The 230,686-nt window shown below is 60.2% G+C and carries 194 protein-coding genes, 4 tRNA genes and 1 pseudogene (1 of these 199 cut by a window edge); 72 read left to right on the top strand and 127 right to left on the bottom strand.

All coding sequences use genetic code 11. The features are described 5' to 3' along the window. Positions 1–2,883 carry the 3' portion of a hemagglutinin repeat-containing protein gene (locus tag HU730_RS18350; RefSeq protein ID WP_186527751.1) on the top strand. The gene continues 2,073 nt to the left of window position 1, outside the view, so 2,883 of the gene's 4,956 nt are visible here — the last part of the coding sequence; its start codon lies off the left edge, out of view; its stop codon occupies positions 2,881–2,883. Positions 2,884–3,026: 143 nt separating this feature from the next. Here HU730_RS18350 and HU730_RS18345 read toward each other — a convergent pair whose 3' ends face one another. The 10 genes from HU730_RS18345 to leuA (HU730_RS18300) all read right to left on the bottom strand — a co-directional run bounded on the left by HU730_RS18345 (position 3,027) and on the right by leuA (HU730_RS18300) (position 16,396). Continuing rightward, positions 3,027–3,494: an SRPBCC family protein gene (locus tag HU730_RS18345; protein WP_034128559.1), complete on the bottom strand. Its 468-nt coding sequence runs from the start codon at positions 3,492–3,494 to the stop codon at positions 3,027–3,029. 21 nt (positions 3,495–3,515) lie between these two features. Further along, on the bottom strand, positions 3,516–6,992 hold the full coding sequence (locus HU730_RS18340) for an amino acid adenylation domain-containing protein (RefSeq protein ID WP_186527750.1): 3,477 nt from the start codon (positions 6,990–6,992) through the stop codon (positions 3,516–3,518). Positions 6,993–7,004: 12 nt separating this feature from the next. Next, entirely contained in the window at positions 7,005–7,934 is a 930-nt protein-coding gene (locus HU730_RS18335; protein WP_034128560.1) for a diiron oxygenase, read from the bottom strand. Between the two features lie 24 nt (positions 7,935–7,958). Then, positions 7,959–8,306, bottom strand: coding sequence for a DUF4437 domain-containing protein (locus HU730_RS18330; protein WP_034128561.1), 348 nt, complete (start codon positions 8,304–8,306; stop codon positions 7,959–7,961). Next, on the bottom strand, positions 8,303–9,079 hold the full coding sequence (locus HU730_RS18325) for a DUF3050 domain-containing protein (protein ID WP_034128562.1): 777 nt from the start codon (positions 9,077–9,079) through the stop codon (positions 8,303–8,305). Before HU730_RS18325 ends, HU730_RS18330 begins: the two co-directional genes overlap by 4 nt. Before the next feature lie 461 nt (positions 9,080–9,540). Continuing rightward, on the bottom strand, positions 9,541–11,085 hold the full coding sequence (locus HU730_RS18320) for an MDR family MFS transporter (RefSeq protein WP_034128563.1): 1,545 nt from the start codon (positions 11,083–11,085) through the stop codon (positions 9,541–9,543). Next, positions 11,078–12,250: an HlyD family secretion protein gene (locus tag HU730_RS18315; RefSeq protein ID WP_096144807.1), complete on the bottom strand. Its 1,173-nt coding sequence runs from the start codon at positions 12,248–12,250 to the stop codon at positions 11,078–11,080. Before HU730_RS18315 ends, HU730_RS18320 begins: the two co-directional genes overlap by 8 nt. Beyond that, on the bottom strand, positions 12,247–13,749 hold the full coding sequence (locus HU730_RS18310; protein ID WP_034128565.1) for a TolC family protein: 1,503 nt from the start codon (positions 13,747–13,749) through the stop codon (positions 12,247–12,249). Before HU730_RS18310 ends, HU730_RS18315 begins: the two co-directional genes overlap by 4 nt. A gap of 210 nt (positions 13,750–13,959) precedes the next feature. Beyond that, on the bottom strand, positions 13,960–14,700 hold the full coding sequence (locus HU730_RS18305; protein WP_054899116.1) for a helix-turn-helix transcriptional regulator: 741 nt from the start codon (positions 14,698–14,700) through the stop codon (positions 13,960–13,962). 1 nt (position 14,701) lies between these two features. Further along, positions 14,702–16,396 (bottom strand): 2-isopropylmalate synthase, encoded by a 1,695-nt coding sequence (gene leuA / locus HU730_RS18300; protein WP_034128567.1) that lies wholly within the window; start codon positions 16,394–16,396, stop codon positions 14,702–14,704. Between the two features lie 119 nt (positions 16,397–16,515). On the opposite strand from leuA (HU730_RS18300), the gene HU730_RS18295 reads away from it, so the two are divergent. After that, the gene (locus HU730_RS18295; RefSeq protein WP_186527749.1) at positions 16,516–16,914 is read left to right on the top strand and encodes a hypothetical protein; all 399 of its coding nucleotides are present in this window, start codon (positions 16,516–16,518) and stop codon (positions 16,912–16,914) included. On the opposite strand, the gene HU730_RS18290 is transcribed toward HU730_RS18295, so the two are convergent. The 22 genes from HU730_RS18290 to HU730_RS18185 all read right to left on the bottom strand — a co-directional run bounded on the left by HU730_RS18290 (position 16,832) and on the right by HU730_RS18185 (position 44,343). After that, positions 16,832–17,509 carry a transposase gene (locus tag HU730_RS18290; protein ID WP_346345352.1) on the bottom strand — a complete coding sequence of 226 codons (678 nt, stop codon included), beginning with the start codon at positions 17,507–17,509 and terminating at the stop codon, positions 16,832–16,834. The genes HU730_RS18295 and HU730_RS18290 overlap by 83 nt on opposite strands. Further along, positions 17,403–17,882: a transposase gene (locus HU730_RS26930; protein ID WP_346345351.1), complete on the bottom strand. Its 480-nt coding sequence runs from the start codon at positions 17,880–17,882 to the stop codon at positions 17,403–17,405. Before HU730_RS26930 ends, HU730_RS18290 begins: the two co-directional genes overlap by 107 nt. 71 nt (positions 17,883–17,953) lie before the next feature. After that, positions 17,954–18,151 carry a DUF4926 domain-containing protein gene (locus HU730_RS18280; RefSeq protein ID WP_034128708.1) on the bottom strand — a complete coding sequence of 66 codons (198 nt, stop codon included), beginning with the start codon at positions 18,149–18,151 and terminating at the stop codon, positions 17,954–17,956. Positions 18,152–18,161: 10 nt separating this feature from the next. After that, complete coding sequence (locus tag HU730_RS18275) at positions 18,162–28,796, bottom strand: DUF6883 domain-containing protein (protein ID WP_254914124.1); 10,635 nt, start codon at positions 28,794–28,796, stop codon at positions 18,162–18,164. 30 nt (positions 28,797–28,826) lie between these two features. After that, on the bottom strand, positions 28,827–30,539 hold the full coding sequence (locus HU730_RS18270) for a ShlB/FhaC/HecB family hemolysin secretion/activation protein (RefSeq protein ID WP_034128579.1): 1,713 nt from the start codon (positions 30,537–30,539) through the stop codon (positions 28,827–28,829). A gap of 400 nt (positions 30,540–30,939) precedes the next feature. Next, positions 30,940–31,015 (bottom strand) — tRNA-Lys (locus tag HU730_RS18265). A gap of 123 nt (positions 31,016–31,138) precedes the next feature. After that, positions 31,139–31,786 carry a 7-carboxy-7-deazaguanine synthase QueE gene (gene queE, locus HU730_RS18260; protein ID WP_186527684.1) on the bottom strand — a complete coding sequence of 216 codons (648 nt, stop codon included), beginning with the start codon at positions 31,784–31,786 and terminating at the stop codon, positions 31,139–31,141. A gap of 164 nt (positions 31,787–31,950) precedes the next feature. Continuing rightward, positions 31,951–32,781 (bottom strand): tol-pal system protein YbgF, encoded by an 831-nt coding sequence (gene ybgF / locus HU730_RS18255; RefSeq protein WP_034128581.1) that lies wholly within the window; start codon positions 32,779–32,781, stop codon positions 31,951–31,953. 6 nt (positions 32,782–32,787) lie between these two features. Next, a complete protein-coding gene (pal, locus tag HU730_RS18250) occupies positions 32,788–33,288 on the bottom strand; it encodes a peptidoglycan-associated lipoprotein Pal (RefSeq protein ID WP_003193861.1) in 501 nt (166 codons plus the stop codon). A gap of 55 nt (positions 33,289–33,343) precedes the next feature. Beyond that, on the bottom strand, positions 33,344–34,624 hold the full coding sequence (gene tolB / locus HU730_RS18245; protein ID WP_032874245.1) for a Tol-Pal system beta propeller repeat protein TolB: 1,281 nt from the start codon (positions 34,622–34,624) through the stop codon (positions 33,344–33,346). 17 nt (positions 34,625–34,641) lie between these two features. Then, positions 34,642–35,715 carry a cell envelope integrity protein TolA gene (gene tolA, locus HU730_RS18240; RefSeq protein ID WP_003193863.1) on the bottom strand — a complete coding sequence of 358 codons (1,074 nt, stop codon included), beginning with the start codon at positions 35,713–35,715 and terminating at the stop codon, positions 34,642–34,644. Then, complete coding sequence (tolR, locus tag HU730_RS18235; RefSeq protein WP_161793227.1) at positions 35,715–36,167, bottom strand: protein TolR; 453 nt, start codon at positions 36,165–36,167, stop codon at positions 35,715–35,717. Before tolR ends, tolA begins: the two co-directional genes overlap by 1 nt. A gap of 23 nt (positions 36,168–36,190) precedes the next feature. Next, positions 36,191–36,886, bottom strand: a complete 696-nt coding sequence (gene tolQ, locus HU730_RS18230) for a protein TolQ (protein ID WP_003193865.1) — start codon at positions 36,884–36,886, stop codon at positions 36,191–36,193. 1 nt (position 36,887) lies between these two features. After that, positions 36,888–37,343, bottom strand: a complete 456-nt coding sequence (gene ybgC / locus HU730_RS18225; protein WP_014719714.1) for a tol-pal system-associated acyl-CoA thioesterase — start codon at positions 37,341–37,343, stop codon at positions 36,888–36,890. A 238-nt stretch (positions 37,344–37,581) separates the two neighbouring features. Then, complete coding sequence (gene ruvB / locus HU730_RS18220) at positions 37,582–38,640, bottom strand: Holliday junction branch migration DNA helicase RuvB (RefSeq protein WP_003193867.1); 1,059 nt, start codon at positions 38,638–38,640, stop codon at positions 37,582–37,584. Continuing rightward, positions 38,641–39,252, bottom strand: coding sequence for a Holliday junction branch migration protein RuvA (ruvA, locus tag HU730_RS18215; RefSeq protein WP_003193868.1), 612 nt, complete (start codon positions 39,250–39,252; stop codon positions 38,641–38,643). 70 nt (positions 39,253–39,322) lie between these two features. Continuing rightward, entirely contained in the window at positions 39,323–39,847 is a 525-nt protein-coding gene (ruvC, locus tag HU730_RS18210) for a crossover junction endodeoxyribonuclease RuvC (RefSeq protein WP_019821257.1), read from the bottom strand. Positions 39,848–40,018: 171 nt separating this feature from the next. Then, a complete protein-coding gene (locus HU730_RS18205) occupies positions 40,019–40,765 on the bottom strand; it encodes a YebC/PmpR family DNA-binding transcriptional regulator (RefSeq protein ID WP_034128583.1) in 747 nt (248 codons plus the stop codon). Positions 40,766–41,067: 302 nt separating this feature from the next. Next, complete coding sequence (gene aspS / locus HU730_RS18200; RefSeq protein WP_005790914.1) at positions 41,068–42,843, bottom strand: aspartate--tRNA ligase; 1,776 nt, start codon at positions 42,841–42,843, stop codon at positions 41,068–41,070. Positions 42,844–42,951: 108 nt separating this feature from the next. Beyond that, positions 42,952–43,173 (bottom strand): zinc ribbon domain-containing protein, encoded by a 222-nt coding sequence (locus HU730_RS18195; protein ID WP_003193872.1) that lies wholly within the window; start codon positions 43,171–43,173, stop codon positions 42,952–42,954. Between the two features lie 162 nt (positions 43,174–43,335). Then, positions 43,336–43,689: a ribbon-helix-helix domain-containing protein gene (locus tag HU730_RS18190; RefSeq protein ID WP_034128584.1), complete on the bottom strand. Its 354-nt coding sequence runs from the start codon at positions 43,687–43,689 to the stop codon at positions 43,336–43,338. A 180-nt stretch (positions 43,690–43,869) separates the two neighbouring features. Next, the gene (locus HU730_RS18185) at positions 43,870–44,343 is read right to left on the bottom strand and encodes a Dps family protein (protein WP_003193874.1); all 474 of its coding nucleotides are present in this window, start codon (positions 44,341–44,343) and stop codon (positions 43,870–43,872) included. A 427-nt stretch (positions 44,344–44,770) separates the two neighbouring features. On the opposite strand from HU730_RS18185, the gene HU730_RS26920 reads away from it, so the two are divergent. Further along, positions 44,771–45,373, top strand: a complete 603-nt coding sequence (locus HU730_RS26920) for a cold-shock protein (RefSeq protein WP_003193875.1) — start codon at positions 44,771–44,773, stop codon at positions 45,371–45,373. Positions 45,374–45,444: 71 nt separating this feature from the next. Here HU730_RS26920 and HU730_RS18175 read toward each other — a convergent pair whose 3' ends face one another. After that, the gene (locus HU730_RS18175; RefSeq protein WP_005790924.1) at positions 45,445–45,651 is read right to left on the bottom strand and encodes a SlyX family protein; all 207 of its coding nucleotides are present in this window, start codon (positions 45,649–45,651) and stop codon (positions 45,445–45,447) included. 3 nt (positions 45,652–45,654) lie between these two features. After that, entirely contained in the window at positions 45,655–46,080 is a 426-nt protein-coding gene (locus HU730_RS18170) for an HIT domain-containing protein (RefSeq protein ID WP_186527683.1), read from the bottom strand. A gap of 740 nt (positions 46,081–46,820) precedes the next feature. On the opposite strand from HU730_RS18170, the gene HU730_RS18165 reads away from it, so the two are divergent. After that, positions 46,821–48,101, top strand: a complete 1,281-nt coding sequence (locus HU730_RS18165; RefSeq protein ID WP_034128586.1) for an OprD family porin — start codon at positions 46,821–46,823, stop codon at positions 48,099–48,101. Between the two features lie 182 nt (positions 48,102–48,283). Here the strand turns inward: HU730_RS18165 and HU730_RS18160 are convergent, their stop codons facing one another. Next, positions 48,284–49,126: a mechanosensitive ion channel domain-containing protein gene (locus HU730_RS18160; RefSeq protein WP_054898004.1), complete on the bottom strand. Its 843-nt coding sequence runs from the start codon at positions 49,124–49,126 to the stop codon at positions 48,284–48,286. A 136-nt stretch (positions 49,127–49,262) separates the two neighbouring features. Further along, the gene (locus HU730_RS18155; RefSeq protein WP_003193880.1) at positions 49,263–49,748 is read right to left on the bottom strand and encodes a YajQ family cyclic di-GMP-binding protein; all 486 of its coding nucleotides are present in this window, start codon (positions 49,746–49,748) and stop codon (positions 49,263–49,265) included. A 123-nt stretch (positions 49,749–49,871) separates the two neighbouring features. On the opposite strand from HU730_RS18155, the gene HU730_RS18150 reads away from it, so the two are divergent. Genes HU730_RS18150 through HU730_RS18140 form a run of 3 tightly spaced genes read left to right on the top strand, consistent with a single transcriptional unit; the run spans position 49,872 to position 53,453 of the window. After that, positions 49,872–50,789 carry a putative 2-dehydropantoate 2-reductase gene (locus HU730_RS18150; RefSeq protein WP_186527682.1) on the top strand — a complete coding sequence of 306 codons (918 nt, stop codon included), beginning with the start codon at positions 49,872–49,874 and terminating at the stop codon, positions 50,787–50,789. Positions 50,790–50,835: 46 nt separating this feature from the next. After that, complete coding sequence (locus HU730_RS18145; protein WP_054898005.1) at positions 50,836–52,872, top strand: ATP-binding protein; 2,037 nt, start codon at positions 50,836–50,838, stop codon at positions 52,870–52,872. 2 nt (positions 52,873–52,874) lie between these two features. After that, on the top strand, positions 52,875–53,453 hold the full coding sequence (locus tag HU730_RS18140; protein ID WP_032895497.1) for a cob(I)yrinic acid a,c-diamide adenosyltransferase: 579 nt from the start codon (positions 52,875–52,877) through the stop codon (positions 53,451–53,453). 110 nt (positions 53,454–53,563) lie between these two features. Here the strand turns inward: HU730_RS18140 and HU730_RS18135 are convergent, their stop codons facing one another. The 3 genes from HU730_RS18135 to secA form a co-directional block, all read right to left on the bottom strand. Further along, complete coding sequence (locus HU730_RS18135; protein WP_186527681.1) at positions 53,564–54,508, bottom strand: Nudix family hydrolase; 945 nt, start codon at positions 54,506–54,508, stop codon at positions 53,564–53,566. A 143-nt stretch (positions 54,509–54,651) separates the two neighbouring features. Further along, positions 54,652–55,869, bottom strand: coding sequence for a bifunctional glutamate N-acetyltransferase/amino-acid acetyltransferase ArgJ (gene argJ, locus HU730_RS18130; RefSeq protein WP_034128590.1), 1,218 nt, complete (start codon positions 55,867–55,869; stop codon positions 54,652–54,654). A gap of 124 nt (positions 55,870–55,993) precedes the next feature. Beyond that, positions 55,994–58,729, bottom strand: a complete 2,736-nt coding sequence (gene secA / locus HU730_RS18125) for a preprotein translocase subunit SecA (RefSeq protein ID WP_014719726.1) — start codon at positions 58,727–58,729, stop codon at positions 55,994–55,996. Positions 58,730–59,035: 306 nt separating this feature from the next. On the opposite strand from secA, the gene HU730_RS18120 reads away from it, so the two are divergent. Further along, positions 59,036–59,491: a DciA family protein gene (locus HU730_RS18120; RefSeq protein WP_034128591.1), complete on the top strand. Its 456-nt coding sequence runs from the start codon at positions 59,036–59,038 to the stop codon at positions 59,489–59,491. A 4-nt stretch (positions 59,492–59,495) separates the two neighbouring features. Here the strand turns inward: HU730_RS18120 and HU730_RS18115 are convergent, their stop codons facing one another. Continuing rightward, positions 59,496–60,974: a helicase HerA-like domain-containing protein gene (locus tag HU730_RS18115; protein ID WP_060764980.1), complete on the bottom strand. Its 1,479-nt coding sequence runs from the start codon at positions 60,972–60,974 to the stop codon at positions 59,496–59,498. Between the two features lie 205 nt (positions 60,975–61,179). Between HU730_RS18115 and HU730_RS18110 the strand changes: the two genes are divergently transcribed. The 5 genes and pseudogenes from HU730_RS18110 to HU730_RS18095 all read left to right on the top strand — a co-directional run bounded on the left by HU730_RS18110 (position 61,180) and on the right by HU730_RS18095 (position 66,256). Next, positions 61,180–63,069, top strand: a complete 1,890-nt coding sequence (locus HU730_RS18110; protein ID WP_034128593.1) for a methyl-accepting chemotaxis protein — start codon at positions 61,180–61,182, stop codon at positions 63,067–63,069. Between the two features lie 36 nt (positions 63,070–63,105). Next, a pseudogene (locus tag HU730_RS26765) lies at positions 63,106–63,192 on the top strand (outer membrane lipoprotein carrier protein LolA); the annotation flags it as partial. Between the two features lie 100 nt (positions 63,193–63,292). Continuing rightward, positions 63,293–64,414, top strand: coding sequence for a glycosyltransferase family 1 protein (locus HU730_RS18105; RefSeq protein WP_034128594.1), 1,122 nt, complete (start codon positions 63,293–63,295; stop codon positions 64,412–64,414). After that, entirely contained in the window at positions 64,407–65,159 is a 753-nt protein-coding gene (locus HU730_RS18100) for a polysaccharide deacetylase family protein (RefSeq protein ID WP_034128595.1), read from the top strand. The genes HU730_RS18105 and HU730_RS18100 overlap by 8 nt, the downstream gene beginning before the upstream one ends. Beyond that, on the top strand, positions 65,147–66,256 hold the full coding sequence (locus tag HU730_RS18095) for a lysylphosphatidylglycerol synthase transmembrane domain-containing protein (protein WP_054918407.1): 1,110 nt from the start codon (positions 65,147–65,149) through the stop codon (positions 66,254–66,256). Before HU730_RS18100 ends, HU730_RS18095 begins: the two co-directional genes overlap by 13 nt. 123 nt (positions 66,257–66,379) lie before the next feature. Here HU730_RS18095 and purU read toward each other — a convergent pair whose 3' ends face one another. Then, positions 66,380–67,228 carry a formyltetrahydrofolate deformylase gene (gene purU / locus HU730_RS18090; RefSeq protein ID WP_019821236.1) on the bottom strand — a complete coding sequence of 283 codons (849 nt, stop codon included), beginning with the start codon at positions 67,226–67,228 and terminating at the stop codon, positions 66,380–66,382. A 352-nt stretch (positions 67,229–67,580) separates the two neighbouring features. Here purU and mvaT point away from each other — a divergent pair, with 352 nt between their 5' ends. Next, positions 67,581–67,955, top strand: a complete 375-nt coding sequence (mvaT, locus tag HU730_RS18085; RefSeq protein ID WP_019821235.1) for a histone-like nucleoid-structuring protein MvaT — start codon at positions 67,581–67,583, stop codon at positions 67,953–67,955. 90 nt (positions 67,956–68,045) lie between these two features. Here mvaT and sbcB read toward each other — a convergent pair whose 3' ends face one another. Further along, complete coding sequence (gene sbcB / locus HU730_RS18080; protein ID WP_186527680.1) at positions 68,046–69,473, bottom strand: exodeoxyribonuclease I; 1,428 nt, start codon at positions 69,471–69,473, stop codon at positions 68,046–68,048. A gap of 167 nt (positions 69,474–69,640) precedes the next feature. Between sbcB and HU730_RS18075 the strand changes: the two genes are divergently transcribed. From HU730_RS18075 to HU730_RS18050, 6 genes are read left to right on the top strand one after another with little or no spacing between them, the layout of a single operon-like run. Next, the gene (locus tag HU730_RS18075) at positions 69,641–70,333 is read left to right on the top strand and encodes an RDD family protein (protein ID WP_054918403.1); all 693 of its coding nucleotides are present in this window, start codon (positions 69,641–69,643) and stop codon (positions 70,331–70,333) included. Continuing rightward, entirely contained in the window at positions 70,330–71,310 is a 981-nt protein-coding gene (locus HU730_RS18070) for a stage II sporulation protein M (RefSeq protein WP_186527679.1), read from the top strand. Before HU730_RS18075 ends, HU730_RS18070 begins: the two co-directional genes overlap by 4 nt. Next, positions 71,297–72,826, top strand: a complete 1,530-nt coding sequence (locus HU730_RS18065; protein WP_186527678.1) for a DUF4129 domain-containing protein — start codon at positions 71,297–71,299, stop codon at positions 72,824–72,826. The genes HU730_RS18070 and HU730_RS18065 overlap by 14 nt, the downstream gene beginning before the upstream one ends. Then, the gene (locus tag HU730_RS18060; RefSeq protein ID WP_186527677.1) at positions 72,823–73,980 is read left to right on the top strand and encodes a DUF4350 domain-containing protein; all 1,158 of its coding nucleotides are present in this window, start codon (positions 72,823–72,825) and stop codon (positions 73,978–73,980) included. Before HU730_RS18065 ends, HU730_RS18060 begins: the two co-directional genes overlap by 4 nt. Continuing rightward, positions 73,977–74,972, top strand: a complete 996-nt coding sequence (locus HU730_RS18055) for a MoxR family ATPase (protein ID WP_186527676.1) — start codon at positions 73,977–73,979, stop codon at positions 74,970–74,972. Before HU730_RS18060 ends, HU730_RS18055 begins: the two co-directional genes overlap by 4 nt. Positions 74,973–74,979: 7 nt before the next feature. Beyond that, positions 74,980–76,311 carry a DUF58 domain-containing protein gene (locus HU730_RS18050; protein WP_054897653.1) on the top strand — a complete coding sequence of 444 codons (1,332 nt, stop codon included), beginning with the start codon at positions 74,980–74,982 and terminating at the stop codon, positions 76,309–76,311. A 52-nt stretch (positions 76,312–76,363) separates the two neighbouring features. On the opposite strand, the gene HU730_RS18045 is transcribed toward HU730_RS18050, so the two are convergent. Together HU730_RS18045 and HU730_RS18040 are read right to left on the bottom strand one after the other, a co-directional pair. Next, the gene (locus HU730_RS18045; protein ID WP_034134388.1) at positions 76,364–76,723 is read right to left on the bottom strand and encodes a PilZ domain-containing protein; all 360 of its coding nucleotides are present in this window, start codon (positions 76,721–76,723) and stop codon (positions 76,364–76,366) included. Between the two features lie 221 nt (positions 76,724–76,944). Next, positions 76,945–77,319: a hypothetical protein gene (locus HU730_RS18040; RefSeq protein ID WP_003193903.1), complete on the bottom strand. Its 375-nt coding sequence runs from the start codon at positions 77,317–77,319 to the stop codon at positions 76,945–76,947. Positions 77,320–77,492: 173 nt separating this feature from the next. Here HU730_RS18040 and pyk point away from each other — a divergent pair, with 173 nt between their 5' ends. After that, on the top strand, positions 77,493–78,944 hold the full coding sequence (gene pyk, locus HU730_RS18035; RefSeq protein WP_003193904.1) for a pyruvate kinase: 1,452 nt from the start codon (positions 77,493–77,495) through the stop codon (positions 78,942–78,944). Positions 78,945–79,155: 211 nt separating this feature from the next. Here the strand turns inward: pyk and HU730_RS18030 are convergent, their stop codons facing one another. Next, positions 79,156–80,097, bottom strand: a complete 942-nt coding sequence (locus HU730_RS18030; RefSeq protein ID WP_186527675.1) for an iron-sulfur-binding ferredoxin reductase — start codon at positions 80,095–80,097, stop codon at positions 79,156–79,158. Between the two features lie 216 nt (positions 80,098–80,313). On the opposite strand from HU730_RS18030, the gene HU730_RS18025 reads away from it, so the two are divergent. The 4 genes from HU730_RS18025 to HU730_RS18005 all read left to right on the top strand — a co-directional run bounded on the left by HU730_RS18025 (position 80,314) and on the right by HU730_RS18005 (position 87,174). Continuing rightward, positions 80,314–81,837 carry a fumarate hydratase gene (locus HU730_RS18025; RefSeq protein ID WP_034128606.1) on the top strand — a complete coding sequence of 508 codons (1,524 nt, stop codon included), beginning with the start codon at positions 80,314–80,316 and terminating at the stop codon, positions 81,835–81,837. A gap of 598 nt (positions 81,838–82,435) precedes the next feature. After that, positions 82,436–84,202, top strand: coding sequence for an ATP-binding protein (locus HU730_RS18015; RefSeq protein WP_186527674.1), 1,767 nt, complete (start codon positions 82,436–82,438; stop codon positions 84,200–84,202). Then, entirely contained in the window at positions 84,196–85,521 is a 1,326-nt protein-coding gene (locus HU730_RS18010; RefSeq protein ID WP_186527673.1) for a sigma-54 dependent transcriptional regulator, read from the top strand. Before HU730_RS18015 ends, HU730_RS18010 begins: the two co-directional genes overlap by 7 nt. A gap of 333 nt (positions 85,522–85,854) precedes the next feature. Continuing rightward, positions 85,855–87,174 (top strand): MFS transporter, encoded by a 1,320-nt coding sequence (locus HU730_RS18005; RefSeq protein ID WP_034128609.1) that lies wholly within the window; start codon positions 85,855–85,857, stop codon positions 87,172–87,174. Positions 87,175–87,314: 140 nt separating this feature from the next. On the opposite strand, the gene HU730_RS18000 is transcribed toward HU730_RS18005, so the two are convergent. After that, positions 87,315–88,070: a hypothetical protein gene (locus HU730_RS18000; protein WP_019817341.1), complete on the bottom strand. Its 756-nt coding sequence runs from the start codon at positions 88,068–88,070 to the stop codon at positions 87,315–87,317. 177 nt (positions 88,071–88,247) lie between these two features. On the opposite strand from HU730_RS18000, the gene HU730_RS17995 reads away from it, so the two are divergent. Continuing rightward, complete coding sequence (locus tag HU730_RS17995) at positions 88,248–88,880, top strand: flavin reductase family protein (protein WP_054897657.1); 633 nt, start codon at positions 88,248–88,250, stop codon at positions 88,878–88,880. Positions 88,881–88,942: 62 nt separating this feature from the next. Here HU730_RS17995 and HU730_RS17990 read toward each other — a convergent pair whose 3' ends face one another. Both HU730_RS17990 and HU730_RS17985 read right to left on the bottom strand, forming a co-directional pair. Next, positions 88,943–89,188 (bottom strand): hypothetical protein, encoded by a 246-nt coding sequence (locus HU730_RS17990; RefSeq protein ID WP_019817340.1) that lies wholly within the window; start codon positions 89,186–89,188, stop codon positions 88,943–88,945. A gap of 41 nt (positions 89,189–89,229) precedes the next feature. Further along, positions 89,230–89,571 carry an antibiotic biosynthesis monooxygenase family protein gene (locus HU730_RS17985; RefSeq protein WP_003193915.1) on the bottom strand — a complete coding sequence of 114 codons (342 nt, stop codon included), beginning with the start codon at positions 89,569–89,571 and terminating at the stop codon, positions 89,230–89,232. Between the two features lie 327 nt (positions 89,572–89,898). On the opposite strand from HU730_RS17985, the gene HU730_RS17980 reads away from it, so the two are divergent. After that, complete coding sequence (locus HU730_RS17980; protein WP_034128611.1) at positions 89,899–90,828, top strand: AraC family transcriptional regulator; 930 nt, start codon at positions 89,899–89,901, stop codon at positions 90,826–90,828. Between the two features lie 62 nt (positions 90,829–90,890). On the opposite strand, the gene HU730_RS17975 is transcribed toward HU730_RS17980, so the two are convergent. From HU730_RS17975 to edd, 4 genes are all read right to left on the bottom strand, one after another. Next, positions 90,891–92,360 carry an ATP-binding protein gene (locus tag HU730_RS17975; RefSeq protein ID WP_034128612.1) on the bottom strand — a complete coding sequence of 490 codons (1,470 nt, stop codon included), beginning with the start codon at positions 92,358–92,360 and terminating at the stop codon, positions 90,891–90,893. Continuing rightward, entirely contained in the window at positions 92,350–93,084 is a 735-nt protein-coding gene (locus HU730_RS17970) for a response regulator transcription factor (RefSeq protein WP_003193918.1), read from the bottom strand. Before HU730_RS17970 ends, HU730_RS17975 begins: the two co-directional genes overlap by 11 nt. Positions 93,085–93,221: 137 nt before the next feature. Further along, entirely contained in the window at positions 93,222–94,178 is a 957-nt protein-coding gene (locus HU730_RS17965; RefSeq protein ID WP_034128613.1) for a glucokinase, read from the bottom strand. Further along, positions 94,175–96,001 (bottom strand): phosphogluconate dehydratase, encoded by a 1,827-nt coding sequence (gene edd, locus HU730_RS17960; protein ID WP_014719752.1) that lies wholly within the window; start codon positions 95,999–96,001, stop codon positions 94,175–94,177. The genes HU730_RS17965 and edd overlap by 4 nt, the downstream gene beginning before the upstream one ends. Positions 96,002–96,222: 221 nt before the next feature. Here edd and gap point away from each other — a divergent pair, with 221 nt between their 5' ends. From gap to HU730_RS17925, 7 genes are all read left to right on the top strand, one after another. After that, positions 96,223–97,224 carry a type I glyceraldehyde-3-phosphate dehydrogenase gene (gene gap / locus HU730_RS17955; protein ID WP_054897659.1) on the top strand — a complete coding sequence of 334 codons (1,002 nt, stop codon included), beginning with the start codon at positions 96,223–96,225 and terminating at the stop codon, positions 97,222–97,224. Between the two features lie 234 nt (positions 97,225–97,458). Then, positions 97,459–97,977 carry a sigma-70 family RNA polymerase sigma factor gene (locus HU730_RS17950; RefSeq protein WP_003193922.1) on the top strand — a complete coding sequence of 173 codons (519 nt, stop codon included), beginning with the start codon at positions 97,459–97,461 and terminating at the stop codon, positions 97,975–97,977. 74 nt (positions 97,978–98,051) lie between these two features. Further along, entirely contained in the window at positions 98,052–99,020 is a 969-nt protein-coding gene (locus HU730_RS17945; protein ID WP_057975089.1) for a FecR domain-containing protein, read from the top strand. 115 nt (positions 99,021–99,135) lie between these two features. After that, entirely contained in the window at positions 99,136–101,700 is a 2,565-nt protein-coding gene (locus HU730_RS17940; protein WP_186527672.1) for a TonB-dependent receptor, read from the top strand. 137 nt (positions 101,701–101,837) lie between these two features. Then, positions 101,838–102,446 (top strand): biliverdin-producing heme oxygenase, encoded by a 609-nt coding sequence (locus tag HU730_RS17935; RefSeq protein ID WP_003193925.1) that lies wholly within the window; start codon positions 101,838–101,840, stop codon positions 102,444–102,446. Between the two features lie 169 nt (positions 102,447–102,615). Further along, positions 102,616–103,017, top strand: coding sequence for a YbaN family protein (locus tag HU730_RS17930; protein WP_014719757.1), 402 nt, complete (start codon positions 102,616–102,618; stop codon positions 103,015–103,017). A 138-nt stretch (positions 103,018–103,155) separates the two neighbouring features. After that, the gene (locus HU730_RS17925) at positions 103,156–105,294 is read left to right on the top strand and encodes a methyl-accepting chemotaxis protein (RefSeq protein ID WP_186527671.1); all 2,139 of its coding nucleotides are present in this window, start codon (positions 103,156–103,158) and stop codon (positions 105,292–105,294) included. 145 nt (positions 105,295–105,439) lie between these two features. Here HU730_RS17925 and HU730_RS17920 read toward each other — a convergent pair whose 3' ends face one another. Then, on the bottom strand, positions 105,440–106,003 hold the full coding sequence (locus tag HU730_RS17920) for an NAD(P)H nitroreductase (RefSeq protein WP_034128618.1): 564 nt from the start codon (positions 106,001–106,003) through the stop codon (positions 105,440–105,442). 140 nt (positions 106,004–106,143) lie between these two features. Between HU730_RS17920 and HU730_RS17915 the strand changes: the two genes are divergently transcribed. The 3 genes from HU730_RS17915 to HU730_RS17905 are packed head-to-tail and all read left to right on the top strand — an operon-like array spanning position 106,144 to position 109,779. Further along, complete coding sequence (locus HU730_RS17915) at positions 106,144–107,583, top strand: di-heme oxidoredictase family protein (RefSeq protein ID WP_181123948.1); 1,440 nt, start codon at positions 106,144–106,146, stop codon at positions 107,581–107,583. A 31-nt stretch (positions 107,584–107,614) separates the two neighbouring features. Further along, positions 107,615–108,679 (top strand): imelysin family protein, encoded by a 1,065-nt coding sequence (locus tag HU730_RS17910; protein WP_020301348.1) that lies wholly within the window; start codon positions 107,615–107,617, stop codon positions 108,677–108,679. Positions 108,680–108,681: 2 nt separating this feature from the next. Next, the gene (locus tag HU730_RS17905; protein WP_186527685.1) at positions 108,682–109,779 is read left to right on the top strand and encodes a DUF1513 domain-containing protein; all 1,098 of its coding nucleotides are present in this window, start codon (positions 108,682–108,684) and stop codon (positions 109,777–109,779) included. 270 nt (positions 109,780–110,049) lie between these two features. On the opposite strand, the gene HU730_RS17900 is transcribed toward HU730_RS17905, so the two are convergent. The 5 genes from HU730_RS17900 to colR all read right to left on the bottom strand — a co-directional run bounded on the left by HU730_RS17900 (position 110,050) and on the right by colR (position 113,820). Beyond that, entirely contained in the window at positions 110,050–110,277 is a 228-nt protein-coding gene (locus tag HU730_RS17900) for a hypothetical protein (RefSeq protein WP_186527670.1), read from the bottom strand. Beyond that, positions 110,274–110,993, bottom strand: a complete 720-nt coding sequence (locus HU730_RS17895) for a lipopolysaccharide kinase InaA family protein (protein WP_019817333.1) — start codon at positions 110,991–110,993, stop codon at positions 110,274–110,276. Before HU730_RS17895 ends, HU730_RS17900 begins: the two co-directional genes overlap by 4 nt. A 4-nt stretch (positions 110,994–110,997) precedes the next feature. After that, on the bottom strand, positions 110,998–111,678 hold the full coding sequence (locus HU730_RS17890; protein WP_003193934.1) for a class I SAM-dependent methyltransferase: 681 nt from the start codon (positions 111,676–111,678) through the stop codon (positions 110,998–111,000). Positions 111,679–111,866: 188 nt separating this feature from the next. Next, entirely contained in the window at positions 111,867–113,147 is a 1,281-nt protein-coding gene (locus tag HU730_RS17885) for a HAMP domain-containing sensor histidine kinase (protein ID WP_054897666.1), read from the bottom strand. Next, complete coding sequence (colR, locus tag HU730_RS17880; RefSeq protein WP_003208587.1) at positions 113,137–113,820, bottom strand: two-component system response regulator ColR; 684 nt, start codon at positions 113,818–113,820, stop codon at positions 113,137–113,139. The genes HU730_RS17885 and colR overlap by 11 nt, the downstream gene beginning before the upstream one ends. 201 nt (positions 113,821–114,021) lie before the next feature. Between colR and HU730_RS17875 the strand changes: the two genes are divergently transcribed. Both HU730_RS17875 and HU730_RS17870 read left to right on the top strand, forming a co-directional pair. After that, on the top strand, positions 114,022–115,971 hold the full coding sequence (locus HU730_RS17875; RefSeq protein ID WP_186527669.1) for an LTA synthase family protein: 1,950 nt from the start codon (positions 114,022–114,024) through the stop codon (positions 115,969–115,971). A gap of 50 nt (positions 115,972–116,021) precedes the next feature. Beyond that, positions 116,022–116,735 (top strand): phosphatase PAP2 family protein, encoded by a 714-nt coding sequence (locus HU730_RS17870; protein ID WP_186527668.1) that lies wholly within the window; start codon positions 116,022–116,024, stop codon positions 116,733–116,735. Between the two features lie 175 nt (positions 116,736–116,910). Here HU730_RS17870 and groL read toward each other — a convergent pair whose 3' ends face one another. The 5 genes from groL to HU730_RS17845 form a co-directional block, all read right to left on the bottom strand. Then, positions 116,911–118,557 (bottom strand): chaperonin GroEL, encoded by a 1,647-nt coding sequence (groL, locus tag HU730_RS17865; protein WP_034128624.1) that lies wholly within the window; start codon positions 118,555–118,557, stop codon positions 116,911–116,913. Positions 118,558–118,607: 50 nt separating this feature from the next. Continuing rightward, positions 118,608–118,904: a co-chaperone GroES gene (locus HU730_RS17860; protein WP_017846112.1), complete on the bottom strand. Its 297-nt coding sequence runs from the start codon at positions 118,902–118,904 to the stop codon at positions 118,608–118,610. Between the two features lie 245 nt (positions 118,905–119,149). Then, positions 119,150–119,626, bottom strand: a complete 477-nt coding sequence (locus HU730_RS17855; protein ID WP_096144458.1) for an FxsA family protein — start codon at positions 119,624–119,626, stop codon at positions 119,150–119,152. Positions 119,627–119,692: 66 nt separating this feature from the next. Next, positions 119,693–120,424 (bottom strand): HugZ family protein, encoded by a 732-nt coding sequence (locus HU730_RS17850; RefSeq protein ID WP_186527667.1) that lies wholly within the window; start codon positions 120,422–120,424, stop codon positions 119,693–119,695. Positions 120,425–120,526: 102 nt separating this feature from the next. Then, positions 120,527–121,534 (bottom strand): DUF481 domain-containing protein, encoded by a 1,008-nt coding sequence (locus HU730_RS17845; RefSeq protein WP_034128627.1) that lies wholly within the window; start codon positions 121,532–121,534, stop codon positions 120,527–120,529. 155 nt (positions 121,535–121,689) lie between these two features. Here HU730_RS17845 and HU730_RS17840 point away from each other — a divergent pair, with 155 nt between their 5' ends. The 4 genes from HU730_RS17840 (at position 121,690) to HU730_RS17825 (ending at position 126,506) form a co-directional block, all read left to right on the top strand. Beyond that, positions 121,690–122,043: an MGMT family protein gene (locus HU730_RS17840; RefSeq protein WP_081095696.1), complete on the top strand. Its 354-nt coding sequence runs from the start codon at positions 121,690–121,692 to the stop codon at positions 122,041–122,043. A 43-nt stretch (positions 122,044–122,086) separates the two neighbouring features. Next, positions 122,087–123,619 carry an AmpG family muropeptide MFS transporter gene (locus HU730_RS17835; RefSeq protein WP_034128628.1) on the top strand — a complete coding sequence of 511 codons (1,533 nt, stop codon included), beginning with the start codon at positions 122,087–122,089 and terminating at the stop codon, positions 123,617–123,619. 197 nt (positions 123,620–123,816) lie between these two features. Beyond that, positions 123,817–125,532: a proline--tRNA ligase gene (locus HU730_RS17830; protein WP_034128629.1), complete on the top strand. Its 1,716-nt coding sequence runs from the start codon at positions 123,817–123,819 to the stop codon at positions 125,530–125,532. 20 nt (positions 125,533–125,552) lie between these two features. Beyond that, on the top strand, positions 125,553–126,506 hold the full coding sequence (locus HU730_RS17825; RefSeq protein ID WP_057975080.1) for a hypothetical protein: 954 nt from the start codon (positions 125,553–125,555) through the stop codon (positions 126,504–126,506). A gap of 129 nt (positions 126,507–126,635) precedes the next feature. Here the strand turns inward: HU730_RS17825 and dinB are convergent, their stop codons facing one another. Further along, positions 126,636–127,694: a DNA polymerase IV gene (gene dinB, locus HU730_RS17820; protein WP_003193948.1), complete on the bottom strand. Its 1,059-nt coding sequence runs from the start codon at positions 127,692–127,694 to the stop codon at positions 126,636–126,638. A 278-nt stretch (positions 127,695–127,972) separates the two neighbouring features. Here dinB and HU730_RS17815 point away from each other — a divergent pair. From HU730_RS17815 to HU730_RS17800, 4 genes are all read left to right on the top strand, one after another. Continuing rightward, positions 127,973–128,049: transfer RNA gene (locus HU730_RS17815), tRNA-Met, on the top strand. Between the two features lie 166 nt (positions 128,050–128,215). Further along, positions 128,216–128,292: transfer RNA gene (locus tag HU730_RS17810), tRNA-Met, on the top strand. A gap of 280 nt (positions 128,293–128,572) precedes the next feature. Continuing rightward, on the top strand, positions 128,573–131,215 hold the full coding sequence (gene mprF, locus HU730_RS17805) for a bifunctional lysylphosphatidylglycerol flippase/synthetase MprF (RefSeq protein ID WP_014719775.1): 2,643 nt from the start codon (positions 128,573–128,575) through the stop codon (positions 131,213–131,215). After that, positions 131,215–132,495 (top strand): AcvB/VirJ family lysyl-phosphatidylglycerol hydrolase, encoded by a 1,281-nt coding sequence (locus tag HU730_RS17800; RefSeq protein ID WP_034128631.1) that lies wholly within the window; start codon positions 131,215–131,217, stop codon positions 132,493–132,495. Before mprF ends, HU730_RS17800 begins: the two co-directional genes overlap by 1 nt. 135 nt (positions 132,496–132,630) lie before the next feature. Here the strand turns inward: HU730_RS17800 and recJ are convergent, their stop codons facing one another. Together recJ and HU730_RS17790 are read right to left on the bottom strand one after the other, a co-directional pair. Further along, positions 132,631–134,340, bottom strand: a complete 1,710-nt coding sequence (recJ, locus tag HU730_RS17795) for a single-stranded-DNA-specific exonuclease RecJ (RefSeq protein ID WP_060763577.1) — start codon at positions 134,338–134,340, stop codon at positions 132,631–132,633. Between the two features lie 104 nt (positions 134,341–134,444). Beyond that, positions 134,445–134,984 (bottom strand): YaeQ family protein, encoded by a 540-nt coding sequence (locus HU730_RS17790; RefSeq protein WP_034128633.1) that lies wholly within the window; start codon positions 134,982–134,984, stop codon positions 134,445–134,447. Positions 134,985–135,121: 137 nt separating this feature from the next. Here HU730_RS17790 and HU730_RS17785 point away from each other — a divergent pair, with 137 nt between their 5' ends. After that, complete coding sequence (locus HU730_RS17785; RefSeq protein WP_072447184.1) at positions 135,122–136,321, top strand: CaiB/BaiF CoA-transferase family protein; 1,200 nt, start codon at positions 135,122–135,124, stop codon at positions 136,319–136,321. A 172-nt stretch (positions 136,322–136,493) separates the two neighbouring features. Here HU730_RS17785 and HU730_RS17780 read toward each other — a convergent pair whose 3' ends face one another. Continuing rightward, a complete protein-coding gene (locus HU730_RS17780; RefSeq protein ID WP_020301357.1) occupies positions 136,494–136,778 on the bottom strand; it encodes a DUF3509 domain-containing protein in 285 nt (94 codons plus the stop codon). A 207-nt stretch (positions 136,779–136,985) separates the two neighbouring features. Here HU730_RS17780 and HU730_RS17775 point away from each other — a divergent pair, with 207 nt between their 5' ends. After that, complete coding sequence (locus HU730_RS17775) at positions 136,986–137,648, top strand: response regulator transcription factor (protein ID WP_034128635.1); 663 nt, start codon at positions 136,986–136,988, stop codon at positions 137,646–137,648. Here HU730_RS17775 and HU730_RS17770 read toward each other — a convergent pair. The 6 genes from HU730_RS17770 to xerD all read right to left on the bottom strand — a co-directional run bounded on the left by HU730_RS17770 (position 137,617) and on the right by xerD (position 147,695). Beyond that, complete coding sequence (locus tag HU730_RS17770) at positions 137,617–138,861, bottom strand: EAL domain-containing response regulator (protein ID WP_096144556.1); 1,245 nt, start codon at positions 138,859–138,861, stop codon at positions 137,617–137,619. The genes HU730_RS17775 and HU730_RS17770 overlap by 32 nt on opposite strands. Positions 138,862–139,134: 273 nt before the next feature. Next, entirely contained in the window at positions 139,135–142,707 is a 3,573-nt protein-coding gene (locus tag HU730_RS17765) for a transporter substrate-binding domain-containing protein (protein ID WP_186527718.1), read from the bottom strand. 265 nt (positions 142,708–142,972) lie between these two features. After that, complete coding sequence (gene thrC, locus HU730_RS17760; protein ID WP_003193958.1) at positions 142,973–144,382, bottom strand: threonine synthase; 1,410 nt, start codon at positions 144,380–144,382, stop codon at positions 142,973–142,975. 103 nt (positions 144,383–144,485) lie between these two features. Next, positions 144,486–145,790: a homoserine dehydrogenase gene (locus HU730_RS17755; RefSeq protein ID WP_060763575.1), complete on the bottom strand. Its 1,305-nt coding sequence runs from the start codon at positions 145,788–145,790 to the stop codon at positions 144,486–144,488. Positions 145,791–145,918: 128 nt separating this feature from the next. Continuing rightward, a complete protein-coding gene (locus tag HU730_RS17750; RefSeq protein ID WP_005791088.1) occupies positions 145,919–146,650 on the bottom strand; it encodes a thioredoxin fold domain-containing protein in 732 nt (243 codons plus the stop codon). Between the two features lie 148 nt (positions 146,651–146,798). Then, positions 146,799–147,695, bottom strand: a complete 897-nt coding sequence (xerD, locus tag HU730_RS17745) for a site-specific tyrosine recombinase XerD (protein WP_020301360.1) — start codon at positions 147,693–147,695, stop codon at positions 146,799–146,801. Positions 147,696–147,802: 107 nt separating this feature from the next. Here xerD and HU730_RS17740 point away from each other — a divergent pair, with 107 nt between their 5' ends. Further along, positions 147,803–149,611 carry a sodium:proton antiporter gene (locus HU730_RS17740; RefSeq protein WP_054918316.1) on the top strand — a complete coding sequence of 603 codons (1,809 nt, stop codon included), beginning with the start codon at positions 147,803–147,805 and terminating at the stop codon, positions 149,609–149,611. Here HU730_RS17740 and HU730_RS17735 read toward each other — a convergent pair whose 3' ends face one another. The 6 genes from HU730_RS17735 to ffh form a co-directional block, all read right to left on the bottom strand. Next, on the bottom strand, positions 149,612–150,025 hold the full coding sequence (locus HU730_RS17735) for an acyl-CoA thioesterase (RefSeq protein WP_003193963.1): 414 nt from the start codon (positions 150,023–150,025) through the stop codon (positions 149,612–149,614). Between the two features lie 114 nt (positions 150,026–150,139). After that, positions 150,140–150,490: a 50S ribosomal protein L19 gene (rplS, locus tag HU730_RS17730; RefSeq protein WP_003175895.1), complete on the bottom strand. Its 351-nt coding sequence runs from the start codon at positions 150,488–150,490 to the stop codon at positions 150,140–150,142. Positions 150,491–150,535: 45 nt separating this feature from the next. Beyond that, positions 150,536–151,309: a tRNA (guanosine(37)-N1)-methyltransferase TrmD gene (trmD, locus tag HU730_RS17725; RefSeq protein ID WP_153475158.1), complete on the bottom strand. Its 774-nt coding sequence runs from the start codon at positions 151,307–151,309 to the stop codon at positions 150,536–150,538. Next, complete coding sequence (gene rimM, locus HU730_RS17720) at positions 151,291–151,827, bottom strand: ribosome maturation factor RimM (protein ID WP_034128640.1); 537 nt, start codon at positions 151,825–151,827, stop codon at positions 151,291–151,293. Before rimM ends, trmD begins: the two co-directional genes overlap by 19 nt. Positions 151,828–151,832: 5 nt before the next feature. Continuing rightward, positions 151,833–152,084 carry a 30S ribosomal protein S16 gene (gene rpsP, locus HU730_RS17715; RefSeq protein WP_003175899.1) on the bottom strand — a complete coding sequence of 84 codons (252 nt, stop codon included), beginning with the start codon at positions 152,082–152,084 and terminating at the stop codon, positions 151,833–151,835. Positions 152,085–152,335: 251 nt separating this feature from the next. Next, positions 152,336–153,712: a signal recognition particle protein gene (gene ffh, locus HU730_RS17710; protein ID WP_003193965.1), complete on the bottom strand. Its 1,377-nt coding sequence runs from the start codon at positions 153,710–153,712 to the stop codon at positions 152,336–152,338. Between the two features lie 241 nt (positions 153,713–153,953). On the opposite strand from ffh, the gene ccsA reads away from it, so the two are divergent. From ccsA to HU730_RS17695, 3 genes are all read left to right on the top strand, one after another. Then, entirely contained in the window at positions 153,954–154,757 is an 804-nt protein-coding gene (ccsA, locus tag HU730_RS17705; RefSeq protein WP_169918754.1) for a cytochrome c biogenesis protein CcsA, read from the top strand. Between the two features lie 12 nt (positions 154,758–154,769). Continuing rightward, positions 154,770–156,008, top strand: a complete 1,239-nt coding sequence (locus tag HU730_RS17700; protein ID WP_054898904.1) for a transporter associated domain-containing protein — start codon at positions 154,770–154,772, stop codon at positions 156,006–156,008. A gap of 365 nt (positions 156,009–156,373) precedes the next feature. After that, a complete protein-coding gene (locus HU730_RS17695) occupies positions 156,374–157,684 on the top strand; it encodes an MFS transporter (protein WP_003193968.1) in 1,311 nt (436 codons plus the stop codon). Positions 157,685–157,805: 121 nt separating this feature from the next. Here HU730_RS17695 and purT read toward each other — a convergent pair whose 3' ends face one another. The 5 genes from purT to HU730_RS17670 form a co-directional block, all read right to left on the bottom strand. Then, positions 157,806–158,987 carry a formate-dependent phosphoribosylglycinamide formyltransferase gene (gene purT, locus HU730_RS17690; protein WP_003193969.1) on the bottom strand — a complete coding sequence of 394 codons (1,182 nt, stop codon included), beginning with the start codon at positions 158,985–158,987 and terminating at the stop codon, positions 157,806–157,808. A gap of 70 nt (positions 158,988–159,057) precedes the next feature. Continuing rightward, positions 159,058–159,525, bottom strand: coding sequence for a preQ0 transporter (locus tag HU730_RS17685; protein WP_003193971.1), 468 nt, complete (start codon positions 159,523–159,525; stop codon positions 159,058–159,060). Between the two features lie 148 nt (positions 159,526–159,673). Continuing rightward, entirely contained in the window at positions 159,674–159,889 is a 216-nt protein-coding gene (locus HU730_RS17680; RefSeq protein WP_186527717.1) for a DUF1289 domain-containing protein, read from the bottom strand. After that, positions 159,886–160,410 (bottom strand): gamma carbonic anhydrase family protein, encoded by a 525-nt coding sequence (locus HU730_RS17675; protein ID WP_034115859.1) that lies wholly within the window; start codon positions 160,408–160,410, stop codon positions 159,886–159,888. Before HU730_RS17675 ends, HU730_RS17680 begins: the two co-directional genes overlap by 4 nt. Positions 160,411–160,445: 35 nt before the next feature. Further along, positions 160,446–161,048, bottom strand: coding sequence for a CoA pyrophosphatase (locus tag HU730_RS17670; RefSeq protein WP_032895425.1), 603 nt, complete (start codon positions 161,046–161,048; stop codon positions 160,446–160,448). A 147-nt stretch (positions 161,049–161,195) separates the two neighbouring features. Between HU730_RS17670 and HU730_RS17665 the strand changes: the two genes are divergently transcribed. From HU730_RS17665 to nagE, 7 genes are all read left to right on the top strand, one after another. Further along, complete coding sequence (locus HU730_RS17665) at positions 161,196–161,744, top strand: NUDIX hydrolase (RefSeq protein WP_057975073.1); 549 nt, start codon at positions 161,196–161,198, stop codon at positions 161,742–161,744. A 36-nt stretch (positions 161,745–161,780) separates the two neighbouring features. Then, the gene (locus HU730_RS17660) at positions 161,781–162,284 is read left to right on the top strand and encodes a L,D-transpeptidase family protein (RefSeq protein WP_014719790.1); all 504 of its coding nucleotides are present in this window, start codon (positions 161,781–161,783) and stop codon (positions 162,282–162,284) included. Positions 162,285–162,546: 262 nt separating this feature from the next. Beyond that, entirely contained in the window at positions 162,547–163,293 is a 747-nt protein-coding gene (locus tag HU730_RS17655) for a GntR family transcriptional regulator (RefSeq protein WP_034128644.1), read from the top strand. A 22-nt stretch (positions 163,294–163,315) separates the two neighbouring features. Further along, a complete protein-coding gene (nagA, locus tag HU730_RS17650; RefSeq protein ID WP_034128645.1) occupies positions 163,316–164,422 on the top strand; it encodes an N-acetylglucosamine-6-phosphate deacetylase in 1,107 nt (368 codons plus the stop codon). Further along, entirely contained in the window at positions 164,403–165,425 is a 1,023-nt protein-coding gene (locus HU730_RS17645; RefSeq protein ID WP_152612743.1) for an SIS domain-containing protein, read from the top strand. The genes nagA and HU730_RS17645 overlap by 20 nt, the downstream gene beginning before the upstream one ends. Positions 165,426–165,455: 30 nt before the next feature. Continuing rightward, positions 165,456–167,969 carry a phosphoenolpyruvate--protein phosphotransferase gene (gene ptsP, locus HU730_RS17640; RefSeq protein WP_034128647.1) on the top strand — a complete coding sequence of 838 codons (2,514 nt, stop codon included), beginning with the start codon at positions 165,456–165,458 and terminating at the stop codon, positions 167,967–167,969. Positions 167,970–167,995: 26 nt separating this feature from the next. Beyond that, positions 167,996–169,693 (top strand): N-acetylglucosamine-specific PTS transporter subunit IIBC, encoded by a 1,698-nt coding sequence (gene nagE / locus HU730_RS17635; RefSeq protein ID WP_186527716.1) that lies wholly within the window; start codon positions 167,996–167,998, stop codon positions 169,691–169,693. A 115-nt stretch (positions 169,694–169,808) separates the two neighbouring features. On the opposite strand, the gene HU730_RS17630 is transcribed toward nagE, so the two are convergent. The 3 genes from HU730_RS17630 to purL form a co-directional block, all read right to left on the bottom strand. Continuing rightward, positions 169,809–170,102 (bottom strand): DUF6124 family protein, encoded by a 294-nt coding sequence (locus tag HU730_RS17630; RefSeq protein WP_229999976.1) that lies wholly within the window; start codon positions 170,100–170,102, stop codon positions 169,809–169,811. 309 nt (positions 170,103–170,411) lie between these two features. Further along, complete coding sequence (locus HU730_RS17625) at positions 170,412–170,723, bottom strand: hypothetical protein (RefSeq protein ID WP_054897795.1); 312 nt, start codon at positions 170,721–170,723, stop codon at positions 170,412–170,414. Positions 170,724–170,727: 4 nt separating this feature from the next. Next, entirely contained in the window at positions 170,728–174,624 is a 3,897-nt protein-coding gene (gene purL / locus HU730_RS17620; protein WP_186527715.1) for a phosphoribosylformylglycinamidine synthase, read from the bottom strand. Between the two features lie 286 nt (positions 174,625–174,910). Here purL and mltF point away from each other — a divergent pair, with 286 nt between their 5' ends. Further along, complete coding sequence (mltF, locus tag HU730_RS17615) at positions 174,911–176,371, top strand: membrane-bound lytic murein transglycosylase MltF (protein WP_186527714.1); 1,461 nt, start codon at positions 174,911–174,913, stop codon at positions 176,369–176,371. Between the two features lie 136 nt (positions 176,372–176,507). On the opposite strand, the gene HU730_RS17610 is transcribed toward mltF, so the two are convergent. The 5 genes from HU730_RS17610 to treP form a co-directional block, all read right to left on the bottom strand. Further along, the gene (locus HU730_RS17610; RefSeq protein ID WP_089042370.1) at positions 176,508–176,786 is read right to left on the bottom strand and encodes a PTS transporter subunit EIIB; all 279 of its coding nucleotides are present in this window, start codon (positions 176,784–176,786) and stop codon (positions 176,508–176,510) included. 2 nt (positions 176,787–176,788) lie between these two features. Beyond that, positions 176,789–179,323: a phosphoenolpyruvate--protein phosphotransferase gene (gene ptsP / locus HU730_RS17605; RefSeq protein WP_186527713.1), complete on the bottom strand. Its 2,535-nt coding sequence runs from the start codon at positions 179,321–179,323 to the stop codon at positions 176,789–176,791. A gap of 209 nt (positions 179,324–179,532) precedes the next feature. Then, complete coding sequence (locus HU730_RS17600; protein ID WP_054897800.1) at positions 179,533–180,753, bottom strand: carbohydrate porin; 1,221 nt, start codon at positions 180,751–180,753, stop codon at positions 179,533–179,535. Positions 180,754–180,919: 166 nt separating this feature from the next. Then, positions 180,920–182,566 (bottom strand): alpha,alpha-phosphotrehalase, encoded by a 1,647-nt coding sequence (treC, locus tag HU730_RS17595; protein ID WP_186527712.1) that lies wholly within the window; start codon positions 182,564–182,566, stop codon positions 180,920–180,922. A gap of 122 nt (positions 182,567–182,688) precedes the next feature. Then, entirely contained in the window at positions 182,689–184,131 is a 1,443-nt protein-coding gene (treP, locus tag HU730_RS17590; protein WP_034128010.1) for a PTS system trehalose-specific EIIBC component, read from the bottom strand. A 254-nt stretch (positions 184,132–184,385) separates the two neighbouring features. Here treP and treR point away from each other — a divergent pair, with 254 nt between their 5' ends. Together treR and HU730_RS17580 are read left to right on the top strand one after the other, a co-directional pair. Next, entirely contained in the window at positions 184,386–185,090 is a 705-nt protein-coding gene (treR, locus tag HU730_RS17585) for a trehalose operon repressor (RefSeq protein ID WP_186527711.1), read from the top strand. Between the two features lie 14 nt (positions 185,091–185,104). Next, complete coding sequence (locus HU730_RS17580) at positions 185,105–185,875, top strand: APH(3')-II family aminoglycoside O-phosphotransferase (protein WP_186527710.1); 771 nt, start codon at positions 185,105–185,107, stop codon at positions 185,873–185,875. A gap of 61 nt (positions 185,876–185,936) precedes the next feature. Here HU730_RS17580 and HU730_RS17575 read toward each other — a convergent pair whose 3' ends face one another. From HU730_RS17575 to HU730_RS17555, 5 genes are all read right to left on the bottom strand, one after another. Then, complete coding sequence (locus tag HU730_RS17575) at positions 185,937–187,391, bottom strand: TrkH family potassium uptake protein (protein WP_186527709.1); 1,455 nt, start codon at positions 187,389–187,391, stop codon at positions 185,937–185,939. Between the two features lie 240 nt (positions 187,392–187,631). Continuing rightward, positions 187,632–189,209 carry a glutamine-hydrolyzing GMP synthase gene (gene guaA / locus HU730_RS17570; protein ID WP_186527708.1) on the bottom strand — a complete coding sequence of 526 codons (1,578 nt, stop codon included), beginning with the start codon at positions 189,207–189,209 and terminating at the stop codon, positions 187,632–187,634. A 126-nt stretch (positions 189,210–189,335) separates the two neighbouring features. After that, on the bottom strand, positions 189,336–190,805 hold the full coding sequence (gene guaB / locus HU730_RS17565) for an IMP dehydrogenase (RefSeq protein WP_186527707.1): 1,470 nt from the start codon (positions 190,803–190,805) through the stop codon (positions 189,336–189,338). A 271-nt stretch (positions 190,806–191,076) separates the two neighbouring features. Further along, entirely contained in the window at positions 191,077–191,625 is a 549-nt protein-coding gene (locus tag HU730_RS17560) for a hypothetical protein (RefSeq protein ID WP_005791157.1), read from the bottom strand. A 137-nt stretch (positions 191,626–191,762) separates the two neighbouring features. Beyond that, entirely contained in the window at positions 191,763–192,530 is a 768-nt protein-coding gene (locus HU730_RS17555) for a sulfite exporter TauE/SafE family protein (protein ID WP_054897804.1), read from the bottom strand. 100 nt (positions 192,531–192,630) lie between these two features. Here HU730_RS17555 and HU730_RS17550 point away from each other — a divergent pair, with 100 nt between their 5' ends. From HU730_RS17550 to HU730_RS17535, 4 genes are all read left to right on the top strand, one after another. Next, on the top strand, positions 192,631–193,521 hold the full coding sequence (locus HU730_RS17550) for a LysR family transcriptional regulator (RefSeq protein ID WP_054897805.1): 891 nt from the start codon (positions 192,631–192,633) through the stop codon (positions 193,519–193,521). A gap of 10 nt (positions 193,522–193,531) precedes the next feature. Then, positions 193,532–194,911: an exodeoxyribonuclease VII large subunit gene (gene xseA, locus HU730_RS17545; RefSeq protein WP_096143337.1), complete on the top strand. Its 1,380-nt coding sequence runs from the start codon at positions 193,532–193,534 to the stop codon at positions 194,909–194,911. 3 nt (positions 194,912–194,914) lie between these two features. Further along, positions 194,915–195,736 (top strand): M23 family metallopeptidase, encoded by an 822-nt coding sequence (locus HU730_RS17540; RefSeq protein WP_057975063.1) that lies wholly within the window; start codon positions 194,915–194,917, stop codon positions 195,734–195,736. A 330-nt stretch (positions 195,737–196,066) separates the two neighbouring features. Beyond that, positions 196,067–200,080: a membrane-targeted effector domain-containing toxin gene (locus HU730_RS17535; RefSeq protein WP_186527706.1), complete on the top strand. Its 4,014-nt coding sequence runs from the start codon at positions 196,067–196,069 to the stop codon at positions 200,078–200,080. Between the two features lie 133 nt (positions 200,081–200,213). On the opposite strand, the gene HU730_RS26755 is transcribed toward HU730_RS17535, so the two are convergent. Continuing rightward, complete coding sequence (locus HU730_RS26755) at positions 200,214–200,435, bottom strand: hypothetical protein (protein WP_229999534.1); 222 nt, start codon at positions 200,433–200,435, stop codon at positions 200,214–200,216. Between the two features lie 43 nt (positions 200,436–200,478). On the opposite strand from HU730_RS26755, the gene leuA (HU730_RS17525) reads away from it, so the two are divergent. Continuing rightward, positions 200,479–202,158, top strand: coding sequence for a 2-isopropylmalate synthase (leuA, locus tag HU730_RS17525; RefSeq protein WP_014719812.1), 1,680 nt, complete (start codon positions 200,479–200,481; stop codon positions 202,156–202,158). Between the two features lie 171 nt (positions 202,159–202,329). Here leuA (HU730_RS17525) and HU730_RS17520 read toward each other — a convergent pair whose 3' ends face one another. From HU730_RS17520 to trmJ, 21 genes are all read right to left on the bottom strand, one after another. Then, complete coding sequence (locus HU730_RS17520) at positions 202,330–203,121, bottom strand: amidohydrolase (protein ID WP_054897810.1); 792 nt, start codon at positions 203,119–203,121, stop codon at positions 202,330–202,332. Continuing rightward, positions 203,109–204,257, bottom strand: coding sequence for a pyridoxal phosphate-dependent aminotransferase (locus HU730_RS17515; RefSeq protein ID WP_186527705.1), 1,149 nt, complete (start codon positions 204,255–204,257; stop codon positions 203,109–203,111). The genes HU730_RS17520 and HU730_RS17515 overlap by 13 nt, the downstream gene beginning before the upstream one ends. Positions 204,258–204,391: 134 nt before the next feature. Continuing rightward, positions 204,392–205,861 carry a ribosome biogenesis GTPase Der gene (gene der / locus HU730_RS17510; protein ID WP_016977675.1) on the bottom strand — a complete coding sequence of 490 codons (1,470 nt, stop codon included), beginning with the start codon at positions 205,859–205,861 and terminating at the stop codon, positions 204,392–204,394. 139 nt (positions 205,862–206,000) lie between these two features. Beyond that, on the bottom strand, positions 206,001–207,152 hold the full coding sequence (bamB, locus tag HU730_RS17505) for an outer membrane protein assembly factor BamB (protein WP_032903676.1): 1,152 nt from the start codon (positions 207,150–207,152) through the stop codon (positions 206,001–206,003). Continuing rightward, entirely contained in the window at positions 207,145–207,786 is a 642-nt protein-coding gene (locus tag HU730_RS17500; RefSeq protein ID WP_014719816.1) for a YfgM family protein, read from the bottom strand. Before HU730_RS17500 ends, bamB begins: the two co-directional genes overlap by 8 nt. A gap of 41 nt (positions 207,787–207,827) precedes the next feature. Beyond that, positions 207,828–209,117, bottom strand: coding sequence for a histidine--tRNA ligase (gene hisS, locus HU730_RS17495; protein WP_019817223.1), 1,290 nt, complete (start codon positions 209,115–209,117; stop codon positions 207,828–207,830). 23 nt (positions 209,118–209,140) lie between these two features. Beyond that, entirely contained in the window at positions 209,141–210,250 is a 1,110-nt protein-coding gene (gene ispG, locus HU730_RS17490; protein WP_003175952.1) for a flavodoxin-dependent (E)-4-hydroxy-3-methylbut-2-enyl-diphosphate synthase, read from the bottom strand. Between the two features lie 2 nt (positions 210,251–210,252). Further along, complete coding sequence (locus HU730_RS17485; protein ID WP_034128023.1) at positions 210,253–211,239, bottom strand: RodZ family helix-turn-helix domain-containing protein; 987 nt, start codon at positions 211,237–211,239, stop codon at positions 210,253–210,255. Further along, positions 211,239–211,997 (bottom strand): type IV pilus biogenesis/stability protein PilW, encoded by a 759-nt coding sequence (gene pilW / locus HU730_RS17480; RefSeq protein ID WP_034128024.1) that lies wholly within the window; start codon positions 211,995–211,997, stop codon positions 211,239–211,241. Before pilW ends, HU730_RS17485 begins: the two co-directional genes overlap by 1 nt. 12 nt (positions 211,998–212,009) lie before the next feature. Further along, on the bottom strand, positions 212,010–213,158 hold the full coding sequence (rlmN, locus tag HU730_RS17475; protein ID WP_003194014.1) for a 23S rRNA (adenine(2503)-C(2))-methyltransferase RlmN: 1,149 nt from the start codon (positions 213,156–213,158) through the stop codon (positions 212,010–212,012). Positions 213,159–213,187: 29 nt separating this feature from the next. Beyond that, positions 213,188–213,613, bottom strand: coding sequence for a nucleoside-diphosphate kinase (gene ndk / locus HU730_RS17470; RefSeq protein ID WP_003175956.1), 426 nt, complete (start codon positions 213,611–213,613; stop codon positions 213,188–213,190). 92 nt (positions 213,614–213,705) lie between these two features. Next, positions 213,706–213,906 carry a Fe-S cluster assembly protein IscX gene (gene iscX, locus HU730_RS17465; protein WP_034128025.1) on the bottom strand — a complete coding sequence of 67 codons (201 nt, stop codon included), beginning with the start codon at positions 213,904–213,906 and terminating at the stop codon, positions 213,706–213,708. Positions 213,907–213,920: 14 nt separating this feature from the next. Next, entirely contained in the window at positions 213,921–214,262 is a 342-nt protein-coding gene (fdx, locus tag HU730_RS17460; protein WP_032895388.1) for an ISC system 2Fe-2S type ferredoxin, read from the bottom strand. Between the two features lie 3 nt (positions 214,263–214,265). Then, entirely contained in the window at positions 214,266–216,128 is a 1,863-nt protein-coding gene (gene hscA, locus HU730_RS17455) for a Fe-S protein assembly chaperone HscA (protein ID WP_034128026.1), read from the bottom strand. Between the two features lie 51 nt (positions 216,129–216,179). Continuing rightward, positions 216,180–216,701, bottom strand: coding sequence for a co-chaperone HscB (gene hscB, locus HU730_RS17450; RefSeq protein WP_034128027.1), 522 nt, complete (start codon positions 216,699–216,701; stop codon positions 216,180–216,182). Positions 216,702–216,709: 8 nt separating this feature from the next. Continuing rightward, complete coding sequence (gene iscA / locus HU730_RS17445) at positions 216,710–217,033, bottom strand: iron-sulfur cluster assembly protein IscA (protein WP_003209680.1); 324 nt, start codon at positions 217,031–217,033, stop codon at positions 216,710–216,712. Between the two features lie 28 nt (positions 217,034–217,061). Beyond that, positions 217,062–217,448, bottom strand: coding sequence for a Fe-S cluster assembly scaffold IscU (gene iscU, locus HU730_RS17440; protein ID WP_003175965.1), 387 nt, complete (start codon positions 217,446–217,448; stop codon positions 217,062–217,064). Between the two features lie 99 nt (positions 217,449–217,547). Further along, entirely contained in the window at positions 217,548–218,762 is a 1,215-nt protein-coding gene (locus HU730_RS17435) for an IscS subfamily cysteine desulfurase (RefSeq protein WP_003194019.1), read from the bottom strand. Between the two features lie 50 nt (positions 218,763–218,812). Beyond that, the gene (iscR, locus tag HU730_RS17430; RefSeq protein ID WP_003194020.1) at positions 218,813–219,304 is read right to left on the bottom strand and encodes a Fe-S cluster assembly transcriptional regulator IscR; all 492 of its coding nucleotides are present in this window, start codon (positions 219,302–219,304) and stop codon (positions 218,813–218,815) included. A 287-nt stretch (positions 219,305–219,591) separates the two neighbouring features. Further along, positions 219,592–220,377, bottom strand: coding sequence for a serine O-acetyltransferase (gene cysE / locus HU730_RS17425; protein ID WP_034128028.1), 786 nt, complete (start codon positions 220,375–220,377; stop codon positions 219,592–219,594). 2 nt (positions 220,378–220,379) lie between these two features. Next, positions 220,380–221,150: a tRNA (cytosine(32)/uridine(32)-2'-O)-methyltransferase TrmJ gene (gene trmJ / locus HU730_RS17420; protein ID WP_186527704.1), complete on the bottom strand. Its 771-nt coding sequence runs from the start codon at positions 221,148–221,150 to the stop codon at positions 220,380–220,382. Positions 221,151–221,295: 145 nt separating this feature from the next. Here trmJ and suhB point away from each other — a divergent pair, with 145 nt between their 5' ends. After that, positions 221,296–222,111, top strand: a complete 816-nt coding sequence (gene suhB, locus HU730_RS17415; RefSeq protein WP_005791195.1) for an inositol-phosphate phosphatase — start codon at positions 221,296–221,298, stop codon at positions 222,109–222,111. A gap of 206 nt (positions 222,112–222,317) precedes the next feature. Here suhB and HU730_RS17410 read toward each other — a convergent pair whose 3' ends face one another. The 6 genes from HU730_RS17410 to queA all read right to left on the bottom strand — a co-directional run bounded on the left by HU730_RS17410 (position 222,318) and on the right by queA (position 228,391). Next, positions 222,318–222,860: a glycine zipper 2TM domain-containing protein gene (locus tag HU730_RS17410; RefSeq protein ID WP_003194023.1), complete on the bottom strand. Its 543-nt coding sequence runs from the start codon at positions 222,858–222,860 to the stop codon at positions 222,318–222,320. A gap of 123 nt (positions 222,861–222,983) precedes the next feature. Continuing rightward, the gene (secF, locus tag HU730_RS17405) at positions 222,984–223,898 is read right to left on the bottom strand and encodes a protein translocase subunit SecF (protein ID WP_003194024.1); all 915 of its coding nucleotides are present in this window, start codon (positions 223,896–223,898) and stop codon (positions 222,984–222,986) included. Positions 223,899–223,907: 9 nt separating this feature from the next. Beyond that, positions 223,908–225,776, bottom strand: a complete 1,869-nt coding sequence (secD, locus tag HU730_RS17400; RefSeq protein ID WP_186527703.1) for a protein translocase subunit SecD — start codon at positions 225,774–225,776, stop codon at positions 223,908–223,910. Between the two features lie 62 nt (positions 225,777–225,838). Further along, the gene (yajC, locus tag HU730_RS17395) at positions 225,839–226,177 is read right to left on the bottom strand and encodes a preprotein translocase subunit YajC (RefSeq protein ID WP_003175975.1); all 339 of its coding nucleotides are present in this window, start codon (positions 226,175–226,177) and stop codon (positions 225,839–225,841) included. A 43-nt stretch (positions 226,178–226,220) separates the two neighbouring features. Continuing rightward, entirely contained in the window at positions 226,221–227,336 is a 1,116-nt protein-coding gene (tgt, locus tag HU730_RS17390) for a tRNA guanosine(34) transglycosylase Tgt (protein WP_032803964.1), read from the bottom strand. A gap of 5 nt (positions 227,337–227,341) precedes the next feature. Then, entirely contained in the window at positions 227,342–228,391 is a 1,050-nt protein-coding gene (queA, locus tag HU730_RS17385; protein WP_034128030.1) for a tRNA preQ1(34) S-adenosylmethionine ribosyltransferase-isomerase QueA, read from the bottom strand. 108 nt (positions 228,392–228,499) lie between these two features. Here queA and HU730_RS17380 point away from each other — a divergent pair. After that, positions 228,500–228,584 (top strand) — tRNA-Leu (locus HU730_RS17380). An 83-nt stretch (positions 228,585–228,667) separates the two neighbouring features. After that, positions 228,668–228,997, top strand: a complete 330-nt coding sequence (locus tag HU730_RS17375) for a hypothetical protein (RefSeq protein ID WP_096143345.1) — start codon at positions 228,668–228,670, stop codon at positions 228,995–228,997. On the opposite strand, the gene HU730_RS17370 is transcribed toward HU730_RS17375, so the two are convergent. Both HU730_RS17370 and HU730_RS17365 read right to left on the bottom strand, forming a co-directional pair. Continuing rightward, complete coding sequence (locus HU730_RS17370; protein ID WP_096143346.1) at positions 228,968–229,606, bottom strand: LysE family transporter; 639 nt, start codon at positions 229,604–229,606, stop codon at positions 228,968–228,970. The two genes, HU730_RS17375 and HU730_RS17370, sit on opposite strands and share 30 nt — an antisense overlap. Before the next feature lie 26 nt (positions 229,607–229,632). Next, positions 229,633–230,439 carry a 2OG-Fe(II) oxygenase family protein gene (locus tag HU730_RS17365; RefSeq protein ID WP_096143347.1) on the bottom strand — a complete coding sequence of 269 codons (807 nt, stop codon included), beginning with the start codon at positions 230,437–230,439 and terminating at the stop codon, positions 229,633–229,635. Between the two features lie 56 nt (positions 230,440–230,495). Here HU730_RS17365 and HU730_RS17360 point away from each other — a divergent pair. Then, positions 230,496–230,686 (top strand): hypothetical protein (locus HU730_RS17360; RefSeq protein ID WP_217862478.1); only part of this gene is annotated, 191 nt, incomplete at its 3' end.

Genomic DNA, 230,686 nt, shown 5'->3' with positions numbered 1-230,686 from the left:
GGCCTGAGTTATGAAGACCAGCAGCAAACCCGCCAGACCGACACCACGCAACAACAGGCTTCCAGCCTTAAAGGCGCCAGTGTGGCGGTTAACGCCGCAGGCGATGTCAGCATCACCGGGTCCAACCTCCAGGCCACCGAAGGCGATGCGAGCCTGAGCGGCAAAAACGTCGAGCTGTTGGCCGCCCACGACAAGCGCACCGAAGCCGTCGACAAAACCGCCACCGGCGGCAGTTTCTACTACACAGGCGGCATTGATCGGGCAGGCAGTGGCGCTCAGTTCAGCCACCAAAGCAGCCAAGACACCGCTGAAAAAACCACTGCGCAAACCAGCACCGTGGCCGCGGCCGGCAAGCTGACCATCAACGCTGGCAACACCTTCACCAGCGAGGGTGCACAGGCTAAGGCCGGCGCCGGGCTGCAGGTCAACGCTGGCCAGATCGACAACCAGGCTGCCCATTCCACCGAGACCAGCACCCACAAGGAAAACGGCTGGACCGCCGATGTCGGCGCCAATGTGGAATACAAAGGCATTACCCGCCCGATCGAAAAAGCCGTCGAGGGCGTGGCCCAGGCCAAGTTCCATCAGCCCGGTTTGCTGGATGCATTCGAGCAACCCAATGTCGGCCTGGATGTGGAAGTCGGGCACACGAACAAAACCGGCACAACGCAGGACAGCACCGCCGTGGTCAGCCAGTTCAGTGGCGCCACGGTGCAGGTCAATGCGGCCGGCACCTTGCAGGACGAGGGCACCCAGTACCGCGCCACCGAGGGCGGGCTGAACATCAAGGCGGGCGAGCACGTTGCTACCGCAGCGGCCAACACCCACAGCAGCAGCGAGCAAGGCGTGGACGCCAAGGCTGGCGTGCGAGTCTATACCACCACCGGTGAAGACCTGAATGTGCGCGGCAGTGGCCTGGGCGGCAGCAGCGATGTGCGCGAGTCCAGCAGCACGGCGGTGGTCGGCAGCTATGTGGCCAGCCAAGGCGTGAGCATCGAAGCCAAGGGCGATGCCCGTTATGAAGGCAGCCAGTTCGACGGCGGCCAGGCCGGGGTCAACCTCAATACCGGCGGTGAGCTGGCGCTCAACCAGGCCACCAACACCCAGAGTAAAAACAGCAGCACGCTGCGCGGCAACGGCTCACTGACGGTGGGCACCGCGCCCGGCGCCAATGGCAGCAACGTCAACCTCGGTGCCGGCGTGCAGTTGGATAACAAGCGCCTGGACACCCAGGACAGCCAGGCCCAGGTCGCAACCATCCAGGGCAGCGGCCCCGTGCAACTCAGCAGCGGCGCTGACATGACCCTGCAAGGCACGCAGATCGGCAGTACGGGCGCGAAGGCTGGCGATATCAGCCTCAATGCCGGCGGCAAGCTAAACCTGCAAGCTGCCACCGATAGCCACGTCAGCAACGGCAGCAACCTGGGCGGCGGCCTGACCCTCGGTGCCGGCAAGACCAGCAGCGCCGAAAGCAGCAGCAAGACCGGCAGCCTCAGCGCCAATTTCAATATTGGCAAAGTGGCGGAAAACGACCAGAGCGCCGTCGTCGGGCAATTGCACAGCAGCGGCAAGGTCAGCCTCGCCAGCGGCGCTGATGCAACCGATGCCATCCACTTGCAGGGCACTCAGGTCAGCGCAGCCAGCGTTAGCCTGGATGCGCAAAACGGCGGCATCCTGCAAGAGTCTGCGCAATCGACCCAGGCCCATGGTAACTGGGGCGTCACCCTAGGCGCAGGGGGCAGCGTCGGCAAAACCACCCTGGCCGACGCCGGTGAACATGAGACACCCAAGACCCAGCGCGGCATCAATGCGCGGGCCAAGGTCGATGTGGATCACTTGCAAGGTACCACCCAACACAACAGCCTGATCACGGCGGGTGACGTCACCCTCAACAGTGCCGGCGATACCCATCTGGCCGGAGCGCGTGTCGACGCCGACAAGGTGCATGGCGCGGTGGGCGGCGACCTCGTCGTCGAAAGCCGCAAGGACCAGGTCAACAGCACCCAGGTGAATGTCGACGCCAGGCTGGATGTCGAGAAAAACCAGCCGGGGGTGGTGGATAAGCTGGCCAAAGCCAGCGGCCCATTGAAGGACAAGGTACAAGCCAAGGCTGAAGGCGCGTTCGACAAGCATCGCGACAAGCTGGAGAACGTCGTCGACAAAGGCACCGGGCACCTGGCTTCGGCCAAGAACAGCGTGGTCAACAGCGTGGTCAATGCCAAGGAACGCCTGGGCGAAAAACTTACCCGCAGTGGCAGCTACGACGTGAACCCAGAGCCCCGTGGCGCCTTCGGCACTCGCGTGGACAAGGCCAAGGCTTACCTGGCAGACAAGACCGATGCCCTGGGCACGCGCTTGTCTGGCTTCAAGGATAAGGTCTTGCCAAAAACCAGCGACAGCTACACCGTCAGTGGCAAAGACACCACCGGCAGCAAGGTGGCCAATACCGCCGAAAGCGTGTTGTTCGGCGACAAGAGCGGCAACACCAGCTACACCCCGACCCTGTATCTGGATGTCAGCCATGTGGTCAAGGACAGCGTCACCCAGGCGTCAGGCATTCGTGCGAGCCACGGCGTCAACCTGCAGGTCAAGGGTGATACCCAACTCACGGGCGCGCGGATCAGTGCGCCCAATGGCAAGGTTGAGCTGGGTGGCTCCAAGGTGACGGCAACCACACTGGCCGGCAGCGACTACCGCGCCGATGTCGGGCTGAACGTTTCGAAGTCACCGGTCAACCTGGCCCTGGGTGCCAAGGACGAACTGACCCAGAAACACGACGACGCCACACGCAATGACCAAGCCTTCAACCTGGGCCCGCTGCGTGCGGGTGGGCACAGTGAGAGCCAGGCCTTGCAGGCGGGGATTGATCAGGCCATCAACTAACGCTTAAAACAGCAGAACGCTTCTGTGGCGAGGGAGCTTGCTCCCGCTGGACTGCGCAGCAGTCCTATTCTCAGGGTCGCTTCGCGCCCCAACGGGAGCAAGCTCCCTCGCCACGGAATCAGCCACTGCCTGCTCTTCCTATGTCAGTTGAAGAGCGCCTGTACGTTCTTCATCGCGTCATCGGCAAAGCCTTGCAGGAAAGCTTCGAACGCCGGTACGTCTTCCTTACCGCCCGTGTAGGGCTGGCCAATGATGGTCCAGGTCGCCAGGCTCTGGTTCGGGCCTTGTGGCACCACCTCCATCAGCGCCCACAGGTTACCGATGTTCAGCGAGGTGTAGATCAGCGACCAGGTCATGGTCATGGCTTGATCGTCATGGCTGTTGAGTTGCTCAATCACGACATTGCCGTCCTTGAACAGCTTCTTGCGTACCGAGCGCACGCCCTCGCCCGTCATCTCGATATGGGACAAGGCCGGAATAAACTTCGCGAAACCGGCGAAATCTCCGACGACATTCCACACACTGCGAGCATCGCCATTCACGCTGACGCTGGCGACGACAGGGTTGCCGACTGGATTACGGACCAGGGTATCGGGTTCAAAATGTTGCATGGGTAAGCTCCTTTTTTTTGCTCAGATGAAATCGATTTGCTTGAGGTAGTCACAGCCTTTTTGCAGCAACTCACTGTTCTTGGCTGGGTAGTCTTCGCCCATGCTCTGGATGCCTGAGTGTGCATTGCGGTACTCGATCATCGAGATATCGCCAATGTCTTCTTCAAACCCATTGAGGTAAAAACCGACCACGCCGAACAACGCGTTATCACTGTCGATGGCCGACAGGCGTTGCTGCCATTGTGTCACCGGGACCATCTGGAAATCGTGACCGGCCGCGCGGAACGCCTCCAGATAGTGAGCCCATGTCAAAGGCAGCGGGTTGTGCAAGTTGAACACCGCTTTGGTGCGGTTATGACGGCTGGCGTGAAACGCAATGAAGCGTGCGAGGAAGTCCACCGGCATCAGGTCGAAGTTGAGCGCCAGTTCGGGCACTTGCTTAAGCTGCAAGGAGCCTTTGAGCATCAGCATCAAACGGTTCTGATGAGGCTGGCACACACCGGTTCGCGTATTGAACGCGATGTTTCCAGGGCGATAGAGATTGACCCACACCCCCGACTCACTGGCGTTCCACAAGATGCGCTCAGCCACCCATTTGGAGAGATTGTAACCATTGCGGATGTAGATGGGCGGTGTGAAGGCAGGCGGTTCTTCCAATACCCGGCCCTGCTCGTCCACCGTGCTGGAGGCCGACAGGGTGGAAATGAAGTTGAAAATTTTCTTGCTGCGCCCTTCACACAATTGCAGGCATTCCAGCACCGGCGTGACGTTGTCCTTGACCAGCGACTCGTAGTCGAGCACGTGGTTGACGTTGGCCGCGTTGTAGATCAACACGCCGTATTCACGATCCAGCCATTCATAGTCCTGCTCGGACAACCCCAGGCGCGGCTTGCTGATATCCGCCGCCAGGACCTTGACCCGGCTCAGGTCCAGATGTTCGAGGCGGTTCTGGATCAGCGCATCCTCGAAGCGCTCTTGCGCGCTCATGCCGCCGGACTCGCGCACCAGGCACGCCACTTCGGTGCTGCCCAGTTCCAGCAGGGCCTCGACGATATGCACACCCAGGAACCCGTTGGAACCGGTCACGATGACTTTATGTACGTTGCCCAATCGACTGATGGGCAGTACCTCCAGCTCAGGCCGGATCATGGCGTCTTGCAGCGCCTGCGGACTGACCGTAGCAGTGGCCTCGACGTCCTGGTCAATAAGGTTGGCGAGGTTGACCAAGGTGGGTTGCTCAATAAAACGGTTGATCGAGACTCCTTTGCCGAACGCCTCGCGAATCCCCATGAGCATCTGCGACAACAGGATCGAATGGCCACCCAGATTGAAGAAACTGTCATCTACGGAAATGTCCGGCCCAGGCAAGTCGAGCAGCCTGGACCACAGCTCCAGCAACTGCGCCTGGGTGGCGTTCTGGGGAGCCAGGCGCGGCCCTTGCGTCTTGTAGTTGACCGGCAGGTCTCTCAGGGCCTTGCGGTCGACCTTGCCATTGGCCGTGGCCGGCAACCGGTCCAGCAGGCAATAGGCGCTGGGGCGCATGTAGTCGGGCAAATGCTTGAGCGCATAGGCCTGCAACTGCTCACTGGCCGCCTGGCCCTCGCCCTCTTGAGGCTGGGAGAAAAACGTCAGGATGCGGCGCTGGTGATCGATGACCACCGCCAGTTGCCGGAACAACTGGCTCGATTGCAGCAGGTGTTCGATCTCTTCCGGCTCCACCCGAAAACCGCGGATCTTCACCTGGTTATCCAGGCGCCCGATGATCTGGATGCCCTCCTCGGTCCAACGCGCCAGGTCACCGGTACGGTAGAGGCGCACCCACTGGCCATCGGGCAACTCGTGCAGCCGATAGCGTTCGGCCGTCATTTGCAAGGCGCCCAGGTAACCGGCGCCTACCCCTGGCCCGGCGATGTGGATTTCACCGCTGTCATTTTCGCCTACCGGTTGGCCGTGCTCATCCAGCAGGTAAATCGCGGTATTGGCAATCGGTACGCCCAGGTTGCGATTGTTGTCCCCCCGTTGGAAGGTACGGCAGGTGGCGAGCACCGTGGTCTCGGTGGGGCCATAGATGTTGTGCAGTGCACAGTGGCCCACCAGTTTTTCGATCACGTGGGGTTCGCACACATCGCCGCCCGTCACCAAATGCTGCATGCCGTACAGCGATTCAAGCTGGATGATGCTGAGCAAAGCCGGCGGCAAAAAGGCGTGGGTGACCTGCTCCTGTTGGATCAATTCAGCAAGCGCCACCGGGTCGCGGCGCTGGTCTTCGGTGGGCACGATCAACTCGCCACCCTGGATCAGCGTCGGGAAGATATCCAGCAGCGATGCATCGAAATTGATGGTCGAGAACTGCAGGGCGCGGCTATGGCGGTCCAGTTCCACGTAACGGGCATACCACGCACAGAAGTGGCTCAAGTTGTCGACTGTGAGCAACACGCCTTTGGGTTGGCCGGTGGTACCGGACGTGTAGATCGCCACACAGGGTGCCGAACCGTCCAGCGCTACGCGCAACAGGCTCTGATCCGGGGCCAGGGCGACACGGCTGTAGCCCTTGGCGCCGTGGTGGAAGAAGTCCAGATGGCCAATATCCAGGGTAGCCAGGCCCGGTAGCGGGTTGTCTGCCTCGGTGTCCTGGATCAGCAGGCTGGCACCGGCATGCTTGAGGATGGCCGCACGGCGTTCGACAGGATGGTTCGGGTCCAACGGCAGGTACACCGCACCGCAACCAATCACCGCCAGGATCGCTGCATAGAGCGCAGTGCCTTTGGGCAACGAGATGCCGACCACCGTCAACCCTGGGGTCGAGGTTTCAAGCAAGGGTTGCAAGCGTTCCTGGATCGCAACGCTATAAGCGTGCAGTTGCGCATAGGACATACCCCGCCCTTGCACTTTCAGGGCGTTGCGCTCGGCGTTGGCCAACAGGCTATCGGCCAAGCGCTGCACAAAGGGGCGCCTGGCCTCCTCCAGAATGCCGGTATTAGCGCTCGCATTGTGGCGATGACGCCAAGCCAGGCCATCCAACAGGGTCAGGCTCGACAAGCGATCAATCGCCTGCACCGGCTCACGGGGCGCCTCAAGATAGTCAGCACTGCGTGAGAAACGCCCGATGTGCACACTGGCCATCTCTACCACTTGCACTATCGCTTCACGTGCCCGGTCGGCACCGTTGCCGGCGAGGGAGGCGCTGACTTCACGACGCCCCAGCAGCATCCAGTCGCCATCGCCAGGACGCCACAGGCAGTCCACCCGCAGTGGCGCGAGAACATCACTGTCATCGTCAGCCTGCGCCCGCAAAGATAGGCGATGACACGACGGATAGTGCGGGAGTTGCGCCGTGCTGGCGTCGTCTATCAGCACGTCCGGCGCCGATAACTGGCAAAGCTCAATGGCGTTATCGCTGGTCAACAAGCGGGCGGTGTGCCCCATCTGTTCCAACTCTTGCGTAAGGCAGGCGAGCGCATGGCTGCGCCCGCACAAAACGATATCAAGATGTCTCATCGAAGTTGTCCTCTAGCGCAGATAATCGGCGAGCGCTTCCTGCATGCAGGGAGCGTCGAGCAGGCCGCTGTGTTTGAAGAATCGGACGATGTTGCCTACCAGCGGGTGAGACGGCGTGATCGGAAAACTCATGCCTTCGACCTCTTCACGCAACGCCGCCTTGACGCTGGGGTTCACCGGCAGTTGCTCGATCAGCGCGAAATCAAACCCCTGCTGGATCTCGTTGGTCAGGTACTCACCCAAGAACACCGGCATGATCGAGGCCAGCACACGTTTGTCCTCTTCGCTCGCGGTATTCCAGTAAATGCGCGTCAACTTGGCCCAAAAGCCCGAATGTCGACCCTCATCCGCCAAGTGGTCGGCCATCAACCCCTTGACCGATGCCTTGACCGAGTCGTCGCGGGCAAACGCGGCAACATCGTTGGTCAGGGTGTTTTCCGCAATGGCCACGCAGATCAGCTCGACAGCAGCCTTGAGGTGCGCGGGCGCCATGGCCAATGCCTTGGGGATAGAACGGCTGAGCTCGATTTCCGCTGGCAAGGTGATGGGTTCGATGCCCGTCAACTCGATGGTCTGTTGCATGTAGTCCATCGCCACTAGCGCGTGATAGTCCTCATCGACGACCACGGTCATCGCGTCGTAACGGCACGCAAACGGAAAGCGGATAGCGAAGTTATCTTTCGCAATGCTCCTGGCGGTCTTGTCGACAATTTCGGTTTCGAAAATCACCACATCATTAATGAACTTATACAAGCTCTGAACGAGAACAAAATGCTGTAAGTGACTACACTCCCGCATAAAGGTAGCGCTCATGACCAATGGTTGACGACTGGCCGGAAATATTAACTTTTCGTCATCTTCCAAGCGTCGTCTCGGGCGCGTCCGAATGGTCGCCCTTTCCTCCCACGATTCGGAAAACGATTGATATGCTTCAGCTCTCATGACTACTTCCTTTATTCATGATACTCAGTAGTAGTGCACTTCAAACAACAGGCATCCGTCTTTCGAATTAAACGGCCCGTGCTCCGTGTGTGCGGCCCTGAAGAAGTAACTACCGTCACGGTAAGTTTTCTCCGGGCGCCCCTCACTGGCCTGCTCTGTCTGGTCGCCTTCAATCAAATACACTTCTTCGTGATAATCATGGGTATAGATTTCACGGGTGCCGCCCCCAGGGTGAAAACGTACCAGACGTGTACGCACTCCAGTTTTCGTAACAGGGTCCAATGTGTCTTTGAAGACGGTCAGCGTGATACCGCGTTCAGAGGTCACCTCAAACCATTGGGCCTGGTCGGCCTCGATCACTTCGAAGTTCATGCCACGCACTCACTGACCGTTTCGCCCATGGCCACGCGCAGGTTGTCCCACAACGCCAGGCGGCTTTGTACCGCCGCGATAGCCGATACGTAGACCTCTTCCTGACGCTGCGCATCGCCATTGACCAGGCGCGCCAACAGGCTTTCTGCCGCCGGGCCGTGGTCTTCCGAGTCGACTTCGATGTGGCGCTGCAGGTAATAGCGAAAGGTTGGCGCGTCGTCTGCGGTGATATCCCAATCGTCCAGAATGCGCTGGAACATCTGCGGGATGACACTTTCACGGCCATGCAAAAACGCAGCAGCCACACTGTGGGTGGAAGCGTTGATGGCGGTTTCGATGGTGTCAGTGACGAAAGCCGACGCTGCCAGGCCTGCACCGCAACGGCTCAAGGCCGTTTTCAGATCGACGCCTTCGCGCATCAGTTTGACAAAGTGTTCGATCTTGTCGGTGCTGGCGCCGACTTCGCGCATGGCATGCAGGTAGAGTTCGAAGTGGCTGTAGTGACCGCCTTGCAAGTTCTGGTCGGACTCTTCGCCCAGGATGATTTCGTTGATCAGGTGCGCGGCCGCCGGGTCCACGGGAGGCAGCCAAGGCAGGCGAGTACAGGTGAGGTCCTGTTGCAGGCGCTTGGCCAGGGACATGAAATCCCACACCGCAAACACATGGGTTTCCATAAAGGCGCGCAGGACCGGCAGCGAATTGATTTCAGCAAAAATCCGATGATTGCCCAGCTCTACTTTCTTGAGGTTCAACAGCGTCTTTTTATCTTCCATGTTGCGCTCCTTATCAGGCTTTAGTTAACGCTGACCACTCGAGAGATACCCGCTTGCCTTTTTTCAGGCATAAGCAGGCCTGCCTCGCCGTTCTTGGCCAGTGCTAGAGTCTTATTCAATTAAGTTGTACGGTTATGCTTCCGTGACCCGAAGGTCAGCCGTCGAAACAAGACGAAACTTAGAGGAAGTTCATGATGATCAGCAAGTGTTTTTTGGAAAATTAATACATTTTATTTCTAACTTATAAAACCTCCAACAACAGAAGCCCGACCGAAGTCAACAAGATCAACTTCGCCAGGCAATAGTTGGCTAACACCCCTCAAGGGAGTGCAAACAAACTGTATGGAATTGCTAAGTGAGCAATTAACTAGTCTATGAACGCGGCCATTCGCCTTTTTACCATTCAAGTTCCCTCTTACCGCTGATAAGCGCCCGCGTATTACCTGCGGGCAGTAACGAGTTCAGTTCTTTGCTGATTGGCGCAATGCCAGGGCCGCTACCCCGCACAAGATCAAAGCAATACAGGACACATAGAACGCATCGCTGTAGGCCATCAGGTACGCCTCACGACGCACGGTGTGGATCAAGCCCTCAAGGACCTGCTGTTGAGCGGGTAATAGCTGGTTGAAGATAAAAGCCTCGCTGTCGGCCATGCTGGCGCGCAGGCGCTCCTGAAAGGACGGGGAAAACAGGGTGATCGACTCCCCTACCCGCTCAGAGTGAAAGCGTTCGCGCATGGCCACGATCTGCGTCAAGCCCGCAGTGCCCACGGCACCACCCAAGTTGCGCAGCATGGAGAACAAGGCCGAGGCCGAGCCGGCTTCATCTTTGGCCAGGCCAGACACCGCCAGCACGGAAAGCGCCACCATGATCAGCGGCTGCCCGATGCCCCGGACCACGGTGGACGGAATAATCACGTTGGCGGCGCTGTCCACGTCCAGGTGCGCGCCGAGATAGCACCCCAGGGCCATGATGAAAAAGCCGCTGGCGACCATCAGTTTCGGGTTGAGCCACTTCATCAGGCGCGGCATGAACGGCGCCAGTACCAGTTGCACCATGCCGTAGGCGATCAGGCTGATGCCAATCTCCCGGGCGTTGTAGCCCTGCAACTGAGACAGGTAATTAGGCACCAGGAACACCAGGCCGAAGGTGGCCGCGCCAAAGATGAACATCGCTGCGCTGGCCACGCCGAAGTTGTAGCTCTTGAGCAGGCGCAGGTTGATGAAGGAGCGACTGCCATACAACTGCGACAGCACGAAGTACACCAAGGCAACGCCGGCAATCAGTGACATCCATACAATGAAATCGGAGCCGAACCAGTCCTTGCGGCCACCTTCTTCCAGCACGATCTGCAAGCCACCCAGGCCGACGATCATGGCGATGATTCCGCCCCAGTCGCCGCGCTTGAGCAGGCTTAGCTGCATGGGCTTGGCATCGATCGACCACGCCACCGCCAACAGCAAGAGAATGCCGGGGGCCAGTTGCAGGTAGAAGATCCAGCGCCAGGAATAGGCATCGGTCAGCCAGCCGCCAATGGACGGCCCGGCGGCCTGGGCGACGCTGTTGGACAACGCGAACAGGGCCATGCCCATCGCGATCTTGCTGGGCGGCAGTTCAGTGATGATCAGCTGGAATGACAAGGGAATCAGCACTGCGCCGGCAGCGCCCTGGATTACCCGAATGATGATCATCACTTCCAGGTTGGGCGCCCAGGAGCAGGCAATGGACGCCACCAAAAATACAAACGAGCCCACGAGCATCACACGTCGCAGAGAGAACACCTGCACCAACCAGGCGGTCAGCGGGATCATCACGATTTCCGCGACCAGGTAGGCGGTGGAAATCCACGAGCCTTCCTCGAACGTCGCGCCCAGGGAGCCTTCGATCTCCGGCAGCGCGGCGCTGGTCACGTGCACGTTCATGCCGGCCATGAAACAGCCGAACAGCCCCCCGATCACCGCCACCCAGGCGCGAAAGGAGACGCTCTTTTCAGCCGCTTCAGTCATGTGCAGCGCCCTGCTCAGCTGGGCGGGTGTCCACCGTGGTGATCACCGACATGCCCGGCAGGATGGGCCCGCCTTCGTCATGCTCATCAATGACGATCTTGACTGGAAAGCGTTGCACGATCTTGGTGAAGTTGCCGGTAGCGTTGTCCGACGGCAACAGTGCGAACACCGCCCCGGAGCCTGGCGAGAAGCTCACCACATGGCCTTTGAGCTTGCGCCCCGAATAACTGTCGACGCTGATATCCACCGGTTGGCCGGCACGCATATCGCGCAATTGAGTTTCTTTGTAGTTGGCCACGACGTAAGCCTGCTGCAAAGGCACCACCGCCAGCAGTGGCAACCCTGGCGCGACGTATTGGCGGGTACGGACTTTGCGCTGCCCCACCACGCCGTCGATGGGTGAGCGGATCAAGGTGTCCTCCAACGCATGCGTCGCCAGGTTCAACTGCGCCTCGGCCTGGCTGCGCCGGGCTATCTGCTGCTGGAGCGAAGCCTGGGCCAGTTGACGGCGGGTGATGGCCACGGTCAAGCGGGTTTCCTGCTGGCGTTGCATCGCCTTGGCAATTTCCACCGCAGCATTGGCCTGGGTATAACTGGCGGCGGCCGTTTCCAGACGCTGCGCGCTGGCAGCATGTTCGCGCACCAAGCCTTCGTAGCGACGCTGGTCGAGGCTTGCGCGGCGTAACTCAGCGGCCACACTGCGCGCATGGGCCTCAGCCTGGGCAACCCCGGCCTTTTGCTGGGCGATCAGGCTGTCAGTGACTGTCAAGTTGGCCTCTTGCGCTGCCACCGAGGCCTGGGTCTCGGCCAGTTCTGCGCGGGCTTGTGCCAAGTGGGCCTGGTAGTCACGGTCCTCGATGCGTACCAGCACATCCCCTGCCTTGACCGGCTGATCATCCTCTACCATCACCTCGGCCACGTAGCCTGAGACTTTTGGGCTGATGGGGATCCAGTCGGCCCGCACATAAGCATCATCGGTCTGCTCCAGATAGCGGCCGACGGTCATCCAGTACACGCCGAACACCACCGCCGCGATCAACAACCCGGCGCCGCCCAGCAGGATCAGGTTTCTTTTGCGCCGTTGCTTACGCGCATGCATAAGTTGCTCGAGCACATTCTCCTGCTCGTCCTGGACAGCAGTTTTTTCATCAACGGCGATATTCATGGCTGGGTACCGGAAGAAGGGATAGACGCGTGGGTGGGCGCAGCGGCCGGGGTATCGACGGCGCCGGACTGCCAACCGCCACCAAGGGCACGGAATAGGCCGATCTGGCGTTGCAGTAACTGGCCATCGGCGTCGGCGCGCGTGGCCTGCAAGCGGATCAGTTCACGCTCACTGTCCAGCACGTCGAGAAAGTCGATAGAACCGGCGTCGTAGTTGAATTGGGCCAACTTGTAGGCTTGGCGGCTGCTGTCCAGCGCCCGGCTCAAGGCCGCGTGGCGCTGCCGTTCGCCGTCGTACAACGCCAGGGCCTGGCGCACCTCCTTGAGGGCCTTGAGGACGCTGGCCTCGAACTGCGCGACCTCCACCTGCTCGAGTGCCCGTGCCTGCTTGACCCGCGCGCGGTTGGCCTGCCAATTAGGGAACTGCCAGGTAATCAGTGGGCCGATGCCGAACATCACCGCACTGCTGTCCCCCAGCTCATGGGGTTTGTTGGCCGAGGAGGACACTGAAGCGCCGAAGGTCACCTTGGGGTACAGGTCGGCCTGGACGATATCCACTTGCAGCGTGGCCGCCTGCAACGCGCGCTCGGCCTGACGTATGTCGGGGCGGCGCGCCAATAGTTGCCAGCCATCACCCACCGGCAACTCGGCATTGAGTTGGGGCACCACTTCACACGTTGCGGCGCCAGAGCCTTGGTCCAGTTCAGCGACGCCGGTCAGCATGGCCAATTCGTAGAGCGCGGCTTGTCGACGCGCCTCCAACATCGGCAGCAACGCCTGGGTTTCGCCTTGCAGGGCTTGCATGCGGCTGTATTCAAGGTCGGTCACCACACCGGCCTGGCGCTGGCGATCGGTCAACGCCAGGCTATGCCCGACCACGTCCAACGAATGGCGCTGTACCTTGGCACGCGCCCCCAGGGCGCAGGCATTCACATAGGCGCGAGTGGTTTGCGCCACGACCGTGATGCGCAGCAAGTCCTCGGCATCCTGCGCCGCTGCGGTTTGCACTTGGGCACGTTCAATGGTGCGCTGAACCTGGCCCCACACATCCACTTGATAAGCCAGCTCGAAGCCTGGGTTGAATGCCCACTCTGACGGCGCATGGCTATCGGTGGCCTTGGCCAGCGTCTGGTCATCGGCCGTCTTGCCATAAGCGGCCCCCAGCGACGCCTGGGTGGACGGCCAGCGCTCGGCATCGGCCTGCTGGATCCCGGCCAGCATCGCTTGCACATGGGCCTGGGCCGCCGCCAGGTCGCGGTTGTGCAGCAACGCCTGTTGCACCAGCGCATCGAGTTGCGGATCGTTATACAACTGCCACCAGCGCTCAGGTAACGCTTGGTCCGAGACACCTTGGGGCAGGTGGCTCAGGGCATTGATGCGTTCCGGATGTGGCTGTGCCGGCGTATGGGCGACCCAGGACGAACAACCCGCCAACACCACCGCCGCCACGCCGAGCAACGAGAGACGGCCATGCCGTGGGAAAAAAGAAGGCGAACCCATCGAAGAAATCCAGAATGCCAAGTAGAGACGCAGGGTAAGAGAGCAACCGCTTGCGCATCTCCCGAGTTCCAGACAACCATCGTTTCGATTGGGACAATGTGCCGGCGCGCCCTCTGCGCCGCAGGCTCCATACACCAGGCACAGGTAAACATGGCCCTGCCTGGAGGCGGGGCCATGTTCAAAAGGAGGTGGTGCTATCGCCAGTCAGATTCAGACCAAGCGACAGTTACTCGGGGTGTAGCCCATGGTGCGTTTGAACATCGCGGTAAATGCACTCGGACTCTGATAACCATGCTCCAATGCCACTTCAAGGATGGAGGCACCACTGGCCAGCCGCTGCATGCTGAGCAGCAGCCGCGTGCGCTTGCGCCACTCGCCATAACTCATGCCCAACTCTTTCTGGAACAGCCGAGCCAAGGTGCGTGAACTCATATTGAGTTGCACCGCCCAACTCTCCAGTTTCGACTCCTGAGAAGGGTTGTCGATAAAGTCCGCACACAGTGACTTGAGCCTCGGCTCGTCCGGTATCGGCACGTGAGCCAGCACCCTTTGCGCACGGTCAAGTTCCGAGAAAATCAGCTCGACAATCTGTACATGACGCAACGACGCCGGGTGGCTGTCAGGCTCATCGCCGGCGGCCACAATCAGCTCGCGCAGCAAGGGTGAAACCCTGATGACCTCGCACTCCTCCGTCAAACGACGGTGCGCTCCCGGTGAGATCAACAAAGTGCGCATGCGCACTTCGCCGGTCATGCGGATCTGATGTTCCAAACCTGAAGGCACCCACAGGGCATGCCCGGAAGGTACCACCCAAGTGGTCTCCTCCACCGACACAAGCATCACGCCGTTGATGGCGTAGACCAGTTGGCCTTCGTCATGTCGATGCGAGGCCACGATGTCACCGTGGCCATAATTACCGGCAAGTGCCGCCAATGCGGTATGCGCGTTCATCTCAGGACGGCACCGCAGCATTCACCACGCTGAGCAGGCCCAGGCGCGATGCACGATTGACCGCACTGGTGACCGCTTCGAGGGAAGCGAGCAGGCTACTGCCATCGCGAGCGGCGCCGAACAGCAACTGATTGCCCACGCGAATTTCCACATAGGCCAACGCCTCAGCCTGGGCACCGTCACGGGTGGCATGTTCGTGGTAATCGGCGATATCAAAATGAATGCCACGCTGGGCAAACGCATCGACCAGCGCCGCAAGCGGGCCGTTGCCCTCGCCACTCAAGTCGATACGCTGTGTACCTTGTTCAAGGGTGGCCTCCAGGTAAGTCACATCGCCCTCGCTCACCAGTTTGGGGGCTCGTAACGCGTAAGGCTTGCCCTGCTCCAGGTAATGCCGGGTGAAGCAGGCAAGGATCATCTCGCCACTGATTTCCTGGCCGGAGCCATCGGCTTCCTGTTGTACCAGGCTGCTGAACTCCATCTGCAAGCGACGCGGCATCACAATGCCGTGCTGCTCCAACAGATAGGCCACGCCCCCCTTGCCCGACTGGCTGTTCACGCGAATCACCGCTTCATAGCTACGGCCCATATCGGCAGGATCGATAGGCAGATACGGCACTTCCCACATGCCCTGCGGATTGGCCTGGCGCGCCGCAAAGCCTTTCTTGATCGCGTCCTGATGCGAGCCGGAGAACGCGGTAAACACCAACTCACCGGCGTAAGGGTGACGAGGATGGGTCGGCAACTGATTGCAGAACTCCACCTCACGCTGGACGTGCAGGATGTCGGAGAAATCCAACTGCGGATCGATGCCGCTGGTGTAGAGGTTCATCGCCAACGTGAGGATATCGACGTTGCCGGTACGCTCACCGTTACCGAACAACGTGCCCTCGACACGCTCGGCACCGGCCAGGCACGCCTGCTCCGCGGTGGAAACTCCAGTGCCCCGATCATTGTGCGGATGCACGCTGATGACCACACTGTCACGGCGACTGAAGTGCCGGCAGAACCATTCGATCTGGTCGGCGAAGACATTGGCGGTAGACACCTCCACGGTGGTGGGCAGATTCAGGATCATCTTGTTGCTCGGGGTCGGCCCGAACGTATCCGTCACCGCTTCACACACCTGCAATGCAAAATCCAGCTCGGTGAAGCAAAAGGTTTCCGGGGAGTACTGGAACGTCCACTGCGTATCGGGGTTCGCGTCCATGTGCTGCTTGATCTCTCGTGTTGCCTGGGTAGCAATCTCGATGCAGCCCGCCTTGTCCACATTGAAGACAACGTCCCGAAACACCGGCGCCGTCGCATTGTAAACATGCACGATGGCGCGAGGCGCGCCCTTCAACGCCTCAAACGTGCGTGCGATGAGGTGGCTGCGCGCCTGGGTCATGACCTGAATCGTCACATCATCAGGAATCGAACCGCTTTCAATCAGCTCACGGACATAGTCAAAGTCGGTCTGCGAAGCGGCAGGAAAGCCCACCTCGATCTGCTTGAAACCGACCTTCACCAGCAAATCGAAGAAACGCCGCTTGCGCTCGGCATTCATCGGCTCGATCAAAGCCTGGTTGCCATCACGCATATCCACACTGCACCAGGTGGGAGCAGCAGCCTGGACAGTGCTGGGCCATGTGCGATCCGGCAGGTTGACCGTGGTGAAGTGGCGATATTTGCGGGAAGGGTCCTTGAGCATCATGGCGTTTCTCCTTTTTCAGCAGTTTGTTTGTGTCAGACACACCACCGGCAATGCCGACTGATTGGATCCAATACTAAACGAACATAGTTTGATACAAATTGCGTTGTTGAGTTTGCGGAATGAAAAAATCCAAAGAAAAATCCAAAAAGCTCAAAAAAACCGAAAAAATATTGCGCAAAGAAATAAAAACCAACAATCAAAGACCGGAAGTCAGGAGTTACCGGCAAAATCAGCAAAAAAGAACCTATCGCTTGGATGAACGGGCTGAGGGAGCCAGGGAAAACATTTCTGACGGGCAAAAAAAACCCGAGAACCTTACCTGTGTAAGGCTCTCGGGTTTTCTGAACACACTTGATTGGATACCTGTAGGTTACGTTCAGGACGACCAAAAAGGGCGACCAAAAAGGGGACCAAACGACCAAAAAGGGGACAGATTTATTTACCACCATCCAACCTCGGCCGCCCTTGCCCTCGGCGCTCAATACGAACGCCTGCAATCCTCTCAACTTCTTCAATGAAACGAGCAGTTCCGGTAAGCTGCCCCCGTTGCAACGCCTCACGAATAATTTTCGTCTCATCACTCGAAACGGACTGCTTCACAAATAACTTATAATTTTCGCGGCGCTTCAGCGTTGTATCCCCCAATATGGAAAAACAAGCATCAACATCAAGCCAGTCACTATCAGGCACCAGCCCTGTGCGGGCACTGTAACTTGACCATGGATAATCCGCCGCGTCAGCTACCATGCATGCACGAACCGGATTTAATTCAATGTACCGGCAGCAAGCTAGCAAGTAAGTCTCCGTTTGCACCACGCTTGATTTATACCGTCCCTCCCATAATGTACCTGTCCGCCCTTCTAACCTGTTTCGATACCGAGTGGCCCGAGCCGCGAGCGCCTTCATTAACTGCCCTAGCCCTGCAACCGAGTTACCCGGGGAAACCAGTAAATGGACATGATTAGTCATCAAACAGTAGGCGTATATTTTTATGCCAAATGCGTCCTTAAGCTCTCGAAGGTCTCTCACGTAGCGCTGGTAGTCCTCCTCGGCAGCAAAGACCACCTGGCGGTTGTGACCACGCTGTACAACATGATGAGGATAGTTGGGCAAAACGACACGTCCCACTCTGGGCATAGGTAACCTCCTTCCTTAGAGAATTACAGCCTAGCAAATGGAAAAAAAATAAATCTGTCCCCTTTTTTCGCCCCCTTTTTTCGCCATACCGAGTGGCCCGAGCCGCGAGCGCCTTCATTAACTGCCCTAGCCCTGCAAACGAGTTACCCGGAGAAACCAGTAAATGGACATGATTAGTCATCAAACAGTAGGCGTATATTTTTATGCCAAATGCGTCCTTAAGCTCTCGAAGGTCTCTCACGTAGCGCTGGTAGTCCTCCTCGGCAGCAAAGACCACCTGGCGGTTGTGACCACGCTGTACAACATGATGAGGATAGTTGGGCAAAACGACACGTCCCACTCTGGGCATAGGTAACCTCCTTCCTTAGAGAATTACAGCCTAGCAAATGGAAAAAAAATAAATCTGTCCCCTTTTTTCGCCTACTTATAGAGCTGGAATTGATTAGAGGATAATGCCAACTGTGAAACTGTTCGCCCCTGCTCGTCACAAAACTCTATTTCATACCCCTCAACTGGCTGACTATAGATCTCGATAATCGCGCCCTTCATACCTGCCCGCAACCCCTCCTCCGGAATATCCTCGATTAACACAACCACATCAAAAAGCGAATAAACCACCTTATACTCCTTACTTGACATAGAGGGTCGTCATCCTAGGTGTGGCAGAACCCGGATCATATATCCAGCCTGTACGGACAGTTGCCGTATTACCGTTTGGCCCAGTTATTGGCATATCTATAGTTATACGCTGACCAAATTTATCAGAAGCGCCTAACTTCGCAGGATACAGCGCTGCACCCTCCTGTACTTTTGTTATTAAACTGGCAGCATTCGTTTGATTGTAGCCCAAGGCCGACTCAAAGACCTTTGCTTTGTTACCGCCAACAGGGTGCGCTGTGTTCAATGCATAAGATGTCACTTTGCTCGGATCAATAACCGCTTTTTCTGCATTTACCAACCGGCCAGATGCTTGGGTCTGAATGACAGCCTCTGCGTGAGTATAATTTTTCCAGTTACCTGTCGGGCCTGCTAGAGGAGTCCGCGGCACGGTAGCAGCTACCTCGCCGGTTGCTTTTGCACCCGCCAACTCCACCTTAACAACCTTAGCAGTGACCTTTTCGACGAGCAAGGCCCCGCTTTTCAGCGCTCCCCCAACCCCCGTCCCAAGCGCCACCACGTCGCTTATCAGCTTCCCGGTTTCACGCCCTGCGTTAAACGATCCACCCGCCCCAGCTCTTTCATACTCTGCTTCCAGATTGTCAATTCGTGCGATGTAGGACTGCTTCATAGCGTCCGAAACATTACCCAGCACATCCCCGCTCTCAAGCACAGATCTCAACGCCCGATACGTCTCTATCGGGCTGACGGCAACTTCCAAGATGCCCTTGACCGTATCAAGTAGCCCTTCCGGCACCCCAACCACTGCCCCACCCGCAAAGCTGGCGTCCTGCCCGGCGTCGATCAATTCCCACTTCGTATTGATCCTGAGTGTTTCCAGTGAATCTTTGCTTTCTTCCAGCTCTTTCGCTCTCTGAGCCTTTTGATGATCGCCCAGATAGTTGTATTGCGTGGCATTCTTTGCCACCCACGCCCCAGTTTGCAGGCTCTGCGCATCCGCATTGCTCTGTACCGATGCCGCAAGCACACCAAGCAACTGCGAGTTCATGACCAGCAAACCTTTCTTCTGGTCATCGGGCATGTCCGCGTAGTTCTTGGCGAGGCTATCCAGCAATGCCTCATTCACACCCGCTGCCAGGGCCCCTGTGCGGAAATCTCCTCCAGAAGCCTCAGCTGCCAACCCGCCCATCAAGGCATGTAGCCCAATCTTGGTAATGCCACCTTCTGCAAACCGGTTCTTGGAAACATCCCCGACCAGGTTGAATCCATAAGCCGCAAATGCGTTAGCCAAACTACTCTGCAACGCGTCGCCAAGACGGGCTTCGCCCCCGAGCGCCCGATCTACCAATAGTGATGTTCCGTTTTGCAGTACTTGGTTGGCCGTGAACTGCCCCACACCTTGCCAAGTGCTCAACGGACTTACGGTGGCAACTGCACCTGAGTTGGGGAGTGCAGTGGAAGTACCTGTCTGAGTGCCGGTCCATTTGTCATAGACACCTGCAGTCAAGCCCGCAGTGACGCCGGACACCACGTAGCCTTTCATCGCGTCGCTGGAAGTGACATCCTTTAAGACGGTGCTCAGGTTTCCACGGTTATTGATGGCGCTGATCGCACCGTTACTCGCCATGCCAGCAAGCACGGTACTGCCCGCAGCATTGGCCCATCCGGCAGACGTGGCCGCAGTCCCAACAGCCGTGGCACTCGCCATCGATGTCCCCGAACCAGCTGCGGCAATTGCACCGCTGGCGGCTCCCATCGTGAAGTAGGTAACAATGATCGCGATGATGATCTGCGCGCCGGCGCCCAAGCCTGAATTGCTGTACTTGAAACTGTCGTGCAGCTCTTTAACCTGGCGCCAATCCACGTCTCCGCGCTGCTCGGCCTCTTTTAGCCAGGCCAGTTGCGGGTCGGCTTTGACCATCACATCAATCGTCTGACTAACCGTATTTTGATCGATCTGCTTGATGTCAATTTTCAAGCCATCGACGGCTTTAATCACGACGCTGCCTTCTGCAATCATCTGCGTCTGACGTAGCGTCTCGTCGGTATTCCCCTTGCCCTTGGAGCTGGTCCAGGCGAGGTCGCCCTTGCTCTTGGTGTGGCTCTCGTCATGCAGATCCTTCACTGCCTCAAACTCGACCGCCCCACCGCTGACAATCGCAATATCCCCACCACTCTCAAGCTTCGCCGCCTGATACTTCTGATCCCCACCACTCTCCAGTGTCAGATCCCCCCCAGTCTTGATCTCGCTCCCGACACTCTTCACATCGGTCACTTCATCACGCTGAGTTTTCTTGCTGCCCCAATTGCCCTTCTTGCTCATGTCATACAGCGAGTAATGACTGTCCTGCGCCGCCAGCATTTGCAGTTCGTTATCCGCATGCACATAGGCTTCATTGCCCGCGCTGATTTTGCTGGCGACCAGGGTCAGGTCGGTGCCGGCGATGGCGATCAGGTCGCCGCCGGCTTTGAGTTCGGCGCTTTGTTGGGTGACGTCGTCCAGTTGAGCAGTGGTTTTGGTGCCGCCTTTTTTGCCTTTGGAGTAGTCGTGTTGTTCGTTGGCTGCGGCGGCCAGGGTCAGGTTTTCGCCGGCTTTGACGCTGAGGTCTTTGGCGGCGCTGACGGTGCTGGCGACCACGGCGATGTCGCGGCGCGCGTCGATGGCGAGGTTGCCGCCCACGTCCACACCGGAGGTGTGTTGCAGGATGGTTTGCTCGGTGCCGCTGATACGGCGGCGTTGGTAGGCGTAGTCGTCCTGTTCGGTCTGGCTGGCGATCAGCACATCACGCCCTGCGGTTACGCTGGCGTTGCCACCGGCTTTCAGGTTGCTGCCGAGGTTGAGCACGTCGCGGCCGGCGTTCAGTTTGAGCGTGTCGGTGGCTTCGAAGCGGGAGGCTTCGCTGACCACGTCGTTGCGCAGTTGATAGCCCTGGCCTTCCTGCTTGAAGGTGGTGACCGTGCGCTCGTTGATGATGTCGCCGGTCACAGCAGTGGCGCTGATGTCGCGGCCATTGATGATGCCGCCACGGCTGTTGCGGATCGAGTCGGTGGCGAGCATTTCCAGGCGGTTGCCGGCTTGCATCAGGCCGCTGTTGTCGATGTTGCCCGCGACCATGCTCAGGTTGTTGGTGGCCCGCAGGGTGCCGCTGTTGTGCAGGTCGCCGCCGGTGACCAGGCTCACGTCCTGGCCCTGGATCAGCGCGCCGTTGGGCGCCAGGCGGTTGTTGGCCTGGGCCAGGTAGAGCACGGGGGTCAGGACTTTCTGGCCGTTGACCTCGGCTTCTTCCATCCACACGATGTCGTGGGTCAGCGCCGCCACTTGCTCAGCGGTAAGGGACACGCCCAGTTGCAGGTTGAGCGAGTCCTTGTAGGAGATGGCGTTGTCCATCAGGTAGCGGAACAACTGGTCATCACTGGCAAGGCCGTTGATGTAGCGTTGGCCGGTGCGGGCCACCACGGCTTCGCGGATCAGGCGTTGCTCGTACAGGCCATCGCCCAAGCGCTTCCAGCTGGCGTCGGGGTTGTAGCCGAGTTTGCCGAGCAGGTAGTCGGAGCTCATGAACTGCTTGAGGTCGGTGAGCGCCGGGTTGGTTTCGATCAGGTATTTGTGGCTGTTATCTACCGGGGTGATTTCCGGCAGGCCTTGTACGCGGGTGACTGATGGGGCACGGCTGTCCAGAGCCAGCGGGGCTTGGCCGTTGACTGCGCCGCTGACGGGCTGGCCGTCGAGGCTGAAACCGCGTTCTTGCACGGCGGTGTAGTCGAGGTTTTTTTCGCGGTCGGCGGCGGTGATGACACGCCCGTTGACGCTGAAGTCACCGGTAGCGGTGTCCGCTTTACCCGCTACACCCGCGTTCGCTGCTTGGCCGCTGAGGCGGAACAGGCCGTTCTGGCTGGTCGGCAAACTGAAGCCGGGCAAGGTCACCGGGTTGACCTGGCGTTGGGCCAGATCTGGCGGTAGCTGTGCGGTGATCGCCGGCTTGACGGTGGAGGCAAATACCTCGGAATTGGTGTTGCGGTTGGCCGCCGGGGTGTCGATGTGGGTAGCGTTGGGGCGGATGACGCTGTTGTCGATCCTGGAGGTCGCATTGACCGTCACCGCACCTGCGGCCTGAATCACCGCCTGTGCAATCACGCTGCCGGTGGTGGGCACTACATAGCTACTGCTTTCATAGAAATTGCCAACGCCTGCCCTGACCTGGTCCATCGTCATCTGGCCCGGGCGGTAGTCGCCTGAGTTGGGATTGTTGTAGATGTTGAACTGGTTCTGGCGCTCCATGAAGGTGTTGTAGATGGCACGGTCGCGGGTATAGAGCCCGGAATTGAAGTGACGCTCTTCGCCGCCTGCCGCGCCGCGGTTGGTCAGCACATCGGTGTTGATCAGGATATTCCCGGCGGCGGATACCGAGCTGTAAAGGTTATCGAAGGTCTGGCTGCCCACAGTCAGGTCGCCACCGGCGTTGATGAACGCAGAGGCCGAGCTGCCGGTGATGACATCTTCGTATTTCTCCACCGAGTTGAAGTACAGCTCGCAGCCTTTGCCTTTGCAGTAGTCGTTCCAATAGATATTGAGGTTGCCCGACACCAGCTTCATTTCAGTGGTGAACTGGTCACGACGGTTGCTCAGGGTGTCTGCCAGCAAGCGCATGCCGGTGCCACTTTCCAGGCTGCCGGAGACGTTCTCGATCAGGCTGCTGCGCGCGCTCGCATCATCCCGGGCGATGTCCAGGGCGCCGAGGCTGTAGACGTCGCCATAGCGGTTGCTGAAATCATTGACGCGCAACGCCATGTCGTTGCCGCTGAAGAGCAAGCCCTTGTCATTGACCAGGTGCGTGGCGTTCAGCCGGACTTTTCCGGCGCCGCCCAGGGTGCCGTAGTTGTTCAGGGTGGTGGCATTGACTGTCAGGTCGCCGATGGCAGTCAGGCGCCCGTGGTTATTCAGGCTCGTGCTAGTGACCTGGTTGAGTGCGCCGCCGGCAATGCGGGCGTTCTCGCCCAGGTCCATGCTGGCGCTGGTGAGGCTCATGTTGCCCAGGCTGCTGACGCGGCCGTTGCCGCTGTAGCCACCGGTGAGCGTCACACTGAGGGTGCCATCACTGGCCAGAAGGCCGTCGTTGGTCCAGGTGTCGCCAATGCCGATCAGGCTTTGTGCACCGAGCAACTGGCCGCTGGCGGTCTGGGTGAACTGGCCGATGTCGAGGTTCAGGCGCCCGGCCTGGAGCACGCTGCTGTTGGTCCAACTGGCAGCCTTGATGTCCAACTGGCCGTTGGTGACGAAGCTGCCGCCGGCCCGGGTGACTTGGTCGGAGGTCAGGTCGAACGTACCGGTGCCGGTGTGTACGATGCGCCCGCCGTTATTGTCCAGGCCGGCGGCTTGCAGGTTCAGGTGTTCGTTGGCGCTTTCAAGCACGCCGAAGCGGTTATCGAACAGGCCGGAAACATCGATGTCGGTCGTGCCCGTACGGCCCATGGCCCGCAGGTTACCGCCGACGTTGTTGATGGTTTGCGCAGCAAGGCGCAGGACGTCGTCGCTTTCAATCAGGCCATAGCCATTGCTCAGGGCGCCAGTGAGGCCGAAGTCGATATTGCGTGCACCGACCTTGCCGCCCTTACCGGCCGCCGTGCCCTGGTTATCGAAAGCCTGGGCAGTGACCTTGAGCAAGGTATCGGCGTAGACACCGCCGCCCTGGTTATTGAAGGTCGTGGTGACGATGCGGCTTTCACCGCCGAGTGCGGACAAATGCCCCATTTGGTTGAGCAGCCCGCCCTTGGCTTGGATATCCAGCGACTGCGCCTGAGTGATGCCGTTGCTGTTAGTGAACAACCCAGTGACCAGTTTGACCCAGCCCTTGCTGCTGTTGAGTACGCCACCGGCCGTGTTGGCTACACTGGCGGTTTCCAGGTCCAGGTTGCCACTGAGGCTGTCGACGCGGCCGCCCTGGTTACTCAGGGCGCCGCTGAGGCGCAGGCGGTTATCGGTCTGGCTTTGCAGCGTGCCTTGATCGTTGGTGAGGGCGCGGGCGGTAAGGTCGAGCTTGCCCTTCTGGCTGAACATCAGGCCGTCTTGCTGGTTTTGAACGTCACCGGCCAACAGCTTGATCACCAGGTCTTTCTGGCTGGCAAGCGTGCCTTTGGCGCTGTTATCCAGGTCGCCATTGGCGAGGGTCAGGTCAAGGCGATCCTGGCTGACCAGTTGGCCGCCTTGGTTGCCCAGGCTGGCGGCGTTCAGCAACAGGGCTGCGCCACTGGCCAGGCGCGCATTGTTGGCATTGATCAGCGCGCCACTGAGGGTGCCGTCCAAGGTGCCCTGGCTGATCAGTTGGCCAGCACTGTTGTCGAGACTCTCGCCGATAAAGGTGATGTTGGCGGCGTTGATACGCCCACCACGGTTGAGAATTTGACTCTGGGCATTATTGAAGCCCAGGTGTTGAGCTGCGGAAATCAGGCCGTTGTTGCTGTTATCCAGGCGACCGGCAACGTTGAGGTCGACATCGGCCTGGCCGGAGATGATCCCCTGATCATTGTTCAGGCTGCCCGCGATGAGCGTTTGTTTGCCCATGCTGACCAGGGCACCCGCCGCGTGGTTATCCAATACACCGGTGAGGTCAGTGTGCAGGGTGCCACTCTTGCTCGACAACGTGCCCTCGGCGCTGTTGTCGAGGCCATTGCCGACCACCGTCAGACCGTTCCAGCCGGAGATCAAGCCCTTGTTGGTGTTGACCACGGTATCCGCTTCAAGGCGCAATTGATCGGCACTGAGGATGACCCCGCGATCACCGTTATCGATGCGTTTGGCGGCGATGGTGAACGCCGTCTGGCTGGAGATTTCGCCTTGTTCTCGGTTGGTCAGGTTAGCCAGGCGCGCGAAGGTCAGCGGGCCTTTGGCGCTGATCAAGCCTGCGCTGTTATCGAGATTGCCGCCTTGCAGATCGAGGCTCACAGTGCGTTCGCCGATCAAGCGGCCCTGGCGCTGGATCAGCTGTTGGACGATGAGTTTCAAGTCGCCCTTGGCTGAGATTTCGCCATCCAGGCTTGAGTCGACTGTTTGCCCGGTCAGAGTCAAATCAGCCTGGCTGTTGATCAACCCGGCAGTGTTATCGAGGTTGGCAGTGGTCAGGTTCAACGCCTGTTGACTGCCGATCACACCCGCGCGGTTATCCACATTGGCGGCTGTGACCGTCTGGCTACCATCGCTGACGATTCGCCCGCCCTGGTGATTGTCCAGCGCGCCGGTGTTGAGCGTCTGTAGCGTGCCGGCCGAGAGGCTGCCCTTGTCGCTGTTGTTCAAGGAGCCTGAGGTGGTCGTCAAAACCGTAGCGGCAAAGATCTGCCCCTGGTTATGGTTATCCAGCACGCCGGTGACCTTCAGGTCCAGCGCACCACGGCTGGCGAGCGCGCCACCGGCCTGGTTGTCCAGGCTGTCGGCTGCCACCTGCAGAACGCTCTTGGCGGACAGTACACCTTCCACACTGTTATCCAGCGCCTTGGCGATACGTACCTGCAGGCTGTCGCCACTGATGACTTTACCGCCGCGGTTATTCAGCGCATCGGCCATCAACAGGAATGATTGGGTGCTGGAGATTTCACCGCCCTGACTGTTGTCGACGGTGCCCAGGTTGTTCAGCAGCAGTTGGCCCGGTGTCGCGATCAGGCCGTGGTCACGGTTGATCAGTTGCCCATGGCTCAAGTCCAGGTCGATGCTGGTATTGCTGATCAGTTCGCCACGATCATGTTGGTCCAGCCCGGTCAGGGTTGCCTTGACCGTGGACTTGGCGAAGATCGAACCTTGTTGGCTGTTGTCCAGTCGCCCTGTGTTGAGGGTGATGCCAGCGTCACTGCTGATGCTGCCGCGCTGGCTGTTGTCCAGGCCGGCGCTGCGCACGTCCACCTGTTGCTTGGCGCTGATCACGCCGCCCTGGCTGTTGTTCAGCGCCGTGCTGGCCAGCGTGGCGATGCCATCAGCCAGCAGCTTGCCAGCCTGATTGTTCAGTTGGCCCTGAGTGGTGATCGACAGCGCATTGGCCGCAGAAAGAATACCGCCCCGGCTGTTATCCAGGGTGCCAGCCCTGACGGTCAGTCCGCCGTCGCTCAGCAGCGTGCCCTGCCCTTGGTTGAGCAAATCGCCGGTCAGGGTAATGGTCAGGTCTTTTTGGCTAGTAACGCGGCCACCCTGGCTGTTGTCCAGTTGGGCACCGTTCAGCACAAGGCTCTCACGCCCCGCCAGCAAGCCTTTGCTCTGGTTGAGCAGGCGTTGCACCGTGAGGGTCAAGCCGCTGTCGCCAATGACCTTGCCGGTGGTGTTGTTCAGTTGATCGGCGACCACCAGCACCTTGGCCTGGCTAGAGATCTCGCCTTGCTGGTTGAGGATGGTCTGGCTGCGCAGGTCCACGCCGTTGGTGGCAGCGATAAGGCCGCCGTTGCGGTTATCCAGGGACGCGCCGGTCAGGTTCAGCGCACCGTCGCTGACGAGTTCGCCCGCTTGTTGATTGAGCACACCGACGGTTGCCTGCAGGTCGCCCTTGGCGCTGATGCGACCGGCGCTGTTTTCGAGCTGGTTGGCGTGGAGGGTCAGCGCACCATCGCTGCCCAACTTGCCGCCATTGCTGTTGTTCAACTGGTTCAGTTGCACGTGCGCGGCGGCTTTGGTGCTGATCACGCCCGCTTGGCTGTTATCCAGATCGCCGCCGGTGAGGGTCAGCGCGCCGTCGGCAATGACCAGGCCACCCTGGTTGATCAGGCTGTCGCCGTGCAGCGCCAGGGTGGTTTTGCTGGACGCCAGGCCGCCCTGGCTGTTGTTCAACTGCCCTGCGGCTATTTGTTGAGCCCCCTGGCTGACGAGGTTGCCTTCATTGCGATTGTCCAGCAGCCCGGCGACGGTCAGGTTCATCACGCCCTGGCTGGCAACGGAACCTTTATCGCGGTTATCCAGGCTGGCCGCCTGTACCGTCAGGCTGGTGGCGGAGAAAATCCCCAGGCGGTTATCGATGGCACCGCTGGCGGTCACGTTGAGGTTGCTGCCCAACAATTTGCCGGAACGGTTATCCAGGTTCGTGGCAATCACGGTGGTCTGGCTGGCAGAAATTTCACCCGCCTGGTTACTCAACTGCCCGGCGGTTACACGGGCCTGCGCCTGGCTGGCAACCAGACCGTTATCGTTAGTCAGTTGGCCGGCGTTAAGCGCCAGGTTTTTGAGGCCGATCACGCGACCGCTCTGGTTATCCAGTGCAGCGGTTACGGTAACGTCGGTGCTGTTTTCACTGTGCAGCAGACCGTTGGTGCGGTTATCCAGACCGGTTGCCGTGACTTTGAGCGAGTCCGTACCCAGTAAACGACCACCACGGTTGTCGAGTTGACCGGCGTTAATCACGGCGGTGGTACCGCTCAGAGTGCCGCCTTGATTGCTCAAGGTTTGGTTGGCCGTGGCGGTAAGGGTTCGGCTGGCAACCACGCTGCCGCTATTGCTCAGGTTTGCCGCGCGCAGACTGACATCGCCACCAGCATTGCGGCTTTCATCGGCGTTGACACCGGCTTCGATGATGCCGCTGTTGACCAGCGCCCCACCGCTGGTCACGGTGATGCTGTCGCGGGCCGCCAGGCTTTTCTGGTTGCTCAGGCCTGTAGAGGTTTGTACATCGACTCGCGTGCCGGCATACACCGCACCCGTAGCGTCCAATTGACCGGCCTTAATCACCACCGCTTCGCTGGCTTTGGCATTAGCCAAACTCAGTCGTCCATTGGCATCGAGCTGAATATCACCGCCACTGGCCATTAACGTACCGTCGAGCTTCACGCCCACCCCGGCCTCGGTGCCCACCAGTTTGATCGCCCCGGCATACATCCCACCCAACGCCGTCGAATCAATCGCCAGCTCCGGCTTGGCACTGCCGTCATCGGCCCGGGCGGTGGCTTGCAGACTTTTAGCATCGACGTCATTGCGCCCGGCAATCACGCTCAAGTTGCGCGCGTTGATCTGTGCGTTAATCCTGGCCGAGCGGGTGATGATTTCAAAGCGGTCGACGTTATCGGCATTCAAGCCCTGGCCGTCGATGGTCACGGCGCCGCCATCAACCTGGTAACGTTGCAGTTGGCCGCTTGCGTCGAGTATCGGTTTGCCGGTGGTCAGGGTGACGTTGGGGGTGTTGATGAAGCCGCAGCCGCTGCAAGTAATGCCATAGGGGTTGGCGACGATGACCTTGGCCGACTGGCCCGCCACTTCGGTGTAGCCGCGCAGTTGGCTGGGACTGCCGCCGTTGACTTCGTTGAGGATGATGTTGGCGGCGCGGCCTTGCAGGTTCGGGTTGCCGAGGATGATGCCGCCCAGTTGCGTCGATTGGGTACGGTCGGTGGCGTTGTTGAGTATCACGCCGTTGGCGCCGACGTTGTAGTCCTTGAACTGGTTGTGGGACAGGCCACTGCCATTGGGGGCGGCGATGTTTACCACGGGCACGCCATTGCCCGCCTGGCCGACCGTGGTGCCCGGCGCGCTGACCACGATGCCTTCGGCCTGGGCCAGCAGCGGTTGCCAGAACAGCGCGTTGGCCAGGATCAGCGCCACGCCACGTTTGGGCAGGCCCAGGAACGCGTCACGGCTTTTCAGGGCAGCAGAGGGCTGGCGAACCAGGAAGGCAAATTGGCGAACATCCATTTCAAATTCTCGTTGCAACTGGGCGTTGAATTACAGGAAGAAATCCATGCGGAAGTAGATCGGTGCTTCGCGCTCAAGCAGCGCGGCCGGTCGTTCCAGCGAGTGGGCAAAGGTCACGCTGGTGCTCACGTGTTGGCCGCGGGCGAACAGCTCAAGGGAGTTGCTTGAGACGCGGCCGTGCACCTCGCCGTTGTAGCGACCATTGCGGATCACGCCCTGGTCGTAGCCCACGCTGGCACCGTACTCGCCGAACACCGGGCGCAGCCAACCGAGGGTCACCGGGCGGCTCCAGCGCAGGTCATTGCGCCAGTAACCGCCGCTGTCGCCGGTCAGTTGCTGATCCTTGTAGCCGCGTACCGACGCCGAGCCACCGAGGCTCATGCGCTGGGGGCTGAACAGCACGTCTTCGCTGCGTTGGCCGGTGGCCAGGCTGGTGAAACTGAACGACTCGCCCCACAGCGTGAAGGGTTGCAGGTAGCTGACGGTGGCGGTGTATTTGCGGTAGCGCGCATCCGGCACGCCAGGCAGGGGGTTGTGATTGCCTTGGGCGTCGAAGGCGCCGGTGCCGTTTTGCATGCCCACATCGACGTTGACGAACGCACTGCCGATACGACGACCATGGTTGATGCCCAACTGCAGTTCACTGAGGCGGTTGCTGCTCTCTTTGAGGCGGCTGCTATCGATGTAGTTGTTGGTGCGCAGGTGGGACAGGCCGACGTTGAGCGACGTCTTGCTCACGGCATCACGGTGGATCACCCGCTCAGCGCGTAACTGATGGTTTTCACTGTCACCGGTTTGCTTGAAGTCGAAACCGTCGCCCTGGACGACCGAACGGTAATCGCTCTGGTTGTAGCTGTAGCTGAAGTTCCACCAGCCCCAAGGCACGTTGTAGTAGAGCATCGCGTTCTTAGAAGTTTTCTGATGGTCGCTGACCGCGTCATGGCCGCCGCGCAGAATCAGCTGATCGGCCAGGCCCAGCGGGCTGTCCCATTCAAAGCCGGTGCCCCACTGCTGTTCGCCGGTGCTTTTCTGGCCGTCGTTGTTACGTGAAAGGCTGGCGCGCCATGGCTTTTGCGGGTTGTTTTTGACCAATACCGAGCTGCCGCCCACGGCCTCGCCCGGGGTCAGCTCCATCTGGGCTTGATTGGACGGCAAGCGATTGAGTTGGTCGACGGCCTGCTCGATTTCTCGCAGGTTCAATATCTCGCCGCTTTTGCCGGGAAAGGCCATGGCCAGCTCGCGGTCCGTCAACTTGCTGTTGTCGGCGCCCTTCAAGCCTTCGAGTTTGCCCTCCACCACCAGCACTTGCAGATGCCCCTTGGACATGTCCTGTTGCGGCAAGTAGGCGCGACTCGTCATCAGGCCTTTGTCGATGTAGAAGTCGGTGAGGTCTTTGAGCAGGGCGTTGAGTTGTGAGACGCCCAGGCATTGACCGGTGTACGGTTTGAGCAGACGCTCGCGTTCAGGGGCAGGCAGGTGGTCGGCCCCCTGGAGTTCAATGGTTTGGATCGGGAAGCAACGGCTGTCCACCGGGGCCGCTGGCGCTTCGGGCCTGGCCTCTTTGCCGGGCAGTTCCTTGAGTTGTTCAAGGCGGCGTTGCTGATCTTCCAACAGGCGGTTTTGCCGGTCGCGGATCAGGTCCTGATCACCCGGAAGGGTTGCCGCCATCACGCTGGGGGAGGCGAGGCAGACAAGCAGGGCAATGCTCAGTGAATACCGAGTCCGTGGCGGTTGGGAATTCATGTTCGATCCATCGAATTTACGAAGGGTGGCAAACTAACATCGACCGCCCCTCACGCCAATAAACCGACTGCACTTTAGGCAATGTCTTAAAAAATTCGTAAGCAGCTGACACAGAAGAAAAAATAACCAAAAAGGAGAGAGTTTCGTTTGAAGTTCCGATTTGGTTTCCGACCAGCGGTATCAGGTTTGATACACATTGAAGGCGTATACGAACGACCGGACTATCGGTCAGCGCCGGTCCGCGTATGAGTATTTGAATTTAAGGAATGCTTTTTGGACGGCGACGGAATCTGAGCAAGAGACGACTCAGCGTCGACTCGGGCCTGCCAAATCACAGGCAAAAAAAAACCCGGAAATCCTCACTTGCGTGGGCCTTCCGGATTTTCTAAACCGCCAAAAATGGTGGGTCGTGTGGGATTCGAACCTACGACCAATTGGTTAAAAGCCAACTGCTCTACCAACTGAGCTAACGACCCGCTGTGTGGTGGCGCGTATAATACTGATTTCTAAGGATTATTCAACACCTTATTTTAAATAAATCAGAAAAAACGCATTTGAACGGTAATTCGGTGGGTAGAACGCCTATCGCAGCAGCCGGATCAGCGCCCCGGCTCGTCGTTCCACAGGTACTTATGCAGCTGCAATTGCAGGCGTACCGGCAGGTTGTCCGCCACTACCCAATCCGCCAAGTCACGGGCATTCAGGTCGTGATGGCTTGGCGAGAACAGCACCTCGCCCGCTCGACGCTCCAGGCCATACTGGATCAGCTTGGAGGTGGCCCAGTCATAATCGTCACGGGAACAGATGACGAACTTGACCTGATCGTTGGCCGTCAGCAAGTCCATGTTCTCGTAGCGATTGCGGTGGGCTTCCTTGGAGTCCGGGGTCTTGAGGTCAACCACTCGGCTGACGCGCGGGTCGACCGCGGAGATGTCCAGGGCGCCACTGGTTTCCAGGGAGACCTCGTAACCGGCATCACACAGCTGTTTGAGCAACGGAATGGCGTTGGGTTGCGCCAGAGGCTCACCGCCCGTCACGCAGACGTAGCGCGGCCGGTAACCGGCAACCTGCTCCAGGATGTTGTCGAGGGTGCGCACAGTGCCGCCGCTGAAGGCGTAGGCGCTGTCACAGTATTGGCAACGCAACGGGCAGCCGGTGAGCCGTACAAATACGGTGGGCAGGCCAGCAGTGCGCGTTTCACCCTGCAACGAGTAAAAGACTTCGGTAATACGTAATGTGTCTTGCATAGTCGCCACGGGCGTAACAGCTAAACAGGCTGTCCGCCTCCGTCAGGCACTTCAAGGGATTGCGCCAACGCGTCAACCCCAGGAAGCGTGTTTCATAAAAGGGCGTGGATTCTAACGAAAAAACCCGCGACAAGCGCGGGTTTCTTCTGAACGGGCGGCATTGCTTACAAGCGTTGCAGGTCCCGCTGGGCCAACTGCGCCGCGGAGGTACCCGGATACTGGGCAACCACCTGCTGCAGAATACCTTTGACCTTGTCGGTGTGACCCAGGCGGCGTTCTACGTCAGCGAGTTTGTACAGCGAATCCGGAACCTTGGCGTGCTTGGGGTACAGCTGGCTGACCTTGGCAAAAGCCTGGCCCGCCGCCTGCAGATCACCCTTTGCCAGGTTGACCTCACCCAACCAGTACTGGGCGTTGCCCGCGTACTGGCTGTTGGGGTATTTGCGCAGGAAAGCGGTAAAAGCCTGACTGGCCTTATCGAAATCCTTGGCCTTGATCAGGTCGAAGGCTGCATCGTAATACAGTTTTTCCTTCGCCGGATCGCCCGGCTCGCTGCTGGCGGCAGGAGCTGCAGCGGCGGCCCCCGCTGCTGCGCCACCGGCAGCGGCACTGGGTGCGCCACCGGTAGAAGAATTATCAGGAGTAGCGGCAGGTGCAACACCGGCTCCAATACGACGGTCAAGATCCTGGTAACGCTCCAGGCCTTCTTGCTTCAGCTGGTTCACTTGGTTCTGCAGAACTTCAATGGCGCCTTGTTGCTGGGCCAATTGATCCTGCATGCGTTGCAGCTGGTTGAACAGTTCGCCCTGTGCCGAGGGAGCGGACGTAGCCGCTCCCCCCGCATAGGCGCCGTTCGTGCCATAACCCGCTGGCGGATAACTGCTCCCGCTATTGTTATAGCCTGAGTTGCTATCCGTTACAGGAACCGCAGCCCACACCGCAAGCGGTGCGAAGCTGAGAGCCAATACAGTTAGAGCACGACGGCACGTTCGCATGACGAATTACTTACGCAGTTCGACGCGACGGTTCTGAGCCCACGACTGTTCGTCGTTGCCAGTTGCAACTGGACGCTCTTTACCGTAGGAAACCAGTTCCAGCTGGCCTGGAGCAACACCTTGCAGTACCAGGTAGCGCTGAACGGCTTTCGCACGACGCTCGCCCAGTGCCATGTTGTACTCACGAGTACCACGGGCGTCAGTGTTACCTTCCAGAACAACGCGAGCGCCGTTAGCTTTCAGGTCCTTGGCGTGAACGTCCAGAGCGCGCATGGCTTCTGGCTTCAGGTCCGAACTGTCGTATTCGAAGTAGAAAGTGGTGATAGCGCGCAGAGCAGCTTCTTCGCTCAGGGAGCCGTCGACCGCACCAGTGTTGGCGCCGTAACCAGCGTTTGGATCAACAGCTGCGCCTTCACCGGCATTGTCGCCGCCTTTAGAGGAGCAACCAACGGCTACGGACAGAGCCAGAGCCAGAGCAGCAAACTTACCAAACTTCAGCATTTCCATCGTGAAACTCCTAATGAACCCCAGTGTGTTAAGTACTTCTTTTTGTAGCGCCGCGTCAGTTCAGGTAAGGGGACCAGGATGGTTCTCTGACTTCGCCTTGTGCGGTAGGAAGTGGGAGCCTTACGCGTCCATTGATGGACACGAGCATCAAGACTCCCCGGCCCTGCTGGCGGGTGGCGTAGATTACCATGGTGCCGTTGGGCGCAACAGTGGCTGACTCATCAAGGTTGGTATCTGTAAGGATTTTTACGGTTCCGCGCTGCAAATCCTGGGCCGCAACCCGGAAATTAGTGAAACCATCCTGACGGTGAATCATCACCAACGTCTTTTCATCGGCCGAAAGCTTGGGGTTGGCGTTGTAGTTACCAATAAAGGTCACACGTTCCGCACCGCCGCCGTTCACATTTGCCTTGTAGACCTGAGGCTTGCCGCCACGGTCAGAGGTGAAGTAGATGGTCGAGCCATCCTTGCCCCAGAACGGTTCGGTGTTGATGCCCGGGCCGCTGGTCACACGCGAGAGTTGACGCGAGGCCATGTTCATCACGTAGATATCCGGGTTGCCGTCCTTGGACAGCACGAAAGCCAGGCGCGAACCGTCCGGCGACCAGGCTGGCGCACCGTTGAGGCCTTCGAAGTTGGTGATCTGCTCACGACGGCCAGTATCGATGTGCTGCACAAAGATACGCGGGCGACGCTGTTCGAACGATACGTAGGCAATACGCTTGCCGTCCGGCGCGAAGCGCGGCGACAGGATTGGCTCACGGGACTGCAGCAAGGTCACTGCACGAGCACCGTCGTAGTCCGAACGCTGCAGGGTGTAGCGGGTATTGTCTACAGAGAAACGCTCAGCCGTCACATACAGCAGGCGCGTCGAGAACGCCCCCTTGATACCGGTGAGTTTTTCAAACGACTGGTCCGAGATGTAGTGAGCCATGTCGCGCAGTTGTTCGGCGGTACCCGATACGCTGCCGGTCAAGACCTGCTGCTCGGTGGCCACGTTGAACAACGTGTACTGGATCTGCAGGCGACCGCCGGCCGGCGTGATGCTGCCGACCATCAGGTACTGGGCACCCACCGCCTTCCAGTCACGGAAGATGACTTCGCTGGCCTGGGTTGGCTGGCTGATCATGTTGCCTTTTGGAATCGGCGCGTAGTAACCGGAGTTACGCAGGTCGTCGCTGACGATCTGGGCCATGTCGTCCGGCAGCACGCTGCCGCCCTGCCAACCGAACGGCACGACTGCAATCGGGGTGGCCCGATCACTGCCGCTGGTTACCAGGATGTTCTTTTCATCCGCCGCCGCTATCCCTGCCATACAGCAAATAACGACAAGCATTCCTCGAAGAAGGTTTCTCACAAGGCTAGATCCTCAGGTGTGAATGTCATCTTGAATGAACGATAGGGAGCGAAGTCACTTGGTTTCATTCCCTGCATCTCGGTCAACCGGCCAATATTCTTGACCGCGGCAACCGCCGAACTGTCGAACGAACCGTCACCACTGGACTTGGCCACGCTGACCGAAGTCACCGTACCGTCCGGCAACATGCCGATCTGCAGCACTACTGTCATGCCTTTACGTGCCGAAGGTGGACGTGTCCAACCTTCCGCTGCCCGCGCCCGAATCAGGTCGTCGAAACTGCCCGCGACTTCATCGCCACGCTCATCGGCCAAGGCTTGCTGACGCTGCGGCGTGTCGGAAAGCAAATCTGCCAGGGCCTGGGCCTTTTTCTCTTCGGCGGATTTGCGTGCTGCTTCCTGGGCCTTTTTCTTGGAGGCGTCGGCGGCAGCTTTCTTCTTCGCTTCGTCGGCGACTTTCTTCTTCGCCTCGTCTGCTTCAGCTTTTTTCTTGGCGTCTTCGGCGGCTTTCTTTTTCGCGTCTTCGACTATCTTTTTCTTGGCTTCTTCAGCGGCCTTTTTCTTGGCCTCTTCTTCGGCAGCCTTCTTGGCTTCTTCTTCCGATTTCTTCTTGGCTATATCAGCCAATTGTTTCTCTTCGGCCTTTTTCGCTTCGGCAGCTTTCTCGGCTTTCTTGGCTTCATCAGCCTTTTTAGCCTCGTCGGCCTTCTTGGCTTCGTCAGCCTTTTTCGATTCCTCGGCCTTTTGAGCCGCCTCTTCTTTCTTTTGTTCCGCAGCAGCCTTCACCGCTTCCTGCTCGACCTTCTTCTGTTCCATCTGCTCGACTTCAGTCTGGCGCGCGGCCGACTTCTGGGCCTCACCCGCAATCTTCTGATTGGTCTGGGTGGTGGCCTGACTTTTCGATTTCAGCTGATACAGGGTCGCCTGCACGATCGGCTTGGCTGGCGGCAGGTCCGGGGTCATGGCAAAGCTGACGAACAGCATGCCGAACACGAGGACGTGCAGGGCAATTGCCCACACGCCAGGCCAGAAGTAGCTTTCCGAGGCGGACGGCTCTCGCTGTTGCTGCATCAGGGCGCCTCGGTAATCAAGCCAACGTTACCGACGCCGGCCTTCTGCAGCCCGCCCATGGCGCCCATGACGGAGCCGTAGTCGACCGATTTGTCACCCCGGATAAACACCTGGGTGTGCTTGCCGCCTTCGTTGCCGGAGCGAATGATCTTGGTCACCGCATCGGTCATTGCAGGCAAGGTCAGGGCCTTGTCCTGCTGCTTTTGCGTATCGACTTCGCTGCCAAGGTTCCAGTAATAGGTCTTGTCAGCCTTGATCGAAATGGTCAGGACCTGAGTGTTGTTGTCCTGCGGCAAGGCTTCACTGGAAACCTTGGGCAGATCAACCTTCACGCCCTGGTTGAGCATCGGCGCGGTCACCATGAAGATCACCAGCAGCACCAGCATCACGTCGATGTAAGGCACTACGTTCATCTCGGCGACCGGCTTGCGCTTTTTGCGAGCTCGAGCGATTAAAGCCATTGGGAATTACCTGCTTATTCTTCGCTGGTGTGCACTTTACGGTGCAGGATCGCCTGGAATTCATCGGCGAAGGTGTAGTAACGGCCGATCAAGGTTTCGCTGGTTGCGGCAAAACGGTTATAGGCGATTACTGCGGGGATAGCGGCGAACAGGCCGATCGCGGTGGCGATCAGGGCTTCGGCAATACCCGGGGCCACGGTGGCCAGCGTGGCTTGCTGCGCCTGGGCCAGGCCGCGGAAGGAGTTCATGATGCCCCATACGGTACCGAACAGGCCGATATACGGGCTGACGGAACCGACGGTGGCGAGGAACGGCAGGCCCTGCTCAAGTTTCTCTTCTTCGCGGGAGATGGCCACGCGCATGGCACGGGCCACACCTTCCATCACCGCTTCAGGATCGACACCTGGCTGCTGGCGCAGGCGCGAGAACTCCTTGAAGCCAGCACGGAAGATCTGCTCGACGCCCGAATCCGGATCCGGGTTGCTGCCGGCCTGGCGGTACAGTTTGGACAGGTCGATACCCGACCAGAAGCGCTCTTCAAAGCTCTCCAGGGCACGTCGACCGGCGCGCAACATGTTGCTGCGCTGAAAAATCATGACCCAAGAGGTAACCGATGCGGCTACCAGGGTCAGCATGACCAGTTGAACCACGACACTGGCATTGCTGACCAGGCTCCACATGGAGGAATGGTCGACGACGGTAGGTTCCACGCTAAATCTCCTGCTTTGATTGTTGACCCGCGCCGCTCACGGCGGCAAAGGCCGCGCGTAGAGTTTCGGGAATGGCCCGAGGTTTCAAGCTGTTGGTGCGCACACACGCCACCAGGAACTGCCCCTCACAGAGCAGCGTTGCATCCGTGGCCCGCCTGACCTGCTGCTTGAAACGCAGGCTGGCACGGTTCAATTCGATGACTTCAGCACTGACCAGCAACTCATCGTCCAGTCGCGCCGGCGCGTAATACCGCGCCTCGCTGGAATGCACGACGAATAACAGGTCCTCGCCTACCAGCTCGGACTGGGCAAAACCCAACTCCCGCAGCCGCTCGGTTCGAGCCCGTTCCATGAATTTCAGGTAATTGACGTAATAAACGATGCCGCCGGCATCGGTGTCCTCGTAATAAACGCGACAGCGATGTGCGAACGACTGATCCCCGTTTTGCGCGCGCATACTCTAGTGCTTACTCCTCAGGTTGCCAATTGGCTGGGCAACTGTTTTTTCATTCCTGAACGCTTTCAAATGACGACGCCAGACACTGGGACAGCACAAAGCTCGGATAAATCACCCCACATGACAAATACCCTGTAGGAGCGAGCTTGCTCGCGAAGAACCTGAGCACGCCGCGTATAACCAGACACACCGCGTTATCGTTGGCGTTTTTCGCGAGCAAGCTCGCTCCTGCAATTTTTTAATCGTCTACTGCATCGAGGAATTCGTCTACCACGGGCATCTCTCCCAATCGTGACGGAATGTTTAGCCCAAAGTGCAGGTAAGCATGACGCGTCACCACCCTGCCCCGCGGGGTACGCATGATATAGCCCTGCTGGATCAGGTACGGTTCCAGCACATCCTCAATGGTATGGCGCTCCTCACTGATGGCTGCGGCCAGGCTGTCCACGCCGACCGGGCCACCGTCGAATTTCTCGATCATGGTCAAGAGCAGACGTCGATCCTGATGATCAAAGCCATGCTCGTCCACATCCAGCAGGTTCAAGGCCAGGTCCGCCACGGCCTTGGTGATGTGGCCCTTGGCACGCACCTCGGCAAAGTCTCGCACGCGGCGCAGCAAACGGTTGGCAATTCGTGGCGTACCGCGAGCGCGTCGAGCGATTTCAAAGGCGCCTTCCGGGTCCAGGGGCAAGCCGAGGATACTCGCCGACCGGCTGACAATGGTCGCCAGATCGGCGGTGCTATAGAACTCTAGACGTTGAACAATGCCGAAACGGTCTCGCAGCGGGTTGGTCAACATGCCCGCGCGGGTGGTCGCGCCCACCAGGGTAAAGGGCGGCAGGTCGAGCTTGATCGAACGGGCCGCAGGACCTTCGCCGATCATGATGTCGAGCTGGAAGTCTTCCATGGCTGGGTACAGCACTTCTTCGACAATCGGCGACAAGCGATGGATTTCGTCGATAAACAGCACGTCATGGGGTTCAAGATTGGTCAGCAACGCGGCCAAGTCGCCAGGACGCTCAAGCACCGGGCCGGAGGTGGACTTGATCGACACGCCCATTTCCTGGGCGATGATATTGGCCAGAGTGGTCTTGCCCAAACCCGGCGGGCCGAAGATCAGGGTGTGGTCCAGGGACTCACTGCGCCCGCGAGCGGCCTGGATAAACAGCTCCATCTGCTCGCGCACGGTGGGCTGGCCGATGTATTCGGCCAGGCTCAACGGGCGGATGGCCCGGTCCTGGACTTCTTCACGGTCACGCGGGCCGGTGGCCGCGATCAGACGATCGGCTTCAATCACTTAAATCATTCCCTTCAGGGCACGGCGAATCATGTCTTCAGCGCTCAGGTTCTTGTCCTTGATGGCCGATACGGCCTTGCTGGCTTCCTGAGGCTTGTAGCCCAGGGAGATCAGCGCATTGACGGCATCGCTTTCCGCGCTGGCGACCTGGGCCGCCGGCATATCCGGCTGGTTCGGTACCAGGGCGAACATGCTCGGCACCACCTCCCAGGCTTTGAAGCGGTCCTTGAGCTCGACCAACAAGCGCTCGGCGGTCTTCTTGCCCACCCCCGGCACCTTGGTCAGGGCCGAGGTATCCTGGGCCGATACAGCCCGGACCAATTCATCCACTTCCAGGCTCGACATCAAGGCCAGGGCCAATTTGGGCCCCACGCCATTGAGACGAATCAGCTCGCGGAAGAAATCGCGGTCACGCTTGCCGATGAAACCATAGAGTAGTTGCGCGTCTTCGCGCACCACTAAATGAGTGTGCAAGGTTATCGGCTCGCCGACCGACGGCAGGCGATACAGGGTGGTCATGGGCACTTCCAGCTCATAACCCAACCCATTCACATCCAGAATCAGGTGCGGCGGCTGTTTCTCAGCCAGGGTGCCGCGCAAGCGTCCAATCACGGTTCAGATCCTTAAAGCTTGGGGGTCAGATCGGAGCCTGACCGCAAAAATAACGATTGCGCTGATGCTATCAGAGACGCAGCCGCCCGCCACGACTACGTGCTGCGCCCAAGCCGTGAGGCAACAGGCTGGAGCGGGTATGGGCATGGCAAATGGCGATGGCCAGGGCATCCGAGGCGTCGATCTGCGGCTTTGAAGTGAGCTTGAGCATGTGCATGACCATCATTTGCACCTGCTCCTTGTTGGCGCCACCGGTGCCGACCACGGCCTGCTTGACCTGGGTCGCGGTGTATTCAGCGATCTCCATGCCCTCCTCGGCACCTGCCACGATGGCAGCGCCCCGGGCCTGCCCGAGCTTCAACGCCGAGTCGGCATTCTTGGCCATGAAGACTTTCTCTATGCCCATGGTGACCGGGCCGTAGGTCTGGATGACTTCACGTACGCCGCGATAGACGATCTGCAGCCGCTCGGCCAATTCCCCTGCGCCAGTGCGGATGCAGCCCGAGGCGACGTACACACAGCCGCGTGGGGTCTGCTGCACCACGCCAAAACCGGTGATGCGCGAACCGGGGTCGATACCTAGGATTAAAGTCATAACGCCTGCGGGTTGGATTTACAACGGTATGTGCCAGGCACACATTTGTGTAACAGCATAGAAGCCCTGTGGGAGCTGGCTTGCCTGCAATGCGGGCACCTCGGTGCTTCTGTCAAATCGAGGTGATGCTATCGCAGGCAAGCCAGCTCCCACAGCGGATATTCATCGTTCTTAAGCGAGCTGTTCGGCCACAGACTCAGGGATGTCGGCATTCGAATACACATTCTGCACGTCATCCAGATCTTCAAGCATGTCCAGCAGCTTCAGCACCTTCTGGGCACCGTCCAGGTCCAGTTCGGCACTGGTGGTCGGCAGCATCACGATCTCCGCGTCGGTGCCGCTGAAACCAGCGGCTTCCAGGGCATTACGCACGGCGTAGAAGCTGGCGAACGAGGTGAACACATCGATGGAGCCGTCTTCGTTGGTGACCACGTCATCGGCATCCGCTTCCATCGCGGCTTCCATCAGCGCGTCTTCATCAGTGCCCGGTGCGAAGGTGATCTGCCCCTTGCGCTCGAACAGGTAGGCCACCGAGCCGTCCGTGCCAAGGTTGCCGCCACACTTGCTGAACGCATGGCGCACGGCTGCCGCGGTACGGTTGCGGTTGTCGGTCATGCATTCGACCATTACCGCCACACCGCCCGGGCCGTAGCCTTCATAGGTCAGCTCGACCATATCGTCGGTGTCGGCCGCACCAGCACCACGGGCCACGGCGCGGTCGATGATGTCGCGGCTCATGTTGGCGCCCAGCGCCTTGTCCAGCGCCAGGCGCAGACGCGGGTTGGAGCCCGGGTCACCGCCACCCTGACGGGCAGCGACGGTCAGTTCGCGAATCCACTTGGTGAAGATCTTGCCTTTCTTGGCATCCTGACGCTCTTTGCGGTGCTTGATGTTCGCCCACTTGGAATGGCCAGCCATAACACAACTCCGAATTCTCTAGAAATCTTATCAATCCCGCCCTCGGCGTAATGCCGTTCAGTTAAGCGTATATCGCCCCCTGTAGGAGCGAGCTTGCTCGCGAAAAACGTCAACGATAACGCGTGCTTCCTGATTGAACGCGGCGCCTGTGAGTTTTTCGCGAGCAGGCTCGCTCCTACAAAAAGCCTTAACTGATCGGCATTACGCCCCAGGCGAGATTTCCCTCTTTTAAACGCAAAGGCGCATCCGAAGATGCGCCTTTTTGACTGCGTACAACCTTATCGCGCTTTCACGCTGCAGCCTTACTCAGCCTTCGGCGTCTCGCGCAGGCGGATGTGCAGCTCGCGCAGTGCCTTGGCATCAACCACCCCCGGAGCCTGGGTCATGACGTCCGCAGCGCTCTGGGTTTTCGGGAAGGCGATCACTTCACGGATCGACTGGGCGCCGGTCATCAGCATCACCAGACGGTCCAGGCCGAACGCCAGGCCACCGTGCGGCGGCGCGCCGTATTTCAGGGCGTCGAGCAGGAAGCCGAATTTCTCTTCCTGTTCCGCTTCGTTGATGCCCAGCAGGCGGAAGACCGCTTGTTGCATCTCTTTGCGGTGGATACGGATCGAACCGCCACCCAGTTCAGTACCGTTCAACACCATGTCGTAGGCACGGGACAGCGCGCCTGCTGGGTTGGCTTCCAGCTCTTGCGGGGAGCACTTCGGTGCGGTGAACGGGTGGTGCAAGGCGCTGAAGCTGCCGTCGTCGTTCTCTTCGAACATCGGGAAGTCCACAACCCACATCGGCGCCCATTCGCAGGTCAGCAGGTTCAGGTCGTGACCGAGCTTGATACGCAGCGCGCCCAGGGCCTCGCTGACGATCTTGGCCTTGTCGGCACCGAAGAACACGATGTCGCCGTCAACCGCACCGACGCGATCGAGGATCGTGTTCAGGTTGGCTTCAGGGATGTTTTTCACGATCGGCGACTGCAGGCCGTCGACACCGTTGGCGCGCTCGTTGACCTTGATGTACGCCAGGCCCTTGGCACCGTAGATGCCGACGAACTTGGTGTAGTCGTCGATCTGCTTGCGCGGCATGCTCGCGCCGCCAGGCACACGCAGGGCGGCGATGCGGCATTTAGGATCGTTGGCCGGGCCGCTGAACACCTTGAAGTCGACGTCCTTGAGCTGGTCGGCCACGTCCACCAGCTCCAGCGGGTTACGCAGGTCTGGCTTGTCGGAACCGTAGCGGCGCATGGCTTCTTCGAAGGTCATGTGCGGGAATTCGCCGAACTCCAGGTCCAGGACTTCCTTGAACAGGTTGCGGATCATCTGCTCGGTCAGGCCCATGATCTCTTTTTCATCGAGGAAGCTGGTCTCGATGTCGATCTGGGTGAATTCCGGCTGGCGATCGGCACGCAGGTCTTCGTCACGGAAGCACTTGGCGATCTGGTAGTAGCGGTCGAAACCAGCCACCATCAGCAGTTGCTTGAACAGCTGCGGCGATTGCGGCAAGGCGAAGAAGCTGCCGGCATGGGTACGGCTCGGTACCAGGTAGTCGCGCGCGCCTTCCGGGGTGGCCCGGGTGAGGATCGGGGTTTCGACGTCGAGGAAGCCGTTTTCATCCAGGAAGCGGCGGATGCTGGTGGTCATGCGCGAGCGCAGGCGCAGCTTCTCGGCCATTTCCGGACGACGCAGGTCCAGGAAACGGTAGCGCAGGCGAGTTTCTTCGCCCACGTCGGAGTATTCGTTGAGCGGGAACGGCGGGGTTTCCGACTCGTTCAGCACTTCCAGCTCATAGCCCAGCACTTCGATGCCGCCGGACGCCATGTTCTTGTTCACGGCACCGGCCGGACGCAGGCGTACCTTGCCGGTGATCTTCACTACGTATTCGCTGCGCACGCGGTCGGCGGCGGCGAAGCTTTCGGCGCGGTCCGGGTCGAACACTACCTGGGCCAGACCATCACGGTCACGGATATCGAGGAAGATTACCCCGCCGTGGTCGCGGCGACGGTGAACCCATCCGCAAAGGGTGATTTCCTGACCTTCCAGGGTCTCGTTCAGTTGGCCGCAATAGTGGCTGCGCATCATGGTCGTGGTTTCACTTCTCGTAATTCGAAATTCGGTGGCAGGCCCGCCTCGTCACCGCACATTAAAGCAGGGGACGGATAATGCAGGAGCCTGCGCGTAGAGTTCAACTCAGTCTGCTTTGTCGCCGCCGGCCAGGTTCTTCTTGGCACCGGTCTTGAAATCAGTCTCGTACCAGCCGCTGCCGCTCAGGCGGAAGCCCGGCATGGACAACATCTTCTTCAACTCAGGTGCCTGGCAGGCAGGGCAATCGACCAGCGGCGCGGCGCTGATCTTCTGAATGGCTTCCAACTGATGACCACAGGAAGCGCATTGATAGTCGTACATGGGCATGGAGATGTCTCGGCGATCAGATCGTTACAGCGCCACGCCCTGCCCTGTGCATAAAGCCCGGCATGCGCAGCAAAGCGCGGGATTATATCTGGTAAATCAATACAGCGCAGCCGGCTTTGTGCCCAGGACCCGGCCCGTCGGGCTGAAGGCCCGGCCATCGGACTACTGCGCGAGCGTATCCCCGGACGTAAGGGCGCCCCGACCTTTGAGGACGTGAACCACGCACACCACCCTCACCAGCCCACTGAAGTTTTTCACGCCTCCGTAACGCAAATGCACTTCCCGATCGACATAGGACAACAGCGCACTGACCGAACAGGTATTGAGCCTGGCGATTTCCGTCAGGATATTCCAATAGATCTGTTCAAGCCGCAGGCAGGTAGAAAACCCATTGAGCCTGACCGAACGGGACAGTGGCTTGGCCAGCCCCATATCAAAACCCTTGGTAAAAGGGTCGACCTTTATCTTGTGAAAACCACAGGCTTCCATCATTCCCTTACCCACTCCACGTGACATACACCTGACACTCCATTGCCAAACAGCAGCCAATGGGCTTCTCCCATTGGACGATGGCCTATAAAACAGCAGCCAGCGCAGAGCAGCCAGAAGACGGGGAGTTGTTAGTTGTAGGACAACGCCAGGAAGCGCAGGGAAACCAGCAGGCGGCGCCGAAAAGGCGCCGCCTGGGTTCGACAGTTACTGGTTTTCAAGCAGGGAGCGCAGCATCCACGCGGTTTTCTCATGAACCTGCATACGCTGGGTCAAGAGGTCCGCCGTCGGCTCATCACTGACTTTGTCGAGCAATGGGAAGATGCCTCGCGCGGTACGCGTGACTGCTTCCTGACCGGCCACCAACTGCTTGATCATCTCTTCGGCGCTCGGCACCCCCTCTTCTTCCTTGATGGAAGACAGGCGGGCGTAAATCGAATAGGCACCCGGCGCCGGGAAGCCCAGGGCACGGATACGCTCGGCGATGGAGTCCACTGCCAGCGCAAGCTCGTTGTACTGCTCTTCGAACATCAGATGCAGCGTACGAAACATGGGGCCTGTGACGTTCCAATGGAAATTGTGGGTCTTCAGATACAGAACATAGGTATCGGAGAGCAGGCGGGAAAGTCCGTCGACGATGGATTTACGGTCTTCTTCACTGATACCAATATCGATTGCCATGTGTTTCCCCTTCAATTGACGAGCATTCATTGATCAGGTGCAGTTCCACTCTAGCAAGAGAGTGCGCCACGTGCAGCCCGACACACTCGGGCTGCATGCGGCAAATCGCCCCGCACCGACTGCGGGATCTGACTTGGCAAGCCTATTTACCTGTAGGAAGGGTCTAGGCCACCACTGAAAAAACCCCGCACCTGTCTAGGACAAGCGTTTGACGCAGAAATGCCGTGGCCGTGGCAACACCCCGAAATGCTTGATTTGAGTAGGCACAGCCTTTGCTGTTAAATAGACGCGGTGTGGCTGCCGTTTATTCCTGCGGCACGTCACATAGGCTGATACCCGCGCACGTGCTCAACGCCTCCCATTGTTCAGAAGCGAACCGTGCCAGTCAGCTCTTCCTTGTGATCCGTCTTAACGTGAGTTAACCAAAATGTTGAAAATCGTCCACCTGCTAACGGGCGTTGCAGCCTTGCTGCTGTCCTTTATTCCGAGCCTGCAGCCTGAAAGCCTGCCCTACCTGGAACAACACGACGCCCTGTACCTGGCCTTGTTCGGCCTTCTTAACCTGACGCTCGCACCGGTAATCCCTTACTGGAACAAAGGCACGCGTCATCAACTGCAAAACCTGGTCAGTGCGCTGCTGGTGCTGACTGTTGTCGTACAAACCCTCACCCTCCTGGCGCCCATGCCTGAAGTCGGGGGCCATCCGGCCATCCTGCTCAGCCTGGTGATCGCTGTGGTCGCCATCGTTCTTCACCTGGCCATCAGCTTCTACCGCTCGTCTCCAGCGGCCGCGTCGCAAAACTATGACATGACCAACCGGGATACCGGGACCGTCAAGTGGTTCAACACCTCCAAGGGCTTCGGCTTCATTTCCCGCGACTCGGGCGACGATATCTTCGTCCACTTCCGAGCCATTCGTGGCGAAGGCCATCGCGTCCTGGTCGAAGGCCAGCGCGTAGAGTTCTCGGTGATGAACCGTGACAAGGGCCTGCAAGCCGAAGATGTCATCGCTGCCCTGCCGCGTCGCTGATCCCAGCCCTCGCAGCAAAAAAAACCGCGATCCAGCCTTGGCTGGGTCGCGGTTTTTTTATTGCTGCGCACTCAATAGTGTGGCGGCGGCGCTTCCTCTTCGGATGACTCGAACTGCCCGCCCATTTCTTCCTGGCGCTTGAGCAATGCAGTCATTTGCAATTGCAGACGTTCGACGGCCCGCTGCTGGGTGACCAGGATGTCGTTGAGGGTCTCAATGGTGTCGTCCTGGAAGGCCAGGCGGCTTTCCAGGTCGGTGACGCGTTCTTGCAGGTCCATGGTTCAGTCCTGGGTAAAGATGAAGTCGGCAGGCAATAGCTCGCGCAATCGGCTGCGAGTCGCGGCCACCTGCTCTTCGGTGTAGGGCCGGGCCGGGTGCTTGCCCCACACCGGGGCTGGCCAGGCGGCGTCGTCGCGCTTGCGCACAATCACATGCACATGCAACTGGCTGACCACGTTACCCAGCGCGCCGATGTTCATCTTGTCGGCCGCCAGCCCCTCGTTAAGCAGCCGCGCCAGGGCCGTCGTTTCTTGCCACAAGGTTTGTTGATCTGCGACATCCAGTTGAAACACTTCGCTGATACCTTCGATGCGCGGCACCAGGATGAACCAGGGGTAATTGGCGTCATTGGACAGCAGCAGGCGACAGAGCGGGAAGTCCCCAATGGCCAAGGTATCTTGTTGCAGGCGTTGATCTAAGGCGAACACGTGGCACTCCGTTCGGCAGGTCGGTAACAGGTGCCCAGCATACCTTCGAATTCCCAAGGCTTCATGGGCAATGCTGGCGGCCTTGAGGCAACCAGGCAAAAAGATGCACCCTTTAGAGGCAACAGCCCAGGTGAGCAACGCTAGGCCGGGCTTCAACGGGATGCACCAAAATAACCCACCTGTGCCTCAAAGGGATCCGCCGATTACCCACTGATAAGGGTCAACCGGTAACGTTTTACCGAGGTACAGGATTCAGGTACCACCGAACCGGGATAACACCCTGGCGTCAAGCCCAACCCAAATGGCGTAAAACCCGCGTGCTTATGCGGTTTTTACAGGTTCATCACACTTTTCACGAAAAAATGACATTCGGTAAGTGGTTTGAGCACGCTTGTTGCATTCACCCCCATATCGTCGGCAACGACACCCGTTTGGACACAGGTGTTTCGCGATAAAAATAGTGGCGTTTCAATGTGTATCAGGGATGCGCTCAAACTTTGAAAGAAGTCTGAAAACAGCATTGAAGTTGTCAGCCTGGATACATTTCAGGCTGTGAATTTGCGACATGGATCTAGCGATTTACGACAGCCTCGTAAAGAAGCTGAAAGGATAATTGAGTAAGTATCGTCAATAGGGTCTGCGTGAGATAACTTTGCGCCGACACAAAAAGAAAGAGCCGCCCAGATAAAAATACAGGTGGGACGGCAGTACTCTTCCTAAAACCAAAGGAGCAAATCACGATGCGCGTGATGAAGTGGAGCATGATCGCCCTGGCTGTTTCAGCAGGCACCTCGCAGTTCGCAATGGCGTCCGCCCAGGACGATTCCAAGGGCTTTGTTGAAGACAGTACGTTCAGCATCAATACTCGCGCGCTGTACTTCAGCCGTGACTTCCGTAACAACCCGTCGGGCCCAGGCTCCAAGAGCCGTGCTGAAGAAACCGGCCTGGGCTTCAATGCCCTGTACGAATCGGGCTTCACCCAAGGCACCATTGGTGTCGGTGTCGACGTGATCGGCCTGATGGGCGTCAAGCTCGACAGCGGCAAGGGCCGCGCCGGCACCGGCCTGTTCCCAACCGGTTCCGACGGTCGCTCGCAAGATGACTATTCCAAAGGCGGCGGCGCGGTGAAGTTCCGCATCTCCAACACTGTGCTGAAAGTCGGTGACCAATACACCACAGCCCCAGTGTTTGCCTCCGACGACAGCCGCCTGCTGCCAGAGCTGCCGCAAGGTATCTCCATCACCAGCAACGAAATCAAGGGCCTGAAGCTTGAAGGCGGTCACTTCACTTCCAGCGTCGCGCAGAACCAGACCTACCACGACAGCCTGGGCCTGACCAAAACCGACTTCGTCGGCGGTGTGTATGCCTTCACTCCAGAAGTCACCGGCAGCCTGTACTACGCGAAAACCGAAGATTACTTCCGCAAGTACTACAGCAACCTGAACTGGACCCACGCCCTGAGCGATGATCAGTCGTTCGCCCTGGACTTCAACATCTACGACACCAAGAGCGACGGCGCCGGCCTGCAACGCGCAGAGAAAGATGGCGTGACCAAGCTCGACAACCGCGCCTTCAGCTTGCAGGGCGCGTACACCATCGGTGCTCACACCTTCACCCTGGCAGCCCAGAAAGTCACCGGTGACGGCGACTACGGTTACGGCGTAGACGGCGGCGGCACTGTGTTCCTGGCCAACTCCATCGCCCGTTCCGACTTCAACGCCGAAGGCGAAAAGTCCTACCAGGCGCGTTATGACATCAACATGGCAACCTTCGGCATTCCGGGCCTGAGCTTCATGACCCGTTATGTAACCGGTAGCGGCGCCAATACGGGCACCACCTCGAATGGCAAAGAGTGGGAACGCGACATCGAAGCCAAGTACGTGATCCAGAGCGGCCCGGCAAAAGACCTGAGCCTGCGCCTGCGTCAAGCGACTTACCGTTCCGGTGATGGCGTGTACTACGGTTCGCCGTCGATCGACGAGCTGCGTCTGATCGCCAACTACCCGCTGAACATCTTGTAATTGCCGGTTCAATTACAACGATGACTTGAGGCCTCGGCCTTAAACAAAAAGCCGCTCCTCTGTTTAAACAGGGAGCGGCTTTTTTATTGCAGTTTTATTTCAATCAACTAAACAACTAGCAAGCTAAGTAACTATTTTTTCAAAGCTGACCTTTCGGCCAACTTCGATAGCATCACGCCAAGTTACTTCGGCGCACTTTCCTGCATCACCCGAATAACCCGTTGCGGAAACGGAATATCAATCCCGGCCGCTTTCAAACGGTCACGCGCCAGTTCATTGAACATAAACATCACGTCCCAATAATCCGGTGTGTTGGTCCAGCAACGCAGGGAGACGGTGATGGAACTGTCGCCCAAGGTCGACACCACCGCCACGGCGGCAGGGTCCTTCAGTACACGCGGGTCTTCAGCCAAAGCCAGCAGCACTTCACGGGCCTTCTGCAGGTCCGCCTCATAGTCCACACCCACGTCAAACACAACCTTGCGGGTCGGCTGGCGGTTGGTGTTGGTGATAAGGCCGTTGGACAGGCTGCCGTTGGGAATGATCACCGTCTTGTTGTCGCCGGTGCGCAGCACCGTGTGGAAGATCTGGATGCTGTCGACGGTACCCGAGGTACCCTGGGCTTCGATCCAGTCACCGATACGGAACGGGCGGAACAACAGAATCAACACGCCGCCGGCAAAGTTCGCCAGGCTGCCTTGCAAGGCCAGGCCGATTGCCAGGGTAGCGGCACCGATCGCCGCAACGAACGAGGTGGTGGCCACACCAATCATCGAGGCCACGTTGACCACCAGCATGACTTTGAGCGCGATGTTAGCAAGGCTGGTGATGAAGTGTTGCAGTGCCAAGTCAGCGTTACGCATGGCCAGCAGACGGCCCACGCGGTGAGTCAAGACGTTGATCAGCCACCAGCCGATGGCCAGGGTGACCAACGCCAGCAATACGCGGCTGCCGTATTCCATGATCATGGGGAGCCAAGACTGGGAGGTCTTGATCAGGTGATCCATTTCAGCGTTCAAATCCATCTACTTTCTCCTGTTGTGCGGCGATAAGGCTGTATTGACTGCCTGAAAACGCAATTGAGCCCCGAAGGGCTCAATTGTAGGCACTGATGCTGGGGCGTGGGACGCCAAAAGTGCCCACAGGTTCCCCAAAGTGCCATCAGTCGCGGAAGTTATTGAACTGCAGCGGCATGTCAAATGTCTTGGCGCGCAGGGCCGCAATGGCCTCTTGCAGGTCGTCACGCTTCTTGCCGGTGACACGAACCTGCTCGCCCTGGATGGCGGCCTGGACCTTGAGCTTGGCGTCCTTGATGTGCGCCACGATCTTCTTGGCCAGCTCTTTGTCGATGCCTTCCTTGAGCACGGCTTCCTGCTTCATCAGTTTGCCTGAGGCGTAGGCGTCCTTGACTTCCAGGCACTGCACGTCGATCTTGCGCTTGACCAGGGCCAGCTTGAGGATCTCGATCATCGCTTCCAGCTGGAAATCGGCTTCAGCGGTCAGGTTGACGGTCAGTTCCTTTTCCTTGAATTCGAAGCTGCCCTTGCCTTTCAAGTCATAGCGACGGTCCAGTTCCTTGACGGCGTTCTCGACGGCGTTGGTGACTTCGTGTTTGTCCAGTTCAGATACCACGTCGAACGAAGGCATGTGATTTCTCCAATATAAGGGGCGGGCTCAGTAGAGATGGAGCGCGCCCGAGCTAAAATGCCGGGGCATTATAGCGGTTCTTTCGCGCCGTTCACCGCTGGCGACCTTATGGAGTACACACTGATGTCGACCCCGTGGCATATTCTTGGCGCCGGCAGCCTGGGCACCCTCTGGGCCACGCGGCTGGCACGTGCGGGGGTGCCCGTCAGGCTGATCCTGCGCAATGAGGCGCGCCTGGCCGACTATCGAGCCGGCCAAGGGCTGACCCTGGTCGAGCAGGGTGTGGAACAGACTTACCCGGTAGTCGGTGAAACGCCTGGCAGCCCGGAGCCGATTCATCGCCTGCTGGTCGCGTGCAAAGCCTACGATGCTCAAAGCGCTATCGCCCAGTTGCACCCTAGACTTGCGCCCGACGCCGAACTGATCCTGCTGCAAAACGGCCTTGGCAGCCAGGACGCAGTGGCTGCACAAGTGCCGTTGGCCCGTTGCATCTATGCCTCAAGTACCGAAGGCGCGTTTCGCGAAGGCGACTGGCGGGTGGTATTTGCCGGCCATGGTTACACCTGGCTGGGGGATGCGAGCCACCCCACGCCACCGCTGTGGCTGAACGACCTGCAAGCGGCCGGCATTCCCCACGATTGGGCCAGTGATATCCTCACACGCCTGTGGCGCAAGCTGGCGCTCAATTGCGCCATCAACCCGCTGACCGTGCTTTACCAGTGCCGCAACGGCGGTTTGCAAGCCCACGCGTGTGAAGTGGCAACCTTGTGCGCTGAATTGGCCGAGCTGCTGGAATGCTGCGGCCAACCTGCTGCCGCACAGGACCTGCACAGCGAAGTGCAGCGGGTGATCCAGGCCACGGCGGCCAATTACTCGTCCATGCACCAGGACGTGGCCAACCACCGACGTACCGAGATCAGCTACCTGCTGGGCTATGCCTGCCAGGCGGCGGCCCGCCATCAATTGGTGTTGCCGCACCTGCAACAGTTGCAAGCGCGCCTGGTCGAATATCTGCGCACACGCGGATTGGCCAGCGACTGAGGCACGCGCTACCCTGCCTACCTGTCTATCACCTGGGAAACCCCTGATGCCATTGCGCCAGCGTCTTGAAAATCTACCGGTAGGGCAGAAACTGCTGGCGGCCCTGCTGGTGTTGTTGACCACCGTATTGCTGGTGGCCAACCTGACGTTTATCAGCGCCGCCTACTGGATCTCCCAGGAAAGCATGGCCCCCCAGGCCTTGCAGTCCATTGGTCGACTGGTGTCCAACCCCGCGCTTGCCGCCGAGGCTCTTGAGTCTCCGACCAAGGCCGAGGCGCTGCTCAATGAGCTGACCAGCTATTCACCGTTGCGCGCCGCCGCTTTGTACGATGGCGAAGGCAACCGCCTGGCGCAGATGCAGCACGGCGACCGCCTGCACCTGCCGGACCACTACCGGCATATCGAAGCGTGGCGCCTCACTGAGTTTCGAAGTAACCAGGTCATCACCCTGCCCCGTGGTACTCAGCCTTCGGGGCATTTGTTGCTGGTGGCCAGCAGTGAGCTGCCGGTGGCGTTCTATACCGGCACGCTGACCGCCAGCCTGGGCATCCTGATTTTCAGTGTGTTGTTGTGGCTGGTCATCGCCCGGCAGATCAAACGCCTGATCACACGGCCAATTCATGAACTTGAAGAACTGTCCCGCCAGGTGACCCGCGAGGAGAACTACGCTTTACGCGCCGGGCGTGGCAACCGTGATGAAATCGGCAGCCTGGCCGAAGCGTTCAACACCATGTTGTCGCGCATTGAAGCCCGCGAGCAGCAACTCAAACGCGCACGTGACGACTCCCAGGCTGCGTATGACCAGGCTCAGGGCCTGGCCGAAGAAACCCGGCATACCAACCGCAAGCTGGAACTGGAAGTCCAGGTACGCAGCAAGATCGAGAAAAAGCTCACGGGCTTCCAGAACTACCTGAACAGCATTATCGACTCGATGCCCTCGGCGCTGATCGCCCTGGATGAACAACTCTACGTTACCCAGTGGAACCAGGAAGCCACCGCCCTATCCGGCACTCGCCTGGACGAAGCCCTGAACCAGCCGGTTTTCCTGGCCTTCCAGCCGCTCAAGCCGTACCTGCCACAGATCAAGGCCACCGTGGAGCAACACACGGTGGAGCGGATTGAGCGGGTCACCTGGATCAAGGACGACGAGCCCAAGCATTATGCGCTGACGTTCTACCCGTTAATGGGCGGCGCCGGGCGCGGGGTGGTAATCCGAATCGACGACATCACCCAGCGCCTGTCCCTGGAAGAAATGATGGTGCAATCGGAAAAAATGCTCTCCGTGGGCGGCCTGGCCGCAGGTATGGCCCATGAGATCAACAACCCGTTGGGCGCGATCCTGCATAACGTGCAGAACATTCGGCGGCGCCTGTCCCCCGAGCTGCCCAAGAACCTTGAACTTGCCGAACAGGTGGGCATCGAGCTGGAGACGGTCAACCGATACCTGCAAGGCCGCGAAGTCCCGCAACTGCTCGACGGCATTCAGCAGGCCGGGGCGCGTGCCGCGAAAATCGTTACCCACATGCTCAGCTTCAGCCGCCGCAGCAATCGCCAGATGGCGCCCTGCGATTTGCCGGCGCTGATCGACCAGGCCGTGGACATCGCCGGTAACGACTTTGACCTGACCATCGGTTTCGATTTCAAGGGCCAGGCGATCATCCGCCAGTTCGATCCGCAACTGGGCCCGGTGCCCGGCACCGCCAACGAGCTGGAGCAAGTGCTGCTCAACTTGCTGAAAAACGCTGCCCAGGCGATTCACCTGCGCGAGGACGACAGCGAGCCGGGGCGCATCATCCTGCGCACCCGCCTCAACCCGCCGTGGGCGGAAATCCAGGTGGAAGACAACGGCATTGGCATGAGCGAAAACGTGCGCAAACGCACGTTCGAACCGTTCTTTACCACCAAGGAAATCGGCCAAGGTACCGGGCTTGGGCTGTCAGTGTCGTATTTCATCATCACCAACAACCACAAGGGCCAGATGGAAGTGCATTCCACCCTGGGCCAGGGCACCTGCTTTACCTTGCGCCTGCCTTTGGCCGGCAGCCAATTGCCCCCCACTGAACTTACCCAACTGGAGCACTGACCATGGGCTTTCGCCTGTCGAAGATCTACACCCGTACCGGCGACAAAGGCGAAACCGGCCTCGGCGACGGCCGCCGCGTGCCCAAGGACCATCCACGCGTGGAAGCGATTGGCGAGGTGGATACCCTGAACAGCCAACTGGGCCTGCTGCTGGCCAACCTTGAAGAACAAAGCGGCAAGCACCCGGCGTTGAAGGACGTGATTGAAGTGCTCACGCCTTGCCAGCACCGTCTGTTTGACTTGGGCGGTGAACTGGCAATGCCGGTATACAAGGCGCTGAATGCGGCGGAAGTGGATCGGCTGGAAGCAGCGATTGATCGCTGGAACGAGGAAGTCGGGCCGCTTGAGAATTTCATCCTGCCCGGCGGCTCAGCCTTGATTGCCCAGGCCCATGTGTGCCGCAGCCTGGCGCGCAGCGCCGAGCGCCGCTGTCAGCACTTGAATGCGGTGGAGCCACTGGAGGGTGTGGGGTTGGCGTACATCAATCGGTTGTCGGATTTGCTGTTTGTGGCGGCCAGGGTGATTGCCAAGCGCCAAGGCGTTGCGGAAGTGTTGTGGCAGGCGGCGGCCAAGCCACACTGACCTGATCGTTCCCACGCTCTGCGTGGGAATGTATCAAGGGACGCTCCGCGTCCAAAACGTGACGCAGAGCGTCACAGGAGGCATTCCCACGCAGAGCGTGGGAATGATCATCACACCTGCGGCCAGAACGCTCGAATACCTGCCACACCTTGCGCACCAGCCTCCCAGGCCTGCTCCCGCTGCGCCGGCCCAACCCCGCCCAACAGAAACACCGGCTTGCTGAACCCGGCGATCAACTGCTGCGCCTGCTCCCACCCCAACGGCAGGGCATCCGGATGGGTCTGGGTCGGCTGGACGGGCGACAGGGTGACGAAATCCACGTCCATCATTTCTGCCAGGGCCAGCTCTTCCGCGTTGTGGCACGAAGCCGCCAGCCAACGGTCTTTGGGCAGTGGGCGGCCCTTACTGGCGTATTTGCGCAACTGCGCCGAGGTCATGTGCCAGCCGGCAGCTGGGAAATCCCCCAGCCACTCGAACGGCCCCTTGAGCATCAATTGCGCCTTGCCGGCACACAGGCCCACCGCATCTACCGCCAGGTCACGGTATTTGGGGTCATAGCCGTTGGGCGCACGCAGTTGAACCAGCTTGATGCCACCAGCAATAGCCTTTTGGATACCGCGCAACAGCGTCGGGGTCTCCAGCTCGCCAGGGGTGATCAGGTACTCGGCGGGCAAGCGTGCCGCGGCGACAATCGGCGCATTCGCCGCCGGAAATTCATAGTTGACCAGGTCCCGCGGTGCCACCCACGCCAACGGCTGCCCTTCAGCGCCATGGGGCTCGCCGGTAAAAGCCGAGACTTCCCAGACATCCAGCAATACCTGCTTGTCCGGATAGTCATGTTGCACCTTGATCAGCGGCCGCGCCGTGGTGACCTGGATGCCCAGCTCTTCCTGCAATTCACGGGACAAAGCCGTGGCAACCGACTCATCAGCCTCCACCTTGCCGCCGGGAAACTCCCAGAGCCCGCCTTGATGCTGAGTATCGGCACGGCGCGCCAGCAGGATCCTGCCATCGACACCGCGGATCACCGCTGCTGCTACATGCACTCGTTTCACGCCACTGCTTCCTCTCGTCGTAGCCCTTTGTAGGAGCGAGCTTGCTCGCGAAGAACGTCAACGATAACGCGTGCATCCAGGATAACCGCGATGGCATTGAGTTTTTCGCGAGCAAGCTCGCTCCTACAGGGGGAGGGTCATTTTCAGGTACGGTATTCCGCGTTGATCTTCACGTACTCGTGGGACAGGTCGGTGGTCCAGATGGTTTCGCTGCAGTCACCACGACCCAGTTCGATACGGATGGTGATTTCTTCCTGCTGCATCACCGCCGAGCCCTGGGCTTCGGTGTAGGTTTCGGCGCGGGCGCCACGGCTGGCGATGCACACGTCACCCAGGAACACGTCGATCTTGCTCACGTCCAGGTCCGGCACGCCAGCACGGCCGACAGCCGCGAGGATACGGCCCCAGTTCGGGTCCGAAGCAAACAGCGCGGTCTTGATCAGCGGCGAGTGCGCCACGGTGTAGCCCACATCCAGGCATTCCTGATGGTTGCCGCCACCGTTGACTTCAACAGTGACGAACTTGGTCGCGCCCTCGCCGTCACGCACGATGGCCTGGGCCACGTCCATGCACACTTCAAACACTGCCTGTTTCAACGCCGCGAACAATGGACCTTCGGTGGAAGTGATTTCCGGCAGATTGGCCTGGCCGGTGGCGATCAGCATGCAGCAGTCGTTGGTGGAGGTATCACCGTCGATGGTGATGCGGTTGAACGACTTGTTGGCGCCGTCCAGCATCAGGCGTTGCAGCACATCACGGGAGACTTTGGCGTCGGTGGCGATATAACCGAGCATGGTGGCCATGTTTGGTCGAATCATGCCTGCGCCCTTGCTGATACCGGTGACGGTGATGGTCACGCCCTCATGCACGAACTGACGGCTCGCGCCTTTTGGCAAGGTATCGGTGGTCATGATGCCGGTAGCGGCAGCCGCCCAGTTATCCGCAGACAGGTCATCGAGCGCGGCTTGCAGGGCACCTTCGATTTTTTCCACCGGCAGCGGCTCACCGATCACACCGGTGGAGTACGGCAGCACCTGGCTGGCATCGACGCCGGTCAACTGGGCCAGCTTGGCGCAGGTGCGCGCCGCCGCGACAAGGCCCGGCTCTCCGGTGCCGGCGTTGGCATTGCCGGTATTGGTCAGCAGGTAGCGAATCGACCCGGCCACTCGTTGCTTGGCCAGAATCACCGGCGCAGCGCAGAAGGCATTGAGGGTGAACACGCCCGCCACGGTCGAGCCTTCCGCACAACGCATCACCACCACATCCTTGCGCCCCGGGCGCTTGATGCCCGCCGAAGCGATACCGAGTTCAAAACCGGCAACCGGGTGCAACGTGGGCAAAGGACCAAGACCAACAGCCATGAATGCGCTCCTCAAAAATAGGTGATGTCTGTGCCGTCGCTATCGACGGTGGGAATTAATGGCAAAACGCCGCGACGGCAAAGGCCGGTCGCGGCGCGGGGTGTTGCAGCGTCAGGCGAAAATCTTATTCGATCTGGCCGTGGCAGTGTTTGAATTTCTTGCCCGAACCGCAGTAGCACAGCTCGTTGCGGCCCAGCTTCTGGTCATTCCGAACCGGGGTCTGGGCCAGGGCCACATCGACCTCTTCACCCAATGCTTCAGGCTCATCCAGGCCCGGCGCTTCGTCATGCTGGAACTGCATGCGCGCCGCCAGTGCTTCGGCTTCCTGACGCAGGCGTGCTTCTTCCTCGATCGGGTCTTCGCGACGCACCTGAACGTGGGACAGCACGCGGATCGAGTCGCGCTTGATCGAATCCAGCAATTCGGAGAACAGCGTGAACGACTCGCGCTTGTACTCCTGCTTCGGGTTCTTCTGGGCGTAGCCACGCAGGTGGATACCGTGGCGCAGGTGGTCCATGGTCGACAGGTGGTCTTTCCACAGGTCATCCAGCACGCGCAATACGATCTGTTTCTCGAAGGTGCGCAGAGCTTCGGCACTCGCCTGCTCTTCTTTCTCGTTGTACGCCGCCAGCAGCTCGGCCATCAGTTTTTCGCGCAGGGTTTCTTCGTACAGGTGGTCGTCTTCGTCCAGCCATTGCTGAACCGGCAAGTCCACACCGAAGTCGCTCTTCAATGCCGCTTCCAGGCCGGCAACATCCCACTGCTCAGGCAGCGACTGTGGCGGAATATGGGCGCTGACAGTGGCATTGAGCACGTCCTGACGGAAATCAGCGATGGTCTCGCCAATGTTGTCGGCGGCCAGCAACGTGTTACGCATGTGATAGATCACTTTACGCTGTTCGTTGTTGACGTCGTCGAACTCGAGCAGTTGCTTGCGAATGTCGAAGTTACGGCCTTCTACTTTGCGCTGGGCCTTCTCGATGGCGTTGGTCACCATGCGGTGCTCGATCGCTTCACCGGACTGCATGCCCAGGGCTTTCATGAAGTTCTTCACCCGGTCCGATGCGAAGATACGCATCAGGCTGTCTTCCAACGACAGGTAGAAACGGCTGGAACCGGCATCACCCTGGCGGCCGGCACGGCCACGCAGCTGGTTGTCGATACGACGCGATTCGTGACGCTCGGACGCGATCACCTGCAAGCCACCGGATTCCAGCACAGCCTGGTGACGCTTCTGCCAGTCGGCCTTGATCTGGGCGATCTGCTCAGGCGTCGGGTTGTCGAGCGAGGCCACTTCCACTTCCCAGTTGCCACCCAACAGGATGTCGGTACCACGACCGGCCATGTTGGTGGCGATGGTCAGTGCGCCTGGGCGACCGGCCTGGGCAATGATCTCGGCTTCTTTTTCGTGGAACTTGGCGTTCAGTACCTTGTGCTCGATGCCTTCCTTGTTGAGCAGGTTGGACACGTGCTCGGAGGTCTCGATGGTGGCGGTACCCACCAGGATCGGACGGCCCTTGGCCATACCGTCCTTGATGTCATTGATGATCGCCGCGTATTTCTCTTCGGCGGTCAGGAACACCAGGTCGTTGTAGTCTTTACGCGCCAACGGTTTGTTCGGCGGAATGACCATCACGGCCAGGTTGTAGATCTGGTGGAATTCGAACGCTTCGGTGTCGGCCGTACCGGTCATGCCGGACAGCTTGTTGTACAGACGGAAGTAGTTCTGGAAGGTGGTGGACGCCAACGTCTGGCTTTCGGCCTGGATGTTGAGGTGTTCCTTGGCTTCGATGGCCTGGTGCAGGCCTTCGGACAGACGACGACCGGGCATGGTACGACCGGTGTGCTCGTCAACCAGTACCACCTGGCCGTCCTGCACGATGTATTCGACGTTGCGATGGAACAGCTTGTGGGCGCGCAGGCCAGCGTACACGTGGGTCAACAGGCCCAGGTTGTGCGCCGAGTACAGGCTTTCGCCTTCGGCCAGTTCGCCGATCTGGGTCAGCATTTCTTCGACAAACTGGTGACCGGCTTCGTTGAGTTCGACCTGGCGGGTCTTCTCGTCGATGGTGAAGTGACCTTCTTTGGTCACCACGCCTTCCACTTCCTCGATGTGCTGCTCAAGACGCGGGATCAACTTGTTGATCTCGGTGTACAGGCGCGAGCTGTCTTCGGCCTGGCCGGAGATGATCAGCGGGGTACGGGCTTCGTCGATGAGGATGGAGTCGACTTCGTCGATCACGGCAAAGTTGAGTTCACGCTGGAATTTTTCATCCATGCTGAACGCCATGTTGTCGCGCAGGTAATCGAAACCGAATTCGTTGTTGGTACCGTAGGTGATGTCGCAGGCGTACGCGGCGCGCTTCTCTTCCGGCGGCTGGAACGGCGTTACCACGCCGACGGTCAGGCCGAGGAATTCATACAACGGGCGCATCCAGTTGGCGTCCCGGCGAGCCAGGTAGTCGTTCACCGTCACAACGTGCACGCCCTTGCCGGACAGTGCGTTGAGGTAAACGCCCAGGGTTGCCACCAGGGTCTTGCCTTCACCGGTGCGCATTTCGGCAATCATGCCTTCATGCAAGGTCATGCCGCCGATCAACTGGACGTCGAAGTGGCGCATGCCCATGACGCGCTTACCGGCTTCACGGGCAACCGCGAAGGCTTCGGGCAGCAGCTTGTCGAGGGTTTCACCTTTGGCTATGCGGGCCTTGAACTCTTGGGTCTTGGCGCGCAATTGCTCGTCCGACAGAGCAACCATCTGCTCTTCGAAGGCATTGACCAGCTGCACCGTCTTGAGCATGCGTTTGACTTCGCGCTCATTCTTGCTTCCAAAAAGTTTCTTTAACAAAGGCGCAAACATATCGGCAGGTTCTTCCACACATAGGGATGGAGGGCGCACCGTGAGTGGCCCGAGCAGCCCTCACGGCCGCATTGCGAACGCGCATTCTACCCGGAATCGTGGGTGAGGAAAGTGGCGTTGTTCCCTGAGACAGGCACGGCATAGTGAGAGGGCATGTTTAAAATAAGGGCTTTTGCTGGAACTTCAACCCACTAGGCGCAGAAGTTACTTATTGATTTGACGGAGAAAGCCCTGCCGACGCAGAGCCTCGGGGCATACAGGCGCTTTCTGCTAAGATAGCCGCTCTGTTACCTAAGGTGTCTAGACATGGCATTTCGCCCTCTCACAGCCCGCGCCCCCGGCGCGTTGCTCCGCGAAGCCAAACCGCTGAAAGCTATCTTCGGCCAGGCGCAACGCTTGGGCCATCTGCAACGCCTGCTGGAAAGCCAACTGCAGCCGGCCGCCCGGGAACATTGTCACGTCGCCTCCTGGCGTGAAGGCAACCTGCTATTAATTGTCACCGATGGGCATTGGGCCACCCGCTTGCGCTACCAACAGAAGCGCTTGCAGCGCCAGTTGATGGCGTTCGACGAATTTGCCAATTTGACGCGCATTCAGTTCAAGGTACAGCCACCCACCGTGCCGCAAGGCGCAGTGGGGCATACCATGGACCTGTCGGAAACGGCCGCCGAAACCCTTCAGGCCACTGCTGAAGGGATCAACGACCCGGGGTTGCGCGCTGCCCTGGAACGGCTGGCCGCCCATGCCCGGCCCAAAGCCTGAAGCGCTATTTGCGTTTGCTGCCGCCCAGCAACGAACCCAGCAACCCCCGCACCAACTGGCGCCCCATCTGATTGGCGGCCTGCTGCATGGCTGATTTCAACGCCTTGCCCGCCGTGGTCCCCAGGAATGCACCCGCCTTGTCGGTGAAGCTCGGCTCTTCGGCGGCCGGAGCAGCCTGCTCGGCAGGCCCAAGCTCCTTGCGGGCCATCAGCACCTCATAGGCAGACTCACGATCCACTGGTTTGTCATAGCGCCCCAACAGCGGCGAACTGGCAACCAACGCCTTACGTTCGGCTTCGGTGAGCGGCCCGATCCGCGATTGCGGGGGAGCAACCAGTACGCGCTGGACGACTTCCGGCGTGCCCTTTTCCTGCAAGGTTCCCACCAATGCCTCACCGGTGCCCAACTCTGTAAGCACTGACAAGGTATCGAACGTCGGGTTGGGCCGAAAACCGTCCGCCACCGCTCGCAAGGATTTCTGCTCTTTGGCGGTGAATGCGCGCAAACCGTGCTGGATGCGCAGGCCCAGTTGCGCCAGCACCGTATCCGGCAGGTCGCTCGGCGACTGGGTGACGAAGTACACGCCAACCCCTTTGGAACGGATCAGCCGCACCACTTGCTCCAGACGCTCCTGCAAGGCTTTTGGCGTATCGGCGAACAACAAGTGCGCTTCATCGAAAAACAACGCCAGCAACGGTTTGTCGGCATCGCCGCGTTCCGGCAATTGTTCGAACAACTCTGCCAGCAGCCATAACAGGAAGGTCGCGTAGACCTTCGGCGCTTCATGCACCAGGCGGCTGGCGTCCAGCAGGTGGATGCGCCCACGCCCATCACTGGCGGGCTGCAAAATATCCTCCAGTTGCAGGGCCGGCTCGCCAAACAAGGCTTCGGCGCCCTGCTGCTCCAGCACCGCCAGGCGTCGTAACAAGGCCTGGCTGGAACCAGTGGTCATCAAGGCGGCGTCTTCGCCCAGCAGCTCCGGGTGATAGCGCAGGTGATTGAGCAGTGCCTTGAGGTCCTTGAGGTCCAGCAGCAACAGGCCTTCGCGGTCGGCCACTTTGAACGCCGCATAGAGCGCCGACTGCTGGCTGTCGGTGAGTTCCAATAGGCTGCCGAGCAAGAGCGGGCCCATTTCACTGATGGTGGTGCGCAACGGATGACCGGATTGGCCGTGGATATCCCACAGGGTGACCGGGTACGCCTGGGCCGTGTAATCAAGGAAGGGCATACCGGCGATGCGCTCGGCCACTTTGCCCTGGGGGTTGGCGGCGGCGCCCAGGCCGCAGAGGTCGCCTTTGATGTCGGCGGCGAACACCGCCACGCCCGCATCACTGAAGGCTTCCGCCAGGCGCTGCAAGGTGACGGTCTTGCCGGTGCCGGTGGCGCCGGCGATCAACCCATGACGGTTGGCCAGGCGCATGGACTGGGCGATGGGCTGGCCGTCAAGGCCTGCACCGATAAGCAGTTGTGTGGAGTCAGGCATTTCGTCACCTATGGTTAATCTTTAGTGCCGCGAGGTCGATATAGACGGATGTAAGCCCGACAAAGACTAAAAAACGGTCAGATAATTCCGATACGGACCAACGGAGCTATCACCAGAAATACCACACCTTTTTTAACGCTGCCATTTCGCGCCTCCCGCATTGGATGCGCCTCGGATATTAAGACCTTAGCGGACCCTTCAAGCCATGAACAAAAATCTGCGCTTCAGCCACAAGATCCTGCTTGCAGCCTCCCTTATCGTCATCGCCGCCTTTGCGTTGTTTACCCTCTACAACGACTATCTGCAGCGCAACGCGATTCGCGACGACCTCAACAACTATCTGCACGAGATGGGCGACGTTACCGCCAGCAACATCCAGACCTGGCTCACCGGACGTATCGCCCTGGTGGAAAACGCCGCACAGAACATCGCCATCAACCCTGAAAAAGCCGTCGTCGCCAGCCTGCTGGAGCAGAAAGCGCTGACCTCGTCATTCATGGCGACCTACGTCGGTGACAGCCAGGGCACGTTCACCATCCGCCCTGACACCAAGATGCCCGACGGCTTCGACCCGCGTGTTCGCCCCTGGTACAAGGGCGCCCAGGCCAGTAACGGCTCGACCCTGACCGAACCCTATATCGACGCGGCGACCGGGCAACTGATCATCTCCGTTGCCACGCCAAGCGCCAAGGGCGGCCAGAGCATCGGCGTGGTCGGTGGCGACCTGAGCCTGCAGACCCTGGTGGATAACATCGGCGCGCTGGATTTTGGCGGCATGGGCTATGCGTTCCTGGTCAGCGCCGACGGCAAAGTGCTGGTGCACCCCGATAAAGCCCTGGTGATGAAGACCCTGTCGGACGTTTATCCAAAAGACACGCCGAAGATCAGCGGCGACTTCAGCGAAGTGCAAGCCAATGGCAAGACCAATATCGTGACGTTCACACCGATCAAGGGCCTGCCATCGGTGAACTGGTACCTGGGCGTTTCGGTGGACAAGGACAAGTCTTTCGCCATGCTCAGTGAGTTCCGCACCTCGGCGGTGATCGCCACGATCATCGCGGTGGTGATCATCATCGCCCTGCTCGGCATGCTGATCCGCGTCTTGCTGCAACCTTTGCACCTGATGACCCGCGCCATGCAAGACATTGCCGACGGTGAAGGCGACCTGACCCGCCGCCTGACCATCCAGAACAATGATGAATTCGGCACCTTGGGCAATGCTTTCAACCGCTTCGTCGAGCGCATTCATACCTCGATTCGCGAAGTGTCTTCAGCCACCGAGCACGTCAATGAAGTAGCCCTGCGGGTGGTCAGCGCCTCCAACTCGTCGATGGTCAACTCTGACGAACAGGCCAACCGCACCAACAGTGTCGCTGCCGCCATCAATCAACTGGGGGCCGCAGCCCAGGAGATCGCACGCAACGCCGCCCAAGCCTCCAGTCAGGCCAGCGATGCCAGGCACTTGGCCGAAGACGGCCAGCAGGTGGTTGAACGCAATATCAAGGCGATGACGCAGTTATCCAGCATGATCAGCACCTCAAGCACCAATATCGAAGCACTTAACAGCAAAACGGTGAATATCGGCCAGATTCTTGAGGTGATCACCAGCATTTCCCAGCAAACCAATCTGCTGGCGCTCAATGCGGCGATCGAAGCGGCGCGCGCGGGGGAAGCCGGGCGTGGCTTTGCGGTCGTGGCCGATGAAGTGCGCAACCTCGCTCATCGCACTCAGGAGTCGGCGCAACAGGTGCAGACGATGATCGAAGAGCTACAGGTGGGTGCCCGGGACTCGGTGACTACCATGAGCGAAAGCCAACGCCACAGCCTGGACAGCGTGGAAATCGCCAACCTGGCCGGCGAGCGCCTGAACAGCGTGACCCAGCGCATTGGCGAGATCGACGGCATGAACCAGTCGGTCGCCACCGCAACGGAAGAACAAACCTCGGTGGTGGAGTCGATCAATATGGACATCACCGAGATCAACACCCTCAACCAGGAAGGGGTGGAAAACCTGCAATCGACCCTGCGCGCCTGCTCGGACCTGGAACAACAGGCCTCGCGCTTGAAGCAATTGGTGGGCAGCTTCCGGATCTGAGGTGCCCCCCACCTTAATCCACCTGTAGGAGCGAGCTTGCTCGCGAAAAACGTCAACGATAACGCGGGCTGCCTGAAGAAACGCGGGGTCTGTGAGTTTTTCGCGAGCAAGCTCGCTCCTACAGCGTGCTGTTTGTCCGCTCCCGCCACCGTCATGCTGCGAATCTAAACCGAACATCTATCCTTACCTCAGGTCCATCTAGGGAGAGCAATGGATCGGAGGGATGTTCATCGTGCATATCGCTGACATAACCATGTTCTACGCCCCGGCCAGCGGTGGCGTACGCACTTACCTTGACGCCAAGCACCGGCGTCTGGCGCTCAAGCAGGGCATTCGCCACAGCCTGTTGATTCCTGGCGCACACTTGAGCGAGCAGGACGGCATCTTCAAAGTACCGGCGCCCGCCCTGCCCTTCGGCAAAGGCTATCGCTTCCCCCTTCGTTTGGCGCCTTGGCGAAATGTCCTGCACGATTTACAGCCCGACCTGATCGAAGTTGGCGACCCTTACCTGACCGCGTGGGCCGCGCTGGATGCCCGACGCCAATTGGATGTGCCGGTCATCGGCTTTTACCACTCCGACCTGCCACTGCTGGTGAGCAACCGCATGGGGCCTTGGTTTACCCCCAATGTTGAAGCCTATGTGCGCAAACTCTATGGGAATTTTGACCGAGTGCTCGCCCCCAGCCAGGTAATGGCCGACAAGCTCATCGGGCTTGGCGTCAGAAATGTCTTCGTTCAACCCCTGGGCGTAGACCTGCAAACCTTCACCCCTGAGGTACGTGACCCCGGCCTGCGCGCCGAACTGGGGATTGGCGAAGACACTCGGCTACTGATCTTCGCCGGGCGCGGCTCCAAGGAGAAAAACCTGCCGGTGCTGCTCAACTGCATGAAACGCCTGGGGGAAGGCTACCACTTGCTGCTGGTGGGCTCCGGCATGCCGGCCAGCGTGCCAGACAATGTCACCGTGATTGACGGATTCCGGCCCGCCCAACATGTCGCTCGGTTGATGGCCAGCGCCGACGCCTTACTGCATGGTGGCGACCAGGAGACCTTCGGCCTGGTGATCCTGGAAGCCATGGCCTGCGGTATTCCAGTGGTCGCCGTGGCGGCCGGGGCCTTTACCGAGATTGTCGACGAGCGTTGTGGCCTGCTGTGCGCGCCAAACAACCCCAAGGCCATGGCCGAGGCGGTGCGCGAGCTGTTCAGTACCGACAGCCGACGCCTGGGTGCTCAGGCTCGGCGCCATGTCGAGCAGCATTATGCGTGGGACACGGTAGTCGACAGCCTGCTGGGGCATTACTGCGCCGTGCTGGGCAGCCATGAACCGATGCTCGCCCATGGCTGAGCGCGCGCTGATGCTGGTACTGCACGACGTGGCTCCGCACACCTGGGCCGACTACCGGCCGTTCGTCGAGGCCGTCGATGCACTGGGCCACGTGCCCATCACTTGGCTGGTGGTGCCAGACTTCCATCACCATGACGACTTGGCCGCCCACCGCGATTTTCGGCGCCTGCTCGACAGCCGTGTCGCCAAGGGCGATGAGCTCACCTTGCACGGGTACTACCATTGCGACGACCAACCTCGGCCGCGTACGCCAAAAGAATGGTTTATGCGACGCATCTATACCCACGAAGGCGAGTTTTACCAGCTGTCCGAAGCCGAGGCGTTGCGGCGGTTGACCGCCGGCATTGAGGTATTTGAGCGCAATGGCTGGCCGCTGCATGGCTTTGTTGCGCCCGCCTGGTTGATGAGCGACGGCACCCGGCAGGCATTGCGCCAGTTGCCGCTGAGCTACACCAGCGACCCACAACATCTTTATCGCCTGCCGGACTTCACGCCTATCAACGCCCCCGGCCTGGTGTGGAGCGCCCGCAGCGGCTGGCGCCGGGGATTGTCCAAAATCCTCAGTGATCGCCGTGAACAGCGGTGGCAGGAGGCCCCGCTGATCCGACTGGGTTTGCACCCGGTGGACATGCGCCACAGGTTTTCCCGCGATTATTGGCTAGACACCCTGCAACGCCTGCTCAACGCGGGGCGCGTCCCCCAAACCAAGGCCGCCTGGCTGGCGACGCAGCCATGGGCCGACTGATCTGGTTAGTGTTGGCGCTCTTGGTGGCGCTGGTGATCCCATTGTGGCTGGGCGGCGGCGAAAGCATTGCGCGCCTGCGCCAGTTTCCCTTGCCCCAGTTACTGGGGATGTTCGCCATGATCATTGGCTGCTGGCTGATCAACAGTCTGCGTATCCGCCTGCTGCTTGGCGAGCATCGCGGCGAGTTAGGCCCGCTTAAAAGCCTTGGCGTGGTGATATCCACCGAGTTCGCCATGTGTGCAACACCCGGCGGCAGCGGCGGGCCGTTGACCCTGATGGCCCTGCTGGCACGCAATGGCATCCGCCCCGCCCAAGGCAGCGCGGTGTTTGCCATGGACCAGTTGAGCGACCTAGTGTTTTTTCTCTGCGCACTGGTGGGGATCTTGCTATATGCGCTATTCCATAGCCTCAGCCCGCGTCTGGAGTGGTTGCTGGGGCTCAGCGCCGTGTCGATGGTGGGTGGGGTAATCAGTGGCTGGGCCGTGGTGCATTTTCACCGACGGCTGATTCGCCTGGCGGGTTTGGCACTCAAGGCCATGAAGGTCAGTGCTACCACCCGCCGACGCTGGGCACGCCGGTTGCTGCGTTTTCTTGCGGCGTTCAGCGCCACCCTGAAACTACCCCGGAGCACCTTGCTTGGGGTCTTTGCGCTGACCAGCCTGCATTGGCTGCTGCGTTACAGCGTGCTGTACCTGGCGCTGCGCGGGTTGGGGGGCGAGGTGCAGTGGGCCTGGAGCTTTCTGATCCAGATGTTATCCCTGACTGCCGGGCAGTTCAGCCTGGCGCCAGGCGGGGCCGGCGCTGCGGAGTTGACGTCAGCGGCACTGCTGGCGCCCATGGTGGGCACATCCACAGCGGCTGCGGCGATTCTGATCTGGCGCGCGGTGACCTACTACTTCTATTTGCTGGCCGGTGCGCCAGTGTTTCTATTGATGGTCGGCAAACCGCTGCTCAAGCGTCTTTTTCAGGGGCGGCAGGCTGCTCATCCTGCGCCTGTGTCTGTTCCCATAAACGCGCCGCGCCTGGAAAATCAGTACCATCCTCGGCATCCAGCGCGTCCGGGTCGTAACGACTCAAACAGCCCTCGCCCAAGGTAGCAGGCGCCCGTGAGGTGGCTTTATCGAGCGGGTCGCTCATGGGAATCTCCTGAAACAGAAATAAAAAAGGGCCTGGAGAGTTTTACCTCCAGGCCCCCGTGTCTTTCAATCAAAACCGCTGGGTCAGAAGACCACGGTCTTGTTGCCGTGCACCAACACGCGATCTTCCAGGTGGTAGCGCAAGCCACGGGCCAACACCATCTTTTCGACATCACGGCCGAACCGCACCATGTCTTCAATACTGTCGCTGTGGCTGACGCGCACCACGTCCTGCTCGATGATCGGGCCGGCGTCCAGCTCTTCGGTCACGTAGTGGCAGGTTGCACCAATCAGCTTCACGCCACGCAAGGAAGCCTGGTGATAAGGCTTGGCACCAACAAAGGACGGCAAGAAGCTGTGGTGGATGTTGATCACCTTGCCAGCGTATTCGCGGCACAACTCCGGTGGCAGGATTTGCATGTAGCGCGCCAGCACCACTACATCCGCGTCATGCTGCTTGACCAAGCGCGACACTTCGGCGAATGCCGGCTCCTTGTCCTGTGGGTTGACCGGCACATGGTAATAAGGGATGCCATGCCATTCGACCATGCTGCGCAGGTCGTCATGGTTGGAGATCACGCAGGCAATCTCGCAATCGAGTTCGTCGCTGTGCCAGCGGTGCAGCAGGTCTGCCAGGCAGTGGGATTCGCGGCTGGCCATCAGCACCACGCGTTTCTTCTGCTCTGTATCGGTGATGTGCCAGGTCATTGAAAACTCTTCGGCAATCGGCGCAAACGCCTCGCGGAAGGCTTCCAGGCCAAAGGGCAACGTATCGGCACGGATTTCGTGACGCATGAAAAACCAACCACTGAGATCGTCCGAGTGATGGCTCGCCTCGGTGATCCAGCCATTATGGGAAGCCAGAAAGTTACTGACCTTGGCAACGATGCCAACCCGGTCCGGGCAAGCAATCACCAGCCGAAAAGTGCGCATTAGGGGGAAACTCCAGAACTTCACAAAGGCCGCTATTCTAGCGATTACGCAGAAAAACTGCAGTATTCCCTTGCACCTTATCTTGAGGCATGGCCGTGGTAACACCCCTTAATCGTGTAAGGTTTTACCAGCGCTATATGACGATACAACGGCATGCTCAGGCCGGTAGCAAAAAATTAAGGTGATTATCTTTTGCGCATAACGCTTACTAATTAACTCATCGGCCAGGTTTTCTCCCACACATTCAATGTCATTCGCCTAAATACCGTCTTAAATGTTTACTTGATGAAATTGCCTGACTATTATTAGGCCACTCACCCTGTCAATCAGCGTTCTACATAAGGTAGTCCACATGTCACTGATCAACGAATACCGCGCCACCGAAGAAGCTATCAAAGAGCTGCAAGCCCGTTTGAAGAACCTGTCCGAAGACGACAAGCTGAAAACCGAGCTGGAATTCGAAGGCAAATTGCGCACCCTGATGGGTGAATACTCCAAATCCCTGCGTGACATCATCGCGCTGCTGGATCCAGAGTCGAAAGTTAAAGCACCGCGTGGCGCTGTGAAAACTACCGGCACCAAGCGTGCTCGCAAGGTCAAGCAGTACAAAAACCCGCACAACGGCGAAGTAATTGAAACCAAAGGTGGCAACCACAAAACTCTGAAAGAGTGGAAAGCCAAGTGGGGCGGTGACGTAGTTGAAGGTTGGGCAACCCTGCTGGGCTAAGCCCGGTCGGACGTTCACCCGATACGTCACACATGAAAAACGCCAGCTTGCTGGCGTTTTTTATTGTCTGAATATTCTGTAGTTATGCGCCTACAGATTCAGGCGCGCCGCTAAGGAATCCACATAGTCCTGCCATTGCGCCAGTACCTGGCACTGAAACGATGTAGCACTAACCGCCAACTCCTCACGCGCCTGCTTAAATGCCAAGAGGGTATTCGGCGCCCCCCACTGTGCATCCGACAAACGTTGCTGACAGAAAAGCTTCCAGCGTTGTAGCTCCTCATTGTTCAAGGTTTCAGGAAAGTTACGCGCCCGGTAGCGAAATAATAATTCCGGCAAACGATGATCATCGAACGGCCACTGCTGACGGGCTAATTGCGCGGGCTCTGCCATGCGAACTTGCTCACATAAACGGCGGTCACGGTCACCAATAAAACCCTCGTAGAGCTGCTGCTCCGGGTCCGAGTTTGACGCAAAGTCTTCCTCGGCATAAATGGCCGCTAACTTGTCCCGCCAAACTTCCTGTGCGTCAGTTAGCCGCAGCGCCCGCGCGAGGCAAGCTTCCTTATCCAATTGAAGGCGCTCGAGGTCTTGAGGGCGCAGCACCTTCAACGGCGCAACCACCGGGCAGCGGTTGATATGCAGCAACTTGAGCGGAACCGGCAGTTCACCTTCGGCTAGCTCATCGCGGCGCGTGTAAAGACGCTGACGCAGCGTCGTCGCATCCAGGTCCAACAGCCCTTGTGGATCGAGCCCCAGGTCACAGACGATCAAGGCATTGCGATTGCGCGGGTGCCAGGCCAGGGGCAAGACCACGCCCAGATAATGGCGCTCGGCGGAAAAACGCCCCGAGATATGCACCATCGGTTGCAGCAACCGCACCTGATCCATGACCCGCTGCTTGCTGCGCAATTGAAACAACCATTCATACAACTTCGGTTGTTTCTCCCGGACCAACCGCGCCAGGGCGATGGTTGCACGCACATCCGACAACGCATCATGGGCCTGGCCATGGTCGATGCCGTTGGCCTCGGTCAAGCGTTCGAGCTTGAGGGTCACACGCCCGTCCTGCTCGGGCCAGTTGATGCCCTCCGGCCGCAGGGCGTAGGCGGTGCGCATCACATCGATCAAGTCCCAGCGACTGTTGCCGCCCTGCCACTCGCGCGCATACGGGTCGAAAAAATTGCGATACAGACTGTAGCGCGTCATTTCATCGTCGAATCGCAGCGTGTTGTAGCCGGCGCCGCAGGTACCTGGCGCGGCCAGTTCGGCGTGCACCCGAGTCATGAAATCGGCTTCGGCAAGGCCCTTCTCGGCGAGGACATCCGGCGTGATGCCCGTGATCGCGCACGCTGCCGGGTGAGGCAGGATATCGTCGCTTGGCTGGCAATAAAGATTGATCGGCGCACCGACCTCATTGAGCTCAAGGTCGGTGCGGATCCCGGCTACCTGGAGCGGGCGATCGTTGCGCGGGTTGATGCCAGTGGTTTCATAGTCGTACCAGAAAATCGAGGTCACGGGCTATTCCTGTGCTGAAGATCGACAAAGTCTAGGCGCTGCAAGGCGTTGGGAGCCAGCGATACCTGACTGTATAAATATCCAGAAAACCCTCGAATGGTTGCTTCCACCGTCGACACTGCTAGCATCCGTGTCTCTCAAGTCGCCTCGCACTGCCAAGGATCGCAATGCCATCAACGCCTTTGGATACCCACTACCAGATAGAAACGCCGGAGGGCATCGACCTGCCCCTGCGTCCTGCTGGCCTGCCCTCTCGGGCATTGGCCTTTGCATTCGACCTGGGCGCGCGAGGGATCATCATGGGGATCCTGCTAGTGCCGCTGGCGCTGCTCGGCAATGTGGGGATCGGGCTGGGTTCGCTGCTGCTGTTCGTGGTGAGCTGGTGGTACATGGTGTTGTTCGAAGTGCTCAACCACGGCTGCTCGCCGGGCAAGCAGGTCATGGGCCTGCGCGTGGTACAGGATGACGGCACGCCCATTGGCTGGTCGGCATCATTGATCCGCAACCTGCTGCGTTTTGTCGACATGCTGCCCTTCGGTTATTTCCTCGGCGCGATCAGTTGCCTGCAGCATCCGCACTTCAAGCGGCTCGGCGACCTGGCGGCAGGCACACTGGTGGTCTACCGCGAGCTGCCGCTGGTGCGCCCGAGCATCCCTCAAGCACCCGCCCTGCGCCTGTCATTCGCACTGGAGCTGAGCGAACAGCGGGCCATCCTCGGTTTCGCCGAACGCCAGGCGGAACTCTCGGCCGAACGGGTGCATGAACTGGCCGCCATCCTCGCAGGGCCCCTGCAGGTGCCTGCACCGCGTGCCGTGGAGCAACTCAACGGTGTAGCCCGTGGTTTGTTGGGGCCGACATGAAGCAAAGCCTTTTTGAAAGCCGCCACCAGCATCAATGGCAAACCTTCGCCGAGCAGTTGAAGCAACTGGAGCAAGGTAAAGCCAAGGCCGCCGATGTCGCCGACTTCCCGCATCAATATCGACGCCTGTGCCAACATCTGGCCCTGGCTCAGCAGCGCGGCTACAGCAGTTACCTGGTCGATCCGTTGCAACAGCTGGCATTGCGCGGCCATCAACAACTGTATCGTCATCGCAGCCAACTGACGGCAAACATACTGGCGTTTCTTCTCGCCGACTTCCCGCGCCTGGTACGCGAACAATGGCGCTTCGTGCTGATCGCCGGCCTGCTGTTCTTTGGCAGCCTGGCGGGGATCGCCCTGCTGGTGTACCTGTTCCCCGACCTGGTCTACAGCATCATCAGCCCCCAGCAGGTGGCCGAGATGCAGGGCATGTACAACCCCGATGCCAACCGCCTGGGCCGCGCTGCCGAGCGTGCCGCCAGCGAAGACTGGATGATGTTTGGCTATTACGTGATGCACAACATCGGCATCGCCTTCCAGACCTTTGCCGCCGGCCTGTTGTTTGGCCTGGGCAGTGTGTTCTTTCTGATTTTCAACGGTTTGGTCATAGGTGCGGTCTCCGGGCACCTTACCGACATTGGCTATGGCCAGACCTTCTGGTCGTTTGTCATTGGTCACGGCGCATTCGAGTTGAGCGCCATCACACTGGCCGGTGCCGCAGGCTTGCAACTGGGCTGGTCACTGGTCGCCCCCGGGCGCTTGGCGCGCAGCGAAGCCCTGCGCCTGGCCGCGCGCAAAAGCGTAAGGATGCTCTGTGGTGTCATGGTGTTCCTGTTGATCGCCGCCTTTATCGAAGCCTACTGGTCCTCAACCACTCGCATTGAGCCCTGGATCAAGTACGCGGTAGGCGCCGCCCTCTGGCTGCTGGTGGCCGCTTACCTGACCCTGGCCGGGCGGAGTCGCCATGCGCCTGACTGACGCCAGCGTAGTCATTCGCCCGCGCACTTCCTGGGAAGCCATGGACTTGGGTGTGCTGATGGCCCGGGAACACCGTTTCTTGCTGATGAACAGTTGGGCGCTGGTGAGCCTTCCGATATTCAGCCTGTTGACGGTGCTGCTCTGGAGTTACCCGTCTCTGGTCATGTTCCTGTTCTGGTGGCTCAAGCCGGCCTTCGACCGCTTGCCGCTGTACATTCTTTCCCAGGCCCTGTTTGGTGAGCCCCCCAGCCTCAAACAGGCCATTCGCCATTGGCCGCAGTTGCTCAAAGGGCAACTGTTCGCCAGCCTGACCTGGCGGAGGCTGAGCATGAGTCGCAGCTTCACCCTGCCCGTCAGCCAACTGGAAGGCCTGGACGGTGACGCACGTCAACGACGCCTTGGGGTGTTGCTGCAACGTAACGCTGGCGCCGCACGCTGGCTGACGACGATCGGCGTACACCTGGAAATCGGTCTGTGGTTTGGCGGCATGGCCCTGTTCTATCTCTTCATCCCGCAACAGGTTGAACTGGACTGGGACTGGCAACGACTGGTATTGGCATCAGGCTCGGACGTGCTTTGGCTTGAGCACCTGAGCAATGCTTTCTATGCCCTGGTCCTCGTGTTCTGGGAACCCATCTACGTCGCCTGTGGCTTCAGCCTGTACCTCAACCGCCGCACGGTGCTGGAGGCCTGGGACCTGGAACTGGTATTCCGTCGCCTGCGCCAGCGCCTGAACAACGTTGCACCGCTGTTGTTGCTGGTCGTTGGCCTGGCACTGCTACAAATCAGCCCACCGACCATGGCAGATGAAGCCACAGCCCATAAGCCACTTAGCACCCAGGCCGCCAGCCAATCCATCCAGGCATTGCTGGAAAAGCCCCCTTTCAAGAACCCGGAAACCGTCACACGCTATCGGTTTGGCGAAGAAAAAGCGCCGGTTGAAAACAAGGCCAAGAGCGACGGCAAATTACCTGGCTGGCTCCAGGCACTGCTCGACAACCTTAACAGCGACACCTTCACATACGTCGCCAAAACCTTGGAAATACTACTCTGGAGCCTTGTGATTGGCGGCCTGGCCCTGGTGTTCTGGCGTTACCGTGAATGGTTGCTCACGTTCGTCAGCCGCCTTGGACCCACTCGCACTACCGCCCCCTCGCCCGTTCCCGCTCAGTTGTTCGGCTTGGAGCTGGGCGCCGAGACATTGCCCGAAGACATCGCCAGTACCGCCGAACAACTATGGCCCACCCAGCCCCGGGAAGCCCTTGGCCTGCTGTATCGCGGGTTGCTCAGCCGGCTGTTGCACGAGTTCGACCTGCCACTGACAAGCGCCGATACCGAGGGGCAGGTGCTGGAGCGCGTTCATCGTTTGCAACAACCGCAATTACTGGCGTTCAGCGACGAACTGACGCGCCACTGGCAAAACCTGGCCTATGGTCACCGTCTGCCGCCCTCTTCAGCCCAACAAAAACTGTGCAGCGACTGGCGTGCTCTTTTCAGTGAAGGAGCGAGCCAATGAATCGCGCGCTATTGTGGACAGCGCTGTTGTTGGCGTGCCTGCTGGGTGCGGGCGGCTTATATGCCTGGCACAAAGCAATTCCCTACGACGAAGTGGTTGACCGGGGCCCGTCGCCAGAGGCACGCGCCAACCCTTACCTGGCCGCCGAGCACTTTCTACGCCAGCAAGGCGTGGTTGTGGCGCACGCCAATGGCCTTGAACGACTCGCCGACCTGCCTGCCAAAGGCCATAGCCTGTTGCTGCTGGGGGAGCGCAGCAACATGACCCCGCGCCAGGTCGAACAACTACTGGGCTGGGCAAAAGCCGGTGGCCACCTGCTACTGGTCGCCGAGGCATTATGGGATGAAGGCGCCGGCACAAGCGGTGACCTGCTGCTTGATCGCCTCACTATCCGTCAAACCTTGAGCGACACCTTCGACGAACCCGTGCCACCGCGTAAAAAAAACAAGCCGGATCTGACAAAGCTCTACGTCGACAACGAAACCGCCCCGGCGTACTTCAGTTTTGACACCGACTTCAACCTCACCGACCCCAAGCACCTGGCGCAGTTTTCCGCCAACAGCGCCAAGTCCAGCCACCTGATGCAACTTGACCTTGGGCAAGGCCACGTAACGGTGATCACCGACAGCGACCTGTGGAAAACCGCCAATATCGGCAAACATGATAACGCCTGGTTGCTGTGGTACCTGAACCAGGGCACTGACGTCACCCTGCTGTTCAACAGCGACACAGACGATCTGTTTACTCTATTGCTCCGTTATTTCCCCCAGGCCCTCGTCGCCCTGGTTGCGCTGCTTGCTCTGGGGCTGTGGCAGGCAGGCATGCGCCAAGGCCCGATCCAGGCACCGGCTCCCAAGGCGCGTCGCCAGTTGCAGGAACACTTGAAGGCCAGCGCGGACTTCCTATTGCGCCGCAGCGGCCAGGGCACGTTGTTGCAAGCCTTGCGACACGACATTCTGCGCGCAGCCCGGCGACGTCATCCCGGGTTCGAACACCTCGATGCGCCAAGGCAACGGCAGGTGCTGGAACACCTTACGCGACAACCCCCTCACATCATCAGCCAGGCGCTTGAGCCCGTTGCGCTGAAGCGGCTCTCCAACGCCGACTTCAGCCGACAGGTGGCGCACCTGCAAACCCTCAGGAATGCCTTATGAGCGACTCTCCACTGGCCACCACCCTGACCGCCGAAAAGCTTCAGCACGCCAGCCAGCAGGCCCAGGCGCTGCGCGTGGAATTGCGCAAGGTCGTGATTGGCCAGGACCTTGTGATTGACGACGTGCTCACCGCCCTGATCGCAGGCGGCCACGTATTGCTGGAAGGCGTGCCAGGCCTGGGCAAGACCTTGCTGGTACGAGCCCTGGCCCGCTGCTTTGGCGGTGATTTCGCCCGTATCCAGTTCACCCCGGACCTGATGCCCAGCGATGTCACCGGCCACGCCGTTTACGACCTGCAGACCGAACAGTTCAAACTGCGCAAGGGGCCGATATTCACCCACCTGTTGCTGGCCGATGAGATCAACCGTGCCCCCGCCAAGACCCAGGCAGCGCTGCTGGAAGCCATGCAGGAACGTCAAGTGACCCTGGAGGGCGAGGCGTTGCCCATCGGCCAGCCCTTCATGGTGCTGGCGACCCAGAACCCCATCGAACAGGAAGGCACCTACCCACTGCCCGAGGCCGAGCTGGACCGGTTCATGCTCAAGGTGCGAATGGACTACCCAGATGCTCTACAAGAGCTGGATATGGTCCGCGAAGTGACGCGCTCGTCCAAGGCCGACATGCTGGAGGTACAGCCGTTGCGTACGGTGCTGCAAGCCGCGGACGTAGTAACGATGCAGCAAATTGCCAGTGACCTGCCGCTGGATGAACAGGTGCTCGAGTACGCCGTGCGCCTGGCCCGTGCCACGCGCAGTTGGCCGGGGCTGGCCATCGGTGCCGGCCCCAGGGCCTCCATCGCCCTGGTACGCGGGGCACGTGCCCGTGCGCTGTTGCGCGGTGGCGAATTCGTCACCCCCGATGACATCAAGGGCTGCGCCCTGGCGGTACTGCGTCACCGGGTACGCATCGCACCAGAACTGGACATCGACGGCTTGGAAGTCGACCAGGTGCTACAGCAGTTACTCGACCAGATTGCAGCACCAAGGCAATGACGCGGCCATGAAACCGACTCGTCTGCTGCTGACCTGGCTGGGCGTTCTGCTCGGTTTGAACATCTTGTTGGGCGCCTCGGCAGCGTTGCAGTTCAAAGTGCCCGCCACCTTTCATTCGGTAGCCTGGGGCCTGCTGCTGGCCCTGTTGCTGCTGGCGATGCTGGATGCTGCACGCTTGCGTCGCCGCCCTTCGGCCCGCGTGTACAGAACATTACCTGGCAGCCTGGCGCTGGGGCGCTGGGAAGAAATACGCCTGTGCCTGGAGCACGACTACCCGCAACCTCTGACCGTGCAGGTGTTCGATCACGTGCCCGATGGCCTGGCTGTGGAGAACCTGCCTCAATCCATTCAACTACGCCCCGGTGAGCGTGCCGAGCTGGGCTATCGCGTGCGCCCCTTGCGGCGCGGGCACTTCCATTTCAGTCGCTGCGAACTGCTGCTGCCCAGCCCATTGGGGCTGTGGTCGGGACGACGCTGGGTCGAGACTCACGATGCCACTCGTGTTTACCCGGATTTCGCACGTTTATACGGTGCGCAGTTGCGGGGTGTGGATAACTGGCTCAGCCAACTGGGCGTGCGCCAACATCAGCGGCGAGGATTAGGCCTGGAGTTTCATCAACTGCGGGAGTTTCGTGAAGGTGACAGCCTGCGCCAGATCGACTGGAAAGCCACCGCCCGCCAACGAACGCCCATTGCCCGGGAATACCAGGACGAACGCGACCAGCAAATCGTGTTCATGCTCGATTGCGGCCAGCACATGCGCAGCCAGGATGATGAACTGTCCCATTTTGACCACGCGCTCAATGCCTGCCTCCTGCTGAGCTACGTTGCCTTGAGACAGGGCGATGCCGTAGGGCTGTGCACGTTTGCCAGCGACCAGCCGCGCTACCTGAAGCCGGTCAAGGGCAGTGGCCAATTGAACCTGTTGCTCAATGCGGTCTATGACCTGCAGACCACGCGAAAAACCGCCGACTACCAGGCGGCCGCCAGCCAGTTGTTGGCACGTCAAAAACGCCGGGCGCTGGTGATCATCGTCACCAACCTGCGGGATGAGGAGGATGAAGCGCTGATGGCTGCCGTCCAGCGTATCGGCAGGCATCACCGGGTACTGGTGGCCAGCCTGAGGGAAGAGGTCCTCGACCAACTACGCCAGGCGCCTGTGCAGACACTGCCCGAAGCGCTGGCTTACAGCGGCACGATCGATTACCTCAACACCCGCAACCAACGCCATGATCGCTTGAGTGCTCATGGCCTGTCGGTGCTGGATACCTTGCCATCGGCGCTGGGTGCCGGGCTGGTCACACGCTATCTGGAGTGGAAAAAGGCCGGGGTATTCTGAGGATGACTGCGCAGGGGCATGGCCAGGAAATGGCCACGACCCCACGCATAATTCAGACAGAGGCCTGCAAAGGATAAAAGCTGAAGTACTGCAACAGCGCGTTGATCAGGTGCCGGTACTCTTCGGGCGCCTCAAGCACGCTGAACCCCGAGTCGTAATGCTGCGGGGTGACATCTTCATGGCTCCACAAGCAGGTTGCCGTGAGGTCAATTGCCTTGAACTCGCCCTGCGCCACCGGCACTTTCAAGCGCAGCTCGAAATCCACGTCGGTCATCATGGGTAACGAGCTGATCAGCATCAGACCGTTTTCAGACACATTTCCAAGATAGCCGATTGGCTTGTCAGTAATACGATTGAACACCTGCAGAAAATACGGCAGTTGATGCCGCTCGATCCGTCGTTCGGTAAACATGGTGAAGTCGCCATCCAATAGCCAAAAATCTGGCCGTGCCAGTGATTCGGAACAAGCAATCGCTCGCTCTCCCTGGATCTCGGTGTGACAACAGCTACCGCTTGTCACCAAACAGCTGCCGAATCCGGGCATTGCATCCGTTCGAATGGGTACTGCACAAACAGACATTCAAAGAATAGCGCAAGACTGGCGACAGGCCAGCCATGAAGCGACAAATACCCTTACAACGACGCAGGCCTTGGTTTTGCCAGGCCTGCAGCCGGCAGATGCCCCAGTTGCTGCAAGGTATCGAGCCGCGCACGGGCTCGATAGGCGTACTCGCTCGACGGGTAGTGGCCGATGATGAACTGATAGGTCTGTGCGGCATCGACAAAGAGTTTCTGGCGTTCCAGGCACTGCCCACGCAACATCGAAACCTCCGGTTGCACGTAGCGGCGAGTTCGGCTCTCGCGATCGACCTGGGACAACTCCAGGGTGACACGCTGGCAATCACCGACCCCATAGGCACGGTAAGCGTTGTTCAAATGGTGGTCCATCGACCAGCGGGTACAGCCGACAACACTGACGGCCAGGGCAGCAACGAGCAAAATTCGCATGGGGTTCTCCTGTCTTGTGCAGTGTATCGACCCCTGGTCGAAAATCTTCAAGGCGTTTGCCCATTCAACCGCCGCCAAAACAAGCCAATCGTCGATAAGTAGTGCAAACGAACAATGACTACAACGAAAGAGCATAGTAGCCTTCCCCAGCGCTTGAACTCAGGAGTCCGTGCATGTCCGTCCGTCGTACCAAAATCGTCGCCACCCTTGGCCCGGCCAGTAACTCGCCGGAAGTCCTCGAACAGCTGATTCTGGCTGGTTTGGACGTCGCCCGTCTGAACTTCTCCCACGGCACCCCGGACGAGCACAAGGCTCGCGCCAAGCTGGTGCGTGACCTCGCCGCCAAGCATGGCCGCTTCGTTGCACTCTTGGGCGACTTGCAAGGCCCGAAAATCCGTATCGCCAAATTCACCAACAAGCGGATCGAGCTGAAGATCGGTGACAAGTTCACCTTCTCCACCAGCCACCCGCTGACCGAAGGCACCCAGGACGTGGTGGGCATCGACTACCCGGACCTGGTCAAGGACTGCGGCGTCGGTGACGAACTGCTGCTGGACGACGGCCGTGTGGTGATGCGCGTTGACACTGCCACGCCGACCGAACTGAACTGCACCGTGATCATCGGCGGCCCGCTGTCCGACCACAAAGGCATCAACCGTCGCGGTGGTGGCCTGACGGCGCCGGCCCTGACTGAAAAAGACAAGGCCGACATCAAGCTCGCCGCCGAAATGGAAGTGGACTACCTCGCCGTGTCCTTCCCGCGCGACGCCGCCGACATGGAATACGCCCGTAAGCTGCGCGACGAAGCCGGCGGTACCGCCTGGCTGGTAGCGAAGATCGAACGTGCTGAAGCCGTGGCCGATGATGAAACCCTCGACGGCCTGATCAAGGCCTCCGATGCCGTGATGGTTGCCCGTGGCGACCTGGGCGTTGAAATCGGTGACGCCGAGCTGATCGGTATCCAGAAGAAGATCATCCTGCACGCACGCCGTCACAACAAAGCGGTGATCGTTGCGACCCAGATGATGGAGTCGATGATCCAGAACCCGATGCCGACCCGTGCCGAAGTGTCCGACGTGGCCAACGCCGTACTCGACTACACCGACGCCGTGATGCTCTCGGCTGAAAGTGCCGCCGGCCCTTACCCGCTGGAGGCCGTACAGGCCATGGCGCGTATCTGCGTCGGTGCCGAAAAGCACCCGACCAGCAAGACCTCCAGCCATCGCATCGGCAAGGTCTTCGAAAGCTGCGACCAGAGCATCGCCCTGGCTGCCATGTACACCGCCAACCACTTCCCGGGCGTGAAAGCGATCATCGCTTTGACCGAAAGTGGCTACACGCCGTTGATCATGTCGCGCATCCGTTCCTCGGTGCCTATCTACGCTTTCACCCCACACCGCGAAGCCCAGGCCCGCGCGGCTATGTTCCGTGGCGTGTACACCATCCCGTTCGACCCGGCGTCGCTGGCACCGAACGAAGTCAGCCAGAAGGCGATCGACGAGCTGGTCAAACGCGGCGTCGTGGAGAAAGGCGACTGGGTCATCCTGACCAAGGGCGACAGCTACCACACCACCGGTGGCACCAATGGCATGAAGATCCTGCATGTGGGCGACCCGCAGGTCTGAGTGACAGGCTGAAAAACAAAAGCCCCGCCATGTGAATGGCGGGGCTTTTTGCATTTCAGTGCAGGCCACTGTGTTGAGTTTCAGCGCCTCATCGCAGGCAAGCCAGCTCCCACAATAGTCAGACAACTCAGTCTACTGTGGGAGCTGGCTTGCCTGCGATGGCGTCATCAGCACCCGGCGATAAACTCCGATACCGACTTGAGCAGGCTTTTCATAAAGTGAAAGGGCGGGATAGAAACACATCCGCCAGCAATTGATTACGCGGCAGTCCCGCCAGGAACAAGCGCTTGGAAAAGGCCTCGACGCTGGCAGGGTGCCCGCAAAGCAAGGCCAGGGTGTGCCGGGAAACCAGCCGCAGTTGCGCCAATGCCGGCTGCAACTGCGCCGCGGTCCATAGCTCCACGGTCAGGTTCCCATGCCGGGCGGCAAGGGCTGCCAGGGGTTCAGCCAGATAATGACCTTCGGCCTCATGGGCCAGGTGAATCACGCGAATGTCGCCCTGGTGATCCTGGCGCAGCGCCTCGCGCAACACCCCCCACAAGGGCCCCAGGCCAGTACCGGAAGCCAGCAGCCACAACGGCCGCGATTGCCAGTCAGGGTCATAGTGCAGTGCTCCACCCCGCAGTTCACCCAGGCGCAAAGGATCACCGACCTTCAACCGTCGCGCCGCATCGCTGAATGCACCGGGTTGACGGCAGTCGATATGAAACTCCAGGTGCGGCTCTTCCTGGGGCAAGCCCGCCAGAGAATAGGGGCGCGCCACCTGCCCCGCCCACAGCACCAGATGCTGCCCGGCGTTGTACCGCAGGGCACGTTCCGGTTGCAGGCGCAGGCGCAGTACCGTCGAACTCAGCCAATCGGCGCCCACCACCTGGGCGGGCAGGCCATCGCGCTGAGGGTCAAACGCTTCGACCTTCAGGTCCGCACTGACCCGGCACTGGCACGCCAGGCGCCAACCTTGCTGGCGCTGCGTCGGGCTCAAGGCTTCGGGCTGCTGGTCGTCAACCTCACCATCGCAACGCACCAGGCACGCATGGCAACTGCCGGCCCTGCAACTGAAGGGCACGGCCACGCCGGCCTGATTCAAGGCATCCAGCAGGTTGCTGCCGAGGGATACAGACCAGTGGCGTTCGCCGACGTACAGTTCAGGCATATAAAGACTCAATCATAAGGAGCGCGCACAGGGAATCATGCCTGCGACAGTTTGACCATAGTCGGGTGTATCGGCCACCGTGCCGGGTTATACTGCCGCGCCTTTTTAGCGTCGCGCCTGCACCATTCTGGCGTGCCTTGGAAAGATGGCTTCAGCCGACCGATGCAACACTGGCGCCATCTTTATTGAATGTTCCCTTATAGAGGAGCGCGACTCATGACCGTGATCAAGCAAGACGACCTGATTCAGAGCGTTGCCGACGCCCTGCAATTCATTTCCTATTACCACCCCGTTGACTTCATCCAGGCCATGCACGAAGCCTACCTGCGCGAAGAATCGCCGGCAGCCCGTGACTCCATCGCCCAGATCCTGATCAACTCGCGCATGTGCGCCACCGGCCATCGCCCGATCTGCCAGGACACCGGTATTGTCACCGTGTTCGTGCGCGTGGGTATGGACGTGCGTTGGGACGGCGCCACCATGGGCCTGGACGACATGATCAACGAAGGGGTGCGTCGCGCCTACAACCTGCCAGAAAACGTCCTGCGCGCCTCGATCCTCGCCGACCCGGCCGGCGCCCGCAAGAACACCAAGGACAACACCCCTGCGGTCATCCACTATTCCATCGTCCCGGGTAACACCGTGGAAGTGGACGTGGCGGCCAAGGGTGGCGGCTCCGAGAACAAGTCGAAAATGGCCATGCTCAACCCGTCCGACTCGATCGTCGACTGGGTGCTCAAGACTGTTCCGACCATGGGCGCCGGCTGGTGCCCACCGGGCATGCTCGGCATCGGCATCGGCGGTACCGCCGAGAAAGCCGCAGTAATGGCCAAGGAAGTGTTGATGGAGTCCATCGACATCCACGAGCTGAAAAAGCGCGGCCCGCAGAACCGTATCGAAGAAATGCGCCTGGAGCTGTTCGAGAAGGTCAACCAACTGGGCATCGGCGCCCAGGGCCTGGGTGGCCTGACCACCGTGCTCGACGTGAAGATCATGGACTACCCGACCCACGCCGCGTCCCTGCCGGTGTGCATGATCCCCAACTGCGCCGCCACCCGCCACGCGCACTTCGTGCTCGACGGCTCGGGCCCGGCGTCGCTGGAAGCGCCATCGTTGGACGCCTACCCGGAAATCGTCTGGGAAGCTGGCCCATCGGCCCGCCGCGTCAACCTCGACACCCTGACTCCGGAAGAAGTGCAGAGCTGGAAGCCGGGCGAAACCGTACTGCTCAACGGCAAGATGCTTACCGGTCGCGACGCGGCGCACAAGCGCATGGTCGAGATGCTGAACAAGGGCGAAACCTTGCCGGTGGACCTCAAGGGCCGCTTTATCTACTACGTCGGCCCGGTTGATCCGGTGCGCGAAGAAGTGGTTGGCCCGGCGGGCCCGACCACCGCGACGCGGATGGACAAGTTCACCCGTCAGATCCTCGAGCAAACCGGCCTGTTGGGCATGATCGGCAAGTCCGAGCGCGGCCCGACCGCCATCGAAGCGATCAAGGACCACAAGGCCGTGTACCTGATGGCCGTGGGCGGCGCCGCTTACCTGGTGGCCCAGGCCATCAAGAAGTCGCGCGTGGTTGCCTTCGCCGAACTGGGTATGGAAGCCATCTACGAGTTCGACGTGAAAGACATGCCGGTCACCGTTGCAGTGGACAGCAAAGGTGAATCCGTCCACATCACCGGTCCTGCCATCTGGCAGAAAAAGATCAGTGACAGCCTGGCGGTAGAAGTGCAGTAAGCGCCTTCTCCACAAGCATAAAGGCGACTGCGGCCCCATGGCCCAGTCGCCTTTTTTATGCCTGAAGCAAGGGAACTGCTCTTGCTCTTGCTCTTGCTCTTGCTCTTGCTCTTGCTCTTGCTCTTGCTCTTGATCCCAGGCGCCCCGTTAAACCACGCTGGCCGAACGCAGGCTTGAATTCGTGGGTAACCCGGCAGGACGCCGGGTTAGCCGCCCCGCGCCATGGATGGCGCGTGGCGGCGGCCCACGGATTCAAGCCTGCGTTCGGGCACACCGAGCCTAGGCGAGGTGCCGAGTGGTGGGGCAAGAGCCCTTTGGTTACTTTGGGGCTTTTCCAAAGTGACCCGCCGTCAGGGCGGAACCCTAAGTGGCCGTTACCGCAGCAATGGATATGCACATAATCCAACTGTGTCGCCTGCCAGGCCCCCTTCGCGAGCAAGCCCGCTCCCACATTGGGATCGTGGGGCGTCAGGTAGCTAGCCGTCGGCTGGCAGGCCGTCATCGCAGGCAAGCCAGCTCCCACACAAACTCCTTGGTCACAAGATATGAGCTGCCCATGCTATGGTGCTCGCCCCTTACCGTGCCTGTTCATCATCGTATGATCGTGATCCCTCGCCCCCTGCGCCTGACCTTCTATTCTCTGTTGATCATCGCCGGTGCGGTGCTGGCTGCCGCCTTGGCCACGCGCCATGCCGAACGCCAGGCCCTGGTGGACGACGCCGCCCGTGCCAATCAGCAGCTCGCGCTGTATGCCAACTCGCTGCACACCCTGATCGAACGCTACCGTGCCCTGCCCGCCGTACTGGCGCTGGATTCGGAGATGATCAGCGCCTTGAAGGGCCCGCTGGACGCCGCCACGCAAGACCGGCTCAACCGCAAGCTGGAGCGCATCAACGGCGCTGCGCAGTCTTCGACCCTGGAACTGATGGACCGCACCGGCCTGGCCGTGGCCGCCAGCAACTGGAACCTGCCCAGCAGTTATGTCGGCCACAATTACGCGTTCAGGCCGTATTTCAGCCAGACCTTGAGCCAGGGCACCGGGCGCTTTTATGCAGTGGGCGTGACCACGGGTATTCCGGGTTATTTTCTTTCCAGCGCGGTCGTGGATGAGCACGAGCAGTTCCTTGGGGCCATGGTGGTCAAGCTGGAGTTCCCCGAGCTGGAGCGCGAATGGGCCCAGGGCAATGACCTGCTGTTGGTCAGCGATGCGCGGGGCATCGTGTTTATCGCCAACCAGCCGGGCTGGCGTTATCGCAACCTGCGGCCGTTGTCCGAAAATGACCTGGCTGAACTCAAGGCCACCCGCCAATACGACAAGAAGCAACTGCAGCCGCTGGACACCCAGCCCCTGCAACGCTTTGACGAAAACAGCCACTTGATTCGCGTCAGCGGCCCCGACGGCAACGCCAATTACATCTGGGAGTCGCTGCCGCTCAAGCGCGAAGGCTGGACCCTGCACCTGTTGCGCAAACCCCAGTTTGCCTTTGAAGACCAACGTAACGCGGGCCTTGCCGCTGCGGGTTCGTGGCTGGCATTGGTGTTCCTGGGGCTGTTCCTCAGCCAGCGCTGGCGCCTGGCCCGCTTGCGCCAGCGCAGCCGTGAAGAACTGGAGCAATTGGTCGAAGAACGCACCCAGGCGCTGCGCACCGCCCAGGATGGCCTGGTGCAGTCGGCCAAGCTGGCGGCATTGGGGCAGATGTCGGCCGCCCTCGCCCATGAAATCAACCAGCCGCTGACCGCCCAGCGCATGCAACTGGCGACGCTGCGGCTGCTGCTCGACCATGGTCGCGTGGACGATGCCTACAAGGCGCTCACGCCATTGGATGACATGCTCACGCGCATGGCCGCGCTCACCGGCCACCTCAAGACATTCGCGCGCAAGAGCCCCAGTGGCCTGCGCGAAAAGCTGGACCTGGCGACGGTGGTCGACCAATCCTTGCACCTGCTCGACGCGCGCCTGCGTGACGAAGCCATCGGCGTGGTGCTGGACCTCACTCGCCCGGCCTGGGTACGTGGCGACGCGATCCGCCTGGAACAAGTGCTGATCAACCTGCTGCGCAACGCCCTCGACGCCATGGCCGATAAACCGCGCAAGCGCCTGGAAATCCGCCTGCACGCCGATCAGCAGCTGTGGCAGTTGAGCGTCTGCGACAGCGGCGGCGGGATTGCCGAGGAACATTTGAGCAGCGTATTCGACCCGTTTTTCACCACCAAACCGGTGGGCGACGGGCTCGGCTTGGGGCTCGCGGTGTCCTACGCTATCGTGCATGAACTGGGCGGACGCCTGAGTGCCGCCAACCGTGGCGATGGCGCGATTTTCACCTTGACCCTGCCTATCGCCCTGGAGACACCAGACCTATGTTGAACGCGGTGATTGTGGTCGATGACGAAGCCAGTATTCGCACGGCCGTCGAGCAATGGCTGAGCCTGTCGGGGTTTGACGTGCAGTTGTTCAGCCGCGCCGAAGAGTGCCTGGCGCAACTGCCCAAGGACTTTGCCGGGGTGATTCTGAGCGACGTGCGCATGCCGGGGCTCAGCGGCCTTGAACTGTTGGCCGAGGTGCAGCGCCGCGATGCCGATTTGCCGGTGATTTTGCTCACCGGCCATGGCGACGTGCCAATGGCCGTCGAAGCCATGCGCGACGGGGCCTACGACTTCCTGGAAAAACCCTTCAGCCCCGACGCCTTGCTCAACAGCCTGCGCCGGGCGTTGGACAAGCGTGGCCTGATCCTGGAAAACCGCCGCCTGCATCAACAGGCCGATCATCGCGCGCAGTTGGAGTCCAGCCTGCTGGGTGTGTCCAAGGGCCTTCAAAGCTTGCGCCGCCAAGTGCTGGACCTGGCGGGCTTGCCGGTCAATGTGCTGATCCGGGGTGAGACCGGCAGCGGCAAGGAGTTGGTCGCCCGCTGCCTGCACGACTTCGGCCCACGCGCCAAGAAGCCGTTCGTGGCCCTCAATTGCGCGGCAATCCCCGAGCAGTTGTTCGAAGCTGAACTGTTCGGACATGAAAGCGGCGCTTTCACCGGTGCCCAGGGCAAACGTATCGGCAAGCTGGAATATGCCCACGGCGGCACCTTGTTCCTGGATGAAATCGAAAGCATGCCCCTGGCCCAGCAAGTGAAATTGCTGCGCGTATTGCAGGAACAGAAGCTGGAGCGGCTGGGCTCCAACCAGAGTATCCAAGTGGACCTGCGCATCATCGCTGCCACCAAGCCCGACCTGCTGGAAGAAGCCCGTGCCGGGCGCTTTCGCGAAGACCTGGCCTATCGGCTCAACGTCGCGCAACTGCGCCTGGCGCCATTGCGTGAACGTCGCGAAGATATTCCCCTGCTGTACGAGCATTTTGCGCAAAGCGCCGCCGAGCGTCTGGGCCGCCAGGTCGAGCCCTTGAGTGGGCCACAGTTGGGGCGCCTGCTCAGCCATGACTGGCCGGGCAATGTGCGCGAACTGGCCAACGTCGCCGAGCGCCAGGTGTTGGGGCTAGACGAGCCGGAACCGCAAGGGGTCGAAGCCGGGCAGTCGTTAGCGGCGCAGCAGGAGGCGTTCGAGGCACACTGCCTGAAGGCCGCGTTGACGCGTCACAAGGGCGATATCAAGGCGGTGCTGGCCGAGTTGCAACTGCCGCGCCGTACCTTCAATGAGAAGATGCAGCGGCATGGGTTGGTAAGGGAGATGTTTGTGTAGCGATCTTTGGATCGCCATCGCGGGCAAGCCCGCTCCCACACTGATCGTTCCCACGCTCCGCGTGGGAACGCAGCCTAGGCCGCTCTGCGTCGCTTTTTAAAGGCGCGACGCGGAGCGTCACAACAGGCGTTTCCACGCAGAGCGCGGGAACGACTACTGCAGCCATAAGCGGATTTCCGCTCACCACCCCAAAACCATCAGCGAATTTCCGCTCAATAAAATCCCGCAACCCTTCTATTCCGGGCCTTCCTCTACCTGGCACAGCTCCTGCTATAGCCCCAACAGGCTGCGCACGCGCCGCTCCATAAAAACAACTAGATGAAGGATCCTTCAATGGATAACTCCAACACCGTGCCTCTGGGATCGACGGCCGTCAAAGCGCAGGAGCGCACCACCTCCAGCCGCATCAAGTCGATCTTCAGCGGATCGGTCGGCAACATGGTCGAATGGTACGACTGGTACGTCTACGCCGCCTTCTCGCTGTACTTCGCCAAAGCCTTCTTCCCCAAAGGCGACACCACTGCCCAACTGCTCAACACCGCCGCGATCTTCGCCGTAGGCTTCCTGATGCGCCCGATCGGTGGCTGGCTGATGGGCCTGTACGCCGACAAAGTGGGGCGTAAAAAAGCCTTGATGGCCTCGGTGTACCTGATGTGCTTCGGCTCGCTGCTGATTGCCCTGAGCCCCGGCTATGAAATCATTGGTATCGGTGCGCCGATCCTGCTGGTGTTTGCCCGCCTGCTGCAGGGCCTGTCGGTCGGCGGCGAATACGGTACCTCTGCCACTTACCTGAGTGAGATGGCCACCAAGGAACGCCGCGGTTTCTACTCCAGCTTCCAATACGTGACCCTGATCTCCGGCCAGCTCATCGCGCTGGCGGTGCTGATTGTGCTGCAACAGGTGCTCACCACCGAGCAGTTGTATGCCTGGGGCTGGCGTATCCCGTTCGCCATCGGTGCATTGTGTGCAGTGGTCGCGCTGTACCTGCGTCGCGGCATGGAAGAAACCGAGTCGTTCACCAAGAAAGAAAAAGCCAAGGAAAGCGCAATGCGCACCTTGATGCGCCATCCCAAGGAGCTGATGACCGTGGTCGGCCTGACCATGGGCGGCACCCTGGCGTTCTACACCTACACCACCTACATGCAGAAATACCTGGTGAACACGGTCGGCATGAGCATCTCCGACTCCACCACCATCTCGGCGGCGACGCTGTTCCTGTTCATGTGCCTGCAACCGATCATCGGCGGACTGTCGGATAAAATCGGCCGCCGCCCGATCCTGATCGCCTTCGGCGTGCTTGGCACCCTGTTCACCGTGCCGATCCTCACTACCCTGCACACCATCCAGAGCTGGTGGGGCGCGTTCTTCCTGATCATGGCGGCGCTGATCATCGTCAGCGGCTACACCTCGATCAACGCCGTGGTGAAGGCCGAGCTGTTCCCGACCGAAATCCGCGCACTGGGCGTGGGCCTGCCGTATGCCCTGACCGTGTCGATCTTCGGCGGTACCGCTGAATACATCGCGCTGTGGTTCAAGAGCATCGGTATGGAAACTGGCTACTACTGGTACGTGACCGCGTGTATCGCCGTATCGTTGATGGTCTACGTGACCATGAAGGACACGCGTAAACACTCCCGCATCACCACCGACTAAAAAATGAGGGAGCGGGCTTGCTGTGGCGAGCAAGCTTGCTTGCGCTGGGGTGCGAAGCGCCCCCAAAAAGCTGGCTCCAGCTACGCTGTCGAACGGGAGCAAGCTCCCTCGCCACAGCAAGCCCGCTCCCTCATTTAGCCTTAGGACAACTCTGCGGCCTCATTGCGCCCATAGCGCCGCTGCGCATACGACGCGCCTGCAATCATCACCACCAGCACCGCAGCCAATACCGCGGATGAACCGATGGTGCCGAAATCCAAGCCGCCTTTTTCATGGGGTTTGGTCAGGAAATCCCCCAAGGTCGCGCCAAACGGCCGTGTCAGTACAAACGCCACCCAGAACAACAATACCGACGAGATGCGGGTGAAGTACTTGAGTACCACCACCGCGGCGATGGTCGAGCCGATCAACAATGCGCCACCGGCGAAGCCCAGCCCCGAATCGTCCGCGAGGAAATCGCCCAATGCGGTGCCCAAGGTGTTGGAGAACAGGATCGCCATCCAGTAAAACAGTTCCCCTCGGAAGGTCTGCACCTTGTTCACGTTCAGCGAGTCACCACTGAGGTGCCACAATGCAAAGATGATCATCAGGATCACGATCAGGATCATCGACCCGGTGGCGTAGCCCAGCCCCAGCGTGCGGTCCATGAAGTCGGACATCGTGGTACCCGCCGTGCTGGTAGACAAAATCACGATCCAGTACAGCACCGGGTTGTAGGTTTTCGACCAGAGTTGCGTCACCAGGGTCACCAGGAACACGCTGATGAGGATCATGGAGCTGATGGCGTAGCCAACGTTCAAGGTCATCGACAGCAAGTCCCCGGCAGTTTCGCCCAAGGTAGTTGCGCAGATTTTCATGACCCAGAACGCCAGGGTGATCTGAGGAAGTTTGTTCATGCAGTGGATAGCTCCAAGGCTCAGTCTTATAGGGGGTATTGACCTTGGGCGCAGACTGAAGGGGAAACTGTGAAAAATAGGTGGCAGATGTATGAAAAATCCATGGGCACGATGGAAATTCACCGCCATGAATTGCACTATGATCGCCTCCCAAACCGCGTAGCAGGAACCCCGGCCATGCCTGACGACATCCACTATTACGAACCCGCCAACGGCCACGGCCTGCCCCATGACCCGTTCAATGCGATCGTCGGCCCACGCCCGATTGGCTGGATCTCCTCGCACGATCGCGAAGGCCGCCTGAACCTGGCGCCCTACAGCTTCTTCAATGCGTTCAACTACATTCCACCGATCATTGGGTTTTCCAGTGTCGGGCGTAAAGACAGCCTGAACAATATCGAACAGACTGGAGAATTCGTCTGGAACCTGGCCACCCGCCCGCTGGCCGAGCAGATGAACCAAAGCTGCGCGGCCGTATCGCCCGAGGTGAATGAATTCGAACTCTCCGGGCTGACGCCGGTGGCTTCGAAAATCGTTGGCGTACCACGGGTGGGCGAGAGCCCGGTGTCGTTCGAGTGCAAGGTGACGCAGATCATCCAACTGCAACGTGCCGACCAACAGTTGGTGCCAAGCTGGCTGGTGCTGGGCGAGGTGGTTGCGGTGCACATCGCCAAATGGTTGCTCAAGGATGGGATCTACGACACTGCTGCCGCCGAGCCGATTTTGCGCGGGGGTGGCCCGGCCGACTATTTCCAGCTGGGGCCTGAGGCCCTGTTCAAAATGCACAGACCAGGCGCCACCAAACCCTGACTGATGCAATCAAAACTGTGGGAGCTGGCTTGCCTGCTCCCACATTGGTTAGGTGTGCTGCCTCAGCGTTCAGCAGTCGCCCAGGTCAGTTGGCCTTCTGCATCCACATCGACCAGATGCTCGAGTTGCAACGTCGCCGCATCATCGGCATCGGACGCAGTCTTGAACGTCTGCCCATCAAGGATCTTGTGAAACCTGGGTGCGCCCATGCCATCCAGTGCCTTGACGGCGACGGCGGCGCTGTAGCCACCTTCGCCCGGTACTACGGCGGAAACGGCTTCGTGGTGGGCAAATTGTTTACGTGCCATGTTGCAGGTCCTGGCCAATGGAAAGTCGGCCATTCTAACCGTTAACCGGCCAGTTGCAGGTACTCGCCGTAGGCCTGTGCCGCCGATGCGTCGGTGAAGGTCTGGAAGTCCATGCTGCGCACGACCATGTCGTTCAGAAGCTCGGTGAAGATCATCAGGGCCGGAGAGTTGAAGTAGGCGCTCATGGCCTGCTCGCTGCTCCAGAACCCGGACACCAGCCAGACATCGGGATCGACCTGGGAGTGCTGCAACGAGAATTGCAGGCAACCCTGGGCCTGGCGACCTGGTTCGATCAAACTGCTCAAGCGTGCACCGAGTTCGGTGCTGCACCCGCTACGGGCGCGGATAAAGGCCATATGGCTCGCGGGAATGGGGGTGGACATGTTCGACTCTCCCGTTGAGAAGTGATGCTCGGCAAGCACAATGAGGGCGTGTTGCCACAGGATCAAAGATAACGGCGCGGGGGTGGGCGCGGTTAGTCAATTCCTGCAGGCTTATTGCACAATCCTGCGAGAAGCGTAGGGAGGACGTTCGGCCCCAGGATTTATTCCAGGCCCAGGCCTCATGTTTCAGGCTGATGACAGGCTGCGCACTTGCCTGATTCACGCTATCTCGCAGGATCAGGCAAGGATGCTGCAGAATCGACGTAACACTTTTTGAAAAGCCGCCGCTAAGCTGAGCCCATCAAAGCAGCGTGTAGAGGACGCCCCATGCCGTCGCCCGAATCCAAGTCCATTCCCCTCGATGCCGAGATGGAGAAACAACGCGCCGAGCTGGCCAGTATCGTGCACCGCCATACCTGGGAGGACGGCTCCTACGGCACGGCGATCACCTCGCTGTACCTGAACCGCCACAACGCGCCCCGGGATTTCATGCCGGTGCTGGTGGAACCCGCGCTGTGCATCCTCGCCAGTGGCAGTAAGGAAGTACGCCTGGCCGACGAGATCTTTGCCTACGACCCGCTCAACTACTTGGTGTTCTCGGTGGCGATGCCGGTAGCCGGCCGCATTATCGACGCCACCGCCGAGGACCCGAACCTCTCGGTGCGTATCAATATCGACCCGGCGCAGCTCACAGCGCTGATCGCAGAGGCCGGGCCGATGGGCGTGCCCTCGCGCCCGACCTCACGAGGCATGTACGTCGACCGCATCGATCACGCACTGCTCGACGCGGTGCTGCGCCTGACCCGCTTGCTGGACACGCCTAAAGACATCGCGATGCTCGCGCCCTTGATCAACCGTGAAATTCTCTACCGCTTGCTGCGTGGCCCGCAGGGTTATCGCCTGTATGAAATCGCTGTGGCTAACAGCCAGAGCCATCGGGTGAGCCAGGCGATCACCTGGTTGAACGGTAACTACGAACAGCCGCTGCGTATTGACGACCTGGCCAAAGAAGTGAACCTGAGCGTCTCGACCCTGCACCATCGCTTCAAAGCGATCACGGCCATGAGCCCGCTGCAATACCAGAAGCAACTGCGCTTGCAGGAAGCCCGGCGGCTGATGATTGCCGAAGGGCTGGAGGCCTCGGCGGCGGGCTATCGGGTGGGGTATGAAAGCCCGTCCCAGTTCAGCCGGGAGTACAGCCGGTTGTTTGGTGCGCCGCCGCTGCGCGACCTGGCCCGGTTGCGCCAAAGCATCTGATGTACGCAGAGCAACATGTGGGAGCTGGCTTGCCAGCTCCCACATTTGATCTCAGGTGTTTGTTAGTCCAAGGTTCTTGGTAGTTGCAGGGTAACGCGCAGGCCGCCTTCACGCAGGTTCTGCAAACTCACTTCGCCCCCATGGCTGTGGGCAATATTGCGCGCAATCCCCAACCCCAATCCGTAACCCTGCTGCTGGCCGGCCAGGCGGAAGTGCGGTTCAAACACCTGCTCCAGTCGCTGCTGCGGCACGCCGGGCCCCTCGTCATCCACATGCAGGATGAACTGCACGCCATCGTCCTCGATATGCAAATGCGCGTTCTGCCCGTACTTGAGCGCGTTGTCGATCAGGTTGCCGATGCAACGCTTGAGCGCCAGCGGCTTGCCTGGGTAGGCTGACAGGGCCGCGCCATCAAGGGTCACTCGGCCATTGCCATGGGGTGCCAGGTACGGCTCCACCAGGCATTCGAGGACGTGGTTGAGATCCACCGGCTGGATGTTTTCGTGGATGTCGGTGTCTTTCACGCATTGCAGCGCGCCCTTGACCAGCAATTCCAGCTCATCCAGGTCACGGCCGAATTTGTTTTGCAGGTTCTCGTCTTCCAGCAATTCCACACGCAGGCGCAGGCGGGTGATGGGCGTGCGCAGGTCATGGGAAATCGCGCTGAACAACTGGCTGCGCTCGGTCAGGTAACGGCTGATGCGCTCACGCATGGCATTGAATGCACGGCCCACTTCCACCACTTCACTGCCGCCGCCTTCAGCCACCGGTTCCACATCGGCGCCCAGGGACATGTCCCGCGCCGCTCGCGCCAGGCGCTTGAGCGGTCGGCTTTGCCAGTGCACCAGCAGGCCGATGAACAGCAGCAGAAAACCGCTGGTGAGCACGATGAACCACACCTGCTGGGACGGCAGGCCTTGCTCTTCCAGGCTGGTGTAGGGCTCGGGCAATAGCGAGGCGATGTACAGCCATTCACCGGGTGCCAGTTGGATCTGGGTGACCAGCACCGGCGGGTTCACCGGTTCCAGGGTCAGCGCGTAATGGGCCCAGGAGCGCGGCAGTTCGTCGAGCTTCAGGCCGGCATTGAAGATGCGCAGGTCTTCGGCGCTGACGAACTCTACCGAGATATGCACGTCGGCACCCAGGGTCTGGCGCAGCACTTCGTCCACCGCCACCAGCACCGCTTGCTTGCGCGGGGTTTCGGGCAGTATTTGCATGTCCAGCGGGCGATCATTGAGGGTCACCACAAAACGCGTGCCGCCCATGCTGCGCAATTGGTCCAGCACTAACGGGCGATAGGCCACCGGCAGCGACCGGAAGTAACTCACGCTGGCGGTCATTGAATGCGCCAGGCTACGGGCGCTGGTCACCAAGCCCTCAAGCTGGGTGGCGCGCAGTTGCGACACCCAGATCACGCTGGACAACGCTTGGGCAAACAGCACCGCCAGCAAGGTCAGCAGTAACATGCGCCCCAGCAGCGAGCGGGGTACCGGGAAGCGGCGGCGACGTTCGTTCAGCGGTTCAGTGGGCATTGCCGGCAACCACGCTGGCTGCCAGTTGATAGCCGCTGCCACGCACGGTGCGGATCAGCCGCGGAGGTTTCTCGGTGTCGCGCAGGCGCTGGCGCAAGCGGCTGACGGCCATGTCGACGATACGGTCCAGGGGCATCAGGTCGCGGCCACGGGTGGCGTTGCCGATGGTGTCGCGGTCGAGGATCTGTTGCGGGTGGTCGAGAAACAACTTGAGCAAGGCGAAGTCGGCACCGGAGAGGATCACCTCTTCACCATCCACATGAAACAAGCGGTGGCTGATCATATCCAGGCGCCATTCATCGAACACCCACACATCACCGCCGCTGCTGCGCTCCTGGCCGAATTGGCAGCGGCGCAGCAGTGCCTTGATGCGCGCCTGCAACTCGCGGGGGCTGAATGGCTTGCCGATATAGTCATCGGCGCCCAGCTCCAGGCCGATCACGCGGTCGGCTTCGTCGGAACTGGCGGTGAGCATGATGATCGGCACCTGCGCCTGGCGCGGGTGCTGGCGGATCCAGCGGCACAGGCTGAAGCCGTCTTCGTCTGGCAACATGACATCGAGGATGACCAGGTCGCACGGCGCCTCGTTCATTGCCTGGCGGAACCCCGCACCGTCGGACACGCCACGGACCTGGAAGCCGGCGCGACTGAGGTAGGTTTGCAGCAATTCGCGGATTTCCTGGTCGTCGTCGACGAGGAGAATGGATTTACTGATTACGCTCACGGGGCCTCCTTGTTGTTATGGCCTGGCTCAAATCATCGGGTGCCCTTTAGGCCGTCATCGCAGGCAAGCCAGCTCCCACACTTGGAATGCATTCCAGACTGTGGGAGCTGGCTTGCCTGCGATGGCGCCATTATGACCTATGCAAAAGCTTGCTCAAGCGCCACACCAGCCCCAGTCAACCCGGAATACGGCGCTGTCACCAGCCACACCGGAATACCTTTGAAGTAGTCGCTCATGCAGCCTTTGTCGCGAAAACTCTGGGCAAAGCCACTGTTGATAAAGAAGTCGGCAAACCTCGGTATCACCCCACCCACGATGTACACGCCACCGCGTCCACCGGTGGTCAAGACGTTATTGCCCGCCACTCGGCCCAGCCAGATGCTGAACTGGTCCAATACTTCCATGGCCACCGGATCGCCGGCCAGGCCCGCCGCCGTGATGGCTTCGGGGGTGTCGAGCACCGGCTCGTGCCCATCCACCGCACAAATCGCCCGGTACAGCCGTGGCAGGCCGCCACCGCTCAACGCGGTTTCGGCGCTGACATGCCCGATCTCGCTGTAGATGTGTTGCCACAGCTGGGTTTCCCGTGGGCTGCTCAGGGGCAGGTCGACATGCCCACCCTCCCCCGGCAATGCTGCCCAACGGCCTGCGCCGAGGTCCAGCAAGGTGCCGACGCCGAGACCCGTACCCGGGCCGATCACCACGGCCGGGCGCAAGGGCTCCGGCGTGCCTTCGCAGACCACGCGGAATTCGTCGGGCTTGAGTCGGGTCATGCCCAGGGCCATGGCCGAGAAGTCGTTGACCAGCAACAGTTCATCCACCTGCAGGGCCTGGCAAAACGCGGTTTTGCTCAGGCGCCAGTGGTTGTTGGTGAACTTGAATTCATCGCCGCTCACCGGCCCGGCCACCGACAGGCACACCGCACCGATGTCCCCGATTTGCAGGCCTTCTTCTTTGAGATAGACCTTGATCGCCTCTTCAGGGCTGCCGTGATCCGCCGTGGCATGCACGCGGATCGAATGCAGTTCCTGATCCCGCCATAACGCAAAACGGGCGTTAGTCCCCCCGATGTCACCGACCAGCGCAAGCTTCACTTAAGCGTCTCCAAGGCAGAGGTAAAGGCGCTGGCGCCCTGCTCTGCGGAGCTTGCGGCCAAGCGCATGAATGCAAACAACTCGCGACCGGCCCCCACGTTATTGCCCAACAGGCCCGTGGCAGGCGTGCGCGCTGCAAATACTTCGGCGTCCACCTTAAGCTCCAGGGTGCCGGTAACGCCATCCACACGGATGATATCGCCATCCTGGACCCGCGCCAGCGGCCCGCCGCTCTGGGCTTCGGGGTTGACGTGGATCGCGGCTGGGATCTTACCCGACGCGCCGGACATTCGCCCATCTGTCACCAGCGCCACTTTGAAACCACGGTCCTGCAACACGCCCAGGAACGGGGTCATCTTGTGCAGTTCCGGCATGCCGTTGGAGCGCGGCCCCTGGAAGCGCATCACCGCGACAAAGTCTTTTTCCAACAGGCCGGCCTTGAAGGCATCGGCCAGGTCCTGCTGGTCCTGGAACACCACCGCGGGCGCTTCGACAACCTGATGCTCCGGCGCTACCGCCGAAACCTTCATCACGCCACGGCCAAGGTTGCCTTCCATCACGCGCAAGCCGCCTTCCGGCGAGAACGCACGGGCCACCGGGCGCAGGATGGTTTCGTCGAGGCTTTCGATCGGGCCGTCGCGCCAGACCAGTTCGCCATCCACCAGGAAAGGTTCCTGGATATAGCGGCTCAGGCCCTTGCCGGCCACGGTATTGACGTCTTCGTGGAGCAGGCCGGCTTCCAGCAGTTCGCGGATCAGGAACGACATACCGCCCGCCGCCTGGAAGTGGTTGATGTCAGCCTTGCCATTTGGATACACGTGGGACAGGGTCGGCACCACCTCGGAGAGGTCGGCCATGTCCTGCCAGGTCAGGATGATGCCTGCCGACATGGCAATGGCCGGCATGTGCAGGGTGTGGTTGGTGGAGCCGCCAGTGGCGTTGAGCGCAACGATGGAGTTGACGATGGACTTCTCGTCGACAATCTCGCCAATCGGCGTGAAGTTGCCATTGGCCTTGGTCAAACGCGTGACCTGGTGCGCAGCTTCGCGGGTCAACGCATCACGCAGCGGCGTGTACGGGTTGACGAACGAAGCGCCGGGCAAGTGCAGGCCCATGACTTCCATCAGCAACTGGTTGGTGTTGGCGGTGCCGTAGAAGGTGCAGGTACCAGGGCTGTGGTAGGACTTCATCTCCGATTCCAGCAGTTCTTCGCGGCTGGCCTTGCCTTCGGCATAGCGCTGGCGCACATCGGCCTTCTGCTTGTTGGAGATACCCGACGGCATCGGCCCGCCCGGCACGAAGATCATCGGCAGGTGGCCGTAGCGCAGTGCGCCCATCATCAGGCCAGGGACGATCTTGTCGCAGATGCCCAGCATCAGCGCGGCGTCGAACATGTTGTGGGACAGCGCTACCGCCGTGGACATGGCAATGACTTCACGGCTGAGCAGGCTCAGCTCCATGCCTGGCTCGCCCTGGGTCACGCCGTCGCACATGGCGGGGGTCCCGCCGGCGAACTGACCGACCGAGCCGACTTCGCGCAGAGCCTTTTTGATTTGTTCGGGGAAATGCTCGTAGGGCTGATGCGCCGAGAGCATGTCGTTATAAGAAGAAACAATTGCCACGTTGGCGGCATTCATCATGCGCAGGCTGTTTTTGTCTTCGGTGCCGCAACCGGCCACGCCGTGGGCGAAGTTGGCGCATTGCAGCTTGCCGCGCATCGGACCGTCGCTGGCTGCGCCGCGAATGAGCGCAAGGTAAGCCTCGCGGGTGGCGCGGCTGCGGGCGATAAGCCGTTCGGTGACCTCAAGAACGCGGGGATGCATGTATAGAACTCCAGGCTAACGGATGTGGCGACCTGAGTGTCTATGCTGATCAAACGCCCACGGCTCATGGGATGGCAGGGGGTCGTTTGGATCATCGGACCAGTTGATTCAGGTCACTCGTTGTAGATTGAACAAAATATTGCCACTAAAAAGGCTTGTTTTCTATTTTTATGCGAATAATCTTGTAATTCTTACAACAAATCGACGACAGGCACCTTCCAATGACTCTTCGTATCGCAATCAATGGTTTTGGCCGTATCGGCCGTAATGTCCTGCGCGCACTGTATACCCAAGGCTATCGCCAGGATCTGCAGATCGTCGCCATCAACGATTTGGGCGACAGCTCGATCAATGCTCACCTGCTCAAGTACGACACCGTACACGGCACTTTCGACGCAGAGGTTGCCCACGATCAGGAAAGCCTGACCGTCAATGGTGACCGGATTGCCGTGAGTGCCATTCGCAACCCCGCCGACCTGCCGTGGGCTGCGCACAAGATTGACGTGGTGTTCGAATGCACCGGTCTGTTCACCGACCGTGACAAGGCTGCCGCCCATATTAGCGCCGGCGCGCGCAAGGTGATCATTTCGGCCCCGGCCAAAGGCGCGGATGCCACTGTGGTTTATGGCGTAAACCATGACATCTTGCGTCAATCCCACCAGATCATTTCCAACGCATCGTGCACCACCAACTGCCTGGCGCCGGTGGCCCAGGTGCTGCACCGCGAGCTGGGTATCGAAAGCGGCCTGATGACCACCATTCACGCCTACACCAACGACCAGAACCTTACCGACGTGTACCACACCGACCCGTACCGCGCGCGCTCGGCCACCCAGAACATGATCCCGAGCAAGACCGGCGCCGCTGAAGCGGTGGGCCTGGTGCTGCCGGAACTAGCAGGCAAGCTGACCGGCATGGCGGTGCGTGTGCCCGTGATCAACGTGTCGCTGGTAGACCTCACCGTGCAGTTGAAGAAAGAAGCCACGGCCGATGAAGTCAACGCCCTGCTCAAACACGCCAGCCAGCATTCGAAGATCCTCGGCTACAACACCCTGCCGCTGGTTTCCACCGACTTCAACCATAACCCGCTGTCGTCGATCTTCGATGCCAATCACACCAAGGTCAGTGGCAAATTGCTCAAAGTATTGGCGTGGTATGACAACGAGTGGGGCTTCTCCAACCGTATGCTGGATAACTGCCTGGCGTTGTGCAACGCCGAATAAGCCCTAGGCTGGATTGCGTGCACTGACTCAGATCGTTCCCACGCTCTGCGTGGGAATGCCACCCTGGACGCTCCGCGTCCTGCTCTTAAAGTTGTGACGCGGAGCGTCACAGGATGTGTTCCCACGCAGAGCATGGGAACGAGCGGCACAATCTCCAAGGCATCTCAAAGTGCCACTTGCCATTTCAGTTGATGATAAGCATTATCATTAACTGCAAATCGGTCTGGTATCACTGTGAGCCAATCTCGCTTCAACCACGTCTTTCTCACCCAACGGGTGATCCTGCTACGAACTCTGCAACGCATGGTGCATAACCACAGCACTGCCGAGGACCTGTTGCAGGAAACCTACCTGCGCGTGACTCGGGCCCTCAGCGAGCGGCCAATCGACCACCTTGAACCCTTTGTCTACCAGACGGCGCGCAACCTGGCGCTGGATCACTTGCGTTCGCGCAGGATTCAGGCGCGTACCCTGCAGGAGGATGTCCCGCTGGATGTCCTGCAAAGCGTCGCCGCGCCGGCCAGCACGCCGGAGGAAGCTACCCAGGCCGAGCAGCTACTGGAGCACCTGAGTGTCAGCCTCGGCCAGTTGAGCGCCCGCCAGCAGCGGATTTTCATCCTCAGCCGTCTGCACGGTTGCAGCTATCAGGAAATTGCCGATCAGTTGGGTGTGTCCTTGAGCACGGTGCAAAAGGAACTCAAATTGATCATGGCTATCTGTGTGGGTGTGGCCGAACGGCTGGATCAGCCTTAAGCTTCACCCGACAGAGGTGTCGATCCAAGCTATAGGAAAAATGAATAGAACGTGGCGAAGACCCGAGGAACACCGTGACGGACCCGAATAAACTGCGCCCCCATGCGTTGGCTCATGAGGTGTTGCAAGACGCGGCCATGGACCAAGCCCTCGATTGGCTGATCGCCTTGCAGTGCCCGCAACCTGGACAGCAGGCCGCGTTCGACGCCTGGCTGGCCCAGGACCCGGCGCATGTCCACGCCTTCAGCAAGGCCCAGGCCGCCTGGGGTGACGCGCCGGTACATAGCGCTGCCGTGGCCCTCGCCGCACCGCGCAAGCCCAGCGGCTGGCGCCGGATCAGACCGCACTGGAAACCCCTGGCCACCGCCGCCGTGTTACTGGTCGGCCTGTTCAGTTTCAGCAACCTGCCGGTGCGTTTGCAGGCCGACCATCTGACGGTGGTCGGCGAGCGCCAGCGCCTGCAACTGGACGATGGCTCCAAGGTACTGTTGAACACCAACTCGGCATTTTCCAGCACCATCAACCACCACCAGCGCATTGCCCGCCTGTACCAGGGCGAAGCGTTCTTTGAAATAGCGCCCACCCGTGGCCTGCCCCTGGAAATAGACGCCGGCCCGGTGCGCGCCAGCGTGCGTGACACCGCCTTTGCCGTGCGCTACCTCAATGGCGAAGCCCAGGTTCAAGTGCAGCGCGGCGATGTCGACCTGAGCAACACTTTCGACGATGCCCGCGTGCGCCTGAGCGCCGGTGAAAGCATCCGCATCGGCCCCAAGGGTTTCGGCCAACCGGCCAAGCTCGATCCCAGCAAGGACCTGGCCTGGGTGCAGGGCCGGCTGGTATTCGAAAACTGCCCGCTGAGCGAAGTGCTGGCTGAGCTGCGCCGCTATTACCCCGGCTGGATCGTCAACAACAACGAGCAGTTGGCCAGCGTCGCCGTCACCGGCAACTACCGCCTCGACCAGCCCCTGGACGTGGTGCGCTCCCTGGCCCACATCACCTCGGCCAAGCTGTCGGAGTACCCGGCGCTGGTGATCCTGAACTAAATGAGAATTATTTTTACTCGATGTTAACCGGCGATACGTCTCGTTATAGCCAATGCAACTGATTCCTATTTGGTTCGGTTCGCAACTATAAGATTCGTATCCCGGAGCGCTCTCGATGTCCTCTCGTTTCAACCGCCGGTCTGCTTCGCCCGTTTTGTCCTTGCTGACCGCCGCGATCCTGCTGGCTGGTGCGCCCGTCATGAGCGCCACCGCCGCGGAACCTGCCGCTCGCAGCCACGCCAATTACACGTTCAGCATCGAACAGCAGCCATTGGTGTCGGCACTCAACGCTTTCACCGCAGTGACTGGCTGGCAAGTGGGCCTGCCGGCCGAACTGGGCCAGGGCGTATCGTCCCCTGGCGTGCGCGGCCCGCTGCCAGCGGAAAAAGCCCTGGACCGGCTGTTGGTGGGGACCAACCTGAGCTATCGCAAACTGGGCACCAACAACATCGTGCTGGAAAAACGTAGCGCCGGCAGCGCCCTCGCCCTGCAACAGGTGACCATCAGCGCCACCCGCAATGAACAGGATGTGAACAGCGTACCGAGCACCGTCAGCGTGCACGACCGCGCAGAACTGGACCGCCAGAACGTCAACAACATCCGTGAACTGGTGCGCTACGAACCCGGCGTCTCCGTCGGCGGAGCCGGTACACGCTCGGGTAACGCTGGCTACAACATTCGCGGTATCGACGGCGATCGCATCCTCACCCAGGTGGATGGCGTCGAAGTGCCGGACAATTTCTTCAACGGCCCTTACGCCAAGACCCGCCGCAATTACGTCGACCCGGAAATCGTCAAGCGCGTGGAGATCCTGCGCGGCCCGGCCTCGGCCCTGTACGGCAGCAGCGCCATCGGCGGCGCGGTGAGTTATTTCACCCTCGACCCGGATGACATCATCAAGCCAGGCCAGGACGTCGGTGCGCGCCTGAAGACCGGCTACAGCTCCGCCGACGAGAGCTGGCTGACCTCCGGCACCTTCGCCGGGCGTGTGCAAGACTTCGACGGTTTGCTGCACCTGAGCCAGCGCAATGGCCACGAAACCGAATCCTACGATGGCAACAACGCCACTGGCCTGGCCCGTACCGGCGCCAACCCGGAAGATGCGCGCACCACCAACGTGCTGGCCAAGCTGGGCTGGAACTATGGCGATGACAACCGCCTGGGCCTGACCTACGAGAAGTTCAAGGATGACCGCGACGTCAATCTGAAAAACGCAGTGGGCGGCCCGTTCATCGGTGGCCGGGGCATGAACCTGTACCGCGACCGTCGCGGTAACGACACCATTACCCGCGAACGCTTCGGCCTGGAAAACACCTTCGCCCTGGAGTCGCCGATTGCCGACCGCATCAAGACCAGCCTCAACTACCAGATCGCCAAGACCGACCAGACCACCGCCGAAATCTACCAGGCCGGCCGTCGCGTCCTGCGTACACGCGACACCCTTTACGAAGAGAAACAGTGGGTCTTCGACGCGCAACTGGACAAGGCCTTCAGCCTCGGCGAAACCGACCACCAAGTGACCTACGGCACCACCCTCAAGCAGCTGAAAGTCACCGGTTCACGCGAAGGCTCAGCCTCGTGCCTGGCCATTGGTGCCGGCTGCACCGCCATCGGCGCGCCAAGCCCGCAAGCGAGCGACAGCGTGAAGAAGGCCAGCGACTTCCCCGACCCAACCATCAACACCTACTCGCTGTTCGCCCAGGACCAGATCACCTGGGACAAATGGACCTTCCTGCCCGCCGTGCGTTATGACTACACCCGGCTCAAGCCCAAGCTGACCCAGGAATTCCTCAACACCGTCAACCCGACCGGCGCCTATACCGTCGATGGCAAAGACAAGACCTGGAACCGCGTAACACCCAAGTTCGGCCTCACCTATGCCCTGACCGACAACTACACCTGGTTCGGTCAATACGCCGAGGGCTTCCGCACGCCATCCGCCAAGGCCCTGTACGGTCGCTTCGAAAACCTCAACCTGGGCTACACCGTCGAACCCAACCCCGACCTCAAGCCAGAAACCAGCAAAGGCATCGAAACCGGGATTCGCGGCAAATTCGACGAAGGCTCCTTCGATATTGCGGTGTACTACAACAAGTACCGTGACTTTATCGACGAAGACAACGCCGTGGTCGGCGGCACCGTGGAGCAATTCAAGGCGGTCAACATCAAGCGCGCCACCGTCAAGGGCGTGGAAGCCAAGGGCCGCCTGAACCTGGATACCTTCGGCGCGCCGAAGGGCCTGTATACCCAAGGCTCGGTTGCCTACACCTACGGTCGCAACGACGACAATGGCGAGCCGTTGAACAGCGTCAACCCGCTCAAGGGCGTGTTTGGCCTGGGCTACGACCAGGACAACTACGGTGGCCTGGTGAGCTGGACCTTGGTGAAAAAACAGGACCGCGTCGACAGCACGACCTTCCACGCGCCCGACGGCGGCACCGACGGCCCGTTCAAGACCCCGGGCTTCGGCATCCTCGACCTGACCGCATACTACAAAGTGAGCAAAGACGTGACCGTCAACGGTGGCCTCTACAACCTCACCGACAAGAAGTACTGGAACTGGGATGACGTGCGCAGCTACGACAGCGTCGGCGAAGCCGGTGTGACCGGCCCGGCCAACCTCGACCGCCTGACCCAGCCCGGTCGCAACTTTGCGATCAACGTGATCTGGGACATCTGACCCTTCCGCCTCACCTCGCCGCCATTGCATCCGCGGCGAGGTGAGGATTTTTTACTGTGCCGCGTCTTCTTGTTCGTCTAGTTGATAACAGCTCTCTTCAGGGCACCCAGGCGCTTCTCTTCTCAAGGACTTTTTTCATGACCGCTTCTTCCACCGCAGAACGTCCAAGCCTGCGCTCCCAACGCCTGAACCAGATCACCAACGAGCCGCACACCAAGCTCGACGCATTGGTGAAGGCTCACGCGCCGTTCGAAACCCAAGCCAACTTCGCCCGCTTCGTAGTGGCCCAGTACCTGTTCCAATCGGAACTGGTGGCCTTGTACAACGATGCCGAACTGAACCAGATCATCCCTGACCTGGCCGCCCGCTGCCGCGCCGAAGCCGCCAAGCTCGACCTGGCAGACCTGGACACCGAAATCCCCGCCCCGGTTGCCGGCGCGGTGAACAACCCCAGCAAAGCCGAAGCTTTGGGCTGGCTGTTCGTCTCCGAAGGCTCCAAGCTGGGCGCTGCGTTCCTGATCAAGCGCGCCGTGGGCCTGGGCCTGAGCGAAACCTTCGGTGCCCGCCACCTGGGCGAGCCGGCCGGTGGTCGCGCCGAGGGCTGGAAAAGCTTCACCCGCACCCTCGACGGCCTGGCATTCAGTGCCGAAGAAGAAGCTGCCGTGGAAAAAGGCGCGATTGATGCGTTTGTGCGCTTCACCGTGTTGCTGGAACAGGCGTACGCTAGCGCCCCAGAACTGGCGTAAGTGTTCTGGTAGACAGCGGTTCAATGTGGGAGCTGGCTTGCCTGCGATGGCGGTGGGTCAGCGCCAGATGTTTAACCTGATACACCGCAATCACAGGCAAGCCAGCTCCCACACTTGGGTGCATTTCATGGCTGATAATGTGTAAACCTTCCCACCAGAAAACTGCAGCATGACCGGCAAACCCCAATCCTCCTCCAAAATCGCCCAAGTCCTCTTTGGCCTGCTGGCCTACGTCAGCCTGGGGATCGGCTTGGTGGCGATTGTGATACCGGGGTTGCCCACCACCGAATTCATCTTGCTCGCCGCCTGGGCCGCCACCAAAAGCTCGCCGCGCCTCAGCGCCTGGCTGGAAAACCACCGCCTGTTCGGGCCGATCCTGTCCAACTGGCGCAATGGCAAGATCATCGCCCGCCGCGCCAAGGTCAGCGCCACCGTGAGCATGTTGCTGTGCGCCGTGCTGATGCTGGTGATGCTCGATCACGGCTGGCCGGTGTACCTGGCAATTGCCGGAATGAGCCTGGGCAACCTGTGGATCTGGTCCCGTCCCGAGCAGCTCGCACGCCCCGTATAACGGCCGATGTAGGCATTTTCCTACCGCTCATCGCCTATTGCTCATGAATTGATTTGTGACGCCGATGTTTCAGGTACGGCGCCGAATGGACTTGGCTCTTCTGCGTGCATTCCAACAAGTCCATTCGTGAGTGAACCTATGTTCGACACCCTCTCCATCCGCTTGAAAATCGTGTTGCTGTCCGGCCTGTGTCTGCTGGGTGTGATTGCACTGGTGGTCGGCATCAATATCTACAACACCAACCAGAACGATCGGCTGGTCAGTGATTCAAGCTCACGAATGCTCACCGCCAGCGTGGAGCAGTTGCTGCAATCCAAAGCGGCCGAACAGGCCGGCCACTTGCAGCAGACCTTCGGCGAAAACCTGCTGGTGGTCACAGCCCTGGCCGACCAGATCAAAGACCTGCGTCAGTTGGGCATCCAGCGTTCCCTTGAAGCCGGGGCCCTGCGTGAAGAGCTCAACCGCAGCGTCAAAACCGCGTTCGAGCGCAACACCAAGGTGCTGGGCATCTGGTTATCGTTCGAACCCAACGGGCTGGATGGCAAGGACAGCGAATTCATCGACGACAAGGCACGCGTCTCCAATGAAAAAGGCCGGTTTTCCAGCTACTGGAGTCGTGCTGGCGGCGAAGGCCAGAACACCATCATGGTCGAAGATGACCTGACCAAGACCACCCTCAACCTCAGCGGCACGCCCTACAACATCTGGTATACCTGCCCACGAGACACGCGCAGTACGTGCCTGCTGGACCCGTACGAAGACACGGTGGCCGGCAAACCGGTACTGATGACCACCATTTCCCTGCCGCTGATCGTCGACGGCAAAGTCATCGGTGTCGTCGGCGTGGACATCGCCCTCACCGCCCTGCAAGCGACCACCGATGCTGCGCAGAAAGACCTGTTCAACGGTGCCGCCCACCTGGAGATTCTGTCCAGCACCGGCCTGATCGCCGCCTACAGTGGTGAGCCGGGCAAAGTTGGCAAGAACCTGATCGACAGCATCGGCGCCGAAGGCAAGGAGATCGTGCAACTGCTGGCCAATGACCGGCCGGTTATCCGTGAACAGGACGACACCATTCGTGCCGTGTACCCCCTCAAGCCGATTGCCGGTGCCAAGTCCTGGGGCGTGGTGATCAAGCTGCCTAAAGCGGTGATGCTGGCCGACAATGAAAAACTCCAAGCCGTGCTCGACGAGGCCCAGGCCACGGGCACGCTCAAAGCCTTGCTGGTGGCCGCCGCCGCTGGCCTGCTGGGCTTGCTGTTGATCTGGCTGACCGCTACTGGCGTGACCCGCCCTATCAATAGCGTGGCCGCCATGCTCAAGGACATCGCCAGCGGTGACGGCGACCTCACCCAGCGTCTGGCCTACGCCAAGAAAGACGAACTGGGCGAGCTGGTGAACTGGTTCAACCGCTTCCTCGACAAGCTGCAGCCGACCATTGCACAGATCAAGCAAAGCATCACCGAAGCTCGTGGGACGGCCGATCAGTCGTCCGCAATTGCGCGCCAGACCAGCGAAGGCATGCAGGTGCAGTTCCGTGAAATCGACCAGGTCGCCACCGCGTCGAACGAAATGAGCGCCACCGCCCACGACGTGGCCAACAGCGCCTCCAATGCCGCCAGCGCGGCACGCGGCGCCGACCAGTCGGCTCGCGAAGGCATGTCGATCATCGAGCAGAGCACCCGCGATATCACCACCCTGGCCGACGAAGTCAGCAAAGCCGTGGGCGAAGTCGAAGCCCTGGCGGTCAACAGCGAGCAAATCGGTTCAGTGCTGGAGGTGATCCGCAGCATTGCCGAACAGACCAACCTGCTGGCGTTGAATGCGGCGATTGAAGCGGCACGCGCCGGAGAAAGCGGACGTGGTTTTGCGGTGGTGGCCGACGAGGTGCGCAATCTGGCCAAACGCACCCAGGACTCGGTGGAGGAAATCCGCCTGGTGATCGAGCGTATCCAGAGCGGCACCCGTGGCGTCGTGGCGACCATGCACTCCAGCCAGCACCAGGCGCAGAGCAATGCCGGGCAGATCCATCAAGCCGTGCAAGCCCTGGGCAAGATCAGCGACGCGGTCACGGTGATCAGCGACATGAACCTGCAAATCGCCAGCGCGGCCGAACAGCAGAGCGCGGTGGCCGAAGAGGTCAACCGCAACGTCTCGGCGATTCGCACCGTGACCGAAACCCTGACCGGCCAGGCTACCGAGTCGGCGGCGATCAGTAGCCAGCTCAATGCGCTGGCCAGCCAGCAGATGAAGTTGATGGATCAGTTTAGGGTCTGACTCGGTTCTGAAACATTGCCCCCTGTAGGAGCGAGCTTGCTCGCGAAAAACGTCAACGATAACGCGTGCTATCTGAATAAACGCGGCGCCTTTGAGTTCTTCGCGAGCAAGCTCGCTCCTACATATAGAGCAGGACGGTGGTGAATTACCGGCCGGGCCAGGCCTGGACGAACGGCGTCAGGTCTTCCTTCGGCGCCGTACGCGGTGGGTTCTGCGGCGTGCCTAGGTAGAGAAAGCCAATCACTTCTTCATTCGCCGCCAACCCCAGGCCTTTAGCTACATGGGCTGAGTAGGACAATTCGCCGGTACGCCACACCGCACCAATACCCTGGGCGTACGCCGCCAGCAGAATGCCGTGGGCCGCACAGGCGGCGGCCAGCAATTGCTCGGACTTGGGCACTTTGAAATGCTCTTGCACACGTGCAATCACCACCACCACCAGCGGCGCACGCAGCGGGCCGTTCTGGGCCTTGTCGATGGCGGCTTGCGGTGCGTCGGCGTCTTGCAGACGAGCGGCTTCGGCCAACAGCGTGCCCATCTGTTCACGGGCGCAGCCTTCGACGGTGAGGAAACGCCACGGGCGCAGTTGACCGTGATCGGGCGCGCGCATGGCGGCGGCGAACAGCAGGTCGCGCTGCTCCTGGGTCGGTGCCGGGTCGAGCAAACGGGGCACGGAAACACGGTTGAGCAAAGCGTCGAGAGCCTGCATTGGCCACCTCCATAAAAAAATGTGCAGCCATTCTAGCGGGAAAGAATCGGGATGCCACCAAACGATAATTGCTCTTATTCAATCTGCCCTGCCCTGTTAGACTTTGCGCCTTAATTTTCTGCCCTCGTCCAGGAATCTCGATGTTCCGTGCGCTTTTGTACCTGCCTGCAGCGTTGATGGCTTTAAGCCTGACTGCTTGCGATGACGCCCCTCGCTTCACGAAAGCAGAGCCGGGTGAATCGCGGGCCGGTGGCGCGGCGACGGTAAACAAGCGCGACCAGAACGCCTTTTCCTTGCCCTCGGCCAACCTGGCGCCGACGCGGCGCCTGGACTTCAGCGTCGGCAACAGTTTCTTTCGCAACCCGTGGGTGATTGCGCCGTCCACCACCACGGCGCGCGATGGCCTGGGCCCGCTGTTCAATACCAACGCCTGCCAGAACTGCCATATCAAGGATGGCCGTGGCCACCCGCCGCTGCCCGACGCGCCCAATGCCGTATCGATGCTGGTGCGCCTGTCCATCCATCCCTCTATTACAGAGCAGCCAGCCTACGCCAAGCTCATCGAACAGATCGGCGTGGTACCCGAGCCGGTCTACGGCGGGCAACTCCAGGACATGGCGGTGCCTGGCGTTGCGCCGGAAGGCAAGGTGCGGGTCGACTACACACCGGTCAACGTCAGGTTCAAGGACGGCACGCTCGTTGAATTACGCAAGCCCGACCTGCAGATCACCCAACTCGGCTACGGCCCGATGCACCCCGACACACGCTTCTCGGCGCGTATCGCCCCGCCGATGATCGGCCTGGGCCTGCTCGAAGCGATCAGCGATGCCGATATCCTGCGCAACACCGACCCCAAGACCGCCGACAAAGAGGCCATCCTGGGCCGCGCCAATTGGGTCTGGGATGACGCTCAGGCCAAAACTGTCCTCGGGCGTTTTGGCTGGAAAGCCGGGCAGCCCAACCTCAATCAACAAAACGTTCACGCGTTTTCTGGTGATATGGGCCTCACCACGTCCCTGAGACCCTTCGATGACTGCACCGACGCCCAAGTGGCCTGCAAACAGGCGCCCAACGGCAATGGCCCGCAGGGTGAACCGGAAGTCAGCGATAACATTCTGCGCCTGGTGCTGTTCTACACCCGCAACCTCGCGGTGCCCGCACGTCGGGACGTTGATACGCCGCAAGTGCTGGCCGGCAAGAACCTGTTCTACCAGGCCGGTTGCCAAGGCTGTCACAAGCCCAGCTTCACCACCGCCGCCAATGCCGCCGAACCTGAACTGGCCAACCAGTTGATCCGCCCTTACAGCGACCTGCTGCTGCACGATATGGGCGAAGGCCTGGCCGACAACCGTAGCGAATTCAAAGCCACCGGCCGCGACTGGCGCACCCCGCCGCTGTGGGGTATCGGCCTGACGCAAACCGTGAGTGGTCACACCCAGTTCCTGCATGACGGCCGCGCCCGCAACCTGCTTGAAGCCGTGCTGTGGCATGGCGGTGAAGCTCAAGCGGCGCAGCAACATGTGTTGTCGTTCAATGCCGAGCAGCGTGCCGCGTTGCTGGCGTTCCTGAATTCTTTATAAGCTTTGCCCCACTTACAGAAGGGAGCTCGACATGTTTCGTCCCAAGTTGTTGTTCACCAGCCTCGCCGCCCTGGCCTTGGGTGCCTGCTCGCCCCAAGACCCGCAAGCAGTGACCTCGGCAGCCATCGCCAAACAAGTGATCCTGCCAACCTATAGCCGCTGGGTTGAGGCCGACCGTCAACTGGCCGTCAGCGCCCTGGCCTACTGCCAAGGCAAGGAAAGCCTGGACACCGCCCGCGCCGACTTCCTGCACGCGCAAAAAGCCTGGGCCGAGTTGCAACCGCTGCTGATCGGCCCGCTGGCCGAAGGCAACCGGGCGTGGCAGGTGCAGTTCTGGCCAGACAAGAAGAACCTGGTCGGCCGCCAGGTCGAGCAACTGGTCAGTGCACAGCCGCAGATCGACGCCGCGGCCCTGGCGAAATCCAGCGTGGTGGTGCAGGGCCTGTCGGCCTACGAATACATCCTCTACGACGCCAAGCCCGACGTCGCCGACGAAGCCCAGAAAGCCCGCTATTGCCCGTTGCTGATGGCTATCGGCGAGCGCCAGAAAGTCCTGGCCGAAGAGATCCTGGCCAGTTGGAACAGCACCGACGGTATGCTCGCGCAAATGACCAAGTTTCCGAACCAGCGCTACGCTGATTCCCACGAAGCCATCGCCGATCTGCTGCGCGTGCAAGTGACCGCCCTGGACACCCTGAAGAAAAAACTCGGCACCCCAATGGGCCGCCAGACCAAGGGCATCCCGCAACCGTTCCAGGCCGATGCCTGGCGCAGCCAGTCGTCCCTGCAGAGCCTGGAAGCCAGCCTCGCCGCGGCTCAGACCGTGTGGGTAGGCGTCGATAACAAAGGCCTGCGTGGCCTGCTGCCGGCGGACCAGAAGCCACTGGCCGAGAAAATCGACGCCGCCTACGCAGCGTCGCTGAAACTGTTCGCCAGCAACCAGCGCACCCTCAACGAACTGTTGAACGACGACGCCGGGCGCCAGCAACTCAACGACATCTACGACAGCCTCAACGTAGTCCACCGCCTGCATGAAGGTGAACTGGCCAAGGCGCTGGGCGTCCAACTGGGCTTTAACGCCAACGACGGTGACTGATGATGCTCAGGCGACAGGCTTTGGCGGTGGGCAGCGTGCTGCTCAGCGCTATCACCTTGGGTGGCTGGACGCTGTTCAAGCACAAAGACAAAGGCCCGCTGCTGCTGTCGGCCCGCGATGATGCCGACGGCAAGCACTACGCTGTCGGCTATCGCCTGGACGGCAAGCCGGTATTTGCCACTCAGGTCAGCCAGCGCTGCCATGACATCATTAACCACCCGACGTTGCCGATTGCGTTGTTCGTCGCCCGTCGCCCAGGCACCGAGAGCTACCTGATCGACCTACGCGATGGCAGGCTGCTGCAAACCATCACCTCGAACGCCAACCGCCATTTCTATGGCCATGCGGTGATCCACAGGAGCGGTGACTGGCTGTACGCCACCGAGAACGACACCTCCGACCCTGGCCGCGGCCTGTTGGGTGTGTATAAGTTCGAAGGTGAGCGGCTGGTGCACAGCGGCGAGATATCCACTCACGGCATCGGCCCGCATCAAGTCTCGTGGATGCCCGACGGCGAGACGCTGATCGTGGCCAACGGTGGCATTCGCACCGAAGCCGAAAGCCGGGTAGAAATGAACCTCAACGCCATGGAGCCGAGCCTGGTGCTGATGCGCCGTGACGGCGGTCTGATCAGCAAGGAAACCCTGGCCCAGCAGATGAACAGCGTGCGGCACATGGGCATCGCCAGCGATGGCACCATCCTCACCGGGCAACAGTTCATGGGCCCGTCCCAGGAGCGTTCCGAGTTGTTGGCGATCAAGCGACCGGGGCAGCCGTTCGTGGCGTTCCCGGTGGCTGACGAACAGTTGCAGGCGATGGGGCATTACACCGCCAGCGTGGCAGTGCACAGCGAACTGCGCCTGGTGGCGTTGACAGCACCTCGTGGCAATCGCTTTTTTATCTGGGACATGGACACCGCCGAACTGCGCCTGGATGGGCCCTTGCCTGACTGTGCGGGGGTGGGTGCGGTGGCGGATGGATTTGTGGTGACATCCGGTCAGGGCCGTTGCCGCTTCTATGATTGCCGCCAGGAAAAGTTACTGGCAACACCACTGGAGTTACCGGCGGGGTTCTGGGATAACCACCTGCACCTGGTCTAAAGACCGACGACATCAAAATGGCTGATCGTTCCCACGCTCTGCGTGGGAATGCAACCCGTGACGCTCTGCGTCACTGGCGCTAACGGACGAGACGCAGAGCGTCTCAAGAGGCATTCCCACGCAGAGCGTGGGTACGATCATGAACGCGCCCATCCTGGATGAACGTGTCGTCTGCGGTTTTTTCGCGAGCAAGCTCGCTCCTACAGTTAAAGCATCAGGCGTAAAAAAAGGGCCTCGCATCGCAAGGCCCTTCTCGGGGGTTTGAACGTTTCAACTTTGCGGCCTCATCGCTTGAGACATGCCGAACATGAATAACAACAGTTCATGGTCGGGCTTGGCCGCCACACTCGTCTTGGCAATGCGTGGCAGCAGGCATTGCCCGCCACCGTCTAACGCACTCAACACTTGTGTACGAGGTTGTTCCCATACCGCCAGGGCCAGGGCTGCAACACCCAATGCCCCGACGAGAAACAAACCTCGTGCTATTTCTAGCTTCATCTGGTTAAACCCTTGATAGCGCTGCCAAACGCCGTCTCGTAAAAGTAGCTGAGTTTTTTCCAGTCGGTATCATTCCACGACGAATGGCGACGCAATTGCAGCATGTCGTGGGACGCGGCCCGATAAGCGGTCAGGCGCTGGCGGCATTTCTCAAAGTCCAGCAGGGCCACTTCCACAGTCGCCGCATCAGGCTCACCGGTCACCCGCACGAAAATGTGCTTGATATACAGGCAACCGTGTTGCCAGCGGCCTTTGTGCATACGGGCCAAGGTGCCGGCCAACTCTTGCAGCAGGCGCTCGTGGACCGCCTCGCCATACTGTTCGCGGCCACCGGCGGCGTACCAGTTTTCAATCTCGTCGAAACCGTCCAGAGACGCGGTGACCAACAGGGCTTTCCATTGGTGCTCCGGGTCGCGACGTGCTTCGCAAAACACCAGTTCCGGCACACGCACATCCAGCAAACGCAGGCCTTTGAGGGCATCGCGTTCACGCAGCACGGTCGGACGCCCAAAGGGGTGCAGCCAGCTACGGTAAATGTGGCCGGTCTGGCGCTTGCAATAGAGCAAACGGCCGTTAGGGCTTATCACCCGTTGCACGCCACTTTCACCACCACGTCGGCGGTTGGGTTCTTCAACCCACTCACCCTGTTGACGCCAGAAAAAATCAAATCGTTCTTCGGGAGCTACATGACTGCCTACTACGCACTCAACTGCCATCCTGTTACCTCTTGCGCAATACATACACTCGCCACATGGCGTAGAGCGGTATGAAGTCCAGGGATTCCTGAACACGGAAACCGGCCTGCTCGAATTCTGCCTCGACAGTAGCAGCCGGTAACACAAACCGGTTTTGGTAACCTTCTTGCTCACCTTTTTTGCGACGACGCACTTCGCTGCGCTTGCGCTTCCAGGCCTTGAAATTGCCGTCTACCCACAGCGAAATAATCACGCTGTCGCGGGTAACACGTTGAAACTCGCGAAGTATTGTCAGCCTGTGCTCTGGCTCACCGATGTGGTGCATCAAGCGCATGCAAAAAATACTGTCGACGGAGTTATCTGGCAAATCGATATCAAAGGCAGAGGTCTGCAAAGGGCGTACCCGTTTCACCACCTCTGCCGGTTGGGCTGCGGTGGCGATCTTCAACATCGACGCCGAATTGTCAGCTCCGATAATCACACGGTTGGGTTTTTCGGCCAGCAACGGCCAGAAACGTCCAGCACCACACGGCAGGTCCAACACCAGCCCCGGCTCGCCGGCCATGGCCAGCGCACCGCGCGCCAACTGCTCGTCGCGCTTGTGGGACAACCGGCGCGCCAGATTGTCCTGATGCTTGAGCAAATATTTCTGGGCGTGTTGATCGTCGTACTTGTCAGAAAATTCCAGCTTGATCGGGGAAGGCATCTTACGTCTCCAGTAACTGATGCCTACGACCTTAAGCAGCGAACTGTGATCAACAGGTCAACTCGTTGTGAAAATCTTGTCCTGTCCAATTGCATACATTTCAAGACTTTACAGAAACATTCAGTAGCACCGGGCCATCTTCGCCGAAAAGCACGCAGTCTGCATCAGCAAAACGACAGACTGAAGGGTCAGGTTTTGACTGGGTTGAGTTCCACATGAAAACGGCAGCCATTAGGCTCCATGGTGCTCAGGCTCACGCTCCAACCCTGGCTTTCGCAAATCCGCTGCACCAGTGACAGGCCGAGGCCAAGGCCCTCGCCACGCTTCTCGCTACCGCGCACGAACGGCTCGAACATCGCTTCGCGCTTCTCTTCGGGGATGCCGACACCGGAGTCCTCCACTGTGAAACCACTGGGCTCCAGGGTCAGGCGGATAAACCCGTGCTCGGTGTAATGCAGTGCGTTGCGCAGCAGGTTGCCCATCACCGCATGCAAGAAGGTGGTGTTGTAGCAGGTGTCCAGGGGGTTGCCTGGCAGGTAGATCAACGTCAGGCCTTTTTTCTCGATGGGCTCGCGCCAGATACCGAGCAGGTCTTCGGCCACCTGGGTGAGGTTGCCTTGGGGCGAACTGGCGGCATCGTCGTGTTTGGCGCGGGCCAGCATCAGGAAGGTTTGCACCAGTTCGCGCATTTCTTCACAGGCACGGGCAATTCGTTCTACCTGATTGCGACCGCGCTGATCGATGGCCGGGTTTTCGCGCAACAGTTCGCAGGAGCTGGCCAGGACCATCAAGGGCGTGCGCAACTCATGGCTCACATCGCTGGTAAACAATTGCTCACGTGACAGCGCCTGGCGTAAACGCCCCAGGGTGGCGTCGAACGCTACCGCCAGTTCGCCCACTTCATCGGCGGCGTAATCCGGCGCCAGGGGCGGTGCCAGGCCCAACAGTTGGTCACGATGACGGACCTGGCGGGCCAGGCGCACCACCGGCGCCATCACCTTGCGGGCCAGCACCCAGCCGAGGAACGCCGCCAGCGCCAGGCTGAGTACGAACCCCACCAGCACCACCGCAAACAGCACGCGCTCACGCTCTTCGAAATCGCTCTGGTCTTGCAGCAATACATAACGCCGGCCGTCGACCACTTCGACCATGGCGTGGTACGACAGCGCCTCGCGAAACACCTCATGGAACCCCGGGTCCAGATGGCGCAGATCCTTGGGCAGTTCAAAATCGCCACGCCCGCCGCTGAAATAGAACAGCTGGTCCGGCTCAGGCCGGTGGCTCCAGTCTTCAACGCTGTCCATCAGCAACAGGCGCTGCAGGTCACCGCCCAGGCCAGCCGAGATCAACTTCTCCTCCACCAGGTGCACCGTCGCGATGATGCCGATGGCGAAGGCCCCCGCCACCAACGCACTCATCAAGGCGAAGGCGATGATGATGCGTTGGGCAAGGCTTTGCTTAAACTCCATCACGACCCTCGGCCAGGCGATAACCCACACCGTGCACCGTTTGCAGTAGCGGTTTGGCGAAGGGCTTGTCGATCACTTGGCGCAATTGATGAACGTGGCTGCGCAGGCTGTCGCTGTCCGGGCAGTCGTCGCCCCACAGGGCTTCCTCGAGAATTTCCCGGCGCAGAACGTGCGGGCTTTTTTGCATCAGCACGGCGAGCAGTTTCAGGCCCACGGGGTTGAGCTTGAGCAAGCGCCCTTCGCGGGTGACTTCCAGCGTATCGAGGTCGTAGTTCAGGTCACCCACTTGCAGGGCACGACGCCCGCCACCCTGGGCACGGCGCAACACCGCTTCGATACGCGCAGCCAGTTCCGACAAGGCGAAGGGTTTGAGCAGGTAGTCATCGGCGCCAGACTTGAAGCCCTGCAGCCGGTCGTCCAGTTGATCGCGAGCGGTAAGCATGATCACCGGCGTGTCGCGGCGCGCGTCTTCGCGCAGGCGTTTGCACAGGGTGTAGCCATCGATGCCGGGCAACATGATGTCGAGCACGATCAGGTCGTAATGCTCGGTGGCTGCCAGGTGCAGGCCCGACAAACCGTCCTGCGCACAGTCCACTGTGTAGCCTTTGAGCCCCAGGTAATCGGCCAGGTTGGCGAGGATATCGCGGTTGTCTTCAACCAATAGAATTCGCATGGGCAGTGTCTCCGTACGCGGTAACGGCCGTGTTGGCTCGCGCAGCTTAAGGCCAAGCGGGGCTCAGGGATAGAGCGCAGAGCCCCGCCGATAAAGCTTTTCAACTGTTTTTAGAGCCAAACAAGTTTTTCACTATAGCTTCACAAACTGACTACAGCCTCAGGAAGAAGATCGCCCCCCATTGATCTAAGGAACATAGACATGGGTTTTTTCAAAACCGCGCCAATGCGTTATTTGCTGTTGATCACCGGGGCCTGGTTAGTGGTTTTCCTGCTCACCCGCAGTGTGCTGCTCATCACTCACCTGGATGAAGTCGGCGGCAACCTGCTGCCGGTGTTTGGCGTAGGTGTGCTCTACGACCTGGCCTTCCTCGCCTATGCAGCCTTGCCGCTTGGCCTGTATTTGCTGCTCTGCCCACCCGCCCTGTGGCGCCGCCGTGGCCATCGCTGGTTCCTGCAAGCGGTGCTGACCGTCAGCCTGTTCGCCATGCTGTTCACCTCGGTAGCCGAATGGTTGTTCTGGGATGAGTTTGGCGTGCGCTTCAACTTTATCGCCGTCGATTACCTGGTGTACTCCGATGAGGTACTGAACAACCTGCTGGAGTCTTATCCGATCGGCAAGCTGCTGAGCCTACTGGCAATGCTGGCGCTGATTCTGAGCGTGGCTCTGCGCAAACCCTTCAATGCCGCGATGGCAGCGCCATTGCCTCCACTGCGTGGCCGTGTGATCAACGCCCTGGGCCTGCTGGTGCTCGCCGGCCTCAGCCTGCAACTGGTCAGCCAGGACAGCCCGCGCACCCAAGGCGGCAACGCGTACAACAACGAATTGGCCAGCAATGGCCCCTATCAGTTCTTTGCCGCGTTCCGTAACAACGAACTGGACTACACCCAGTTTTACAAAAGCCTGCCGACCGACGTCGTCGCCAAGCAGTTGCGCGCCGAACTGAGTGAACCCAACGCCCGCTTTATCGACCAGGACCCGCTGGATATTCGCCGTGCCATCACCAACCCCGGCACACTGCGCAAGCCCAACATCGTACTGGTGACCATCGAGAGCTTCAGCGCCAAGTACATGGGCAGTAATGGCGATACGCGCAACCTCACGCCCAATCTGGATGCGTTGCGCCAACAGAGCCTGTACTTCAATAACTTCTACGCCACCGGTACACGCACCGACCGCGGCCTGGAAGCCATTACCCTGGCAGTCCCGCCGACGCCGGGGCGTTCGATCGTCAAGCGCATCGGCCGCGAAAGCGGGTTCGCCAGCCTGGGGCAACAGCTCTCGGCCATCGGTTATGACAGCGTGTTTGTCTATGGCGGGCGCGGTTACTTCGACAATATGAACGCGTTCTTCAGCGGCAACGGCTATCGGGTGGTGGACCAGAGCAGCGTGCCAGAGTCGGAGATCTCGTTCAAAAACGCCTGGGGCATGGCCGACGAAGACCTGTTCAAACAGACCTTGAAACTGGCCGACGCCGACTACGCCAAGCAACAGCCGTTCCTGCTGCAACTGATGACCACCTCCAACCACCGTCCTTATACCTACCCGGACGGGCGCATCGACATCAAATCCGGCAAGGGTCGCGACGGCGCGGTGAAATATACCGACTACGCCATCGGCCAGTTCCTTGAGGCAGCGCGCCAGAAGCCGTGGTTCGATAACACGATCTTCGTGTTCGTCGCCGACCACACCGCCGGCAGCGCGGGCAAGGAAGACTTGCCTATCACCAACTACCAGATCCCGCTGTTTATCTACGCGCCCAAGCTGATCGACGCACGGGAATCCGCCCAACTGTCCAGCCAGATCGACCTGGCGCCAACCTTGTTGGGCCTGCTCAACCTGAGCTACGAATCGACATTCTTTGGCCGCAACCTGCTGCAAGACAACCCATTACCTCCACGGGTGGTGGTGGGCAATTACCAGCATCTGGGTCTGTTTGATGGCAAGGACCTGGCAATCCTCAGCCCGCGCCAAGGCTTGCGTCGCCACGACCAGGCACTAGGCGAGAGCCAGGAGCTGCGCGTTGGTAGCGATGACCCCTTGATTCAACGGGCGATCACCTACTACCAGGCCGCCAGTTACGACTACAAACAGCAACTGCTGAGCTGGAAAGCGCCCAAGGAAGAGGCACCAGTCTTAAGCAAACGCTAATCAAAAAGCCCCGCGCAGGTGAGCGCGGGGCTTTTTTACCAAGGTTCAAGATGAAATCCCCCTCCTCTTTACCGGTTTCCAAACCGCTTGATTTTTGGCTGTGCCTGGGCCTGCCTGCCAGCGCTGCAGTGGCCTTGCTGTTGCTGGAGCTGACGTCACTGGACATGGACCTGGCCAGGCTTTTCTACAGTGCAGAGGCTGGCGGCTTCATTGGCCGCTATAGCTTCTTCCTTGAAGACATCCTGCATGACCGTGCCAAGCAACTGGTGATCCTGTTTTCGGTGCTGGCGATTCTGGGCCTGGTCGGCAGCTTCATCCTGCAGCGGCTCAAGCCGTACCGCCGTGAACTGGTGTGCCTGGTGCTGTCGCTGGGAATGGCGACGGCGTTCGTGTCGCCATTGAAAACCATCACCGCCGTGCAATGCCCCTGGAGCCTCAAGGAGTTCGGCGGCCAGGAAACCTACAGCGAACTGCTCAGCGCGCGCCCGCCGACCGATAAACCCGGCCGCTGCTGGCCCGGCGGGCATGCCGCCACCGGGTTTGCCTTGTTCGCCTGGTTCTTCGCGCTGCGGGATCGACGGCCACGGCTGGCGCGCTACGCGTTCATCTTTGCTGTCAGCCTGGGCAGCGTGTTTTCAGTCAGCCGTATGCTGCAAGGGGCGCATTTCTTTTCCCACAATGTGTGGACAGCGATCTTTTGCTGGCTGATCTGCCTCGGGCTGTATTGCTTGTTGCTGTACCGGCCTAATCGCATTCTCCTGTAGGAGCGAGCTTGCTCGCGAAAAACGCACAGGCGCCGCGTTTACTCAGCAAGCACGCTTTACCGTTGACGTTTTTCGCGAGCAAGCTCGCTCCTACAGAGGAAGGCAAGCCGTGCATAAAAAAGCCCCGCCTGCATCACTGCAGGCGGGGCTTTTTATTGTGCAGGGTAAGGCTGGCTTACATCATGCCGCCCATGCCACCCATGCCGCCCATGTCTGGCATACCGCCGCCAGCCGAGCCTTCTTTCTTCGGTGCTTCAGCGATCGCAGCTTCGGTGGTCAGGATCAGACCGCCGATGGAGGATGCTGCTTGCAGCGCGGAACGAGTCACCTTGGTTGGATCCAGGATGCCCATTTCGATCATGTCGCCGTACACGCCAGTCGCAGCGTTGTAACCGTAGTTACCTTTGCCGTTCTTGACTTCGTTGACCACAACGCTTGGCTCGTCGCCGGAGTTGGCAGCGATCTGGCGCAGCGGTGCTTCAACGGCACGGCGCAGTACAGCGATACCGACGTTCTGGTCAGCGTTGTCGCCGGTCAGGTCAGTCAGGGCTTCCAGAGCACGGATCAGCGCAACGCCACCGCCAGGTACCACGCCTTCTTCAACGGCTGCACGGGTTGCGTGCAGGGCGTCTTCAACGCGGGCCTTCTTCTCTTTCATTTCAACTTCGGAGCCAGCGCCAACCTTGATCACTGCAACACCGCCAGACAGCTTGGCCAGGCGCTCTTGCAGTTTTTCACGGTCGTAGTCCGAGGAAGTCTCGGCAACCTGGGCACGGATCTGAGCGATACGGGACTCGATGTCGCCTTCAACGCCAGCACCGTCAACGATGATGGTGTTTTCCTTGGACAGGGTCACGCGCTTGGCACTACCCAGGTTTTCCAGGGTGGCGCTTTCCAGGCTCAGGCCGATCTCTTCGGAGATAACGGTACCGCCGGTCAGAACGGCGATGTCCTGCAGCATGGCCTTGCGACGGTCGCCGAAGCCTGGAGCCTTGACGGCTGCAACCTTGACGATGCCACGCATGTTGTTCACAACCAGAGTCGCCAGGGCTTCGCCTTCAACGTCTTCAGCCACGATCAGCAGTGGGCGGCCGGCTTTGGCAACGGCTTCCAGCACTGGCAGCATTTCGCGGATGTTGGAGATCTTTTTGTCGACCAGCAGGATCAGCGGGCTGTCCAGCTCGGCAACCATGGTGTCCGGCTTGTTGACGAAGTACGGGGACAGGTAGCCACGGTCGAACTGCATGCCTTCTACAACCGACAGTTCGTTTTCCAGGCCCGAGCCTTCTTCAACGGTGATCACGCCTTCTTTACCGACTTTTTCCATGGCTTCGGCAATGATGTCGCCGATGGAGCTGTCGGAGTTGGCAGAGATGGTGCCTACCTGAGCGATGGCCTTGGTGTCGGCGCATGGCTTGGACAGGTTCTTCAGCTCTTTGACGATGGCGATGGTCGCCTTGTCGATGCCGCGCTTGAGGTCCATCGGGTTCATGCCGGCAGCAACGGCCTTCAGGCCTTCGTTGACGATCGACTGAGCCAGTACGGTTGCGGTGGTAGTACCGTCACCTGCGTCATCGTTGGCACGGGAGGCAACGTCTTTGACCAGCTGCGCGCCCATGTTTTCGAAACGGTCTTCCAGTTCGATCTCTTTGGCTACGGAAACGCCGTCCTTGGTGATGGTCGGAGCGCCGAAGCTCTTCTCGATGATCACGTTACGGCCTTTCGGGCCCAGGGTCGCTTTTACTGCGTCAGCCAGTACGTTGACGCCAGTGAGCATTTTCTTGCGGGCGGAGTCGCCGAATTTAACTTCTTTAGCAGCCATGATCGATATTCCTTAAATACTTTGTAGTAACGGGAAAATGAGCGGGGAAATCAGCCTTCCAGTACAGCGAGAATTTCGTTCTCAGCCATTACCAGCAGGTCTTCGCCGTCGACTTTCACAGTGTTGCTGCCGGAGTAAGGGCCGAAAACAACCTTGTCACCCACTTTCACGGCCAGCGCACGTACTTCACCGTTTTCCAGGGTCTTGCCTGGGCCAGCAGCGACGATCACACCGTGGTTGGCTTTTTCAGCAGCCGAACCTGGCAGAACGATCCCGCCAGCGGTTTTCTTTTCTTCTTCGCTGCGACGGATGACGACGCGGTCGTGCAGAGGACGAAGCTTGCTCATTGTCGATCTCTCCTAATTGTGTTTTTCATCGGCCGGTTCAATCCGGCGGGTTAAATTCCGGCGGTGCCGGTCGCGGCTCGCTGGGCGAGACGCGGAAGTCTGTCTAGTGTCACCACCAGAAACCTTGCGGTGACCGTTACATAAGGGCGCCCAGGCTTATTACAAGGGGCCGGAGATGAAATTTTTTGTGTCGGCTCAAGGGTAAATGCAACACGGCACCCGAAGGTGCCGTGCCGGTGAAGCGGTTATTTGTTGTCGCGGTGTTCGAATTCGCCTTCGATCACATCACCTTCACGCCCCAGGGGTTGGCGCGGAGCCGGACCGCCACGGGGTTGCAGGTCGTCGGCGAACGCACGCTGGCGCATGGCGGCCTCTTCAGCACGCTGGCGCATTTTGCCGGCCAGCAGCTTGCGGGTGAATGGCAGCAACAGCACCAGGCCAAACACGTCGCTGATAAAGCCCGGCAGGATCAGCAAGCCACCGGCCAGGGCCATCATCAGGCCCTCAAGCATGGTCTGGGCCGGCAGTTCGCCGCGGTTCAGGCTTTCACGGGCACGCAACGCGGTCGCCAGGCCGGCGACACGCAGCACCAGGACGCCGAGCATGGAGCCTACGATGATCAGCAACAGCGCCGGGAAAAACCCGATCGCACCGCTGACTTTAACGAATACGAACAGCTCCAGCACCGGGAACAGCAGAAAGAGCAATAAAAAAGGGCGCATCAAATGGTTCCTCAACGCAAGAATGCCTTGCCAGTCCACCTTAGATGACGTCGCCGTTGTGTAAATTCAAGCGTCAACCGTGGTTTTTTTCGGCAACACCTCGGCGTGAGCCAATGAAACCAGGGCTTCGCGTACTTGTGTCGGTGTGTTGCAAGGCGTCTCGAAAGGCAACCAGTGCAAGGATTGGCCGATACGCAAGTGCATGCCTTCGCTGTCGATGCCGGCCAGCTGTGCTGGCTCGCTGGTCGGCAAACCGCCGAGGTCGACGTAATGGGCGATGGCCTTGGTGTGATCACTGTTCATGTGCTCGATCATGCTGCGCTCGGCCTTGCCCGCAAACGGGTTGGCCAAGGTCAACTGGTCGACCCAATGGATCGCGCCAAACCCACCGATATAACGGTGGCGCACCGGCTTGAGCACCCAGAAATCGAAATCGTGGGCCTTGTGGTAGTTGGCCGAATCAGGGAAGTAGCGGTAGTAGCGCTCGGCCGCAGCTTCGATGGCGGCGGGGTCTTCCAGCTTCTCGGCTTCGGCCAGGTAGGTCAGGCGCCCCACGGCTTGCACATCATCGGCCTCGCGCTCACCTACCAACAGCGAACACTTGGGATCTTTTTGCAGGTTATGGGTGTGCTGGGCAATGCGGCTGATCAGGATCAGCGGGCGGCCCTGCTCGTCCAGGCAGTAGGGCACCACCGAGCCAAAGGGAAAGCCGGGCATGGCTTTGGACTGTGTGGCGAGCGCCCCACGGTATTCCTTGAGCAACAGCTCTCGGGCGTTCTTGGCAACCTGCGTGCTCAATAGATGACTCCTCGGGTGTTCCGCGGCCCATGGCATATGGGAATGGATCTCAACACAAGGTAATCAATATCTGCGCAGGTTGCCAGAGTGGCCGACGCCGGTTTACCAGGCCACGCCGAAGCCTGCGGTGTAGCGGGTCTTGCTCAAGCTGCTGTCGGAGTCGCCGCTGATGACGTCACGCTCGGCCTTGAGGTTGAGGGACGCCCATTCGGTGACTTTGTAGCGCAGGCCCATCTCGGCATCCAGGGAGTAATCGGCCGGACCGTCCAGAGGCTTGCCCAATTCGCCGTTGGTGAAGAACTCCACGGTCTTGCCCACCAGGTAGCGGTTGTAGTTCCACTTCATGGCCAGAGAGTAAAAGTTGTCCTTGCCGCCGTCGGCATATTCGTAATCGGTGCGGTTGACCAGCGAACCGAGGGAGAACGCGCCCAACTCATCATCCCAGAACTGGTAGCCCGGGCCGGTACCCACGGTGCGCTGGCGCGCCAGGTCCTCGACCTTGTCGCGCTTGTAGGTCAGGCGCCCCTGCCAGAACCAGTGCTCGGTGATAAAGCGGTCCAGGTCGTATTCCAGGGCCCAGTTGTCGGTGGTGGTGACGTCGTCCTGGAACTCGCGGTTGTATTCGCCCTTGCCCGTATGACGCCACTGGCCGTGACGGGCCGAGGTCTTGAAGTCGATGTCGTAGTCGTTGGTGTCTTTGTCCGCGCGCTTGTAGTCCAGCGCCAGGTCGACGTTACCCTTCCACACCAGGTCTTCGATCACGGGCTTGGGCTTCATGATCTGTTGGATACTTGCCAGTTCCACCGTCTTGGGCGCCTCGCCATTGGCCAGCACCACCTTGCCATCATCCGATGCCTGCAAGGATTTGGCCTTTTCACCGCTGTAGGCGTCCTGCTTGACCAGCAGCTCCTGGTCACTTTCCAGGGTTTTGACCTGTTTCCAGTCCACCGGAATGGAGCCTGCGTAGTCGGTTTGGATCAGCAACTTGCCACCGTCGAAGACTTTGATCTTGCCGGTGAGCCGGTCACCGTTTTTCAACCAGACGGTATCGGCGAGCAAGGGCGTGGAAGCACTGAAAACAGCAAGGCACAACAGGGTTCTGGACAACATAAGCAAGTACGGGACTCGGGGTTGGCGAAAATAAGGGGCGTTATAGTGTTACATGGCTAGAACTGACTCAAGGATTTATATTGAGTTCAATACTCATCGTCATGTTTACAGACGTTTCTGACAAAACAACGACGATCTCAACGGATATCCCCACAGTGATCCTACCCGCCGATACGCCACAAAGCCCCGCCGAGATGCGCCGCACCGCCCTCTACCTGACGTTGTCGCAGGTGCCCGAAGGCTGCGTGGTGAGTTACGGCGAGCTGGCCCACCTGGCCGGTTTGGGGCGGGCTGCCCGCTGGGTCGGGCGCACCCTGAGCCAGTTGCCGCAAGACACGCGGTTGCCCTGGCATCGGGTGCTGGCTGCCGGTGGTCGGATAAGTTTGCCGGTGGGCAGCGCCTCGGGTGACGAACAACGTGCGCGTTTACGTAGCGAAGGCGTCACCATCCTGAACAATCGTGTTGATATTCAGCGTCATGGCTGGCGCCCGGTAGAGCACAGCGGTTAGAGTGCGCGCTTTGTTTCCGCAAATCTGAGGCAGACTCCAGCCCATGCCCCGTAAAACCTGGCGCGCCGCGCTCGCCGCCTATGCCAGCCCTTCGACGTTAGTGCTGTTGTTGCTCGGTTTCGCCGCCGGCATGCCTTACATGTTGGTGTTCTCGACGCTTTCGGTGTGGCTGCGTGAAGCCGGTGTGGCTCGCGAGACCATTGGCTATGCGAGCCTGATCGGCCTGGCCTACGCCTTCAAATGGGTCTGGTCGCCGCTGCTCGACCAATGGCGCCTGCCATTGCTTGGCAAACTGGGGCGGCGTCGCTCCTGGCTGGTACTGGCCCAGTCGCTGGTGATCCTCGGATTGATCGGCATGGGCTTTTGTGACCCGCAAAAACACCTGTCCTGGTTGATCGCCATTGCGGTAGTCGTCGCCTTCGCGTCGGCCACGCAAGACATCGCCGTGGATGCCTACCGCCTGGAAATCGCCGACGACAGCCGTCAGGCCGCCCTGGCGGCAAGCTACATGTCCGGTTATCGCATCGCCGCCCTACTGGCCACGGCCGGTGCGCTGTTCTTTGCCGAAGGCTTTGGCTCCACTGGCTTCAACTATAAACACTCGGCCTGGACCGGCACCTATGTGTTGTTCGGCGTGTTGATGGTGCCGGCGTTGCTCACCACCTTCCTCATGCGTGAACCTGATGTGCCACTGCGCACCCAGTTGCAGGCCGGCCGCTACAGTTTCATGCACCAGTTGGTGTCGGTGTTTGTACTCATCGTGCTGTTGGTCTCGGTGCCGGCGATGTTCACCCAGTTGTACAACACCGACTTCGCCAGCGTGCTGTTCCAGGGCGTGAGTTTGTGGGAACTGCTGATGGAAGACCGCGCGTTCCTGCGCGCCATCCTCTATATCATCCTCACTACCCTGTGCCTTTCAGCCATGGGCCGCCGGGGCCTGGCGCCCGTGCTCACGCCGGTCAACGACTTTATCCTGCGCTACCGTTGGCAGGCGCTGCTGCTGCTCGGGCTGATTGCCACCTATCGCATGTCCGACACGGTGATGGGCGTCATGGCCAACGTGTTCTATATCGACCAGGGTTTCACCAAGGACCAGATCGCCGGGGTGAGCAAGATCTTCGGCCTGATCATGACCCTGCTCGGCGCCGGCATGGGCGGCCTGTTGATCGTGCGGTTCGGGATACTGCCGATCCTGTTCATCGGCGGCGTGGCCTCGGCCGGTACCAACCTGCTGTTCGTGATGCTCGCCGACATGGGCCCCGACCTGCAGATGTTGATCGTCACCATCTCCCTGGACAACTTCAGTTCGGGCATGGCCACTTCGGCGTTCGTGGCGTACCTGTCGAGCCTCACCAACCTCAAGTTCTCCGCCACCCAATATGCGCTGCTCAGTTCGATCATGCTGTTGCTGCCGCGTTTGATCGGCGGCTATTCAGGGGTGATGGTGGAGAAGTTCGGTTATCACAACTTCTTTATGATCACCTGCCTGCTGGGTGTGCCGACGCTGCTCCTGATTGCGCTGCACTGGTTCCAGGAGAACCGCCGCGCCCGACTGAATCCCCCGCCGGAAGACTGATACGACTCGGTCAATGTGGGAGCTGGCTTGCCTGCGATAGCGGCGTTGGGTTCACCATCGCTATCGCAGGCAAGCCAGCTCCCACACAAGCGATGGTTACGACAGATACACCCAGCTACCTCACGCCTGTACTCCGGCGACAAGCGCCCGTACAATCCCAAGTCATTTCAAGTCCAAGCAACCGACAACGGCCTACCATGCGTACCAGTCAATATTTGCTCGCCACACAGAAAGAAACGCCTTCCGACGCGGTTGTGATCAGCCATCAGCTGATGCTGCGCGCCGGTATGATCCGCAAACTGGCCTCGGGCCTGTACACCTGGTTGCCCATGGGCTTGAAGGTGATGCGCAAGGTCGAAGCCATCGTTCGTGAAGAAATGAACGCGGCCGGCTCTCTGGAAGTGTTGATGCCGAGCACCCAACCGGCTGAGTTGTGGCAGGAATCCGGGCGCTGGGAAGAGTACGGCCCTGAGTTGCTGCGCTTTAAAGACCGTCATGGCCGCGATTTCTGCGCCGGCCCGACCCACGAAGAAGTCATCACCGACCTGATGCGCAACGAGCTGAGCAGCTATAAGCAGTTGCCGCTCAACCTGTATCAGATCCAGACCAAGTTTCGTGACGAGATCCGCCCACGCTTCGGCCTGATGCGTGGCCGCGAGTTCATCATGAAGGACGCCTATTCGTTCCACGCCGACCAGGCTTCCCTGCAAGCGACCTACGACCGCATGCACCAGGCCTACTGCAACGTGTTCACGCGCCTGGGCCTGAAGTTCCGCCCGGTTGAAGCGGACAACGGCTCCATCGGCGGTGCCGGCTCCCACGAATTCCACGTGCTGGCCGAGTCCGGCGAAGACGATATCGTGTTCAGCAACGGTTCCGACTACGCGGCGAACATCGAGAAGGCCGAAGCCATACCACGTGAAACCTCGCGCCCTGCTCCCACCGAGGAACTGCGCCTGGTCGACACGCCAGACACCAAGACCATCGCGGCCCTGGTGGAGAAATTCAATCTGCCGATTGAAAAGACCATCAAGACCCTGATCGTGCGCGCCGAAGAAGAAGGCAAGCTGATCGCCCTGGTGATCCGTGGCGACCACGAGCTCAACGAAATCAAGGCCGCCCAGCAACCTGGCGTGGCAAGCCCGCTGGTCATGGCCACCGATGCCGAACTGCGCGACGCCATTGGCGCCGGTGCCGGCTCCCTGGGCCCGCTGAACCTGCCGCTGCCGATCATCATCGACCGTTCGGTCGAGCTGATGAGCGACTTCGGTATCGGCGCGAACATCGACGACAAGCACTACTTCGGCGTGAACTGGGAGCGTGACCTGCCGGTTCCGACCGTGGCCGACCTGCGCAACGTCGTGGCCGGCGACCCGAGCCCGGATGGCAAGGGCACCCTGGAGATCAAGCGCGGCATCGAAGTCGGGCACATCTTCCAGCTGGGCAACAAGTACAGCAAGGCGATGAAGTGCGAAGTACTGGGTGAGAACGGCAAGCCGATCACCCTGGACATGGGCTGCTACGGCATTGGCGTATCCCGCGTGGTTGCCGCTGCCATTGAGCAGAACAACGACGAGAAAGGCATCATCTGGAGTGACGCGCTGGCGCCGTTCCAGGTAGCCCTGGTGCCATTGCGCTATGAAACCGAGCAAGTACGCGAAGCCACCGACAAACTGTACGCGGAACTCACCGCTGCCGGTTTCGAAGTGCTGCTCGATGATCGGGACAAGAAAACCAGCCCGGGCATCAAGTTCGCCGACATGGAACTGATTGGCATCCCGCACCGGATCGTGGTCAGTGACCGCGGCCTGGCGGATGGCAATCTGGAATACAAGAGCCGGACCGAAGCCGAAGCCCAACCGTTGCCGGTGGCTGACGTGCTGTCTTTCCTCCAGGCGCGTATTCGTCGCTGAAAACCAGATCAAGAGAAGTCATGTTCAAGCGAAACACCAGAGCCCTGGGGGGCGCCGCCTTGTGCGGCGCCCTGCTGGTCAGCGGCTGCGCCAATCAGATGTCGCAACGCAGTGAGCACGAGGAGCGGGTCGAGCGTAAGTTGCTCGACCACAGCCTGCAGATCGATGTAGGCGAACCCACAGTGCTGGAGCTGCCGCAACGCCGGGTTCGCATTCATGAGCAGAAGACCTTCGAGGTCACCGAATTCGAAGTCACCCGTCGTTATGACCGATACACGCCCTACCAGCCCTGGCGCAAACTCTATGAGATGCCCTTGGGTGCCGTGGCGCTGGTGGCGGGCGTGGGTGCCAACGTGGCGAATATCTTCGCCCTCGGCAACCTGCCCACGAGTGTGACCCATGACTGGTTGAGCTACGGCGTGGACGGCATCAACCCGTTCATGAACGTGCAATCCCACGGCCGTGCGCAACAGAACCTGGCGGCTATCGATGAAGTCCAGCGTGACAAGCGCCTGGAGTATTCGAGCCTGCCCTGGAGCGAGCGCCCGGTGCAAGTCACTGCCGGCAAGCAGACCCATGAGCTGACCACCGACCGTAACGGCATCCTGCGCCTTAACCTGTTGGACAGCCCCTTTGCCGAGCAGGACCTGAACCGCGTCACCACGCTGAAAATCACTGTGGCGGATGGCCAGGACGACGTGCATACCGACTCGACCCTGGCGGTCAGCAACACGCTGCGCAGCAAGCTGCTCGAAGCCCATGCCCTGATCTATGACGACCTGGAAGATGACGAAGTGAACCAGTGGGTACACCGGGTCAAACGCCTGTCGGAGCTGGGCCTGGAAGAAGAAGCCAGCGAGCTGGAACAAAGCCTGATCGAACTGACGCGCAATGATCCGGAGTTGCAGCAGGAGTTTGTGCAGGCGTTGACCAAGGACGGGGGGCGTTTGGTGGCGGATCCCGGCGCACGCTGATCGCTCAATACCTGTGAAGATCAAACTGTGGGTGCTGGCTTGCCTGCGATAGCGGTGTATCAGTTAAAGCATTCGTGACTGACACACTGCTATCGCAGGCAAGCCAGCTCCCACATTTGTTTCGGGTTTTTACCAGGAAAACTCGAGCTGTTCGTTGCCGCCGCTCAGGTCCAGCAACCGTACGCCTATCCCCAACAACCGCACCGGCTTGCCCCCGCGATTGAACGCCTGGGTCATCAACTGTTCATAACTCTCCAGATCCCGCCCTGCCCCCGCCTGCTCCAGCGTCGTCTGGGTAAAGTCATGAAACTTCACTTTCACGAACGGCTTGCCCGCCCGGTAGCTACTGTCGATACGCGCCATGCGCCCGGCCAGGGTCTCCATCAACTCCGGCAGTTTCGCCAGGCAACTTGAAAGATCGGGCAAGTCCACGTCGAAGGTATTTTCTACACTGATGGATTGCCGCCGGCTGTCGTTTTGCACTACACGATCATCAATCCCACGGGCCAGGCTCCAGAGGCGCTCGCCAAAACTGCCGAATTCGCGCACCAGCGCCAGTTTGTTCCAGTCGCGCAATTGCAGGCAGTCTTCGATGCCCAGGCGCGCCAGCTTGTCAGCGGTGACCTTGCCCACGCCATGCAGCTTGCTGACACGCAACTGCGAGACAAAGTCTTCAACCTGATCCGGCGTGATCACAAACAGGCCGTTGGGCTTTTTCCAGTCGCTGGCGATCTTGGCCAAAAACTTGTTGGGCGCCACGCCGGCAGACACAGTGATATGCAGCTGGTTGGAGACCCGGCGCCGAATGTCCTGAGCAATACGCGTGGCGCTGCCGCCAAAATGCGGGCTGTCAGACACGTCGAGGTAAGCCTCATCCAGCGACAACGGCTCGATCAAGTCGGTGTAGTCGCGGAAAATCAGCTGGATTTCTTTCGACGCTTCTTTATAGGCATCCATGCGCGGCTTGACGATGGTCAAGTCCGGGCACAGCTTCAGGGCGTGACGTGACGACATCGCCGAACGCACCCCATACGCCCGCGCCTCATAATTGCAGGTGGCGATCACGCCGCGCCGATCTGCCGAGCCACCGACAGCCAAGGGCTTTTGCGCCAGGCTCGGGTCGTCGCGCATCTCGATGGCGGCGTAGAAGCAATCACAGTCGACGTGGATGATTTTGCGCTGCGTCATATAAACGGGGTGTTAACCAACGGGTGGCCAGTATCGCACTCACCCCTGTATATAGCACCAGTAGTTTGAATCTTCTGTCTGAGCGGTAGGAAATTTCGTAGATGAATATATTTTCTCAATCGAATCCAGCATCCCAATAGAGCTGAAAGCCTTGCCCTGCCTAGCTTCAAGCCCTCAAGAAGCCCCTCATCAAGCGCTAACCAATTGAAGCAAAAGCGCTTTTCTTCGATTCACAGGTTGACACACTCGCGTTCCTCTGTAGAATGCCGACACACAGACGCGGGATGGAGCAGTCTGGTAGCTCGTCGGGCTCATAACCCGAAGGTCGTCGGTTCAAATCCGGCTCCCGCAACCAAACATCAAAAAAGGCTACTCGAAAGAGTGGCCTTTTTTGTGCGCGCTTGTTTTCCCTTGCAGAATGCGCCCAACACCTTGATTTCAGAATAATTAGCGCTTATTTCAGTGATCGGCTCATTAACGGTTGACACCCCGCCATTGGGCTGTAGAATGCCGCCCACAGACGCGGGATGGAGCAGTCTGGTAGCTCGTCGGGCTCATAACCCGAAGGTCGTCGGTTCAAATCCGGCTCCCGCAACCAAACATCAAAAAAGGCTACTCGAAAGAGTGGCCTTTTTTGTATCTGGCGAAAAAGTTCTTCTGAAACAATGGCATGGCATCTTTCATGAAACCGTAGACGGTTTGCAGAGTCCATCTCATTGCACGCTATGCTCAATGCTCAAGCGCTACCCCTCTACGACCAATGGCCGCAGTCGCCGCGCCCGGTGATCCGCGTTAATATTTGTAATTATTTTGTCCATAGGGATTGGTAACTTGGCTGGATACCTCCATCCTGTCGCGCACAATCCACGAGGTGATTGATGCGCGCCAACTCGTCTGAACCACAAGACACCGTCACAGCAGAACAACCGATCACTCCCACCCGTTTGCGGTGGCTGGACCTGTTGAGCAAGTATCGCCAGCCCATCGGCCTGGCCGTGACGCTCCTGCTGTTTGCAATCGCCCTGATCGCCTGCCGGCACCTGCTGCTGGAGCTGGACCTCTACGCCCTGCACGATTCGATCCTGGAAGTGCCCAAGCCTGCCCTATTGGGGGCCTTTGCGGCGGCAGTCGCCGGTTTTGTGATCCTGCTCGGCTATGAATTCTCCGGCGCGCGTTATGCCGGCGTGCAATTGCCCGCCAAGACCCTGGCCCTGGGTGGTTTCACCGCCTTTGCTATCGGCAACGCCATTGGTTTGTCGATGCTCTCGGGCGGTTCGGTGCGTTACCGTTTATATGCACGCCATGGCATCGGCGCCTCGGAAGTGGCGCACATGACCGTGTTCGCCAGCCTGGCCCTGGGCTGTGCGCTGCCGCCGCTGGCCGCGCTGGCCACGTTGAGCAACTTGCCAGCCGCCTCCACTTACCTGCATTTATCGCAAAGCCTGCTCGGCGGCATTGCCGGCGCCGTGCTGCTGTTGTCGGCCCTGCTGTGCATCGGCATCTATCGCCGCCGCCTGCCGGAACAGCCCTACCCCGACAACCTGCTGGTCAAGGCCGGGCGCCGCACCCTGCGCCTGCCTGGCCGACGCCTGACTTTCCTGCAACTGATCATCACCGCACTGGACGTCGCCGCAGCCGCTACCGTGCTGTATCTGCTGTTGCCCGAAGCGCCGCCCTTCGGCCCGTTCCTGTTGGTGTACCTGCTGGCCCTGGCCGCCGGTGTGCTCAGCCATGTGCCGGGCGGCGTGGGCGTATTCGAAGCGATCCTGCTGGCGGCCTTTGCCGACAAACTCGGTGCCGCGCCCCTGGCTGCTGCCTTGCTGCTGTACCGCATGATCTACGTGGTGCTGCCACTGTTGATCGCTTGTGTATTCCTGCTGGTCAACGAGGCCCAGCGCCTGTTCCAGACCCAGCAAAGCCTGCGGGTAGCATCGGGGCTGGCAGCGCCAGTATTGGCCGTCCTGGTTTTTTTGTCCGGCGTGGTCCTGCTGTTTTCCGGCGCCACGCCAGAGATCGACTCACGCCTGGAAAACATCGGCTTCCTGATTCCCCATCGTCTGATTGACGCGTCGCACTTCGGTGCCAGCCTGATCGGTGTGTTGTGCCTGTTGCTCGCCCAGGGCCTGCGCCGGCGGTTGTCGGCCGCCTGGATGCTGACTATGGTGTTGCTGCTGGTTGGCGCCCTGCTCTCGCTGCTTAAAGGCTTCGACTGGGAAGAAGCCAGCCTGATGACCATGACCGCAGTGCTGCTGGCCATCTTCCGGCGCTCGTTCTACCGCGCCAGTCGCCTGACCGAGTTGCCGTTTTCGCCGCTGTACCTGGTGGCCAGTGTCTGTGTGCTCGGCGCCTCGATCTGGCTGCTGCTGTTTGCCTATCAGGACGTGCCCTACAGTCACCAACTCTGGTGGCAGTTCACCCTCGACGCCAACGCCCCGCGTGGTTTGCGTTCGCTGCTCGGCGCCGCCGTGTTGCTGGTGATCGTGTCGCTGACCTGGCTGCTGCGCACGGCACGCCCGGTCATCCACCTGCCGACCCCGGAAGAACTGGAGCGCGCCAGCAAGATCCTGATGGCCTCGTCCCAACCTGACGGCGGCCTGGCGCTCACCGGCGACAAGGCGCTGCTGTTTCACCCCAACGATGAAGCCTTCCTGATGTATGCCCGTCGCGGGCGTAGCCTGGTGGCTTTGTACGACCCGATCGGCCCGACCCAACCCCGCGCCGAGATGATCTGGCAGTTCCGCGACCTGTGCGACATCCACCACGCCCGTCCGGTGTTTTACCAGGTACGCGCCGAGAACCTGCCGTATTACATGGACATCGGCCTCACCGCGATCAAACTGGGTGAAGAAGCCCGCGTCGACCTGAAACGCTTTGACCTGGAAGCCAAGGGCAAAGAAATGAAGGATTTGCGCTACACCTGGAACCGTGGCACCCGGGACGGCCTGTCCCTGGAAATCTGCGAACCGGGCAAGGCGCCGATGGATGAATTAAAAGTCATCTCCGATGCCTGGCTTACAGGTAAGAATGTGCGGGAAAAGGGCTTCTCCCTGGGCCGTTTCAGCGATGACTACCTCAAGCACTTTCGTATCGCGATCATTCGCTTCGAAGGGCGCCCGGTGGCCTTCGCCAATTTGCTCGAAACCTACAATCATGATCTGGCCAGCCTCGACCTGATGCGTGCCCACCCGGACGCGCCCAAGTTGACCATGGAGTTCATGATGGTGGGCCTGATTCAACATTATAAGAGCCACGACTACGCGCGCTTCAGCCTCGGCATGGTGCCGTTGTCGGGCTTGCAACCGCGCCGTGGCGCACCGCTGACCCAGCGCCTGGGCTCGATGGTGTTCCGCCGTGGCGAGCAACTGTATAACTTCCAAGGTTTGCGCCGCTTCAAAGACAAGTTCCAGCCCGACTGGGAACCCCGTTACATGGCCGTGCCCGCAGGACTGGATCCGCTGGTGGCATTGGCCGATACCGCCGCCCTGATCGCGGGCGGCTTGACTGGATTGGTGAAACGCTGATGATTCGACGCTCCTGGCGGTATGTATTGGCTTTAGTGGTGCTGCTTGCGCTGATCGCGGCGGGTGGCTTCTGGTACTGGAACCGCCCTGCTCCGCAACCGACCCTGGAGCACTTGCCCCAGGCCGACGGTTCGGTAATGACCCGCGTAACCCCGGCCAGCAACGCAAAAGCCCGCGTGGCCGTGGCGGTGATGGCCGACGAAACCCTGACCGACAGCCAACTGATTGCCCTGAGCCAGGGCGGTTCAGCGCAACTGGTTCAGGTGGTGCTGCCAAAAGATGACTGCGCACTGCAGGAAAAAGCCCTGCAAGGCGCCCTGGCCCAGCTGAAAGGCCCGGCAACCCTGGTCAGCGGCATCGGCCCTGGCGCCGCACTCGCCTGGCGCTGGCTGGCCACCCAGAACGACGACAAGGCCAACGCCATCTCCGTGGGCTTCGCCCTGAAACAGGAAGGCTGCAACGACCCGCTGCCGAAAACCGCCGCCCATGGCAGCTGGCTGGTGGCGTGGAACGATAACCCCGACGATGAAAGCGCCAGTTTCGTACGCGACACACCGCGCGCCACCACCAGCATCAGCGACTACGACATTCATTACCCACAGGTGCTGAATAACGAACTGCGCAAGCAACTGGTCGGTTCGGACAACGGCGGCCTGGCGATTCCGGTAGTGGAAGTACCCGCCGGCCAAGCCAAGGACACCGTGACCCTGTTCCTCTCCGGTGACGGCGGCTGGCGCGACCTGGACCGCGACGTGGCGGGCGAGATGGCCAAGATCGGCTACCCGGTGGTGGGCATCGACACCCTGCGCTACTACTGGCAGCACAAGACGCCAGAGCAAAGTGCCAAGGACCTCACCGAGCTGATGCAACACTACCGGCAAAAGTGGGGCACCAAGCGCTTCGTGCTGACCGGTTACTCGTTCGGCGCCGACGTATTGCCGGCGATCTACAACCGTATGCCAGAGAACGAACAGCAACGGGTGGACGCGATCATCCTGCTGGCCTTCGCCCGCACCGGCAGCTTTGAAATCGAAGTGGAAGGCTGGCTGGGCAACGCCGGCAAAGAAGCCGCCACCGGCCCAGAAATGGCCAAGCTGCCGCCTGAGAAAGTCGTGTGCATCTACGGCGCCGAAGAAGTCGACGAGAGTGGCTGCACCGACAAGACCGCCGTGGGCGAAGCCATGAAGCTGCCGGGCGGGCATCACTTCGATGAGAACTACCCGGCGCTGGCCAAGCGGTTGGTGGATATTATCGTCAAGCATCAGGCCAAAGCCGAATAACTCCAGCTTAATCCAAGACCCAATGTGGGAGCGGGCTTGCCCGCGATAGCGCTGGCTCAGTCACAGTAGCGTTGACTGACAGTCCGCCATCGCGGGCAAGCCCGCTCCCACAGTGGTACGTGGTGTTGATGAAAACTAGCGCGGTTCGATGTGCGCAATCATCAGTTGCACCGTCTCATTGCCACGAAATTCATTCACATCCAGCTTGTAGGCCAATTCCACCCAACGCACCGTCGGGTTTGGCCACACTTCGCGGTCCACACCAAAGGCGATGCCATCGAGCTTCACCGACCCGCATTCGCTCTTGAGCACCACTTTCAAATGCCGCTCGCCCACCACCCGCTGCTCCACCAACTGGAATACCCCGTGAAACAACGGCTCGGGAAAGTGCTGCCCCCACGGGCCGGCATGGCGCAGGGCGCGGGCCAGTTCCAGGTGAAACTCTTCCACCGCCAGGGTGCCGTCTGAAAGCAGGCGACCGGTGAGGTCTTCTTCGCGCAGTTGCCGGCGCACTTCGGCATCGAAGGCTTGCGCAAACAACGGGAAGTTGGCCTCGGGCAAGGTCAGCCCCGCCGCCATAGCGTGGCCGCCGTACTTGGTGATCAGGTTGGGGTGCTGGCTGGCGACGACCGCCAGCGCATCGCGGATATGAAAGCCTTGCACCGAGCGTCCAGAGCCCTTGAGCAGGCCATCACCGGCATCGGCGAAGGCGATGGTCGGGCGGAAATAACGCTCCTTCATACGTGACGCGAGGATCCCGATCACCCCTTGGTGCCACTCCGAATCAAACAGGCACAAGCCGTACGGCATCGACTCCACCGGCAGGTCCTTGAGCTGGGCCAGGGCCTCGCGCTGCATGCCTTGCTCGATGGACTTACGGTCCTGGTTCATGCCGTCCAGTTGCGCGGCCATTTCCCGTGCGGCGGCGAAGTCCGTGGTAAGCAGGCATTCGATGCCCAGGCTCATATCATCCAGGCGTCCGGCGGCATTCAGGCGCGGGCCGAGGATAAAACCCAGGTCGGTGGAGGTGATACGCGCATGATCACGCTTGGCCACTTCTAGGATCGCCTTGATGCCCGGCCGCGCCCGACCGGCACGAATACGCTCCAGCCCCTGATGCACGAGGATGCGGTTGTTGGCGTCCAGCGGCACCACGTCAGCGACGCTGCCCAGGGCCACGAGGTCGAGCAGTTCACCGATGTTCGGCTGGGGCTTGCTGTCATACCAACCCAGGCTGCGCAAGCGCGCGCGCAGGGCCATCAGCACGTAAAAGATCACGCCGACCCCGGCCAGGGCCTTGCTGGGAAACCCGCAGCCCGGCTGGTTCGGATTGACGATGGCGTCGGCGGCCGGCAGTTCATCGCCGGGCAAGTGATGGTCGGTGACCAGCACTTGCAACCCTGCCGCTTTCGCCGCCGCCACGCCTTCGACGCTGGAGATACCGTTGTCCACGGTGATCAGCAACTGCGGCTCTCGCTGCAGCGCCACCGCGACGATTTCCGGGGTCAGGCCGTAGCCGTATTCGAAGCGGTTGGGCACCAGGTAGTCGACATGGGCCGCCCCGAGCAAACGCAGGCCCAGGGTGCCTACGGTGCTCGCTGTGGCGCCATCGGCGTCGAAGTCACCGACGATCAGGATGCGCTGACGCTGCTCCAAGGCCGTCACCAGCAAGTCCACCGCGGCGTCGATGCCCTTGAGCTGCTGATAGGGAATCAACCGCGCCAGGCTCTTGTCCAGCTCGGCCTCCGACTGCACCCCGCGTGCGGCGTAAAGGCGGGTCAACAGCGGCGGCAGTTCACCGAGAAAAGGCAGGACGGCGGGCAATGGGCGGGGATCGATACGCATGGGAGGCTGGGAGATTCTCTATAGAAAGTGTTGTATGCGACAAGCTATAAGCTTCAAGCCGCAAGTTTAAGCTGCGCGATGACTTGAAGCTTACAGCTTGCAGCTTATCGCTCTCCAACGAGCCATTGCAGTTGCACTTCATGCTGGCCACGGTCATCGGTCACAAAGATCGTGCCTTCGCTGATCATCACGTCCCACTTGATCACCCGCGGCATGTCCTTGGCCAGGGTCTCCAACACTTCCTGGGGCACGGCAGCGATATGCACGTTTTTCAGGTTGTTGGCCACCGGCACCACCTTGCCTTCCCACACGCGCAGGCTGCCATAGGCCAGCAGGCTGGTGCGCTCGGTGCGGCGCGAGCACCAGGTGAGGCGGTCGGCATCCGGCTGGCCGACTTCGATCCAGTGCAAAACACGATCATCCAGGCTTTTTTCCCACAGGGCCGGTTCGTCTACATCCGACAGGCCACGCCCGAACGCCAATTGCTCGTTGTACCAAAGGGCGTAGGCCAGCAGGCGCACGGTCATGCGCTCTTCGGTTTCCGAAGGGTGGCGGGCGATGGTCTGTTTGACGCTCTCGTACACCGAGCGGTCGAGGTCGGTGAGGTTGAGTTCGAATTTGTAGGTCGTGGACGGCTGGGCCATGAACGGGCTTCTAAAGACAAGGAAAGGCGGCCAGTCTAACCGATGGCGAGGGCATTGAACGAATACTGCGCTGCATCCGCGCGGCTCGCCTATGTTAAAAAGCAGTACATCAACATCCCGCGCTTGTAAGGATCCCCATGTCGCTCACTGCCAAACCACTTGCCGGCCTGAAAGTCATCGAGCTGGGCACTTTGATCGCCGGCCCGTTTGCCTCACGCATCTGCGCCGAATTCGGCGCCGAGGTGATCAAGGTCGAATCCCCGGACGGCGGCGACCCGCTGCGCAAATGGCGCAAGCTGTATGAAGGCACTTCGCTGTGGTGGTTTGTGCAGGCGCGCAACAAGCAGTCGCTGACCCTCAACCTCAAGCACCCTGAGGGGCTGGCGATCCTCAAGCAACTGTTGGCCGACGCCGACATCCTGATCGAAAACTTCCGCCCAGGCGTGCTGGAAAAACTCGGCCTGAGCTGGGAAACCCTGCACGCACTCAACCCCAAGTTGGTGATGGTGCGCCTCTCGGGCTTCGGCCAGACGGGGCCGATGAAAGACCAGCCGGGGTTTGGCGCAGTGGGTGAGTCCATGGGCGGCTTGCGCTATATCACCGGCTTCGAGGACCGCCCGCCGGTGCGCACCGGGATTTCCATCGGCGATTCGATTGCCGCGTTGTGGGCAGTGATCGGCGCGCTGATGGCGCTGCGTCACCGCGAAGTCAACGGCGGCCTGGGCCAGGTGGTGGATGTGGCGCTGTATGAAGCCATCTTCGCCATGATGGAAAGCATGATCCCCGAGTTCGATGTGTTCGGTTTTATCCGTGAGCGCACCGGCAACATCATGCCCGGCATCACCCCGTCCTCGATCCACACCACCGCAGACGGCAAGCATGTGCAGATCGGCGCCAATGGCGATGCGATCTTCAAGCGCTTCATGCGCGTGATCGGCCGTGACGACCTGGCGAACGACCCTGCACTGGCCAGCAATGACGGGCGTGACGCTCGCCGCGACGAGCTGTACGGCGTGATTGATCGCTGGGTCAATTCGCTGTCGCTCGACCAGGTGATTGAACATCTGAATAAAGCCGAGGTACCCGCCAGTCGCATCTACAGCGCCGAAGACATGCTGGGCGACCCGCAATTCCTGGCCCGGGAAATGTTCCTCAAGGCGCAGTTGCCGGGCGGCAAGGATTTCAAGATGCCCGGCATCGTGCCCAAGCTCTCGGACACACCGGGCAGTTGCGAATGGGTCGGCCCGCAACTGGGTGAACACAACAGCCAGGTGCTCAATGCCCTGGGCTACGACGCGGCGGCTATCACTCGCCTGCGCGAGGATGGCGCGATCTGACAAATCCCAGGCAAAAAGAAACCCCGAGCAGTGGGGAGACAACTCGGGGTTAAACGTGGTCTACAAAAAGACCCGCACAGCAAGCGACAAACACCGGAGCACAATGCCTGCTCTTGCTGTTACAAACTCTGACTAACCACCTTGTAGGAAGGTTCCGAAGAAAAATAATGTTTCATGCCAGTGCGCCGCCACGGGTTTGGGAGGCGTTGCGCAAGGCAGCGATGACTGAAGGTTCCAGGCGCCCTTCGGCGATTTTCAGGTCGCGGAGCAGGCAATCCACCACATCCACCAGCGCGCGCTTGTCGCTCAATTGCGCACGATCGACTTCACGTTCAACCACGATGGCGCCACCGGGGTTCTTCACGGTTACCAGGCAGTCGTCGCGCATACCGGCAGAGGTCAGCGTAACCTGATAAGGGCTCAGTGCTTGGCTGAGCAATAGGTTGATACTTTCCATCTCGATCACCACTCAATCATTCGAAAAAGGTTCGAAAAACAAAAATGTCACGAAGAGGCTGACATTCAAGTGACCCGTGCTCAAAGCAGAAAGTTCTACCTTTTGTGTAATCCACTGCTTGAGGAAAACGAGCATGCACGGAAAAGATGACAGAGAAAAAACAACGGCGCACAGGCTAGAATCCCTGGATTGCCCCGGGAGCCTGCCTTGAGAGCTGCGTCTGAACCGCCCTTGCGTATCGTGATTGCCGACGATCACCCGATTTTCCTGATTGGCCTGCGCGCCGTGCTCGAACGTGACCCGCACATCAGCATCGTCGGCGAGGCCAATTCCCCCCAGGCCCTCAGTGCGTTGTTGCAACACTGTGCCTGCGATGTGGTGGTGACCGACTTCATGATGCCCGTCGAGCCCCAAGCCGACGGGTTGCGCTTGATCGAGCAACTGCGCCGGCACTATCCGCACCTGCCCATTGTGGTGGTGACCATGCTCAACAATGCCGGGTTGTTTCATTCCATCCTGGCATTGGGTGTGATGGGCCTGCTGAGCAAGGCCAGCCTGGCCGATGAGCTGCCCCAGGCGATCCGCCAGGTGCGCCAACAACGCACCTATGTGGCCCAGACCATCCGCCAGGCGCTGAGCCTGGCCGGGGAAGTCGGCGCTGATCGCCTGCATTCCCAGGAGCACCTGTCACCCCGGGAACTGGAGGTGATTCGCCTGTTGGCCAGTGGCATGACGGTGGGCGAGATCGCCGCGCACCTGCATCGCAGCAAGCAGACCGTCAGCGCGCAAAAAGTCAGCGCCATGCGCAAGCTGGGGCTGGCCAACGATGCCGCCCTGTTTATTTACGTGCAGGAACACGGGCTGGCCTAGCCTGGAACGCAATCCATTGCTTGAGCGCCGCGGCGTCCATCGGCCGGGCGATAAAGCAGCCTTGCAGCCACGCCGCGCCCAGTTCGCCCACAGCGTGATAGTCGGCGGCGGATTCCACGCCGGTGACCACCACGGCAACGTCCAGGCGCGCTGCCATGCTCATGGCGCCCGCCACCACAGCGGCCTTGCGGTCATCATTGGCCATCCCGCAGGCAAACGCCGGGGGAATTTTCAGCTCGGTAAAAGGCAGTTCCAGCAAATGCTGCAGGCTGGTGCCGCCCATGCCGAAGTCGCCGATGGACAACTGGCAACCCAACATGCGCAAGCGCAGCAAGCCGGTGACATGGGCGCTGTCGGTTTTCAAGGTCGAGGTTTCCACCAGCTCCAGCGTCAGGCTATGGGCGGGTACACCGTGCAACTGCAGCAGACCTTGCAGCACCTGGGGAAAGTGCTCGCGCTCCAGCATGCGCCCGGGGATGTTCACGGCCACTGGCAGCACCTGGCCGCTTTCGCCCATCACCTGGTTCGCCAGGCCAAGCGCCTGCTCCAGCACGTGCCAGGTAAACGCCTCTTCCATGCCGGCAAACTCCAGTACCGGCAGGAACTCGTCAGGCAGCAACAGCTCACCGTCCGGCAACTGCCAACGCGCCAGCGCCTCCACCCCTTGCAACACACCGGCCTGACTGACGATGGGCTGGTACCAGACCCTGCCACAGGCTGCGATAGTCGCCTGACTGACGTCCGCCGAGGGCGGCAGTTGTTCCCGCTCGCTCAAGCCCAACAGTTGGCGCACGCGCTCCCAGGACAGCACCGGTGGCCCCGGGCGAAAATGAACCTGGCAATCGCTCAGTAGTTGCCCGATCAACTTGGCCGAAGCCGGCTTGGGCAAACACGCCAAGACCTTGAGCCCCAATTGGCAGGCCATGTTCGCCACACCTTCCAGCACGTCGGGCTCGGCGTTGCTGAGCAGGATCAATACTTGGGCCAGGCGGCGTTCCGCCAACTCGCGGATCAATTCCAGGCCATCGCCCTGCTCCAGGTACAAATCGCAGATGGCGATATCCACCGGGCCTTTGCTGTCCAGAGACTGGCGGGCGGTTTCGACCGTTTCCGCGGCCCGTACATTGAACACGCCGTTGGCATTGAGCATCTGGTGCAGAGCCATCAGTTGAAACGGGTTGTCTTCGAGGATCAGGACGTTCAGGGATCGCATGGGTAAGGATGTCGGTACAGGGAAAGTCCTGCACAGTAGCCACATGCTGTGGTGTACCCCATAGGACGTGTCCTAAAAGCTTGCTTAAATGTGGGAGGGGCAAGTCTTGTCGGTCAAGCGCAGATCTCCTGTGGGAGCTGGCTTGCCTGCGAAGGCGGTGTGTCAGTCGCTACATCTGTTACTGCACTACCGCTATCGCAGGCAAGCCAGCTCCCACATTTGATCGTCGTTGCCTTGAGCATTGCGTTCGCTTAGCTGATCGGCATTAAGGTGTCAGGCATCCAGATAGGGTTGCAGGTCGCGACGAAACGCCTTGAGCACCTCGGACAAGCGCAACCAGGGTTCTTCAAGCTCGGCGCCGCGCTGCTCTCGGGCGCATTGCTCAAGGGCGACACAGGCCTTGGCCAGTGGCAGTGCGTCGACCAGCGAGCAAATGCCCTTGAGCCGGTGCAGCGATGTATTCAAGCGTGCCACGTCGCGCTCGGCCAGGGCTCCCGCCAATACCTCGTGTTCGTGGTCCAGGCTCTTGGCCAGTTCCTGCAACATGCTTTGCAGCACCGGGCCATCGGCCTGGGTCATGGTGCGCAGGGCCTGGATATCGAACGAACGCTGGGGCGCCACGCGGGCCAGCACTTGGGTCCAGTGTTCCAGGGTCACCGGCTTGACCAGCAGCTCATCCATACCGGCGTCCTCGCAGCGGCGTTGTTCATCTTTCATGGCGTTCGCGGTGCAACCCACCAGCGCGCTACGAGGCCGTTGCTCCTCGGCTTCGAGGCGCCGTATCGCCGCACTCAAGGCATAACCGGACATGCCGGGCATCTGGCAATCGGTGACCAGCACGTCAAAACGCTGCTCACGCCAACGTTGCAACGCGGCCTCGGCCGACTCCAGAGCGACAACCTGGTGACCGAGGAACTGCAACTGCTGCGCCAGCACCAGGCGGTTGGCCGCCAAATCATCCACCACCAGTACCGACAGGCTACGCCCCGTCGGTGACAACGTCGCGGTGGGCGTTGCCGGCACATCATCGGTGCTGACCCGGTCCAGGCGCAGGTCAATGCACACCACCGTCCCCTCACCCACCACGCTGTCGAGGTGAATGCTCCCGCCCATCAATTCCACCAGTTGCTTGCAGATACTCAGGCCCAGACCGGTGCCGCCGTGTTGCGCAGCGGTCAGGGCGCTCACTTGGGTAAACGGCTTGAACACCCGCGGCTGTTGCTCGGCGCTGATGCCTGGGCCGCTGTCCTTGACGCACAGGTGCAGGTATTCGCTATCGGTCTCATCCCGTTGGCAGGTCACGCTGAGGTGAACCCCGCCCCGCTCGGTAAATTTGAGCGCATTGCCCAACAGGTTGTGCATCACCTGGCGTAACCGCAGCGGGTCGAACCAGTAATAACCCTGAGCAGCCGGATCAAACGCCAGGGTCAGATGCAGGCCCTTCTTTTGCGCCGTGGCTTCGAACAGGCTCTGGATACCCTCGAAAAAGCGCTTCAACTCAGTGGTCTGTGGCGCCAGTTGCAGGTGGCCGGCTTCGATCTTGGCCAAGTCCAGGCTGTCGCCCATCAGCGCAATCAGCTCGCGCGCCGAACGATGGGCCACCTGCAGCGCCTCGGAAACCGGCTGGCCGCTTGCCAGACAACGCTCTTGCTCCAGTTCGAGCAAGCCAATGATGGCAGTCATGGGGGTGCGAATCTCGTGGCTCAAGGCCGAGAGAAATGCACTTTTGGCGTAGTTCGCTTCGTCGGCGGCCTGGCGAGCGTCCATCAACTGGCGCTCCAGGTCTTTGCGTTCGTTGATATCGATCCAACCGCCCAACAATCCCTGCAGACGGCCCTGGGCATCAAAAAAAGGCACGGTCCACTGGTAGACGTGATAACTGCCGCCGTTGAGCTCCAATTGCCGGTCGACAAACAACGGCTGCTGCGTGGCCAATTGCTCCATGTGGCCTTCGTGCAGCCGCGCCGCTGTGGCGTCGGGCACGACCTTGCTCTCCATCAGCGTCAGGCCCTGGATCAGCTCCAGCCGGGTCGCCAACTGCTGTTCATAACTTTTATTGCAGGTCACCAGGCGCCCGTCCAGGTCGCGGACGAACAGCGGGTTGGGCATGCCGTCGAGCAGTGCGCGCTTGAACGCCAACTGGTCATTGAGCCGTTGCTCGGCCTCCAGCCGTTGGTGAATCTGGCGCTTGAGCCGGCTGTTCCACACCAGCGACACCAACACAAACAGCAGCGCCGTGGCCACCGTCCAATAGGCCCATGGCGGTACCCGTTGCCAGGCCGGCAGCGGAATCGCCACGGCACCGATCCAACGCAAGCGCAAGGCACTCAACTCAGCCACCGGCAGCGCCTCCAGGGCCTTGTTCAGAATGCTCAGCAGCTCAGGCTGGTCCTTGCGCACCGACAGGCAGTTGGACGACCACTTGCCATCGACACTGCGTCCGATACGCAGGCCATCTTCCGGGTAACTCTGCACTTCCACTTCAGTTTGAATGGTAGCGGCCGCCTCGCCCCGTCGTACCAGCTCACGGGCCTGGTTGTAATTGTCCACCAGGCGCAACGTGATGTTCGGATGCGCATGGCGAATATCATTTTCCAATACATGACGTGCCGGCAGCGCCAGCACCTTGCCGTCCAACTGCGTCAAGCCGGTGAGCGGCGCGGCATCGGCACGCTCGACAAACACCCAGCCGGACCCGCCATACCCATGGCTGAAGTTGAGCACTGTGCTGCGCTCGCGGTTAACGGCCAGGGTCGTGTTCATCTGCGCCCTGCCTGTTTCCAGCCATTCCAGGGTTTGCGCGGTGGAGTGCACCTCTTCAAAGATAAATTGCAAACCGGTCATGCGCGTGATGCGATGCAACAAATCCACATTCAAGCCAACCCAGTGGCCATCCTTATCCTTGAATATGTACGGAGACATCTGCTGGGCCACCACCACGACATGGGGATGCTCGCGCACCCAGGCCTGTTCCGACGCCGACAACGCAATGCGCTCACCACTGATACCGACGCCGAGCCCGGTGGTCCAGCGCGCGAGAATTTCGCGCTGCACCGACTCGTCGAGGCTTGCCAGCGCGCGATTCATCATGGCCCCCAGCAACGGATCTGCCTGGCGGGTGGCGAAGGCAAAACCGATGGGCGCCAGCCGGCTCTGCTCCTTGATCTGCAACCCCAGGTAAGGCCGCAGTGATTTATAGGCGCGCACAATCACTTCGTTGCCGATAAACGCATCGACGTCACCTTGCTTCAAGGCTTCGAGGCCGCTGTAGAGGTTGGGGGCGAGCATGATGTGGCTGTCGGGATACGCCGCGTGAACCTTCTGCACGTTGGCGTAGCCGTCGAGCAACACCAGCTTCTTGCCGGCCAGATCGTCGCCTTGGGTATCGTCGCGACGCAGCACCACCACCGAGCGGTCGGGCATGTAGTCCGGGGTGAATTGCAGGCCGGGTACGTCACGCTCGTAACCATTGGCACTGGTGAGTATGTCGATGGTGCCGTTGCGCAGCGCTTCGACCGCCTGGGCGCGCTCGGAAAAGCCCAGCACTTGCATGGGCACACCCAGCCGCGCGCCCACCAGGCTCAAATAATCGGCGCTGATGCCCTGGTAGCGATTGCGGTCGCGGGTGATATCGATCGGCTGGTAGTCATCTATCGAGATGCCCACTTTGAGTGTCCGATGCGCCGCCAACCACTGCTGCTCCGTCGGCGCCAGCGGCATAGGTTCAAGCGGGATAAACGCCGGCACCAGTTTGAACGGCAGGCTGACGGCGGCCAGGCTCATGGGCACCTGGATGAGCCACAACAGGCACACCAGCTTCAACGTCCATTGGATCAAAACCTGCACCGGTTGGGTTTCCTTGATTGGGCGAATGGGCAAGTATGGCTCGCCAGAATGAAAAAGCCCGTCACGAGGACGGGCTTGGCCGACTGCAAAAAAGCTGAATGCATACCTGTAGCAGCCTGATATCCGCCTCATGGTCAGCGGGTGAGTTAGCTGAATGTGGGAGCCGGGCTTGCCCGCGATGCAGACGCCTCGGTATTCAGTCGTACCGAGGCGCCTGCATCGCAGGCAAGCCAGCCCCCACACAAACCCGCTACCCCATTCTTGATTAGAGCGGCTTGCCCCGATTGCCATGCTGGCTGACGAACGCCTGCACCGCCTTCAGGTCGTTGGCCAACACCGTGCAGCGCTCTTCGCGCTCGAACAGGTCGGTCAAATGCTCCGGCAGTTCCAGCGCCTTGCCAATGCCGGCTTTCTCGACCGCTTCCGGGAACTTGACCGGGTGCGCGGTACCGAGGATCACCATTGGAATATCCAGGCTGCGGCGGCATTCGCGGGCGGCTTTCACGCCGATAGCCGTGTGCGGGTCGAGCACTTCGCCGGTCTCGGCATAGACCTGCGCGATGGTTTCGCAGGTCTGCGCATCGTCCACGGCCAGGGAATCGAACAGCTTGCGGGTTTCGGTCCAGCGCTCTTGCTCGACGCTGAAACCGCCACCTTGCTTGAAGCTGTTCATCAACTCGGCCAGGGCTGCGCCGTTACGACCGTGCATGTCGAACAGCAGGCGCTCGAAGTTCGACGACACCATGATGTCCATGGACGGCGACAGCGTGGCGTGCAGGGTTTCCTTCACATACTGGTTGCCGCTCATGAAGCGATGCAGGATGTCGTTGCGGTTGGTGGCGACGATCAACTGGTTGATCGGCAGGCCCATGTTGCGCGCCAGGTAACCGGCAAAAATGTCGCCGAAGTTGCCGGTAGGCACCGAGAACGACACCGAACGCGCCGGGCCGCCCAACTGCAGCGAAGCGTGGAAGTAGTAGACGATCTGGGCCATGATCCGCGCCCAGTTGATCGAGTTCACCGCCACCAGACGCGTACCCTTGAGGAAGCTCTGGTCAGCGAAGCTGTTCTTGACCATTTCCTGGCAGTCATCGAAGTTGCCTTCGATGGCGATGTTATGAATGTTCTCACCAAAGATGGTGGTCATCTGCCGACGTTGCACTTCCGACACGCGCTTGTGCGGGTGCAGGATGAAGATGTCGACGTTTTCGCAGTGCTTGCACCCTTCGATGGCCGCCGAGCCGGTATCGCCGGAGGTAGCACCGATGATCACCACGCGCTCGCCACGTTTTTCCAGCACGTAGTCGAGCAGGCGACCGAGCAGTTGCAGGGCGAAGTCCTTGAACGCCAGGGTCGGGCCGTGGAACAGCTCCAGTACCCACTCATTGCCGTTCAGTTGGCGCAGGGGCGCGATGGCGTTGTGGGAAAACACGCCATAGGTTTCTTCCAGAATCTTCTTGAAGTCCGCATCCGGAATGCTGCCGGTGACGAACGGGCGCATCACTCGGAAAGCCAGCTCGTGATACGGCAGGCCGGCCCAGGAGGCGATTTCTTCCTGGGTGAAGCGTGGCAGGTTTTCCGGCACATACAGGCCGCCGTCGGTGGCAAGGCCTGCCAGCAGAACGTCTTCGAAATTCAGGGCCGGTGCCTGGCCGCGGGTGCTGATGTAACGCATAGGGGCAAACCTTCGGTTTGGGCTTCAAGCTTCAAGCTGCAAGCTACAAGTTGAAGCAGTTCGGCTTTTACTTGCAGCTTGCAGCTTGGCACTTGCAGCTGAATTAATTTAGATGTTCGACGCGAATCCGGACTACCGGCCCAACTACGCCCTGAAGAGCTTCGAGAGCCTCGATGGCATCGTTGATGTGCTGTTCGAGCACGCGGTGGGTCAGCAGGATCATCGGCACCTGGCCGTTTTGCTCCTCGACTTCCTTCTGCATGATCGACTCGATGTTGATACCGCGCTCCGACAGGATGCTGGCTACCTGGGCCAACACGCCTGGATGGTCCTGGGCCTGGATGCGCAGGTAGTAGGCACTTTCGCAGGCTTCGATCGGCAGGATCGGGTGGGCCGACAGCGAGTCCGGCTGGAAGGCCAGGTGCGGCACGCGGTTTTCCGGGTCGCTGGTCATGGCGCGAACCACGTCCACCAGGTCGGCGATCACCGACGATGCGGTCGGCTCCATGCCGGCACCGGCGCCGTAGAACAAGGTAGAACCGGCGGCGTCGCCGTTGACCATCACCGCGTTCATCACACCATTGACGTTGGCGATCAGGCGGTCGGCCGGGATCAGCGTCGGGTGAACCCGCAACTCGATGCCCGCCGGGGTGCTGCGCGCCACGCCCAGGTGCTTGATACGGTAGCCCAGGGCTTCGGCATAGTTGACGTCGGCGGTGGTCAGCTTGGTGATGCCTTCGGTGTAGGCCTTGTCGAACTGCAGCGGGATACCAAAGGCGATGGAGGCCAGGATGGTCAGCTTGTGGGCGGCGTCGATGCCTTCCACGTCGAACGTCGGGTCGGCTTCGGCGTAACCCAGGGCCTGGGCTTCGGCCAGCACGTCTTCGAAGGTACGGCCCTTCTCGCGCATTTCGGTGAGGATGAAGTTACCGGTGCCGTTGATGATGCCGGCTACCCAGTTGATGCGGTTGGCGGACAGGCCTTCACGGATCGCCTTGATCACCGGGATACCACCGGCCACCGCGGCTTCGAACGCCACGATCACGCCCTTCTCGCGGGCCTTGGCGAAGATCTCGTTGCCGTGCACGGCGATCAGCGCCTTGTTGGCGGTGACCACGTGCTTGCCGTTCTCGATGGCCTTGAGCACCAGCTCGCGGGCCACGGTGTAGCCGCCTACCAGCTCGATAACGATATCGATCTCAGGGTTGGTGGCCACGGCGAACACATCGTTGGTAATCGCAATACCGGTCGTTTCGAACTGAGGCTTTGGCGAACGCGTGGCAATCTGCGCCACTTCAATCCCGCGACCTGCGCGGCGGGAAATTTCTTCAGCGTTACGCTGAAGTACGTTGAAGGTACCGCCACCGACGGTCCCTAACCCACAGATGCCTACTTTGACCGGTTTCACTGAAGAACTCCCCATGAAACGGCCGACGCTAGGTCGGCCGTGAAAACAGCCGCACAACTGCGGCTCTCAATTAATGACTCGCCGACGGTTCGGCGGGCCATGATCGTCAAAGGCTCAACGATAAATGCTTACTTGGCACCCAGTGCCAGTTTGGCAACTTGCGGCGCCGGCTGGTAGCCCGGAATCACCTGGCCGTCGGCCAAAACGATGGCCGGTGTACCGTTCACACCAATGGACTGGCCCAGGGCGAACTGCTTGGAAACCGGGTTGGCGCATTTGGCCGATTTGATTTCCTTGCCGTCGACCATCTTGTCCATGGCCGCTTTCTTGTCGGCCGAGCACCACACCGCCTGCAACTGCTCGTCACCCGGCGAACCCAGGCCCTGGCGCGGGAAGGCGACGTAGCGCACTTCCACGCCCAGCTTGTTCAGTGCCGGGATTTCAGCGTGCAGCTTGTGGCAGTACGGGCAGGTGGTGTCGGTGAACACGGTGATATGGGTCTTGGTTTCGCCAATGGCGGGGTAAACCACGGTTTCAGCCACCGGGATGCCGTTGATCAGCTTCGACACGCCCAGGCGCTCGGCCTTCTCGGTCAGGTTGACCGGCTTGCCATCCTTGAGCTGGAACAGGTAGCCCTGGACGATGTACTGGCCATCGGCGCTGGCGTACAGCACACGGCTGCCCTTGAGCTTGACTTCATACAGGCCGGCCATGGGGCTGGCGCTGATGCTTTCAATAGGCGTGTCGAGCGCCAGGTTGGCCAGGCTCTTGCGAATGGTTTGCTCGGCCGCATCATCGGCGACCGCAAAGGTGGAAACCAACGCAATGGCTGCGGCGGCAATAATCTGGGTCAAGCGCATGGGAACTCCTGAAGGCAGAGGCAGGGACGGGAGCAGAATACAGATCTGGAACACAACGGGTGCCGTCCCCTTTGCGAACCGGCAAAGCCTACCACAGTTGGGCGGGAGGGCAGACCGCGACAGCTAAAATGGGCCATTTCTGACGGTTTTATCCGCGCGGGTGGTGCTTGGCGTGCATGTCCTGCAAACGTGCGCGTGCCACATGGGTGTAGATCTGGGTTGTGGATAAGTCGCTGTGCCCAAGCAGCATTTGCACCACGCGCAAATCCGCACCGTGGTTGAGCAAGTGGGTGGCGAACGCATGGCGCAAGGTGTGGGGCGACAGCGCCTTGCCGATCCCGGCCACTTTGGCCTGGTGCTTGATGCGGTGCCAGAAGGTCTGGCGGGTCATCTGCTCGCCGCGCTGGCTGGGGAACAGCACGTCGCTGGGGCGCCCACCCAGCAGTTCGTGGCGCGCATCGCGCATGTAGCGCTCGACCCACACAATCGCCTCCTCGCCCATCGGCACCAGCCGCTCCTTGCTGCCCTTGCCCATCACGCGCAACACGCCCTGGCGCAGGTTGACCTGTTCCAGGGTCAGGCTGATCAGTTCGGTGACGCGCAGGCCGCAGGCATACAGCACCTCCAGCATGGCACGGTCGCGCTGGCCGATGGCTTCGCTCAGGTCCGGGGCCGCGAGCAAGGCATCGACGTCGGCTTCCGACAGGGATTTGGGCAACGGCCTGCCGAGTTGCGGCATGTCGATTTGCAGGGTCGGGTCGACGGCAATGAGTTTTTCCCGCAGCAGATAGCGATAAAAGCCACGCACGCCGGAGAGGAATCGCGCAGTGGAGCGCGGTTTGTAGTTCTGCTCCAGGCGCCAGGCCAGGTGATCGAGGATCAACTCGCGCCCGGCATTGATCAGTTCGAGGTTTTTCTCCTGCAGCCAGCCGTTGAACAGCGCCAGGTCGCTGCGGTACGCCTGGCGTGTGTTGTCCGACAGGCCTTTTTCCAACCAGAGGGCGTCGAGGAAGCGGTCGATCAGGGGATGGTCAATGGCAGGCATGGGCACTCAAGCGACTTAGCACAAGGCAATACGCGTATTATTTAAGGAACTGTGACAAGAGCCATTAGTCTTTCATAGCCCGCTATTTCAAGGAACAGGAAGCTTTAATGAACGAACAACAGATTTTGTTGGCTTTTGGCGGCATTGGCGTGGCCGCACTCGGCTGCCAGTGGCTGGCCTGGCGCCTGAAACTGCCGGCGATTCTGTTTCTTCTGCTGAGCGGGATTCTGGCAGGGCCGATACTCGGATGGCTCGACCCGCAAGAAATGTTCGGCCCTCTGTTGATGCCGTTGGTGTCGTTGGCAGTGGCGCTGATCCTGTTTGAGGGCAGCCTGACCCTGCACCTGTCGGAATGGAAGGAAATCGGCAGCGTCGTCCACCGGCTGGTCACCGTCGGCGCCCTCTCGACCTGGGCGGTGATCACCCTGGCCACCCACTGGCTGCTGGGTTTCGACTGGATGCTGGCACTGCTGTTCGGCACCCTGACACTGGTCACCGGCCCAACCGTGATCGTGCCCATGTTGCGTGTGGTGCGTCCCAAAGCCTCCATCGCCAATATCCTGCGCTGGGAAGGCATCGTCATCGACCCGATTGGCGCACTGCTGGCGGTAGTGGTGTATAGCTTCATCATCGCCAGTGCGTCGGGCGATGGTTTGAGCCACAGCCTGCTGACCTTCGGCGGCGTCATCCTCTGCGGCAGCCTGTTCGGCATCGCCGGTGGCTGGGTACTGGGGCAGATCATGCGCCGCCAGTGGTTGCCGGAATACCTGCACAACCTGGCGACACTGGCGGGCGTGCTGGGTATCTTCATCGCTTCCAACCAAGTGATGCATGAGTCCGGCCTGCTGGCGGTCACGCTGATGGGCATGTGGATGGCGAATATGAAGGGCGTGGATGTACGGCACATCCTGCACTTCAAGGAAAACCTCAGTGTGTTGCTGATTTCCGGGCTGTTTATCCTGCTGGCGGCACGCCTGGACCTGAACGCCATGATCGCCCTGGGCCCGTTCGTGTTGATCCTGCTGTTGATCATCCAATTCATTGCACGCCCGTTGAACGTGGCGCTTTCGACCTTTGGCTCGGGGTTGAACTGGCGCGAGCGCGCACTGCTGGCCTGGATCGCCCCACGGGGCATTGTGGCGGCGGCGGTGTCAGCGATCTTTGCGATCCGTCTGGATGAGGCTGGCCACGAAGGCGCGTTGTTGCTCGTTCCGCTAACCTTCGCGGTGATCATCGGCACCGTGGTGCTGCAAAGCGCCACGGCACGCCCCTTGGCCCGCCTGCTCAAAGTCGCTGAGCCGGCGCCTAGCGGCTTCCTGATCGTGGGTGCGAACAGCCCGGCGCGAGCACTCGGCAAGGCGTTGCAGCAATTGGGCAGCCGCGTGTTGCTGACGGATTCCAGCTGGGAAAACATCCGCGCCAGTCGTATGGAAGGCTTGCCTACGTACTTCGGCAACCCGGCCTCCCAGCATGCCGAATCCCATCTGGACCTGGTCGGCCTGGGGCATCTGCTCGCCCTCTCGCCTTCTGGCGAACTGAATGCCTTGGCCACCATGCGTTTTCGCCATGACTTCGGCCATCGCCTGTTCGCCCTGGCCAGCAGCCAGGAAAACCGTCGCACCGACAAGCACAAGGCCAGCCATGAACACCGTGGCCATTTGCTGGGCAGCCAACCTTTGAGCTACACCAAACTGGCCAGCCTGTTGGGCCAGGGCGCCGAACTGTATAGCACCAACCTCACCGACGGCTTTGGCTGGGAGCAGTACCAGGCGTTGCACGGCGAGCGGGCTACCTTGCTGTTTGCCCGGGACACCAGCGGCTGGGTGCATGTGGTCTCGCCCGAGAGCAATTTGAAGCCTGTAGCGGGCTGGACCTTGCTGGCGGTCATTCAACCGCAGGCCAGCACCACCGAGTAATCAGTCAACAAAGCCAGGCAGTACCGGGACAGGGCGTTTATCTGCGTCAATCGCGACGAAGCTGAACACGCCCTGGATCGCCTTTTCACGGCCATCAGCGCTCATGCTCTCGACGAACACTTCAACCTCGACCTTGAGGCTGGTGTTGCCGACCTTGATCACCCGACCGATCAGCTCAACGATAGAGCCGGCCGGGATCGCGTGGTTGAAGTCGATACGGTCGGTGGAGACTGTCACCAAAGGTAAGCGACAGAAACGCGTGGCGGTGATGAACGACACTTCGTCCATCCATGCCAGGGCAGTGCCGCCGAACAGGGTGTTGTGATGGTTGGTGGTGGGCGGGAACACGGCCTTGGTCACGTGGGTGACGGACAGGTCGGTGCGGCGCTGGATTTCTTCGAGACGGGTGGTCATGGTCAATACCGGCATTTCGAGACGGGTGGTCATGGTCAATACCGGCATATAGGCAAATTTCAGGCACAAAAAAGCAGCCCGTAGGCTGCTTTTTTCTGCATCGGGAAGCTGGACTTAAGCCAGTTTTTCCTTGATGCGAGCTGCTTTACCGGACAGGTCACGCAGGTAGTACAGCTTGGCTTTACGTACGTCACCGCGACGCTTGACGGCCATGCTGTCGATTTGCGGGCTGTAGGTCTGGAAAGTACGCTCTACGCCAACACCGTTGGAGATTTTACGAACAGTGAAAGCACTGTTCACACCACGGTTACGCTTGGCGATTACCACGCCTTCGAACGCTTGCAGACGCGAACGGTCGCCTTCCTTCACTTTCACCTGAACGACAATGGTGTCGCCCGGGGCAAAGGTAGGGATCTCTTTGGTCATCTGCTCTGCTTCGAGTGCAAGGATGATTTTGTTAGTCATGCTGTGCTCCTAAGGTAAGTCAATGGACCTACCATCGATACGTTGTTAACTATCGTCCCGCGCGAGGATGTATTCCTCGAGCAGCTTCTTCTCTTCTCCAGAAAGCGAGCGGCTTTCCAGAAGATCGGCGCGTCGTTCATAGGTCCGACCAAGGGACTGCTGTAAACGCCAACGCCGGATGTGTGCGTGATTGCCACTTAGCAATACGTCGGGAACACGCTGATCCACATACACCTCCGGACGGGTGTAGTGCGGGCAATCCAGCAAACCATCCGTGAAGGAATCTTCCTCCGCGGAGTCCGCATGCCCTAAAGCTCCGGGCAGCAGTCGTGTAACCGCATCTATCAGGACCATCGCCGGCAGCTCGCCGCCAGACAGGACATAGTCCCCAATCGACCACTCTTCATCGACATGAGCTTCAATAAAACGCTCGTCAATGCCTTCATAGCGACCGGCAATCAGGATCAAACTTTCCTCATTCGCCAGTTCGCGTACCGCCGCCTGTTTCAGCTGACGGCCTTGAGGGGACAGGTAAATTACCTTCGCCTTCTCCCCGGCAGCTGCCTTGGCCTGAACCAACGCGTCTTCCAGGGGCTTGATCTTCATCACCATGCCCGGGCCACCGCCAAATGGGCGATCGTCCACAGTGTGATGTCGATCCGTCGTGTAGTCTCGCGGGTTCCAACAGGTGAGCTGCAACAGCCCCTGTTTCACCGCCCGACTGGTGATGCCGTACTCGCTGATGGCGGAAAACATCTCGGGAAACAAACTGATCACTTCAATGCGCAAATTAGCCACGCTTAGAAGTCCGCGTCCCATTCCACCTTCATCTCGCCCGCGGCCAGGTCGACGGTCAACACGCATTGCTCGGTATAGGGCAACAGGCGTTCACGGTCATCCAGGCTGCCAGCGCAAGGCTTGACCACCATTACATCATTGGCGCCGGTTTCCAGAAGATGATCGATTTTCCCCAGCAATTGCCCGAGTTGATCAATAACCTTCAGACCTTCCAGCTGGTACCAGTAGTACTCGCCGTCGGTCAATTCAGGGAACAGGTTGCGCGGCACGCAGATCTCATAACCGGCCAGAAGACGAGCTTCTTCACGATCATCAAGACCCTTGAGCTTTGCGACCAGGAACTTGTCGCTCCCGCGTCCACTGACCAGCTCGACCTGTTTCACACTCCCTTCGCGCTTGAGCGTCCAGGTTTTGTACTGCAACAGGTTTTCAGTCGGATCAGTAAAGGAATACACCTTCACTTCGCCGCGAACGCCATGAACAGAGTAAATCTTGCCGATAACGATCAAATCATCAGCAACAGCTGGCGTCGCGTTCATATTGCTCAGGCTGCGGCCTTAGCCGAGTCCTTCAACAGTTTTGCAACGCGCTCGGATGGCTGTGCGCCAACGCTCAGCCAGTAGGCTACGCGCTCTTGGTTCACGGACAGACGAACTTCTTGACCACGAGCAACAGGGTTGAAGAAACCAACCTGTTCCTTGTGCGAACCGTCACGCGGGTTGCGGCTGTCGGTTACGGTCAAGTGGTAAAACGGGCGCTTTTTGGAGCCGCCAAGGGCAAGACGGATTGTTAGCATGTGAACATCGTTCCTGTAGTCGGTGCTGCAAATCTAAATGCACAGCGGGCATAGGTGCCCGAAAGGCCGCATATTCTAAGGAATATCCGGACTTTTGCAAATGTCTTTTTCTGGCGCCTATCAGCGTGCCATTCAGATCTGCTATAGAGCCGTCGGTTAAAACGGCGAGTCAGCGCCCGCCAACGGCGGGTTTGCTGGAGATCCCACATCCCTGTGGGTCGGAGCGGGAGCTGGGCTCCCACTCGAATACTTTACATTTTAGGCATGCCGCCGCCGGGCAACATACCGCCCATGCCGCGCATCATCTTGGCCATACCGCCCTTGGCGGAGAATTTCTTCATCATCTTCTGCATCTGCTTGTGCTGCTTGATCAAGCGACCGATGTCCTGCACCTGGGTGCCGGAACCCATGGCGATCCGGCGCTTGCGCGAACCGCTGATCAGCTCAGGGTCGCGGCGCTCGGCCGGGGTCATGGAGTTGATGATGGCTTCCATCTGCTTGAACTGTTTCTCTGCCGCGCCCTGGGCGTTGCCCATTTGCGCCAGGTTCACACCGCCGATGTTGGGCAGCTTGTCCATCAGGCCGCCGAGGCCGCCCATGTTCTTCATCTGTTGCAGCTGGTCGCGGAAGTCTTCGAGATCGAAGCCCTTGCCCTTCTTCAGCTTCTTGGCCAGTTTGTCGGCCTTGTCCTTGTCGAGCGTGGCTTCGGCCTGCTCGATCAGGCTGAGCACGTCACCCATGCCAAGAATGCGCGAGGCGATACGCTCAGGGTGGAACGGCTCGAGCGCTTCGCTCTTCTCGCCCATACCGATGAACTTGATCGGCTTGCCAGTAATGGCACGTACCGACAGCGCGGCACCGCCACGGGCGTCGCCGTCGACCTTGGTGAGGATCACGCCGGTCAGCGGCAGTGCGTCACCAAAAGCCTTGGCGGTGTTGGCCGCATCCTGGCCAGTCATGGCGTCGACCACGAACAGGGTCTCGACCGGGTTGATCGCGGCATGCAGCGCCTTGATCTCGCCCATCATCTCTTCGTCGATGTGCAGGCGACCGGCGGTATCGACGATGACCACGTCGATGAACTTGAGCTTGGCTTCTTTAATAGCCGCGTTGGCGATGTCGACCGGCTTCTGGCTCAGGTCGGACGGGAAGAAGGTCACGCCCACTTCGCCCGCGAGCATTTCCAACTGCTTGATGGCCGCCGGACGGTACACGTCGGCCGATACCACCATCACGGATTTCTTCTTGCGCTCTTTGAGGAAGCGCGCCAGTTTGCCGGCGGTGGTGGTTTTACCCGCACCTTGCAGGCCCGCCATCAGCACGACGGCTGGCGGCACGGCACTGAGGTTCAGGTCTTCGTTGGCCGCGCCCATCAGGCTTTCGAGTTCGGCCTGGACGATCTTCACAAAGGCCTGGCCCGGCGTCAGGCTGCGGGACACTTCGGTGCCGACCGCACGTTCCTTGACCGAGTTGACGAAGTCCTTCACCACCGGCAAAGCCACGTCGGCTTCCAGCAACGCCATGCGCACTTCACGCAGGGTGTCTTTAATATTGTCCTCGGTCAGCTTGGCCTTGCCGGTAACGTGGCGCAGCGTCTGCGAGAGACGGTCAGTCAAGTTTTCAAACATGCGCGATCCTTTCAGGCCCTATTCATCGAAATGCAGGTAGACCGAGGTAATGGCGGCCCAGGCTGGGGGAAATCGCTATTAAAAACAGCGTTCGCCGAGCCTGCGGCGTGGGCAGGTCGCGGATTATAGCGAAGACTGCGCCCATGCACACCCGCTGTCTGGCCCGGGAGTCTTTCGTGCAACGCAGGTGTGTGCCAAACTCAACGCCTTTCGGGCTTGCCTACCAGGATTTATGCTCCCCTTGTCACCCAGTTTGCTACCCAGCCTCGCCGCCGCCATTTTGTATGCCGCTGCGACTCTCTATCAGGGCACTCGTCTGGCCCAAGGCACCAAAGCGGACAAACGTCTGCTCGTCGGCCTTGGCGTGCTGGCCCTGCTGGCCCATGCCGCCAGCCTGTTCACCCACCTGATGACCCCGGTCGGCCTGGGCCTGGACTTTTTCAGCGCCGCCAGCCTGATCGCCGCGGCCGTCATCGCGCTGACGCTGCTGGCCTGCTACCGGATTCCGGTGGAGAACCTGCTGGTGCTGCTATTCCCCCTGGGAATGCTCACGGTGCTGCTGGCGCAGTTCACCCCTACTGGCACCGTACAGGTGATCGACGAGGAGCCGGGCATCCTTGCCCACATCCTGTTGTCGATCCTCGCCTACGGCATGTTCACCATCGCGGTGTTCCAGGCCCTGCTCCTGCTGCTGCAGGATCACCAGCTCAAGCACAAGCACCCGTCCGGGTTGATCAAGAACTTCCCGCCGCTGCAAACCATGGAAAGCCTGCTGTTCGGGTTCCTGTGGGCCGGCTGGACCCTGCTGTCGCTGTCGCTGATCTCAGGCTGGCTGTTCGTCGAAAACCTGTTTGCCCAACACCTGGTCCATAAAACCTTGCTGGCGTGCCTGGCCTGGGTCGTGTTCAGCGTGCTGCTGTGGGGGCGCAACCGCCTCGGCTGGCGAGGGCACAAGGCCATCCGCTGGACCCTGGCCGGTTTCTGCCTGTTGATGCTGGCCTATTTCGGCAGCAAGCTGGTTCGCGAATACATCCTGCATATCTGACGGGCAGTGATCATGGACAACTTGCCCTTAGGGCCGATGCTCGCCGTAATTGCCCTGCTGATTCTATGGGCAGCACTGTTTACCGCCATTGAAGCCGCACAACAACACCTGCTGGCCCTACGCCCTGGCACACGCCAGGGCGACAAGGCAGCCGCACGCCTGAGCTTCCCGCGCCATAGCCTGATCCTGTGCAACAGCCTGTGCCGCGCCGCCGTGGTGATTCTCTGCACCCTGTTGGCGATCTATGCCTGGGCAGAGAACGGGCCCTGGCTAGGCTGGCTGATTTCCTGCGCAGGGCTGCTGGTGCTGGCCGACTACCTGCCCCGTACCCTGGCTACCCGTCACCCCCAAGCAGTGCTGGGCTTTGGCAATACATTGCTGGGCGTGCCGCTGAAAATCCTTTACCCGCTGGCCTGGCTGCTCAATGGCATCAGCCAGCTGTTATTGCGCCCGTTTGCGCGCAAATCCGGCGTGGTGAAAAACAGCGACGAGCCCCTGCCCGACCATGATGACGACCCAGAGCCCGACACCGACGCCGACCGCACTCCCGGCCTGCCCGGTATCCATGCCCTGGACAACATCACGGTCAACGACATCCTGGTGCCGCGCAGCGAAGTGGACGGCATCAACCTTGATGAGTCGATAGAAGACATCATCGAACAGTTGCGCACCTCGCCGCGCACCCGCCTGCCCGTGTTCCACAGCGACATCAACCAGGTGCAGGCCGTGCTCAATACCCGGCAGGTCCAACACCTGCTGCCCGACGCCAGCCTGACCAAAGAGGCCCTGCTCGCCGCCTGCCACGAGCCTTACTTCGTGCCGGAAAGCACGCCGTTGCAGCTGCAACTGCTGAACTTCCACAAACAACAGCGGCGCCTGGGCATGGTGGTGGACGAGTACGGTGAAGTGCTGGGCATCGTCACCCTGGAAGATATTCTGGAAGAGATCGTCGGCGAATTCGAAAGCGATCAGGCGGTGGATAACCCGCATATCGAAGCCCAGCCCGATGGCCGCTACATCATCGATGGTGCAGCCTCGATCCGCGAACTGAACAAGAGCCTGGGCTGGCATCTGCCCAGCGACGGCCCCAAGACCCTCAACGGCCTAGTGACCGAGGCGCTGGAAACCATTCCCGATTGCGCGGTCTGCCTGAAAGTCGGCCGCTATCGCCTGGAAATCCTCGAGACCGAAGACAACCGGGTGAGCAAAGTATTGATCTGGCATACCAGCCACGTGCCAGTCGCTGCCTGACCTCAGCAGGCTCAACCCGGTCAATGTGGGAGCTGGCTTGCCTGCGATGCAGGCGACTCGGTCCTTCAGTTGAACCGAGGTGATGCTATCGCAGGCAAGCCAGCTCCCACATTGATCCAGTTCCAGGCCATAGATCCTCACCAGCCCCTTGTTGGATCCTTAGCCCCCTTCCTATAATCCCAGCGGCTTACCCAAGCCCCGCCCGACCGCGTGCTACCCGCACCCAGCGTGTCCTGGCACCGCCTTACCATGTCCGACCGGTGTTTGCTCCCATCCCGAGCCGCCCCGCGCACAGCCCTGATCCATGGGTGTTCGACCAATAATAATCCGCGTCCAAACGCGCAATAACCGTCAGGGATAACGTCATGAGCACCACCTACCAAGAGGCTGCGAGCGCCGCACCTGCCAACTCGACCGCCCGCGTCGCCACCGCGAGCATCGTCGGCACCGCCATTGAGTTCTACGATTTCTACATCTACGCCACGGCTGCCGCCCTGGTGATTGGCCCGGTGTTCTTCCCACAGACCTCCGGCACCGCGCAGATGCTGGCATCGTTCCTGACCTTCGGTATCGCTTTTATCGCCCGCCCTCTGGGGTCGGCGTTGTTCGGTCACTTCGGTGACCGTATCGGCCGTAAATCAACCCTGGTGGCTTCACTGCTACTGATGGGTGTATGTACTACCCTGATCGGCTTGCTGCCGGGCTACGACAGCATCGGTGCCTGGGCACCGATTCTCTTGTGTGTCTTGCGTTTCGGCCAAGGCCTCGGCCTGGGTGGAGAATGGGGCGGCGCGGCCTTGCTGGCGACCGAGAATGCCCCCAAGGGCAAGCGCGCCTGGTTCGGCATGTTCCCGCAACTGGGCCCGTCGATAGGCTTCCTGGCGGCCAACGGCTTGTTCCTGATTTTGGCCATGAGCCTGAATGACGAGCAATTTCGCAGCTGGGGCTGGCGCATTCCGTTCATCCTCAGCGCCGCGCTGGTGATGGTGGGCCTGTATGCACGCCTCAAGTTGCATGAGACGCCGGTGTTCGCCAATGCAGTAGCCAAGGAAAAACCAGTGAAAGTGCCGCTGGTAGAACTGTTCAGCCAGCATTGGCTGCCGGTACTGCTGGGCGCCGCGTCGATGGTGGTGTGCTACGCGCTGTTCTATATCACCACGGCGTTTTCGTTGAGCTACGGCGTTTCCACCTTGGGCTACAGCCGTGAAACCTTCCTCGGCCTGCTGTGTTTCGCGGTGCTGTTCATGGGGCTGGCGACACCGCTGGCCGCCCTGGCCAGTGATCGCTACGGGCGCAAGCCGGTGCTGATTGTAGGCGCGGTCCTGGCGATTCTGTCGGGCTTTACCATGGAGCCGCTGCTGACCCATGGCTCGACCTGGGCCGTGGCGCTGTTTCTGGCGTTGGAGCTGTTTTTGATGGGCGTGACCTTCGCACCGATGGGCGCGCTGCTGCCAGAACTGTTCCCGACCCGCGTGCGTTATACCGGTGCATCGGCAGCGTATAACCTGGGTGGGATCGTGGGGGCCTCGGCGGCGCCGTTCTTCGCGACCAAGCTGGTGGCGATGGGTGGTTTGAGTTATGTCGGGGGATATGTATCGGCGGCAGCGTTGCTGAGCTTGATTGCGGTGCTGTGCCTGAAAGAGACGCGGGATAACGACTTGAACAAGGTCGCCTGACCCCATGCTCGTTCCCACGCTCTGCGTGGGAATGCAGTTAGGGACGCTCTGCGTCCCCAAGCGCGACGCAGAGCGTCACAAGAGGCATTCCCACGCAAAGCGTGGGGACGAGCGTGGCGGCCTAGAGCTCTACAACAACTGCTTGGGAAGCACGGGTCGCCTTGGCCCGAGCTGCTTCAATCGACTCATCCCGCGCCAGTGCCACGCCCATGCGGCGCTGGCCATTCACTTCAGGTTTGCCAAACAGACGCAACGCCGTATCCGGCTCGCTCAACGCAGCGCCGAGGTTGGCAAAGGCCGTCTGGGTCGACTGCCCTTCCACCAGGATCACCGCAGACGCCGAAGGCCCGAACTGACGGATCAACGGGATCGGCAGGCCGAGAATGGCGCGCGCGTGCAAGGCAAACTGCGACAGGTCCTGGGAAATCAGGGTCACCAAACCAGTGTCATGGGGGCGCGGCGACACTTCGCTGAACCACACTTGATCGCCCTTGATGAACAATTCCACGCCAAACAATCCACGGCCACCCAAGGCTTCGGTCACGGCTTTTGCAACACGCTCGGATTCCGCCAAGGCAACGGGGCTCATGGCCTGTGGCTGCCAGGATTCCTGATAGTCGCCCTTCTCCTGACGATGGCCAACCGGCGCGCAGAACGTGGTGCCGCCGATGTGGCGTACGGTCAGCAGTGTGATTTCGTAGTCGAAATCGATAAAGCCTTCGATGATCACCCGGCCCTTGCCGGCACGCCCGCCCTCTTGGGCGTAGTCCCAGGCTTTCTGCACGTCGTCGGCGCTGCGCAACAGGCTCTGGCCCTTGCCCGACGAACTCATCACCGGCTTGACCACGCACGGAAAGCCCAGGTCCTGGACGGCCTTACTGTAGTCTTCGAAGGTGTCGGCGAAGTGGTACGGCGAGGTCGGCAGGTCCAGCTCTTCGGCGGCCAGGCGACGGATGCCTTCACGGTTCATGGTCAGCGACGTGGCGCGGGCGGTCGGAATGACGGTAAAGCCTTCGGCCTCCAGCTCGACCAGGGTCGCGGTGGCGATGGCTTCGATTTCCGGCACGATAAAGTGCGGCTTCTCCGCCTCGATGACCGCACGCAGCGCGGCTCCGTCGAGCATGTTGATCACATGGCTACGGTGCGCCACCTGCATGGCCGGCGCGTTGGCGTAGCGATCCACGGCAATCACTTCAACGCCCAGGCGTTGCAGTTCGATCACCACTTCCTTGCCCAGCTCACCGCAGCCACACAGCAAAACGCGGGTCGCGGTTGGCGACAATGGAGTTCCGATTCGGGTCATCTCAGGTCCTCAGGGGAGCGGATCATGGGGGAGAAAGGCGGGCATTTTACATGAACTGTAAAAATTGGCCTCAGTTGGCGACAGCCCGCCGGCGGATACGCCAGGCCATGATCAGCCAGACCACGGTGACACCGGCGAACTTGGATACCAACGCCGTGCCCGCCACCGCCGGCGTCAATGCGCCGATCAGGCCGAAAAAGATAAAGGTATCGAGGGGAATGCTCAGCGCCGAACTTATCCACAGGCGGTCATGCAGCGGGCGCTTGGTGATGCTGAACACCAGCCAGTCGATGCACTCGGACACCGCAAACGCCGTGGCACTGGCCAGGGCAATGGACGGGTCGGAGGTGATATAGGAGAGCACCAGCGCCGCGAGCATGGCGATGATTGCGCCGTGGCCGAAGCGGGTTTGCACCATGTCGCGCAGGATAAATACCAGGCCACCCCAGGCGGACCAGATGACGTCCAGGTGTGGGGCGGTGGAGAAGGCAAAGTTGATCAGCACGACACTGCTGATATAGGCGATCAGGAAAAACATGGAGGATGGACCTGTGGGCAATGCCGCACAGGGTACACAATTACAAGGAGGTCGTCTGGCAGGGCCTCATCGCAGGCAAGCCAGCTCCCACATTTGAGGGTATTCACACATCAAGGGTGGGAGCTGGCTTGCCTGCGATGGCGGCCTGTCAGCCGCCAGATTTCCCAGGGGTCATCCACACCACCCCACTCGCCACCGCCCGCTCATGGCACAACCCCAGCACCAGCCGGCGCTCGGCGTTGTCCATGCGGCTCCAGCGCGTGATTTCATCCACATTGCGCTGGCAGCCGGTGCAGATATCGTCGTCGTCCAGCGCGCAAATACTCACGCACGGCGAGGCAACAGGCCGTTCAACCGTACTCATTCTTCCTGCTCAACCAAATCCCGCGCGTAACGCTGCGAGTTATGCACATAGTGCGCGGCGCTCGCCTCAAGCATGCGTTTCTGCGCCTCGGTCAGCTCACGCACCACTTTGCCTGGCGAGCCCATGACCAGCGAGCCATCGGGAATTTCCTTGCCCTCACCGATCAGCGAGTTGGCGCCGATGATGCAGTGCTTGCCAATCTTGGCGCCATTGAGGATCACTGCGTTGATACCGATCAGGCTGTAGTCGTCAACGGTACAGCCATGCAGCATGGCGTTATGGCCAATGGTCACGCCGGTGCCGAGGGTCAGCGGGTAGCCCATGTCGGTGTGCATCACGCTGCCGTCCTGCACGTTGCTGTTCTTGCCGATCAGGATCAGCTCGTTATCGCCACGCAACACCGCGTTGAACCAGACGTTGGCGCCCTCCTCCAGCTTGACCTTGCCCACCAGCGTGGCATTCGGTGCAACCCAACTGTCGGGATGGGTCTCGACGCGGGCGTCGCCCAGGCGGTATTTCATGGTTTTTCCTCACGGCATGCCATTTGAACGATGGCTTATAGATTGATGAAGCTCTTGGGCGGCTGGTGCAGGCTGATTTTGGCATCGTCATAGAGCAGGTTGATCAGCTCGACGATCATGATCGCTGTCAGCCCCCAGATTTTGTATTCGCCGAACCTGTAGCTTGGCACGTACCAACTACGGCCCTGGTAATCAATGCGGTGGGTATGTTCGCGTGGGTCCTGTCGGAAAAAATCCAAAGGCACGCTGAAAACGGCGGCAATCTCGGCGTCGTTGGCCAGGTATTCGACGTAATCGGGGATCACACCTACATAGGGCGTTACGCGGATGCCGTGCAGGGAAATCAGCGGGCTCAACGGGCCGATGACTTCAACCAGCCCCGGCGGCAGGCCGATTTCTTCTTCGGCTTCGCGCAAGGCGGTAAAGATCAGGTCCGGGTCTTCGGGGTCGCGGCGCCCGCCGGGAAAGGCCACTTCGCCACCGTGGGTCGACAGGCCGCTGGCGCGCAGGGTCAGGATCAGCTCGGGTTCGTCACTGCGGGTAATCGGCACCAGCACCGCAGCCTCGGGGAAACGCCCGTCGGTTTCCAGGGTGTGGGGGGTGTGATTGCTTACCCGGCGAAGTAGCTCGTCCAGCATGAGTCATCTCGGTCTGTTGGCTACCTTGCATCATGCACCAAAGCGTGCGAGCGCCCAACCCCAAAACCGCAGCGCTGTCGCGAAACGACAACTTGCAGGAACGCCCGGCACCGAGCCAAGATGTGCCCATTGTCCAGGAACCCCAGCATGAATTTCTGCAGCCAGTGCGGCAAACCGGTAACCCAACGCATTCCCGAAGGCGACGCACGCCTGCGCTATGTATGCGACCACTGCTCGACCATTCATTACCAGAACCCCAATATCGTCGCCGGTACCGTGCCGGTGTGGGGCGACCAAGTGCTGTTGTGCCGCCGCGCCATCGAGCCACGCCTGGGTTACTGGACCCTGCCCGCAGGCTTTATGGAAAACGGCGAAACCGTCGAGCAGGCGGCCATGCGTGAAACACTGGAAGAAGCTTGCGCCCGGGTGCGCAACCTGAGCCTTTATACCCTGATCAATGTGCCGCACATCAGCCAGGTGCATATCTTCTACCGCGCCGAACTGATCGACCTGGACTTTGCCGCTGGCCAGGAAAGCCTGGAAGTGAGGCTATTCGACGAAGCCGATATCCCTTGGTCCGAGCTGGCTTTCCGCACGGTCGGGCGTACCTTAGAATGCTTCTTCGCTGACCGTCGCCAACAGGCATACCCGGTACGTAGCGAATCTGTGCCACCGCTGTCCAAGCCCGCCCAATAACAAGCCGGCCAATGTCGCCAAAGGGATACCGTTTCAATGCGTTGGTTGCTTGCTCTGATCTGCCTGTCGTTCGCCACGCTGTCCCCGGCCTCCACGGTGCAAACCCTTGGCGGTAAAACGGTCGAGAAAGTCCTGGTGCTCAAGTCCGCCCACCAGCTGCAGCTGATCAACGACGGCAAGCCGTTCAAGACCTATCGCATCTCCCTGGGCAAGAACCCCAAGGGCCACAAGCTGATCGAAGGTGACCGCCGCACGCCCGAAGGCCTCTACTGGATCGACTGGCGCAAGACCAGCGACCGCTTCAACCTGGCCATGCACATTTCCTACCCGAACATCAGCGACGCCGCCCGCGCCCGCCGCGAAGGCGTAAAGCCGGGCAGCATGATCATGATCCACGGCACCCCCGACACCGAAGACTACCCGGAACAGTGGTTCCACACCCTGGACTGGACCGACGGCTGCATCGGCATGCGCAATGTGGATATGCGCGAAGTGTGGAACCTGGTCAAAGACGGCACCCTCATCGAGATTCGGCCGTAATCGCGTGCCGTTCGTAAAATAATTCGAAAATAATTCCTGTCCCAGGCAGCACCCGCCGGTGAATACCAGTTCACCGCGCGGGACCCTGCACTTGTGCGCGCAATAAAGACCTCTCTAATACCACTTGATACCAAGCCCCATTAAAGCGCCCTGAAACCGGGATTTTCACCGTTTTGGTAGCATTGACATGGTATTTAAGTGGTATTAGTTTTCGGCCATTACCGGGCGACAACATTCCAATAACGCATCGGAAACCTGACAGATGAATCCCATCCTGGCCCTGCGCCCCGACGACAAGCAATCCACGCCGCTGTACCTGCAACTGGCCCGCAGCCTTGAAGCAGCGATCCATGCCGGCCAGTGGAAATCCGAACAGGCCCTGCCTTCGGAACGCGCCCTCAGCGAGCAATTGAGCATCTCGCGGGTCACCGCCCGTAAAGCGCTGGAAGTGTTGATGGCTCAAGGGCTGATCCGTCGCAGCCAAGGCTCCGGCACTTTCATCACGCCGCGCCTGGAACAACCCTTGTCGCGCCTGTCGGGGTTCAGCGAGATGCTGCGGCTCAAGGGGTTTGTGCCGACGTCTCAGTGGCTGGAGCGCGACATCACCCCGCCGACCCATGAAGAACTGATCCGCCTGGGCCTGTCGCCCACCGACAAAGTGGCGCGCCTCAAGCGCCTGCGCAAAGCCGACGACACGGTGATGGCGATTGAAATGACCGCCATGCCGGCCTCGGTGCTGCCCCATCCCCAGGCCATCGGCAATTCGTTGTACGAATACTTGGAAAGCATCGGCAAGCCCATCGTGCGCGCCTTGCAGCATATCCAGGCGATCAATGCCTCGGACGAGTTCGCCGCGCTGGTCGGCATCGCCCCCGGCACCGCCATGCTGCTGATGACCCGCGTGGGCTACACCGCCGACAACACGCCGATTGAGATCACCGACACCTACTGCCGCAACGACTACTACGACTTTGTCGCAGAGCTGCGCCGCCATGACTACTCCGCCTGAATGCGAACTTAGAGAACTGCCCATGACTGAAGACAATATCCTCACGCCCAGCGGCTGGATGCGTGGTCGCCTGGTGCATGAGCACGGCAAGGTTGTCGCCATTGACGGCACGCCGTGCGACCCGGCCGACAACGACCTGCCCTACCTGCTGCCGGGCTTTATCGACCTGCATGTGCATGGCGGGGGCGGCGCCGACATCATGGAAGGTGCGGGCGCCTTCGAGACCATTACCCGTACCCACGTGCGTTTTGGCACCACCTCGCTGCTGGCCACCACCATGACGGCGCCGGTGGAAGAAATTTCCCGCGTGCTCGGTGACCTCGGCACGTTCTGCGAACAGCGGCCAGCCGGCAGCGCCCGCGTACTCGGCGTGCACCTGGAAGGCCCCTACATCAATCCGGGAAAACTCGGCGCCCAACCCAACTTCGCCCACACCGCGTTGATGCAGGAAGTGGAAGCCTACCTGCGCCTGGCGCCAATCCGGGTGATCACCATCGCCCCGGAAATCGCCGGCCACGACGGCCTGATTCGCGCCCTCAGCCAACGCGGCGTGCGCATGCAGATCGGCCACACCCTGGGCAGCTATGAAGAAGGCGTTGCCGCCCTGGCCGCTGGCGCCACCAGTTTCACTCATTTGTACAACGCCATGAGCCCGCTGCATCACCGCGAACCCGGCATCGTCGGCGCCGCGCTGGCCCACGCCCAGTACGCCGAGCTGATCCCGGACTTGCTGCACGTGCACCCCGGCGCCATGCGCGTGGCCCTGCGCTCTATCCCGTGCCTGTATTGCGTCACCGACTCCACCGCCGCCGCCGGCATGCCCGACGGAGAGTACAAGCTGGGCAGCCACACCGTGACCAAATGCCTGGGCGGCGTGCGCCTGGCCGACGGCACCCTGGCCGGCAGCACGCTGACCATGGATCAGGCGCTGCGCAACCTGGTGAAAATCGGCCTGCCCATCAGTGAAGCCTCACAACGCCTGTCGCAATTTCCTGCGGACTACCTGGGCCTGGAAGAACGCGGCCGCCTGCAACCGGGCAGCTTTGCCGACTGCGTGCGTCTGGACCGCTCCCTGACACTCACCGACGTAATGGTCGAAGGAGAAACCATTGACTTCAAAAATGCTTGAAGAGGCCCTGGCCTCCTGCGACGCCGTCGCGGCCCAACTGCAGCGCCTGGACCCGATGCTGGAAGAAGTCGCCGGCCGCCTGCGCCGCCAGCCGCCGCAAGTGGCGATGACCATCGCCCGCGGCAGCTCCGACCACGCCGCCAGTTACTTCGCCTACCTGGCCATGCAACACGTGGGCATTCCGGTGGCGTCGCTGCCGATGTCGGTGGTGACCCTGTTGCAGGCGCCGATGAAAGTCAGCGGCCAGGTAGCGTTTGGTTTTTCCCAATCGGGGCAGAGCCCGGACCTGGTCAACAGCCTGCGCCTGCTACGCAAGCGGGGTGCCTTGAGCATCTCCCTGGTCAATGCCGAAGACTCACCGCTGGAAGCCGCCTGCGAGTTCCACGTGCCGCTGTGCGCCGGGCCGGAACTCAGCGTGGCCGCCACCAAGAGCTTTATCGCCACCCTCAGCGCCAGTGCACAGTTGATCGGCCACTGGAATCAAGAAGCCGACTTGCTGCAAGCCTGTCGGGCCTTGCCCGAGGGCCTGCGTGACGCCGCCAGACAGGATTGGCGCCTGGCCGTCGACGCCCTCAAAGGCAGCCAACGCTTGATGGTGATCGGCCGTGGCGCCGGGTTTGCCATCGCCCAGGAAGCCGCGCTCAAGCTCAAGGAAACCTCGGCGATCCAGGCCGAAGCCTTCAGCAGCGCCGAAGTGCGCCACGGGCCGATGGCCTTGATCGACGAGAACTACCCCCTACTGGTGTTCGCCCCCCGCGGCGCCGAGCAGGCCGGCCTGCTGAGCCTGGCCGCCGATATGCGCCAACGCGGTGCTCGCGTGTTGCTGGCTGCGCCGGACGATATCGCCGAACGCGACCTGACGCTGAGCCGCGCCGAACACCCGAGCCTGGACCCGATCCTGGCTATCCAGAGCTTCTACGTGATGGCCGCAGGCCTTGCTGAGGCACGGGGCATGGACCCGGACCAGCCGCGCCACCTGAGCAAAGTCACCCGCACGCACTAAAGCGGCGTTTTCCTGATGAGTACCGTGCCCATGCCCAACAACAATAATCCATTGACCCTTAGCGCCCCCTTGAGTGGGCCGGTGCTGGCCCTGAACCGCGTCCCCGACGAAGTGTTCGCCAGCGGCGCCATGGGCGACGGTCTCGCTATCGACCCGTTGAACGACTGCCTGCACGCGCCCTGTGACGGCGTGATCATCCACGTCGCCCGCACCGGGCACGCCCTGACCATCCGCGCCGATAACGGTGCTGAGATGCTGATGCATGTGGGCATCGACACCGTGGAGCTCAATGGCGAAGGCTTTGCCTTGCTGGTGAAGGAAGGCGCACGGGTGAGCGAGGGTCAGCCGTTGGTGCAGTTTGATCTGGACCGCATTGCGCGCCAGTGCAAGAGCCTGGTGAGCTTGATCATCCTGACCAACAGTGAGCGCTTTGAGCTGACGCCCGTGGCGCTGAAGACGGTCAAGATCGGTGAGCCGTTGTTGCAGATTGCTGCGCGCACCACCGCCACCGCCCAAGCAGCTGTGGATAACTCCAGCTTCGAGGCCAGCGCCAGCGTACGCATTACCCATCGAGGCGGTTTGCATGCACGCCCTGCCGCCCTGATCCGCAAGACCGCCCAGGGTTTCAGCAGCCAGTCGCACCTGCACTTCGCTGATAAATCGGCGTCGTGCGACAGCCTGATTGGCTTGATGGGACTGGGCATCGGCGAAGGCGACGAAGTGCGGGTGAGTTGCCGTGGCCAAGACGCAGAGGCGGCGTTGCAAGGGCTGGTCGCGGCGCTATCCGTGGCGGTCAGCGAAGCCCATCACGCCCCGGTAGCCACTGCTGCGCCACGTCGCGCCAGTGTGGAAGCCGATGTGCTGCAAGGCGTGTGTGCAGCACCCGGCCTGGTGTGCGGGCCACTGTTCCGCCTGTCCGGCATCGAGCTGCCCGAAGACACCGGTAACCATAGCGCCGACGAACAACAGCAGCGCCTCGACACGGCACTGGAGCAGGTGCGTGACGAAATCCGCAGCACCCTCGAGCATGCCCGCCAACGCAAGAATGTCGAGGAAGAAGACATCTTCGCCGCTCACCTTGCACTGCTCGAAGACCCGGCGCTGCTGGAAGCGGCCACCGACGCCATCGCCCACGGCAGCGCTGCCACCCACGCCTGGCGTGATGCGATCCAGGCCCAGTGCGCCGTGCTGTTGGCGTTGGGCAAGCCGTTGTTTGCCGAGCGCGCCAACGATCTTCGCGACCTGCAACAACGCGTATTGCGGGCCTTGCTGGGTGAGGCCTGGCACTTCGAGTTACCCGCCGGATCGATTGTCAGCGCCCATGAACTGACCCCGTCAGACTTGCTGCAACTGAGTGAGCAGCACGCAGCCGGTATCTGCATGGCCGAAGGCGGCGCCACCTCCCACGTCGCGATTCTTGCCCGAGGTAAAGGCTTGCCCTGCGTGGTCGCACTCGGTGCCGAGGTATTGGATGTGCCTCAGGGCCAGCGCGTGGTGCTGGACGCCGTTAATGGCCGGCTGGAACTGGCCCCTACGGACGCGCGCCATGCTGAAGTACACCAGATTCGCGACGCGCAAAAACTGCGTCGCCAGCAGCAACAGGCCCAGGCGCAACAACCGGCACGCACCAGCGACGGTGTGAGCATTGAAATCGCCGCCAATGTTGCTTCCAGCAGCGAGGCCCAAGTGGCGTTTGAAAACGGTGCCGATGGCGTCGGCCTCCTACGCACCGAATTCCTCTTCGTCGACCGCCGTACCGCGCCGGATGAGCAGGAACAGCGTCAGGCTTATCAGGCCGTATTGGATGCCATGGGCGACAAGTCGGTGATCATCCGCACCATCGACGTGGGCGGCGACAAGCAGCTCGACTATTTGCCGCTGCCGATCGAGGCCAACCCGGTGTTGGGCCTGCGCGGCATTCGCATGGCCCAAGTGCGTCCGGAATTGCTCGACCAGCAACTGCGTGCCCTGCTGCAAGTCTCGCCGCTGGCGCGTTGCCGCATCCTGTTGCCGATGGTCAGCGAGGTGGATGAACTGCTGCAGATTCGCCAGCGCCTGGATGAACTGTGCGCCGAGTTGGGTTTGAGCCAGCGCCCCGAACTGGGGGTGATGATCGAAGTGCCCGCCGCTGCGCTGATGGCTGAACAGCTGGCCGAACATGCGGACTTTTTGTCCATCGGCACCAATGACCTGTCCCAGTACACCCTGGCCATGGACCGCGACCACGCAGGCTTGGCCGCGCGCGTCGATGCGCTGCACCCGGCCTTGCTGCGACTGATCGCGCACACCTGCGCCGGTGCGGCGAAACATGGGCGTTGGGTCGGCGTATGCGGTGCGTTGGCTTCTGACCCGCTGGCCACGCCGGTACTGGTCGGCCTGGGCGTCACCGAGCTGTCGGTGAGCCCGCCGCAGGTCGGAGAGATCAAGGACCGCGTTCGCCATCTGGACGCGGCGCAATGCCGGCAGCTGAGCCAGGAACTGCTCAACCTGAGCAGCGCCAAGGCCGTTCGCCAAGCCTGTCAACACCACTGGCCGCTGAGCTGAAAACAACAAGAATAGGGAGACACGCCATGTACCAACACTTTATCGAAGGCCTGCAACGCCTGGGCCGTGCACTGATGCTGCCGATCGCGATCCTGCCGATTGCCGGGCTCTTGCTGCGCCTGGGCGACACCGACTTGCTCAACATCGCGGTGATGCACGACGCCGGCCAGGCGATCTTCGCCAACCTGGCGCTGATCTTCGCCATCGGCATCGCCGTGGGTTTTGCCCGTGACAACAACGGCACTGCGGGCCTGGCCGGGGCGATTGGTTACCTGGTGATGATCTCCACGCTCAAGGTGATGGACACCACCATCAACATGGGCATGCTCGCCGGTATCGCCAGCGGCTTGATGGCCGGTGGGCTGTACAACCGCTTCAAGGACATCAAGTTGCCGGAGTACCTGGCGTTCTTCGGTGGGCGGCGGTTTGTGCCGATTGTCACCGGGTTCAGCGCGGTGGGCCTGGGCGTGATTTTCGGCCTGATCTGGCCCCCGATCCAGCACGGCATCAACAGCTTCGGCGTGCTGTTGATGGAAAGCGGCAGCCTCGGTGCGTTCGTGTTTGGCGTGTTCAACCGCCTGCTGATCGTCACTGGCTTGCATCACATCCTTAACAACATGGCGTGGTTCGTGTTCGGCAGCTTCACCGACCCGGTAACCGGCGCGGTGGTCACGGGCGACCTGACCCGCTACTTTGCTGGCGACCCCAAAGGCGGCCAGTTCATGACCGGCATGTTCCCGGTGATGCTGTTCGGCTTGCCGGCTGCCTGCCTGGCGATGTACCGCAATGCGTTGCCTGAGCGGCGCAAAGTGATGGGCGGGATTTTCCTGTCGATGGCGCTGACCTCGTTCCTCACCGGGGTGACCGAGCCGATTGAATTTGCCTTCATGTTCCTGGCGCCCTTCCTGTACCTGATTCACGCGCTGCTCACTGGCCTGTCGATGGCGGTCACCGACCTGCTGAATATCCACCTGGGCTTTACCTTCTCCGGTGGGTTTATCGACATGGTGCTGGGTTGGGGCAAGTCCACCAATGGCTGGTTGGTGGTACCGGTAGGCCTGGCCTACTCGGTGATCTACTACACGGTGTTCAGCTACTGCATCCGCCGCTTCAACCTGAAGACGCCGGGCCGTGAAGACATCCAGGCGGTGCAGGCTGAAGCGATGAGTGATAACCAGCGTGCGACGGCTTATATCCAGGCGTTGGGTGGTGCGCAGAACCTGCTCAGTGTCGGCGCTTGCACTACGCGCCTGCGCTTGGACATGGTGGATCGCAACAAGGCGGTGGATGCTGAACTGAAAGCGCTGGGTGCCATGGCTGTAGTGCGCCCGGGTAACGGCGGCAGTTTGCAGGTGGTGGTTGGGCCGATGGCCGATAGCATTGCCGATGAGATTCGCTTGGCGATGCCGGGATTTGTTGCAGCAGTGCCTGTAGCGGTGGCACCTGTGGATAAGCCGGTGGTGGTGAATGTGCAGGAGGCCGAGCAATGGCTGAATGCGCTGGGTGGCCGGGGGAATGTACGGCATCTGGAAGCGGTGGCAATGACCCGGCTGCGGGTGGAGTTGGGGGATGACTCGAGATTGTCAGAAGCTCAGCTCACTGCGCTGGGTTGCCAGGGTGTGAGTCAACTTGAAAGCGGTGTTTGGCACTTGTTGATGGGTGACAAGGCGTCCGGGTTGGGTGAAGCGTTGGAGCGGTTGGTGACTCGCCGGATCAACGCCTGATTTCCCCTGTGGCGAGGGAGCTTGCTCCCGCTGGGCTGCGCAGCGGCCCCAAAAATCCTGGGAGCGCTTCGCACTCCAGCGGGAGCAAGCTCCCTCGCCACAGAGTGTGGTGTATTCAGTTACTGGTGGGTACTTCGTGTAGATCCAGTACTCGATCCACCATCAACTGAATACCCTCTACCATCCGATGAATCCCCAGCACCGCATCACGGTGCGGGCCGTCGATTTCAAAAGCCAGATTACCCGCCAGTGCCTGTACGGATGCCAGGTCTTGGGAGGCATTGGCGAGCAGGGTTTCGGTGTTCAGACTGGGTAGTACGGTGAAGATCTGGTCGGACGGTGAATCACCAGCTTGGCGGGACTCGGCTTGAGATGAGATTGAACCAGTTAGCAAGTTGTCGCTGATCATCATTAAACTCCATATGGAATAGGCTCCTAGTGACTTTTCAGGCTTGCAGTCCCGGTCACTGAATTGGCAGCGACTCGAGAAGGTTAGTTGTGCGAGTTCCGACGGACAACCTGAAAGGCTTGTCGGAAAGTTCTGAGGTGCCTGAACCGACGCCATCGCAGGCAAGCCAGCTCCCACATGGGATTGATGTACGGTCTGACAACGGGGTCAAATGTGGGAGCTGGCTTGCCTGCGATTGGCACTTAAAACCAACAAAAAACCCGCTGACCAAACTGGCCCAGCGGGTTTCTTGTTTACACAATCAACGAATCAAAAATCCGCCAACTGCCACACCTCATACGCCGGAGTCTCATACGGGTGACTGAGTTTCAAAGCAGCCACAGCGGCCACGATCAATTCATCTGCCACCACCAACTCAACCTTCCACTCTTCAACCACTTCAACCTGGCCCACCTGCCCGATAAACGGCTGACTGCCGTCCAACGCGCGGAATTGGCCCTGGCCCAGCACTTGCCAGGCGCAGCTGTCGTAGTCGCCGATGCGCCCGCCGCCGGCTGCGAAGACGGCGGTTTTTACCGTCTCCACATGGCTGTCGGGCACGAAAAAGGCGAGCTTGTACACGGCCTTAGTTCACCCACACGCGAGCGTTGCGGAACATGCGCATCCAGGCGCCGTCTTCGTTCCACTCTTCCGGGCGCCACGAGTTTTGCACGGCGCGGAATACGCGTTCCGGGTGCGGCATCATGATGGTCACGCGACCGTCGCGGCTGGTAAGGCCGGTGATCCCGCGTGGCGAGCCGTTCGGGTTGGCCGGGTAGCTTTCGGTGACCTTGCCGTGGTTGTCGACGAAACGCAGGGCTACAGTGCCGGACAGGTCGGCTTCAAGCAGCGCTTCTTCGCTGCTGAATTCGGCGTGGCCCTCACCGTGGGCGATGGCGATTGGCATGCGCGAACCGGCCATGCCCTGCAGGAAGATCGAGTTGGACTCCTGCACCTGCACCATGGCGACACGGGCTTCGAACTGCTCGGAACGGTTACGCACAAAGTGCGGCCAGAACTCGCTGCCCGGGATCAGTTCGCTGAGGTTGGACATCATCTGGCAACCGTTGCACACACCCAGGGTGAAGCTGTCGTTGCGTTCGAAGAAGCCCTGGAACGCATCGCGGGCACGGCTGTTGAACAGGGCCGACTTGGCCCAGCCTTCACCGGCACCCAGCACGTCGCCGTAGGAGAAACCACCGCAGGCTACGAGACCTTTGAACTCATTGAGGTCGACGCGACCGGCGAGGATGTCGCTCATGTGCACGTCGATCGCATTGAAGCCGGCGCGGTCGAACGCTGCTGCCATTTCCACCTGGCCGTTGACGCCCTGCTCACGCAGTACGGCAACCTGTGGGCGAATGCCCTTCTTGATGTAAGGCGCGGCGATGTCCTGGTTGACGTCGAAGCTGAGCATGGTGCTCAGGCCCGGGTTGTCTTCTTCCAGGATCACGTCGAATTCCTGCTCGGCGCAGTCGGCGTTGTCGCGCAGACGCTGGATCTGGTAGCTGGTCTCGGCCCACTGGCGTTGCAGCAAGCGGCGCTGACCGGTAAAGACTGTGTCGCCGTTGAAGGAGATATTGACTTCGCCGTTGTTGATCGGCTGGCCAATCACCGCCACGCACTCGGCCAGGCCAGCGGCGCTGAACTGCGCGAGCACGTCTGGGGTCGCGTCCTGGCGTACCTGGATCACTGCACCCAATTCTTCGTTGAACAGGATGCCGTTGATTTCGGCAGCATCCTCGGCAACGCTGTCGAGCACGATGTTCAGGCCGCAGTGACCGGCGAAGGCCATCTCGACAACGCTGGTCAGCAAACCACCGTCGGAACGGTCGTGGTAAGCCAACAGGTGGCCGTCGGCGTTCAGGCCCTGGATCACGGCGAAGAAGGCTTTGAGGTCTTCGGCGTCATCGACGTCCGGGGCCTGCTTGCCCAGCTTGCCGTGGGTTTGCGCCAGGATCGAAGCGCCCATGCGGTTCTGGCCACGGCCCAGGTCGATCAGGATCAGGTCGGTGGTGCCCTTGTCCATGCGCAGTTGCGGGGTCAGGGTCTGGCGGATGTCAGTGACCGGCGCGAAACCGGTAACGATCAGCGACAGCGGCGAAGTGACGCTCTTGTCGGTGCCGTCTTCGTTCCAGCGGGTAGCCATGGACATGGAGTCCTTGCCCACCGGAATGGTGATACCCAGTTCCGGGCACAGCTCCATGCCGACGGCTTTGACCGTGTCGTACAGGCGCGCATCTTCACCCGGGTGGCCGGCAGCGGACATCCAGTTGGCCGACAGTTTGATGTCGGACAGCTTGCCGATACGCGAGGCCGCGATGTTGGTGAGGGTTTCACCAATGGCCATGCGGCCCGACGCCGGAGCGTCCAGCAGGGCCAGCGGTGTGCGCTCGCCCATGGCCATGGCTTCACCGGTGTACACGTCGAAGCTGGTGGCGGTGACGGCAACGTCGGCCACCGGCACCTGCCATGGACCGACCATTTGGTCACGGGCAACCAGGCCGGTGATGGTGCGGTCGCCGATGGTGATCAAAAAGCTCTTGCTCGCCACGGCCGGATGGTGCAGCACGCGTTCGATGCTGTTGGCCAGGTCCAGCGTGCTTGGGTCGAAATCATCGCCCAGTTCAGCTTCACGGTTGGCCGAACGGTGCATGCGCGGGGCTTTGCCCAGCAGCACTTCCAACGGCATGTCCACCGGGCTGTTACCGAAGTGGCTATCTGTAACCGTCAGCTGCGGCTCGGCAGTGGCTTCGCCGACCACGGCAAACGGGCAACGCTCGCGTTCGCAGATGGCCTGGAAGCGTGCGAAGTCTTCAGGGCCAACGGCCAGTACGTAGCGTTCCTGGGATTCGTTGCTCCAGATTTCGTGCGGGGCCATGCCCGGCTCGTCGTTTGGAATGTTGCGCAGTTCGAAACGGCCACCACGGTCGCCATCGTTGACCAGTTCCGGGAAGGCGTTGGACAAACCACCGGCGCCGACGTCGTGGATGAAGCTGATCGGGTTCTTGTCACCCAACTGCCAGCAACGGTCGATGACTTCCTGGCAGCGGCGCTCCATCTCAGGGTTTTCGCGCTGTACGGAAGCGAAGTCCAGGTCGGCCGAGCTGGTGCCGGTGGCCATGGAAGAGGCCGCACCGCCGCCCAGGCCGATCAGCATCGCCGGGCCGCCGAGCACGATCAGCTTGGAGCCGACCAGAATCTCGCCTTTCTTGACGTGTTCTTCACGGATGTTGCCCATACCGCCAGCCAACATGATCGGCTTGTGGTAGCCGCGCACTTCATCGCCACGCGGGGTGGTGATGGACTGCTCGAAGGTCCGGAAGTAACCGGTGAGCGCCGGGCGCCCGAATTCGTTGTTGAACGCAGCGCCGCCCAGCGGGCCTTCGATCATGATGTCCAGCGCGGTGACGATGCGCTCAGGCTTGCCGTACGGCACTTCCCACGGCTGTTCGAAGCCCGGGATCTGCAGGTTGGACACGGTGAAACCGGTGAGGCCCGCCTTGGGCTTGGCACCACGGCCGGTGGCGCCTTCGTCACGGATTTCGCCGCCCGAACCGGTGGCTGCGCCCGGGAACGGGGCAATCGCGGTCGGGTGGTTGTGGGTTTCAACCTTCATCAGGATGTGCACCGGCTCCTGCACCGCGCCGTACTGGCGGGTTTCCGGGTCCGGGAAGAAGCGACCGGCGACGGAGCCGACGATCACCGAGGCGTTGTCCTTATAAGCCGACAAAACGCCTTCGCTGTGCATCACGTAGGTGTTCTTGATCATGCCGAACAGGCTTTTTTCCTGGCTTTGGCCGTCGATGTCCCAACTGGCGTTGAAGATCTTGTGACGGCAGTGCTCGGAGTTGGCCTGGGCGAACATCATCAGTTCGATGTCGTGGGGGTTGCGCTTCAAGCCGGTGAAGGCGTTGACCAGATAGTCGATCTCGTCTTCGGCCAGGGCCAGGCCCAGCTCGGTGTTGGCCTTCTCGAGGGCGGCGCGGCCACCGCCGAGCACGTCAATCGCGGTGAGCGGCTTGGGTTCGGCATGGCTGAACAGGCCGGCAGCCTGTTCCAGCTGGCTGACGATGATTTGGGTCATGCGATCGTGCAGGCTGCTGGCGATCAGCTCGGCCTCGGCCTCGCTGAACTGCCCGGCGACGTAGAAGGCGATCCCACGCTCCAGGCGCTGGATTTTATCCAGGCCGCAGTTGCGGGCGATGTCGCTGGCCTTGCTCGACCAGGGCGAGATGGTGCCGAACCGTGGCAGAACCAGGAACAAGCGGCCAGTCGGCTCTTGAACGGGAACGCTTGGGCCGTACTTCAGAAGGCGTGCCAGCACTTGCTGTTCGTCGGCGGTCAAGACGCCGGTTACGTCGGCGAAGTGAGCAAATTCAGCGTACAGGCCTGTAACAGCTGGAACCTTCTGGCTCAGTTGCTCAAGGAGTTTGCTGTGGCGAAAGGCAGAAAGGGCAGGAGCGCCGCGCAGGATCAACATCTTCGGGACAGCCTCGGGAAGGGGTGTGCTTTGAGGCCGTGCATTCTAGCGTAAACCTTCGCCAACGGCACCCGAAACGCTACCGGTGGCCGCCGCCGAACGTCAGTTGGCACGCTTTGCCTGCGATCACGGCGTTATCCAGGGCATTCGGCGCAGTTATTTTAACCGTCACAATCGCTCGCCAAGCCCTGTTTCTGCGGGTTGCAGCACAGTTTCAGGCTGGCTAGCAGACAAGTGCACCGCTGTCGAGATATGGCGCCGTGAGCCGTTTGCGTATACTGCGCAGATGTTCTTCCCAACTGTTTCGCGCCTGCGATGCGCCAAATGGCTCATCGCCACCTTGCTCTTCCTGATGCTCAGTGCCTGTGTTGATAAACCCAGCACACTGGAGCGAATCAAGGAGGATGGCGTATTGCGGGTGGTCACTCGCAACAGTCCCGCTACGTATTTCCAGGATCGCAACGGTGAAACCGGCTTCGAATACGAACTGGTCAAGCGCTTTGCCGACGACCTGGGGGTGAAGCTGGAAATCGAGACGGCCGACAACCTCGACGACCTGTTCAGCCGGCTGGGCAAACCCAACGGCCCGGTACTCGCCGCCGCCGGCCTGGTGAGCAGCGACCAGCGCCAGCAGCAGGTGCGCTTCTCCCACCCGTACCTTGAAGTCACCCCGCAGATCATCTACCGCAACGGCCAATCGCGCCCGACCAACGCCGCCGACCTGGTGGGCAAGAAGATCATGGTGCTCAAGGGCAGCACCCACGCCGAGCAACTGGCGGCGCTGAAAAAACAGAACCCGGCGATTGAGTACGAAGAATCCGACGCGGTGGAAGTGGTGGATTTGCTGCGCATGGTCGACGAAGGGCAAATCGACCTGACCCTGGTGGACTCCAACGAAGTGGCCATGAACCAAGTGTACTTCCCCAACGTGCGCGTGGCCTTCGACCTCGGCAATGCCAGCAATCAAAGCTGGGCCGTAGCAGCAGGCGACGACAACAGCCTGCTAAACGAGATCAACAGTTACCTGGACAAGGTCGAGAAGAATGGCACCCTGCAACGCCTGAAGGACCGCTACTATGGGCACGTAGATGTCCTCGGCTATGTCGGCGCCTACACCTTTGCCCAGCACTTGCAACAACGCCTGCCCAAGTACGAGAAACACTTTCGCGCCTATGCCAAGGCCGAGAAAGTCGATTGGCGCTTACTGGCAGCCATTGGTTATCAGGAATCGCTGTGGCAACCCACGGTCACGTCCAAGACCGGCGTGCGCGGCCTGATGATGCTGACCCAGAACACCGCGCAAGCCATGGGCGTGTCCAACCGCCTGGACCCCAAGCAGAGCATCATGGGCGGCGCCAAGTACCTGGCCCGGATCAAGGATGAGCTGGACGACAAGATCGCCGAGCCCGACCGCACCTGGTTCGCCCTCGCCGCTTACAACGTAGGCACCGGCCACCTGGACGACGCGCGCATCCTGGCGAAGAAAGAAGGCCTGAACCCGAACAAGTGGCTGGACGTGAAGAAGATGCTGCCACGCCTGTCGCAGAAGCAGTGGTACAGCAAGACCCGCTACGGCTACGCCCGCGGCGGCGAGCCGGTGCATTTTGTGGCGAACATCCGGCGTTACTACGACATCCTTACCTGGGTGACCCAGCCGCAGCTGGAGGGCAACCAGGTGGTGGAAGGCAACCTGCATGTGCCGGGCGTGGACAAGACCAAGCCGCCACAAGACACCCCACAACTCTGATCACGACAGCCCGCACACTGCAAATCCCTGTGGGAGCCGGGCTTGCCCGCGATGGCGGCCTGACAGTCAAGGTATTCGGCGCCTGACACACCGCTATCGCGGGCAAGCCCGGCTCCCACATGGGATCATCGTCGCCTTATAGGCCGGTGAGCAGATGGACCACCCCACCCGTCAACACCATCACTGCGGGTATACCCGCCGCCTTCAACGCCGACTCATCCAAACGCCCCGCCTCGCGCAATTGCACGCGCACCCGCGTGAGTGCCACGCGCTGCTGTGACGTGACGTTCCCCTCCCCGCCCAATGCACTCACCACATCGGCCGACAACAGGCTCGGCGTCGTCGGTGCGACCGTCTCGGCCACCAAATCAGGCGTCAGGGCTTTCCAGAACGCCCGCTGCAATTTCTCGAACATGCTCAGTGCTCCACGACAGGTGAGGTTTCAACGGTGGCCGCGTGGTACAGGCGCAGGGCCTCGCGCACTTGATCGGCTTCTTCCAGGCCCAGCACTTGGCGGGCAATGATCTGGCAGTCGTGCAGGTCCAGTTCGCGCACGGTGGCCTTGATGGTGGGGATCAGCGGCACGCTGACCGACAGCTCATCCACACCCAGGCCGATCAACGCCGGCACAGCAAGGGTTTCGGACGCCAGCGCACCACATACGCCCACCCACTTGCCATGGGCATGGGCCGCCTTGACGGTGATGTCGATCAGGCGCAGGACGGCCGGGTGAAAACTGTCGGCCTGGCTGGCCAGGCGCGGGTGGTCGCGGTCCATGGCAAGGGTGTACTGGGTCAGGTCGTTGGTGCCGATGGAGAAGAAATCCACATGGGGCGCAAACACATCCGCCATCAGCGCTGCGCTGGGGACTTCGATCATGATGCCCAGCTTCGGTAACTCGGTCAGCCCGAGGGCCAGCGCCTCTTCTTCGAGCATCTTGCGCGCCAGGTGCAGCTCCGACAGCAGGCTGACCATCGGCAACATGATATGCAGCCGCGCCAAGCCTGCACTGGCAAGAATCGCACGCAACTGTTCACGCAGCAGTTCGGGGCGTTCCAGGCACAGGCGGATACCGCGCAGGCCAAGGAAGGGGTTGGTCTCGCTTTCCATCGGCACATAGGCCAAGGGTTTATCGCCGCCCACATCCAGGGTACGTACCACCAGATTACGCTCGGGGCCGAGGGCGCGGGCGATGGCGCTGTAGGTGTCGGCCTGCTCCTCTGCGCTCGGGGCACGGTTGCGTTCCAGGTAGAGGAACTCCGAACGCAGCAGACCCACGCCTTCAGCGCCCAGGGTCAGTGACTGTTCCACTTCCTGCAATGAGGCGACGTTGGCTGTGACCTCGATGTGGTGACCGTCGCGGGTGACCGCCGCCTGTGAGGCCTGTGCCACTTCACGCTGCAGCCGTAGCTTTTGCTGTTGACGAACCGCCTGCAGTTGCTCGATTTCAGCCAGGTTCGGCTCCAGCTGCAGCTCGCCTTTGTCGGCGTTGAGCAGTACCCGCTTGCCGTTGGCCAAGGCCAATACTTGACTGGGTACACCGCAAAGGGATGGCAGGCCGAGGGCCCGGGCGAGGATGGCCACGTGGCTGGTAGCGCCACCGGCGACCGTAACGAAGCCCAGCACTTTGCTGGTATCCAGGCCGGCGGTTTGTGAGGGGGTCAATTGTTCGGCGACCAGAATGGCGCACTCCGGCAGCTCCATGGAACGCTCCGGCACCCCCAGGATCAACTTGAGCACGCGCTGGCCGACGTCGGCCAAATCCGCCGCACGCTCAGCCAGCAGCGTTTTACCCAAGCCTTCGAAGAGCCTGGCGGTCGCCACCGTGGCCGTATTCCAGGCAAAGGCCGCGCTCTTGCCTTCGGCCAGCAGGCTATGGGCTTGTTCAAGCAGGGTCGGGTCTTCGAGCAGTTCCTGGTGGGCGCGGAAGATCTCGGCCTGGGCACTGCCGGCCGCCTTGGCCTGCAACGCTTGCAGCGCTTCGTTTGCCGCCCGCAGGCCACGGGCCAATGCGGTACGTTCGAAGGTTTCTCCGGCACCGGCTTCGGGAATCTCAAGCGCCGGTTCAGCCACTTGGACAACCTGGCCGAACGCCGAGCCCGGCGACGCGCAGACGCCTCGCAACACGGACGCAGAAGACGCTGGCGTGGCGGGCTCGTTGATCGCCTCGACCGCTACCGGCAGCGTCTCGCCACAGCCGTCGAGCAGCAACGCCACCAGCGCCTGGATTGCCGCCTCGGCATCTTCCCCCGCCGCGCTCACTTGCACGCTGTCGCCCTGGGAGGTCTGCAGCGCCATGATCGCCACAAGCGACTTGGCATTGGCGCTCAGGGTTTGCTTGTGCAGGAAAATGCTGGAACTGAACCCCTTCGCCGCCTGGGCAAACACCGCCGCAGGGCGGGCGTGCAGGCCGCTGGCATTGGGCAGTGTCACTGGCTTGGAAAACAGCGCATTGCCCTCTTCCTCGTCCACCTCAGCGGGCATCGGCCCCGGTGAGACCTGCACCAGAGGCTGGCCGGACTCCACCAGCGCCTGACCGGCCACCAATGGCACAAACGGCTCGCCGCTCACAATGAGCATCAAGGTCAGCAGGCTACGTGCATTGAGCGCCACATAATCGGCATCGAACTCGATCAGCGGCTGCCCGGCCTCCACCCGCTGGCCCTCCTCGACCAGCCGGGTGAAGCCCTGGCCTGCCAGGTTCACGGTGTCCAGGCCAATATGCAGCAGCACCTGCACTCCGTTATCGGCGGTGACACTGACGGCGTGTCCGCTGTCCTGAATATTGCTGATCACCCCGGCCAACGGCGCGCAGAGGGTCTGCGAGGTGGGGTCGATGCACAGGCCATCGCCAATCACGCGGCCGGAAAATACCGGGTCGGGGACCTGATCCAGCGCCAGCAAAACCCCGGACAAGGGTGCCAGCAGTTCCAGGGGTTGAGATGTGGTCATGACTTCACCTGTTTGTGTTGTTCTTTAAAAATCATTGAGCCGATGCAAGGTTGAGGATGACGAAGATCAAAGGTGGGAGCGGGCTTGCTGTGGCGAGCAAGCTTGCTTGCGCTGGGGTGCGAAGCGCCCCCAAAAGCCTGCGACTGCTGCGCAGTCGAGCGGGAGCAAGCTCCCTCGCCACAGCAAGCCCGCTCGCACACGAGCCCGGCTTACTTCCACCAATATTCGACCTGCACACCGACGTTCGACCCATGCCGCGCCGTGCCATAGGCGCCGGTGTCGGACAACGCCGAGCCCGCCGCCAGCTCATTGGCCGCACGTTTGGCCGCTTTGTTCCAGGACGCATAGGTGTAATACAACCGCACTTCCGGCCGCGCCCAGAACTCAGGGCCTTTGGGCGACCAGGTCGGGGCGAAGGTAAATTTGCTCAATTTGCGCGTACCGCCGGTGGCCTCGACCTGATCGTGCCCCAGCTCAGTGACCAGTTTGAATTGCTCGCTGAGCGCATACGCAGGACGCACACCGAGCGACATCCAGTTCTGGTCCTGACGCCCTGGGCGCACATCTTTCTGGTACACCGCCTCGACTTGCCCGCCGAAACGCGGGGTCACTTGCCAATCAAAGAACTCCACGGCGCGGTAACTTTTGCTGCTTTTGTCCAACGTGGTATTGCCGGTGTAACCCAGACCGGTGCCGGGGCCTTCGCCGTACTGCAGGGCAAACTTGTTCTTGCCACCCAGGAAGGCCGCTTGTACATGCTGCGCCGTCAGCGCCCAGCCACTGTTGGTGTCACGCCCACCGGCCTTGGCGATGTAGCTCAAGCCAAGTTCCAGTTCGCCACCGGGGTTGGTCTTGAAACCTGCGACGTTGAAGTCGTGACGGGTGGCGTACTCCTTCTGGTACAGGTTGTCCTTGCGCGACAGGGCGTAGCTGTATTTCAAGCCGCCGATCAACACGTCCTCGATCCCTCCACCGGTGGCGCTCTGGTTCCAGTAGTAGAAGTCGGAAATATGGATGTCGTTACGTTTGTAGTAACGCCGCCCGGCCCACAGCGAACCGCCATTGAGACTGGGCAGGTTGGACCATTGCGCATACATCTGCGGCATGCGCGCCGAGCCATTGTTTTCACCCTGGAACTTCAGGGCACGGTCGTACTTGTTATAGAGGGAAGCCATGGCATCGACGCTGAACACCGAACCGTCATCGAGGGTCAGCAAATCCTGACGCAGTTCCAGCTCTGCGTACTGCTCGCATTCGTTGCCCAAGCGGTACTTGGTTTGCGCACCCGGCAGTTGGAAACATTGCTGCTTGCCGCTGCCCGTTGACGTGCCCGCGCCGCTGCGCAAATACCCGGCAAATTCCAGGGCCTGCGCGCCAAAAGGCACCGTGAGGCAGGAGGCAATAAGGCCCAGTTTTATTGTTGTTTTCATGAAGTGCTCCTTTTATTTTTATTGTTTTTTCTTGCTGTCTTGCGTGACGCGATCACCTGTAGGAGCGAGCTTGCTCGCGAAGAATTTGCAACCTCCACGCAACACCTGGAGGGGCGCGTTAGCGTTGGCGATCTTCGCGAGCAAGCTCGCTCCTACAGGGGGCATTTCAACCAGTCAGGTGCAGCACGAAGGATTCATAAGGGCGTAGCACCATCATGCTCGTGCGCAGCGGGCAATCGGGGTAGTTGCTGATCAGAAGGCGTTGCTCGTTTGCGGCGTTGATCACGCCTTCGGGCAGTTGGATCTCGCACGACGATCCATAGAAGTTGTTGAGTACCAACAGGCGCTCGCCATGACCTTCACGCAGGTACGCCCAGACCTGGAGATGGTCTTGCAGCAACGCACGGTAAACGCCTTGCTGTATCAGCGGCTCGCGACGGCGCAGGTCGATCAGCCTGCGGTAGTGATGCAGCACCGAATCCGGGTCATCCATCTGGCTGTTGACATTGATCTGCGCAGCATTCGCGGGAATGCCGATCCAGGGTTCACCGCGGCTGAACCCGGCGTTCGCTTCGGTGCTCCACTGCATGGGCGTACGCCCGTTATCGCGAGACTTCTGCATGATCGCCGCCATGCTCGAGGCTTCGGACTCTCCCGCGTCGCGCTTGAGGCGGAAGATGTTCAGGGTTTCCACATCGCGGTATTGCGAAATGCTGTCGAAGCCGGGGTTGGTCATGCCCAGCTCTTCGCCCTGATACACATATGGCGTGCCCTGCAGAAAGTGCAGCGCCGTAGCGAGCATCTTGGCCGAGACCACGCGGTATTCGCCGTCGTCACCAAAGCGCGAGACCACCCGTGGCTGGTCGTGGTTACACCAGAACAACGCGTTCCAGCCGCCACCGGCCTGCATGCCCACCTGCCAGTCGGAGAAAATCTGCTTGAGTTGCAGGAAATCGAAATCGGCCTTCACCCACTTCTGCAGGTTGGGGTAATCGACTTTCAGGTGATGGAAATTGAAGGTCATCGACAGCTCTTTCGACGCTGGATTCGAGTAGCGAATGCAGTGTTCCAGGCGGGTGGATGACATCTCGCCCACGTTGATCAGGTCATGGCCTTCAAAGACCTCGCGGTGCATTTGCTGCAGGTATTGGTGCACGTTCGGGCCGTCGGTGTAGAAACGGCGACCGTCGCTGTGGTCTTCGGGGAAATCGGCGGGCTTGGAGATCAGGTTGATCACATCCAGGCGGAAGCCGCCCACGCCTTTGTCGCGCCAGAAGCGCATCATCTTGAACACTTCGGCGCGTACCTTGGGGTTATCCCAATTGAGGTCGGCCTGGGTATGGTCGAACAGATGCAGGTAGTACTGGCCAGTCTGCGCTTCGTATTCCCAGGCCGAGCCGCCGAACTTGGATTCCCAGTTGTTCGGCTGGTCGCGCCAGATGTAGAAGTCACGATAGGGATTGTCGAGGCTGCTGCGCGCCTGCTGGAACCATTCGTGTTCGATGGAGGTGTGGTTGACCACGATGTCGAGCATCAGCTTGATACCACGCTTGGCGGCTTCGCTGATCAGCAGGTCGCAGTCGGCCATAGTGCCGTAGCTGGGGTCGATGGCGTAGTAGTCGCTGATGTCGTAGCCGTTGTCGCGCTGGGGCGAGCGCAGGAACGGAGTAACCCACAGGCAATCCACGCCCAGCCACTTGAGGTAGTCGAGTTTGTCCACGATGCCCAGCAGGTCACCGGTGGCGTTACCCGCGTGGCTGTGGAAGCTTTTGGGGTAGATCTGGTAGATCACCGAGTGTTGCCAGGTTTGCATGGTGGGTTCCTTCAGTAGAGTTGGGTGTTGGCCCTTCCGGCCTCATCGCAGGCAAGCCAGCTCCCACATTTGAATGTGTTCACACATCACTGTTGGAGCTGGCTTGCCTGCGATAGCGATCTTCAGGCGACCCGGTAACCCGGCCGAACGATCTTCATGCTCAACATGCACGTCAGCGCAAACGGCACGACCATCGCCACGACCATGCCAATCACGAACATCGGAATGGCGCTCGGTACGATCGAGATAAACCCGGGTAGCCCACCGACGCCGATGGCCGAGGCCTGCACCTTGTTCAACGACAGGAAAATGCTGCCCAGCGCCGAGCCCAGCAGCGCGGCATAGAACGGGAATTTGAAACGCAGGTTCACCCCGAACATCGCCGGCTCAGTGATGCCGAAGTAAGCTGAAATGGCCGAGGTCGAGGCCATGCTTTTGTCCCGCGCATTGCGAGTCATGTAGAACACCCCGAGCGCGGCGCTGCCCTGGGCCAGGTTAGACATGACGATCATCGGCCAGATAAAGGTGCCGCCCTGGGTGGAAATAAGCTGCAGGTCGACGGCCAGGAACATGTGGTGCATACCGGTGATCACCAGCGGCGCATAGAGCAGGCCGAAAATCGCGCCGCCGATCATAGGTGCGATTTCAAACAGGGTGACCAGGCCTTCGGTAATCAGGATGCCGAGGTGACGCGTCACCGGGCCGATGATTGCCAGGGCCAGCACACCAGTGACCACGATGGTGGTGATCGGCACCACCAGCAATTGAATGGCATTCGGCACCCGCGCCCGCAGCCACTTCTCGATTACGCTCATGACAAAGGCCGCCATCAGGATCGGCAGGATCTGCCCCTGGTAACCCACCTTCTCGATCTGGAACCAGCCGAAGATATCGAAGTACGGCAGGCTCTGGCCGTCGAGGCCGGCGACCGCCTTGCCGTAGTTCCAGGCGTTGAGCAGGTCCGGGTGCACCAGCATCAGGCCCAGCACGATGCCGAGGATTTCACTGCCGCCGAACCGCTTGGCCGCCGACCAGCCCACCAGTGCCGGCAGGAACACGAAGGAGGTGTTGGCCATCAGGTTGATCAGGCTCCACAGGCCATCCAGGTTCGGGTAGGCCTCCAGCAGTGTCTGGCCTTCGATGAACATGCCCTTGGCCCCCATCAGGTTGTTCACGCCCATCAACAGGCCGGCGATGATCAGCGCGGGCAGGATCGGCATGAACACATCGGAGAACACCCGCACCAGGCGCTGCATGGGGTTGGCCTTGTCGCCGCCGGCTTTCTTGACGTCGGCAATGGTCGAAGCGGCAAGGCCGGTCAGTTCGCGCAGGGCGGCGTAGACCTTTTCCACTTCGCCGGGGCCGATCACCACCTGGAACAGGCCGCCGGTAAAGAACGAACCCTTGACCAGGTCAACCTGGTTCAGGGCACTGCTGTTGACCAGGCTGGGGTCCTTGAGCGCAAGGCGCAGGCGGGTCACGCAATGGGCAGCCTGCTCAAGGTTTTCGCGGCCTCCGAGGTTGTCGAGGATCTCGCGGGCAATCGTTGAATAGTCGTGGCTCATGCTCGTTTTCCACTGTGATTGTTTTTATGGGTGGCAGTCGTTGGCAGCACGCCGAGGAGGGAAAAGTACTCGTCTGTACGAGTTAAATCAACAACTCGTCTGTACGAGTTACACTTTTGTTTATTCATACGATCTTTCCGTCAGGTTTTTCACCTACGGGCACGGGTGTCCAATGGACAAACCCAACCTCTGCCACTAAGGTTCCTGCCTTGAACGCGCAGTCCACCTTCATAACGCCGGGCAAGAGCCATCCCATGAGCAAATACAACCAGATCTATACGGATCTGCTTGCCAGCATCACCACCGAGCGCCTGCAACGCGGTACGCGCCTTCCCTCCGAAACCGAACTGATGGACGCCTACCAGGCCAGCCGTGGCACCGTACGGCGCGCGATCGAGCAGTTGCAGGAACGTGGCTTTGCGCAAAAAATCCACGGCAAGGGCACCTTTGTGTTGTCGCCCAACCCGATCGAGTTCCAACTGGGCGGCATCGTCAGCTTCCACGAAACCCACGCTGACCTGGGCGATGATGTACGTACCGACGTGGTCGAGTTCGCCCAGATCCCGTTGGAAGGCTCACTGCTGCAACACATCGAGGCCGAACCCGGCACCCTGATCACGCGCATCAAACGGGTGCGCCGCATCGGCGGCAAACGCGTGATTCTGGACATCAACCACTTCATCAGCGACCTGATTCCCGGCCTGGACCGCGACATCGCCGAGCAGTCGATCTACGCGTTTATCGAGCAAACGCTGCAGCTGCAGATCAGCTACGCGCAACGCACCATCGAAGCCCTGCCACGCAGCAAGGACGACCAGGCGCATCTGGATCTGGAGGGGCAAAGCCATGTGATTGTGGTGAGTAACCAGACGTTTTTGCAGGATGGAAGGCAGTTCGAGTACACCGAGTCGCGGCATACGTTGGATAAGTTTTATTTTTCTGATGTGGCGCGGCGCTGACGCCGGAGACAACGATGAATATTCCCCACAAATGGCGGGAACAATTTCCCCATGCACTGATTGAACAACAGGCCATTGGTGAATCGCGCGCTGACGTCTTTCGCCTGCGCCAGGACGGCGGCACGGATCTGTTCCTGAAGTCCGAGCTCCTCGAGGAACACGGTGAGTTGGCAAACGAAATTGATCGCCTCAGGTGGCTGCAGCAAATGGGTCTGCCTGCGCCTATGGTCTTGGATGAAGTTACAGCGGCCCATCGCCATTGGTTGCTGATGACCACCATACCGGGACAGGACCTGGCCAGCGCCAGCGAGCTTTCAGCCGAGCAAATTATCAACATCCTGGCGACCGCGCTGCGTACTTTGCACCAGTTACCCGTGGCCCTGTGCCCCTTCGATCACTCCCTCCAGCTGCGCATCGCACGCGCACAGCAACATGTCAGTGCCGGCCTCGTGGACGAGACAGATTTCGACGACGAGCGACTGGGGCAAAGCGCTGAGGATGTGTTTGCTGAACTGGTGGCGACTCAGCCAAAGACTCATGATCTGGTAGTGACCCATGGCGACGCTTGCCTGCCGAACTTCATGGCGGCAGAGGGTTGTTTCAGCGGCTTCATCGACTGTGGACGGCTGGGGGTCAGCGATCGGTTTCAAGACCTTGCCTTGGCAGCACGAAGTATTGAAAGCAATCTGGGACTGGCATGGGTGAGGCCATTTTTTGAGGCTTATGGCGTTGAGCCCGATGAGCAGCGGATGAAGTTCTATTGTCTGCTGGATGAGTTTTTCTGACGCTCAAAGCTGATATTCATACCTCGAATAGTTTGTAGCGCCAGCACCGTCACTCGCTGGGTCAATACCTTCTGAAAACCGGCGTTACGAGTACCAGCACCGTCAGGATTTCCAGCCTTCCCAGAAGCATTCCAACGGTAAGTAACCATTTGGCCGCATCCGGCAATGATGAGAAATTGCCTGCCGGCCCAATGATTGTGCCCAGGCCTGGCCCGACGTTACACACCGCCGTGGCGGCGCCGCTCAACGCGGTTATCCAATCAAGCCCAATGAGAGCCAGGCCCAAAGCGATAGCGGCAATCGTGATGATGAAGAAAAACGAGAAGGTCAAAAGCGAGCGCACAATCTCCTCGTCGATGGGATGGCCGTTGTATTTTTTCTGAATCACGGCTCGAGGATGGATCAACTGCTTCAAGCTGCTGACCAGCAGAGCGGCAGCCACCTGAAATCTGAAGATTTTAAGACCGCCTGCCGTTGAGCCGGAACAGCCACCGACAAAGGTTAAATAGAAAAACAGCAAGACCGCGAAGCTGCCCCACAAGGTGTAGTCGCCCACCGCAACGCCGGTGGTCGTGACCACCGAGGTCACATTGACGGCCACGATACGAAACGCATCCCACCATCCATGATCACTGTGAAAGTGCAGCCAGGTACCCACAGCCAACGATGTGATGAGCAAGAATCCGATAAATCCGCGCACCTGGTGATCTCTGATCAAGGCACGCCGATTACCTCGCAATGTTGCAACGTACAAGGTGAATGGCAGGCTGCCCAGAACCATGATGGCTACTGCCACCCAGTGAATCGCTGGTTGCGTCCAATGCCCAAGAGAGGCGTCCGAAGTTGAGAATCCTCCGGTAGAGATCAGCGACATCGCATGGTTGACCGCTTCAAATGGCGTCATTCCAGCGAGCCAGAGCGACAGGGTTCCGATGCCTGTCAGCCCCAGATAGAGCAAAAGAATGTACTTGGCTGCGACATGGGAGCGAGGTGTCACTTTCTCGGACCAATCTGAGGACTCTGTCTGGAACAGACGCATGCCGCCGATGCGCAAAAGTGGAAGAATCGCCACAGCCATGCCGATAAAACCGATGCCGCCCAACCAATGGAGCATAGAACGCCAGATCAGCAACCCGGGAGATGAACTATCCAGACCGCTTAGCACGGTCGAGCCAGTGGTTGTGATGCCAGACATCGTTTCAAAGAAGGCGTCGGTGTAGCTGATCTTGCTGATGAACACCATGGGTAATGCAGCGAAGGTGCACACAACTACCCAGCTTGCGGTAGTCAGTAAGTACATGTCCCTTGGGCGAAGATGGCCAATATCCGGGCGGCCCCGCACGATCAACAGAAGGCCGCAAATGAAGGTAATCAAACTCGCCCAGAGGAAGGCCGAGAGATCGTCACTGCGCTCATAGACCACCAGTGTAATCATGGGAATCACCATGCTTACGGCCAGCGTGATCAAAAAAATACCTAAGATGAAGCCGATAAGCCGAATTGCTGCGAGTGACATCACAGTAGCGTTCCGAAATGAGCACCGCGCAGTATCGGACGCCCCCCAAACAGGCTGCGTAAATTCTCCGTAAAATTTTTACGCGCTATCAGTCAGGCTACGCGTCTCAAAAGGCCAGCCCCCTACCTGGCAATGCACAAAGCAACTGAAAGTGCCAACCTCAGAAAGCCAAAAGCCCGCAATTACGCGGGCTCCAGGGCATTTCTTGCTAGATCGTGCCGGACAATGCCGGACGTCCCATCATTCCCACTCAATCGTCGCCGGCGGCTTGCTCGACACGTCATACGTCACGCGCGAGATACCTTCGATCTCGTTGATAATCCGGCCGCTGACCGTCTCCAGCAGTTCGTAAGGCAGGTGTGCCCAACGCGCTGTCATGAAGTCGATCGTCTCTACAGCACGCAGTGCAACAACCCATGCGTAACGGCGGCCATCACCTACAACGCCAACCGATTTCACCGGCTGGAACACCACGAACGCCTGGCTGACCTTGTGGTACCAGTCGGCCTTGCGCAGTTCTTCGATGAAGATGTGGTCGGCGCGACGCAGCAGGTCGGCGTATTCCTTCTTCACTTCACCCAAGATACGCACGCCCAGGCCAGGGCCTGGGAATGGGTGGCGGTAGACCATGTCGTACGGCAGGCCCAGTTCCAGGCCCAGACGGCGGACTTCGTCCTTGAACAGTTCGCGCAGCGGTTCTACCAGCTTGAGGTTCATTTCCTCAGGCAGGCCGCCCACGTTGTGGTGGGACTTGATCACGTGGGCCTTGCCGCTCTTGGCGCCGGCCGACTCGATCACGTCGGGGTAGATGGTGCCCTGGGCGAGGTATTTGATGTTGTCCAGTTTGTTGGACTCGGCATCGAACACGTCGATGAAGGTGCGACCAATGATCTTGCGCTTCTTCTCCGGGTCGGACTCGCCGGCCAGGTTGTTGAGGAACTGGTCCTCAGCGTTGGCGCGGATCACCTTGACGCCCATGTTCTCGGCGAACATGGCCATTACTTGCTCACCTTCGTGCAGGCGCAGCAGGCCGTTGTCGACGAATACGCAGGTCAGCTGGTCGCCGATGGCCTTGTGCAGCAAGGCAGCCACAACCGAGGAGTCAACGCCACCGGACAGGCCGAGCAGCACGTTGTCGGTGCCGACCTGGGCGCGCACCTGGGCGATGGCGTCTTCAGCGATTTTCGATGGGGTCCACAGGGCTTCACACTCGCAGATGTCGAGGATGAAACGCGACAGGATGCGCCCGCCTTGCTTGGTGTGGGTCACTTCCGGATGGAACTGCACCCCGTAGTAGCGACGCTCATCGCTGAACATGCCGGCAATCGGGCAGCTCGGGGTGCTGGCCAGGATGTGGAAATCTTCCGGCATTTTGGTGACCTTGTCACCGTGGCTCATCCAGACGTCGAGGCCGAACAGGCCGTCGGCGTCGATGTGGTCTTCGATGCCGTCCAGCAGGCGGCTCTTGCCGATCACGTCCACACGGGCATAACCGAATTCACGCAGCTCGGAGCCTTCTACCTTGCCGCCCAGTTGCTCGGCCATGGTCTGCATGCCGTAGCAGATGCCGAATACCGGCACACCCAGGTCGAATACCGCTTGCGGGCAGCGCGGGCTATTGGCTTCGTGAACGGACTCGGGGCCACCGGCGAGAATGACGCCTTTGGGTGCGAATTCGCGGATCGCTTCATCGTCCATGTCGAACGGATGCAGTTCGCAGTACACGCCGATTTCACGCACGCGGCGGGCGATCAGCTGGGTGTACTGGGAACCGAAGTCGAGGATCAGGATGCGGTGGGCGTGAATGTCGAGGGCCATGAAAGAAACTCTGAAGAGCAGTTGCAAGCTTCAAGCTGCAAGCTGCAAGTAATCGGAAGCCGCGCGGTAGCTGTACGAACACAGCCCCGCTTGCAGCTTATAACTTGTGGCTTTTAGCTGTCGGCGTCAGCCGACCCGATAGTTTGGCGCTTCCTTGGTGATCTGCACGTCGTGGACATGGGATTCAGCCATGCCGGCGCCGGTGATCCGTACGAACTCTGGCTTGGTGCGCATTTCTTCGATGTTGGCGCTGCCGGTGTAGCCCATCGAGGAACGCAGGCCGCCCATCAGTTGATGGATGATCGCGCTCAGGGTGCCTTTGTACGGCACACGGCCTTCGATGCCTTCCGGTACGAGCTTCTCGGCGCCTGCCGAAGAGTCCTGGAAATAACGGTCGGAAGAGCCTTGCGCCTGGGACATGGCGCCCAGCGAACCCATGCCACGGTAAGCCTTGTACGAACGGCCCTGGAACAGTTCGATCTCGCCCGGCGCTTCTTCGGTACCGGCGAACATCGAGCCCATCATCACGCAGGAGGCACCGGCTACGATGGCCTTGGACAGGTCACCGGAGAAACGGATGCCACCGTCGGCGATCAAGGGTACGCCAGTGCCTTCAAGGGCAGCGGCGACGTTGGCGATGGCGCTGATCTGCGGCACGCCCACACCGGCGACGATACGCGTGGTGCAGATGGAGCCTGGGCCGATACCGACCTTGACTGCATCGGCGCCAGCTTCGGCCAGGGCCTTGGCGGCAGCGCCGGTGGCGATGTTGCCGCCGATCACCTGCACTTCAGGGAAGTTCTGCTTGACCCAACGCACGCGGTCGATCACGCCTTTGGAGTGGCCGTGGGCGGTGTCGACCACTACCACGTCAACACCGGCAGCGACCAGCGCCGAGACGCGATCACCGGTGTCTTTACCGGTACCGACAGCAGCGCCAACGCGCAGACGACCTTGGTCATCCTTGCTGGCCAGTGGGTAAGCCTTGGCTTTTTCGATGTCGTTGACGGTCATCATGCCTTTGAGGGCGAATTTGTCGTCGACGATCAGCACGCGCTCGATGCGGTGCTTGTGCAGCAGTTCGCGCACATCGTTCTTGTCGGCGCCTTCCTTGACGGTGACGAGGCGCTCTCTAGGCGTCATCACTTCGCGGACGGTGACTTCAAGGCGGTTCTCGAAACGCACGTCACGGGAAGTGACGATGCCGACCAGGTCGCCATCGTGCAGCACCGGGACGCCGGAGATGTTGTGCATACGCGTGAGTTCGAACAGGTCACGCACGGTGGCGTCAGCTTCGATGGTGATCGGATCTTTCACCACACCGGCTTCGTAACGCTTGACCTTGCGCACTTCGGCAGCTTGCTGCTCGATGGTCATGTTCTTGTGGATGATGCCGATGCCGCCTTCCTGAGCCATGGCAATGGCCAGACGGGCTTCGGTGACGGTGTCCATGGCAGCGGAAACCAGGGGAATATTCAGCTCGATGCCACGGGTTAGGCGGGTCTTGAGACTGACTTCGTTAGGAAGTACCTCGGAATAACCGGGCACTAGGAGAATGTCGTCGAATGTCAGAGCTTCTTGGCTGATACGCAGCATCGCGGGGGCTCCCGAGCGGGAAAATGGAAGCGCGCCATTATATACATGCACCCTGCCGGGCTCAATGTAAAACTCTGACAAACTTGGTAATACTGATAGATGGGTAATTTCATCGCCCCGATCATTCCCATGCTCCGCGTGGGAATGCCTCTGGTGACGCTCCGCGTCGCCTTGGGGCAGGATTCAAAATCTCCGACAACAACGGGACGCGGAGCGTCCCATGCGGCGTTGCCCACGCGGGAGCGTGGGAACGATCGTGTTCGGCAAAAAGTTACAGTTCGACTTTGACCCAGCTCATTTTTTGATCGAGCCAATCGGCAAACTCGTCGATAAAGCTCTGTTTGAAGCCCGCCTCCGCCCAGTTGTTGAAAATGAATCCCAGGTTGGAAAACCCGCATTCCTGCAGGAACAGAAAGCCATTGATGTCGTCTTCATGCCCACATAGCGGGCAGGTGAAGTTATCGGTGTGGCCAGGCATCCAGTCTTCCAGGCTTTCAAACAGCGCCTCGCCGACTTCCTTGAGGCACTCCGGGCAGCCCGCTTCTTCGAGGAACCCCTTGGCCGGCGTGTAGATGCAACGCTTGTAGATGATCTCCAGGCCATTGACCGGCTCGTTGAACGGCAGCGCTTCGGGGTGCAGCACCACGGCGCGGGCACCATCGGCCAGGGCGTAGCCCATGCGGTTGCCGGTACGCCCGCAAGTGGTGAGCTCTTCCTTGATGATGTTCTTGCGCACCAGCCAGCGCACAATCGCCCGGGCGCGGGGTTCGTGGACCGGCAAGGTGGAGATTTTCGGGACAAGGATGCTTTGGGAGTTCATGGAAGTCCTGCGGTGTGACTATTGGCGCCATCGCGGGCAAGCCCGGCTCCCACATTGGAACGCGATCAACTGAGGGAGCCGGGCTTGCCCGCGATGACGCCCGGGAGGACGGCAGCTTAATCCCTGAAAAAATCAGGTCAAGTACTCAAATACCGTCCGATCAACGCAATACCGCTGGCCAATACCAGCCAGGTCACCAACCGCACGAACGCCTCACGGGACAGCCGCATCGTCAGCCTGCGCCCACACCACAACCCCAGGGCCATCGCCGGCAACAGGCAAACCGCCAACATCAATAACGGCAAATCTGCATACACCCCGGCAATCAGGAACAGACTCAAACGCACGACCGTGCTGCAACTGATCAGCGCGCTTTGCGTAGCCCGCGCAGCGTCCTTGGGCAAACGGCTGTTCAGGTAAATCGCATATAAGAAGCCGCCACTGCCGAATAGCGCCCCAAACAGGCCGCCAACGGTGCCCATGGGAATCGACCAGCCCGCCGCCAGCTGAGTCGGCCTTGCTTTCACCGCCAGGCTGTAAATCGCGTAGGCGCTGATAAACAGCCCCATCAATAACAGCAACAGGTCCGAATGCAGGTTGAGCAAAAACACCACGCCCAGGGTGCAGCCGATGGCCATGCAGGGCAGCAACCGCAACAGTTCCGGCTTGTTCACATCGCGCCGCGTTTGCAGCAGGCCGCCAAACGCCGCGACAAAGTCCAGAAGCACCAGCAACGGGATGATCTTCGACAGCGGCATGAATAAAATCAGGATCGGCCCCGCCACCAGCGCCGTGCCGAACCCGGCAATGCCGAACACGATATAAGCCACCGTCACGCCCAGGCCGATCACCAGCCAATCAATACCGCCGAAAGTCCACTGGCTCATCAGCTCAACCGGGCTCATGACTTATTCCTTCTATTGAGATGCCGTTCACTTTAGCCATCGGCAAGGGTTGCGACTAATATCTTCCAGGCTCGCTACTCATCTCAAAAAGGCATGACTCTTGATCTCCACCCGGCAACTGCGTTATTTCGTCGAAATCGCCGACAGCGGTAGCTTCAGTGCTGCCGCCGAGCGCCTGTTCGTGGCGCAATCAGCCTTGAGCCGGCAGATCAAGGAGCTTGAATCTCAACTGCAAACCCCACTGTTCGAACGCACTGCACGCCAGCCAAGGCTGACGGCCGCCGGCGAAGCCTTCTACCCACGGGCGCGCAACCTGCTGAGTGAGTTGCTCAAGGCCAGCGACCTGGCGACACAAGTGGGCCAGGGCCAACTCGGCACCTTGCGCCTGAGCCATTCGAGCACCGTGCCGATGAGCGGCGCGTTACTGCAAGGCATCAGCACGTGGCTGGAGCGCTGCCCGGGTGTGTCGATGGATATCGTCAAACTCTCCTCCGAAGCCCAACTGGAGGAAATCGTCGAGGGCCGCCTGGACGTCGGCCTGCTGCGGTTGCCGGTGTTGCGCCAGCGCGAAGGCGTGCGCGTGGTGCCTTGGTACACCGAGCCGTTGGCGCTGGCAGTGCCTGCGGGTCATCCCTTGGCACGCGGCAACGCAGCGGTCGAGTTAATGCAACTCAAGGATGAGGCGTTTATTTCAATCCCCCACCCTCAGCGCGGCGGGCTGAGCTATCTGTCGGCTGAATTGTGCATGCGTGCAGGTTTTTTCCCCAAGGCGGCGCGGGTAATGTCGCGCAAGACCACGCAGTTGCAATTGATCCAGGCCGGTTTCGGTATTGCCTTGCTACCAAAATCCATGCAGGACATCGCCCCGCCCAACGTGCAATTTTTGCCCTTGGCCGACCCTGACTGCGACAGCACCGTAGCCCTGGCCTGTGCGCAAGCGCCAAACGCGCTGGTGGAGCAATTCTGTCAAACCCTGCACGAATGCCTATAAACTGCCGCCCATGATTAAAGATCCTTTTGCCCGCTTGGGCCTGGACCGCGAAGTCCTGACTGTCAGCCAACTCAACGGCCGCGCGCGGGTGTTGCTGGAAGACGTGTTCACCAATATCTGGGTGGAAGGCGAGATCTCCAACCTCGCCCGCCCGGCCTCCGGCCATGTGTATTTCACGCTCAAGGACAGTGGCGCCCAGGTGCGTTGCGCGCTGTTTCGCAATAATGCGGCGCGGGTACGCCAGGCGTTGAAGGATGGCCTGGCGGTGAAGGTGCGCGGCAAGGTCTCGTTGTTCGAGGGCCGCGGCGATTACCAACTGATCCTCGATACCGTGGAGCCGGCCGGTGATGGTGCGCTACGCCTGGCCTTCGATGCACTGAAGGAAAAGCTGAGCGCCGAAGGCCTGTTCAGTGCCGAACGCAAAGTGGCGCTGCCGGCGCATCCTCGGCGCATCGGCATTATCAGCTCGCCCACCGGCGCGGTAATTCGCGACATCATCAGCGTATTCCGCCGCCGCGCGCCGAACGTTGAACTGACCCTGATCCCTACTGCCGTGCAAGGCCGCGAAGCAATCCCGCAGATCGTGCGGGCGCTGAAACTCGCCGACGCCCGGGGTTTCGACGCGCTGATCCTGGCCCGTGGCGGTGGCTCCCTGGAAGACTTGTGGTGCTTCAACGAAGAGGTGGTGGCCCGCGCAATTGATGCTTGCGTTACCCCTATCGTCAGTGCCGTTGGTCATGAAACCGATGTGTCCATCAGCGACTTCGTGGCGGACGTCCGCGCCCCAACTCCCTCCGCCGCCGCCGAATTGCTGGCTCCCGACGCCAGCCATCTGGTGCGTCAAGTGGAAAACCTGCAGCGCCGCCTGGTAATGCTGATGCGCAACCGCCTGAGCCACAGCCGCCTGCGCCTGGAAGGCATGGCCCGGCGCCTGCGTCACCCGGGCGAGCGCTTGCGCCAGCAGGCCCAGCGCCTGGATGACCTGGACATGCGCTTGCGCCGCGCCTTTGAGCGTAGCCTCAATACCCGTCGCGAGCGCTTGATCCGCCTGGAAACCCGCCTCGCCGGCCAGCACCCCGGCCGTCAACTGGCACTCTTGCGCCAGCGCCTGGACAGCTTCGCCGAACGCCTGCCCCGCGCCATGCGTGAAGGTCTCAAGGCTCGGCGTCTGCAACTGCAGAGCCAAGTGCAGACATTGCAGGTGGTCAGCCCGCTGGCGACCCTGGGCCGCGGCTACAGCATCCTGTTGGACGAGCGCGGCCAGGCGATTCGCAATGCCGCACAAACCCACACCGGCCAGCGCCTCACCGCGCGCCTGGGTGAAGGCCAATTGCAAGTGCGGGTGGAAGACAACCACCTGACACCCGTCACCCTTTCATTATTGGATTGATCGATGCCACGCCTACTGAGCCTGTTGATGCTGTTGTGCCTCACATTTAACGCCCACGCCGACAGTTACATCACGCGAACCCTGAACAAACCGGTGCCAGGCGGCGTGGCCGTCGTCGAACTAGGCCCTTCGGCCACGGCGCCGAAAGCCACCTACCAGGGCAAGCCGGTGCTGGTGGTCAAGGAGCAGGACAACTGGCTGGCGATTGTCGGTATCCCGTTAACGGTCAAGCCTGGCAACGAGCGCATCAGCAGCGGTGGGCGCAACCTGCCGTTTATCGTCGGTTACAAGAAGTATCCGGAACAGCGCATCACTTTGAAGAACAAGAGCCAGGTCAACCCTGACCCGGCCCAGCTCAAGCGCATCGAAGGCGAACTGGCAGTGCAGCTCAAGGCTTACCGCAGCTTCAGCCCGAACCTGCCTAGCAACCTGGTGCTGGATAAACCGGTGAACGGGCCGCTTTCGAGCAAATTCGGGGTGCGCCGCTTCTTCAACGGTGAAGAACGCAACCCGCATTCGGGCCTGGATTTCGCCGTACCGGCCGGCACACCGATCAAGACACCCGCCAATGGCAAGGTGATTCTGGTCGGCAATTACTTCTTCAACGGCAATACCGTGTTTGTCGATCATGGCCAGGGCTTTATCAGCATGTTCTGCCATATGTCGAAGATCGATGTGAAGGTGGGTCAGCCACTGGTACGCGGTGCGGTAGTCGGCAAAGTCGGCTCGACAGGCCGGGCCACCGGGCCGCATATGCACTGGAACGTCAGCCTGAACGATGCACGGGTAGATCCGGCGATTTTTATCGGCGCGTTTCAACCCTGAATACCGTGGCCGTGAGGGGCGTCAGTGATTTCCTGCGCTGGCGCCTGATCTGCCGGAGGTTCGCTGCAATGCATTGTGATCTTCTTACACTTTTGCGATGAACCATCCGACACCCGAGACTCACTCAACCAGCGATTTACACGGACGTAATGAGCAGGACCTGAGCATTGGAGATCCAATTCCCATGAGACTCTTTCCATGTCACTTACCCCAGCACTGTCAGAGCGACATTCGCAAAACCTCCTGACCTCATCTCACGCCTCACCCGGTACCCCCCCGACCAGCCCGCCTACACCACCCGCAACTCTGCAACAACCTGCATCAGCCCCCTTGCCCGCCGCCGCCAATTACGCCCCCGATGACCCGCCTACTCCCGCCTCGTCAGGTATTACCCCGGCGAAAATGCGATACCCGCAGTTGGTGAAGCATTTCAAACCCAGCAATGAAACACAGTTCACCGCTGAACACGCGATGCTGACTGAAGACAAGCAACGCCTGCATAGCCAGCAACCCGGCTTCAAGGCCTTTGTACAGTCGCAACTTGAGGAGGCCTTCCCCGCGATCAGGCCGCTGAATCCGGACATGCTCAGTTTCAATCGCTACAGAGTGGGCGATGGACGCGAATCACTGGCCTCTTCAGAGCCCCTGATGGCTGCACTGGCCAGGATGATCCGCGACATCCAGGCCAACCCGAATGCGTTGATGCGCCCGGAGCGAGGCATAAGCACTGAATTCACTTATCGACGAACCATTGCCGACATGGCGGTACCGGCCTTTACCGAAGGCACGCTGCAATCCATTGCTCGCAGCATTGCCACGCAATACCCGCAGGCGCTTGAAGAATACTGGAGCACACCGCGGCCGGTGGAAAATCAGCCGACGCTCCAGATGCCGCCGCAAGAGCAACTGTTGTTCCTGCACAAAAAACAGCTGTCGATCCTCGCCTCACTGCGCCTGAGCGATGGCACCCTGAGCGCGACCGGCAAAGACCTGATCGACTCCGCGTTGCGCTACCCCACCCTGCAAGACCGGGAAAAACGCTTCACCGACGGTGATCGCTTAGGGGTGTACCCCGTCACTGTGGATGACCAAACGGAACATGGCGCGATGCTGCCAGGGGCCTTTCTCATCACCCGAAAAGACGGCTCCTATGCTACGCCGCCCACCTGGCCGAATGGGCGCGCACTTGCGCTCAACGATGACAATGGCCCCGTCGTGATGTACACGCCCAGCGAAGGTTTCGAGGAATTCGCAACGCCGGCCCAGGCGCGCCAGGCTTTGGCCAGCCGCCTGGACCAGGGCGGTGTCGAGGCCAAGTTGCTGCTGCAAGGCCTGCCCCCGGCTCTGCAAAACAGGCCCGACCCTATTACCGGAAAAGATCTGATGTCCAGTGTCGAGCCATCGGCCGGGGATGTGTTGGCGCAATCCATCCCCTGGATGCTCAAACGCCAGCGGGCAGACATTAATACCCACCTGAGCACAGCATTGGCGCCAGGCAAAACCGTCAACCCCCTTCTCGACAGTGCCACATTGGAAGGTATCGATAATGCGGCCGACTGGTCGTACCTCACCGATGGCACCAACGCCATGCTGGCCCGGGACGCCAAACTGACCGACAAACTCCAACCCGAATGGTTGAAGAATCTAAGCCCCTTTCAAGAAGCCTTGTTTTTGCACTTGGACAAGGCGCAGGAACGGAGCCTGGATGCGCTGACGCCCCTGCTTGAAAAAATCCCGGCGCTGAACACCTTCGCCCGTGACCGCCTGAATGCAGCCATCAAACAGCGATACCCGGCAGCAGAAATCGATGCGGATCAACTCATGGTGCAGGTCCACACCCGCACCGCCATCCACGGCGGCAGAGGGACTGGCCAACCCCTCTATTCGAAACAAGACGCGGTGTCCCTGACCGACTTGGCGCTGAAGAATCCCAGTGGCTTCCCTGCCGTCGAAAGAGGTGTATACACCGATGAGAAAATGACCTTGCCTCTGCGCGACAAGCACGGCAAGCCCGTACGAGACCTGAGCGGCAAGCCGGTTACCCTGGATACCGACGATCTCAAGGCACTGGTCAATACCGCCGATGTCGGGGGCGAATACACCAAACTGCTCAAACAGGAAATGGCCCCAGATGCCCAATCGGGGAGTGCTGTGCACTTGCGCACAGCGTGGAAAGCTCATCTGGCAGACGCGATGGACAAAGAGGCGTTTCTGGCAGAACTCAGCCCCGACGCCTATACGGAACTGGCCAGCGACAACATCCATAAACGCGCGGCGCAGTGGGCGGATGCGGTACTGACTCACCCCGACCCGGCCACCCGCCCTCAAGTCGATGGGAAAACCATCGTCGCCAACAGCCTGCTCCACAGGGGGCTAGCGGTGCAGGGCGTGATGGTGATCGGCAACCAGACAGATCCATCGCTGGTGCTGTACACCCCCAAGGCTCCCGACGGCATTACTTATCGCGAAGTCGCGGACCACAAGGCCCTCGACACCCTCCTGGAGAAAAAAGAGTGGGCAACCTATATCGCGCAAAGAAAATCACCCGTCAGTAAAGATGAGGTCGATCAGTTCAAGGGAGCGCTTAAAGAAGCTGCGTACAGCCCAACGAAATTGATGTCCCCCGAGCTGGCGGTCTCGTCGATCAAGCTGCTGGGAGGCGCCACTCGCCTTGAGCCCATAAAAGGTGATTTCCAAGACCATCTGTACAAGCAACACGTACAGATGGCGATCGACCGAGCGGACCACCAGTCCGTAAGCAGTGCGGAGGTCGCACGGCAATCGCTCAAGAACAAAATCGAGTTCGGCATTGAAGTGGCATTGATCTTTACCGACCTGATACCGGTGGCTGGCAAAGGCGTGTCTGCGGGTTTTCGTCTGGGCAAAGCCGGCATCAGCGCACTGCGCGCCAACAGCAGAGTGTTGCCGCACCTGATCAAAAGACCCGGCCTGGGACGGGCGATCTACAGTGATTTCACCCTGTCTGCGGCGGGTATCTCCAATGTTCGCGCGGCCCCCCTACGCCCGGTATTCAAGTCGTCGACGGCGACAGGCGCGATGACCCCGCGCCCAGGGCCAAGAGCACTGCCTGCGCCCGTCAGCCCAGTGCCGGCACGACCCTTAGCCAGCACCGGCAACACTATCGCTGGCTCACGCACGCCCAACGACGCCGTCATTCCCGAGCGCGACTTGAGTGCGTACGCCAGGCCTGGCGATATGATCAACGGCCGGACGCTAAGGAGTGACGGTACCTATAACGTTGGCGACGAGTGGTTCATCCGATTTACCGACAGTACCCGCGTGAGCAGGGTTTATCAGATCGATTCAGCCTTTCACGCTCGCAGTGGCTGGGTCAATATCATCGACCCGAACGTCCCAGCAACTGCGCCCAAAAGCAGCAGAATCGTCGCCTCTGTACAACATGCGGGCAACGGTGAATGGCGCCTGAATCAACTGCCCGGTGGAGCCCCCACGCCGACACCGGGAGCTTCGACGACAGGCGCCGAGGCCCCTGCCCGACCAGCGTTACCAGACGCCGAGTATTTCAGCCTCAACAGAGGGCGGCTGGTCGAAGCAGACTTCACCCCGAAAACCCTGCCACTGGCCAGGTATTGGTTCAGGCGGGATTTGTATAACTTCTACAAGAACATGCTCACTCAAGGCCAGATGCCGCCGCGCCCGTCCCGGCTGGAGCTCGCACCCGGCACCTCGCCGGCCGACCTGTTGCGTAAGGCCTACGAAATCACTGATGTGGTGGTACTGGGCGAGCGCCATAACGAAATCGCCAGTTTCCAGATGCTCAAAGAGAATATGCAGGCCCTCAAAGAGTCGGGGGTTACCACGTTTTATATTGAAGGTGTCGAAACCAATGCCGCGGGCCAGCTCATGGATGTGGGCATGGGTGGCCACCGTCCTCAAGGCGCGTCTCCCACGCTCTCGGAACTGGTTCAACTTGCCAGTGACAATGGAATCACCGTCAAATCCCTCGAGCACCACTACTTGACCCGCCGATCGGATATGCCCGATTTCTACAAGTACGTTGGGGACAACGACAACGGCATTACGCGCCTGCAAGAATTCAATTACTTCGCGACCCGTATCTTGGAAACACGCAAGCCGGGCGAAAAAGTACTCGCCTTGGTAGGCCGGGCCCATATGAACACAGCCCGAAACGTTCCAGGTCTGGCGGAACTCACTGGAGGGGTGGGCATAGGCGTTTACCCGGACAAAGCATTCAACAAGAGTGTTGCCATCAGCGGCCCGTCAATACCAAGGGATCCCGGGGCCAACGTCACGGATAGCTTTACGGCAGGGGATTATCAGATCTTCCATAAAGTGATTTGAGTAATCACCGTCGTGCGTTGTTTGCGCGATGGTGAGCCCTTCACTGCCGCATGCGGCGCCACGGGAAAACCTCCTCACCAAAATTGCGCCACCACCTACAGCAGCGCAACAATGTGAAGAAAACAAGACACTGTTAGCAATAAATATTCATAAAGCTTGTTTTATACAGAAAATCTATCAATTTTTCCTGACCACCTTGCCATCTCACTTGGCCACGGTTAGGGTTGGGCTTATGAAAACCTCTCACACCCTCATTCAGCTCCGCCAGCACCGCAGCCTGTGCCTTGTCAGCGCACGACTGCCAGGCTGAATCGATCTGCCTCGCCCTCAGTTTTATCCCCAATAACAGTTCCACGGCAGGCCGCCTTTTCTCGGCCCCTACAACCAAGGATTTCCCGATGAGCATGCTCAAAGACCCGTCTTCGAAGTACCGCGCGTTCCCCACCATCGACATTCCGGACCGTACCTGGCCGTCGAAAACCATCACCCAAGCGCCTATCTGGTGCAGCTCCGACCTGCGTGATGGCAACCAGTCGCTGATCGAGCCGATGGACGCGGTGAAAAAGCTGCGCTTCTGGAAGACCCTGGTGGCCGTTGGCGTGAAGGAAATCGAAGCCTCGTTCCCGGCCGCGTCGCAAACCGACTTCGACTTCGTGCGCACCCTGATCGAAGACAACCACATCCCCGAGGACACCACCATCCAGGTGCTGACCCAGGGCCGTGAAGACTTGATCGCACGCACCTTCGAATCCCTGCGCGGCGCCAAGAAAGCCATTGTGCACTTGTACAATGCCACCTCGCCGTCGTTCCGCCGCATCGTGTTCAACCAGGACAAGGACGGCATCAAGGCCATCGCGGTCAACGCCGCCAAGCTGTTCGTCAAATACGCCGCCCAGCAGCCGGAAACCCAGTGGACCTTCGAATATTCCCCAGAGACCTTCAGCGCCACTGAGCTGGAGTTCGCCAAGGAAGTCTGCGACGCGGTGATCGAGGTGTGGAACCCGACGCCTGAGCACAAGATGATCCTCAACCTGCCAGCCACCGTCGAGTGCGCCACGCCGAATATCTATGCCGACCAGATCGAGTGGTTCGGTCGCCATATCAACCGTCGCGACAGCGTGATTATCAGCCTGCACACCCACAACGACCGTGGCACTGGCGTGGCGGCCACCGAGTTGGGCCTGATGGCCGGCGCCGACCGTGTGGAAGGCTGCCTGTTTGGAAACGGCGAGCGCACCGGTAACGTCGACTTGGTCACCGTGGCACTGAACATGTACACCCAGGGCCTGGACCCGCAGTTGGACTTCTCGGACATTGACGGCGTGCGCAAAGTGGTCGAGGAATGCAACCAGATCCAGGTGCACCCACGTCACCCGTATGTCGGCGACCTGGTGCATACCGCATTCTCCGGTTCCCACCAGGACGCGATCCGCAAAGGCTTCTCGCAGCAGAAAGACGATGCGCTGTGGGAAGTGCCGTACTTGCCGATCGACCCGGCCGATATTGGCCGCAGCTACGAGGCGGTGATCCGCGTGAACAGCCAGTCGGGCAAAGGCGGTATCGCCTACCTGCTGGAGCAGGAATACGACATCAGCTTGCCGCGTCGCATGCAGATCGAGTTCAGCCAGGTGGTGCAGGCCGAAACCGACCGCGTGGGCCTGGAGATGACCGCGCCACAGATCTACGCCTTGCTGCAGCGTGAATACCTGCAAGCCAACACGCCGTATGCGTTGGTCAGCCACCGCCTGCAGGAAGAGAACGGCAACAGCTTTGTCGAGGTGGAAGTCTCCGGCAAAGGCCAGGGCGAAACCAATCTGCATTGGAAGGGCAAAGGCAACGGTGCGTTGGAAGCGCTGGTAGCGGGCCTGCCGATTGGCGTGGAGATCATGGACTACAACGAGCACGCGATTGGTGCGGGTACCAATGCCAAGGCGGCGGCCTATATTGAACTGCGCGTGAACGGCGAACGCCCGGTGCATGGTGTGGGGATCGATGAAAACATCACTACCGCCAGCTTCAAAGCGCTGTTCAGTGCGCTGAACCGTTCGTTGAGCCAGTTGGAAGCCAAAGCGGCGTAAGCATTGCCGTAATGCAAAAGGCCCCTGGGTGAGAATCCAGGGGCCTGATCGTTCCCACGCTCTGCGTGGGAATGCAGCCCTGGACGCTCGCTCTGCGTCCGCCCTTAGAAGCGGTACGCAGAGCGTCCCAAGAGGCGTTCCCACGCAGAGCGTGGGAACAATCTAAGAGCCTTAGACTAACTGAAAGCTATCGGCATCCAGATTCGCCGGGAATCGTGTACGGTAAGCCGCCAGCTCCGCCGCATCCAGGATCACCTGGAACACCCCGTCCGCTTCCCCTGCACTCAGCAAGGTTTCACCCTGGAAATCCAACACCTGGCTATCGCCGGTGTAGGCAAACCCCTTGCCGTCGGTGCCCACCCGGTTCACCGCCGCCACGTAACACAGGTTCTCAATGGCCCGCGCCGGCAACAGCCGATTCCAATGCTGACGCCGAGCGCCCGGCCAGTTGGCGGTGTACAGCAGCAGGTCCGTATCCTGGGCGTCGCGGCTCCACACCGGGAAGCGCAGGTCATAGCAGATCAGCGGGCGAATGCGCCAACCCTTCAACTCGAACTGCACCTGACGTTCACCTGGGGTGTAATGGTCATGTTCACCGGCCATGCGGAACAGGTGGCGCTTGTCGTAATGCAACACCTCACCATCCGGCCGCGCCCACAGCAGACGGTTGCGGTGGCTGCCATCGGCGGCCTGGATGATCACACTGCCGGTAATCACGGCCTGATACTTTGCCGCCTGGGCCTGGAGCCAATGATGGGTGGGGCCGTTTTCCGGCTCGGCGAGAGCTTCTGATTCCATCGAAAAACCGGTGGTGAACATCTCTGGCAGCACGATCAAGTCGGCGCCTTTGGCCTGCTCCAGCAGCAACTCGAAGTGTTCGAAATTGGCATGCCGGTCATGCCAGGCCAGGCTCGTCTGCACCAGGGCAATGTTCAGATTGGGCAGTACACTCAGATCACGCATAGTTTTTCCGCCGCTTGTCGCAACGTCTCCTCGCGTTTGGCAAAGCACAGGCGCACCAGGCGCTGGCCTTGGGGTGGGTGCTGGTAGAACACCGAAACCGGAATGGTCGCCACGCCATGTTCGCGGGTCATCCACAGGGACATGGCGACGTCATCCAGGTCTGGGCGTATCTGCGAGTAATCCACCAGTTGGAAGTAAGTGCCGGTCACCCGGGTAAAGCTCAAGCGCGATGGCGCCAACAGGTCGCAGAAAAGGTCCCGCTTGGCCTGATAGAAGGCCGGCAGTTCTTCGACATGTTCCGGGTGTTCGGCCATGAAGTCCGCCAAAGCGTACTGCAAAGGGGTGACGCCGCAGAAGTTGACATATTGATGCACCTTGCGCAGTTCGGCGCTGAGGGCCGGTGGCGCGACCACGTAGCCGGTCTTCCAGCCTGTGACGTGATAGGTCTTGCCGAATGAGCTGACCACGAATGCGCGCTGATACAGTTCCTGATGGGCCAATACGCTGACGTGGGGCACACCGTCGAATACCAGGTGCTCGTAGACCTCATCGCTGACCAGGTAGATATCGCGGTCGCGGATCAGTTCGGCCAACTGGTCCAGCTCGACACGGCTGATCAATGCACCGGTGGGGTTGTGCGGGCTATTGAGGATGATCATGCGCGTACGCGGTGAAAGCGCAGCCTTGAGTTTCTCGAAGTCCAGGGCGAAGCCTTGCAGGCTCAGTTGCACATGCACGCAGCGGCCACCGGCCAGTTCAACCGAAGGCTCGTAGCTGTCATAGCTGGGGTCGAACACGATGACTTCATCACCGCTGCGAATCACCGCCTGAATGGCGCAAAAAATCGCCTCGGTGGCGCCTGGCGTGATGGTCACTTCAGTGTCGGCATTCACCGTGACGCCATAGCTGCGGGCGATCTTGGCCGCCACTTGCTGACGCAGCACCGGCAGGCCTGTCATGGGGGCGTACTGGTTATGACCGAGGGCGATGTGCTTACCCACTGCATCGAGCAAACCCTGCGGACCATTGAAATCGGGAAAACCCTGGGACAGATTGAGCGCGCCGGTTTCGGCGGCGAGTTGCGACATGGTGGTGAAAATGGTCGTGCCGACGTTTGGCAGCTTACTGCTGATCATGGGAGCCCCCTTCGGGTGAGCTGCAAGTTTTAAGCTGCAAGCTGCAAGCAGGTCAAGGGGCAAACCGTCAGGCACAAAAAAGGCTCCAAAGGAGCCCTCTCTTGCAGCTTGTAGCTTACAACTCGAAACTGCCGTTATTTTTTATCACGGCGCTTCTTGTCGGCCTTCTTGTGGTGAGTCATCAAACGACGCTTCTTGTTCACCTGACGGTCAGTCAGCGTGTTCTTGTTGCCTTCGTATGGGTTCTCGCCACCCTTGAACTCGATACGGATCGGCGTACCGACCAGTTTCAAGACACGGCGGTAGGTGTTTTCCAGGTAACGCACATAGGACTTGGGCACCTTCTCGATCTGGTTACCGTGGATCACGATAATCGGCGGGTTGGCACCACCCAAGTGGGCGTAACGCAGTTTGATCCGGCGGTTGTTGACCATCGGCGGCGCGTGCTCGCCGACCGCATCTTCCAGGATCTGGGTCAGGCGGTTGGTCGGCCAGCGGGTAACCGCGGACTTGAACGAGTTCTGTACGGACGCGTAGAGGTTGCCCACGCCGGTGCCGTGCAGTGCCGAGATAAAGTGGATATCGGCGAACTCGACAAAGAACAACCGACGCTGCAGCTCGATCTTGACGAAATCACGCTCGCTCGGCGTCATGCCGTCCCACTTGTTGATCGCGATGACCAGGGCACGACCGGCTTCCAGGGCAAAGCCCAGCAAGTTGAGGTCGTGGTCCACCACGCCTTCGCGGGCGTCCATCACGAAGATCACCACGTTGGCGTCTTTGATCGCCTGCAGTGTTTTGACCACGGAGAACTTTTCAACTTCTTCGTGGATCTTGCCGCGCTTGCGCACACCGGCGGTGTCGATCAGCGTGTACTTTTCCTCGTTGCGTTCGAACGGGATGTAGATGCTGTCGCGGGTGGTACCGGGTTGGTCGTAGACGATAACGCGGTCTTCACCGAGCATACGGTTGACCAGAGTCGACTTGCCGACGTTCGGGCGGCCGATGATAGCGATCTTGATACCGTCTTTTTCGCTCGGGCCAGGAATGCGCTTGGCTTCCTCGCCTTCAGCGACGATCTCTTCCTCGCCCTCTTCTTCCTCGACATCATCCTTTGGGAAGTCGCGCAGGGCGATTTCCAGCATCTGGGTGATGCCGCGGCCGTGAGCACCGGCGACCGGGATCGCATCGCCCAGGCCCATCGGGCTGAATTCGGCACGGGCGGCCTCAGGATCGATGTTGTCGATCTTGTTGGCGACCAGATAGGAACGCTTGTTGCGCTTGCGCAGGTGCTCGCCAATCATCTGGTCAGCGGCGGTATAGCCCGCACGGGCGTCCACCAGGAACAGCACCACATCGGCTTCTTCGATAGCGAGCAACGACTGCTCGGCCATCTTTTCGTCCATGCCATGCTCGTCACCGGAGATACCACCGGTGTCGACAATAATGTAGGAGCGCCCTTGCCACTTTGCCTCACCGTATTGGCGATCACGGGTCAGACCGGACAAGTCGCCGACAATGGCGTCGCGAGTCCTGGTCAGGCGGTTGAACAAGGTGGACTTGCCGACGTTAGGTCGGCCCACCAGGGCGATTACGGGAACCATGCGGCTCTCCACTTCGTTATTTCAGAAAATACAAAAGCCGCTGCAGGGCAGCGGCTGGTGCTCGGGGCAGCATCGTCAGATGCCGCATGCCCCGCCGAAGCAGGGCCGCCTGGGGGTTACCCCAAGCATAGTCAAACCTTTACTTGATGGTCAGGGCTTCCAGCTTGCCGCCGTTGCCATACACATAAAGCATGTTACCCACCACCAGCGGACGCGCACGCAGGCCGTCGCTGTCGATACGCTGGCGACCGACAAAACGACCATCCACCTGGCTCAGCAGGTGCAGGTAGCCTTCAAAGTCACCGACCGCGACGTAGCTGGAGAAGACTTCCGGTGCCGACAGTTGACGGCGAGCCAGGGAGTCATTGCTCCACAGTGCAGTGGTGGAACGCTCATCGACACTTTCAACGGTGCCGGATGCCAGGCTCACATAGACGCTGCCAAACCCTTGGGCGACACCCGCATAGCTGGAGGCATCACGCTGCCAGTTGATGCGACCGCTTTGCAGGTCCAGTGCGGCAACACGCCCCTGGTAGGTGGCGACGTAGAGGGTTTCACCCGACAGCAGCAAGCCGCCGTCGATGTCTACCACGCGATCCAGTTCGGAGCGACCTTGCGGGATGGCCACACGAGTTTCCCAGGCCGGCACGCCGTTCTGGGTATTCAAGGCAACCACTTTACCGGTCGACAGGCCAGCAACGGCCAGGTTGTTGGTCACAATCGGACCACTGGTACCGCGCAGGGTCAACACCGCAGGGGTGCTGTCGTACAACCAGCGTTGGTCCCCGGTGGAGGCATCCAGGCCGATCACGCGGTCGTCCTGGGTTTGCACCACGACGATATCGCCGTTGGTAGCCGGCGCCGAGAGCACTTCACTGGTCACGCGAGCGCGCCACTTCTCTTCACCGGTGCTGGAGTCCAGCGCGACCACGTCACCCTTGAGGGTACCGATCAGCACCATGCCATAGCCGACGCCCACACCGCCGGAAACCGGCAGTTCGAGGTCTTTCTTCCACTTGACGTCGCCGTTCATGCGATCCATGGCAACCACGACGCCAGTGGAATCAGTAGCCACGATGTTGTCGCCGTCAATCGCCGGCTGCAACAGGTTGTAGAGGTCGCCCTGCCCATCACCAATGGATTGGCTCCATTGTTTTTGCAGGACCACTTCTTCCTTGAAGCTGGTCAGCTCGGCAGGAGGCAGTTCTTTTTTGCTGTTGCTGCTGCAACCCGCGGCCAAAACGGCCAGAGCCAGCAATGCTGCATGTTTCCAACGGATCACGTCACGCATCCCCTTTGGCCAAGTCGTCGAGCTTGATTTGTAAGCCACCGACCGCCGCTTCATCAGACAGCGCCGCCTTGGCTTTTTGGTACGCAGCATGGGCTTCGTCGGTACGACCCAATTGGACCAACAGGTCGCCCTTGAGCTCTTCGCGAGTGGCCACGAATGCCTTGTCAGCATCGCCGTCGAGCAGTTTGAGTGCTTCGTCAGCCTTGTTCTGTGCCGCCAATACCTGTGCCAGGCGCTGACGTGCGATTTCACCCAGGGTCGGGTTGGTCGGCTTGTCGGCAATGGCCTTCAGCTCGGTGACGGCGTCATCCAGCTTGCCGGTATCGACCGCGACTTTCGCGACGAACAGGCTGCCGTACTGGGCGTAGGTGCTACCGCCGAATTCGTTCTTCAGCTTGCCGGCCAGGTCCGCCACCTGCGCAGGGTCAGGCTTGCCGTCCGGGGTCAGGGTAGTTTCCAGCAGTTGCTGATAAACGATCGAGGCACCTTGGGACTGGTTGGCCTGATACTTGGTCCAGGCTTGCCAGCCGAACACCACCACTAGCGCCAGCAGGCCGCCTGTGACCAGGGGCTTGCCGTTACGCTGCCACCAGTCCTTGAACTCGGCCAGTTGCTCATCATCAGTACTCGACACCCCAATACTCCTTAATCGCTAAATTCGGCTGTTCGACAGCTTCAACCCTGCACGATGCAGGTGGCCAAGTGCGCAGCGAGCGCATCAAAGGCAATGTTCTGTTGTTCACCCTGGCCACGCAGGGGTTTGAAACCTATCACTTGCTGGGCCAGCTCGTCATCGCCGAGGATCAGTGCGTAAAGCGCACCGCTCTTGTCGGCCTTCTTGAACTGGCTCTTGAAGCTACCAGCGCCGGCATTGATCTGCAGGCGCAGGTTGGGCAACTGGTCACGTACTTTTTCGCTCAAGGCCAGGGCCGCCAGTTCGGCAGCCTCGCCGAAAGCGCACAGGTACACGTCCACCTGACGGGAAATCTCTTCCGGAACCTGCTCCAGGGTTTCCAGCAGCAGGATCAGCCGCTCGATGCCCATGGCAAAGCCTACGCCCGGGGTCGGCTTGCCGCCCATTTGCTCGACCAGGCCATCGTAGCGACCACCGGCACACACGGTGCCCTGGGCGCCGAGCTTGTCGGTGACCCACTCGAACACGGTCTTGCTGTAGTAGTCGAGGCCACGCACCAGCTTGGGGTTGATCACGTAGGGAATACCGGCTGCATCCAGACGAGCCTTGAGGCCCTCGAAATGCACGCGGGACTCGTCGTCCAGGTAATCAGCCATTTTCGGCGCATCGACCAGCACGGCCTGGGTGTCGGCGTTCTTGGTATCCAGCACGCGCAACGGGTTGGTCTTCAGACGGCGTTGGCTGTCTTCGTCCAGTTTGTCCAGGTGGGCCGACAGGTACTCGACCAGGGCTTCGCGATAGCGACCCCGGGACTCGCTGGTGCCCAGGCTGTTGAGTTCAAGCTTGACCGCATCGCGGATGCCCAGTTGGCCCCACAGGCGCCAGGTCAGCACGATCAGCTCGGCGTCGATGTCCGGCCCGTCCAGGTTGAACACTTCGCAGCCGATCTGGTGGAACTGGCGGTAACGGCCTTTCTGCGGGCGCTCGTGGCGGAACATCGGGCCGATGTACCACAGCTTCTGGGTCTGGCCACCACCGGTGATGCCATGTTCCAGTACGGCACGCACGCACGCGGCCGTGCCTTCCGGACGCAGGGTCAGGGAGTCGCCGTTGCGGTCTTCGAAGGTGTACATCTCTTTTTCGACGATGTCGGTCACTTCACCGATGGAGCGTTTGAACAGCTCGGTGAACTCGACGATCGGCATGCGGATCTGCTTGTAACCGTAGTTATCCAGCAGGCGCGCGACAGTGCTTTCGAAGTAGCGCCACAGTGGCGTCTGCTCCGGCAGGATGTCGTTCATGCCACGAATGGCTTGCAGAGACTTGCTCACATCAGATCCTTAAATTCGTTCAATCAGCCGCGAGCGATCAGCGCTGCGTCAGCGGCGACCTTCTCGGCCGCTTTCTCGCGGATCAGCTTTTCCAGCTCATCCACCAGATTGTCATTCGTTAGCTTCTGCGACGGTTTGCCGTCGATGTAAATCAGGTTCGGTGTGCCACCCGTCAGGCCCACGTGGGCCTCTTTGGCCTCACCCGGCCCGTTGACCACACAACCGATCACTGCGACATCCAGCGGCACCAGCAGGTCTTCCAGGCGCAACTCCAGGTCGTTCATGGTTTTCACCACGTCGAAGTTCTGCCGCGAGCAGCTCGGGCAGGCGATGAAGTTGATACCACGGGAACGCAAACGCAGGGACTTGAGAATGTCGTAGCCGACCTTCACTTCCTCTACGGGGTCTGCCGCCAGGGAGATGCGGATAGTATCGCCAATCCCTTCGGCGAGCAGCATACCGAGACCCACAGCAGATTTCACTGTGCCTGAGCGCAAACCGCCCGCTTCAGTGATACCCAGGTGCAGCGGTTGCACGATTTCCTTGGCCAGCAGGCGATAGGCTTCTACGGCCATGAACACGTCCGAGGCCTTTACACTGACCTTGAAGTCCTGGAAGTTCAGGCGTTCAAGGTGTTCAACGTGGCGCAGTGCCGACTCAACCAGCGCCGCCGGAGTGGGCTCGCCGTATTTCTTTTGCAGGTCTTTTTCCAGGGAGCCGGCGTTGACGCCGATGCGGATCGGAATACCGCGATCACGGGCAGCGTCCACCACGGCACGCACGCGGTCTTCACGCCCGATGTTGCCGGGGTTGATACGCAGGCAGTCCACACCCAGTTCGGCCACGCGCAACGCGATCTTGTAGTCGAAGTGAATATCGGCAACCAGTGGGACCTTGACCAACTGCTTGATACGACCAAAGGCCTCGGCTGCGTCCATGTCCGGAACGGACACCCGTACGATATCCACGCCAGCCGCTTCCAGACGATTGATCTGGGCAACGGTGGCAGCCACATCGTTGGTGTCACTGTTGGTCATGCTCTGCACTGCAATGGGGGCGTCGCCACCCACCGGCACCGAGCCGACCCAGATCTTGCGCGATACGCGACGTTTGATTGGAGATTCGCCGTGCATGACTATTGTCCCAACTTGAGGCGAGCAGTCTCGCCACTGGTGAACGGCGCCACGTCTACAGGCTGGCCGTTGTAGGCCACTTGCGCGCCACGGGCAAAGCCCAGACGCAGCGTCAAAGGAGGCTTGCCGCCCTGGTCAAGCGTATCTCCCTTACGCTTCAAACCGCTAAACAGCACTTTGCCGTTGCCATCGGTGACCTGCGTCCAGCAGTCAGCGATGAAGGTAATTTGTACGCGCCCATCACCGGCGATCAATGCCGGGGTGGTGGGAGGCGACATCGCCGGCGCTGCGGGTGCGGCTGGCGCAGGGGTCGCAGGTGCAGGCGTCGGAACCGCCGGAGCCTGGGCCACGGGTGCGGCCGGAGCGGTCGGAACAGCCGGAGCCGGTACCGCAGCAGGGGCCGTGCCGGCGTCTGGCGCGGGTTGTTCGGCAGTGGCCGGCGCTTGCGGCGCAGCTTGCCCCTCTACCACGGCCTGGTCTTCCGGCTCGTCCAGGGGGTGAATCTGGGTGGTGCCGTCGGCGCTTTCAACTTCGACATGTTCCATGGCGTTGCTGGTCAGGTCTTTGTTGCGCTGGGAGGTCTGGTCTTGCCACCAGACAAAACCGCCGCCGACCACGGCAATCAGCAACAACAGGCTGACAATCCGCAAAATGGTATGGGAAACGCGCGTAGGCTCTTCGATGCGCCCCAACCCATGGACATTACTGCCCTGGGCATCGGTGCCGGTGAACTGGTCGAACTCTTGGACCAACACGGCCTGGTCGATACCCAGCAATTTTGCATAAGCGCGGATATAGCCGCGGGCAAAAGTGTGCCCAGGCAGCTTGTCGAACGCGCCGGCTTCCAGATTGGCCAACGAGGTACTGGTCAAATTGAGCTTGAGGGCCACTTCAGCCAGCGACCAACCATTGCTTTCGCGGGCCTGGCGCAAGGTTTCGCCTGGGTTGACGCGATTAGCTGCTACATCTTCCGGGTGCGCGGCTTTCATCATTGCTCCGACAGGTATTGCTGATATTCCGGCGTACCGGGATAGAGTCGTTCGAGTTGCTGGCCAAAACGTGCGGCCGTGTCGTGTTCTTCATGAACCGTCGCCAGGCGCACACCGAGCAATAGACTACGTGCATTTTGCCCGCTGAGCAGGCTAAAACGCTCGTAATAGTCACGTGCTGGCACATAATGCCTGTCTTCGTAAGACAACTCAGCCATTTCGAGCAATGCCCGTGGCTGGCGACTGTTCAGGTGCAGGGCTTTTTCCAACTGCTGGCGAGCGCTGTCGCGCTGACCGAGGCGCATCGAGGTCACACCGAGGTTCTCGAACACCCGCGAACGCTGCGGGTAGAGGGTATCGGCGGCGGCTTGCTGAAAATAACGTGACGCCAGGTCGTACCGTTGCTGCTCGAACAGGAAACTGCCGTAGTTGTTCAGCAGCCGCGGATCGGCAGGGCGGGAGGCCAGGGCCTTGTGGAAATAGCGGTCGGCCAGCTCGGGCTCGGCCTGAGCCTGAAACACCAAAGCCAGCGCGGCGTTGGCATCGGCATCATCGGCGTCCAGCTCAAGGGCCTTTTTCAACGGCACCTTGGCCTGCTCGCTCATGCCTTGGCGCAGATACCCCAAACCCAGTTGCACATAGGCAACTCGCGCCTCATCACGGCCTTTATCAGTGCGCAACGGGCTGTCATGACCCGATGAAACGCAACCGGCCACGAGGCCGGTAAACAGTAAAAGCAGCGCAAGGCGCAAGGGCATAGAGATCCTCTCTCAGATTCGATTCACAGCGATTTGCGGCAAATCTTCAGCGGCGTTAAGTTCGCGCACGGCGATATAACGTTCACTGCGGCGGGTGCGGTCCATCACCTGCCCTACCAATTGGCCACACGCGGCATCGATGTCTTCACCACGAGTGGTTCGCACAGTGACGTTATAGCCGGCCTGGTGCAGTTGATCCTGAAAACGACGGATGGCGTTGTTGCTCGGCCGCTCGTAGCCAGAATGAGGAAACGGGTTGAACGGGATCAAGTTGATCTTGCACGGGGTGTCCTTGAGCAATTCGATCATCTCGACCGCATGCTCCAGCTTGTCGTTGACGTCCTTGAGCATGGTGTACTCAATGGTCAGCACACGCTTCTCACCCAGGGTCGCCATATAACGCTGGCACGATTCGAGCAGCATCTTAAGCGGATATTTCTTGTTGATCGGCACCAATTGGTTACGCAATGCGTCATTAGGTGCGTGCAGCGACAACGCGAGGGAGACGTCGATGTGCTTGGCCAGCTCATCGATCATCGGTACCACGCCGGAGGTCGACAGGGTCACACGGCGCTTGGAGATGCCGTAGCCCAGGTCGTCCATCATCAGGTGCATGGCCGCAATCACGTTGTCGAAGTTCAGCAGCGGCTCACCCATGCCCATCATCACCACGTTGGTGATGGCACGGTCGACGGTCGCCGGGACGCTGCCAAAGGATTTGTTGGCAATCCACACCTGGCCGATGACTTCGGCGGCGGTGAGGTTGCTATTGAAGCCTTGCTTGCCGGTGGAGCAGAAACTGCAGTCCAGGGCACAGCCTGCCTGGGACGAAACGCACAAAGTGCCACGTTTGCCCTGGGGAATGTACACGGTCTCGACACAGCTACCGGACGCCACGCGCACTACCCACTTGCGGGTACCGTCGCTGGAAATGTCCTCGCTGACCACTTCGGGACCACGCACCTCGGCAATGGCCTTGAGCTTGTCGCGCAGGGCCTTGCTGACGTTCGTCATGGCGTCGAAATCGTCGACGCCAAAGTGGTGAATCCACTTCATTACCTGACCGGCACGGAAACGCTTCTCCCCGATTGAGTCGAAGAATTTCTCCATTTCCGGCTGAGTCAGACCCAGCAGGTTGGTTTTAACAGTCGATGTAGTCATGGATTCACCCTCACTCTTTAAGCCGATGCTTAGCGAGCGGTTACTTCAGTAGCAGCGAAAAAGTACGAGATTTCGCGAGCAGCAGCAGCTTCGGAGTCCGAGCCGTGAACAGCGTTGGCGTCGATGGATTCAGCGAAGTCAGCACGGATGGTGCCAGCAGCAGCTTCTTTAGGGTTGGTAGCGCCCATCAGCTCACGGTTCAGAGCGATAGCGTTTTCGCCTTCCAGAACCTGGACAACAACAGGACCGGAGATCATGAAGGCAACCAGGTCGCCGAAGAAGCCACGAGCGCTGTGCTCAGCGTAGAAGCCTTCAGCTTCAGCCTTGGACAGTTGCTTGAGTTTCGAAGCTACAACCTTCAGGCCGGCTTTTTCGAAACGAGTGGTGATCTCGCCGATGACGTTTTTTGCAACAGCGTCAGGCTTGATGATGGAGAAAGTACGTTGAACAGCCATGGTGTAACTCCAGAAACGGTAATTTACGAAAAATTAAACCCGCGAATTATACGCGGGTTATTGGGTATTGCCTAACTGCGTAAAAAGGCGGCTCAGTCTGCTTCTTCGATCCACAGGCCTTGAATCGCCTCAAGGACCTTTTCGCCACCCCGGTCAGGGATGTCGTCGAAATCCGGCAGTGCCATTACGAGGTCGCGCAGCTTGACGAAGTTCACGGTAAGAGGATTGACCTCAGGATGAGCTTCAGCAAGTTGTATAGCGATTTCTTGTACATCAACCCATTTCAGGCTCATGACATTTCCTTGAATCAATGCGGCGCTTCGGCTGCATGGTTGAGCGAATATTTCGGGATTTCGACGGTGAGGTCTTCAGTCCCCACTTTCGCCTGACAACTCAGGCGCGACGTCGGCTCCAGGCCCCACGCCCGATCAAGATAGTCTTCTTCCAGGTCGTCAGCCTCATTTAGGCTGTCGAAACCTTTACGAATGATGCAGTGACAGGTGGTGCAGGCATTGACGCCGCCACAGGCACTTTCGATCTCGATGTGGTTGTCATGGGCGACGTCGAGCAGGGACTTGCCGGTCTCAGCCTCCACGACCATGCCCTCAGGGCAATGTTCGGCGTGCGGTAGAAAAGTGACCTGCGGCATCAGTTATTCCTCAATTTCATTCAGGTTGCGGCCCGCCAGCGCGGCTTTAACCGTCTGATCCATACGGCGGGCGGCAAAGGCATCAGTCACTTGCGACAGGCGCTTGGTCTGTTGCTCGATGGCGTAACCATCGTTGCCTTTCATCAGTTCGGCCAGTTCCTGCATCTGCAGGTCAATGACCATGCGTTCTTCAGCATCCAGCAGGCGCTCGCCGTCGGCTTCAAGGGCGCCCTGCACCGCTTCGAGCAGGCGCTGGGCATCCACTTGTTGCTCGCGCAATACGCGGGCGACCTTGTCGTCACCGGCATACTGGAACGAATCCTTGAGCATCTTGGCGATTTCGCCATCGGTGAGGCCGTAGGACGGCTTGACCTGGATGCTGGCTTCAACGCCAGACGCCAGTTCGCGCGCAGCGACACTGAGCAGGCCATCGGCATCGACCTGGAAGGTCACGCGAATTTTCGCCGCGCCCGCGACCATCGCCGGAATGCCACGCAACTCAAAACGCGCCAGGGAACGGCAGTCGCTGATCAGCTCGCGCTCGCCTTGCAGCACATGAATCATCATGGCTGTCTGGCCGTCTTTGTAGGTGGTGAAGTCCTGGGCCCGTGCGACGGGGATGGTGGTGTTGCGCGGGATAACCTTCTCCATCAGGCCGCCCATGGTTTCCAGGCCCAGGGACAACGGGATCACGTCGAGCAACAGCAGTTCGCCGCCATCACGTTTGTTACCAGCCAGGGTATCGGCCTGGATGGCAGCGCCGATGGCGACGACTTGATCCGGGTCGATTTCGGTCAGTGGTTGGCGCCCAAAGGCTTCGGCTACCGCTTCACGCACGCGCGGCACGCGGGTGGAACCACCTACCATGACCACTGCGCCAACGTCTTCCAACTCGATACCGGAATCACGCACAGCACGACGGCAGGCTTTGAGGCTGCGGGCAACCATCGGCTCGATCAGCGTATCAAAGGCTTCGCGAGTCAGTGGCGCCGACCAGTTACCGTAGCAAACATCAACAGAAGCAGCGTCAGTCAGCGCCTCTTTGGCCGCACAGGCAGTTTGCAGCAGGTTGCGCTGCGCGCCTGGGTCCAGGTCGGCCGACAAGCCGGCACTGCTGATGATCCAGCCAGCGATGGCGTGATCGAAATCATCGCCGCCCAGAGCGCTGTCGCCGCCGGTCGCGAGCACTTCAAACACACCGCCGGTCAGGCGCAGGATCGAAATATCGAAGGTACCGCCGCCCAGATCATAAATAGCGACCAGGCCTTCAGCGTGCTGATCGAGGCCGTAGGCCACAGCCGCCGCAGTCGGCTCGTTGAGCAAGCGCAGCACGTTCAGGCCGGCAAGTTTCGCCGCATCCTTGGTGGCTTGACGCTGGGCATCATCGAAATACGCCGGAACGGTGATAACCGCCCCTACCAGCTCACCACCCAGGGTGTTTTCCGCACGCTGGCGCAGCACCTTGAGGATATCGGCCGACACTTCCACCGGGCTCTTGGGCCCCTGGACAGTGTCAATGAACGGCATATGGGACTCGCCGCCGACAAAGCGGTACGGCAGTTGGTCACCCAATTGCTTGACGTCGGACAACCCACGACCCATCAAGCGCTTGACCGACAACACCGTGTTCAAGGGGTCTGCGGACGCGGCGAGCTTGGCCGATTCGCCCACTTCAGTGCGGTCGGCGTGATAACGCACGGCAGACGGCAGGATCACCTGCCCATCGGCGTCGGGCAGCGGTTCGGACAGGCCGCTGCGCAAGGCAGCAACCAGGGAATTGGTGGTGCCCAGGTCAATCCCGACCGCCAGGCGACGCTGGTGCGGTTGAGGGCTTTGGCCGGGTTCGGCGATTTGCAGTAGAGCCATGGTAATCAGGTCTTATCTGTCTATCAGGCGTGCATCACGGGCAGCACTGGGTTAATCGTCGAGGCGCTCTTCTAGCTGGCGCACTTCGTAGGTGAGCTTGTCGAGAAACTGCATGCGCCGCATCAGGCGTTCGGCCTGTTCGCGTTGCGCCGCATCATCCCAACAGGCTGCGAAGCTTTCGTTGAGCTCATCCTGGGCGGTTTTCAGACGACGCTTGAAGACCGCAACACCGGCTATATCGGCTTCGTCCTGCAAGTCTTCGAGCTCTTCGCGCCACTGCATCTGCTGCATGAGGAAGTCCGGATCGTGCACCGTAACTTCCAACGGCAACTCGCCACCGTTCAGGGCGAGCAGGTAACGTGCGCGTTTCGCGGGGCTTTTGAGCGTCTGATAGGCTTCGTTGAGGCTGGCCGATTGCTCAAGGGCCAAGCGCTGCTCACGCTCGGAAGCGTCAGCGAAGCGGTCCGGATGCACCCCACGCGCCAATTCACGGTAGCGCGTGGCGAGCTGCTCAAGGTCCAGCCGAAAGCTCGGCTGCAGCTCGAATAAAGCGAAATGACAAGGAGTACCCACGAGTAGCCTCAGATGTTGAAGCTTTCGCCGCAGCCACATTCACCGCGCACGTTAGGGTTGTTGAACTTGAAGCCTTCGTTCAACCCTTCCTTGACGAAATCGAGTTCGGTGCCGTCCAGGTAGGTCAGGCTCTTGGGGTCGATGATCACTTTCTCGCCGTGACTTTCGAACACCTGATCCTCTTCAACCACCTCGTCGACAAACTCCAGCACGTAGGCAAGGCCGGAACAGCCCGTGGTGCGTACACCCAGACGAATCCCCTCACCTTTACCGCGCCCATTCAGGGAGCGGCGAATGTGCTGCGCAGCCGCTTCTGTCATGCTGATAGCCATCGTTGACTCCTTACTCGTCGCCAAATGCTTAGATCAAGCCTTTCTTCTGCTTGTAGTCGCGAACGGCTGCCTTGATGGCATCTTCAGCGAGTACGGAGCAGTGGATTTTCACCGGCGGCAACGCCAGTTCTTCGGCCAGCTGGGTGTTGCTGATAGTGACAGCCTCATCCAGGGTCTTGCCTTTCATCCATTCGGTCGCCAGGGAGCTGGATGCGATGGCCGAACCGCAGCCGTAAGTCTTGAATTTGGCGTCTTCGATAACGCCAGCATCGTTGACCTTGATCTGCAGGCGCATCACATCGCCGCACGCCGGGGCGCCGACCATGCCGGTGCCGACATCTGGATCTTCCGCGTTCATCTTGCCGACGTTGCGCGGGTTTTCGTAGTGGTCGATGACCTTTTCGCTGTAAGCCATGGTACTGAATCCTCACTCATCAGGGCCGCTCTGGAACCCTGTAGAAACGCCTGCGTTTTCCGCCACGTTCCTACAGAGCTTGGGTGGCGGCTTCTATAGTTAGTGTGCCGCCCACTCGATCTTGGAAATATCGACACCATCTTTGTACATGTCCCACAGTGGCGACAGAACGCGTAGCTTGTTGACGGCTTCGCAGACCTTCTGCGCGGCGTAGTCGACTTGCTCTTCAGTGGTGAAGCGGCCGAACGTAAAGCGGATAGAGCTGTGGGCCAGTTCGTCGTTGCGGCCCAGGGCGCGCAGTACGTACGAAGGCTCAAGGGACGCCGAGGTGCAGGCCGAACCGGACGATACCGCCAGGTCCTTGAGCGCCATGATCAGCGACTCGCCTTCAACGTAGTTGAAGCTCAAATTCAGATTGTGCGGTACACGGGCGGTCATGCTGCCGTTGATGTACAACTCTTCAAGGTTTTCGACCTGCTTGTAGAAGCGATCGCTCAGGGCCTTGATGCGCACGTTTTCGGCAGCCATGTCTTCCTTGGCTACACGAAAAGCCTCGCCCATGCCGACGATCTGGTGGGTCGCCAGGGTGCCCGAACGCATGCCGCGCTCGTGACCGCCGCCGTGCATGGTGGCTTCGATGCGCACGCGAGGCTTGCGGCTCACGTACAGCGCGCCGATGCCTTTAGGGCCGTAAGTCTTGTGGGCCGAGAACGACATCAGGTCGACTTTCAGCTTGGACAGGTCGATATCGACCTTGCCGGTGGACTGAGCAGCGTCGACGTGCAGCAACACACCCTTGGAGCGGGTCAGCTCGCCGATGGCGGCGATGTCGTTGATCGTGCCGATTTCGTTGTTCACGTGGATCACCGAAACCAGGATGGTGTCTTCACGCATCGCAGCTTCGATCATGGCCGGGGTGACGATACCGTCGGTGGTTGGCTCAAGGTAGGTGACCTCGAAACCTTCACGCTCCAGTTGGCGCATGGTGTCCAGGACAGCCTTGTGCTCAATTTTGGTGGTGATCAGGTGTTTGCCTTTGGTCGCGTAGAAATGCGCCGCGCCCTTGATAGCCAGGTTGTCGGACTCGGTGGCACCGGAGGTCCAGACGATTTCGCGCGGGTCGGCATTGACCAGGTCAGCGACCTGGCGACGAGCGTTCTCGACCGCTTCCTCGGCTTTCCAGCCGAATACGTGGGAACGGGAGGCCGGGTTGCCGAAGTTTCCGTCGACCAGCAGGCATTCGCTCATTTTTTGCGCGACACGCGGATCAACCGGGGTGGTCGCTGAGTAATCAAGGTAAATCGGCAATTTCATGGACTTTCTCCTAAATCAGGCTGGCTGGCGTGCCGTTAGCTCTTCGGCTGTCACTCGACGGCGGACGCTTCGATCTTGTCCAGACGCGGCGCCTTCGTGTTGCAACGGCGCTGGTCCTGACGCTGGGCTACTTCTTGCACCTCACGGCGAGTCACAAGATCAGCCAAGCTGATACCACTCAAAAACTCATGGATCTGCAGGCTCAAGTCACACCACAAGTGGTGTGTCAGGCAGGTGTCGCCGGCATGGCAGTCACCCAAACCCTGGCATTTGGTGGCATCGACGGATTCGTTGACCGCGTCGATCACCTGGGCCACCTGAATACCCTGCATGTCGCGGGACAGCTGATAGCCGCCACCCGGACCGCGAACGCTGGAAACCAGATTGCTACGGCGCAATTTGGCGAACAACTGCTCGAGATAGGACAGGGAAATGCCTTGGCGCTCGGAGATATCGGCCAGGGACACCGGCCCAGTTTGCGCGTGCAAGGCCAAGTCGAGCATGGCGGTCACCGCGTATCGGCCTTTTGTAGTCAGTCTCATGGACAAGTACCAAGGTGTTTCAGAATGGGAGCAAGTATGCGATTCCCGAGTATTTAAGTCAACTATAAGACCTAGTACTTTAGTCAGGATTACCCGTAAAAAGGGCGCGCGAATCATAGCAGGATGGGGCGGGATCGAACAGCGCAACCAGGCCTGCTGCAAGACCACCGAGCCAATGGAGATCAAATGTGGGAGCTGGCTTGCTTGCGATAGCTGTCTATCAACTTGCTTATAGGTTGCTGGCCCATCGCAATCGCAGGCAAGCCAGCTCCCACAAGAGACCGCGTTCAGCCTGCCTTGGTGGTAGCGGCTTCGTCCTTGATTTCAGCAAAATCTTCTTCACGCAGTTCAGGCAAGTCTTTGGCACAGTACGGGCTGCCCAACTCCTTCAGCGCCCCGCACATACCCTCCAGCTTGCCGTCCACCGCCTGCAAATGATCAAGCAATTGACCAATCGCACGAGCCACCGGGTCGGGCATATCTTCACTGACGCCATAGGCATCGAAACCAATCTTCTCGGCCATCGCCTTGCGCTTGGCCTCTTGCTCATCACCGACTTGCGGCTTGACGATGATGCGGCCTGGAATACCCACAACCGTGGCACCCGGCGGCACAGCCTTGGTCACTACCGCGTTGGAGCCAACCTTGGCGCCGGCACCCACGGTAAACGGCCCGAGCACCTTGGCGCCCGCCCCTACTACCACGCCATCGCCCAGCGTTGGGTGGCGCTTACCCTTATTCCAGGTGGTGCCGCCCAGGGTCACGCCCTGATAGAGGGTGACGTCATCGCCGATCTCGGCCGTCTCGCCAATCACGATGCCCATGCCGTGGTCGATAAAGAACCGACGACCCACCTTGGCACCCGGGTGGATCTCGATACCGGTCAACCAGCGCCCAAAGTTCGATACCAGCCGCGCCAGCCACTTCCAGCCCATGCCCCACAGGGCGCCAGACAAGCGGTGGATCCAGATCGCGTGCATGCCCGGGTAGCAGGTCAGCACTTCAAAGGCGTTGCGCGCCGCCGGGTCACGGTGGAAAACACTTTGGATATCTTCTCGCAAACGCTCGAACATTTTTAATCCTTCCGCTCAAGAAGCTCACCACGGGCCGCTTTCTGGGTTTCCGTGAGGATGCCACGCAATATGTTCATTTCAGCCCGGCTCACCGAGCTGCGGCCGTACAAACGACGCAGGCGCGCCATCAAGTGCCGTGGCTTTTCAGGGTCGAGGAATTCGATGGCTACCAGGGTTTGCTCCAGGTGCTCATAGAACCGTTCCAGCTCGTCCATGGTGGCCAACTCGCCACTTTTGGTCGATGCAACCTCTTCCTTTTCCATTTTGCTCGGCTGGCCAGCAGCGGCCAGCCAGGCCATGCGCACTTCATAAGTCAGCACCTGCACCGCAGCCCCGAGGTTCAGCGAGCTGAACTCAGGGTCTGAGGGAATATGCACGTGGTAATGACATCGCTGCAGCTCTTCGTTGGTAAGGCCGGAGTCTTCACGGCCGAATACCAAGGCGATTTCAGCACCGTCAGCAGCCTCTTCCACCATTTTGGTGCCGCATTCACGCGGATCCAGCAGCGGCCAAGGGATACGACGATCACGGGCGCTGGTGCCGAGCACCAGATTGCAGCCGACCAAGGCATCCTCCAAGGTGGCGACCACTTGGGCATTTTCAAGCAAGTCATTGGCACCGGACGCACGGGCATCAGCCTCGTGGTGCGGGAATACCCGCGGTTCGACCAGCACCAGGCGCGTCAGCCCCATGTTTTTCATGGCTCGCGCCACCCCGCCGATGTTGCCGGGATGACTGGTATTGACCAAGACGACACGAATGTTTTGCAGCAAGGGAGGCGCTCGCGGACACAGGAAAGGGGAGCAAATCTTACAGAACCGCCTAAGGTTATGCCATGAAAGCGAACGTCGTCCTTCACCTCAGGAAAGTTTCTGCTAGAATGCTCGGCTTTCTTTAACAACCTTAGGTGACCTATCCATGCAGCCCATGCTGAATATCGCGCTGCGCGCCGCCCGCAGCGCCAGTGAATTGATCTTCCGCTCCATCGAGCGCCTGGATACCATCAAGGTCGACGAAAAAGACGCCAAGGATTATGTATCCGAGGTGGATCGCGCCGCCGAACAGAAAATCATCGACGCCCTGCGCAAGGCCTACCCTACCCACGGCATCCTCGGTGAAGAAACCGGCCTGCACAAAGGCAGTGGCGAAGGTGAAGACTACCTGTGGATCATCGACCCACTGGATGGCACCACCAACTTCCTGCGCGGCATCCCGCACTTTGCCGTGAGCATCGCCTGCAAATACCGTGGCCGCCTGGAACACGCCGTTGTGCTGGACCCGGTTCGCCAGGAAGAATTCACCGCCAGCCGTGGCCGTGGCGCCCAACTGAACGGCCGCCGCCTGCGTGTCAGCGGCCGCACCAGCCTGGAAGGCGCCCTGCTGGGTACCGGCTTCCCGTTCCGTGACGACCAGATGGACAACCTGGAGAACTACCTGGGCATGTTCCGCGCCCTGGTTGGCCAGACCGCCGGCATCCGCCGTGCCGGTGCAGCCAGCCTGGACCTGGCGTATGTAGCCGCCGGTCGCTTTGATGCGTTCTGGGAGTCGGGCCTGTCCGAGTGGGACATGGCAGCAGGCGCCCTGCTGATTCAGGAAGCAGGCGGCCTGGTGAGCGACTTCACCGGTGGTCATGACTTCCTGGAGAAAGGCCACGTCGTGGCTGGCAACACCAAATGCTTCAAGGCAGTACTGACGGCGATCCAGCCGCACCTGCCGGCTTCGCTGAAGCGCTAAGCGAGCGGGCACAAAAAAGCACCCCGCGGGGTGCTTTTTTTATGCGTGGGATTTAGCAAAAAACCAATTCCAACTGACTCAATACAATCCGATGTGGGAGCTGGCTTGCCTGCGATGGCGGGCTGCCAGCCAACTGATTAGTTACTGACCCACCGCTATCGCAGACAAGCCAGCTCCCACACCTGGATCGAAACCAGACCTGGGGATTACTGCTGGTTCTGACCGAGGATCAGACGTCCTTCCTTATCCACCGGGATCTGGCTGCCAGGGTCGCGCTCCATACGCACGGTACCTTCCTTGCCATCCAGGTTGTAACGCACGTCATAACCGACCACCTTGTCACTGATGTCGTTAACGGTGTTACAGCGTGTTTGCGTAGTGGTGTAGGTATCGCGGTTCTGCATACCTTCCTGAACCTTGTTACCGGCGTAGCCACCACCGACCGCACCGGCCACGGTGGCCAGCTTCTTACCGTTACCGCCACCAATCTGGTTGCCTAGCAGGCCACCTGCAAGGGCGCCCACCACGGTACCGGCGATTTGATGTTGGTCCTGCACCGGACGCTGCCGGGTCACGGTGACGTCCTTGCAGACCTCACGCGGGGTCTTGATCTGGGTTTTAACCGGCTGCACCGCCAGTACTTGCGCATACTCAGGGCCGCTTTTTACCAGGCTGTAGGTGGCAACAGCGCCTCCGGCAGTCACACCGACAGCACCCAATACCGCACCAACCAGCAACGACTTGTTCACATGAACCTCCTGACCATCACAAGCGGACCGAAAGATCCGCGCTATACCCAGCCTTGGAGCAAAAAAAAAGGCGCGAGTTCAATACTCGCGCCTTTCTTGTAACAGCGGATCAACAAACGCCCATCAAGGACGGTCGTCGACCTCCTTGTCGGTAGCGGCAGGAGGGATCAAGTCTTCGCTGTTGAGGTTCAGCCAGATCAGCACCACGTTGGCGATGTAGATCGACGAGTAGGTACCCGCCAGAACGCCGATAAACAGCGCCAGGGAGAAGCCCCACAGGTTGTCGCCACCGAAGATCATCAGCGCAGCAATCGCCAGCAAGGTGGAGATCGACGTCGCCATGGTCCGCAGCAGGGTCTGCGTGGTGGAGATGTTGATGTTCTCGATCAACGTCGCCTTGCGCAGCACGCGGAAGTTCTCACGAACCCGGTCGAATACCACGATGGTGTCGTTGAGCGAGTAACCAATGATCGCCAGCACAGCCGCCAGTACGGTCAGGTCGAAAGTGATCTGGAAGTAGGCCAGGATACCCACGGTCACGACCACGTCGTGGATCAGCGACACAATGGCGCCGACACCGAACTTCCACTGAAAGCGGAAAGCCAGGTAGATCATGATGCCGACCAGCGCCATCAGCATGCCGAGGCCGCCCTGGTCGCGCAGCTCTTCACCCACTTGCGGGCCGACGAACTCGACGCGCTTGACCGATGCCGGGTTGTCGCCACCCACCTTTTGCAAGGCCTCGGCTACCTGGTGACCCAGTTGCGGGTCTTCGCCAGGCATGCGCACCAGCAGGTCTGTGGTGGCGCCGAAGCTCTGCACAACGGCTTCGTGATAGCCGGCCTTGACCAGCTCGCTGCGCACCAGGGTAACGTCGGCCGGCTTCTCGTAGGTCAGCTCGATGAGCGTACCGCCGGTGAAGTCCAGGCCGTAGTTCAGGCCCTTATGGAACCAGCTGAACAACGCCAGAACGGTAAGGAGCACGGTGACGCCGAACGCAACGTTGCGAACGCCCATGAAGTTGATTGTACGTAACATGGCAGCCCCTTAAATCCACAACTTCTTGAAGTCACGCCCGCCAAAGATCAGGTTGACCATTGCGCGGGTCACCATGATGGCCGTGAACATCGAGGTAAAGATCCCGAGGGACATGGTCACCGCAAAGCCTTTCACCGGGCCCGTGCCCATGGCGAAGAGAATCCCGCCGACCAACAAGGTGGTCAGGTTGGAGTCGAGGATCGCGGTAAATGCCCGGCCGAAGCCTTCGTTGATTGCACGCTGTACGGTCATGCCGGCGGCGATCTCTTCACGAATCCGCGAGAAGATCAGCACGTTGGCGTCCACCGCCATACCCATGGTGAGTACGATACCCGCGATACCTGGCAGGGTCAGTGTGGCGCCCAGCAACGACATCAAGGCCAGCAGCATCACCATGTTGCCCGCGAGGGCGACAGTGGCGATCACACCAAAGAAGCGGTAGATGGCGATGATGAACAGCGACACGAACAACATACCCCACAGCGCCGCATCGACACCCTTGGTGATGTTGTCGGCACCTAGGCTCGGGCCGATGGTACGTTCTTCAGCGAAGTACATCGGTGCCGCCAGGCCACCGGCACGCAGCAGCAACGCCAGCTCGGAAGACTCGCCCTGGCCGTTCAGGCCAGTGATACGGAACTGAGCACCCAGCGGCGACTGGATGGTCGCCAGACTGATGATCTTCTTCTCTTCCTTGAAGGTCTGCACCGGCACTTCTTTCTCGACGCCGTTGACCATCTGCTTGGTGTAGGTGGTCACCGGGCGCTGCTCGATGAAGATCACCGCCATGCTGCGACCGACGTTGCTGCGCGTGGCGCGGCTCATCAGTTCGCCACCGTGGCCATCCAGACGGATGTTCACTTCAGGCGTGCCGTGCTCGCCGAAACCGGCCTTGGCGTCGGTCACCTGGTCACCGGTGATGATCAAGCCACGCTCGATCAGCGCTGGAGGGCGGTTGCCTTCGCGGAATTCGAATTCTTCGGAAGTGGCACGCGTAGCGCCTGGGTCTGCCGCGAGACGGAACTCCAGGTTGGCGGTCTTGCCGAGGATACGCTTGGCTTCAGCGGTATCCTGTACGCCTGGCAGCTCAACCACGATGCGGTTGGCGCCCTGGCGCTGCACGATCGGCTCGGCGACACCCAGCTCGTTGACGCGGTTACGGACCGTGGTCAGGTTTTGCTTGATGGAGTATTCGCGGATTTCAGCGATCTTGGCCGGGCTCATCGCCAGACGCAGTACCGCTTGACCATTGAGGTCGGCCGGTACGATGTCGAAGTCATTGAAGTTCTTGCGGATCAGCGCACGGGCCTGTTCGCGGGATGCTTCGTCAGCAAAGCCCAGCTGGATAGCGCCGTTGAGCTGCGGCAGGCTGCGGTAACGCAGCTTCTCTTTGCGCAGCAGGCTCTTCACGTCGCCTTCGTAGACCTTCAGACGTGCGTCCAGGGCCTTGTCCATGTCGACTTCCAGCAGGAAGTGCACACCACCGGACAAGTCCAGACCCAGCTTCATCGGGTGCGCGCCAATGCTGCGCAGCCATTGTGGCGTGGTCTGGGCCAGGTTGAGCGCGACAACGTAGTCGTCACCCATGGCCTTGCGTACGACATCCTTGGCCGGCAATTGGTCTTCTTGCTTGGTCAGGCGCAACAAGCCGCCTTTGGAACCAGCCGCCAAGGTTGCCGCTTTAACCTGGATGCCCGCGTCGTTGAGCGCTTTGCTCGCACGGTCCAGATCAGCCTGATTGACCTGCAGCGAAGTGCTGGCGCCAGAGATCTGGATCGCCGGGTCATCAGGATAGAGATTGGGAGCGGAATAAATAAAACCGATCGCCAGCACCGCCAGGATCAGTACGTATTTCCACAGAGGGTATTTGTTCAGCATCACGCCGCCCGCTTATAACGCGGGGCGCCTTGCGCGCCCCGTCGATTGGTAAAGGTTGTTACTCAGATCGCTTTGAGCGTGCCTTTAGGCAGCGTGGCGGCGATGGCGCCCTTCTGGAACTTCATTTCCACGGTGTCGGAGACTTCCAGTACCACGAAAGCATCGGAAACCTTGGTGATCTTGCCGGCGATACCGCCAGTGGTCACGACTTCGTCGCCTTTTTGCAGGCTGCCCAGCAGGTTTTTCTGCTCTTTGGCGCGCTTGGCCTGTGGACGCCAGATCATCAGGTAGAAAATGACCAGGAAGCCGACCAGGAAAATCCACTCGAAACCACCGCCCATAGGGCCGGCAGCAGCAGGCGCAGCGGCGTCAGCCATGGCGTTAGAGATAAAAAAGCTCATTTAGCACTCCAGTTGCAAATAGTGAATCTTAGGGTCGGAAAACTCAGTCCAAGGGCGGCACAGGGAGGCCACGCTTGGCATAGAAGGCATCGACGAAGGCGGCCAATGTACCCTGTTGAATAGCCTCGCGCAAACCAGCCATCAGGACTTGGTAATGACGCAAATTGTGGATGGTATTCAACATGCTACCCAGCATTTCCCCACACTTGTCCAGATGGTGCAGATAAGCACGGGAGAAGTTCTGGCAGGTGTAGCAGTCACAGGTAGGATCCAGCGGCGAATCATCATGGCGATGGAACGCGTTACGGATCTTCAGCACGCCTGTATCGATGAACAGATGCCCATTGCGGGCATTACGGGTTGGCATCACGCAATCGAACATGTCCACACCGCGGCGCACACCCTCTACGAGATCTTCCGGTTTGCCAACGCCCATAAGGTAACGAGGTTTGTCTGCGGGCATCAGGCCTGGCAGGTAATCGAGCACCTTGATCATTTCGTGCTTGGGCTCGCCCACCGACAAACCGCCGATGGCCAGGCCGTCGAAGCCGATCTTGTCGAGGCCTTCCAGCGAGCGTTTGCGCAGGCTTTCATGCATGCCGCCCTGGACAATACCGAACAGCGCCGCCGTGTTATCGCCATGGGCGTTCTTCGAACGCTGGGCCCAACGCAGCGACAGCTCCATGGAGATACGCGCCACGTCTTCATCGGCCGGGTACGGCGTGCACTCGTCGAAAATCATCACGATGTCCGAGCCCAGGTCACGCTGTACCTGCATCGACTCTTCCGGGCCCATGAACACCTTGGCGCCGTCGACCGGCGAGGCGAAGGTCACGCCCTCTTCCTTGATCTTGCGCATGGCACCCAGGCTGAACACCTGGAAACCACCAGAGTCGGTGAGGATCGGGCCTTGCCACTTCATGAAGTCATGCAGGTCGCCATGCTTCTTGATCACTTCCGTGCCCGGGCGCAGCCACAGGTGGAAGGTATTGCCGAGGATAATCTCGGCACCGGTGGCGACGATGTCGCGGGGCAACATGCCTTTGACGGTGCCGTAGGTGCCGACCGGCATGAAGGCCGGGGTCTCCACAGTGCCGCGCGGGAAGGTCAGGCGGCCGCGACGGGCTTTGCCGTCCGTAGCGAGCAATTCAAACGACATACGACTCATAAGTTGTCCTCAGGGCCGCGCGGCGCCGGGTTACGGGTGATAAACATCGCATCACCGTAGCTGAAAAAACGGTACTCGTTAGCAATGGCGGCCTGGTAGGCAGCCATGGTTTCCGGGTAACCGGCAAATGCCGACACCAGCATCAACAGCGTGGATTCCGGCAAATGGAAGTTGGTGACCAGGCAATCGACCACATGAAAAGGTCGCCCTGGAAAAATGAAGATATCGGTGTCGCCACTGAACGGCTTGAGCACGCCATCACGCGCTGCACTCTCCAGCGAACGCACACTGGTGGTACCCACGGCAACCACTCGACCGCCACGTGCCTTGCACGCCGCCACCGCATCCACCACGTCCTGGCTGACTTCCAGCCACTCGCTGTGCATATGGTGGTCTTCGATGTTATCCACACGCACCGGCTGAAACGTACCGGCCCCCACGTGCAGGGTCACATAGGCCGTGTCGACGCCCTTGGCGGCAATCGCATCCAGCAGTGGCTGGTCGAAATGCAGCCCGGCAGTCGGGGCGGCGACGGCGCCGAGGCGCTGTGAGTACACGGTCTGATAGCGCTCGCGGTCCGCGTCTTCGTCGGGGCGGTCTATATAAGGAGGCAACGGCATATGGCCGACGCGCTCCAACAACGGCAACACTTCTTCGGCAAACTTGAGCTCGAACAAGGCATCGTGGCGCGCGACCATCTCGGCTTCGCCACCGCCCTCAATCAAGATGCTCGACCCCGGTTTGGGCGATTTGCTGGAGCGCACATGGGCGAGCACGCGGTGGCTGTCCAGCACCCGCTCCACCAGGATTTCCAGCTTGCCGCCGGATGCTTTCTGGCCAAACAGCCGCGCCGGAATCACCCGGGTATTGTTGAAAACCATCAGATCGCCTGGGCGCAAATGCTCAAGCAAATCAGTGAATTGACGGTGTGCGAGGGCACCGCTGACCCCGTCCAGGGTCAGCAGTCGACTGGCGCGACGCTCGGCCAAAGGGTGGCGAGCGATCAACGAATCAGGGAGCTCAAAAGTAAAGTCAGCAACGCGCATGATGGGGTTCGTCTAGCAGGGCCGGGAAGTCTAGCGGAAATAGTGAAAATAGACCATGAAACGTGATTGACCAACGGTAATCTCATCTCTATACTTCGCCGCCATTGAGCCCTGATGGCGGAATTGGTAGACGCGGCGGATTCAAAATCCGTTTTCGAAAGGAGTGGGAGTTCGAGTCTCCCTCGGGGCACCATCTTAAAGAAAGACCTTGAAATTCAAGGTCTTTTTTTTTGCCTGCAAAAAAGTGCCAGGCGTGGCAGTGGAGGGAGCGGGACCATGGAGTTGACGCTTGAAGCGGTTGCGTTGTTTGCATTGAAGCTGGTGCATGAGACTGACGACGGTAGCCCGTTGCTGCGTGATGATCCCGTGATGGAGGGCTATGATCGCGAGGTGTTCGGGTTGTTGGTGCGCCAGGGAAACCTGGCCGAGATCCAAGTGAAGCTCGATGAATGCATCACCCAGGCGTTGATTGCATTGGGTGGAACGGACAGCGTGCTCGGGCGTGAATTGCAAAGGCTATCCACCGATGTAAAAAACATCTCTCGCCTTGATGAATTGATCTGCCCGCTGACCGTTCTAAAGGGCTATCTGAAAGATGTGCAATGAATCGGTAATCAGGGTAACGGCCAGGTACACCATCAATACCGCCACCCCTGCATCCAGCCAACGCCAGACCGCTGGCTTGCGAAATAATACCGTCAACCGCTGACAGCACAGCGCCAACACCACGAACCACACGAGTGATGCCGTCATGGCGCCTGTCGCGAACAGTGCCTGTTGGCCCGCAGGTTTCGTGGCCCCGATAGAACCAATCAGCACCACGGTATCCAGCCATGCATAAGGGTTGGCAAAGCCGAGTATGACCGCCGAGCGTAATAGCCCTCTTTGCGAATTGCCACCTTGAGCATCCGGCATGGACTGATCCCGGATGCAAGCCAACAGACGCTGGCCACCAAACCAAAGCAAATAGGCCGCGCCGGATAACAGCAATAGCGCCATCACCTCAGGCCGACTTTCCAGTAACGAACCTAAACCTGTAACCCCGAAAGCGATCAGGAAAATATCGGCCAATACGCAAATAGCGACAACGCCCCAGATCGGCCCGCGACCAACGCCTTGGCGGATCACCAAGGTGTCCTTCGGGCCAGGGGCGGCGAACAGTCCGATGCCCAAGAGCAAACCTTCGATGTAAAGGGCATTGAAGTGAGGAAACATGGACTGTTCGAGCCCTCCAGGACTATTTAGCGCAGTTGAATCGGTTGATTACCGAAACCGGTATGACGATCATTCACCGTGCTGCCCAGACCAATGGATTTCTGGCGGTAAAAGGTTGTCAGCAACTGATCCGGATTGGGGTTCGCAAAGTAGATCAATGAGCTTCTGGCGACCGGTTTGCTGGGCGCAAGTACAGCATGGTAGGCGGCAGGCACGGCATGATCGGAGAGCTCTGTCAGCAATGAACCCGCCAGCACCGCGACCTCGTTCTCCAAAAGGCGTACCGGCTCCAATGATCGTCCTTTCATCAAAACCAGCCCTTCGTGGGTAGGCTTGATAAACGAAAGCATATGCCCGTCTTCATGAGGATCCTGGGCATATTGACGAGAATGGTCTTTCGCCTGTGGACCATAGACACACAACTGGATGTACGATGCCGCGCGAAAGGGGGCCAAAGGGGCAACGCCAAATTCCTCGCAAATGCCATCCATAACCCCCTGGGCCAACTCGCTCATCTGTCGCTCAAAACTGCCGACTGCGACAACGAAAGTACTTCGGGTGAATTCGAAAGCGGTTCTTTTTGAAGCGTGCGCGGGCCAGTAACAAAACCGCTCGCACAGGTCCGGGTGATCCTCGGCAAGGGAGTACTCGGTGCCAAAAGGGAAAAAACCATCCGTGTCCTGGGCAAAGGAAAACTCATCCTTGATGGCCTGGGGAATGGCCGAATAGCCATCAATGATCTTTTTGTAGTCCTGCAACATCGCATCAGGAATTTGCAGGATGCCAAAGCCTGATCGGGCAATGGATTCACAGCACGCTTTCATTGGACTCATAGCTATATCCACAAATAGATGTAAAGGAATGCAACACACACAAGGTTCGCAAGCATGTGAGAAACCGCGACACTGGATATGCCAACCAAACCGGGACCTATCCATGTCTTTCACAACGTCGCCAGCAAGACCAAAGTCTGAATCGCTATGTAACCGTGACGGCGGGCAGGTTGTCCTTTTTGGCTTACAAGATGACGACTTCCACTGGAAACGGTTTTGCAAAATATGAGCATCAAAACTGGCGATA

Source organism: Pseudomonas sp. SWRI22, assembly GCF_014268395.2.
Lineage (GTDB): Bacteria > Pseudomonadota > Gammaproteobacteria > Pseudomonadales > Pseudomonadaceae > Aquipseudomonas > Aquipseudomonas paracarnis.
This window is presented reverse-complemented; position numbering and strand designations above follow the sequence as displayed.

What these genes read in the sequence shown, in the direction of transcription:
- HU730_RS18345 (WP_034128559.1), bottom strand. Translation starts at nt 3,494, where the DNA reads ATGCAACATTTTGAACCCGATACCCTGGTCCGTAATCCAGTCGGCAAC.
- HU730_RS18340 (WP_186527750.1), bottom strand. Translation starts at nt 6,992, where the DNA reads ATGAGACATCTTGATATCGTTTTGTGCGGGCGCAGCCATGCGCTCGCC.
- HU730_RS18335 (WP_034128560.1), bottom strand. Translation starts at nt 7,934, where the DNA reads ATGAGAGCTGAAGCATATCAATCGTTTTCCGAATCGTGGGAGGAAAGG.
- HU730_RS18330 (WP_034128561.1), bottom strand. Translation starts at nt 8,306, where the DNA reads ATGAACTTCGAAGTGATCGAGGCCGACCAGGCCCAATGGTTTGAGGTG.
- HU730_RS18325 (WP_034128562.1), bottom strand. Translation starts at nt 9,079, where the DNA reads ATGGAAGATAAAAAGACGCTGTTGAACCTCAAGAAAGTAGAGCTGGGC.
- HU730_RS18320 (WP_034128563.1), bottom strand. Translation starts at nt 11,085, where the DNA reads ATGACTGAAGCGGCTGAAAAGAGCGTCTCCTTTCGCGCCTGGGTGGCG.
- HU730_RS18315 (WP_096144807.1), bottom strand. Translation starts at nt 12,250, where the DNA reads ATGAATATCGCCGTTGATGAAAAAACTGCTGTCCAGGACGAGCAGGAG.
- HU730_RS18310 (WP_034128565.1), bottom strand. Translation starts at nt 13,749, where the DNA reads ATGGGTTCGCCTTCTTTTTTCCCACGGCATGGCCGTCTCTCGTTGCTC.
- HU730_RS18305 (WP_054899116.1), bottom strand. Translation starts at nt 14,700, where the DNA reads ATGAACGCGCATACCGCATTGGCGGCACTTGCCGGTAATTATGGCCAC.
- leuA (WP_034128567.1), bottom strand. Translation starts at nt 16,396, where the DNA reads ATGATGCTCAAGGACCCTTCCCGCAAATATCGCCACTTCACCACGGTC.
- HU730_RS18295 (WP_186527749.1), top strand. Translation starts at nt 16,516, where the DNA reads ATGAAAAAATCCAAAGAAAAATCCAAAAAGCTCAAAAAAACCGAAAAA.
- HU730_RS26930 (WP_346345351.1), bottom strand. Translation starts at nt 17,882, where the DNA reads ATGCCCAGAGTGGGACGTGTCGTTTTGCCCAACTATCCTCATCATGTT.
- HU730_RS18275 (WP_254914124.1), bottom strand. Translation starts at nt 28,796, where the DNA reads ATGGATGTTCGCCAATTTGCCTTCCTGGTTCGCCAGCCCTCTGCTGCC.
- HU730_RS18270 (WP_034128579.1), bottom strand. Translation starts at nt 30,539, where the DNA reads ATGAATTCCCAACCGCCACGGACTCGGTATTCACTGAGCATTGCCCTG.
- queE (WP_186527684.1), bottom strand. Translation starts at nt 31,786, where the DNA reads ATGCAAGACACATTACGTATTACCGAAGTCTTTTACTCGTTGCAGGGT.
- ybgF (WP_034128581.1), bottom strand. Translation starts at nt 32,781, where the DNA reads ATGCGAACGTGCCGTCGTGCTCTAACTGTATTGGCTCTCAGCTTCGCA.
- pal (WP_003193861.1), bottom strand. Translation starts at nt 33,288, where the DNA reads ATGGAAATGCTGAAGTTTGGTAAGTTTGCTGCTCTGGCTCTGGCTCTG.
- tolB (WP_032874245.1), bottom strand. Translation starts at nt 34,624, where the DNA reads ATGCTTGTCGTTATTTGCTGTATGGCAGGGATAGCGGCGGCGGATGAA.
- tolA (WP_003193863.1), bottom strand. Translation starts at nt 35,715, where the DNA reads ATGCAGCAACAGCGAGAGCCGTCCGCCTCGGAAAGCTACTTCTGGCCT.
- ybgC (WP_014719714.1), bottom strand. Translation starts at nt 37,343, where the DNA reads ATGCGCGCGCAAAACGGGGATCAGTCGTTCGCACATCGCTGTCGCGTT.
- ruvC (WP_019821257.1), bottom strand. Translation starts at nt 39,847, where the DNA reads ATGACTTTAATCCTAGGTATCGACCCCGGTTCGCGCATCACCGGTTTT.
- HU730_RS18205 (WP_034128583.1), bottom strand. Translation starts at nt 40,765, where the DNA reads ATGGCTGGCCATTCCAAGTGGGCGAACATCAAGCACCGCAAAGAGCGT.
- aspS (WP_005790914.1), bottom strand. Translation starts at nt 42,843, where the DNA reads ATGATGCGCAGCCACTATTGCGGCCAACTGAACGAGACCCTGGAAGGT.
- HU730_RS18195 (WP_003193872.1), bottom strand. Translation starts at nt 43,173, where the DNA reads ATGCCCATGTACGACTATCAATGCGCTTCCTGTGGTCATCAGTTGGAA.
- HU730_RS18190 (WP_034128584.1), bottom strand. Translation starts at nt 43,689, where the DNA reads ATGTCACGTGGAGTGGGTAAGGGAATGATGGAAGCCTGTGGTTTTCAC.
- HU730_RS18185 (WP_003193874.1), bottom strand. Translation starts at nt 44,343, where the DNA reads ATGGCAATCGATATTGGTATCAGTGAAGAAGACCGTAAATCCATCGTC.
- HU730_RS26920 (WP_003193875.1), top strand. Translation starts at nt 44,771, where the DNA reads ATGTTGAAAATCGTCCACCTGCTAACGGGCGTTGCAGCCTTGCTGCTG.
- HU730_RS18175 (WP_005790924.1), bottom strand. Translation starts at nt 45,651, where the DNA reads ATGGACCTGCAAGAACGCGTCACCGACCTGGAAAGCCGCCTGGCCTTC.
- HU730_RS18165 (WP_034128586.1), top strand. Translation starts at nt 46,821, where the DNA reads ATGCGCGTGATGAAGTGGAGCATGATCGCCCTGGCTGTTTCAGCAGGC.
- HU730_RS18160 (WP_054898004.1), bottom strand. Translation starts at nt 49,126, where the DNA reads ATGGATTTGAACGCTGAAATGGATCACCTGATCAAGACCTCCCAGTCT.
- HU730_RS18155 (WP_003193880.1), bottom strand. Translation starts at nt 49,748, where the DNA reads ATGCCTTCGTTCGACGTGGTATCTGAACTGGACAAACACGAAGTCACC.
- HU730_RS18150 (WP_186527682.1), top strand. Translation starts at nt 49,872, where the DNA reads ATGTCGACCCCGTGGCATATTCTTGGCGCCGGCAGCCTGGGCACCCTC.
- HU730_RS18145 (WP_054898005.1), top strand. Translation starts at nt 50,836, where the DNA reads ATGCCATTGCGCCAGCGTCTTGAAAATCTACCGGTAGGGCAGAAACTG.
- HU730_RS18140 (WP_032895497.1), top strand. Translation starts at nt 52,875, where the DNA reads ATGGGCTTTCGCCTGTCGAAGATCTACACCCGTACCGGCGACAAAGGC.
- argJ (WP_034128590.1), bottom strand. Translation starts at nt 55,869, where the DNA reads ATGGCTGTTGGTCTTGGTCCTTTGCCCACGTTGCACCCGGTTGCCGGT.
- secA (WP_014719726.1), bottom strand. Translation starts at nt 58,729, where the DNA reads ATGTTTGCGCCTTTGTTAAAGAAACTTTTTGGAAGCAAGAATGAGCGC.
- HU730_RS18120 (WP_034128591.1), top strand. Translation starts at nt 59,036, where the DNA reads ATGGCATTTCGCCCTCTCACAGCCCGCGCCCCCGGCGCGTTGCTCCGC.
- HU730_RS18115 (WP_060764980.1), bottom strand. Translation starts at nt 60,974, where the DNA reads ATGCCTGACTCCACACAACTGCTTATCGGTGCAGGCCTTGACGGCCAG.
- HU730_RS18110 (WP_034128593.1), top strand. Translation starts at nt 61,180, where the DNA reads ATGAACAAAAATCTGCGCTTCAGCCACAAGATCCTGCTTGCAGCCTCC.
- HU730_RS18105 (WP_034128594.1), top strand. Translation starts at nt 63,293, where the DNA reads ATGTTCATCGTGCATATCGCTGACATAACCATGTTCTACGCCCCGGCC.
- HU730_RS18100 (WP_034128595.1), top strand. Translation starts at nt 64,407, where the DNA reads ATGGCTGAGCGCGCGCTGATGCTGGTACTGCACGACGTGGCTCCGCAC.
- HU730_RS18095 (WP_054918407.1), top strand. Translation starts at nt 65,147, where the DNA reads ATGGGCCGACTGATCTGGTTAGTGTTGGCGCTCTTGGTGGCGCTGGTG.
- purU (WP_019821236.1), bottom strand. Translation starts at nt 67,228, where the DNA reads ATGCGCACTTTTCGGCTGGTGATTGCTTGCCCGGACCGGGTTGGCATC.
- mvaT (WP_019821235.1), top strand. Translation starts at nt 67,581, where the DNA reads ATGTCACTGATCAACGAATACCGCGCCACCGAAGAAGCTATCAAAGAG.
- HU730_RS18075 (WP_054918403.1), top strand. Translation starts at nt 69,641, where the DNA reads ATGCCATCAACGCCTTTGGATACCCACTACCAGATAGAAACGCCGGAG.
- HU730_RS18070 (WP_186527679.1), top strand. Translation starts at nt 70,330, where the DNA reads ATGAAGCAAAGCCTTTTTGAAAGCCGCCACCAGCATCAATGGCAAACC.
- HU730_RS18065 (WP_186527678.1), top strand. Translation starts at nt 71,297, where the DNA reads ATGCGCCTGACTGACGCCAGCGTAGTCATTCGCCCGCGCACTTCCTGG.
- HU730_RS18060 (WP_186527677.1), top strand. Translation starts at nt 72,823, where the DNA reads ATGAATCGCGCGCTATTGTGGACAGCGCTGTTGTTGGCGTGCCTGCTG.
- HU730_RS18055 (WP_186527676.1), top strand. Translation starts at nt 73,977, where the DNA reads ATGAGCGACTCTCCACTGGCCACCACCCTGACCGCCGAAAAGCTTCAG.
- HU730_RS18050 (WP_054897653.1), top strand. Translation starts at nt 74,980, where the DNA reads ATGAAACCGACTCGTCTGCTGCTGACCTGGCTGGGCGTTCTGCTCGGT.
- HU730_RS18045 (WP_034134388.1), bottom strand. Translation starts at nt 76,723, where the DNA reads ATGTTTACCGAACGACGGATCGAGCGGCATCAACTGCCGTATTTTCTG.
- HU730_RS18040 (WP_003193903.1), bottom strand. Translation starts at nt 77,319, where the DNA reads ATGCGAATTTTGCTCGTTGCTGCCCTGGCCGTCAGTGTTGTCGGCTGT.
- pyk (WP_003193904.1), top strand. Translation starts at nt 77,493, where the DNA reads ATGTCCGTCCGTCGTACCAAAATCGTCGCCACCCTTGGCCCGGCCAGT.
- HU730_RS18030 (WP_186527675.1), bottom strand. Translation starts at nt 80,097, where the DNA reads ATGCCTGAACTGTACGTCGGCGAACGCCACTGGTCTGTATCCCTCGGC.
- HU730_RS18025 (WP_034128606.1), top strand. Translation starts at nt 80,314, where the DNA reads ATGACCGTGATCAAGCAAGACGACCTGATTCAGAGCGTTGCCGACGCC.
- HU730_RS18015 (WP_186527674.1), top strand. Translation starts at nt 82,436, where the DNA reads ATGATCGTGATCCCTCGCCCCCTGCGCCTGACCTTCTATTCTCTGTTG.
- HU730_RS18010 (WP_186527673.1), top strand. Translation starts at nt 84,196, where the DNA reads ATGTTGAACGCGGTGATTGTGGTCGATGACGAAGCCAGTATTCGCACG.
- HU730_RS18005 (WP_034128609.1), top strand. Translation starts at nt 85,855, where the DNA reads ATGGATAACTCCAACACCGTGCCTCTGGGATCGACGGCCGTCAAAGCG.
- HU730_RS18000 (WP_019817341.1), bottom strand. Translation starts at nt 88,070, where the DNA reads ATGAACAAACTTCCTCAGATCACCCTGGCGTTCTGGGTCATGAAAATC.
- HU730_RS17995 (WP_054897657.1), top strand. Translation starts at nt 88,248, where the DNA reads ATGCCTGACGACATCCACTATTACGAACCCGCCAACGGCCACGGCCTG.
- HU730_RS17990 (WP_019817340.1), bottom strand. Translation starts at nt 89,188, where the DNA reads ATGGCACGTAAACAATTTGCCCACCACGAAGCCGTTTCCGCCGTAGTA.
- HU730_RS17985 (WP_003193915.1), bottom strand. Translation starts at nt 89,571, where the DNA reads ATGTCCACCCCCATTCCCGCGAGCCATATGGCCTTTATCCGCGCCCGT.
- HU730_RS17980 (WP_034128611.1), top strand. Translation starts at nt 89,899, where the DNA reads ATGCCGTCGCCCGAATCCAAGTCCATTCCCCTCGATGCCGAGATGGAG.
- HU730_RS17975 (WP_034128612.1), bottom strand. Translation starts at nt 92,360, where the DNA reads ATGCCCACTGAACCGCTGAACGAACGTCGCCGCCGCTTCCCGGTACCC.
- edd (WP_014719752.1), bottom strand. Translation starts at nt 96,001, where the DNA reads ATGCATCCCCGCGTTCTTGAGGTCACCGAACGGCTTATCGCCCGCAGC.
- gap (WP_054897659.1), top strand. Translation starts at nt 96,223, where the DNA reads ATGACTCTTCGTATCGCAATCAATGGTTTTGGCCGTATCGGCCGTAAT.
- HU730_RS17940 (WP_186527672.1), top strand. Translation starts at nt 99,136, where the DNA reads ATGTCCTCTCGTTTCAACCGCCGGTCTGCTTCGCCCGTTTTGTCCTTG.
- HU730_RS17935 (WP_003193925.1), top strand. Translation starts at nt 101,838, where the DNA reads ATGACCGCTTCTTCCACCGCAGAACGTCCAAGCCTGCGCTCCCAACGC.
- HU730_RS17930 (WP_014719757.1), top strand. Translation starts at nt 102,616, where the DNA reads ATGACCGGCAAACCCCAATCCTCCTCCAAAATCGCCCAAGTCCTCTTT.
- HU730_RS17925 (WP_186527671.1), top strand. Translation starts at nt 103,156, where the DNA reads ATGTTCGACACCCTCTCCATCCGCTTGAAAATCGTGTTGCTGTCCGGC.
- HU730_RS17920 (WP_034128618.1), bottom strand. Translation starts at nt 106,003, where the DNA reads ATGCAGGCTCTCGACGCTTTGCTCAACCGTGTTTCCGTGCCCCGTTTG.
- HU730_RS17915 (WP_181123948.1), top strand. Translation starts at nt 106,144, where the DNA reads ATGTTCCGTGCGCTTTTGTACCTGCCTGCAGCGTTGATGGCTTTAAGC.
- HU730_RS17910 (WP_020301348.1), top strand. Translation starts at nt 107,615, where the DNA reads ATGTTTCGTCCCAAGTTGTTGTTCACCAGCCTCGCCGCCCTGGCCTTG.
- HU730_RS17905 (WP_186527685.1), top strand. Translation starts at nt 108,682, where the DNA reads ATGCTCAGGCGACAGGCTTTGGCGGTGGGCAGCGTGCTGCTCAGCGCT.
- HU730_RS17900 (WP_186527670.1), bottom strand. Translation starts at nt 110,277, where the DNA reads ATGAAGCTAGAAATAGCACGAGGTTTGTTTCTCGTCGGGGCATTGGGT.
- HU730_RS17895 (WP_019817333.1), bottom strand. Translation starts at nt 110,993, where the DNA reads ATGGCAGTTGAGTGCGTAGTAGGCAGTCATGTAGCTCCCGAAGAACGA.
- HU730_RS17890 (WP_003193934.1), bottom strand. Translation starts at nt 111,678, where the DNA reads ATGCCTTCCCCGATCAAGCTGGAATTTTCTGACAAGTACGACGATCAA.
- HU730_RS17885 (WP_054897666.1), bottom strand. Translation starts at nt 113,147, where the DNA reads ATGGAGTTTAAGCAAAGCCTTGCCCAACGCATCATCATCGCCTTCGCC.
- colR (WP_003208587.1), bottom strand. Translation starts at nt 113,820, where the DNA reads ATGCGAATTCTATTGGTTGAAGACAACCGCGATATCCTCGCCAACCTG.
- HU730_RS17875 (WP_186527669.1), top strand. Translation starts at nt 114,022, where the DNA reads ATGGGTTTTTTCAAAACCGCGCCAATGCGTTATTTGCTGTTGATCACC.
- HU730_RS17870 (WP_186527668.1), top strand. Translation starts at nt 116,022, where the DNA reads ATGAAATCCCCCTCCTCTTTACCGGTTTCCAAACCGCTTGATTTTTGG.
- groL (WP_034128624.1), bottom strand. Translation starts at nt 118,557, where the DNA reads ATGGCTGCTAAAGAAGTTAAATTCGGCGACTCCGCCCGCAAGAAAATG.
- HU730_RS17860 (WP_017846112.1), bottom strand. Translation starts at nt 118,904, where the DNA reads ATGAGCAAGCTTCGTCCTCTGCACGACCGCGTCGTCATCCGTCGCAGC.
- HU730_RS17855 (WP_096144458.1), bottom strand. Translation starts at nt 119,626, where the DNA reads ATGCGCCCTTTTTTATTGCTCTTTCTGCTGTTCCCGGTGCTGGAGCTG.
- HU730_RS17845 (WP_034128627.1), bottom strand. Translation starts at nt 121,534, where the DNA reads ATGTTGTCCAGAACCCTGTTGTGCCTTGCTGTTTTCAGTGCTTCCACG.
- HU730_RS17835 (WP_034128628.1), top strand. Translation starts at nt 122,087, where the DNA reads ATGCCCCGTAAAACCTGGCGCGCCGCGCTCGCCGCCTATGCCAGCCCT.
- HU730_RS17830 (WP_034128629.1), top strand. Translation starts at nt 123,817, where the DNA reads ATGCGTACCAGTCAATATTTGCTCGCCACACAGAAAGAAACGCCTTCC.
- HU730_RS17825 (WP_057975080.1), top strand. Translation starts at nt 125,553, where the DNA reads ATGTTCAAGCGAAACACCAGAGCCCTGGGGGGCGCCGCCTTGTGCGGC.
- dinB (WP_003193948.1), bottom strand. Translation starts at nt 127,694, where the DNA reads ATGACGCAGCGCAAAATCATCCACGTCGACTGTGATTGCTTCTACGCC.
- mprF (WP_014719775.1), top strand. Translation starts at nt 128,573, where the DNA reads ATGCGCGCCAACTCGTCTGAACCACAAGACACCGTCACAGCAGAACAA.
- HU730_RS17800 (WP_034128631.1), top strand. Translation starts at nt 131,215, where the DNA reads ATGATTCGACGCTCCTGGCGGTATGTATTGGCTTTAGTGGTGCTGCTT.
- recJ (WP_060763577.1), bottom strand. Translation starts at nt 134,340, where the DNA reads ATGCGTATCGATCCCCGCCCATTGCCCGCCGTCCTGCCTTTTCTCGGT.
- HU730_RS17790 (WP_034128633.1), bottom strand. Translation starts at nt 134,984, where the DNA reads ATGGCCCAGCCGTCCACGACCTACAAATTCGAACTCAACCTCACCGAC.
- HU730_RS17785 (WP_072447184.1), top strand. Translation starts at nt 135,122, where the DNA reads ATGTCGCTCACTGCCAAACCACTTGCCGGCCTGAAAGTCATCGAGCTG.
- HU730_RS17780 (WP_020301357.1), bottom strand. Translation starts at nt 136,778, where the DNA reads ATGGAAAGTATCAACCTATTGCTCAGCCAAGCACTGAGCCCTTATCAG.
- HU730_RS17770 (WP_096144556.1), bottom strand. Translation starts at nt 138,861, where the DNA reads ATGCGATCCCTGAACGTCCTGATCCTCGAAGACAACCCGTTTCAACTG.
- thrC (WP_003193958.1), bottom strand. Translation starts at nt 144,382, where the DNA reads ATGCGTTACATCAGCACCCGCGGCCAGGCACCGGCCCTGAATTTCGAA.
- HU730_RS17750 (WP_005791088.1), bottom strand. Translation starts at nt 146,650, where the DNA reads ATGCGCTTGACCCAGATTATTGCCGCCGCAGCCATTGCGTTGGTTTCC.
- xerD (WP_020301360.1), bottom strand. Translation starts at nt 147,695, where the DNA reads ATGCCTGCCATTGACCATCCCCTGATCGACCGCTTCCTCGACGCCCTC.
- HU730_RS17740 (WP_054918316.1), top strand. Translation starts at nt 147,803, where the DNA reads ATGAACGAACAACAGATTTTGTTGGCTTTTGGCGGCATTGGCGTGGCC.
- HU730_RS17735 (WP_003193963.1), bottom strand. Translation starts at nt 150,025, where the DNA reads ATGACCACCCGTCTCGAAGAAATCCAGCGCCGCACCGACCTGTCCGTC.
- rplS (WP_003175895.1), bottom strand. Translation starts at nt 150,490, where the DNA reads ATGACTAACAAAATCATCCTTGCACTCGAAGCAGAGCAGATGACCAAA.
- trmD (WP_153475158.1), bottom strand. Translation starts at nt 151,309, where the DNA reads ATGGGACGCGGACTTCTAAGCGTGGCTAATTTGCGCATTGAAGTGATC.
- rimM (WP_034128640.1), bottom strand. Translation starts at nt 151,827, where the DNA reads ATGAACGCGACGCCAGCTGTTGCTGATGATTTGATCGTTATCGGCAAG.
- rpsP (WP_003175899.1), bottom strand. Translation starts at nt 152,084, where the DNA reads ATGCTAACAATCCGTCTTGCCCTTGGCGGCTCCAAAAAGCGCCCGTTT.
- ffh (WP_003193965.1), bottom strand. Translation starts at nt 153,712, where the DNA reads ATGTTTGAAAACTTGACTGACCGTCTCTCGCAGACGCTGCGCCACGTT.
- HU730_RS17700 (WP_054898904.1), top strand. Translation starts at nt 154,770, where the DNA reads ATGGACAACTTGCCCTTAGGGCCGATGCTCGCCGTAATTGCCCTGCTG.
- HU730_RS17695 (WP_003193968.1), top strand. Translation starts at nt 156,374, where the DNA reads ATGAGCACCACCTACCAAGAGGCTGCGAGCGCCGCACCTGCCAACTCG.
- purT (WP_003193969.1), bottom strand. Translation starts at nt 158,987, where the DNA reads ATGACCCGAATCGGAACTCCATTGTCGCCAACCGCGACCCGCGTTTTG.
- HU730_RS17685 (WP_003193971.1), bottom strand. Translation starts at nt 159,525, where the DNA reads ATGTTTTTCCTGATCGCCTATATCAGCAGTGTCGTGCTGATCAACTTT.
- HU730_RS17680 (WP_186527717.1), bottom strand. Translation starts at nt 159,889, where the DNA reads ATGAGTACGGTTGAACGGCCTGTTGCCTCGCCGTGCGTGAGTATTTGC.
- HU730_RS17675 (WP_034115859.1), bottom strand. Translation starts at nt 160,410, where the DNA reads ATGAAATACCGCCTGGGCGACGCCCGCGTCGAGACCCATCCCGACAGT.
- HU730_RS17670 (WP_032895425.1), bottom strand. Translation starts at nt 161,048, where the DNA reads ATGCTGGACGAGCTACTTCGCCGGGTAAGCAATCACACCCCCCACACC.
- HU730_RS17665 (WP_057975073.1), top strand. Translation starts at nt 161,196, where the DNA reads ATGAATTTCTGCAGCCAGTGCGGCAAACCGGTAACCCAACGCATTCCC.
- HU730_RS17660 (WP_014719790.1), top strand. Translation starts at nt 161,781, where the DNA reads ATGCGTTGGTTGCTTGCTCTGATCTGCCTGTCGTTCGCCACGCTGTCC.
- HU730_RS17655 (WP_034128644.1), top strand. Translation starts at nt 162,547, where the DNA reads ATGAATCCCATCCTGGCCCTGCGCCCCGACGACAAGCAATCCACGCCG.
- nagA (WP_034128645.1), top strand. Translation starts at nt 163,316, where the DNA reads ATGACTGAAGACAATATCCTCACGCCCAGCGGCTGGATGCGTGGTCGC.
- ptsP (WP_034128647.1), top strand. Translation starts at nt 165,456, where the DNA reads ATGCCCAACAACAATAATCCATTGACCCTTAGCGCCCCCTTGAGTGGG.
- nagE (WP_186527716.1), top strand. Translation starts at nt 167,996, where the DNA reads ATGTACCAACACTTTATCGAAGGCCTGCAACGCCTGGGCCGTGCACTG.
- HU730_RS17630 (WP_229999976.1), bottom strand. Translation starts at nt 170,102, where the DNA reads ATGATCAGCGACAACTTGCTAACTGGTTCAATCTCATCTCAAGCCGAG.
- purL (WP_186527715.1), bottom strand. Translation starts at nt 174,624, where the DNA reads ATGTTGATCCTGCGCGGCGCTCCTGCCCTTTCTGCCTTTCGCCACAGC.
- mltF (WP_186527714.1), top strand. Translation starts at nt 174,911, where the DNA reads ATGTTCTTCCCAACTGTTTCGCGCCTGCGATGCGCCAAATGGCTCATC.
- HU730_RS17610 (WP_089042370.1), bottom strand. Translation starts at nt 176,786, where the DNA reads ATGTTCGAGAAATTGCAGCGGGCGTTCTGGAAAGCCCTGACGCCTGAT.
- ptsP (WP_186527713.1), bottom strand. Translation starts at nt 179,323, where the DNA reads ATGACCACATCTCAACCCCTGGAACTGCTGGCACCCTTGTCCGGGGTT.
- HU730_RS17600 (WP_054897800.1), bottom strand. Translation starts at nt 180,753, where the DNA reads ATGAAAACAACAATAAAACTGGGCCTTATTGCCTCCTGCCTCACGGTG.
- treC (WP_186527712.1), bottom strand. Translation starts at nt 182,566, where the DNA reads ATGCAAACCTGGCAACACTCGGTGATCTACCAGATCTACCCCAAAAGC.
- treP (WP_034128010.1), bottom strand. Translation starts at nt 184,131, where the DNA reads ATGAGCCACGACTATTCAACGATTGCCCGCGAGATCCTCGACAACCTC.
- treR (WP_186527711.1), top strand. Translation starts at nt 184,386, where the DNA reads ATGAGCAAATACAACCAGATCTATACGGATCTGCTTGCCAGCATCACC.
- HU730_RS17580 (WP_186527710.1), top strand. Translation starts at nt 185,105, where the DNA reads ATGAATATTCCCCACAAATGGCGGGAACAATTTCCCCATGCACTGATT.
- HU730_RS17575 (WP_186527709.1), bottom strand. Translation starts at nt 187,391, where the DNA reads ATGTCACTCGCAGCAATTCGGCTTATCGGCTTCATCTTAGGTATTTTT.
- guaA (WP_186527708.1), bottom strand. Translation starts at nt 189,209, where the DNA reads ATGGCCCTCGACATTCACGCCCACCGCATCCTGATCCTCGACTTCGGT.
- guaB (WP_186527707.1), bottom strand. Translation starts at nt 190,805, where the DNA reads ATGCTGCGTATCAGCCAAGAAGCTCTGACATTCGACGACATTCTCCTA.
- HU730_RS17560 (WP_005791157.1), bottom strand. Translation starts at nt 191,625, where the DNA reads ATGAACTCCCAAAGCATCCTTGTCCCGAAAATCTCCACCTTGCCGGTC.
- HU730_RS17555 (WP_054897804.1), bottom strand. Translation starts at nt 192,530, where the DNA reads ATGAGCCCGGTTGAGCTGATGAGCCAGTGGACTTTCGGCGGTATTGAT.
- xseA (WP_096143337.1), top strand. Translation starts at nt 193,532, where the DNA reads ATGATTAAAGATCCTTTTGCCCGCTTGGGCCTGGACCGCGAAGTCCTG.
- HU730_RS17540 (WP_057975063.1), top strand. Translation starts at nt 194,915, where the DNA reads ATGCCACGCCTACTGAGCCTGTTGATGCTGTTGTGCCTCACATTTAAC.
- leuA (WP_014719812.1), top strand. Translation starts at nt 200,479, where the DNA reads ATGAGCATGCTCAAAGACCCGTCTTCGAAGTACCGCGCGTTCCCCACC.
- HU730_RS17520 (WP_054897810.1), bottom strand. Translation starts at nt 203,121, where the DNA reads ATGCGTGATCTGAGTGTACTGCCCAATCTGAACATTGCCCTGGTGCAG.
- HU730_RS17515 (WP_186527705.1), bottom strand. Translation starts at nt 204,257, where the DNA reads ATGATCAGCAGTAAGCTGCCAAACGTCGGCACGACCATTTTCACCACC.
- der (WP_016977675.1), bottom strand. Translation starts at nt 205,861, where the DNA reads ATGGTTCCCGTAATCGCCCTGGTGGGCCGACCTAACGTCGGCAAGTCC.
- bamB (WP_032903676.1), bottom strand. Translation starts at nt 207,152, where the DNA reads ATGCGTGACGTGATCCGTTGGAAACATGCAGCATTGCTGGCTCTGGCC.
- ispG (WP_003175952.1), bottom strand. Translation starts at nt 210,250, where the DNA reads ATGCACGGCGAATCTCCAATCAAACGTCGCGTATCGCGCAAGATCTGG.
- HU730_RS17485 (WP_034128023.1), bottom strand. Translation starts at nt 211,239, where the DNA reads ATGAAAGCCGCGCACCCGGAAGATGTAGCAGCTAATCGCGTCAACCCA.
- pilW (WP_034128024.1), bottom strand. Translation starts at nt 211,997, where the DNA reads ATGCCCTTGCGCCTTGCGCTGCTTTTACTGTTTACCGGCCTCGTGGCC.
- rlmN (WP_003194014.1), bottom strand. Translation starts at nt 213,158, where the DNA reads ATGACTACATCGACTGTTAAAACCAACCTGCTGGGTCTGACTCAGCCG.
- ndk (WP_003175956.1), bottom strand. Translation starts at nt 213,613, where the DNA reads ATGGCTGTTCAACGTACTTTCTCCATCATCAAGCCTGACGCTGTTGCA.
- iscX (WP_034128025.1), bottom strand. Translation starts at nt 213,906, where the DNA reads ATGAGCCTGAAATGGGTTGATGTACAAGAAATCGCTATACAACTTGCT.
- fdx (WP_032895388.1), bottom strand. Translation starts at nt 214,262, where the DNA reads ATGCCGCAGGTCACTTTTCTACCGCACGCCGAACATTGCCCTGAGGGC.
- hscA (WP_034128026.1), bottom strand. Translation starts at nt 216,128, where the DNA reads ATGGCTCTACTGCAAATCGCCGAACCCGGCCAAAGCCCTCAACCGCAC.
- iscA (WP_003209680.1), bottom strand. Translation starts at nt 217,033, where the DNA reads ATGGCTATCAGCATGACAGAAGCGGCTGCGCAGCACATTCGCCGCTCC.
- iscU (WP_003175965.1), bottom strand. Translation starts at nt 217,448, where the DNA reads ATGGCTTACAGCGAAAAGGTCATCGACCACTACGAAAACCCGCGCAAC.
- HU730_RS17435 (WP_003194019.1), bottom strand. Translation starts at nt 218,762, where the DNA reads ATGAAATTGCCGATTTACCTTGATTACTCAGCGACCACCCCGGTTGAT.
- iscR (WP_003194020.1), bottom strand. Translation starts at nt 219,304, where the DNA reads ATGAGACTGACTACAAAAGGCCGATACGCGGTGACCGCCATGCTCGAC.
- cysE (WP_034128028.1), bottom strand. Translation starts at nt 220,377, where the DNA reads ATGTTCGAGCGTTTGCGAGAAGATATCCAAAGTGTTTTCCACCGTGAC.
- suhB (WP_005791195.1), top strand. Translation starts at nt 221,296, where the DNA reads ATGCAGCCCATGCTGAATATCGCGCTGCGCGCCGCCCGCAGCGCCAGT.
- secF (WP_003194024.1), bottom strand. Translation starts at nt 223,898, where the DNA reads ATGTTACGTACAATCAACTTCATGGGCGTTCGCAACGTTGCGTTCGGC.
- secD (WP_186527703.1), bottom strand. Translation starts at nt 225,776, where the DNA reads ATGCTGAACAAATACCCTCTGTGGAAATACGTACTGATCCTGGCGGTG.
- yajC (WP_003175975.1), bottom strand. Translation starts at nt 226,177, where the DNA reads ATGAGCTTTTTTATCTCTAACGCCATGGCTGACGCCGCTGCGCCTGCT.
- tgt (WP_032803964.1), bottom strand. Translation starts at nt 227,336, where the DNA reads ATGTCGTTTGAATTGCTCGCTACGGACGGCAAAGCCCGTCGCGGCCGC.
- queA (WP_034128030.1), bottom strand. Translation starts at nt 228,391, where the DNA reads ATGCGCGTTGCTGACTTTACTTTTGAGCTCCCTGATTCGTTGATCGCT.
- HU730_RS17375 (WP_096143345.1), top strand. Translation starts at nt 228,668, where the DNA reads ATGGAGTTGACGCTTGAAGCGGTTGCGTTGTTTGCATTGAAGCTGGTG.
- HU730_RS17370 (WP_096143346.1), bottom strand. Translation starts at nt 229,606, where the DNA reads ATGTTTCCTCACTTCAATGCCCTTTACATCGAAGGTTTGCTCTTGGGC.
- HU730_RS17365 (WP_096143347.1), bottom strand. Translation starts at nt 230,439, where the DNA reads ATGAGTCCAATGAAAGCGTGCTGTGAATCCATTGCCCGATCAGGCTTT.